We start from the raw sequence: 230,214 nt of genomic DNA, 5'->3' as shown, positions 1-230,214 counted from the left end.
CCCGGCTCGTCCGCAACCGGATAGCGCAGGTGCCACAGATGGCCCTTCACTTCCACCTGCTGCACCTCGATGTCAGAGATCGCCGTCTGGAAGCGCGGATCCCAGTTGACGAGGCGCTTGTCCTTATAGATCAGGCCGTCGCGGTGGAGCTGCACGAAGACCTTGCGCACCGCCCGCGACAGGCCCTCGTCCATGGTGAAGCGCTCGCGCGACCAGTCGCAGGAAGCGCCGAGGCGGCGCAACTGGCGGCCGATGGTGCCGCCCGACTCTGCCTTCCATTCCCATACGCGCGCGACGAAGGCTTCCCGCCCCATCTCGCGCCGGCCGGGCTGCTGGCGCTCGGCGAGCTGACGCTCCACCACCATCTGCGTGGCGATGCCCGCGTGGTCCATGCCCGGCTGCCAGAGCACGTCCTTGCCGCGCATGCGCTCGAACCGGCACAGGATGTCCTGCAACGTATTGTTGAGCGCATGGCCCATGTGCAGGGAGCCGGTGACGTTGGGCGGCGGAATGACGATGGAATAAGGCGCCGCCGCCCTGCGGTCCGGCCGGCCGGCACGGAAAGCGCCCGCCTCTTCCCAGGAACTCGAAATGCGCGCCTCGACGGCCGCGGGCTCGAAAGTCTTTTCCATCGCACTCAACTTGCATACTCGTCTTCTGGCGCGCCGGGGCGCGACACCACGGGAGCGCGCCGCGCGGCACGCTTCTTTCCGCAGGAGATGAAACGGACGGGAACGCGCCTGTCAAGGCGCATCGGCCCGACGCCCGCGGTGCCAGGAGCCCGTTAAAGCGCCTGCGCCGCCTTCAGCACGGCCTCGGCATGGCCGGGAACCTTGACATTGCGCCACACCTGCGCGATGCGCCCCTCGCCGTCGATCAGGAACGTGGCCCGTTCGATGCCGAAATACTTGCGCCCGTACATGCTCTTCTCGACCCACACGCCGTAGGCCTCGATGACCTCTTTCTTCTCGTCCGAGGCGAGCGGAATGGTGAGATCGTATTTCTCGCGAAAGGAATCGTGGCTCTTCACGCTATCGGCCGACACGCCGACGATCTCCGCACCGGCGTCCGCGAAGGCCTGACGCAGGCCGTTGAAGGCTATGGCCTCCTTGGTGCAGCCGCTGGTATCATCCTTCGGATAGAAGTAGAGCACCACCTTGCGCCCCAGCAACCCGGCGAGCGAATATGTCTCGCCGCCGCTGCCGGCCAGCGTGAAATCGGGGGCGATGTCACCCGCTTCAAGACTCATAGCGTCCTCCATCGTCATAAAAGCGCCAAACCAGGCAGCAAAACGCGCAATATATAAATATGAAAAGCTAGCAGGATTCGCGCGTACCGCGCAGCAGTGTAGTCCGACAGGAGAACTTTTTGTGGGAAAAGGACGATTTTGGACGGGATTTCGCGTCTGACGCGATTCGCCGGACAGGCGTTCGCGTTACACTGGTATAGCCTGAAGGCTCGCCCGCCCGCCTGCATCGGCGCCCCGGCGGACAATGCCTATGCGAGCCCGGTGGAGAATCGGGCGTCGACAGTTTCCACGCCGGGCGTTTCGCGCGGACTTCGCAACCGGCAGACCAACGGTAGGGCATGATCAGGCCACGACAGATTCGCAGCAAACGGCGCAGGCGCATCAGGCGCCGGAGCGCGGCCGGCAGAGCGCTGGCCAGCCTGCTGCGCAGCGGCCTGTGGACGGCGGCGATACTGGTCTTGTGCGTCGTCGCCATCGTCACGCGGATGTCCTTCGGCTCGCTGTCGACCCAGTCGCTGGCCGAGCCGATCGCCAGGGCGCTCACCGACCAGCTCTCCCCCGGCTGGAGCGCGCGCATCTCGGAAACCGGTATCGCACTCACCGACCACGGCCCGGCGCTGCTCGCCGAGAACATCGAGATCGTGCAGCCGGACGGCACCGTCTTCCTGCGCGCACGCGCAGGCGAGATCGCCGTCGATCCGTGGCGGTTCGCCTATGGCGAGATCGGCCTGACGTCCGTCGCCTTCTCGGGCCTCGACGCACGCCTCACCATGATGCCCGACGGCAGTCTGCACCCCGGCGACGCAGCGAACGTTCCGCCACCGCCCGCCGGGACGCCGCAGCAACAACAGCCCGCCGTTTCCTTTGACGAGACCGTGGTCGGCATCGCCAACCTGCTGGCCGACCAGACAGGGCTCACACGCTCCCTCGACCGGGTCGCGCTCTCCGACGCGCGGGTGACGGTCATCGACGTCCACGGCGCGGAGCGTCTCACCTTCGCCGACGTCACCGCCGACCTGACGCGCGAGGCCTCCGGCAGCCTCGCCGTTTCCCTCGCCCTGCAGGGCCCTTCCGGACGGTGGACGGCACGCGGCGACGTCACCGGCGGCAGCGGACAGGAACGGACCGTGGCACTGGCGCTCGACGGCGCGCCGATGACGGACCTGCTGATGCTGGCGGGCGCGCATGGCGGGCTCGTCGAGGGCGACCTCACCTTTTCGGCGAGGCTCAAGGTCGCGATCACCGCGGACAACAAGCTCGCGGCGCTCTCCGGCAAGCTCGAATCGTCACCCGGCACGGTGATCTATCACGACCGGGACCAGCCGTCTTTCGAGGTCTCCGCATTCCGGCTGGAGGCGGAGCGGGAAGAGGGAAGCAGCGGCATCCGCATCCCCTCCCTCCTGCTGGAGACGAACGGCTCCCGCTTCACGCTCGGCGGGCGCGTCGCTTTCGACGATCCGGACAGCTCCTGGCGCTTGCAGCTCGACGGCCGCGACGCCGTCCTGCCGCCGCTCTCGCCGCGCGAGGCTCCCCTCGCCATCGACGCCGTGGAAGTCATGGCAGCGGGCATGCGGGGCGGTGGCCTGCGCATCGAACGGGTGGCGGTCTCCGGCGCGGGCTTCGGTGTCGCGCTCAACGGCGAGATCGGCGGTCCCGGCAACGAGGACGGCGTTCGCCTCGGCATCCAGACAGCGCGCTCGAACGCGCGGTCGATCCTGCGTTTCTGGCCGCCGTTCGTCACGCCGGAACCGCGCCGCTACCTGATCGACAACCTGTCCGCCGGCATCGTTGATTCCCTCAATGTCGCGGTCAATCTCACGGCCGAACAGCTCGCGGCCTCCCGCCGCCGCGAACCGTTGCCGGCGGATTCGGTGCGCACGCAGTTCTCCGCCTCGCAGGTCACGCTCACGGCCGCGCCCGGCTTTCCGCCCCTGGAGCAGGCGACCGTCAGCGGCCTCGTGACCGGCGCCACCGCATCCGTCACCGCCTCGTCCGCGAAGGCGGAGGTCGCGCCGGGGGCGATCCTCGACCTGAGCGAGGGGCGCATGGACGTCCCGCGGCTGACGCCCCCCATCGAAGCCAACATCGGCTTCCGCCTGCGCGGCAGCACGGCGGCACTGGCGCATCTGCTGCGGCGCGAGGCGCTGAAGGACATGTTCAATGTCGATGTATCGCCGGAATCGGTCGGCGGCGACGCGGACCTCGCCGTTTCCATCACCCTGCCGATGGTAAACCACCTGCGGCCGGAGCAGGTCGTCACGCAGGCTGCAGGGCGCATCGAGCGTCTGGCAATCGATCTCGACGGCGGCAAGGACCGGCTGACGAACGCCAGCCTGCAGCTCAATCTCGACTCGAAGAATCTGTCGCTGTCCGGAAACGGCCAGCTCGGCGGCATGCCGGCCGAACTCAGCCTGCGCCAGCCGCTGCGCAAGCGCGACGGCAGCGCGCAGGCCGATATCACCCTCACTCTCGACGATGCCGCGAGAGCCGCGCGGGGCATCAACCTCGGCAAGCGCCTGACGGGGCCGGTCGTCGCGCGCGTCAGCACGTCGTTCAGCACGGGCGCCGCCAAGCCGTCGGCGCCCGCCAAGGTCGATGTCGATCTGACGCGCGCGCGCATCGACAACCTTCTGCCCGGCTGGACGAAGGCCGCCGGCAAGCCGGGCCGGCTGACGTTCTCCGCCCTCGACGACAACGGCTATGCCCTGTCGGACATTGTCCTTAACGCAGGCTCCGTCAGCGCCCGGGGCGCCGCACGGCTCAACGCCGACGGCGCGCTGAAGAGCGCCAGCCTCACGCAGGTCAGGCTGTCCCCCAACGACGATTTCGCGGTTGACGCCGATCAGGGCAACGGTGTCCTCCGGCTTGCCGTGCAGGGCAACCTGCTCGACGCGCGCTCCTTCCTGCGCATTTTCCGCGAGGGCGCGAGCAGGCAGGGCGGCGGACAGGCAGGCGGTGGTTCCGGGCTCAACCTCGATGTCAATGTCGCGGTGAACATCATCGCCGGCTTCAACAACGAGACGATCTCGAAAGCGGCCCTCAAGCTCGGGCTGCGTGGCGGCGAGCCGGAGAGACTGCGGCTGACCGGCAGCTTCAGCGGCGCGCCGCTGTCGGCCGAGATGAGCGGGAACACGGGGATTTCGCTCGCCACGAAGAACGCCGGCGCAGCGCTGCGCTTCGCCGACATCTACGCGCACATGGCCGGCGGCGACATGCAGATGCACGTCGATCTGGCGCAGGGCGGCGCCGGAAAGGTGCTGATTCGCGATTTCGCGATTCGCAACGAGCCGACGATGGAGCGCATCCTCACGGAAAGCCCGAAAAAAATCGCCGTCGACCCCGGCAATGTGCCTTTCACCAAGCTCCGGGTGAGTTTCACCCGCGCACCCGGCCGCATCAACATCCAGGAAGGCGTGCTGTGGGGGCCGGGTGTCGGCGTCACCATCGAGGGCAATGTCGACACGCGCAACGAGCGCATCGATGTGTCGGGCACCTACGTGCCGGCCTATGCTCTCAACAACATCTTCAGCCAGGTGCCCCTGCTCGGCCCGCTGCTGGGGGGCGGGCAGTACGAGGGCCTCTTCGCCATCAACTTCCGTGCGACGGGGGCGCTCGATTCGCCGGCGCTCACCGTCAACCCGCTTTCCGCGATCGCACCGGGCATCTTCCGCAAGTTCTTCGATCTCGGCCGCGCCGACAGCGGGCAGCCGCCGCCGGCACAACCGCAGCCCCCCGGCCAGTAGGGCACGCCCCGGGGAGCGGGATGACGCCCCGGAAAGGTCATCCCGCAGCATGTATCATCGACTCACGCCGCAGACGGGCCCGGATCGTCGTCGCCCGCCGCACTTGCGTCCTGCCGGCGCGCGGCACGGGCTCCCGCGAGATCGACGACGCCCTCCTCCGGCGCGGATTCCCCGCCGTTGTCGACGGAAAGGACGGTGAGCCGCTGCTCGCGCCCGTCCCGCGCCGTCCAGTTGATGGACTGGCCTTCGGAGAGCCCGATCAGGGCCGTGCCGATCGGTGTGAGAATCGAAATGCGGCCGGCCGAGATATCGGCCTCGCCCGGATAGACGAGCGTCACGCGCCGGCGCTGGCCGTCGTCCGATTCGAACTCGACCCGCGAATTCATCCGCACGACGCCCGCCGGCATCTTGTCCGGCCTCACGACGCGCGCGCGCTCCATTTCGCCCTGAAGCTCCTCGGCAAGTTCCGGGTTGCGGGCGCTGATGGAGGCAGCCAGCGCGGACAGGCGCTCCTGCTCCTCTTCGCTAACGACAATCCTCGGCAGGCGGGTGCCTGATTTTGTCATGGTAGTCACCTTCGTGAAATTCGGCGCCCCGGCCTTCGTGCCGTGGGGCGCGATCTGTGAAAACGTTGTGCCGCGGGCCTCGCCGGCGCGGCCATCAGGAAAATCCGAGAAGAAGTCTCTATCGACGCCGGGAGCGCGACGCTTTCCGGGTGGCGGCGCGGGAAAGGGGCGGCAGGGGTGAACCGGCCGTCAGAGCCCGGTATCCGGCAAGGCCGGCTGCCACCCCGCATGGCGCGCGGCCGCCATCCTGCGGGACGGCTGCCACCATGTCCGGCGGGAACACAGGTCCGGCTTCGCGGAGAAGACAATCTCCACGTTCGCGGACACACCTTCCGGCATTATTCCGCGCGGCATGACGTGCCATATGCAAGCCTTTGTTCCCATGGGCTCATGCTCGCCGCAATCACGGATTTTGTCAATTGAGCGCCGGCACGGCAGCCGGACGATCCGCCAGGTCCGCATAAACGAACAGCCTGCGGACCGGTCAGTCCGCAGGCTGTTTATAAACTGGCTCCCCGAGCAGGACTCGAACCTGCGACCCAGCGATTAACAGTCGCTTGCTCTACCGGCTGAGCTATCGAGGATCAATGAAGAGGGGATTACATGAAGCTTTTAGCCGATGCAAGTACTTTTCCGTTCGCCCCGCTTCGAGAGGCCAACATGTGGATAACCTGACGGGCGGAGCACCCCGGCACCGTCACATATCATCAACGTGATGGATAAATCCCCGGCAACCGGTGACAAAGCCGCACAGGGCAGTTGCCATTCCGCGTGGCTTTGCTATGAAGCACCGGGTGAGGCCTCGTGGCGGAGTGGTTACGCAGAGGACTGCAAATCCTTGCACCCCGGTTCGATTCCGGGCGAGGCCTCCAGCGGCAAGCCATGCGGGCCGAACCTCGCAGGGATTGCCTTGTCCCGGATGCGTCGTCAGCAAGCAAAAGGTCCACCCGATGTTCGATTTTTCCGTTGCCCGGCGCAGGATGGTTGACTGTCAGGTGCGCACCTTCGACGTGACCGACAGGGCGTTGCTCGCGGTTCTGGAAGATCTGCCGCGCGAGCGATTCGTCCCTGAGGACCGACAGGTCCTGGCCTTCAGCGACCAGCATCTCGTCGTTTCGCCCGATATCGAACACGGCCGCTTTCTGCTGGCACCGCTGATCTTTGCCCGCATGGCGCAGGAACTCGGCGCCGGCGCCGGCAAGCGCGTGCTCGATGTGGGCGCCGCGACGGGGTACGGCTCTGTCGTGTTGGCGCGGCTCGGCGCAAATGTCACCGCCCTCGAATCGGACGGGACGATCGCCGCGCGTGCCCGTGATCTGGCGGCCGAGTTCGGCGAAGGCCGAATCAACGTCGTCACCGGCCCGCTGGAAGCGGGTTGGAAAGCCGGCGCCCCCTATGACGCGATCCTGATCAACGGCGCTTTCGAGGCGGAGCCCGCCGAGCTGCTCTCCCAACTGGCGGAGAATGGCCATCTGGTCGGCATCGACCATGATTCGGGCGCGCCAAAGGCCGTCATCATCCAGCGCGCGGGAACAGCGTTCGGCTCCCGCACGCTGTTCAACGCACCGGCGCCGGTACTGGACGGCTTCAGGGCCCCCTCGGGTTTCGTTTTCTGACATCCTCGCGGACCAGCGTGCCATTCCTCCTGCCGCCGGGCGCGGAACGCCTTGTATTTCAAAGGCTGAGGGATGCCGTCAGGGTGTCGTATTTTTGCTGCACCTTGCCTCAAACGGTGTGGCCGGGCGAAAGCGCTGTTCCAGCTTGTCGGGAAGCAAACTAGAATAGCCCTACGCGGGGGCGTCACTTTGTTAACTGGATTCGGGTAACCGGATCGGGCGGTTCGGCCGTCTTTTATGTGTTGAGCGAGTCGAACAAGTCATGAGCAAGTCGGGAAGGTGAACGTGAAACGCAACGGCAGAACCACCCGCGCGGCGGTATTCAGCGGTTTCTTCCTGATGGCGACGGCCCTGTCCGCGCCGGCTCAGGCGGAAACCATGCTAGGCGCGCTGGCCAAGGCCTACGCGGCCAATCCGACCCTGAACGCACAGCGCGCCACTCTGCGCGCCACCGATGAAAACCTGCCGCAGGCGCTGGCAGGCTATCGCCCCACTGTCAACGCCTCCGGCAGCACCTCGGTGGCCCGCACGGATACCCGCGTTCCCGGCAACAGAACGACCCACACCCTCTACCCGAGTTCGTTGGGCATCCAGATCGACCAGAACATCTTCGACGGCAATCGGACCCGCAACTCCGTGCGCGCAGCCGAATCGCAGGTCCTCGGCGGACGTGAGCAGCTTCGCAACACCGAGCAGTCCATCCTGCTGAACGGTGCCGCCGCATACATGAATGTGCTGCGCGACACCGCTGTCCTCAACCTCCAGCGCAACAACGTCGAGGTGCTCGTGGAGCAGCTCCGGCAGACGGAAGATCGCTTCAGTGTCGGCGAGGTGACGCGCACGGATGTCGCGCAGGCCGAGGCGCAGCTCGCCAGCAGCCGGGCGCAGGCGAGCCTTGCCGAGGCGAACCTGCGCACGAGCATCGCCATCTACCGCCAGTACATCGGCGAGACGCCGCGCCAGCTCGGCCCCGGCGTGGCCGCGGAGCGGCACCTGCCGAAATCCCTCGAACAGGCGATCCGCATCGGCCTTGCCGAGCATCCCGCCATCATCGCCGCGCTGCATGGCGTGGACGTGGCGGAGTTTCAGGTCAAGGTCGTCGAGAGCGCGCTCTATCCTCAGCTCGGCGTGAGTGCCGCCGTCACGCGCAACTTCGACGGCTCGGGCACGCGCGACAGCGTGATCACTTCCGGCACCCTCGTGGCGCAGCTTCGCGTTCCGATCTACGAAGGCGGCCTCGTCTACTCCCAGACGCGGCAGGCCAAGGAACAGGCGGGACAGCAGCGTCTGCAAGTGGACATCACCCGCGATCAGGTGCAGCAGGCCGTCGTTTCCGCCTGGGCCAATCTGGAAGCGGCGAAGCAGCGCATCACCGCCGCGCAGGCGGCCGTGGGGGCCAACGAGATCGCGCTTTCCGGCACGCGCGAGGAAGCCAAGGTCGGCCAGCGTACGACACTCGACGTGCTGAACGCGCAGCAGACGCTGCTGAGTTCGCGCGTGTCGCTGGTGACGGCGCAGCGCGACCGCATCGTGGCCTCCTACGAGGTGCTGAACGCCATCGGCCGGCTTTCGGCGGAGGGGCTTGGCCTCAAGGTCGCGCGTTACGACGCGAAGCGCCACTTCGAGCAGGTCAAGACCAAGTGGATCGGCACGAGCACGCCGGACGGGCGCTGACCGGCCGCCCGCATCGCTCTCCGGCGCCACCGGCATAAACCACGGCATCGCCGTGGTTTTTCATTTCAGGCGTCATGCCGCCGCGCCGGATGAAAAATGCCGTTCCGAAGAGAGGTATCAACGTTAAACTTTCGTTAACCTCTGTGCAGCCGAATCCTCGCAAGGTATTCTGCACGCAGCATGAGTATGATGAGGCCGTCCGGTCGGGCGCGAACGCACCGGACGTGGACAGAACAGGCAGGTCGGTCGATGAGCGCAGCAACGAGCCAGAGGCTTCAGCCGGTCCCGCGGGAGGTGCCCCGGGCCGGGAACGACAGGTTGGGTGTTGAGCCATCCATGGAGGAAATTCTCGCCTCGATCCGCCGCATCATCGCGGACGATCAGGCGCACTCCCTGCCCCCGCTCCAGCCCGACTCCCTCGGCCTCGACAGCAGCAGCATCACGTTCGACGACGATGTTTCGCCGGAGACGGAGGAATTGGAGCAGGTCGTCGCGCCCCAACCTGCCCCCGCGGCCAGAACCGACAAACCTGCCCGCGCCTCCGGCAACGAGGCCAGAGCGGCGGAGACGGTGAGCCCGCCGCCCGCCGCGCCTCCGGCAAGCCCGCCGCAGACCGCTGCGGCGCCCGCGAGCCGGCAGGCGGAAGAGCGCCTCGCCAGCGCGGATGACGCTGCCCGCCCTGCGCAGGACGACGAGCCGCTCCTGTCCACATCGGCCAATGCGACAGCGGCGTCCGCCTTCGAATCCCTGTCATCAGTCGTGCTCAGCCGCAATCCGCGCACACTGGACGATCTCGTACAGGACATGCTGCGGCCGTTGCTGAAAACCTGGCTCGACGAGAATCTGCCGCCGCTGGTCGAAAAACTCGTCCGGGCCGAGATCGAGCGCATCACCCGCGGCACCCGCCGATAACGCCGGCGCCGTTCCGTCAAACGCTGCGCGTGCGCGCTTCGGGCTCCGCTTCGCCCGCGATGGCGGTGGCGACGAGATCGAGCACACCGCAGATGACGAAATAGACGAACGCCACGAACAGGAAAATCTCGGCCGGATACACCATCGCGCGGTTATTCACCTGCGTCGCCACGAACGACAGCTCCGGCACGCCGATCACATAGGCAAGCGACGTATCCTTGATCAGCGAAATCCACTGATTGACGAAGGAAGGCGCCATGCGGCGCAGCGACTGCGGCAGGACGATCAGCCACAGCACGCGCCAGCGGCCGAGGCCGAGCGAAATGCCGGCTTCCCATTGCCCTCCGCCAACGCTGCGCAGCCCCGCCGCGACACTGTGCGCCAGATAGGCACCGCCGATGAGCGCCAGCGCGCAGACCACCGTCGTCAGTTCCGGCACCGAGAAGCCCAGCACGACGGGCAGCAGGAAGTAGGTCCAGAAAATCAGCATCAGCACGGGGATCGCGCGGAAGAACCCCAGAAACAGGATCAGCACGGAATGGACTGCGCCGCGCGACATGTACAGCCAGATGCCGAGCACGAGCCCGATTACCGCCGAAGCGACGCCCGACAGCAGGCTGAGCCACACCGTGAGCGCCGCCCCGCCGATGGGGCCTTGCGGCCACGCACCCCACAGAAGATAGGGCAGGTTGTTAAGGACAACGTCGAAATTCACGACAGCGCTCCCCGCCCATATTTCTTTTCGCGCCGGCGCTGCACCAGCTCCCCCGTACCCTCAATCACGGCCACGGCCAGAATGTAGAGCACGGTCGCGATGCCGAAGGCCTCGAACGTCTGGAAGGTTTCCGTCTCGACCTGCCGCGAGGCGTAGGACAATTCCGCCACGCCGATGGCCATCGTCAGCGACGAGTTCTTCACCGCGTTCATGTACTGGCCGAGCAGCGGCGCGAAGGCGTGGCGCGCGGCCTGCGGCACGACGACGAGGAAGAACACGAGCGCGGGAGAGAGGCCGAGTGAAAGGCCGCCCTCGCGCTGGCCCGCCGGCACTGCGCGCAGGCCGGCGCGAAACTCCTCGGCGATGAAGGCGGTCGTATAGAACGTGAGCGCGGTGAAGCCGGCCCAGAACTCGAACGACGGCAGCCTGAACGACAACCAAGTCTGCCCGCCAAAGCCCAGCACGACCGTATGCGGATTGTTGAACCAGTCGAGCAGCGGGGTCGGGAAGATTGCCGAACCGGCGAAATACCAGAAGAAGATTTGCACCAGCAGCGGCGTGTTACGGAACACGCCGAGATAGATGCGGGCAGGGACGTGAAGCACGGCGAGCGGGCTGATGCGCGCGGCGCAGAGCAGCACGCCGCCGAGCGTCGCAGCCACGCAGGCCGACGCCGACAGCAGAAGCGTGACGGCGAAACCCCACAACAGCCACTCAACGTAGATCGGTGCCAGTCCAAATGCAGCGAGGCTCATCGCAAATGCTTCTGTTCATGCCGCCACGCGCAACGGTGCGGCAGGATGCCGGGACGATATGCGCCATCAGTATCGCAGGAGGATGAAGCCCGGAAGCCGGCATCGCGGCCCGGGGCCGGAGACGCCGCCCAAGCGCGCGGCCGCGCGGAAAAATCTCCACGCGGCCGGATCGACAGGGCGGGACGATGGTCAATTGGTCTGCTTGTCGCCGATCTTGAACAGGCGCGGCAACGGCGTCTTGGTGTCGGGGCCGAACCAGGCGTCATAGATTGCCTGTGCCTTGCCGGCGGTTTCGAGTTCCGTCAGGGTCTCGTTCACGAACTCCACCAGCCGCTTTTCGCCCTTCGGGATGCCCACGCCGATGTAGTCGTTGGAGATGGTGAACTCGGGAATCTCGTAGTTCTCCTTGTCGGGCACGTTGGCGAGCAGGCCGACCAGCTTGGGGCCGTCCTGCGTGATGGCCTGCACGTTGCCGTTGCGCAGCGCCGTGAAGGCGAACGGCGTGTCGTCGTAGGAAATGATCGTGGCGCCCGGGAAGTCGCGGCGCAGCACGATTTCGTTCGTGGTACCCTTGTCCGCGCCGATGCGCAGGCTGTTCAACTGGTCCGGGGACTTCAGAACGCCCTTCTTGGCGAGGAACTGCTGGCCGGAGGAGAAGTAGGGAACGCTGAAATCGACCTGCTTGGCGCGCTCCTCGGTGATGGTGAAGTTCGCCAGCACGAGATCGACGTTGCCGGAAGTCAGCAGCGGGATGCGGTTGGCGGGATTCGTCGGGCGCAGCTCAAGCTTCACGCCAAGCTTGTCGGCAAACGCCTTGGCATAGTCCACATCGAGCCCGACGATCTGGCGGGACTTCTCGTCGACGTAGCCGAAGGGCGGATTGCTGTCGAAGGCCGCCACGCGCAGGACGCCGGCCTTCTTGATGTCGTCCAGGCGGTCAGCATGCGCGGCGCCGCCGACGAACACGGCGGCCAGCAGAACAAGTGCACCAAGCTTCATGATACTTCCCTCGAAATGGCCGGCGCGGCGAGGCAGGGGCCGTAGCGCCTCCGTTCTCGCTACGCGGCAATAAACTTCATAGATAATGTAGGCTACAGATAAAAAGTCAATTATCCGATGGTATTTAAAATATATTACATTTTATTTTTGTTATTTATGTCCGGCAGATTTTACAAGCCCACGTCGTAGAACATCTGGTTCATGGCCTGCGACGGCTCTTCCGCGCCCGCTGAACCGACGACGCGGGCGGGACTGCCGGCCACGGTTGTGCGCGGCGGCACGGACGACAGCACGACGGCCCCCGCGCCGACACGCGCGCGCTCGCCCACCTCGATGTTGCCGAGAATTTTCGCGCCCGCGCCGATCAGCACGCCGCTGCGCACCTTGGGGTGGCGGTCGCCGAGCCCTTTGCCGGTGCCGCCCAGGGTGACCCCTTGCAGGATGGAGACATTATCGGCGATCTCGGCCGTTTCACCGACCACGAAGCCCGTGGCGTGATCGAGGAAGATGCCCCGGCCCATGCGCACGGCGGGGTGGATGTCGGTCTGGAACACCTCGGAGGAAACGCTCTGCAGATGACGGGCGAAGTCGCGCCGGCCGCTCTTCCACAGCCAGTGCGCCAGCCGGTGTGCCTCGATGGCGTGGAAACCCTTGAAGTACAGCATCGCGTCAATGTAACGCCCCACAGCCGGGTCACGCTCGATGACCGCCACCAGATCGGAACGAAAGGCCGTCTTGATATCGGGGTCGGCGCGCAGCGCCTCCGTATAGGCGGCACGAATCAGTTCCGCGGACACGATGCCGCGGTCGAGCCGCTGCGCGATGCGATAGGCCAGCGCATCCTCAAGCGTCTGATGGCCGAGAATGGAGGCGTAGACGATGGTGGCGAGTTCCGGCTCCCGCCGGACGACGTCATGCGCCTCGGCCTGCACCTTGCGCCATAGCCAGTCCGTCACGCGCGGGCCGCTTTCTCTCGCTTCGACGCTCATGCCCGAATGCCCTTGCCCGAAGCGACCGCCGCGACAATAGCCATGTCAATCCGCCCTTTCAGATAATTCCACAAACTGGCTCAAATTTTTGTCTGTAGATTTTATATACTAATAAGGCAACAGACAATGGCGTTCTGACACGCCGGGCGAAATGTTCGCCATATCCGCCCGGCGCGGGAAAGCGCTTCAGATGATAACGGAATGCAGCGCGGCAGGCTGCCGCTCAGTCGTCGTGCTCCTCATGGGCGTTGGCGACGCCGCGCTTCCAGTAGCCGGAGGCCTTCAGCCATGCCTTGGGATGGCCGCGCTCCCTGAGGAAGTGCTCCCGCAGCCGCCGCGCAACGGTGGATTCGCCCGCGATCCATACGTAGCCCTCGCCCGCCGGCAGGGTGAGGGCCGCGGCGGCGGTCTCCAGCACCGCGCCCGCCGCCCGGCCATCGCGGTAAAGCCAGTGCAGGTCAAGCCCGATCCGCTGCGGCACAGCCTGCTCCTCGCCCGCATCCGCCACCTCCGCGAGCACGATGGCGGGGGCAGCCGGACGCAGTTCCTCCAGCCGCCGGGCGATGGCGGGCCATGCGGTCTCGTCGCCGATGAACAGGTACCAGTCGAAATCGTCGGGCACGACAAACGACCCCCGTGGCCCCGCGACGCCGATGCGCTGGCCGGGGGCCGCCGCCCGCGCCCAGTCGCTGGCCGGGCCGGTTTCGTGCAGGGCGAAATCGATGTCGAGTTCGCCAGCCGCGGCATCGAAGCGCCGCGGCGTGTAGTCGCGCGCCGTGGGGCGGGCGTTCTCGTCCACGAGCACGCGCCCCTCCGCCGTTATGGTCGGCAGAATCGGCAGCGCTTCCCCGTCGCGCGGGAAGAACAGCTTGACGTGATCGTCATGCGCCGCGCTGAGGAAGCCGGCAAGCTCGTCGCCCGCCAGCGTGACGCGCACCATGTTGGGCGTCAGATGCCGCGCGGCGCGCACAGTGGCCAGGCGGACGCGCAGCGAATGACGGACGCGCTCGACCTGATGGCGCCCTGGCGCCTGATCGGTGGAATTCATTTCCCGACACTGCCTTTCATGTCTCAAATCCCTGCCGGACACTCTCGCCCGGCGGGCGCCCTCAGCGCTCCAGGCGAGCGATAAGGCTCGACGTGTCCCAGCGGCTCCCGCCGAGCGACTGCACCTCGGAATAGAACTGGTCGACCAGCGCCGTCAGCGGCAGGTGCGCACCGTTGCGGCGCGCCTCGTCGAGGCAGATCGCGAGGTCCTTGCGCATCCAGTCCACCGCGAAACCGAAGTCGAATTCGCCCTTCGCCATGGTGCCGGCGCGGTTTTCCATCTGCCACGACTGGGCGGCGCCCTTCGAGATGGTGGCGATGACGGCGTCGATGTCGAGACCCGCGCGCTTGCCGAAGTGGACGGCTTCCGCCAGCCCCTGCACGACGCCGGCGATGCAGATCTGGTTGACCATCTTGGCGAGCTGCCCGCTGCCGACGGGGCCGAGCAGCCGCACGGCCTGCGCATAGGCGCCGATCACGGGTTCGGCACGGGCGAAATCGTCGGGTGCGCCACCGCACATCACGGTGAGCACGCCCTTCTCCGCACCGGATTGCCCCCCCGACACGGGCGCATCGATGAAGCCGATGCCGCGCTCCTCCGCGATAGCCGCGAGTTCCCGCGCCACGGCGGCGGAGGCCGTCGTATGGTCGACGAACAGGGCGCCCGGCGCGAGGCCGGCAAAGGCACCGCCCTCGCCGATCGTCACGGCGCGCAGGTCGTCGTCGTTGCCCACGCAGGAGAACACGATATCGCGGCCCTGCGCGGCTTCTTCGGGCGTCGGCGCGGCGCGGCCGCCGTTTTCGGCCAGCCATGCATCGGCCCTGGCCGGCGAGCGGTTGTAGACGACGACATCATAGCCCGCCGCCGCCAGGTGGCGCGCCATTGGAAAGCCCATGACGCCAAGGCCGAGGAAGGCCACCTTCACCGAGGAGATCCCGGTGTGCGCATCGCTTGCTACTGTTGCCTGCGTCATTGGTCTGTTCTCCTGTCGTAGACCTCAGGTGCCGATACACCGTAAACCGGCGGGAGGGAAGCGGCGGCTTGCATGCGATCGCCGTCCGTGCTTCGAGAGATGCCAGCCTGGAAAGATGATGAACTTGCCGGCCCGTCGTTCCCTGTTATCGTCGGCTTGCCGCGAAATCGCAACAGCGAGGACAGGCCCGGCCGAAGCAGCACCGCAGAACGGAATGGAAGCAGAAGATGGTGACACAGGACCCGACGACGGACAGGATACTCGCCGCGCTTGCGGCGGTGCCCGGGCCCGACGGCCGCACGCCCCTTCCCCGTTCGGACGCGCTGTCGGAAATCGTCGTCCATAAGGGCACGGTGTACTTCGCCATCCACGTCGACGCAGCGCGCGCCGCCCAGTTCGAGCCGTTGCGTCTGGCGGCGGAGAATGCCGTGCGCGCCATCCCCGGCGTGGCGGGCGTGCTCGTGTCGCTGACCGGCGAGAAGCCCGCCGGCGGCGAGCCCCCCGCCCCCGGGGAGCGGCAACCGGGGCCGCGCGCCCGCGCCGCCACCACGAAGGCCGGAGTGCCCGGCGTCCGGCACATCGTCGCGGTGGCGAGCGGCAAGGGCGGTGTCGGCAAGTCGACGACAGCCGCCAATCTGGCGCTGGCGCTGGCACGCCTCGGCCACAGGGTCGGCATTCTGGATGCCGATATCTACGGCCCGTCGCTGCCCAAGCTGTTCGCCCTCGCGGACAGCAAGCCCGAGGTCGAGGAGGGGCGCATCCTGAAGCCGCTGGAGGCGCACGGCCTGCGGCTGATGTCGATCGGCTTCCTCGTGGATCAGGAAGCGGCCATGATCTGGCGCGGACCGATGGTGATGTCCGCCCTGCAGCAGATGCTGCGCGAGGTCGCCTGGGGCGATCTCGACATTCTCGTCGTCGACATGCCGCCCGGCACGGGCGACGCGCAGCTCACCATGGCGCAGACGGTGCCGCTGTCCGGCGCGGTCATTGTTTCCACCCCGCAGGACCTCGCGCTGATCGATGCGCGCCGGGGCGTCACCATGTTCGAGCAGGTCGCGGTGCCGGTGCTGGGCATCGTCGAGAACATGTCTTACTTCATCTGCCCGCACTGCGGCGAGCGTTCCGACATCTTCGGCCACGGCGGCGCGCGGGCGGAAGCGCAGCGGCGCGGCGTGCCCTTCCTTGGCGAGATAGCCCTCGACATGACGATCCGCGCCACCTCGGACAGTGGCTCCCCGGTGGTCGTGTCCGCGCCGGACGGCCCCCACGCGCAGGCCTATCTCGCCATCGCCCGCCGCATCGTCGACGGCCTGGAAACGGCCGGCCGGCCGGCGCCGCGAATCGTCATCGAGCGCTGAACGACGCCCCGCCGCGCAGGCCGTTCACTCAGGGTTAGAAACTGCCTGCTATGGCTGTCCGCACGGGCATGGTCCGGCGCCGCGCCGGGCGGAACAGACGGGAGACGAAAGCCATGAAGCGACGCCAGTTTCTGCGGGTCGGCGGCCTCGCCGCCGCGGCGGGTGCGGTTGCTCCCGCCTTGGCATCCGCACAGACGCCGGACGCCAAGGCCGACACTCCCGTTATCTGGCAACTGGCGTCGGATTTCCCGGATGCCCTCGACATTCCCCGCTCGGGCGTGGAGACGCTGGCGTCCGCGCTCGCCGACATCACCGACGGCGCTTTCCGCATCGAGCCGGCGCGGGACGACAAGCGCAAAACCCCCGCGCTCGACGCCGCACGCGAGGGCCGGGTGCAGATCGCCTATACGACGACCGCGCTCTACGTGGAGCGCGATCCCGTGTTCGCCATCGGCGCAGGCCTGCCCTTCGGGCCGAACGCGCGCCAGTTCAACGCCTGGCTGCTGCACCAGCATGGGCTCGACCTCCTCAACGACAGCTATCGCCCGCACGGCCTGCGCGTGCTGCCCGGCGGGAACACCGGCGCGCTCACCGGCGGCTGGTTCACGAAGGAGATCGGCAGCGTGGCCGATTTCGCCGGCCTTCGGGTCAGCGTGCCGGGCCTCGGCGGGCCGATGCTCGCGCGCTTCGGCGCGTTGCCGCAGACCCTGTTCCCGACCGATCTCGCCGCCGCGTTTCAGCAGTCGCGCCTCGATGTCGCCCTGTGGAGCGGCCCCCACGACGACGAAAGGCTGAGGCTGCACAAGTCCGCACCCTTCTACTACTATCCGGGCTGGCAGGGTGCCTCTCAACTGAGCTTCCTCGTGAATGCCGATGCCTGGAACGCGCTGGCGAAGCCACATCAGGCGGCGCTGACGGCCGCCGCCGCCCGCACGCACGACATGGTGCAGGCGGCCTACGACGCGCGTAACTCCCCCGCGATCAAGCGGCTGGTCGCAGGTGGCGCGAAGCTGAAGCCGATGCCGCAGACGGTGCTGACGGAACTCCTCAAGGCGACCGATTCTCTCGCCGAAAATCTCGGCGCCAGCAATGCCGCCTTCCGCACGCTTTACGACTCGGTCAGGCTTTTCCGCACCGATACCTATTTGTGGTGGCAGGTGGCGGAGTATACATATGACAATTTCATGATCCGCGCCCGCGCGCAGGGATAGAGCAGCCTGCCCCGGCAACAGGGAGAAACGGTCCATGCCAAGCCACTGGCCCAGCGAATTGCGCCTTTCCCGCGACCGCGCGATGCTGACCGTGACGTTCGACGACGCCGCGTTCCGCCTCCCGGCGGAATATCTCCGGGTATCGAGCCCCTCGGCGGAGGTGCGCGGCCACGGCCCGGGACAGGCGGTCACCGTCTCCGGCAAGCGGGAAGTCGCCATCCTCGGCGTGGAGCCCGTCGGCCGCTATGCCGTCAAGCTGGTGTTCGACGACATGCACGCCAGCGGCATCTACACGTGGGACTACCTCCACGAACTCGGCCGCGACCAGACGGCGCGGTGGGAGGCCTATCTCGCGGAACTCGCCACGAAAAACCTCTCGCGCGATCCGCCCGTGCGCGGGAGCACACCGCGAGCGCCGCGCTGAGCGCCCGCCATGCGCATGCGCGGCAAGCCCTTCTCCGGAGTTCCTGAAGCGGCATCTGAAAATGCGCCCCGTTCGTCAATCAAGACAAAAAGATTACATTAAAGAACGTTGTCGGAAACGCACGGGGTCGTTATATAGACGCAGCCATGGAATGGTCCTGGCGCTGTCGAATGTGAAGAGCATTAGCTGCGCATGTCTGATACGCTGATTGACGAAGGCTATCGCCCGACCGAAGACGAGCCGTTCATGAACGATCGGCAACGTGAGTATTTCAGACGTAAATTGATGGCATGGAAAGAGGATATTCTGCGCGAGAGCCGGGAAACTCTTGCAGCGTTACAGAGCGAGAACGAGAACCACCCCGACATCGCCGACCGCGCTTCCTCCGAAACCGACCGTTCCATTGAGTTGCGTGCCCGCGATCGCCAGCGTAAGCTCATTTCGAAGATCGATGCCGCCCTGGGGCGCATCGACGACGGCACCTATGGCTATTGCGAGGAAACGGGCGAACCTATCTCGCTCAAGCGTCTCGAAGCCCGCCCCATCGCCACCCTGTCCATCGAGGCCCAGGAACGTCACGAGCGCAACGAGCGCGTCTACCGCGACGACTGAGCAACCGCGAGCACCGGAGCAACCATGGCGACAAATCAGCACACCTCCGCGAAGCTCGTGCACGCGATGGTGCGCGTGCTTGACGAGAGCCGCTCGCTGGCCTTCTACGAGAAGGCATTCGACCTCAAGCCCGCCGATCGCATCCAGTTCGACGATTTCACGCTGATCTACCTGCGCAATGCCGCCAGCCCCTTTGAACTCGAACTGACGGTCAACCACGATCGCACGGCGCCCTACACGCCCGGTGACGGCTACGGGCATCTCGCGGTCGTGGTGGAGGACCTCGACGCCGAACGCGCGCGTCTAGACGAAGCCGGGCTTGCGCCGGGCCCGATCCGCGCGCTGAACCACGCCGGCACGCCGCTTGCGCGCTTCTTCTTCATTCAGGACCCCGACGGCTACAAGATCGAGGTCATCGAGCGAGCCGGGCGCTTCGCCTGAACGGCCGGCTCGATCTCCGGAAGCGGACGCCGCTAGAGACAGGGCGGGATGGCGCTTCAGCCGGAAGCCGCCTCGTTCCCGCACCAGTCGCCGAGCACCGCCTGCACAACGGCAAGAGCGGCCACTGCCGCCGTATCCGCGCGCAGGATGCGCGGGCCGAGCGACAGCCGCACCGTATCGGGACGCGCGAGAATCAGATCGCGCTCCGCCTCGTCGAACCCGCCTTCCGGACCGATCAGCACGGCTATTCCGGCGTGCGCCCCCTCCTCCCGGGCCTGCGCAAGTGCCGCGACGGCATTCGCCACCGGCGCGCCCTCATCGCAGAACACGAGCAGCCGCCCCGGTTCGAGCCGCGCCAGCGCATCGTCGAGGCGCGCCGGCTCGCGCACGGCGGGAATGGCGAGGATGCCGCACTGCTCGGCCGCCTCGACGGCATTGGCCTCCATGCGTTCCAGATTGACGCGGGAGACCTGCGTGCGGCGCGTCAGCACCGGCGCCAGCACGCTGGCGCCCATTTCCACCGCCTTCTGCACCATGTAATCGAGCCGCGCGTGCTTCAGCGGGGCGAACAGGCAGAGGAGATCGGACCCAGGCGGCTGCGGGCGCGTCTGCTTTTCCGGCATCAATCCCGCGACCCTGCGCCCGCCCTGCTCGACGCGCGCAAGCCACTCGCCGTCGCGTCCGTTGAAGATCAGCACCCCGTCGCCGGAAGACAGGCGCAAGACGTTGCCCAGATAGTTGGCCTGCGCCTTGTCGAGCGCAATCGCCTCGCCCGCGGCAATCGCTGCCTGGACGAAAAGCCGCGGCGCCGAAAAATCGTAATCGCTCAAGATGTCTCCCTGCCGTATGCGGCGGACATGTGGACTGCGTGTCCGCCTGACTATCGCCGGCCCGGTACGGCGTCAAACCGAAAAGCCCCCGCCCGACCGGCCTTCGTCTCCGGTGAGGGAATAGCGATGCCCGTCCGCCGCATCAAATTTTCCCGCTGGCCGCGAACTCGCGCAACAGTGTATTGTGAGACGGCGTGCATTGCCTATGTTACAGGACGGAAGTGCCGCTGAAGGAACTGGCGACGGATGTTCCGGTGCGGTAAACTTGCATAATCGCATTTGCCCGCCGCGGAAAGCAGGGTATGACGACTGCAGTGGATCGGCGTCGGGGGCGCGGTTTGTCTATTGGTTGTTTTCGTCATGATCGGAGAGGGTGGAATATGAAGCGAGCCGCTATCCTTTGCGTGCGGATCGGGGCGGTCGTTGCAGTGGTGCTGTCCTCAGCCTCTCTCGTCGGGGGAACCGTGCAGGTCGCGCATGCACAGGCATCGAGCTGCCAGAAGATTTCGACCTATCTGGAGGATCGCAAGGCACTCGTCGCGCGGATCAACAAGCTCGGCAAGCGCCCAAACCCCAAAGCGGCCTGTTCGCTGTTCGGCAGTCTGGTGTCGAACGGCAGCGCCACGCTGAAATGGCTTGAGAGCAACAAGGACTGGTGCCAGATTCCCGACCAGTTCATCCAGGGTTTCAAGGCCGACAACGCCAAGGCCGTGCAGATCCGGGGGCAGGCCTGCAAGGCGGCCACCCAGCAGGCCACCATGGAAAAGCGTGCGCGCGAAGTCCAGCGGCAACAACAGCAGCAGAGCCAGTCGCCCATGCTGGGCGGCAGCGCCGGCGACCCTGTGACCGGCCAGATAAGAATTCCGCAAGGCGCGCTGTGACATGACCCGCGCCGACCAGCCGCTGCCGGACGCCCGGCCCGACAACTGGGTTGACAGGCACGCGCCGGTTCAGTGGCGCCCCTACCTGCGTCTCGCGCGGATCGAGCGGCCCATCGGCAGTTGGCTGCTGTTGCTGCCGTGCTGGTGGTCGTCGGCGCTCGCCTCGGGAGCCTTCGGCCTTTATCCGGATGTCTGGCACCTGATGCTGTTCATCGTCGGCACGGTCGCCATGCGCGGCGCGGGCACGACCTACAACGACATCGTCGACCGCGATCTCGACGCGCAGGTGGCGCGCTCGCGCCATCGCCCCCTGCCTGCGGGGCAGGTGAGCGCGAAGCAGGCGCTCCTGTTCCTCATCGGGCTCTGCCTGCTCGGGCTGTGCGTGCTGCTGCAATTCAACCGCCCCACCATCATTCTCGGCTTTTCCTCGCTCATTATTGTCGCCGCCTATCCGTTCATGAAGCGCATCATGCCGATCCCACAGCTCGTGCTCGGCCTCGCCTTCGCCTGGGGCGGCCTCGTGGGATGGTCGGCGATAGCGGGCAGCGTCGACACGCCCGCCATCCTGACCTATGCCGCCGCGATTCTGTGGACCATCGGCTACGACACGATCTACGCGCTGCAGGACATCGAGGACGACGCCATCGTCGGTATCAAGTCCTCCGCCCGGCTGTTCGGCGCGCGCGTGCGTCAGGGGATAGCGGCCTGCTACGCTGCGGCCGCCGTGCTGGTGTTCGGCGCGCTGATCTCCGCCGGAGCGGGCCTCGCCGCCTATGTCGGGCTGGCGCTGTTCGCCGCGCATCTCGCCTGGCAGGTCAAATCCCTTGATCCGGCCAACGGCGATCTGGCACTGACGCTGTTCAAATCGAACCGCGACGCCGGCCTTCTCCTCTTCGCCGGCATTGCCGCCGACGCCATCCTGCGCGCGGGTTGAGCGACAGCACGGATCAACCTCAAGACATCGGCAGCCGTCCACACCGGCCGGCAAGAAGCTGGGCGGGGATGCTGGCTTTTGTGCGTTGCGCAGGATGGTAACGGGCTTCAAACGCCCGCTCCAGCGCGCGCAGCCAACGCCTCAGGAAACTTTATATCTGCAGGCTTTGGATGGTGGGCGGTACAGGGTTTGAACCTGTGACCCCTGCCGTGTGAAAGCAGTGCTCTACCGCTGAGCTAACCGCCCATCCAGATCATGCTGCCGTCCCGCTGCCGATGACGAGCATCGCGTCATCCAGCGAGGTACCGGGTATAAAGCATGAAGCTCCCCGCCTGTTTGCTGCGCGGAGCGTGTGACATGCCTTCTAAGAAGCTCCGTGCCTTCCGTCAAGCGGTCTCGTTCATGAAAGCGTCGTTTTCGGCTGCTTTTGGCCGTAACCGGTGATTTCCACCGCCGCTGTCCACAGATCGTCGAAATGGTTGATCAGCCGGTCGGGCGCCAGTTCGGCCACCGGGATGTCGCTGTAGCCGAAAGGCACGGCCACGACCGGGATGCCGGCAGCGCGCGCGGTCTTGATGTCGGTCTGCGAATCGCCCACCATGATCGCCTGTCGCGGCGATCCCCCGGCGCGTTCGATCGTGAGTGTCAGGTGGCGCGGGTCGGGCTTGAAATAGGGGAAGGTGTCGCGGCCGCAGATGGCCGTGAAGCGGTCGGCAATGCCGAGCAGATCGAGCAACTGCAGCGAGTGATTCTCGTATTTGTTGGTGCAGACGGCCAGTATCCAGCCCGCATCGGCGAACCTGTCGAGCGATTCCGTGACGCCGGGAAACAGCGTCGTGTGGTCGTTGAGGTGCTCGCCGTAGTGGGCGAGGAAGGAACGGAACATCCGCTCCAGCCGGGCATCGTCAATCGTGGTGTGGCCGGCCACCTGCAGGCCGCGCTGGATGAGCGAACGCGCACCCGCGCCGATCAGGTCGCGCGCCTCCGCGACGCCGAGCGGCGGCACGTCCTCTTCAGTCAGCACCGCGTTGAGGGCCGCGATGAGATCGGGCGCCGTATCGGCAAGCGTGCCATCGAGGTCGAATACGGCAATCGGGCGCTCATTGTCGGACATGGTCGGATTTCGTCGCTGTATGAGGGAAGGAACGTCGCGCGGACTATAGGCGCTGCGCGGGCGGCCGGCAACAGCGCTAAACCGGCGCCGATGCTGCCGGCATCCTGTGGAATCCGCGTCCGGTGGCTGACGGCGGAGGCGAGGAATGCTATGAACGGCCGGTCGGGCCGCCGGGCGTTCACGGGCGAACGTGCCATGACGGACATCTTCTTGAGAGGCACCTTCATGACGGACACTTGTCGATCGCCCACTTATCGATCGCTGCCCATAGAGACGGCATCCCCGGCGGATGGCCGCCGCCGCGCCTCAGCCTGTCTGCCGTTGGCATCCAGGGTATTGGGCGGCGTCTTCGCGCTCGTCCTGCTGAGCGGTGCGGCGCCTTTCGCCTTCGCGCCCGCGCCGCAGGCGGACCTGAACCGCATCTACCGCGTCAACACGGCGACGGGAGAGGTCGGCGCCTGCCAGTACGGCCTGAAGGAAGGCACGATCGGCGTCACCTTCTGTTTCCCGGCCGGCGAGGGCGCGGGGCCGCAGGCACTCGGCGAATACGGGCTGGTTCCCTCCAACCACACGCGCGAGAGCGGCGTTTTCCGGGTGAACTACCGCACGGGCGAGATCAGCAGCTGCTATGTGTTCAACATCCACGTGGTCTGCACGCCCCAGTTGAGCGCCGCCGACAAGTCCGGCCCTGCCGCCCCCGGCCAGGCCGGAACGCAGTCGCAGACGGACATCTCCAACGGCAACCACGCGCCGCAGCCCCCCACCACCCCGGCCCAGTAACCGCAGGAGGATGCCGAGTGAGCGAAACCTTGAAGCGCGAGGCCGCCGCGCGCGCCATCGAACTCGTGGAACCAGGCATGCGGCTGGGGCTTGGCACCGGTTCGACCGCGCGCCATTTCGTCGCACTGCTGGGCGATCGCGTCCGCCAGGGCCTTCATGTCGTCGGCGTTCCCACCTCGGAGGAGACCCGCGCCCAGGCGGAGGCGGAGGGCATCCGCCTGACCACGCTCGACGAGACGCCGCGGCTCGACCTCACCGTTGACGGCGCGGACGAGCTCGACGACCGCCTGCGCCTCATCAAGGGCGGCGGCGGCGCGCTGCTGCGCGAAAAGATCGTGGCCGCCGCCAGTGCCCGCATGGTGGTCATCGCCGATGCCTCGAAGCGCGTCGCCGGCCTCGGCCGCTTCCCGCTGCCCGTCGAGGTCGTGCCCTTCGGCCTCGCGGCGACGCAGGCGGCGGTGGAAAAGATCGCGGCGCACTTCGGCAGCCAGGGCGCCGTGACGTTGCGCCGCGCGGGCGCCGTCCCCTTCGTCACCGACGGCGGCCATTACATCCTCGACATCGCGTTCGGCGTCATCCACGAGCCAGAGACGCTCGCGACCGCGCTCAATGCCGTCCCGGGCGTCATGGAGCACGGTCTCTTCATCGGGATGTGCTCGACGGCGTTTCTCGCGACGGAAGGGGGCGTCGTCGTCATCGAGAACAGCGCGGGCTGATCCCGCATCCGCACGCAGATCGGGCCATCATCGGGCCTTACCGATCTGGAAAAATTCTGATAAGCCCGCCTGACGCATCGAACCCCGGAACGGATACCCTTCTTGGCTCCATTCAACGCACAGGCAAAGAGGTAGAGCGGCGGATTTGTTTTCGTCCGGCACGGCCGCTGTTCTGCACTCAGGAGATCCCAATGAAAAGTCCCGTCTTCAACCGTCTTTCCGCACGACATCTTTTTCTGGGCGCGGTCGCGTCCTGCGCCCTTGCCGCCGGCGTCGCGGCCTCGGCGCTCCCGGCGCGTGCGCAGCAGCAGCAGCCGGCGACCAGCCTGCCGTCCTCTCCGGCACTCTCGCAGAGCCACGTCGATGTGGCCCGCGACGTCGTCATCCTGTCCGGTATCGCGCGCACGTTCGACGGCATGCTGCCGACCTTCGCCGACCAGGTCCGCCAGACATACATCACCCGGCCGGAGATTTCCGCCGACCTCAACGCCGTGCTGGAGCAGTTGAAGCCCGAGCTGGAGGCGCGCAAGCAGGATATCCTGACTGCCTCGGCGCGCATCCTGGCCAACCGCATCAACGAGCAGAACCTGACCGAAATCCGCGCGTTCTTCCAGTCGACGGCCGGGCAGCAGTATGTCGCCACCCAGCCGCTGGTGCTGGAGGATCTGTTCGGCGCGATGAACACGTGGGTCGGGGATGTGTCGGCCTTCATCGTCAGCCGCGCGCGCGAGGAAATGCGCAAGAAGGGTCACGATATTTGACACGGTCGCGATATCTGACGACGATGCGATGCTGACAGGGCGGCGCGCTCGCCCGCCGCGCGCTGCCTGGGAGATTGGGTCATGGATACGTTCGACGTCGACCTGTTCGTCATCGGAGGCGGCTCCGGCGGAGTGCGGGCAGCCCGCATCGCGGCGAATCACGGCGCGAGGGTCATGCTTGCGGAAGAGTTCCGCTACGGCGGCACCTGCGTCATCCGCGGCTGCGTGCCGAAGAAGCTTCTTGTCTACGCAAGCCGCTTCGCGGGCGAGTTCGCGGATGCGGCCGGCTTCGGCTGGCACGTGGGCGAAACGTCGTTCGACTGGGCGACGCTGATCCGCAACAAGGACGCCGAGATCACGCGGCTGGAGAACGTCTACGCGGCGAACCTCGAATCGGCGGGCGTATCGATCGTGCGGAGCCGGGCAGTGATCGAGGATGCGCATACGGTGCGCGTGCTCTCCACGGGTGCACGCATCCGCGCCGCGACCATTCTCGTCGCGACCGGCGCCATGCCCGTGCGCGACGCCTCCATTCCGGGGATCGAACTTGCCATCACCTCGAACGAGGCGTTCAATCTCGACACGCTGCCGCAGCGGGTGCTGGTGATCGGCGCGGGCTATATCGCGGTCGAGTTCGCCGGCATCTTCGCCGGGCTCGGCGCGCGGACGTCGCTCGTCTATCGCGGCGAGAAGCTGCTGCGCGGCTTTGACGAGGACGTGCGCGCGGCGCTGGAGACGGCCTATACGGCACGGGGCATCGGCCTGCTCGCGGGGCGCACAGTGAGCGGCCTGGGCCGGGCGCAGGACGGATCGGCGATCGAGGTCAGCCTTTCGGACGGCACGACGATGACGGTCGACGCCGTGCTGTCGGCCATCGGCCGCCGGCCGAACGTCGGGGGCCTCGGGCTCGACGCGGCGGGCGTCGCGTTGAAGCCCAACGGCGCCATCCCGGTCGACGGCTTTTCCCGCACCAATGTCCCTTCCATCTATGCCGTCGGCGACGTCACGGACCGTGTGAACCTGACGCCCGTCGCCATCCGGGAGGGACACGCCTTCGCCGACACCGTGTTCGGCGGCAAGAGCTGGCAGGTCGATCACTCCGTCATCCCCACGGCCGTTTTCTCCACGCCGGAGATCGGCACCGTCGGGCTCACGGAGGCACAGGCGCGAGAGAAGCATGCGGATGTCGCGATTTTCCGCACGTCTTTCCGTGCCATGAAGGCGACGCTTTCGGGCGGGCCCGAACGGGTGCTGATGAAGATCGTCGTGGACCGGGCGAGCGACAGGGTGCTCGGCGTGCATATCGTGGGCGAGGCGGCGGGCGAGATGATCCAGCTCGCGGGCATCGCCGTTACCATGGGCGCGACCAAGGCCGACTTCGACCGCACCATCGCCGTGCACCCGTCGGCGGCGGAGGAACTGGTGACGCTGCGCACGCCCGTCGCCTGAACGCGCGGGCATCCCGGCGCCGAATTGCCGCTCGCAATTTGTTCCCAATCCGTATATACGTGGCAATCCTGTTTCGGGGCGGCGTCTTGCTGCGTATCGCCCCGCAATTCGACTGAATACGTGTGGGAGAGTCTGTCATGACCGAGCGTTGGACACCGTCGAGCTGGAGATCGAAGCCCATCCAGCAGGTGCCGACCTATCCGGACGTCGATACGCTGGCGGCAGTCGAGAAGCAGCTCGCCTCCTTTCCCCCCCTCGTTTTTGCAGGCGAGGCCCGCCAGTTGAAGCGCCAGCTCGCGAAGGTGGCGGAAGGCAAGGCCTTCCTGCTGCAGGGCGGCGATTGCGCCGAGAGCTTCGCTGAACATTCGGCCGATACCATCCGCGATTTCCTGCGGCTCTTCCTGCAGATGGCCGTGGTGCTGACCTATGCCGGCGGCCTGCCGGTGGTGAAGGTCGGCCGCGTCGCCGGCCAGTTCGCCAAGCCGCGGTCCTCGCCCACGGAGACCGTCGACGGCGTGACGCTGCCGAGCTACCGCGGCGACATCGTCAATGGCATCGGCTTCACAGAAGAAGCACGCACGCCTGATCCGCACCGCCAGCTCAAGGCGTTCCGCCAGTCGGCGGCGACGCTGAACCTGTTGCGCGCCTTCACGAACGGTGGCTACGCCAACCTCGACAACGCCCATCGCTGGATGCTCGGCTTCGTCAAGGACAGCCCGCTGTCGAACCGCTACCGTGAGATCGCCGACCGCATCACGGAAGCGCTCGACTTCATGCGCGCGTGCGGCATCGACCCGGAATCAAACCCGGAGATGCGTGCCACCCAGCTCTACACCAGCCACGAGGCGCTGCTGCTCGGCTATGAGGAGGCGCTGACGCGCGTCGACTCCACCTCCGGCGACTGGTACGCGACGTCCGGCCACATGATCTGGATCGGCGACCGCACGCGCCAGCTCGACCACGCGCACGTGGAGTATTTCCGGGGCATCAGGAACCCCGTCGGCCTCAAGTGCGGCCCCTCGCTCAAGGCTGACGACCTGCTGCGCCTCATCGACGCACTCAACCCTGACAACGAGCCCGGCCGCCTGACGCTGATCGCTCGCTTCGGCTCCGACAAGGTGCAGGACCACCTGCCCCCGCTGGTACGCGCGGTGAAGGCGGAGGGGCGCGCGGTCGTGTGGTCGTGCGACCCGATGCACGGCAACACCATCACCGCGAGCGGCTACAAGACGCGGCCGTTCGAGCGGATCGTGAGCGAGATCGACAGCTTCTTCAACATCCACCATGCGGAAGGCACGCATGCGGGCGGCATCCATCTGGAGATGACCGGCCGCAACGTGACCGAATGCACCGGCGGCGGCCGCCCGCTGACGGAAGATCAGCTTTCGGACCGCTACCATACCCATTGCGACCCGCGCCTCAATGCCGAACAGGCGCTCGACGTCACCTTCCTCGTGGCGGAGCGGCTCAAGCAGGAACGCCTGCTGAAGGGGCGGCCCGCCTTCCCGGAGGCGGCGGAGTAAACGCCAACTGCGCTCAGGGCCGGCGAAAGCCGGCCCTTTTCAGTTAATCATGCCTTTCAGGGCGGACAGGTTGCCCCCGCCGGCACCGAAGTACCGGTCGATCAGCGCCTTCCGCGTTTCGGGATCGAGCGCGGCGAGCATCCTTCCCGCCTCGACGGCAAGGGCCTCGACCTCGTCACGCGAGGCGCCGTCCCGCGTGCTCAGGCCGGTGAGCGCGGCCAGCACCTCGGCGGCCCGCTCCCGCTCCTGCCGCATCTCGTAGCCCGCGCGATAGCCCGCGGGCTCCGGCGCGAACCAGTAGACAATGCCGATACAAACCGCAAACCGCGCCAGAAACCCCATCCTCACCCATCCCGATGGCTGTCGCCGGCAGGATGCGCGGGAAAGGTGAAGATGCGGCTAACGCGCGCCTACCGCCGCAAGCAACGGGAGGCGGCCGAATACGACGTCGATGACGGCCGCATCCACGTTAAACCAATACTCCCCGTCCCCGACCGGGAGCATCGGGCTTTGCGGCGTCAAGATGGTTCTTGCGCCGCACGGGTTTGACCGTGCCTCGACGAGGCAAGCTCGTTGAGATGCGTATTACGGCGTCGTGGCGTGCGCGTGGGTGCGCGCGCCCCTTGCCCGCAGGCGGTTCAGGGCCGAGAGATAGGCGCGAGCGGAGGCGACCAGCGTATCGGGATCGGCGCCCCGGCCGGTGGTTTCGCCGCTCGCGGTTCGCAGCCGCACGGAAACTTCCGCCTGCGCGTCGGTGCCGCCGGTCACGGCATGCACCTGATAGAGTTCCAGCGTGGCGTCATGCGGCACGAGCGCCTTGATGACGTTGAACACCGCATCGACCGGGCCGTTGCCCTCGCCTTCCGCCTCGTGCTCCACGCCATCGATGTCGAGGGTGATCGCTGCCGTCTGCGGCCCGCTCGTGCCGGCGACGACCGATAGCGACACCAGCCTGATCCTGTCCTGCGACGTCAGGATTTCGTCGCCGACGAGCGCCTCGATGTCCTCGTCGTAGACGTCCTTCTTGCGGTCGGCCAGATCCTTGAAGCGCTTGAAGGCATCCTCCAGCGCGTTCTCGCCGAGGTTGAAGCCGAGGTCCTTCAGCTTCTCGCGGAAGGCGTGGCGGCCGGAGTGCTTGCCCATGACGAGCGCGTTCTTGCTGACGCCGACCGATTCGGGCGTCATGATCTCGTAGGTCTGGGCGTTCTTCAGCACGCCGTCCTGGTGGATGCCGCTCTCGTGGGCGAAGGCGTTGCGGCCGACGATGGCCTTGTTGTACTGGACGGGAAAGGACGTCACCGTCGAGACCAGTTTCGAGGCACGCATCAGGTGCGTGGTGTCGACGCCGGTCTCGTAGGGCAGGATGTCGCCGCGCGTGCGGATCGCCAGCACCACTTCCTCCAGCGCCGCGTTGCCGGCGCGCTCGCCGAGGCCGTTGATGGTGCATTCGATCTGACGCGCGCCGGCACGCACGCCCGCCAGCGAGTTCGCGACCGCGAGGCCGAGATCGTCATGGCAGTGGGTGGAGAAGATCGCCTTGTCGGCGTTCGGCACCCGCTCGATCAGCATGCGGATGAGTTCGTAATATTCTTCCGGCGTCGCATAGCCGACCGTGTCGGGAATGTTGATCGTGGTCGCGCCCGCGTCGATGGCCGCCTCGACGATGCGGCAGAGGTAGTCATGCTCCGTGCGCGTCGCATCCATGGGCGACCACTCGACGTCGTCGGTGAAGTTGCGGGCGCGCTTCACCGAAGCGACGGCGCGCTCGTAGACCTGCTCCTGGTCGAGCTGCAACTGGTACTGACGGTGCAGGGGCGAGGTGCCGATGAAGGTGTGGATGCGCCCGCGCGCGGCCGGCCTGATGGCCTCGCCCGCCCGGTCGATATCGTTGGGGTTGGCGCGCGCCAGCCCGCAGACGACGGAGCGCTTCAGGGTTCTGGCGATCTCGCGTACCGATTCGAAATCGCCTTCGGAGGCGATGGGAAAGCCCGCCTCGATGACATCGACGCCCATCTCGTCGAGGACGGTCGCGACCTGCAGCTTTTCCTCGAAAGTCATCGAGGCGCCGGGACATTGCTCACCGTCGCGCAGGGTGGTGTCGAAAATAACGATGTGCTCCTTGGCGCTCGTCGTTGCCGTGCTCATTGGCCGGTCTCCTTTGAATGGGGCCGCCTTCAGGCGGAAAATGCATGAATCCGGAAAAGCGTCATTGCCCAGAGCGCACGCAACCGTGCGCCGGGCGGAAGGCGATCATCCCCTGAAGGCCCAGGCGAAGCCCAGCCGGCCCTCAGGGGCAGCTAAGGAGGAGGCCGGAAAGAAGAAGCACGGAGGTGAGGGAGCGGACACGCGCATCGGCGCGGCGGGACATACCGTCCGCGGCCGACCGGCCTTTTGTGTCCTTGGAGCGGGAAATGCCCACGCTCACGCCCTCCCTGATGTCGCGGCTATGTGCCCGACGATGACCCCTTGTAACAACCGTGAAGACGGCTGACAACCCCGCGCAACAAAATGTCGGCGATTTTGGCGGAAGCAGCGATCGGCCGTCAGCGCTTCAGCCAGTCGGCGCAGCGCGGCGCATCAGCCGCGCCCCACGGCATGATGGGCACGCCGGAGGTGGAGTTCTTCGGCGACCCCTCGATCAGCTTGTCGGAATAGACGAGGTAGACGAGAACGTTGCGCTTCTCGTCGCAGCCGCGCACGATCTGCATGCGCTTGAAGATCAGCGAGCGGCGTTCGCTGAACACTTCGTCACCCTGCGCGAACTTTTCGTTGAAGGTGATCGGGCCGACCTGATGGCAGGAGAGCGAGATGTCCGACACCTCCTCCGCGACACCCAGCATGCCCTTGACGCCACCGCGCTCCGGCGTGGTGTAATGGCAGGAAACGCCGGACACGACCGGATCGTCGATGCCGTAGACCGCGAGTTTGTCGTCGGGCGTCAGCATCTTCCACACCGTGGATTTCCTGAAGATGAGGTCCGGCCCGTCGGCACGCGCCTGCGCGATGCCGGGGCCGCCCGCCGCGGCAAGAACACCCACGAGAGCGGCGGCGGCAAGACGGGAAACGAAGGACATCGAAAACTCCGGAGCAGATCGCGACGGACAATATATAGCGTATTGCGCGGAAAACGGGGCGTTTTGTTGGCCGGCCGAACATTTTCGCGGTTGCCAGCGGATTTGTCGCAAGCAGCGATTGCCGCGACGTCGGGATCGCTGTATGCCATTGCTGGCTGTCCCGCCTGAAACAATCGGGCGGGGTTTGTTCCCTTATTACCTGCGAGATCCGGCAGCATGACGGACACCCCCGCAGAACCGCTGGCGCTGAGCCGCTTTCTGCCCTACCGCCTGAATGTCCTCGCGCACGTCGTCGCGGGCGGGCTCGACCGCATCTATACCGAACGTTTCGGCTTCGGCATTCCCGAGTGGCGCCTGATCGCGACACTGGGCGAGTTCGGCCCCATGACCGCGCGCGACATCGGCGCCCACAGCCAGATGCACAAGACGAAAGTGTCGCGCGCCGTCGCGACGCTGGAAGAACGCGGGCTGCTCCTGCGCCGTCCCAACGAGCGCGACCGGCGCGAGGCGTTCCTGTCCCTCACCGAGAAGGGCGCCAGCACTTATGCCATGATCGTGCCCACGGCGCTCGAATACTCGCAGCAACTCACGGAAGGGCTTCCCGAGGCCGATCTGGAGGCTTTCGAGCGAATCATCGCCCATCTCATGGAGCGCGCCGGCATCGACAGCGCCGAGCCCCTCGACGGCGCGGGCGATCCCGACCCGTCGGCGCGGCGAAGCGCCGCGTCATAAACAATTTTTGATCGGCCGCCGCCTCCGGCCCACGGCTGGTTCTTTCCTTCGCCCCAACGGGATCGCGCGGCCGGTTCAACCCCGGCGCGGCCGCCGGCGCCGACGAAAGCGCTGGAAAAGCTGGCCGCGACTATAGTAACGATGCTACCAGATGGTTTCAGCCAACGGTTCGTCGGGCCCCTGCGGCAGACAGGATGCGGTTGGCCCGGCGCCGGCCGGGCAGGTCGAGCAAGTGGTCACGCAACGTATGAAAAAAGCTATGCGGGCATCGCTTGCCCTGGCCGGTTTCGGCATCATGACGGGTTGGGGCATCACGGGCGCCGTGGCGCAGGCCGTCGACTGCGCGGCCTACCGGGCCGAACTCGCCGGCATCTCCCGGTCCGTCGATCCGCGCGCGCAGGAGTACACCGTCGCCGCCCAGCGGCAGCGGGCCGAGCTTGAGCGCACGCGCGCCTACTTCGACCAGATCGGCTGCACGCGCACGGACATCTACCGACCGCCGGCCGAGTGCTCCTCGCTGCGCACCCACATGCGGCAGATGCAGGCCAACCTCAACGAAATGCTCGCCTACGCCGACAGGCTGGGCGGCGGACAGCGGAGCCAGGCGCGGCGGCGCGAACTGCAGGCCGCGCTGGACCGTTATTGCGCCAACGAGCCGGCGCGCCCGCGCGGCTTTCTGGAGCGGCTTTTCGGCGGCGGGCAACCGGCGCCAGCGGACGAACCCCCGCCCACCGCGCCCGCGCCCGAACGCGCGACCGCGCCGGCAACCGAGAAACCGGCAGGCGGCGAGCGCGGGCTCGGCGGCTCGCAGCCCGTGTGCGTGCGCCTGGCCGACGGCTACTTCTTCCCGCTCGGCGCACGGTATCGTGGACGGGAGCAGGCACAGCAGATGTGCCAGGCGCAATGCCCGGCCACCCGCACCGAACTGTTTTTCATGTCGGAAGGCGGCAAGATCGAGCGGGCGCAGAGCGCTTCCGGCGTGCCCTACAGCACCCTGCCGACCGCCCTCGTCTACCAGAAACGCCTCGTGCCCGAAGCCGCCTGCCTGCCGGCGGGCCAGAGCTGGGCCGATGCGCTGCAGGGCGCGGAAACCCTGATCGGGCGCAACGACGACGATATCATCGTCACCGCCGAAAAGGCGGACGAACTCTCCCGCCCCGGCGCCGCCCGCGCCGCACGGCAGGCCGCGGTACAGCCCGCCGCGGCCGGCGACGCGGAGGAGATCCCCGACACGGCGGCGGTCCCGACGGCGAGCGGCGAATCCGCCGGCATCGGCCCCGCCATCGCCGGCGAAGACCGGCCGCTCTCCCGCAAGGACGGGCGCACGATCGTCTCGTCCGGTCCCGACGGTTCGCGGCGCAGCGTCCGGATTGTCGCGCCCTATCTCGTTCCCGTGCAGGAGCCGCTGCACGGGAACTGAGCACGCCGGTCGTTCGCAAACGGCGTGGCTCCGGAGGAACGTGTATAGTTTGGTTTTCTTTTGTAGCGGCATTTCGTATACATGAAATTTTCTTCATCTATACCTGTTAACGATATATTTCCACGTCGACGACTAATTCTTGCCACGGGATTGCAACAATTCATCTGCAACCTGCAAGCGTAAACGGTTCGAGCAGCCGGCCGGAAAACGGGACGGGGAGACGGGCGGCCGGCACAGGCCGACGTCACCCCGCGACCGGCCGGGCAAATTGCAGCGACTCACCTCCCAAGGAGTGGCATGATGGTTTCAAGACGACATTTTCTGAGCGCCCTGCTCGTCGCCGGCGTTGCGGCGCCGCTGGCCGGCATGGCCGCCATTGGCGAAGCGCAGGCCCAGCAGCGCCCCGACCAGTGGCATAACGGCCGCCCCGGCGGGAACAGGCCGCCGCCGCCGCATCAGCCCAACCGCGCGCCGCCGCGTCCGCGCCAGGAGCGCAGGCCCCCGCCGCGCCCCGGTTATGTGTGGGTTCCGGGTTTCTGGGAGTGGAACCCGCGCCGCCGCGACTACGTGTGGAGATCGGGCCAGTGGGTGCGCAACCGTCCCGGCTTCCGGCATCGCGATCCCCGCTGGGTGCGCAGCCACAACGGCTGGACGTTCGATCCCGGCGGCTGGCATCGCTGACGCATCCGCCAGCAGCCTGTCATCAAAAAACAAGGGAGCGCGGTTATCGCGCTCCCTTTTTCGTTCTCCGGCCGGCGACTTCCGGCAGCATGCAACGAACCGCCCCAGAAACACTGTTCGCGTCCTGGTCCGATACAGCGGCGTCCGTCAGCGTTTCTCGACCTCGGCGCCCGTCTCCTGCCCAGCGCCCGGCTGCGTCACCGAAGGCGCATCGCTGGCGGGAAAGGTCTCCACCAGTTCCTCGTCCAGGCGGCGGTCGACGCGCGCCTCCTGCTCTTCCAGTTCCTTCCGCCGGGCCGCGTCGTCCTGTCCGGCTTTTCCGGGAGCGCCGGATTGCGTGTTCGTCATGCCAACCTCCATACGCAGGCCTTCACGTCGTCCTGCAATATATCAGGAACGGCGCCGGTTGTCGCCCGACGGCGCGGTCGCGGCACCTCGCATGCGGCACCTCGCATCATGTACGGGATCTGGATAATGATGGTTTTGACATCATAAATAATAGATGATATAGGATCGTTCATGTTTCAGATCGGGTCTATAGCGTGATTACCGCCGCTCAAATGCGCGCCGCGCGGGCTTTGCTGGGGATTGACCAGCGACAGCTCGCCGAGCTTTCCGGCGTCTCCCTGCCCACCATCCAGCGGATGGAAGCGAGCGAGGGGAACGTGCGCGGCGTCGTGGATACGCTGACCAAGGTCATCGAGGCTTTCGATCGGGCGGGCGTGATGCTGCTTGGCGAGAACGCGCCAAGCCAGGGTGGCGGGCGCGGTGTGCGGCTCAAGGAGCCCTCGCCGCCGGTGACGTCCGGCTCGGCCTGAGCCTGTTTTCCGACCGGCGGGTGCCACAGGCGTCCACCAGTCTGGTTCATGTTTGACGCCGCGTAACGGCGACCGCCGCCTCCCACCCCGGCAGCCCATCGCTTCCGGGGGCGCATTCTGGGTCCGACGATCCCGCCACGCTGCGACAATCCGGCGTGTGGTCGTGGCGTGCGAAGGAAGCTTCAGCCGCGCACATGGCCGGCCCTGCGTCCAGAGTGCGCGGCGCCCCCTTGACGGACGCCGCGCGTTGAGGTGTCACGATGTCCCGTTCGCCGACAGCTACCCGCGCCAGCAACGCGCCGACGTTTGTCGAACTGTTTACGCCCAAGCTCATCACCGTCCTGCGCGAGGGTTATACGTTCGCCCATTTCAAGGCCGACGTGGTCGCCGGCCTCACGGTGGCGATCGTTGCGCTGCCGCTGTCGATGGCCATCGCCATCGCGTCCGGCGTCGGGCCGGACCGGGGCCTCTACACGGCGATCGTCGGCGGTTTCCTTGTCTCGCTGCTCGGCGGCAGCCGGTTCCAGATCGGCGGGCCGGCCGGTGCCTTCATCGTGCTCGTCGCGACCACCGTCAGTACGCAGGGCGTGGACGGACTGATCCTGGCGACGCTGCTGTCGGGCGTGCTGCTGCTGCTGATCGGCTTCCTGCAGCTCGGCACGTTCATCAAATACATTCCCTACCCTGTCACCGTCGGCTTCTCGGCGGGCATCGCGGTCATCATCTTCTCAAGCCAGATCAAGGACCTGTTCGGCCTGACGCTCAGCGGCCCGGAGCCCGGCCCGATCTTCGAGAAACTCGCCGCGCTGGCGGATGCGCTGCCCACCTTCAACCTCGCGGCGTTCATGCTGGCGGCCGCGACCATCGTCGTCATCATTGGCCTGCGCGAATACCGCCCGCGCCTGCCCGGCCTGCTGATCGCAGTGACGCTCGCGGCGCTGGCCACCTTCGCGCTAGACCTGCCGGTCGAGACCATCGGCACGAAGTTCGGCGGCATTCCGCAGTCGCTGCCCGCGCCGCGCCTGCCGGACATGAGCTTCGAAAAAGTCATCGCGGTGCTGCCTGCGGCCGTCAGCTTCGCGCTGCTCGGCAGCATCGAGAGCCTGCTGTCCGCCGTCGTCGCCGACAGCATGACGGGCCGCCGGCACCGGTCGAACTGCGAGCTGGTCGCGCAGGGCGCGGCGAACATCGGCTCGGCCCTGTTCGGCGGCTTCTGCGTGACAGGCACCATTGCCCGCACCGCCACCAACGTGCGCTCCGGCGCGCACGGGCCGGTGGCGGGCATACTGCATTCGCTGTTCCTGCTGCTGTTCATCCTGATCGCGGCGCCGCTCGCGTCCTATATCCCGCTCGCCGCGCTTGCCGGCGTGCTAGCGACGGTGGCGTGGAACATGGTCGAGAAGCACGCCGTCGCCACTCTGCTGCGCGCCTCGCGCGGCGACGCCGTGGTGCTGGCGGCGACGTTCCTGCTCACGGTCTTCCGCGACCTCATCGAAGGCATCGTCGTCGGCTTCACACTGAGCGCGCTGCTGTTCCTGCATCGCATGGCGCAATCTGTGGAGGTGGAGAACGCCGCCCTCACCCCGCACATCCCGTCCGACACGTCGGATACCGACGAGCGCGACCCGCTGCTGCCATATGACGCAGCCGAGGCGAGCGATCCGGACGTGGTGGTCTCGCGGATTTCGGGCGCGTTCTTCTTCGGCGCGGCCGCGACCGTCGCCACGACGCTCGACCAGATCGCGCGCCAGCCCAAGGCTTACGTCATCGACTTCTCGGCCGTGCCGTTCCTCGATTCCACCGCCGCCGCGACCATCGAGGGCTTCGTGCGCAAGGCGCACGCGCGCGGCGCCATCATCTCCATCACCGGCGCGCGGCCCGGCGTGCGCCGCACGCTGCTGTTGCACGGGGTGCGCCACCCGCTGGTGCACTTCAAGGCCAATGTCCGCGACGCGGTGAACGACGCGCACGCCGCCATCAGGTCGCGACCGGCGGCGCCGGCCGCGACCTGATCCCGAACATGTGAACAGCCGGCGCGCGCCGGCCGTCGCTCCGTTTCACCGCATGGCGGCCTGGCCGATGCCCGCGTGGTGCGGCGCCCGCTCCCCGGGGTGGAAATCGCATCCGCCGACGGCTTCTCCGCGACCGGTGACAGAAATTTTACCATCCCGTGTCATGGCTTGGACAAGGTCATGGCCGAAACGAGCCGCAAGTCGGCATCTGCGGTCCGGTCAAACGGCGCGGCGGGTGGCATCCACCGCGGATGACGTGATAGATGTAATGCGACGTCCGGCGACACCGCCGGCTGGAAAGGGTATGATGCGACCATGATTCGATTGACTTCGGCACGCCCCCTCAAGGGTCTTCTCGCAGCCTCGATCCTCGCGTTCGTACTGACGGGCGCGGCAGCACAGGCGCAGCAGCAGGCCGGATCGCGGCTCGCCGGCACCTTCTCCGACTGGAGCGTCTATACCTCCGGACAGGGGGGCGCGAAGGTGTGCTACGCCGTCACCCAGCCGAAGGCGCGCCTGCCCGCCGGTCTCAACCGCGACCCGGCCTATCTGTTCGTTTCCTCGCGCCCGGCCGAGAAGGTGCGCAACGAGATCAGCCTCGTGCTGGGCTTCCCGGCGCGCCCTGGCCAGGATGCGCAGGCCGTCATCGACGGCAAGTCCTTCCCCCTCGTCACCAAGGCCGAGAACGCCTGGGTGAAGGACACGGCGCAGGAGGCCGCAGTGCTGGCCGCATTCCGCTCGGGCTCGAAACTGAGCATCAGGTCCACCTCCGCGCGCGGCTCCAGCCTGACCGACGAATATTCCCTTTCCGGCGTCAGCGCGGCCCTGCAGCAGCTCGCGCGCGAGTGCCCCTGAGGGCCGCGACGCCACGACCGGCGATCTCCCTCTGGTTATTCGGGTGAAGACGTGCTATAGGGCGGCTTTCCTGAACAATTCGGATCGGCAGTTGGGGTCGGTATGACAATGGCGGCGGTTGCGCTGGACATCGCGAATGATCATTCCACGGCGAGGAAACCCGCCGCGGACGGCGCGCGCGCGTTGGCTGCCGGGCGCTCTTCTCTTCTCGGTCTGACCCGCGCCGGACTGCGCGACGCGCTGGTGGCGATCGGCGTGCCCGAGCGCGAGCTGAAGATGCGCGTCACCCAGTTGTGGCACTGGCTCTATTCGCGCGGCGTGACCGAATTCGACGCGATGACGAACATCGCCAAGGGCCTGCGCACGCAGCTTTCGGCGTATTACACGCTTGCGCGTCCCGAGGTCGTCACCGAGCAGGTTTCCTCCGACGGCACCCGCAAATGGCTCATGCGCATGGCCCCCACCGGCCCGCACGACCGCGGGGCGGAAATCGAGTGCGTCTATATTCCCGAAGTAGACCGGGGTACGCTGTGCGTCTCCAGCCAGGTCGGCTGCACGCTTAACTGTACATTCTGCCACACCGGCACGCAGCGTCTCGTGCGCAACCTCACCGTGGCCGAGATCGTCGCGCAGGTCATTGTCGCGCGCGACCGGCTGGGCGACTGGCCGGAGGCCGTCCCGCCGGCAGAAGGCTTCGTGCCGACGGACGGCGGGCGCTATGTCTCCAACATCGTGCTGATGGGCATGGGCGAGCCGCTCTACAATTTCGACAACGTCCGCGATGCCATGGACGTGGTGAGCGACGGCGAGGGGCTTTCCATCGGCCGACGGCGCATCACGCTGTCGACGTCCGGCGTCGTGCCGATGATCGAGCGCGCGGGTGACGAAATCGGCTCCATGCTGGCCATATCGCTCCATGCCGTGCGTGACGATCTGCGCAACCAGCTCGTGCCGCTCAACAAGAAATACCCGATCGCACAGCTTCTCGACGCCTGCCGCGCCTATCCCGGCCTCTCCAATGCCAAGCGCATCACCTTCGAATACGTGATGCTGAAGGGTGTGAACGACACGCCGGCCGACGCGCGCGAACTCGTGCGGCTGCTGAAGGGCATCCCGGCGAAGATCAACCTCATCCCCTTCAATCCGTGGCCCGGCACGAGCTACGAATGCTCGGACTGGGAGAGCATCGAGCGTTTCTCGGACATCGTGTTCCGGGCCGGCTACGCGAGCCCGGTGCGCACCCCGCGCGGGCGCGACATCCTGGCCGCATGCGGGCAGCTGAAGAGCGAGACGGAAAAGATGCGCGCCCGGGCCCGCCTGATGCTGGAAGGCGAAGCCGCCGGGCGGAACCTTGAGGAAAACCCCGCCGCCTGACAGCGCCGGCCTTGTATGTGACGGAGATTCGGCCTTTATTGAAATCGGTTGTTCGATGAAGCGCCACTCCGCGAAGATAACGGACACAGAGATTTGGTAAGCCAGACTCACAGGATCTCAGGTATGGGGGCTCCCTCCCGCAGCCGCGTCTTTGTCGTGGTTGGCGTGATCCTTGTTCTTGCGCTCGCCTTTGTCGGCGCGCGCTTCATGAACGTGCCGCAGGTGCAAAGCCGCGCGACGAGCGCCTGGGGCGAGGTGGAGCGGCAGTTCAAGCTGCGCGCCTATCTGACGCAGGATGTGATTGACGCCGTGCGCGCGGTCAATCCCGCGCAGCTCGACCTGATCGCGGCCCTTGAGAACAAGCGGCAGCAGGTCATCAACTACGCGGCGGATGCGCGCACGCCCTACTCGGCCGATCTGTTCCGCGCCTTCATGACGACGCAGGACGCGCTTTCCGTGGAACTCGGCAAGGTGCTCGACATGATGCAGCTCTATCCGGAGCGGCGGGCGCAGCCACCGGTCAGCACGGTGCTCGGGCGGCTCGCGCAGAGCGAAAGCCGCATCGTCGTCGCGCGCAGCGATTATGCCCGCGCTGCGGAAGCCTACAACCGTCTTGTGACCAAGGTTCCAACCCGCTGGCTCGCCGGGCTGGTGGAGCCCGCAGCCAGGCCGATGATCACGAGCTTCGACCCGGCGGCGCTTCCGAAAACCTAGAGCGCGTTCCGATCAGATGGAAACATCTGATCGATGAGAATTCGCTCAAAATAAGGAATCGAGAATCTGTCCTGTTTCAACGTAAACAGGACAGATTCTGAAGCAGTTTGCATTCAATTCGCTCCAGCGGGTTGGATGCAAGTTGCGCCAACATATAGAATTCTGAGTGCGCGGTCTGATTCCGTCAGAAGGGTTGGCGCTCTGGCGCATCGAACCGGGAAATCGGCTTTTCGGGTAAATTGATGCGGAAGAATGGATAGAGCGACGGCGCGATCCTGACTGTCTGGCCGCCGTCTCAAATGCCCGCCCACGGCCCGCTGCGGCATGCCGGGCAACGATCGGAGACGTAAAAGGTGATGACGGAAGGCATCGAGGCGGCAGCAAAGCCGGCGACGATAACGGCGGCGGTGCTGATCATCGGCGATGAAATCCTCTCCGGCCGGACGAAGGACCGCAACGGCGGCTATATCGCGGAATATCTGACGGCGATCGGCATCGATCTTCGCGAGGTGCGCGTCGTTCCGGATGTTGAGGACGAGATCGTCGATGCCGTCAACGCGCTGCGCGCCCGCTATACCTATGTGTTCACCACGGGTGGCATCGGCCCGACGCACGACGACATCACGGCGGACGCCATCGCGCGCGCTTTCGGCGTGTCGATCGACGAGGATCCGCGGGCGATCGCCATGCTGCTCGAATACATCCGCCCCGAGGACATGAACGCCGCGCGCCGGCGGATGGCGCGCATTCCCGCCGGCGCCCGGCTGGTCGTCAACCCCATCTCGAAGGCGCCCGGCTTCTGGATCGGCAATGTCATCGTGATGGCCGGCATTCCCGCCATCATGCAGGTGATGCTCGACAATGTCGCCCCGCAGCTTGCCACCGGTGTGCCGATGATGTCCCGCACAGTGCGCGCGGCATGCCGGGAGGGCGACGTCGCCGCCGATCTGGCGACGATCGCGGCAAACCACGGGACGGTGTCGATCGGCAGCTACCCGTTCATGGAAAACGGGCAGTATGGCACGCATCTCGTGCTCCGCTCGCGCGACGCGCAGGCGCTGGAAGCCGCGCACAACGAGGTGATCGCGCTCGTCGCGCGGATGACGCTTGCCGCCGGCTAACCTGCCGCCGGGCAGCAGTCATCCAGATAATATGCGTTCAGACAGCCGTCACGTGAGGCCGTGCATCAGGACTATGGACAATTGCCGGAAGGCGCGCTAACGGCATCTCCTCCTCCCGATTCAGCAAAAGGCATTTTTCACATGACTGCGCCTTCCCGGAAAGCATTCCCGGTTTCGTGGGACCAGTTTCACCGCGACGCCCGCGCGCTGGCGTGGCGCCTGCATGAAGCGGGACCGTTCGAAGCGTTGGTATGCATCACGCGCGGCGGCCTCGTGCCGGCGGCGATCATCGCCCGCGAGCTTGAAATCCGGCTGATCGAAACCGTATGCATCGCCAGTTACCATGACTATGCCAACCAGGGCGAACTGAGGCTGATCAAGGATATCGCGCCGTCCATCAGCCAGAACGCCGGGCGGGGCGTGCTCGTCGTCGACGACCTCGTCGACACCGGCAAGACGCTCGCGCTGGTGCACACGCTGCTGCCAGAGGCCCACTACGCGGCGATCTACGCCAAGCCGCAAGGCCGGCCGCTGGTCGACACCTTCATCACGGAAGTATCGCAGGACACCTGGATCTACTTCCCCTGGGACATGGGCCTGACCTTCCAGCCACCGATCCGCGACGGCGCGGCAGGCTGAACGGCAGCATCGGCGGGCGGGGCTAGATATGTGCAAAAACCGCCCTTCTGCCCGGGAAGCCCGCTTTGCATATTGACCCGGCGACCGCGACTCCGTATCTGATTACGCAATCCGATGACAGGCAGGTCACAATTGGCCCGAAACGTTCCTTCATCCACTGAGGCTTGACGGGAAACGAAGAAACGGATACGCGGCAATATATGCCGCCATTGGTGAGTGAGCGCGTAGCTCAGCCGGTAGAGCAACTGACTTTTAATCAGTAGGTCCTGGGTTCGAGCCCCAGCGCGCTCACCAAGAAATTATGTCAATCAATGCGTTGTACATTCCACGGATTGGCTGATCATTCCGCTGCGGCAAATCGCGGGCGGCTCGCTTTGGCCAGCGTCCAGGCATCTTGAATGTCGGAGGCGGCAGGAAGCTTATCCGCCGCCAATAAGCACCCCCGCGGCGAAGACCAACGCGCCGCCCAGCACGACCTGAAACGCGGCGCGGAGGAATGGCGTTTCCATGTAGCGGTTCTGGATCCAGGCGATAGTCCAAAGCTCGATGAAGACCACGAGGACGGCGATCGCAGTCGCGGTCCAGAAATCGGGGATCAGGTAGGGCAGCGCGTGCCCCAGTCCTCCCAGCGCGGTCATCACCCCGGAGGCAAGGCCGCGCTTCCACGGGCTACCGCGGCCTGACAGAACGCCGTCATCGTGCGCCGCCTCGGTGAAGCCCATCGAGATCCCCGCCCCGACGCTGGCGGCAAGGCCGACCAGGAAGGTCGTCCCGCTGTCCTGGGTGGCGAAGGCGGTGGCGAAAATCGGCGCCAGCGTCGAGACCGAACCATCCATCAGCCCTGCCAGTCCCGGTTGCACCCAGGTCAGGATGAACTGCCGCCTCTCGGTGAAGTCCTCGGCGGCTTTGGCATCCGCGCCCAGATGGGCAATCTCCAGAGCCTCGGCCGTTTTCTCGTGGCCGGCTTCGGCCGCGGCCAGATCGCCCAGCAGCTTGCGCGTCGCTGCGTCCATGGTCCGGCCGGCGGCGTGGATGTAGAAGGCTTCGGCTTCCTTCTCCATGGCCGCCGCCTCGCCGCGGATCGTGTCCAGAGAGAGATTGGCCGACAGCCAGACCGGCTTGCGCGTGTAGTAGCCCGCCACATGTTCGCGCCGGATCAGCGGGATGACCGGGCCGAATCTCGCCTCGTGCAGGTCGATCAGGCTGCGGCGGTGGTCGTCCTCCTCGGCGGCCATGCCCTCGAAGATCGCCGCGGTGTCGGGATAGTCGCCCCGCAGCTTTTCGGCATACTGGCGGTAGATGCGGGCATCGTCCTCCTCGGAGGATATGGCGAGCGCAAGAATCTCCTGCTCGTTCAGGTCCGAGAAACGACGACGGGAAGACAGGGCGGTCAGCACGACAGGCTCCATTTTAGAATTATTCTATAATAGGCGAGAGCACCGCAATTGCCAAGCTGCTTGTGCACGGCACAATAGAGCCTTCGCGAAAGCGGTTGAAAGCCGCACGCTTTCGGACAATACCGGTGTGGAGGTCGAGGCAGTCGGTCTACGGCGTCACCCGGAACGACAGACTCGTCGGCTAACTCAGCATATCTCCCGGATACTCTCGGCGAGCTGGACGTCGACCCCGTCGCCGGAACAGGGCGCGCACCACAACCTTCCGCGAAGCGCGGTGTCATACGGGTCGCATAGGAAGCCCGTACACGGTGACGGCTGCCCGCGCCGGATCGGACTGGTGGGGGCGCCGATATCGCGGAGAGTTCGCATGCTGGAGTCGGGCATCAAGCGTTTGCTGTTTGCAAGCCGGTGGCTGCTGGTGCCGTTCTACCTGGCGCTGGTCGTCGCCCTGATCGCGTTGCTGATCACGACGATCAAGGAACTGCTGGACTTCTTGCCTCTCATCTTGTCCTTGCCGCCGTCATACATGGTGCTGCGCGTCCTCACGATCATCGATCTGGCCTTTATCGGCGCGCTGGTCGTCATCGTCATCTTCTCGGGCTACAAGAACTTTGTCTCCACCAGAGCTGCGGACGAGCGGAACAGCTCTCCGGAGTGGATGGGCCAGATCGATTTCACCGGCCTCAAACTGAAGCTGATGTCATCCATCGTGGCTATTTCGTCCATTCAGTTGCTGAAGAACTTCATGGATGTGAGTCTTTACTCGGACAGGGAACTGGCCTGGATGGTGGGGCTGCACTTCGTGTTCGTTTTGACAGGTCCACTGCTGGCCGTGATCGAACGGCTATCGGGCGGCGACCGAAACGGGACCTGAAACAAGGCACGCCGCGGCACAGAACACCCCGCCGCAGTTCTGCGTTTTCGGGAATCGCGGCCGGTTGCCCTCTGCCGCCTGTCCCGGCAGCACTTCCCGATCCAACATGGTGAGCGGCGATTACAGTAGCGCCGGCCTCGACCTCTGGTCTGAGCGAATTACAACCAAATTCCAGAATGCTCGTTATAGTTGTATCGCTCCATTGGGCGCTGTTAGCTTTTTAATAAAGTATTCACCATCGCGGATATGCATACTCTATTCTTTATCAGCCATGCTATGCGCTCCTGAATTCATTTTTTGCTTTGACATACTGAAAGAATCAGGCAGCATTCTCTTGGGGGCCAATCAACGAGATTGCTATGATACCCGAAAATCACAGGAGACCTTGGACCGATGCAGAAAAAAAGCGACTTCAAGACCTCGCCGCCGCCAACACCCCTACCCGCATGATCAGCATCGAACTGGGCCGGTCCGAAGATTCGATACGTGTGAAAGCGGCTGCGGAAGGTATCCCCTTGAAAAGGACAAACCGAAAATCAGGCGAGACAACAACCTGACAACGGTTCCGTTCTAGCTCCGGAATACAGGCGGCCAGCCCTGACCGGCCGTCGTTTTCTCCGGGACAGGCTTCGGACACCGGTAAACCCCGCGCAGTGCGGGGTTGAAGCACACACAGCGGCGCCGGCTTCGCATCGGCCGCCCTGTGGTCATGGCGCGGAGATCTGCGGCCCTGCCATGCTGACTGAATGCTGGACTCTCGTCGCGGTTCGATTACGCTCCCGGCGTCAATCGATCAGGAGTAACCGAATGAGCGATCAGAACAGCAAGATTTCCCATCTCTTCACCGAACTGACTGCACTCCGCATTGTGGTTCAGGGGCTTGTCGGCAGAAGAGCTCTTGAAACCAATGATCCGCGGCTCTTCATCGAGAATCTGAAAGCCGCCTCCATAGACGATCTTTCGCGCGCCAGCTTTTCAGAAGCGGTCGCAGAACACGACAATGCAATCAGGGATGGCGTTCGCGAAGAGATTGAACGCTTCCTCGGCGCACTGAATTTTCCGCAGAGAGCGGGGAACCCGTAAGCCGCGCCCACACACCGGGGCCTTTTCATCAACAGATCCCGGCTTCGAGATCAGGCGCATTCATCAAGCAAAGCAATGACGCTTCTCGACAAGAGCAACTCCAGCAAAAGCAGACGCTGCGCTTGCGCCCGGAAATATGTAAAAACAAAATGACAGGCTATTTTTGCGTTTCGGCGAAACGTAGAAGTGGCCAGGCGTAACCTGTCGAGAAGCGTCCCGGTCTGCTCGCCTCCGCTTGCGGAAACAACAGTCCCTCGCGACAGCTCCATCCTCGCCCGCGCCTTTGCTGCGCGGGGCCGGATGTGAGGGCGGCCATGCCTCGCGGTGTTGGCCGCCCCTATATCGCCATAGAAGGGCTGTTCACTCACCGGATAAGGAGAGGGAGGAGGCTCGCCATGAGATTTCCACGTCTTCTGCGCAGCATGGCTGTCATCGTCGCCGGTGTACTGCTATCCGGATGCGTCTCGTATGGATACGGCCCGGGGCCGGTCTATCATGACGGCTATGGCAGAGTTTATAGCGAGCGGTATGCCTACCCGGCACCCCGCGTCGTCCCGGCGCCGCGATATCGTTACCAGCGCCAAGACTACAGGCCACGGCCGGGCTACTATTATCAGCCGCGCGTCTACCGCGCTCGTCCTGTATATGGGCCGCGGCCAGGCTACTACTATCGAGGCCGTTACGGGTATTGGCGCTGAACGGCGAGAACCATGACGCGGCCGCGCGGACGGCGGCGCGCCCCGCATAAGGGCCGCCGGCTGCGGCAGCGAGGCACGTTCAGCGAACGTCGATATTGATATCGTCGAGCGAGGGCGCCTTCCCGATCAGCCCCTGCTCAACGAGAAACGCGCCGAAGCGTTCGTAGCGTCGCCGGTCGAGCGCGGCGGGACGCCGGGCGAAGCGCGGCAGCGTATCGAACCACGCCCGGCGGTTAAGCTCGTTATCGAGGTCCGGATAGGCGGCAACGAACAGTTTCCGCGCTTCCTCCGGATGATTGGTCAGATAAAGCGTTGCATCCTCGACTGCGGCAAGAAAGCGGGGCAGGCGGTCGTCCCCCTCCAGCGCCCGGCGCGTAACGAGGATGAGTTCGTCATAGGTCGGCACACCGTGCTCTTCGGGATAGAATATCCGGCCTTCACGCCCCTCCAGCCGCATTTGCGTCAGCTCGAAATTGCGGTAGCTGCCAACGGTCGCATCCACCTTGCCGCCGATGAGCGCCGGGGTAAGCGCGAAGTTGACGTTGACCAGTTCGACGTCATCCATGACAACGCCGGCGCTGGAGAGCATCCTGCCGAGAAGCGCTGTCTCGAAGCCCGACACCGAATAGCCGATTTTCCTGCCCTTGAGATCGGCCAGCGTCCTGACCGGGCCATCGGCAAGGACGGTTATACCGTTCAGGGGCGTTTCCACGAGCGTCGCGAAGCGGACGATGGGCAGGCCGGCCGCATGGTCGAGATAGAGCGACGGCTGGTAATGAACGCCGACGTCGGCCTGGCCAGCGGCCACGAGACGCGGCACGGACGACGGATCGGAGGGAGCAACGAGTTCGACATCGAGCCCGGCCTTTTCGAACAGCCCCAGACGGTCAGCGACAACGAGGGGCGCATGGTCCGGGTTGACGAACCATTCGAGCAGGACTGTCAGCTTGTCCGCCGCACGGGTGGGGGTACTCACGGCCAGCGCCAGAGCGCCGAGCGCGATGGCGAGCAGGGGGATTTTTCTCATCGGTTCCTCCTTTGATGCGAAAACGGGTCGACGGGGCGCTCCCGCAGTCGGCGCCCGGGTTTCAGGAAGCAGAGCGTCACGACTCCTGCTCATGCGCCCACGGCGCGACGCGGCGGGCCACCTCGTCGACAAGCGCACGCAGCGCGAGACTGAGCGCCGCGATGATCGCCATCGCAGCGAAGGCTGTCGCCGTCTGCATACGGGCATTCGCCTGCCCCATCACGAAACCGAGGCCGGCCGAGGCTCCCACCCATTCGCCGACGACCGCGCCGAGCGGGGCAAGCGGCGCCGCAACGCGCAAGCCCGTCATCAGCGCCGGCAGGGCGAGCGGCACGCGGATATCGACCAGCGTCCGCCAATGGCTGGCGCCAGTGAGCGCCGTTGCATCGAGAATGTCGCGATCGACACGGCGCAGGCCATCGGCAAAGGCCGAGGCGACGGGGAAGAAGATGATGATCGTCGTCATAACCACTTTCGACAGCATGCCGAAACCGAACCAGACGACCAGCAGGGGGGCGATGACGAAAACCGGCAGGGCCTGCAGCACGAGCAGCATCGGCCATACAAGCCGCCCGAGTCTTGGCACCGCGGCGACAAAGAACGCCGCCAGCACGCCGAAGCTCGTGCCGAAAACGAAGCCGAGCGCGATTTCCGTCACCGTCGTCAGGCTGTGACGGGCAAGATAGCCCGCTTGTGCGCCGAACACGGCAGCGACGTCGGCCACGGACGGCAGGATGTAACGGGGAGGCTGGAACACCCAGACCGCGCCCTGCCAGACGAGAATCAGCGCGATCAGGGTGCGCAACGCCGCGCCGGTCCGCGCCATGCCGTTCAACGCCTCGCGCGCGGGTGGCCGGGGTCGGCGAAGGGGCGAAAAGACAGAAAAACCACGACATCGACTCCGCATCAGCCGCGCGGCGCGAACCGGCCAGAGCCTTGCCGCGCCAGTGACGATCCGGATTGTCCAATGCCAGGAAAAGGATATGGGCCGCCGCTTGTGCAGAGCGGGGCTTTCCGTTCCTACGCCGGTACGAACCGGATCAGGTTCAAGGGTCCGGCTCGCCGCCATCTCAGCACCGTTCGGTGCACCCCTCGGATAAGCAGAGCATTGGGTCAGGGCATGAAGGAAGTCAAGCCCCCGCCCGTACGAAAGCATTGGCACCAACCACCTGAGCGATCATGACAATTTTGGGGAAAGTGGCGCCGCTTGCGTGACCGCTGACCGCGCCGCCAAGGGCTTGATATCGTTAATGCCCGAGACGGGGAGCAGGACAGCACGATGTCCCGCTTGTGCCTGGAGCGCGTTCCGATCAGAATTCGCTCAAAATTCGGCAGCCCATATCACATCTTGAAACGCGGACGCATTGCCGTACACGCGCAACTTGACAATCAAGGAACATAACATGCTGATCCGAAACGAAATCGCCAGTGACACCCCGGCGATCCGTGCGGTTGTGACCGAGGCCATGCGGATGCTGCCGCAATCCACCGGAACCGAGGCGGCCATCGTTGACAGGCTGCGGGCAGAGGATGCCCTTACCCTGTCGCTCGTGGCCGAAGACGGTAGTGAGGTGGTCGGCTATCTCGCCGCCTCGAAGGCGCGGATTGGATCGCAGGACGGCTGGGGCCTGATCGGCCCCCTTGCGGTCTTGCCGTCGAGGCACCGGCAGGGGATCGGCAGCGCCCTGATGGCCGAGGCGATCCTTCGATTGAGGGCGACCTGCCCGGGCGCGACCTTGGTAGGCGACCCCGGATATTATGGTCGTTTCGGCTTCAGGGCGTTTCCGGGGTTGCGGATAGATGGCTGCCCGTCAGAGGTAGTTCAGGCCTTGCCGTTCGATGCCACTGAACCGAGCGGCGAAGTGATCCATCACGCCGCATTCGGTCTGGATCAACAAGGTTGACAGCAGCCAGGGCCGCACATTTGACAGCGTGGCTCCAGCGCCCGCATTTCATCGCACACCCGGCTATTAGGCCTGAACTCTGATGAAGGCCATGCCAATAACCGCGCGGTGACCGCCCGGGATTGGCGCGAAAGACTTGCCGTGCTCACATAGCTTTGGCGTTCAGCTTCGTTCGCCAGTGGAGCGCTCGCTCCTTCAGGTTCTTGTCGCGTATATAAGGAGACTCATCGGTTTCGATTTTTTCAATGACCTCGAAATTGAAATGAGCTTCGCCGTATTGACGCCACGCGGCCAGCAAATCCGGTCTTGGATGAGTACCTTGCCGAAGTGCGAACCATATGCGTGTCTGGATGGTTTCTATATCGGGCCATTGGCCGATCCAGATATCACCAGAGACGGCAGAGCGAATGGCATAAACACCACCCACCACCTTGCGCTCCTTGTAGGCGGCAACTGCCGCCTTCCTCTTTTCGCTGTTCATCTTAATACCCCGATCAATTCCCGATTCCGCAAACGGCCTCGCCGAGAAGCGCACCGGCAGCGATAATATTATCCGGGTTATATTGACGCAAGAATTTTATCCGGGTATTTAATGCCCGTGATCATATGGAGTTGACCAGTGCCTGACTATCTCTCGAAACCCTGCACCGCATTCGACGGTTATCGGCTGCTATTGTCCGGGCCGTTGATCGAGGTCGCCCTCGCTGTAAAAGCGACGATCGAAACCGACGCCACGCGCGCAGTTCTGGTGTTCGACGATTTGACGGGACGTGTAATTGATCTTGATCTGCGCGGCTCCAAGGCCGAGATCATTGAAAGGCTATCGCGTTCCGCGCAGCAATCTGCCGAGCATTCTGCGGCTCGATCGAGCGAACCATCAGAGTTGCCAAGGGCAGACGCTTCGGAACCACGAGGGCGGGGACGGCCAAAATTAGGCGTGGTGGCCCGTGAGGTGACCTTGCTGCCGCGACAATGGGATTGGCTGGCGGCGCAACCGGGCGGCGCCTCCGCCGTTCTCCGGCGGCTCGTTGATGAAGCCAAACGAAATGGCGGTTCCCGGCAACGACGAATTGCGCAGGAGGCTGCCTACCAATTCATGTTAGGGATCGCCGGCGACTTGCCAAATTATGATGAGGCTGCTCGTGCCCTTTTCGCAGATGATCGCAAGATGCTGGAGCATTGTGTCGCTGAGTGGCCGGGAGATATCGCAACCCATCTCATTCGCCTCGCCTTCGAAGCGCGCCCGTAGCTGGCGTCGCTTCGGCGATTCGTCGCCCAACACCATGTGCATCTCGTCTACCTGAAGCGGGGCAACCTTCATCCCCTGAAGGGCCTTACCGGCGTTACACCGAGCGCGATGGCTATCTATCGGAATTTTTTCGGGAGTTTTGGTGCCGCTTAGGTGACTCGAACACCTGACCCCATCATTACGAATGATGTGCTCTACCAACTGAGCTAAAGCGGCCAACCATTCCGATAACGGCACAGTACGCCTATGGCGCATCCGTCATCGCTATGCATGTTGTGCTTTTACCTTTCCTGTGCTGCGGGTCAAGCGGGAAATATCGTTTTCCACACCTGACCGGCTGCATTCCACGCGAGTCACCCTTCTCGTGGCGGCCGGCGCTCCTTGTCGGCGAGATACCGGCGCGCGTAGAGCGTGAAGACGGCCGCAAGCGTCACGGCGAGCCCGAACCACGTGAAGGCATAGTCGAGATGGTTGTTCGGAAAGCTGACCACCGTCAGCCCGCCGCGTGGCCAGGCCGCAGTGCCCTCGCCGGTTGCCTCGACGGCGTCGATCAGGAAAGGCGCCACGCGCGTCATCCCCGTGGCACGGGCGATGGCCTGCGGATCGCGTGTGAACCACTCACCTGCCTCCGGCACATCCGCCGGCACGAACCAGCCGCGCTCCTGTGGCGCGCGCAGCAGACCTGTCACCGTGACCGCGCCGTCACGGCGGTCGCCGTCGGACCACTGGCGGAATGCCGCCGCGTCCTGCTTCAGCTCCACCGGTATGAAACCGCGGTTGACGATGATGATGCTGCCGTCGGCCTGCTTCAGCGGTGTCAGCACGAAATAGCCCATCAGCGCGCTGCCGCCGCCGCGTCTGTCGAGCTGCGCATTGCCGTGGACATAGACCTGCAGGTCGTAAAGATACCCGCCCGTCGCGGTGATTGGGCGGTACTCCGCCTCGTCGCGCTGCCACGCCGCCCATTCGGCCTCCGCCGGCGCGGGAACGGGCGCGGCATGCGTGCGCGCCTCGATGCGGGCGATCAGCGCCTCTTTCCACGCCAGCCTCTGAAGCTGCCAGACACCGAGCACGACGAGGATGATCACGCCGGCGAGCGTGAAGATGCCAGGCGCCAGCAGGGCCCGCCACGCCGGCCCGTCCGAAGCCGCGCTGCCGGCGGCGGATGGTTGCCGTTTCTCCGTCCGCCGCTCGTCCATGGTCGGCCGACGGTCTCAGTGGCCGCCGCTGCCGCCGGAACCCCACACGTAGATCGCCACGAACAGGAACAGCCACACCACGTCGACGAAGTGCCAGTACCACGCCGCAAACTCGAAACCGAGATGCTGCGTCCGCGTGAAATGTCCGAGATAGACCCGCAGCAGGCAGACCGCGAGGAAAATCGTGCCGATGATTACGTGCGCGCCGTGGAAGCCCGTCGCCATGAAGAACGTCGCGCCGTAGATGTTGCCGGAAAAGCCGAACGTCGCGTGGCCGTACTCATAGGCCTGCACGAACGTGAACAGCACCGCGAGCGCGACCGTCAGCCACAGCGCCTGCTTCAGTCCCTCGCGGTCGTCCTCCAGCAGCGCGTGGTGCGCCCACGTCACCGTGGTGCCGGAAGTGAGCAGGATGAGGGTGTTGAACAGCGGCAGGTGCCAGGGATCGAGCGTCTCGATGCCCTGCGGCGGCCAGTGCCCGCCGGTCACCTCCGCGCGCTGGAACTGGATGGCCTCGCCCGGGAACAGGCTGGCATCGAAGAAGGCCCAGAACCACGCCACGAAGAACATCACCTCGGAGAGGATGAACAGGATCATGCCGTAGCGGTGATGGATCTGCACCACGCGGGTATGGTCGCCACGCTGCGCTTCGGTGATCACGTCCGTCCACCACGCGGCCATCGTATACAGCACGCCGATGATGCCCGCGCCGAACACGTAGGGGCCGATGTGCAGCCCGCCGAGCGCCAGGCTCTTCATGGTCATGATGCCGCCCACCGCGAGGATGAACGCGCTGAAAGAACCGATGACCGGCCAGGGGCTCGGGTCGACGAGATGGTAATCGTGATGTTTCGCGTGAGCCTGAGCCATGATTTTCCGGTCTCCGAATTCGTCGCTGGCGCCTCGCGGCATCACAGCCTTTTCCGCCCTGCAGAATCGTTGATGGATGCCGACGATGACAGGGGTTTGCCGTCCTTAACCGGGAACATGGTGTAGGAAAGCGTGATCGAGTCGAGCCCCTTCAGGTCACGCTCGTTGTCGAGATCGGCATCAATAAAGAATACCACCGGGGCGATGATCGTCTCGCCCGGCCCCAGCGTCTGTTCCTCGAAGCAGAAACAGTCGAGCTTCACGAAGTACTGCCCCACCTGATCGGGCTGCACGTTGTAGGTGGCGACGCCGGTCACCGGCTTGTCGCTCCTGTTCGTCAGCTCGTAGAACACGGTGTGCGTTTCCCCGAGCCGCACCGTCACCACGGGCGTCTCCGGCACGATCCGCCACGGAATGGAGGGCGACACATTGGCGTCGAACCGCACCGCGATGCGCCTGTCGGACACGCTGCCGTCGGACTTGACGCCCGCCACAGGCGTGCCGGCGAAGCCCGTCACCTGGCAGAACAGCCGGTAGAGCGGCACCGACGCGAACGCGAGGCCCAACATGCCCGCGACCACGCCCACGCAGACGAGCGCCGTGCGGCGCGCCCTGACGGAAAGTTCGCGATGCGTTTGCGGCTCCTGTTCGCTCATGTCCCCTCGCAGGCCGTCACAGCGGCCGGTTGAAAACGTTTGAACCCAGCCGGGCAATGGTCAGGATATAGAACAGCACGAACAGCCCGCCCAGCGCGAGTCCGATGGCGACGTTGCGCGCGCGCTGGCGGCGGCGCTCCTCCGGAGACAGCCGCACACCCTCCGGCGCGCCTGCCGGCACTGTCTTGTCCGCACCCTGCTTGCCATGCGTCGCTCCGCCACTCACAGCAGATGCCCTCCCGAAATGGCGCCAAGGCCCGGAACCAGCCTGCCCAGCGCATGCTCCGCGAGCAGGGCGGCGAACAACAGGAAAAGATAAAGGATCGAGAAGCCGAACAGGCGCCACGCCGTCCTCACGCCGACGGCGTTCAGACTGGCGGCATCCCCCCCGCGCCGCCAGAGCCGGAACGCCAGCCATAGCATGCCCGCGCCGCCGAAGCCCGCCACCGCGGCGTAGAGCGCATGGCCCGAACCGAGCCACACAGGCAGCGTCGCCACCGGCACCAGCACCAGCGTGTAGAGCAGGATCTGCAGCCGCGTCGACGCCTGCCCGACGACGTTCGGCATCATCGGCACACCGGCGCGCGCGTAGTCTTCCGACTTGACGAGCGCCAGCGCCCAGAAATGCGGCGGCGTCCACAGCAGGATGATCAGGAACAGCACCAGACCGTCCACGCTCACCGAGCCGGTGACGGCCGCCTCGCCGATCATGGGCGGAAACGCCCCCGCCGCACCGCCGATCACGATGTTCTGCGGCGTCGAGCGCTTCAGCCAAACGGAGTAGATCACCGCATAGAAGAAGATGGTGAAGGCGAGAAACGCCGCGGCGAACCAGTTGGTGGCGATGCCGAGCACGAAGACGGCGCCGCACGCCAGGATCATGCCGAAGGTGAAGGCCTCATCCGGCGTGATGCGCCCGGCCGGGATAGGCCGGTTGCGCGTGCGCATCATCACCGCGTCGATATCGGCGTCCCACCACATGTTGAGGCAGCCGGAGGCGCCGGCCCCGACCGCGATGGCGAGCAGCGCGATCGCCCCCACCACCGGATGCACGGTTCCCGGCGCCACCAGCATGCCGACGAGCGCCGTGAACACCACCAGCGACATGACGCGCGGCTTCAGCAGCGAAACGAAGTCGCCGACGCTCCCCGTCGAGACAAGCGGGGGCTGGACGGGCGACGCCATCGCCCGTTCCTGCTGCGGCCATCCATCCGTTACAACCGTCATCATCAACTATCCGCCAAACCGCAACCGTCTGCCCGTTCAGTGACCGCCGCCCGAGATGCGCGGCAGCGTCTCGAACTGGTGGAACGGAGGCGGCGATGACAGCGTCCATTCCAGCGTCGTCGCACCCTCGCCCCACGGATTGTCCGCCGCGCGCTCCTTGCGAGCATACGCGACCCACAGCCCGTAGAAGAAGACGCCGAGGCTGAGGGCGAAGATGTAGGAGCCGAGCGAGGCCACAAAGTGCCATCCCGCGAAGGCGTCCGGGTAGTCGACATAGTGGCGCGGCATGCCGGCGAGCCCGAGGAAGTGCATCGGGAAGAACAACACGTTGGCGCCGATGAAGGCCATCCAGAAGTGCAGCCTGCCAATCCAGTCCGGGATGACGTAGCCGAACATCTTCGGGAACCAGTAGTACCAGGCGGCGAAGATGCCGAACACCGCGCCGAGCGACAGCACGTAGTGGAAGTGCGCGATCACGTAGTAGGTGTTGTGAAGCTCGCGATCGATGCCCGCGTTCGCCAGCACGACGCCGGTCACGCCGCCCACCGTGAACAGGAAGATGAAGCCGATCGCCCACACCATGGGCGCGGTGAAGCGGATGGAGCCGCCCCACATCGTGGCTATCCACGAGAAGACCTTGATGCCCGTCGGCACCGCGATCACCATGGTCGCGAACACGAAGTAGCGCTGCGTGTCGAGCGACAGGCCGACCGTATACATGTGGTGCGCCCAGACGATGAAGCCGACGACGCCGATCGCCACCATCGCGTAGGCCATGCCGAGATAGCCGAAGATCGGCTTGCGCGAGAAGGTCGACACGATGTGCGAGATCACGCCGAAGGCCGGCAGGATCATGATGTACACTTCCGGGTGTCCGAAGAACCAGAACAGATGCTGGTAGAGCACCGGGTCGCCGCCACCCGCGGGGTCGAAGAACGTCGTGCCGAAGTTGCGGTCGGTGAGCAACATGGTGATGGCGCCCGCCAGCACCGGCAGCGAGATGAGCAGCAGGAAGGCCGTCACCAGCATGCCCCAGGCGAAGAGCGGCATCTTGTGCAGCGTCATGCCCGGCGCGCGCATGTTCAGGATCGTGGTGATGAAGTTGATCGCGCCCAGGATCGACGACGCGCCCGCGATATGCAGCGCGAGGATGCCGAAGTCGAACGACGGACCCGGATGGCCGGACACGGAGAGCGGCGGATAGGCCGTCCAGCCGCCACCGAAGCCAAGGCTGCCCGGAGCACCCGGCACGAACATGGAGATGACGAGCAGCGAGAACGCAGCCACCAGCAGCCAGAACGAGATGTTGTTGAGGCGCGGGAAGGCCATGTCGGGCGCGCCGATCATGATCGGGATGAACCAGTTGCCGAAGCCGCCGATCAGCGCCGGCATGACGACGAAGAACACCATGATCAGCCCGTGGCCAGTCACGACCACGTTGAAAAGCTGCCCGTTGGAAAAGAGCTGCAGGCCGGGGGACTGCAATTCGATACGCATCAGGATGGACAGCGCCCCACCGACGAGCCCCGCGCTGAGCGCGAAGATGAGGTACAGCGTGCCGATGTCCTTGTGGTTGGTCGAGAGCACCCAGCGCCGCCAGCCCGTCGGATGCGCGTGCTCATGCGCGTCATGCGCCGTTACTGTAGAAGCCATGGTCAAGCTCCTCCTTGGAATGTTCCGCCCGCGGCGTTCCTGGATGGTTTCAGTCTATCGTGAAGCCAGCCGGCTGGCGACCATCGTCGGCCGGCCGTTATTATCGTTGGCCGCGAATTTCGTCTTCGCCTCCGCCAGCCATTCCGCATAGCGCTCCTCGCTGACGATGCGGATGGCGATCGGCATGAAGGCGTGGTTCTGGCCGCAGATCAGCGAGCACTGTCCGTAGTAGATGCCTTCCTTCTCCGCCTTGAACCAGGTTTCGTTCAGGCGCCCGGGAATGGCGTCGATCTTGAGTCCGAAGGACGGCATCGCGAAGGCGTGGATCACGTCGGCGGCCGTCACCTGCACGCGGACGGTCTTGTTGACCGGCAACACCAGCTCGTTGTCAACGGCGAGCAGGCGCGGCTGTCCGGCCTGAAGCTGGTCCGCGGGAATGTAATTGGAATCGAAGCCGAAGCCGCCGCCCTGGTCCTCGGGATAGTCGTAGGTCCAGTACCACTGATGCGCCGTCACCTTGACGGTGATGTCGCTCGGCGGAAGGATGAGCTGCTGGCGCAGGAGCTTGAAGGACGGCACGGCGATCACGACGAGGATCAGCACCGGCACCACGGTCCACGCCACCTCCAGAAGCGAGTTGTGCGAGAACCGCGACGGGGTGGGGTTGGCCTTCTCGTTGTAACGCAGGATCACGATCAGCAGCAGCGCCGCCACGAAGGCCACAATCAGGCCGATGATCCACAACAGAAGGTTATGGAAATCATGCATGGCGTGCGCGACTTCCGTCACCGGCGTCTGCAGGCTGATCTGCCACGGCGAAGGCTGGCCCTCGGCCGCTTGCGCCTGCCCGGCCATAGCCCCGACACCCGCGATCAGCGCCGTCAGCGACCGCAAACGAAAAAACGTCTTGCCCATCGTTCGTCCGATGCTCCCGTTAGCGGTGAGGCGAGCGATCCTCATCCCTTGTCCCTTGGGCCGGTTAACGCCGGACCGGTTATCCCGGCTGCCCGATTAAACAGCCTTCGACGCACGGGCAAGCGAGAATACCATCTCCCCTCCCCTGCTACTACTTTTGAGCTTTATCAAAGATCACAACAAAGCGCCCGGTGCAACAGGGATAAAGCGCCTTCGCGCGCCCTTAGCCGGCGCTTCCACGGCTTCCCACTCTGGAATGCTTGAAAAACATGAGCCTGGCCGTTCGGCCCGTCCGTCGGGCAGGAAGCGCTCCGGCGGCGGAGACGCCCGGCAAGGCCGGATGGCGGGCGATAACCGTGGTTAACCAGCCCCGAATCATATACCGATGCGAAGCAGTCCGGCGGATATGTGGTGGCGCGACACGATTTCCGCCTGAAATTCGGGCCAGGCGACGATTTCCTGAATTTACGCGGACGGGAAATGGTTCTATCTCTTCGCGTTCTCCCGGTGCGCCGGATGCGGCGACGCTCCGCATGCGGAGCGCCTTCACGCATGATCGTCCGTGCATCGAATCTTTTTCGGAGGGCGGATGCCGCCCTCCGGCAACGTGACCCAGACCCCAGGGAAGTGAGCGCATGTTGGAAGTGAAGCGCATGTTCCGCCCCATCGTCTCCGCCGTCGCGCTCGCCGGGCTCGTCTGCGCCGCCGGCACGCCGGCCGCCGCGCAGGGCGTGGTGCGCGCCACGCACGGCGAGTGGCAGCTACGGTGCGAGACGCCGCCCGGCGCATCGGCCGAACAATGCGCCCTGGTTCAAAATGTCGCAGCCGAGGACCGGCCCAATATCACCCTGCTGGTGATCGTGCTCAAGACCGCCGACAACAAGAGCCGCCTGCTGCGCGTCGTGGCGCCCCTCGGCGTGCTGCTGCCCGCCGGGCTCGGCCTGAAGATCGACCAGACGGATGTCGGCCGCGCGGGCTTCGTGCGCTGCCTCAACACCGGGTGCATCGCCGAAGTGGTGATGGACGACACCCTCCTCGGCCAGCTCAAGGCCGGCAAGACGGCCACCTTCATCGTGTTCCAGACGCCGGAGGAGGGCGTCGGCATCCCGGTCGCGCTCCAGGGCTTCAACGCCGGCTTCGACGCCCTGCCCTGATCCCCCCGCACGGGCGGCGGCGGCATGCGGCCGACCGGGAACACGTTTCGCGCCGGACATCCGTTGCGCGGCAATTTTATCCGCACCAGGGCGTGCGCCTTTCAGGTCCATGCCGCACAGTCGACGAGGCGACCATGATTGACACCGGATCACGCATCACCTCCCGCGGCACGAAAGCCGGCGTGCCGGTCCTGCGCCGGCTGCTGCCGGCCGCGGCGGTCGGCGCGGCGCTGCTGCTCGCCGGCTGCCAGTCCTCGGGAAGCGGCGCGGACGGCGGCGGTTCCAGCCTGAAGAACTTCCTGCTCTATGGCGGCGCCACCGTGCCGCCGGAAATGCCGCCGGATCCGGAGGTCATCGCCTGCCCGCGTTTTGACGTCTTCGAGGGCGGCTCGGCCGTGCGCTCGGGCGAGGGACGGTCGCTGCGCTATCAGCTCGCGATCCGGACGACGGCGCGCGAGTGCATTCCGCAGCCGGATGGCAGGCACACGGTGAACGTGGGCGTGGAGGTGCTGGCGCTGCTCGGCCCTACAGGCGGGCCCGGCACCTATTCCGCGCCGTTGCGCATCTCGATCAAGCGGGACAACACTGTTCTCTCCACCCGCACGCGGCAGGTCTCGATCACCATTCCGGCGGGCGAGGCGCAGGCCATGACGCGCATCGTGGAGGAAGGCTTCCCGCTGCCGGAGGATACGTCCAACGTGCTGATCGAGATCGGCCTAGGCGCGCCCCGGCGATAGGGCCCGTCGGCAGCCGGTATCAAAAAAGGGGGAACCATGGCGACCGACGATTTGCTGACCACTCCGATCTTCGCGCGTCACGAGGCGCTCGGCGCGCGCATCGTACCGTTCGCGGGCTACGCGCTGCCGGTCCAGTATCCGGACGGCATCCTCGCCGAGCATCGCCACACGCGCCAGGCGGCGAGCCTCTTCGACGTCTCGCACATGGGGCAGGCCACGCTCGCCGGCCCGGACCACGAGACGACGGCCCGCGCCCTGGAGGCCTGCGTGCCCGCCGACATCCTCGGCCTCGCGCCCGGCCGGCAGCGCTACACGCAGCTGCTCAACGAGCAGGGCGGCATCATTGATGACCTGATGGTAAGCCGCTCGGCCGATCCGTCCTCGGAAGGGCGCCTTTATCTTGTCGTCAATGCAGCGCGCAAGGAGGTCGACTTCCGCCACCTCGCGCTCAACCTGCCGGCGGCCGTGCGGCTCGTTCCCCACCCCGGCCGGGCACTGCTGGCGCTGCAGGGGCCGCTTGCCGTGGAGGTGATCGCGCGTTTCGCGCCCGCGCTGCGGGAGCAGCCGTTCATGGGCCTGGCGTCGGCGCGTATCGGCGACATAGAGGTGTCGGCGACGCGCTCGGGCTACACGGGCGAGGACGGCTTCGAGCTTTCGGTCGTCGCCGACCGGGCGGCGGCGCTGTGGGACCTGCTGCTCAATGAGCCGGAGGTGAAGCCCGCCGGGCTCGGTGCGCGCGATTCCTTGCGCCTTGAGGCCGGCCTCTGCCTCTACGGACACGACATCAACGAGGAAACCTCGCCCGTCGAGGCCGGCCTCGCCTGGTCGATCCAGAAACGCCGGCGCGAGGAAGGCGGCTTTCCCGGCCACCGCCGCATTCTGTCGGAGCTGCAAAACGGCACGCTGCGCAAGCGCGTCGGCATCCTGCCGCAGGGCCGCACGCCGGCGCGGGAAGGCACCGCCATCCACGACAGCAAGGGGGAACTCGTCGGCGAGGTCACCTCGGGCGGCTTCGGCCCCACCGTCAACGGGCCGATCGCCATGGGCTACGTCGTCAGCGATTGCGCGCGCGTCGGCACCCCGCTGGGGCTGGACGTGCGGGGCAAGACCATCGCCGGCACCGTCGTCCCGCTGCCGTTCGTCGCGCACAGCTACCGCCGATAAACAACGAAGAGCCGCACAGGCATCCGCCAACATGAGCTTCCGGAGAAAAGCATGACCGACATCCGTTACACCAAGGATCACGAATACATCCGCATCGACGACGGAGCCGTGGCGACGGTGGGCATCAGCGACCACGCCCAGTCCGCGCTCGGCGACGTGGTGTTCGTCGAGCTGCCCGAGATCGGGCGGGTGCTCAAGGCAGGCGAGGAAGCGGCCGTCGTCGAGAGCGTGAAGGCGGCAAGCGAGATCTTCGCGCCGGCTTCCGGCAAGGTCGTCGCCATCAACACGGCACTGGAGGAAAATCCCGCCATCGTCAACGAGGATCCGTTCGGCAACGGCTGGTTCTTCAAGATCGAGCTGGCCGACGCGGGCGAACTGGCGCAACTGCTCGACGAGGCCGCCTACACGGACTACATCCGCGATCTGGCCTGAACCCGCGATCGCGAAACCGCGTCCGGCGCGCGGTCTCCCGCCGACAGGTTCCCGCCAGAAAGGCTGTTTCCCATGCGTTACCTTCCGCTGTCAGACGCCGACCGCGCCGAGATGCTGGCGCGTATCGGCATCGATTCCATCGACGCCCTGTTCGCGGACATCCCGCAGGAGAACCGCCTGAGCGGCGACCTGCCGCTGCCGCGCCATCAGGGAGAGCTCGCCGTCGAGCGTCACCTGCGGGCGCTTGCCGGCCGCAACGTGCCGGCCGCCTCGGTGCCGTTCTTCGTGGGTGCGGGCGCCTATCGCCATCACGTGCCGGCCACGGTCGACCATCTCATCCAGCGGTCGGAATTCCTGACGAGCTACACGCCCTATCAGCCCGAGATCGCGCAGGGTACCCTGCAGATGCTGTTCGAGTTCCAGACGCAGGTGGCCGCGCTCACCGGCATGGAGGTCGCCAACGCCTCGATGTACGACGGCTCGACCGCGGCGGCCGAGGCCGTGCTGATGGCCCACCGCCTCACCCGCCGCGGCAAGGCGGTGCTGTCGGGCGGGCTGCATCCCCATTATGCGCAGGTCGTGCGCACCGTCTCGTCGCTGGGCGGCCATGCGACCGTCACGCTGCCGCCCGATGTCGCCGCGGGCGAGGATCTCGCGGCGCATATCGATGACGACACCTCCTGCGTCGTTGTGCAGACGCCCGATGTGTTCGGCAACCTGCGCGACCTGCGGGCGGTGGCGGAAGCCGCGCATGCACGCGGCGCGCTGCTCGTCGCCGTGTTCACGGAGGCGGTGTCCCTCGGGCTTGTCACGCCGCCCGGCGCGACGGGCGCGGATATCGTCGTCGGCGAGGGACAGTCGATCGGCAACGCGCTCAACTTCGGCGGCCCCTATGTCGGCCTGTTCGCCACGCGGACGAAGTACCTGCGCCAGATGCCGGGCCGCCTCGCCGGGCAGACGCTCGACGCCGACGGCCGGCGCGGCTTCGTGCTGACGTTGTCGGCGCGCGAACAGCATATCCGGCGCGAGAAGGCGACATCGAACATCTGCACCAACTCGGGCCTGTGCGCGCTCGCCTTCTCCATCCACGCCACACTGCTGGGGTCGGAGGGGCTGCGGCGGCTTGCGCTCGTCAACCACGCCAACGCGGTCGCGCTCGCCGAGGCGCTCGCCACCGTCGGCGGCGTCGCGGTGCTGAACGGCACCTTCTTCAACGAATTCACCGTGCGCCTGCCGCGCGCGGCCGCCGACGTCGTGGAGGAACTCGCCGGGCGCGGCATCCTCGCGGGCGTGCCGGTGTCGCGCCTGCTGCCGGACGCGGGGCTCGACGACCTGCTGCTCGTCGCCTCGACCGAACTCAACACGGCGGACGACCGCGCCGCGCTCGCGGACGGCCTCAGGGAGGTATTGTGATGCTGAACGATCAGGGCCGCCCCACTGCTCCCGTGCGGAACGGCGACGACAGCGACACGCGCGGCACCTTCACCGGCAACCGCGCGCTGGCGCAGGAGGAAGCGCTGATCTTCGAGATCGGCCGCGTCGGGACGACCGGTGTCGATATCGAGGAGCCCACCGCCTTCGCGCCGCGGCTGGGCGGGCTGGCGCGGCAGGACGGCATCGGCCTGCCGGGCCTCTCGGAGCCGGAGGCCGTGCGCCACTACGTGCGCCTCAGCCAGCAGAACTACGGCATCGATACGGGCCTCTTCCCGCTCGGCTCCTGCACGATGAAGCACAATCCACGCCTCAACGAGGCGCTGGCACGGCTGCCCGGCTTCGCCGACATTCACCCCCTGCAGCCGCTTTCCACCGTGCAGGGAGCACTGGCGCTGTTCGACGAGCTGTCCCGCTGGCTGCGGGAGCTGACGGGCGCCGAGGCCATCGCGCTGCCGCCCAAGGCGGGCGCGCACGGAGAGTTCTGCGGCATGGCCGCGATCAAGGCGGCAATCGCGGCGCGTGGCGAGGCGGCGACCCGCACTGTCGTGCTGGTGCCCGATTCCGCCCACGGCACCAATCCGGCGACGGCCGCGCTGCTCGGCTTCTCCGTGCGCCCCGTGCCGGCACGCGCGGACGGCACGGTGGATGCGGCAGCTGTCGCCGCGGCACTGGGGCCGGACGTGGCCGCCATCATGCTGACGAACCCCAACACCTGCGGCCTGTTCGAGCGCGACGTCCGGGCCATCGCCCATGCCGTGCACGAGGCCGGCGCCTTCTTCTATTGCGACGGAGCGAATTTCAACGCCATCATGGGCAAGGTGCGGCCGATGGACCTCGGCGTCGACGCCATGCACCTGAACCTGCACAAGACGTTTTCGACACCCCACGGCGGCGGCGGTCCCGGCGCGGGGCCGGTCGCGCTTTCCGGCCGGCTTGCGGCCTTCGCGCCCCTGCCCTACCTGAAACAGGACGGAGAGACGTTCACGCTGGTGGAGGATGAGGCGTCGGCGCGCGAGGCGGGTGCGGCGCCGCTCGGCCGCCTCACCGCCTTCCACGGGCAGGCGGGCGTGTTCGTGCGCGCGCTCGCCTTCATGCTGTCCCATGGTGCCGACGGCCTCCGGCAGGCGTCGGAAGACGCGGTGCTGAACGCCAACTACATCCGCGCCAGCCTCGGCAACCTGATGTCCGTCGCCTTCGACCGGCCAACGATGCACGAAGTGCTGTTCGACGACGCCTGGCTGAAGGGGACCGGCGTCACCACGCTCGATTTCGCCAAGGCGCTGATCGACGAGGGTTACCACCCGATGACGGTCTACTTCCCGCTCGTGGTTCACGGCGCGATGCTGGTGGAGCCGACGGAGAGCGAGTCGAAGGCCTCTCTCGACCTGTTCATCGCCACGCTGCGCGATCTCGCCCACAGCGCGCTGGCGGGCGAGACAGAGCGTTTCACCGGCGCCCCCCACTACGCGCCGCGCAGCCGGCTCGACGAAACCCGGGCGGCGCGCCAGCCCGTGCTGCGCTGGGCGCCCCCGCCCTGACGCCCCTGACGGAACCGCCGCAGCGCCGGCCCCGCCCGGCGCTGCCCGCAGATGTCCACATTCGTCAACGAATGATTCGTCTGTGTGCGGCGCGTCAACCTTTCATTTACCGCTGTCGTTAAGAATATCCCCCGACGCGGCTGACGCGGCCCATGCGACGTCCTGTCGGACGACCCATGGAGCGCGACGGCGGTGAAGTAATGAATCAATAGAATCGGTTAGCCCGATTCAGAACCTTGAAACGTCATGAAGCTCATTCGTGCCCATTTTTCCCGCATAGAGATTTACACCGAAAGAGTGAACCTCCCGCGTAAATAACTTGCCAGCACGAATCAGGGTTTGTTAACCATTACAGCATAGCGTTTCGGGTTGAAGTGGGATGAGACTGCGCGACGCCGCCGGGGACACCCGTCATTGGCGCCGATTGTCTCAGGGCCAACAGCACAGGGAGCCTCGGCAACGAGGTTAAGGACGAGGCCATGCGCGTATTGCTCATTGAGGACGACAGCGCTACCGCGCAAAGCATTGAATTGATGCTGAAGTCCGAAAATTTCAACGCCTATACGACTGATCTTGGCGAGGAAGGCGTCGACCTTGGCAAGCTCTACGACTACGACATCATCCTGCTCGATCTAAACCTTCCGGACATGTCGGGATACGAAGTCCTGCGCAGCCTGCGTGTCGCGAAGGTCAAGACGCCGATCCTGATCCTCTCCGGCCTCGCCGGCATCGAGGACAAGGTGAAGGGCCTGGGCTTCGGCGCCGACGACTATCTCACCAAGCCGTTCCACAAGGACGAACTCGTCGCGCGCATCCACGCCATCGTGCGCCGGTCGAAGGGTCACGCGCAATCCGTCATCACCACCGGCGATCTCGTCATCAACCTCGATGCCAAGACCGTCGAGGTCAGCGGCGCGCGGGTGCACCTGACGGGCAAGGAATACCAGATGCTGGAGCTGCTTTCCCTGCGCAAGGGAACGACGCTCACCAAGGAGATGTTCCTCAACCATCTTTACGGCGGCATGGACGAGCCCGAGCTGAAGATCATCGACGTGTTCATTTGCAAGCTGCGCAAGAAGCTCGCCAATGCTTCGGAGGGCACGAACTACATCGAGACGGTGTGGGGGCGCGGCTACGTGCTGCGGGACATCAGCCCGACGGAAGCGCGGATGGCCGGCTGAGTGGCGCGCCGGACAGGGGGCGCGATCGGTTCCGGCAACCGGAACATGCTGTTTTTAAGTATGAGTCTATCGGGAATATGAAGCAGTCCGGCGCAAATGCCGGCATCTCCGGAATCTTACTTGTCGCCTGAAAGTCCCAGCGCGCCGAGAACACGCAGGAACAGGCTCTTCCCGGCGTTGCGGTCGGGCGCCTCCGGCCGGACATCCCCGCTATCAGCCGATGGCTCCGCCGTCTCCGGACGTTGCGGCGCTTCATCCTTTTGCCCCCCGGCGCTTGCCTGCGCCGTGGGCAAGGGCACCGCGAGAGCCACGGGGAGAGCCACAGCCGCCGCCGGCGGCTCGGGTGGGGGCAGCGCTGTCGGCGCAGCCTCCTCCGGCGGCGCGGCGACGGCGGGTTCGCCCGCCGCCTGTTCCGCCTCGTGACGGCGCCCGGCTGCTCCGCCTTCCCGCAAGCGCAGCACGCGCGCGCCCTTGCCCCGCCTGCTACGCGAGGCAGGCAAAGCCGCCGAAGCGGCTGCGGGATGGCCGGCGACCTGCCGCTTGCCGCCGTCTGCGACCACGTGCGCGGGTTCCTCCAGCAGGCCGAAGAAGCGGGCAATTTCTTCCGTTGCAGAGAGGCCGATATCGGCGAAATGCGGCCCTGGCTGCTCATGGATGTCGGTGCGTCCGGCATCGATCGGCACGGCATGGCCGAGGTGCTCGATGGCCACCGCCTCGATCAGGATCTGCCCCTCGGCGCCACGCCAGCGCAACCGCCTGTTGCCCTTGATCTCGTCCTCATCGCTCGCCAGCTCGTCGAGGCCGTGCACGTTGGCCCATTGCTTGACGATCTCCATGGCGTTCGAGGGCCTCACCACATCGTCGGCGAGCCCTTGCCAGACGGCGATGCGCGGCCACTCCACGGCAATGCGGCTCTCCGTCAGGTCGCCAATCGGCGATGCCCGGCGAACGTCGTCGCCCCGCTCCTCCGGCGTGCGGCTGCTGCCCTCCATCATCACCTGCAGCGCCTCGTGCACCGTGGTGGCCGAGCGGTAGGGAAGCCCCGCAACGACGGCGCCGGCGGCGAACACTTCCGGATAGGCTGCCAGCATGACATTCGTCATGCCGCCGCCCGCGGAGAGGCCGGTGACGAATATCCGCTTGAGATCGATCTGATGCGCCTTCGTCATGAAGGTCACCATCTGCCTGACGGACGCGGCTTCCCCCGCGTCGCGCTCGATATCACTCACGCGGAACCAGTTGAAGCAGCGGCGGGGGTTGTTCTCGTTGCGCTGCTGCGCGAAAAGCACGGCGAAGCCCTCCCGCTCCGCCAGATACGACCAGCCGGAACCGCGGTCGTAACCCGCCGCGGTCTGGGTGCAGCCGTGCAGCACCACGACCAGCGGCGCGCCGGGCGGGAGATCGTGCGGGACATACTGAAACATACGCAGGTTGCCGGGATTGTCGCCGAAATGTTCGACTTCGGAGATGCGACAGCCTTCGTCGCTGCCGACCTCGCCATCATCCAGAAGATGCGGCAGCGAGAACAGCGTATCCCACTGCATCCGCCACAGGGCGAGATTGGCGGTCGTCGATGCAATTCCCGTCATGTTGCTCCATCTTTCTTGTTGCCGAACTGTGGGGATGTCAGGGAAGCGACGAAAGAAAACGCGACGTCACCCCGGGACCCTGGCACCGCTGTTCCACCGTTCTCGAAGCGGGCCCTCTTGCACCAATGCTACCGCATTGCAGCAAAACCGTGTCAACAAACTCAAAATATGCTCTTCAAAACATCGTTCAAGATAAGCCGAAACATGTGAAGTGAAAATAACAACCCTGCCACTACCCTTGAAAATACATCGCGATTCCGCCCGGGGCGAGCCGGCGGGCGGTGCGGAATCCACAGCGCAGAGCAGAGGACGCGGGCGCGCCCGTCAGCCAAATACCATGAGCCCGGCAAGGCCCGCCGTGCCCACGATGATGCGCCACCACGCGAACACGCCCAGACCGTGGCGGGCCACGAAGACGAGCAGCGAGCGCACTACCAAGAGGCCTGACAGGAACGCCGCGATGAAACCGACCGTGATCAGCAGGCCGTCGTTGGCGTCCAGGTTCTTGTAGTTCTTCAGCAGGTCATAGGCGAAAGCCGCCGCCATGGTCGGCATGGCGAGGAAGAAGGAGAACTCCGTCGCCGCCCGCTTGTCGGCCCCGTTGAGCATGGCGCCGACGATGGTCGCGCCCGAACGCGACACGCCGGGGATCATCGCCACGCACTGGCACAGCCCGATGATGAGGCACGTGCGCAGCGGAAACTGCGTCGCATCGTGCAGGCGCGGCGAGAGCTTGACGTTATCCACCATGATCAGCACGAGCCCGCCCGTGATCAGCGACAGGCACACGATCCACGGATCGAACAGCACGTTCTTGATGAAGCCATGGGCAAGCGCGCCGACCACCACCGCCGGCAGAAACGCGACCAGCACGCCGAGCGCGAAGCGCTGCACGGCCGGATCGGTGCGGATGTCGCGCGCCATCGCGAACAGCCGGTGGAAATACACCAGCATGATGGCGAGGATGGAGCCGAGCTGCACCAGCACCTCGAATGTCTTGCCGTTCGATTCGAAGCCGATGAAATGGCCGAGCAGCAGCAGATGGCCCGTGGAGGAGACGGGAATGAACTCCGTCAGCCCCTCGACCACGCCCAGCGCCACCGCTTCCAGCAGATCGCCGATCACCATGATATTTCCCTTTTCGCGGATGTCTCGCCCGCCCGACGGTCCGTGCCGCCGCCCTCAGTTGTCCCGCGCCCCACCGGTTTTCGGGCGCACGATCCCTGCCGGAAAGCGGCGTCCATCTTCCGGGATCATGCGCTAACGTTCTGCCGGTGTAGCGTTAGCGAACCTTTAATGACATACTCGCTTAGGCCGGCAGCAGCGCATAAAATCGGTTGTTCACACCGCGAGCCGGCTCTATGAGTGGGCTGACAACCCGGATGGCTGACATCGTCTTGCAGGATTCCCCCGCGCATGTGTTGATCTGTCGACACCGCACGCGCGGTGCGGCACCGCAGCTTCCACCCCAGGGCTCGTTTGGCTGAATCGATGGCGACATTATTCCACTACCCCTTCTGCCCCCATTCGCGCTTCATTCGCCTCGTCATGGCCGAGATGGGCCTCGAATCCGCCCTGATCGAGGAAAAACCGTGGGAACGCCGCCATGAATTCCTGATCATGAACCCGGCCGGGAATCTGCCGGTGTTTCTGGAGGAACAGGGCTTTGCGGTGCCCGGCCCGGCCGTCATCGCGGAATATCTGGACGAGACGCGCGGCCTCGGCCTCGAAAACCGGCGCCTGCTGCCCGAGCAGTCCGCCGCGCGGGTGGAAGTGCGCCGGCTGATGGACTGGTTCCTGACCAAGTTTCATGCGGAAGTGTCGGACTATCTCGTGACGGAGAAGATCTACAAGCGCTTCATCAGCGTGGCCAACGGCGGCGGCCCGCCCGACATGAGCGCCATCCGCGCCGCGCGCGCCAACGTGCGCTATCACCTGAAGTACATCGGCTTCCTCATCGCCAAGCGCAACTGGCTGGCCGGGCCGGAACTCACCTACGCCGACCTCGCCGCCGCCGCCCACCTGTCGAGCGTCGACTATCTGGGCGACGTGCCGTGGGAGGAGGACGAAACCGCCCGCGCCTGGTATGCGCGGGTCAAGTCGCGCCCCTCATTCCGCCCCCTGCTGGCAGACCGCGTGCCGGGCATGCCGCCGGCCGCCCACTATGCCGATCTCGATTTCTGACGGGGTGTGATATAGATGGGGCGCCCCTTCGGCCGCCTGTCGCGAAAGCCCGTCGATTGCACATCCGCCCCTCGCCCGTTCCGGCCACGTCCCGATCTGCCGATGCCCGTCCGGCCGGCGGCGGGGCGGCGTTGAAGCAGGCGCTTGTAGCGCGGGCGCGGGCGGAGGGTTTCGACGTCGTCCGCGTCACGCGCGCGGATGCAATCCCGGAGGCGGGCGCGCGTCTCGAAAGCTGGCTTGCAGCCGGGCACCACGCCTCGATGGACTGGATGGCCCAGACCGCGGACAGGCGCGCCTCGCCGCACGCCTTGTGGCCGGAGGTACGCTCCGTCATTGTGCTCGCGATGAACTACGGCCCGGCCGACGACCCAATGGCGCTGCTCGCCCGCAGAAGCCACGGCGTCATCGCCGCCTACGCGCGCAACCGCGACTATCACGACATCATCAAGGGCAAACTCAAGCAGGTCGCCGGCTTTCTCGCCTCGCGCGCGGGGGAGGATGTGAAGGTGTTCGTCGACACCGCCCCCGTCATGGAAAAGCCGCTCGCGCAGGCCGCCGGGCTCGGCTGGCAGGGCAAGCATTCGGTCATCGTCTCGCGCGACCATGGCGGCTGGCTGCTGCTTGGCATCATCTTCACGACCGCCGACCTGCCGCCCGACACGCCGGAGCGGGACCATTGCGGCTCGTGCACGCGATGCCTCGACATCTGCCCCACCGGCGCCTTTCCCGCCCCTTACCAGCTCGACGCGCGCCGCTGCATCTCCTACCTCACCATCGAGCACAAGGGCGCGATCCCGCGCGCGTTCCGCGCCGCCATCGGCAACCGGGTGTTCGGCTGCGACGATTGCCTCGCCGTCTGCCCGTGGAACAAGTTCGCCGCAGTCGCGCGCGAGGCGAAGCTCATCGCGTGCGAAGAAAACGTGGCGCCACCGCTGGCGGAACTCGCTCGCCTCACGGATGCCGCCTTCCGCCTGCGCTTCGCCGGATCGCCCGTGAAGCGCACAGGTCGCGAGCGCTTCGTGCGTAACGTTCTGATCGCCATCGGCAACTCCGGCGATACCGCCCTCGTGGACGAGGCACGCGCGCTCATCGGCGATCCCTCGCCCGTGGTGCGCGCCGCCGCCGTGTGGGCGCTCGCACAGCTCCTGCCGGCGCAGGATTTCACCGCTCTCGCCCACACGCACCACCCGCGCGAGAGCGACGCGGAGGTAGCCGCCGAGTGGCAGGCGGCGCTCGACGAAAGGGGTGCGGCATGAGGCTGTTCATTTTCGGCGTCGGCTACACGGCGCAAGCCCTGATCGAGGCGCACCGGCCGCTCTTTTCCCGTATCGGCGGCACGGTCAGAACGGACGACAAGGCGCGCGCGCTGAGGGGGCGGGGCGTCGCCGCGCACGTCCTCAACGGCACCGCCGTCAGCGATTCGCTGCTGCGCGACATCTCGGACGCAGACGCGATTCTCGCCGGCATCCCGCCGGGTGAAGCGGGCGACCCGGCGCTCTCGCTGCTGCTCTCCGGCGGCGTCGAGATGCATGCGCGGTGGGTCGGCTACCTGTCCACGGTCGGCGTTTACGGCGATCACGGCGGCGCGTGGGTCGACGAAATGTCGCCTGCCGTCACCCGCGTTCCGCGCTCGCTGCGCCGGCTGGCCGCCGAGGAAAGCTGGCGGGCCCTTGCCGCCGCCGCCGGCGCGCGCGGCCTCGTCTTCCGGCTTCCCGGCATATACGGACCGGGCCGCAACACCTTACGCGACCTCGCCACCGGCACGGCGCGCAACATCGTGAAGGATGGACAGGTGTTCAACCGTGCCCATGTCGCCGACATCGCCGCCGCCATCGCCGCCGCGATACGGGACGAGACGGCCGACGGCATTTACAATGTGGCAGACGACGAGCCGGCCGCGCAGGGCGAGGTCGTGGCCTTCGCCGCCGGGCTACTCGGCGTTACGCCGCCCGCGCCGGTCGATTTCGCCACGGCGGAGCTGTCGGACATGGTGCGCAGCTTCCATCTGGAAAACAAGCGGGTCGCGAACGCGCGACTCAAGACGCTGCCGGGCTTCCGGCTCACCTACCCCACATACCGCGAGGGGCTCGCCGCCCTCCACGCACAGGGTGAAGGCCGTACAGCTACCGCGGCCCTTTCCCGGATCACGCCCTGACGGCGACGCGCGCCTCGCCACGATTGACGGCCTGCACCTGCGCCGTGAACGCCCCCTGCGCCGTGTGCAGCGTGAGTTGCGGCAGGATGCATAGCGGCGCACGCGATCCCTTGACGCCCGCGATCAGCAGGCGTGTGGCGGGCGCATCGGCGCGCGGATGGACGGGACGCACGGTGATGCCGCCGAACCGGCCCTCCAGGGCCGCAAGCAGGCCCTGCAGCGCATCCGCCCGGTGGATGGCGACGATCCATCCGCCCGGCCGCGTCACGTCGGTGCAGGCCCGCAGCCAATCGTCCAGCGTGCCACCTTCCAGCACATGGGCGGAACGTCTGGCGGCGTCCGGCGAGCGACGCACGGCGTTTTCATCGTGAAAGGGCGGATTCGTCAGCACCAGATCGGCCGTTTCCCGCAATCCGGCCGCCTGCCGGGCGGCGGCGGCGAACAGATCGACGGCGGCGAGGCGCACACGCTCCTCCAGCGCGTTCAGCACGATGTTCCGCTGCGCCAGCGCCGCCGCGCCGGCATCGCGCTCGACGAGCGTCACGGTCGCAAGCGGGTTGAGCGCCGCGGCCGCGAGCCCCACGGTGCCTACTCCCGCCCCGAGATCGGCGATATGCCCGTCGAAATCCGCCGGCACCGCCGCAGCGAGCAGCACGGCGTCCGTTCCTGCCCGGTGGCCGCGGCGCGGCTGGAGAAGCCGCAGCCGCTCAGCGAACAGGCGATCCTCGACGACATCGGCGCGATCGTCTGCCATCGTCACGTCGCCGTCGGTCATTCGCCCTCGAACGAGACCAGCGTGCGCACGGTGACCCCTTTCGCGCGCAGCTTTTCCGCTCCCCCGAGATCGGGCAGGTCAACGACGAAGACAGCGGCCACCACCTCGGCGCCGATCCGCCGCAGCAGATCGACTGCCGCAGTCGCCGTGCCGCCGGTCGCGATCAGGTCATCGACGAGGATGACCCGCTCGCCGGTGTCGATGGCGTCACGGTGCATCTCGATGGCGTCGAGGCCGTATTCAAGCGAGTAGGGGAGCGAGACGGTGTCGCGCGGCAGCTTGCCCTTTTTCCGGATCGGCACGAAGCCGGCGGAAAGCTGGTGCGCGACCGCGCCACCGAGAATGAAGCCGCGCGCCTCGATGCCGGCTACCTTGTCGATCTTGGCACCGGGCCAGGGCTGCACGAGTTCGTCCACGGCCCGCCGGAACGCCCGCGCGTTGCCGAGCAGCGTGGTGATGTCGCGAAACATCACCCCGGGACGCGGATAGTCGGGAATGGAGCGGATCGCCGCCCTGAGATCAGCCGTCGGATTGCTGCTCATGTCAAATCACCTTCGGCATTGTCGCGGGCCAGGTTCGCGGGCCGGAACATGATTCGAGAATAATGCCTTCCCGGCACGTGCCAAGCAGGAAAACCCCCTTGCGGGGGTTTTTCGTCAGCGTTCGCGCTTATGCGTGGTGTTCTTCCGCGTGGGTGCTGGCCCAGATCTTCTTCTTGGTGAAGTAGAGCAGCGCCGCGAACACGGCCAGGAAGATGATGACCCTGAAGCCCATCGCCTTGCGCGCTTCGAGATGCGGCTCGGCGGCCCACATCATGAAGGCGGTCACGTCGCGGGCGTATTGATCCACGGTCTCCGGCACCAGGGCGCGGCCGTCCTCGCCTCGCGGAAACTCCACCTGTTCGTTGGAAAGCGGCGGCGGCATCGCGATGAGATGGCCGGGAAAGAACTTGTTGTAGTACTGCCCGGGCTGCACCGTCACGCCTTCCGGCGCGTCCTCGTAGCCGGTGAGGATGGCGTGGATCAGGTCTGGCCCCTGCTCCTGATAGAGGGTGACGATGTCGAACAGGAAGGTGGGGAAGCCGCGCGTGTAGGTGCGGGCCTTGGCCAGCAGCGAGAAATCGGGCGGATAGGCGCCGCCGTTGGCCGAACGCGCCGCCTGCTCGTTGGGGAACGGCGAAGGGAAGCGGTCGGAAGCAACGCCGGGGCGCTCGAAATAGTCACCCGCGTCATTCGGCCCGTCCTGCACCTGGTAGGTGGCGGCGAGCGCCTTCACCTGATCTTCGGTGAAGCCCGGCCCGCCCGGCTCGGAGAGGTTGCGGAACGCCACCCGGCTCAGCGCGTGGCAGCTCGAACAGACCTCGCGATAGATCTTGAAGCCGCGCTGGAGCTGCGCGCGGTCGTAGCTGCCGAAGGGGCCGGCGAACGACCACGACACCGCCGGCGGATGAATGGCCTCGGCCGCCCGCGCCGGGGCGGCGCCGGGCAGGGACAGCCCCGCCAGAAGGCCCGCGGCGGCGCCGAGCGTCAGGAGGAAGCCCCGCAGCCCGCGCCCGATGGAGGACGCCGCCGAGGCGATGGCGCCGACACGCTTGTTCTGGCTCATGTCCTGCTTTCCCTGCGCAACCAGGCAGCTTTCGTCGCTTGCGACAGTCGTCAACATATCTGCCCTCATGTCAAACGTTACTGCCTGCGGCTGCAACCGCCGCGCCTTGCGGCTTCGCCAGCACCGACTCCGCGATCGAGTTCGGGAGCGGCTTCGTCTTTTCGAAGAGCCCCAGCAGCGGCAGGATGACCAGGAAGTGGGCGAAGTAGTAGACCGTCAGAATACGGGAGGCGATGACGTATCCGCCTTCGGCCGGCATGGCGCCCAGATAGCCGAGGCCGATCGCCACCAGCACGAACACCCAGAACAGCTGCCGGTAGAGCGGGCGATAGACGGCGGAGCGCACCTTCGACGTATCGAGCCACGGCAGGAAGGCCAGCACGGCGATGGAGCCGAACATTGCGATGACGCCGCCGAGCTTGGAGGGAATGGCGCGCAGGATGGCGTAGAACGGCAGGAAGTACCATTCCGGCACGATGTGCGCGGGCGTCACCAGCGGGTTGGCCTGGGTATAGTTGTCGGCGTGGCCAAGGTAGTTCGGCGTGTAGAACACGAACCACGAGAAGAAGATGAAGAAGACGATGACGCCGAACATGTCCTTGATCGTCGCATGCGGCGTGAAGGGCACCGAGTCCTTGCGGATATCCTTGATCTCGACGCCGGTCGGGTTGTTCTGCCCGACATGGTGCAGCGCCCAGATGTGGAGCACGACCACGCCCGCGATCATGAACGGCAGCAGATAGTGCAGGGAGAAGAAGCGGTTCAGCGTCGGGTTGTCGACCGAGAAGCCGCCCCACAGCCACGTCACGATCGGATCGCCCACGAACGGCAGCGCCGAGAAGAGGTTGGTGATCACGGTCGCGCCCCAGAAGCTCATCTGGCCCCACGGCAGCACGTAGCCCATGAACGCGGTGGCCATCATCAGCAGGAAGATCACGACGCCCAGTATCCAGAGCACCTCGCGCGGCGCCTTGTAGGAGCCGTAGTAGAGGCCGCGGAAGATGTGGATGTAGACCGCGATGAAGAACATCGACGCGCCGTTGGCGTGCAGATAGCGCAGCAGCCAGCCGAAGTTCACGTCGCGCATGATGTGCTCGACCGACGAGAAGGCCAGCGTGACGTGCGGCGTGTAGTGCATCACCAGCACGACGCCGGTGAGGATCTGCGCGATCAGCATGAAGGAGAGGATCGCGCCGAACGTCCACAGGTAGTTGAGGTTCCGCGGCGTGGGAAAGGCGACGAACGACGAATGGACGAGGCTGATGATCGGCAGCCGGCTTTCCAGCCACTTCGTCAGGCCGGTCTGGGGAACGTAGGTCGAATGTCCGTGCATGGCTCTTCTCGGCTTCAGCGCATCAGGGGTCGCTGTTCTGGCTGCGGTCTACCCGAGTAACGGTCTACCCAAGTCAACCGGTACGCATGTCAACCGATACGGATCGCCGTATCGGAGACGAACTGATAGGCCGGAATGTGCATGTTCTCCGGCGCGGGCCCGCGCCGGATGCGCCCGGCCGAATCGTAGTGCGAACCATGGCAGGGGCAGAACCAGCCATCGTAGTCGCCCTGGCTGCCGAGGGGGACGCACCCAAGATGCGTGCAGATGCCGATCATGACGAGCCAGGCTTCCTTGCCCTCGGCGGCGCGGTTGGTGTCGCTCGCCGGCGCGTCGGCGGGCAGGTTGCCGTTACGGGCCAGGGGGTCGACGAGGTCGCTGATCTGGACGGCCTTCGCTTCCTCGATCTCCTTGGGCGTGCGGTGGCGGATGAACACGGGCTTGCCGCGCCATTTCACTGTGATGCTCTGCCCTTCGGCGACCTGCCCGACGTCGACTTCCACCGAACTCAGCGCCAGCGTTGAGGCGTCCGGGTTCATCTGGTTGATAAACGGCCAGGCAAGCGCGGCAGCGCCCACTGCGCCCATGGCGCCCGTCGCGATGTAGAGAAAGTCTCGCCGTGTCGGCTCGACGCTCGCAGTCTCTGCCACGTTGCCCCCCAAATCGTTCTCCGCCGCACAGCCGCCGTGCCCGGCAACCACCGCCGGACCGGAAAACCGCGCGAACCACCTGCGTTACCACGACATACGCCGCTTGCCGGCGCATCGAGCGCACGACGGATACCCCCCGGCCGGGCGGCCGGGATTTCCATCCTTCGGCTCTTTGGCATGGTTCCAGAACCATGTCCAGAGTTACACTACAACAGTCTTAAAATGCAACGGCGATTCGCCACGGCCAAGCAAGGCCCGGCCTTGCGGCGCGAGGCTGGCGGCAAAACCGCGCAGGGCGCTTGCGCTGTTAGCCGTAAACCTGTCACATGGGCCTGCTAAAGCGTTTTTCGGGCGTGCTAAAGCGTTTTCCGGTTCGGAAGGTTGCCCGGCTCGCGGTTCGGCGCGCTTGTGGTGGGGTGCTTCTCGCTCCACCAGAAAGCGCACAGTTCATCGGTCTTTTGTGCCATCTCGTTGGGAGGAGACAGACATGAGTTTCACCGTTGGCGACGTTGTCATGCTCAAATCGGGCGGTCCGGCACTCACGGTCACGGCAGTCGACGACAAGGGCGTTTCCGTTGTCTGGTACGCCGACAGCGAGGACAACTTCCGCAACACCGTGCTTCCGCCCGAAACCCTCATCCTGTTCGACGACGAGGACGACATCGACGTCGAGGAAGAGGATGACGAGGAAGAGGAAGACGACGAAGACGACATAGCGTAACAGCCCGTTACGCGAATCAGGCGTCACCGTTTTCCGGGACCGCGAGGGCGGCCCCGGAATTGTGGCGTTTGTATTGGTGCTGGCGCCGGGCAGGCCCGCGCGCGATGCGTTACAGGGTCGCTTGCGTCACATCATCGCAGGCCGTGCGCACACGCCTCGTCCCGCCTCGACGGGCCGCCGTCAGTCGGCGGGAACGCGGCGGACGATGAATTCGATTCGCCCGTCTCCCAGTTCGCGCCAGCTCTCGACCTCGGTCACATAGGCGGACCGCCGCAAGCGGTCCATCCATTCGCGCACCTTCATGCGCGCCTTCTCACGCGGCAGAATGTAGGTTTCCCGCCAGCAGCACAGGGTGGTGCCGGCAGCATCGCGCTGCCGCGCGACCACGTCGCGGCGCCAGGCGAGACGCCGGGCAATCTGGTCGGGCAGATAGACGTTGCGGGCCATCGTTGATTCCCTGCGGGTCAGGTCAACCCTGACGACCCGGCAACTGTAGCCGCCCGCCAGAGACCTGACGATACCCGCGCAGAACTTGCGATATTATTTTATTCTTCTGCCGACGGCGTGCCGTTCTCCGGGCGTGCGCGCGGACGCTTGCCATCCGGCTTCCGGCTGGCGCATAAGATGGAGAAACGGCGGTCGGTTCCCCGCCGGCCTATCGGGGAGAGTGAGGGCGATGCAGACCTTTTTTGTCGAGATCAAGTGCCTGCTCGGACAGACCTACGCCGTCGCCAGCGCGCTGGCGGATCGGGAAATCGCGTCCGAGATCTATTCCATCGCCGGCGACTATGACATTCTCGCCAAGTTCCATGTCGATGCCGGTGTCGATGTCGGCCATTTCGTGGGTGAGAAGGTGCAGACCATCGACGGCATCTCCGACACGCGCACGATCATCACCTTCAAGGCCTTCTGAGCAGCCGTGCGTCCTTCCGCGAATGTCCGTCCCTCCATGAAAAAGCGTATCCTATGCACGGGCTGAAGAGCGCACTCCTCACCATCTGGCGGCTCATCCTGCCCTATGCCACGACGCGCGACGCGGGCGAGATGACCATTCCGCTTATCGGTCGCGTGCGCCTGCAGGAGAGATGGATCGGGATCGGGCTTTTCATCTCGCTCATCCTGATCAACCTGTTCCAGGTCGCGCTGAACGTGCGCCTCAGCTACTTCTCGCGCGATCTCTACAACGCCCTGCAGGAGATGGATGCGGCAGCCTTCTGGCACCAGCTTCTGGCCGTCTTCTCGCCGCTCGCCGCCGTCTGGATCGCGATCGCGATCCTTGAGATCGTCGTGCAGTACATCTTCCACATCCGCTGGCGGGCGTGGATGACGCGCCGCTATATCGACAACTGGCTCTCCGGCAGCGCGCACTACAAGATGCAGCTTTCGGGCGCGGAGGCCGACAATCCGGACCAGCGCATCGCGGAAGACATCAACCTGTTCATCGCCAACACGCGCACGCTCAGCCTCGGGCTGCTGTCGCAGGTCGCGACACTCGCCTCCTTCGCGGCTATCCTGTGGTCGCTGTCCGAGAACTTCACCCTGCCGGGCACCGATATCGCCGTGCCGGGGCTCCTGCTGTGGGTGGCGCTGATCTATGCGGTGCTCGGCACGTGGCTCACGCATATCATCGGCCGGAAGCTGATCGGCCTGAACTTCGCCCAGCAGCGCTACGAGGCCGATTTCCGCTTCTCCCTGGCGCGCCTGCGCGAATACGGCGAGCAGGTGGCGCTGCTGTCGGGCGAGAACGCGGAGAAGGAGCAGCTCGGCCAGAAGTTCGGCCGCGTGATCGACAACTTCATGGCGATCCTCAACCGGCAGAAGAAGCTGACGCTGTTCACCGCCTCCTTCTTCCAGGCCAGCGTCGTCATCCCCTATCTCTTCGTGGCGCCCTACCTGTTCCTGAAGAAGGTGACGCTCGGGCAGATGATGCAGACGGTGGATGCCTTCTCTCGCGTGCAGGGCGCGCTGACCTTCTTCATCTCCGCCTATACCACGGTCGCCGACTACAAGGCGGTGGTCGACCGCCTGTCGAGCTTCGAACATGCCATCGACGCCACGCGCCGGCAGGAACAGCGGCCGGGCGTACAGCCCCTGCTAGACCATCCGGTCCGGCCCACGTCCGATAACGGCGCCATCGTCATCTCGTCGGTCGACCTGCGCCTGCCCTCGGGCCGCACGGTGCTGTCGATCCCGGATCTCGTGCTGAACAAGGGCGAGCGTGCGCTCGTCACCGGTCGTTCCGGCGTCGGCAAGTCGACGCTGTTTCGCGCAATCGCCGGCATCTGGCCCTTCGGCGCGGGCCGCATCGCCCTGCCGAAAGGCGCCAGCGTGATGCTGCTGCCGCAGCGGCCCTACATTCCGATCGGCACCCTGCTCGACGCCGTCTCCTATCCGTCGACGAGCGACATCTACCCGAAGGAGGAGGTCGCGCACGCGCTCCAGGCGGTACATCTCGGCCATCTCGCCCCTCACCTCGACGACGAGGGGCTCTGGGGGCTCACGCTGTCGCTCGGCGAGCAGCAACGCCTCTCGGTGGCGCGCGCCCTGCTCGCGAAGCCCGACTGGCTGCTGCTCGACGAGGCAACCGCCGCGCTCGACGAACCGATGGAAAAGGAAATGTACGCGCTGCTCGCCGAAAGGCTGCCGCACACGACAATCGTCTCCATCGGGCACCGTTCCACGCTCGACGCCTTCCACGACCGGCGCATCGAACTCACGGCCGCGGGCGTCGGGAAGGATACCGCGCTCACGCCCGCATAAAGCGGCTCAACGAAAAACACCCCGGCGCGAGCCGGGGTGTCGAAAAAGCCGTCCGGAAGAACAGCGGTCGCGAATCAGACCCAGTCGTCGCCGCCGCCGCCGCCGAAGTCGTCGAAACCACCGTCGGCGCTTTCGTCATAGCTGGCGTCCTGATAGGTGGCGTCGTTGCCAGCGTCGGCCGTATCCTGAGCCGAAGTGTCCTGAGCCGAGGCATCCTGCGCCGAAGCGTCGTTGGCGGACGAGGCCGCCCCGGCATCAGCGGCCTGCGCCCCGCCGTTGAGGCCGAAGGCGTTGGCGAGCACGTTGCCGATCAGCAGGCCGCCGGCGACGCCGGCCGCCGTCGTCATGGCAGAAGCGAGGAAGCCGCCGCCGCCGGCCCCGCCGCGATTGCCCCACGGGCCGGGCTGGGCACCCTGCGCGCCCCACGGCCCCTGCTGACCATCCTGCCCGTTCCTCGGCCCGTTACCCTGTTGCGGGTTGTTGGGCCGCGCGGCGGCGGGACGCGCCTGCTGCGCGGGCGGCGTCGAGGCGCCGAAAAGGCTCGACAGGAAGCCGCCGCTGGCGGCGGGCGCCGCCTTGACCTGCGCGACCTCATCTTCCAGCGCGTTGACGCGGTCGTTGAGCGTGGTGAGCGCCTGCTCCTGCACGTGCACGATCTGCGCCAGCAGATAGGCGGCGCCGGGCTGACCGGCGAGACGGTTGGCGATCAACGCCTCGGCTTCAGGGTCACGCGGCTGGCCTTCGGCCTGCTTCAGCCGGTCGAAAATTCCATTGATAACGTCACGTTCCTGCGGATTCATTGCATGGCCCTCTTGAAGCAAGATTCCAGATTCCGGACGCTCCTCGCGAAGCGTCGGATGCCGCAGAAGTAGGAAGCCGCGGCGCGTTCGCCAATGGGGGGACGGCAATAACAAATCCGTGACCGGCGATCGCGCCTCGCGCGGCCTTGACAGACAGGGCCGATGACCTGTAGCGCCAGAACATCGCACCGAGATATCGCATCAGGATGGCGCCGCGCGGCCATCCGCACCCCGGACGGCATTGCCCATGACCTCACCGAACGACAACGCCACGGAAGTAATCGCCGGCCTCGGCACCATCGCCGACCGTTACGACGTGCTGCTGTGCGACGTCTGGGGCGTACTGCACAACGGCGTCGCGGCCTTTCCGGAAGCGGGCGAGGCGCTGGCGCGGTTTCGCGCGCGCGGCGGCACCGTCGTCCTCATCACCAACGCGCCGCGCCCGCACGGCGTCGTGCGCGTGATGCTCGACGGCCTGAACGCCCGCAGCGACGCCTATGACGCCATCGTCACCTCGGGCGACGTCACGCGGGGCGAGATCGCGGCCCGGCATGGCCTGCCGGTCTGGCATCTGGGCCCGGCGCGCGACCTGCCGGTCTTCGAGGGGCTCGACGTTTCGCTCGCCGCGCTGGAGGATGCCGCCTATGTCGTGTGCACCGGCCTCTTCGACGACGACACCGAAACGCCCGACGACTACGCCGACAGGCTGCGGGCCATGGCTGAGCGGCGGCTGACGATGGTCTGCGCGAACCCGGATCTCGTGGTGGAGCGGGGCCATGAGCTGATCTACTGCGCCGGCGCCATCGCGGCCGCCTATGAAGCCATCGGCGGGCGATCGATCTATGCCGGCAAGCCGCACCTGCCGATCTACGCCCGGGCGATCGAACGCGCCGTCGCCGTTCGCGGAGCGGCGCCGGACGCGCGGCGCGTGCTCGCCATCGGCGACGCCCTGCGCACCGATATCGCCGGCGCGCGGGCGGCCGGCTTCGACTCGCTGTTTGTCGCGCGCGGCATTCACGCCGCCGAGACGCTTGACGACCGGGGGCATATCGACGAAACCCGCCTCTCCAGCCTCATCGCCGGCCGGCAACCGTCGCCGACAGTGGCGATCGAGCGGCTGGTCTGGTAGAGAAGTCCGCCGGGAACGGACGCACGATTCCCGAAAACGGATGCCCCTTTCCGGAAAAGATCGTGCATAAACAACCGGAGCGGGCGGGTGGCGATTCGCGGAAAAGTCGTCCCGCTCAAGTCACGCGAAACCGCATCGAACCGAGCATGACCGCACCCCTGCCGCATCTTCCCCTCTCCCCGCCCCGCATCGTGCGCGGTTTCGATCCGCTGCCGGAGGGGTTTGAGCGGCCGGTGATCGCCATCGGCAATTTCGACGGCGTGCATCGTGGGCATCAGGCCGTGATCGGTGCGGCGCACGCACTTGCCCGCGACCTCGGCAGACCGGCAATTGTGCTGACGTTCGAGCCGCATCCGCGCCGCTTCTTCGCGCCGGCGAAGCCGATGTTCCGCATCACGCCCGTGCCGCTGAAGGCGGCCGTCACCGTCGCGTTCGGCGTGGACGCCGTCATCGAATTCGTCTTCGACGCCGCCTTCGCCGGCCTGACGGCGGCGGAGTTCGTGGACGACGTGCTCATCACGCGCTACGCCGCCTCGGGCGTCGTTGTCGGCCACGATTTCCATTTCGGCAAAGGCCGCGAGGGTTCGCCTGCTTTCCTCCAGCATCACGCCCGCCGCCACGACCTGCCGGTCGTCGTCGTGGAACCTGTGCTGGAGGCGGATACGCCCGTCTCGTCGAGCGCCATCCGTGACGCGCTCGTGGCAGGCGACATCGCCACGGCGAACCATCTGCTCGGCTATCGCTGGCTCATGCAGGCGGAGGTGGTGCACGGCGATGCGCGCGGGCGCACGCTCGGCTATCCCACCGCGAACATGCGCCTCGACGCTGCCTGCGGCCTGCGCCACGGCATATACGCCGTGCGGGTGCGGGTGGACGGCATCATGCACGCGGGCGTCGCCAGCTTCGGCCGCCGCCCCACCTTCGACGACGGCGCGCCGCTGCTCGAAACCCATCTGTTCGACTTCTCGGGCGATCTCTACGGCAAGCAGCCGGAGGTCGAGTTTCTGGCCTGGCTGCGCCCGGAGCTGAAGTTCGACAACGTCGACGCGCTTGTCGTCCAGATGGACCGCGACAGCGCCGAGGCAAGGGCGATCGCGACCCGGCCGCCCGATCCGCGCGCTCCCTCGCTGCTTGGCTGATCCGCGGCGGGGCTTTTGCGGCGCATTCCCCTTTACGTGCCGATCTTCCGGCTGCTAGAAGTCTGCCATGAAACATAGCGTCATGACATATCGCTGCATTTGCGACCCCATGGGCATGCCCACGTGCATGCCCATGCCCGCATGGGGCCAAAGGGGCAGCAGGCGAATTAACGGCCCGGCCCCGGTGACCGCCTCGCCTCTTCCGATGGCGATACGGGCCGGGTCCGGGAGGAGATGACCGCTAACTGCGGTCCTGGATTATATCGCCTTACTCCGGCGTTCTCTCGCCGTGTTTACCGAGACGTTGCCCTTCCATGACAAATACAGACAAGACGACTTCCGACAACGCCGCCCGCGACTACACGGACACCCTGTTCCTGCCGAAGACCGATTTTCCCATGCGCGCGGGCCTGCCGCAGCGCGAGCCGGAAATTCTCGCCCGCTGGCAGAAGAACGGCCTCTACGGCCAGTTGCGCGAGGCCGGCAAGGGGCGCAAGCGCTTCGTGCTGCACGACGGCCCCCCCTACGCTAACGGCAATATCCATATTGGCCATGCCCTCAACAAGGTGCTGAAGGACATGATCGTGCGGGCCCAGTCCATGCTGGGCCACGATGCGAACTATGTGCCGGGCTGGGACTGCCACGGCCTGCCGATCGAATGGAAGATCGAGGAGCAGTATCGCGCCAAGGGCCGCGACAAGGACGAGGTGCCGGTCGTCGAGTTCCGCCGCGAATGCCGCGCTTTCGCCGGGCACTGGGTCGACGTGCAGCGGGAGGAATTCAAGCGTCTCGGCGTCGTGGGCGACTGGGAGCATCCCTACCTCACCATGGCGCTGCCCGCAGAGGCGCAGATCGCGCGCGAGATCATGAAGTTCTCCGCTTCCGGCCAGCTTTATCGCGGCTCGAAGCCGGTGATGTGGTCCGTCGTCGAGCGCACCGCGCTGGCCGAGGCGGAGGTCGAGTATCACGAGCACACCTCGCCGAGCATCTTCGTCGCCTTTCCCATCGTCGACACGGACGACGCGGGCCTGAAGGACGCGCGCGTCGTCATCTGGACCACGACGCCGTGGACCATCCCGGCCAACCGCGCCATCGCCTATTCCCGCGACATCGCCTACGGCCTCTACGAGGTGACCGAGGCGCCCGCCGACAACTGGGTGCGCCCGGGCGCGAAGCTGCTGATCGCAGACAAGCTGGCGGAGGGCCTGTTCAAGGCCGCGCGCGTCGAGGCGTTCCGCAAGGTGCGCGCCGTCGATCCGGCGGCGATCCGCGCGGCGGCGCATCCCCTGCGCGGCAAGGGCTATGAGTTCGACGTGGTGCTCGTCGCCACCGACTATGTCACCGACGACGCCGGCACGGGCTTCGTCCACACCGCGCCAGGCCACGGCGCGGACGACTACAACGCCTATCTCGCCAACCGCGCCCTCTTCGCCGCCGCCGGCACCGTGGAGCTGCCGCACACTGTCGGGCCTGACGGCACATACTATCCGCATGTGCCCCTGTTCGCGGGCGCGCGGGTGCTCGACGACAAGGGCAAGGAAGGCGACGCCAACGAGCGCGTCATCGCGGCGCTGCGGGAGGCGGACGCACTCGTGGCGCGCGGGCGCATCAAGCATCAGTATCCGCATTCCTGGCGCTCCAAGGCGCCGGTCATCTACCGCAACACACCGCAATGGTTCATCGCCATGGACAAGCCCATCGATGGACCGAACGGCGCCACGCTGCGCGAGCGCGCGCTCAAAGCCATCACGCAGACGCAGTGGGTGCCAGCCTCCGGCGAGAATCGCATCACCGGCATGATCGCCAACCGTCCGGACTGGGTGGTGTCGCGCCAGCGCGCCTGGGGTGTGCCGATCACGGTTTTCGTGCGCGAGGACGATTCGGGCAACGTCACCGATATCGCCCCCGGCCACGGTTTCGCGCATAACGCGGAACTGGCGAAGCGCATCGCCGACGCCTTCGAGGCGGAGGGCGCCGACGCCTGGTTCAATGCCGATCCGCGCCGCTTCCTCGAAGGGCTCGTGGACGATCCGGCCGCCTGGGCGCCGGTCAACGACATTCTCGACGTGTGGTTCGACTCGGGCTCCACCCATGCCTTCACGCTGGAGGTGCGCGACGACCTCAGGACCAACCGCGTCATCGACGGCGGGCCGGACAGGGTGATGTATCTCGAAGGCTCCGACCAGCATCGCGGCTGGTTCCACTCGTCGCTGCTGGAAAGCTGCGGCACGCGCGGGCGCGCGCCCTACGACGTGGTGCTGACCCACGGCTTCGTGCTCGACGAGCGCGGCGAGAAGATGTCGAAGTCGAAGGGCAATGTCACCGCGCCGCAGGACGTGATCAAGACCTCCGGCGCGGACATCCTGCGCCTGTGGATCGCGGCCTCGGACTATTCGGACGACCTGCGCATCGGCCCGGAGATCGTGAAAACCTTCGCGGAGACATACCGCAAGCTGCGCAACACGATGCGCTGGATGCTGGGCTCGCTGCACCACTTCGACGGCAGCCGCCTCGTGGTCTACGAGGCACTGCCGGAACTCGAACAGCTCATCCTGCACCGCGTCGCGGAACTCGACGAGGAAGTGCGCGCCGCCTATGCGGCCTTCGACTACAAGCGGATCGTCGCCGTGCTGTCGGCGTTCATGAACACCGATCTGTCGGCATTCTACTTCGACATCCGCAAGGACACGCTCTATTGCGATCCGCGCTCCAGCAAGACGCGGCTCGCTGCGCTCACCGTCATCGATCAGGTGTTCCGCACCGTCACCACGTGGCTCGCGCCCATACTCGCCTTCACGGCGGAGGAGGCGTGGCTGTCGCGTTTCCCCTCGGAGACGGGCTCCGTTCACCTTGAGCCTTTCCCGCAGATTCCGCCCACCTGGCGCAACGATGCGCTGAAGGCGAAATGGGAGAAGGTGCGCGACGTCCGCCGCGTCGTCACCGGCGCGCTTGAGATCGAACGCGCTGCCAAGCGCATCGGATCGAGCCTTGAAGCGGCGCCGCGCGTGTTCGTCGATGACGAGGCGCTGCGCGCCGTCCTGAACGGGCTGCCCTTCGCCGACATCTGCATCACCTCCGGCATCCACGTCGAGGCGGGCGACGGGCCGGCGGACGCCTTCCGCCTGCCGGAAGTGCCCGGCGTCGCGGTCGTGTTCGAGCGCGCCGCAGGTCGCAAGTGTGCCCGCTCGTGGAAGATCCTGCCCGAAGTCGGCACCGACCCCGACTATCCCGACGTCACCCTGCGCGATGCCGAAGCGCTACGGGAATGGGACGCCGTCCACCAGGCGCGCTCCGCATGAACGACGTGACGCGCGGCGCCATCACCCCGCAGCAGGCCGGCATCATCGCGGCGCTGGCCACGCTCGTCCTCGACCAGGCGACGAAGCTTTGGGTCTATCACGTCCTCGACATCGCCACGCGCGGGGCCGTGGAGGTGACGCCGTTCTTCAACATCGTGCTGGTCTGGAACCGCGGCGTCTCCTACGGCCTGTTCCAGCAGGACAGCGACCTGGGCCGCTGGCTGCTTGTCGGCGTATCGGTGGGCGCGGCCATCGTGATGGCCGTCTGGGCGCGCCGGGCGCGGACGACGCTCGTCGGCGTCTCGCTCGGGCTGATTCTGGGCGGGGCCGTCGGCAACGCCATCGACCGCAGCGTCTATGGCGCGGTGCTCGACTTCCTGCACCTCCACGCCTTCGGCTTCAGCTGGTACGTGTTCAACGTGGCCGACGCCGCCATTGTTGCCGGGGTGGCCGGACTTCTGTATGATTCGCTCGTCATCGAGCGGCGAAAAGGGGCTTCGGACGGAAAATGAGCCGTTGCCCCATTATCGCCGCAGACAGCCGGGACGATAGGCGGCAGGATGCGGCGGCGCGGTTACGGCTCGCGGGCCGACGGATTGGGCGGGGCGGGCAAGCTCTGCGGCGGAACGGGATGGGACATGACGCGCGTTGATCTTAAAAAGGCCGGACTTGTCATTGGCACGGTTTGCGCCGGTCTGGCTTTCGGCATGGCGGCGGGATCGTCGGAAGCTCTGGCGCAGGAACGCGACACCACCGGCGTCTTCATGAAAGACGTGCTGGGCAAGCTCGGCATCATCGAGGGCGACGCCCCCACTATCGACTATCAGGAGCGCGCGCCGCTCGTGCTGCCGCCCAGTGCCGGCAACAACCTGCCGCCACCTCGCGCGGCGGGCGGCGGCCATCCGAACTGGCCGACGGACCCGGATGTCGCCGCGCGCCGGCGGGCGATCGAAGCCGCCAACAAACCTGTGCCAGTCAACCGCGACAACGAGGAAGCCCGCCCTCTGAGGCCGGACGAACTGCGCGCCGGGCGGCGTGTCGGCGGCGGCGGTGTGCCGGCGCCCACAGCCGACGATTGCCATGGCGACGCCTGCAGCGCACGGCCGCTCGACCCGCGCCAGCTGCGCGGCACTGCGTCGCAGAAGGAGAAAGAGCCGGCCGTCGCCTACGGGAAGGAGCCGGCACGCGCGACTTTGACCGAGCCGCCGAAAGGCTACCGCATGCCCTCCGACAAGGCGCGGATTCCGGAGCCGGAGGTCACGCCGGTGGATCGCCTCGATCCCGCGAGCCCCTACTTCTTCCTCAACAGCCAGAATCGCAATTGATGCGGGAGCGGGGCCGTCCGGATTCGGCGCGCCCCCTGTCACGGATCGCGCACCGGGCCGCATCGGCGGGCGGTTCCGTGCCGTCCGATCCTTCCCTCCGACGCGCCCTGAACAAGTGAGTTGTGCATGACCAGTCCATTTTCCGGCCCGGATTCCAGCGGCGCGAGTTCCACGGGTGAAGGCTCCATCTCCGCCGCCGGACAGGCCGCCGGCACCGGAACCAGCACGAAGGCAGGGCCGGAAGTGGTGACCCGCACGCTCGCCAACGGCCTCGACGTCGTCGTGATTCCTGACAGGCGGGTGCCGGTCGTCACCCATATGGTGTGGTACCGCAACGGCTCGGGCGATGATCCGCTACGCAAGTCCGGCATCGCGCATTTTCTCGAACATCTGATGTTCAAGGGCACGGCGACACACCCGGCCGGCGAGTTCTCGCACCTCGTGGCAAGTCTCGGCGGGCAGGAAAACGCCTTCACCTCCTATGACTACACCGCCTATTACCAGCGCATCGCGAAGGAGCATCTCGGCACGATGATGGCCTTCGAGTCCGACCGCATGACCGGCCTCACGCTGGACGACGCGGCCGTGGACCCGGAACGGCTCGTCGTGCTGGAGGAGCGGCGCATGCGCACGGACACCGATCCATCGGCGCAACTGTCGGAGGCGCTCGCCGCCACGCTTTACACGCACAATCCCTACGGCACCCCGATCATCGGCTGGCAGCACGAGATCGAGACCCTCGACCGGCACGACGCGCTCGCCTACTATCGGCGCTTCTACACGCCGGAGAACGCGATACTGGTCGTTGCCGGCGACGTGGAGGCCGATGAGGTGATCGCGCTGGCCGAAAGCACCTATGGCCGGATCGCCGCCCGCGGCGAACGGCCGCAGCGCCAGCGCCCGCGCGAGCCCCTTCCCGTTGCCATGAAGCGCGTTTCAGTCGCGGATGCGCGTGTTGAGCAGCCCTACCTGCAGCGCGCGTGGCTCGTCCCCTCCGTGCGCACCCAGACCGGGCAGGAGGCCTATGCGCTTGAGCTGCTGGCCGAAATTCTGGGCGGGGGGCCGACGTCCCTGCTCTACCGCCATCTGGTGCTCGACCAGGGCGTGGCGGTGAACGCCGGCGCGAGCTACCATGCCACGATGCTCGACGATTCCCGCTTCGACATCTATGCCGTGCCGGCATCAGGCGTCACGCTCGACGCGCTGGACGAGGCGGTGGGCAAGGTCGTGACGCGCCTCGTCGAGGACGGCGTGAACGAGGCGGAGCTGACGCGCGCGCGCACCCGTTTCGTCTCCGAGATGATTTATGCGCAGGACAGCCAGGTGCACATGGCCCATATCTACGGGTCGGCGCTCGCCATCGGCGAAACCGTGGCGGACGTTCAGCAGTGGACGGACCGCATCGAGGCGGTCGATGCGGGTGCCATTCAGGAGGCGGCGCGGCGTTTCCTGAGCCGGCCGCACACATCCGGCTTCCTGCTGCCCGCATGACGACGCCGGCCGCCTTCCGCGCCTGATCCGGCGCTTTCCGTTTCTGTCGAGGTTTTCGCATGTCGCTTGTCGAGCCGGGTTCCGCAAACGCTTCCAGTCAGACGTCCGCTTCGCGCGCCATCCAGCGCGTCGTTTCGCCCGGCGGCATCGAGGCCTGGCTCGTTGAGGAATACGCTGTTCCCCTCATCGCGGTGGAGTTCGCATTCAGGGGCGGCGCGTCCCTCGACCCGGCGGACAGGGCCGGCGCCGCGAAGCTGTTCGCGAGCCTGCTCGACGAGGGCGCGGGCCCCTACGATTCCGAAGCCTTCCAGGAAAAGCTCGCGGAACACGCCATCGAGCTGCACTTCTCCGCCGACCGCGACACCTGGCGGGGTTCGCTGAAGACTCTGGCGCGCCACGCCGGGCAGGCGTTCGAGCTGCTGCGCCTCGCGCTGACGGAGCCGCGTTTCGACGACAGCGCCGTGGCGCGCGTGCGCGAGCAGCTGCTCGCCGGCCTGCGGCACGAGGCGAACGACCCGGACACACTCGCGAGCCGCGCCCTGTTCGCACGGGCGTTCTCCGGCCACCCCTACGCGCAGCCCGTCAAGGGCAGCATCGATACCGTGCCGGCGCTCGACCGCGACATCTTCCTCGCCATCAAGCCCGCAGCGCTCACCCGGGTGAATCTCACCGTCAGCGTGGTCGGCGCCATTGACGCCGCGACGCTCTCGGCGCAGCTCGACGCCGTCTTCGGCGATCTGCCGGCAGGCGGGCAGGTGCCCGCCGTCGCGCCGGCGGCGCCGCTGGCGTCAGGCGCGCTTGAGGTCATCGATGTCGACGTGCCGCAGACGTCCCTGCGCTTCGCGGTGCCGGGCTTCCTGCGCAACGATCCGGATTTCATGGCTGGGATCGTGTTCAACCACATTCTGGGCGGCGGCGCGTTCACCTCGCGGCTGTTCCAGGAGGTGCGCGAGAAGCGCGGACTGGCCTACGGCGTCTCCACCTCGCTCGTGCCGCTGCGCGCGGCCGGCCTTCTGGTGGGCGGCACCGCCACCAAGAATGAGCGCGCGGCCGAATCGCTCGCCGTCATTCGCGCGGAAATCGCCCGCCTGACGGCCGACGGCCCGGACACGGACGAACTCGCCAAGGCCAAGCAATACCTCATCGGCTCCTATCCGCTGCAGTTCGACAACTCGGCCAAGATCGCCCGTCAGTTGCTGCAGATCGCGCTCGACGACCTTGGCATCGACTACATCGACCGGCGGCGCGGCCTTGTCGAGGCGGTGACGCTCGCCGATGTCAGGCGTGTCGGCGAGCGGCTTTTCGGAACGAGCAAACTGCTTGTCATCGCGGCGGGGCGGCCGGAGGGGCTGGCCTGACATCCGCACAAACGGGGCGAGGAATTATGTCGGGAACCATCGCATTTCAGCAATCCATCGATCTGGCGCGCGCCTCCCGCATCGGCGGCAACGGCCTGCCGGACACGGCGATCGATGCGGCCTTCGCTGCCGTAGGGACCGCGCTCGCGCGCCTCAACGCCGCTGTGGAGAAGGGCGATCTGCCGCTCGTCGACGTCGCCGGCGGGAGCGACGACCTGCCCGCCATCCACGGCGCGGCGACGCGGTTTCTGGGCGCCTCGCCCGTCACCGACATCGTCGTGCTCGGCACCGGCGGGTCGAGCCTCGGCGCGCAGGCGCTGGCACAGCTTGCGTTCTATCAGGTGCCGGGCCTCGGCCGGCGCGACGAGCCGCGCCTGCATTTCTTCGACAACCTCGATCCCGTTACCTTCGGCATCACGCTGGAGCGCCTGCCGCTCGATACCACACGGGTGCTGGCGGTTTCCAAGTCCGGCGGCACGGGCGAGACGCTGATCCAGGCGATCACCCTGCTCGCGAAGCTGGACGAGGCGGGGCTGCGCGACCGCGCCGCAAGCCTCATCCTCGGCCTGTCCGAACCGCGTAAGGACGGCAAGGCGCATCCGCTGCGCGATCTGCTGGAGCCGGAGGGCGTCCAGTTCCTCGACCACCACACCGGCATTGGTGGCCGCTATTCCGTGCTGAGCAACGTCGGCCTGCTGCCCGCCGCCATTCTCGGTCTCGATATCGACGCCATTCGCGCCGGCGCGCGCGCGGTCGTCGCCTCGCTGAAGGATGGCGACGTGCATGCCATCCAGCCGGCGGTCGGCGCGGCGCTCAATGTCGCGGCCCATCTCGAAGGCAAGGGCATCGCCGTGCTGATGGCCTATACTGACCGGCTGGAGCGCTTCGCCAAGTGGTGGATCCAGCTCTGGGCCGAGAGCCTGGGCAAGAAGGGCCTCGGCTCGCAGCCCGTGGGCGCGCTCGGCCCCGTCGATCAGCACAGCCAGCAGCAGCTCTATCTCGACGGGCCGCGCGACAAGCTGTTCACGGTCATCACCCTCGACGTGAAGGGCACGGGCCCGCTCATCGACGCGGAACTGGCCGCGCGCGCCGGCCAGGCCGGTTTCGCCGGCAAGCACGTGGGTGATTTCGTGGCTGCACAAGGGCTTGCCATGACGGACACTTTCGCGGCCAACGGCCGGCCTGTGCGCCAGATCCGCCTGCAGCGCCTCGACGAGTACACTCTTGGCGCGCTGCTCGCGCAGTTCATGCTGGAGACGATCCTCACCGGCTTCGCGCTCGGCATCGATCCGTTCGACCAGCCGGCCGTCGAGGAAGCGAAGGTGCTCGCCAAGCAGTATCTGGCCGAAGGCCGGGGCTGACGGCGGAGCTGAATGGCATGGCAGCAGGCATCGCAGCTGGCTTGGCAGTCCGCCGTCTCGAACCTGTCCTGATCGATCGCATCGCCGCTGGCGAGGTGATCGAGCGGCCAGCCGCCGCCATCAAGGAGCTGGTCGAGAATGCGGTTGATGCCGGCGCCCGCGCCATCGAGGTGGTGGTGGAGGCGGGCGGCAAACGGCTGATCCGCGTCACGGACGATGGCTGCGGCATGTCGGCCATCGACCTCGATCTCGCGGTGGAGCGCCACGCGACCTCCAAACTGCCCGAGGGCGATCTGTTCGACATCCGCTCGCTCGGCTTCCGGGGCGAGGCGCTGCCGTCCATCGGCGCTGTGGCGCACCTGTCCATCCTCACCCGCAACGGGACGGATCCCAACGGCTGGGCCATCGTGGTGGACGGCGGGCGCAAGGAGTCCGTCCGCCCGGCGCCGGCAGGCCGTGGCACGCGCATCGAGGTGACGGACCTGTTCTCCGCCACTCCGGCACGGCTGAAATTCCTGAAGAGCGACCGCGCCGAGGCCCAGGCCGCGGTCGAAGCCGTGAAAAGGCTGGCGCTGGCGCATCCGCAGGTGCGCTTCACGGTCGCGGGCGATCACCTTTCCACCGTCGACCTGCCGGCGGAAGGCGACGACGAGGCCGCGCTGCTGCGCCGTCTCGCACGCATTCTGGGCGCCGAGTTCGCGCCCAACGCCGTCCCCATCGACGCGGAGCGCGAGGGCGTGGCGGTGACGGGCTTTGCCGGCCTGCCGACCTATCACCGCGGCACCTCCACGCACATCCACGCCACCGTCAACGGCCGCCCGGTGCGCGACAAGCAGATACTGGGTGCGGTGCGTGCCGCCTACATGGATTTCCTGCCCAGCGACCGCCATCCGGCGCTGATGCTGCGCATCGCCTGCGATCCGCGCCTTGTCGATGTCAACGTGCATCCGGCCAAGTCCGAAGTGCGCTTCCGCGACCCCGGTCTGGTGCGCGGGCTGATCGTGGGCGCGCTCAAACAGGCCCTTGCGGGCGCGGGCCACCGCGCAACGACCACCGGCGGCTTGCGAACGCTGGCGGCGTTACGGCCGCAGTCCATACCGGAAGCGATGAGCCCGCCGATGCAGGGCGCGCCGCAGCCGGATCTGCACATCCACACCGGCCAGCCCTTCCCCTCCTCCGTTTTCGGCGGGCGGGCCCGCCCCGCGCCCACCACCTTCGACAACTGGCAGGCGCCGACTGGCTTCGCGGATAGCCCGCAAACGGCGTTTCACGCCTTTGCCCCTCCAGCGGCGGATGCGCGCGCCGGCGAGACCGCCGCCATGGCGGAAGCCGTGGAGCAGCCGCTCGGCGCGGCCCGCGCGCAGGTGCACGAGAACTACATCATCAGCCAGACGCGCGACGGCATCGTCATTGTCGACCAGCACGCAGCTCACGAGCGGCTGGTGTACGAGCGGCTGAAGCGCGAGCGCGCCGCCAGCGGCATCGCGCGGCAACTCGTGCTTATTCCGGAAATCGTGGAATTCGACCCGTCCGAGGCCGACCGGCTGCTCGCTCATGGCGACACGCTCGCGGCGCTCGGCCTTGTCGTCGAGGGCTTCGGTGCGGGGGCGGTCGCCGTGCAGGAGGTGCCGGCAGCGCTCGTGGGCGGCGACATCCGGGCACTGGTGCGGGATGTCGCGGACACGCTGACCGAATGGGGCGATGCCCGCGCACTCGACGAACGGCTCGACCACGTCCTCGCGACCATGGCCTGCCACGGCTCCGTGCGTTCTGGCCGGCGGCTGCGCCCCGATGAAATGAACGCCCTGCTGCGCGAGATGGAGGCGACCCCCTTCTCTGGCCAATGCAACCACGGCCGCCCGACCTACGTCGAACTCAAACTATCCGACATCGAGCGCCTGTTCGGGCGCAGTTGAAAGCACCCTGCGCCCGACGGACAAGCGCGTGTCGCCGTAGTCGCGGGTTTCCAGCTTCTCGAAACCTTCGGGAAAGACGAAGGCGGCATCGCTCGCCTCTTCCACCACCACGAGCGCGTCGTCGGTGAGCCAGCCGCCTTCGCGGGCAGCGGTGAGCGCTTTCTCCGCCAGTCCGCGGCCGTAGGGCGGATCGCAGAACACCAGGGAGAATGGTTCCAGCGGCTTTGCCTCGCCGAGCTTTGTCGCATCGCGCCGGTAGATGCGCGTCAGGCCGCCGACGCCCAGCGCATCCGTATTGGTGCGGATGACGGCACGCGCTTCCGCGCCGTCATCGACCAGCAGCGCGAAGGCCGCACCGCGCGAGATGGCCTCCAGCGCCATCGCGCCCGTGCCGGCGAACAGGTCCAGCACCCGCGCGCCGGTCACGGGATCGCCATAGGCGTGCGCCAGCACATTGAAGATGGTCTCGCGCACGCGATCCGACGTCGGACGGATTGCGTCCGACTTCGGCGTGGTCAGGGCGCGGCCCTTGAAACGGCCTGCGACGATACGCAACCGCTGCCTCCGTCACTCAAGCATTTACGACTTGCGCGGCGGACGCGAGCCGCCTGGACGCGAACCGGAAGGTTTGCCGCCGAACGACTTTCCCGACGGCGGTTTGCCGGCGAAGCGATCACGCCCACCGAAATCCCGCCTGCCGCGTGACTGGCTATCATCCGCCGCTTGGCCACGAAACGGCTTTTTCTCAAACGATTTGCCGGCGAATTTCCGCTCCGGCCGCTTCTCGCCGGACGGGCGCTCGCTGCGGAAACCTTCATCACGAAAACTCTTGCCACGCGGACGATCGCCAGACGGCCGGTCGCCCTGGGGCCTGTCACCGTGCGGCCGGAAGCCCGGCCGGTCGCCGCGCGGGCGATCGCCGCCGAAACCTCCGTCACGAAAACTCTTGCCTCGCGGACGATCACCAGACGGCCGGTCGCCCTGGGGCCTGTCACCATGCGGCCGGAAACCCGGCCGGTCGCCGCGCGGGCGATCGCCGCCGAAACCTTCGTCACGGAAACTCTTGCCACGCGGACGATCGCCAGACGGCCGGTCGCCCTGGGGCCTGTCACCATGCGGTCGGAAGCCCGGCCTGTCGCCGCGCGGGCGGTCGTCGCGATCCCGTCGGAAGCCTTCGTCGGGGCGACCGGCCGGACGATTGGCGCGGTCGGCGAAAGTGCGCCGCTCATCGCCCTGCTCGTCCCGTCCGAACCGCCGGGCGGGACGCTGGGAGTCAGCGCTCGCAGGACCGCGCCTGTCGAAGCCGTCCCGCTTTCTGAAGCCGCCCTCGCGCGCCTCATCCGGCAGGTCGGGCCGGACCTTGCGGGCCGACCGCTCGGCGAGCTTCGGCATCGGTACCAGCCGTTCGACCTTGACCGTACGGCCGCCCGGATCGGTGATCGCGCCAGCGCGAACGTGCTCGCGCTCTCCGCTGAGGGCGCGCGACTCGCGTGCGTCTGCGCCGCGGCGGGGCACCCGTGTGCCCTTGGGGCGCACGGCCTCGGTCTCCTCATCGCGCCAGACGGCACGTTCCTTGGAACGCTGCTCGTAGGCCTCGCGCTTGTAGGCGGGCGCGGGCGCAGCGGCAGCACGCGGTCCCCGGGCGAGAAAATCCTCGCGCGAGCGGAAGCGGCCTTCGCGCGCGGGCACCGCGTCCGTTCGTGCGGACAGCGGACGTGCGGAGGGCTGGCGCGCGGGCAACTCGTCAGCCTGGGCAAGGCCGGTCTCGAAATCGACCCCCGCCTCGCGTGCCAGCGCTTCGCCGAGCTGGTCCTTGAGGATGCGGGTGCGCACTTCCTCCAGCGCGCCCTCGCCCAGATCGCCGAGCTGGAAGGGGCCGAAGGAAACGCGGATCAGGCGGTTCACGCGCAAGCCGAGATGTTCGAGGATGCGCTTGACCTCACGGTTCTTGCCCTCGCGCAGGCCGAGCGTCAGCCAGACGTTGTCACCCTGAGCGCGCTGGATCGCGGCTTCGACCGGGCCGTAGTGCATACCGTCGATGGTGATGCCATCGCGCAGCGCGTCGAGTTGCGCCTGATCCACGGCGCCGTAGGCGCGCACACGGTAGCGGCGCAGCCATGCGGTATCGGGATGCGCCAGCACGCGCGCGAGGCCGCCGTCGTTGGTAAGCAGCAGCAGGCCCTCGGTGTTGATGTCCAGCCGGCCCACGGCCACAACGCGCGGCAGGTCCGCCGGCAGGCTGTCGAACACCGTCGGGCGACCTTCCGGATCGCGGGCCGTGGTGACGAGACCGCGCGGTTTGTGGAACAGCCACAGGCGCGTGCGCTCACGCGCCGGCATCGGCGCGCCATCGATCAACACCCGGTCGGCCGGGCCGACCAATGTCGCGGGCGTGTCGATGACCTTGCCGTTCACGGACACCCGGCCTTCCGCGATCATCACCTCGGCATCGCGGCGCGAGGCGACGCCCGCCCGCGCCATCACCTTGGCGATGCGCTCCGGGCCGGACGTCACGGCGACGGGTTCGCGGCGCTGCTCAACGGCACGCGGCTTGCGGGCATCGGGGCCGCCGACATCGGCGAAGCGGCGTGCGGGCCGCTCCGGCCGCTCGCCGCCCCCGCGCATCCCGTCCTTACGCTTTTCTTCCTTACCCGCGCCGCCGGGGCGCGGCTTGCCATAGCCCGCGCGGGGGCGCTCGCCCTCGCCCTGGGGGCCGGCGAACTTGCGCGGGGCACTGAATTTTCTGACACCTTTTGACGACCGCGCGGTATCGCCGCCCGGCCGCCGAGCGGGGCGACGCTCGTCTTTCCATTTATCGGTCATTGCCTGCTCATATCAGAACGGATGCATTGACGCGAGAGGATCGACGCATAATATCCGCGCTCTCGCGCGAAATATTTCAATGCCGGAGACTGCTGCCGTCACAATGCCACCGCATTCCGCCCTCCCGCCGGACGACCCGATGTCCATCGCCTTCGACGAGGCGCGCCGCGCCGCGGTTGCCGGCGAGGTGCCCGTCGGCGCGGCCGTGGTCTGCGACGGCATCGTCATCGCGCGCGCCGGCAACCGCACCCGCACCGACAACGACCCCACCGCCCATGCCGAGATGCTGGCCATCCGCGCGGCGTGCCTGCGGCTCGGCAGCGACCGCCTGCCGGGCTGCGACCTCTATGTGACGCTGGAGCCTTGCCCGATGTGCGCGGCGGCGATCTCGTTCGCCCGCATCCGCCGGCTCTATTATGGGGCGGAGGACCCGAAGGGCGGCGCGGTCGACAACGGCGTGCGCTTCTTTCACGCGGACACCTGCCACCACGCGCCTGACGTCTACGGCGGCATCCGCGCGCAGGAGGCGGCGGACATGCTGCGCACCTTCTTCCGGGAGAGGCGGTGAGAGGGCATGCTCCTTATAAATAGAGCGGACGCCATCTTCATTATCGAGGATATCGCGAAGCGCGGCGGGAACCGCTGTTGCCGTATCGCCTCCAATAAGCCGGCACTGTTGCCATAAGGGCAACAATCGGCCATAGTCGGCGGTCATGGACAGGATGGGCGATCTCGATGTCTTCGCGCAGGTGGTGACGGCCCGCGGCATGTCGGCTGCGGGGCGGGAGATGGGGCTGTCGACGGCCGTCATTTCCAAGCGCATCCGCCGGCTGGAGGAGCGGCTGGGCGTGCGCCTGCTGCAGCGCACCACGCGCCAGATCACACTGACCGAGGCGGGGCAGGGCCTTTACGAACGCGCCGTCGCCATTCTGGCCAGCGTGGAGGAGGCCGAGGCCTGGGTGGCGCGCGGCAGCGCCGAGGTGCGCGGCGTGCTGAAGGTTTCCGCGCCCACCTCCTTCGGCCGCCTGCACATCGCGCCGCGCCTGCTGCCGTTTTTGCGGCGCCACCCGAATCTGACCGTCGATCTGAACCTGTCGGACGAGTTCATCGATCTCGTCGGGGAAGGCTATGACGTCGCGGTGCGCATTGCCGATCTCGCCGATTCCAGCCTCGTTGCCCGCAGGCTTGCCCCCAACCATCGCCTGCTCGTCGCCGCCCCCGCCTATCTGGAGCGCGCTGGCGTTCCCCAATCCGTCGACGACCTGCCCCAGCACACGCTCATCGCGCACAACAGCGATCACTGGCGGCTCGAAGGGCCGCACGGGCAGCATGTCGTGCGCATCAACGCGCCGCTGCGCACGAATTCGAGCGAGGTGGTGCGCGAGGCGGTGATCGCGGGCATGGGCATTGCCCTGCGCTCGACGTGGGACATCGGGCCGGAGCTGCGCAGCGGCCAGTTGCGCGCCGTGCTGCCCGGCTACGGCGCTTCCAACCGCGTCGCGGTGTACGCGGTCTATCCCAGCCGCCGCCATCTGGAGCAGAAGGTGCGGGTGTTCGTGGACCATCTCGCCGCGCTGTTCGGCCCGACGCCCTACTGGGATGACGGCCTGACGCTCTCCTGACCAGCGGCGGAAGGCGAGGCGGCGGAAAAGGCGATCTCGACCATCGTGCCTTCGTGCAGGGCGCTCGAAATGTGGAAGCGCCCGCCGCTTGCCTCCACCAACGCGCGCGTCAGCGGCAGGCCGAGGCCGGTGCCCGTGCCGTGGCCGAGCCGCGTCGTGGTGAGCTGCGCGAAGGGTTCCAGCGCTGCCGATACCTGCGCGCGTGTCATGCCGATGCCGGTGTCGCGGATGCGCAGCGTCGCGCCGCCGTCATCCGCGCGCGCAGTGGAAACGATGACCTGCCCGCCCGCGTCCGTGAACTTCACCGCGTTCGACAGCAGGTTGAGAATGATCTGCTGCAGCGCACGCTCATCGATACTGACCGGCGGCAGCGCGCGCGCGAGGCTGGTGCGCAGCACCACCTGCTGTCGCCCTGCCTGTGGCATCAGCAACCCGACGCAGCCCGACACCACGTCGTTGAGGGAAACGAGGGAGGGTGCAAGCTCCAGCCGCCCGGCCTCGATCCGCGCCAGGTCGAGAAGATCATTGACGAGGCTGATCACCTGCCCGCCGGAGGCGTGGATGTCACGCAGGTATTCGCGGTAGCGCTCCGAGCCGACGGGGCCGAACCGCTCCTCCAGCATGATCTCCGCAAAGCCGATGATGGCGTTGAGCGGGGTGCGGATTTCGTGGCTGACGCGCGCCAGAAACGCGGCATGGCCGCCCTGCGCCTCTCCGCCGGCCGCCTCCGGCAGCGCGCCTTCGCGCCGGGGAGCGCCGCTGACATCGCGCAGGATGGCGAAGAAACGCTCGCCGTCGCGGGTCGCCGGCGCGTCCGCGACGTCCGGCGCGAGCCGACCCATGACCATCATCAGCTCGATGGTGCCGCCGCCGCGCGCACGCGCCGTCACCAGTTGCCCGTCGTTGAGAACGCTGGCGAGTCCGCCCTCGCGCAGCCCCTCGAAATAGGCCTTCGCCCCGGCGACGCTCTCCGTCGTCAGCAGTCGCCACAGAGGCGTGCCTACCACGTCGGTTTCCTCGCGTCCGAACAGCGCCTCCGCCGAGCGGTTGAGCGACAGCAGGCGGCCCGCGCCGTCGAGCGTGACCACGCCGTCTGTTGCCGTGTCGAGGATGGTGTCGAGCGCCCGCACGCGCGATTCCTGATAGCGCAGTTCGCGTTCGAGATCGCGCAGGTGCGCTTCCATGCGGGGTTCAAGCGCGCGGCGGAACGACATCAGCGTCGCCGGCCCGCCCTCCCATGGCACGCTGACCATGCGCGCGTCGGCGGAAAGAGGCGTGCCCTGTGCAGTGCGCAACGCCAACGGCGCATCTCCGCCGCCCGGCGTGTTCGTGAACAGCGCCTGCAACCCCCCCGCTGCGGCGAAGGCGGCGGCATCCGTATAGCCAAGCAGATCAAGCAGGCCACGGCTCGCGAACAGCACCGAGCTGCCGCGTGTCACCAGCAGGCCGAGCGGCAGGCGGTCGGCGATTCGCCTGAAGACGGCGACGGAATCCTGCTCCGCGTCTTCCGGCCGGATGACGCCGGCTGCAGCTTCCCGATGCGCGTCGCCTGCCTCTTCCAGCGCGCGCGGCACAGCCGGGCGGGCTTCCGCCGGCAATGCCGCCGCCGGCGTGACGATATCCGCCACGGGGCGCGGTCCCGGTTTAGCATGCGGCGCTGTTTCGGGACGTCCGGCGGCGGGAATGTCCGACGCGGGCTCACTGGCCGCGCCGCCGTCAGGCTCCCGGTCGTCGTGCGGCATAATGTCGCCGATGCGGGAGATGCCCAGCGCGCGGGCGATATCGCGGAACGCCTGTTTCTCGCTGTCCGTCAGCCGCGAGCGCTGCGGCGCCTCGGCCGGCTCAATCATCGGTTCGGCGACCGGAGCGGCCGGCGCGGCGGGAGCGGAGACGGCCGGCGCGGCAGGCGCAGCCGGGGCGGCAGCGCCGCCTCCCGCATCGCGCAGGCGGGCGATGCGGCAGAGGCCGAAGCCGCGGAATCCCTGAAAGCGGCGCTTCGCATCGTGCATCGGAATGCCGGCGAGTTCCACCGGCAGCAGCGGTATGGCCACGTTGTCGCCGACGCGCCACAGCACCTCCCGGCCGCTCCATGTATCATGGTGCGACAGGGCGGCCGCGACGCCGTCCGGATCGTGGACGATGCCTTCCGCCACGAGATCGCGCCAGCTTCGCCCCTCGATGCCGCCGGATTGCCGCCCCACAAGCCCCGCAAGCTCCTGCGAGACGCGCGCGAACCTGCCCTGCGCGTCCGTCTCCCAGATGAAGCGCACGGTCGACCGGTTGCCGGCATAGACGAGCAGGCGGTCGAGCGCACTTTGGCGAGCGGCCCCCGCGTTCCCCTCCACAGCAATGTCGCCGCCGCGCGGCGCGGATGGTGCGGCGACGGCTTGCATCGCTGCGCCGTCGTCCGGGCCGCGATGAACGAAGCCGTCCTCCACCACGCGCGGCAGGCGCGGCAACGGCCCGCGCAGGATGGTGAGCAGGAACTCGCCCTCCCCCGTGGCGACGCGGTGGCATTCGAGCAGCAGGCGGGCGATGCCGTAGCCCTGCGGAAGCGTGATGCGTTCGAGCCGGACCCCGCTGCCAGCGGAAAGCGCCGCCGCGATGCGGCGCAGGCGCCCGCGCAGATTCTCGCCGCCGGCCGCCCGCAACGCGGGCGCGAGCCCGGCGGTGCCAACCGAGGCGCCAATGACGCGGTTGCCGTCAAGCGACCACAGCACCGCAGCCGCCTCCTGCTCCACGAGCGCGGCAAGCGCGGGATCTCCCCAGATACCTGTCTTCGATGCGTCCGGTCGCCTCGACATCCGAATCACCCGCCTCACTGTCACATTAGGACCGCGACATATGACTAATAAAATGTTAATATATCTTTGTCCTCAGAGCGTCACGGAATCTGCGTAGATTGCCGGCGCAATCCGGCATCAACGTTAACGTTGCGTCAGGAACGCCAAAATGTAGGTTTGACGGAATAAGCCCCCTTGCATTGCTGCGATGCAGCATATATGCATTGCAGTGCACAATCCGTCAGTGTATGTCCCTTTCGTCCAGCGTTTCCAAGGAGATTACGATGAGCAACAACCTCCCGACCTACGAGATCCCCGCCGAGCTGCGTGAGTTCGCTGAGAAGAGCGTCGACCAGGCCCGCAAGGCGTTTGATGGCTTCCTCGGCGCTGCCCACAAGGCGATCGCCACCTTTGAGAACCAGACGACGGCTGTCCCCTTCAACTCGCACGAAGTCGCCCGCCGCACGCTTTCCTACGCCGAGAGCAACATCGCTGCTGCCTTCGACCTCGCCGAGAAGCTCGTCCGCGCCAAGGACCTGCGTGAAGTGACGCAGTTCCAGAGCGAGTACCTGAAGAACCAGTTCGCTGCGCTTCAGGAGCAGGCCCGCGACTTCGGCGCCACCGTGCAGAAGACCGCCACGGAAGCCACGCAGCAGGTCCAGAACGCTGTGAAGGAAGCCACCCAGAACGCGACCGAAGCCGCCAAGGAAGCCGCGCAGGCCGCCAAGGACGCGACCAAGACCGGCGCGTGACATACGCGAGACCGGCCGCAACCATGCGGCCGGTTGCCCGACGTCATGCCGGATTGCACTGCGGCGCGGGGCGACTGTCCCGGCCGCGACCTTACTGCGCCGCAACAGCCCCTTGTCCGATGCTACCGCTGACTGGCATGATACGTGGCGCGGTTTCCGGCAGTACAGGCGTCCGTTCAGGCGAGAACAGTTCGGGTATCAGGTCCAGTGATATAGAGACGGAGCAGAATTTCCATGACGACACGTAAGGTAACCGGCACTCCGGCAGGCGGAAGAAGAAGGACAACTTCCGCGAAAAGCACGACGACGGCCGAGGACGTGAGCGTTACGGATACGACTGCGCAGCCCGCCGCGACCGCCGCAGACAAGACGCAGGCAGCGTCGGCTCCCCAAGCAGCATCGGCTCCCGCTGCGGCCCCGGCCCCCAGACAGGCCACCGCTCCCGTGGCCACGCCTTCTCCGTCCGTCAAGGCCGCCCCGGCTGCAGCCGTAAAGCCCGCTGAAGCTCCTGCCAAGGAAGCCCCCGCCAAGGCAGACAGCCCGGCGACCGAAACCAAGCCGGAGCCCGCCAAATCCGCGCCGGCCCAGCCTGAGGCGGTGAAGCCCGCTGAAGCCGCCAAGCCTGTCGAGACCATCAAGCCTGTCGAGGCTGCGAAGCCTGTTGAGACCGCCAAGCCCGCCGAGGTCGCAAAGCCTGTCGAGGCTGCAAAGCCCGTAGAGACGGCAACGCCGGTCGAGCCCGCCAAGCCAGCTGAAACTGCCAAACCCGTCGAAACTGCTGAGGCCGCCAAGCCGTCCCAGCCAGCCGAACCCGCCGAGCAGCCTGCCCCCCGCAAGGTCGCCGCACCGGCTGCGAGCGCGGCGCCTGCTGCTCCAGGACTGTTCGACAAGCCGCTCGCGCCTCCGCGCACCCCTGCGGCGCCGGTTGCCCCCAAGGAGGAGGCTCCGGTCGTGACGGCAACGGTCGCTCCGGCGGCACCGGACGTGCAGCCCGCCGCAGCGCCGGCGGCTGCGGAAACGACGCCGGCGTCTGTCGTGGAAAGCGCGGTCGCACAGGCTGCCCCCGCCACCATCACCGCTGTTTCGACCACGACGCAGGTCGGCCTGCGCTACGCGCGCCAGGGCTACAGCAGTCTGCATGAGCAGAGCGAGCTGTGGACGAAGAATTTCTCGACCGGCGTCTCGCTCGCCTCGCGCGGCGTCACGGAACTGAACAGCAAGATGTTCGATCTCGTGCGCAGCCAGACGGACGGCACGCTCGACCTCTGGCGCCAGCTCCTGACTGTCAGTTCGCTCGCCGAGGCTGTGGAGCTGCAGACGCGGGAACTGCGTCGCCAGTTTGAGTCCACGTCGAGCCAGTTGAAGGATATCGCGCAGACGTCTAACCGGCTGCTGAGCGAGGCCTTCAGCCAGGTCCAGGCGCGGCAGTCCAAGTCCAACGACCGGTCCTGATCGCGGCGCCCGGCTTCCCGGGCCGCCATGCGGCATTTGAGACGCGACGGGCGTTCACGGACGCCCGTCTGCCGTTCCCTCACGAGACCCCTGTGGACTCGATGCGCCGACAATGTGTCGCGGTTCTTGCATCAATCGCGCGAAGCCGCTATGTAGTGGCGTCTGATTCTCCAAACGGGCCGCTGCGGTTTCCGTTTGCGGGATGCAATACCGTTCTGACGGTAGAAGACCTGCCTCCGGCAGCACCGTGCAGCTGTAGCTCAGTTGGTTAGAGCGCTTGATTGTGGATCAAGAGGTCGCCCGTTCGAACCGGGCCAGCTGTACCATTCAATCACGTCAATCGAATCGTCACGCCGAGCAGCCCTTGATCACGGGGTTGCGATGCGCTTTGCCCGGAAGCCGCTTCGCCGGGAGCCGCGCCGGTGCGGCGTGAGCGGCGTCAGGCCCGGCCGCGCAGCCGGCCCACGATCCCGGCGGGGAAGAAATAGACGCTGAGGATGAAGACGAGGCCGAGCCACAGCAACCACCTGTCGGGGTTCAGGATGTCAGGCAGCAGCGGCAGGCCGGCAGTTGCCGCTGCAGCGCGTTCCATCAGCGCCTGCAGATAGTTCTGCGCCAGCACGAAGATCGTCGCGCCGAGCACGGCGCCATACATCGTGCCCATGCCGCCGATCACCACCATCAACAGAATGTCGATCATGATCTCCATGCCGAGTGTCGTGCCGGGGCCGACGTAGCGCAGCCACACCGCGAACACCGCGCCCGCCAGCGCCGCGATCACCGCCGCAAGGCAGGTCGCGGCCGCGCGGTAAACGACTACGCGATAGCCGATCGCCTCTGCCCTGAAGGCGTTCTCGCGAATCGCCTGCAGCACCGAGCCGAAGGGCGAGTTCACCACCCGCAGCATGACGAGGAACAGCGCGAGGCACGTGCCGAACACGAGATAATAGGCAATCACCCTGCCGGTGATGCGCGTGCCGAACACGGGCTCCTCCAGCAGCCGGAAACCCGGCGTCAGCTCGCGCGGGATGCGGAAGTTCAGCCCGTCCTCGCCGCCCGTGATGCCCGAGAGCTGGCTGACCAGCACCGCCATGGCGGAAGCGACGGCGAGCGTGATCATGGCGAAGAAGATCGCCCGCACCCGGAGCGAGAACAGTGCGATCGCAAGCGCCGTCAACGCCGCGAGCGCCACGCCAGCGGCGGCGCCTGCACCGATGGGCAGCCAGCCCGGCCCGAGGTGAGCCGCGGCAATGGCGACACCATAGGCCCCCATGCCGAAGAACATGGTATGGGCGAAGCTCACGATCCCGGCATAGCCGAGCAGCAGGTCGTAGCTCGCCACCAGCACGATGAACATGCAGATCCGCGCCGCCGTCTCCAGCGCCCGCGTGCCGGGCAGCAGGAAGGGAGCGGCGGCGAGTACGACGAGGATGACGGCGAGCAACACCGCCAGCAGGCGGCTGCGCGGCAGGTCGTCGGAAAGGATCGCTCTCAGCATGGTCATTTCGCCTTCACGACCGGGATCATGCCCTGCGGGCGCCACATAAGGACCGCCACCATCAGCGCGATGTTCGACACCAGCGCGGCCTTGGGCTCCAGAAAGGCAACGTAGTTCTGCAGCAGCCCGACCAGCAGCGCCCCGATGAAGCAACCCTCGACCGAGCCCAGCCCCCCGATGATGACGACGATGAACACGAGCACCATGATCTGGTTGCCCATGCCGGCGGTGATCACCTCCTGATACAGGGCCCACATCACGCCGCCGAGGCCGGCGAGAGCCGAGCCGGCGACGAAGACGAGCACGAAGACGCGCCGGATGCGATAGCCGAGCGCCTGCACCATTTCCGGATTTTCGACGCCGGCGCGCACGATGAGGCCGAGCCGCGTGGCGCGCAGCAGCCAGCGCATGCCGAGAAACAGCACGAGCCCGATGGCCACCGCGAGCAGCCGGTATTTCTCCAGCGCCGCGCCCGCGAAGGTGACGGCGCCCTTCAACGTTTCGGGCCGCGGCACGGCGATCTGTTCGCCGCCCCAGATGACGTGGATGAGCTGCTCCGCCACGATCAGGCCGCCCATGGTGACGAGGATCTGCTTCAGGTGCGAGCCGTAGACCGGGCGGACGATCCAGCGCTCGAAGCCGAGGCCGAGGCCGCCTGCCGCCGCCATGGCGGCGGCGATGGCGAGCGCCACGGCGGCGACGTTGGCGGGCATGTCCGCCGCCCCCGCCATGCCCGGCAGTGCGAGCAGAACCGTGGCGCCGACGAAGGCGCCGAAGGAGATGAAGGCGCCGTGGCCGAAATTGATAACGTCCATCAGCCCGAAAACGAGCGTCATGCCGGAGGCGATGGTGAAGATCATCATCCCCATCGCAAGGCCGGAAACGGTCAGCGTCAGCCACGACGACCCTTGCGGGATGAGCACGAGGCCGGCGAGCATCAGCGCCGGGATCAGCAGCACCGGCAGCCAGGGCTCCAGGCGCCGGGCGAGCGGCGGGCGGGTGAAGGTGGGGGCGTGCTCCGGCGCGCGGCTCATGCGGCGCCCTCCATGCCGAGAAGCCGGCCCTGAAGCGCCGCATCGGCGGCGAGGTCCGCCATCCGCCCGGACCAGACGGTGCGCCCGTCCTCCATCACCACCGCGCCGTCGCCGAGCGCGCGGGAGAGGGCGAAGTTCTGCTCGACGAGCAGGATCGTCGCGCCGGCGCGCTTCAGGTCCTTCAGCGCCCGCGCCAGCGTGGTGACGATGGCGGGCGCAAGCCCCTTGGAGGGCTCGTCGATGAGGTAGAGCCGGCGCTCCTCGATCATGGCGCGCGCGACGGACAGCATCTGCTTCTGCCCGCCCGACAGCGTCCCGGCCGCGCTGTCCCAGAAAGTCTTCAGCGGCGGGAAGGCAGCGGTGATCCACGCCAGCCGGGCCTTGTCCATCGGGCCGGAAATCGCCGCAAGGCGCAGATTCTCGCCGACGGTCAGGTCCGAAAAGATGCCCATGTCCTCGGGCACGTAAGCGATGCCGCGCCGGGAGATCTCCGCCGTCGGAAGCGCGGCGATATCCTCGTCCGCGAACAGCACTTGCCCGGTGCGCGCACGCCACAGGCCCATGATGGTACGCAGCGTTGTCGTCTTGCCGGCGCCGTTGCGGCCCAGCAACATCGTCACCTCGCCGCGCGGCACCGAAAAGCTCACGTCATGCAGGATGTGGTAACGCCCGATGTCGGTGGCGACCGACCGCAGCGTCAGGATCGGCTCAGACATCCTCCAGCGCCCCTCCCAGATAGGCTTCCCGCACGATGGCCGAGGCCATCACACCGGCGGGCGGGCCGTCGGCGACCAACGCGCCGTTGTGCAGCACGATCAGCCGGTCGGCGAGGCTGCGGATGACGTCCATCTTGTGCTCGACGAGCAGCACAGTCGCCGCGGGATCGGCCCGGATTTCCGCGATCAGGCCGAGGATCACGGGCGCCTCGTCCAGCGACATGCCCGCGGTCGGCTCGTCGAACATGTAGATCTTCGGTTCGAGCGCGATCATCATCGCCACCTCAAGCTTGCGCTGGTCGCCGTGCGACAGGGCGGCGACGGGACTTTTCGCGAGCCGCGTCAGCTTCACCCGCTCCACCACCGCCTCGGCCGCCGCGATGAGGTCGCGTTGCGCGGAGACGCGCGGAAACGCGCGCAGGCCCCGCCCCTGCCGCGCCTGGATGACGAGGCGGACGTTCTCCAGCACCGAAAGCGCGGGAAACAGGCTCGTCAACTGAAAGGCGCGGCCGATGCCGGCCCGCGTGCGCGCCGCGACGGGAGCGCGGGTGATGTCGCGCCCCTCCAGCAGCACCTGCCCCGCCGTCGCCGGGAGCTGCCCCGAGATCAGGTTGAAATAGGTGGTCTTGCCCGCCCCGTTCGGCCCGACGATGGCCGTCAGCTCGCCGGGCCGAAAGGCACAGCTCACGGCATCCACCGCGACATGCCCGCCGAAGCGGACTGTCAGTCCGCGCGTTTCAAGCGAAGGCCCGTTCATGCATCACCCCGTCAGGCAAGCTTCCGCCGCGCTCGCGGCCAGGGCCGGGTTCAGTCGCGCACGGGCACTTTCATCTCGTCGATGCCGATGACCCGCACCAGTTCCGGGATGCCCCAGGCCACGGCAGGATCGACCTTGATGCGGAAATGATACATTTCCTGCAGCGCCTGATGGTCCTCCGGACGGAAGATCATCTTGCCCTTCGGCGTTTCCCACTCCATACCCTCCATCGCCGCGATCAGCGCTTCCGTATCGGTGGAACCCGCCTTCCTGATCGCTTCGACGATGGCGATGCCGGCTGCCATGCCGCCGGCGGTGAAGAAGTCCGGCGGCGCGCCGAAGCGCTCCTGATGCGTCTTCACCAGCCATTTGTTCGCGGGATTCTGCGGGATCTCGTAATAATAGTAGGTCGCGCCCTCCATGCCCGGCAGTTCCTTGTAGGCGGCGAGCGCCGAGAGGATGTTGCCGCCGGAGGCGATCCGGATGCCGAAGCGGCCGGGGTTCATGGCGTTGATCCGGCCCATCGGGTTGTTGGCGCCCGCCCAGATGATGTAGAGCAGCTTCCTGTCGCCCCCGGCATCCTTCATCGCGTTGAAGATGCGCTCGGCCGCGGCCGTGAAGTCGGTCGTGTCCTGCGGCACGTATTCCTCGTGCACGATCTTCGCACCGGTGTCCGCCAGCGCCTCGCGAAAGGCGGCCACGCCGTCACGACCGAAGGCGTAGTCCTGCGCCAGCGTGGCGATGCGCACGCCCTCGCCGCCCAGCGCCACGGCGTTGGCGATGGCGTCCTGGCTGGAGTTGCGGCCGGTGCGGAAGATGAAGCGGTTGCGGTCCGCCCCTGTGATCGAGTCCGCCACCGCCGGTTCCACGATGAGAATCCTGCCATGTTCCTCGGCCACCGGCAGCATCGCCAGCGCTACGCCCGAACTGACGTCGCCCACCGCGAGCAGCGCATCGTCGTCGCCATAGGCCTCGGCCAGAACGGCGCGGCCGACGTCGGGCTTCAGCTGGGTATCCTTCTCGATCACGACGATTTTCTCGCCGCCGATCTCCATCGTGCCCCCGGTCGCGTATTCGAGGCCGAGCAGCAGTCCTTCGTGAGACTGCCTGGCATAGGCTTCGAGGGCGCCGGTCTTGCCGTAGACGTGTGCAATCCGGATCTCGGCCTGCGCGGGGGACGCAAGAAGGCCGATGGCGACCGCAGCGGCCGCCAGAACACGGTTCATGATTTCCTCCCGTTATTCATGACATATGAGTCATGTTTCGCATGACGCTACTGGCGGCTGTCTTTCCTGTCAATCGCGACCGCTCCGGTATCGGGCGGCACGTTCAGGCGCGTGTCAGCAAATTTTTCCATGCATTTGCCCGGCTATCCACGTCTTTGCCGTACAGCCGGGACAACGCATGCTCCACCTTTCTTCCGACCGTTCGATGACGGTGCTCACCGGCGCCACCGTGGCGGGCATGGGTCTTGCCGCCTGCGATGCGCTCGCCGTCCCGGGGCCGTGGGGCCCCGCCGGCCTCGCGCTGGCCTATCTCGCGGGCGGGCTGCCGGCGGCGGCGCGGGCGCTGGCGGCGCTGTGGCACGAGGGCATCCTCGACATCGACCTGCTGATGGTGGCCGCCGCCCTCGCCGCCGCCGCCGTGGGCGCGCCGCTGGAAGGCGCGGTGCTGCTCACGCTCTTCAGCATCTCCACCACGCTCGAACACCGCGCCATGGGCCGGGCGCGCCGCGCGGTGGAGGCGCTGATGGCGCTGCGCCCGGACACCGCGCTGAAGCGCCTGCCGGACGGGACGATGGCCGAAGTGCCGGCAGCCTGCCTCGCACCCGGCGATGTCGTGGTGCTGCGGCCCGGTGCGCGGGTGCCCGTGGACGGCACGATCCTCGACGGCGACGGCTCGCTCGACGAGGCCACCATCACCGGCGAGTCGATGCCGGTGCACAAACGCGCCGACGCGAAGGTCTTCGAGGCGACGGTGAACCTCGACGGCGTGCTGGCCGTCACCGTCGCCCGCTCGGTCGCCGACAGCACGGTGGCGCGGATGATCGCGCTGGTGACGGAAGCGCAAGCCGCCCGCGCGCCGTCGGAACGCTTCAGCGCCTGGTTCGGCCAGCGCTATACGGTGGCGGTGCTGGCGGGCTCCGCCCTCGCCTTCGGCCTCCTCCTGTGGCTCGGCTGGCCGGCGCGGGAAGCGCTCTACCGCGCGGCAACGCTGCTGGTGGCTGCAAGCCCGTGCGCCATCGTGATCTCGGTTCCCGCCGCCGTCCTCTCTGCCCTCGCCGCTGCGGCGCGGGGCGGCGTGCTGTTCAAGGGTGGCGCGGCGCTGGAGACGCTGGCGGAGGTCGACACTTTCGCCTTCGACAAGACGGGCACGCTCACCACCGGCAAGGCGGAGGTGACGGAGGTTGCGGCCGGCGGCGGCGAGACGGCGTTCCTGGCGCTGCTCGCGGGATTGGAGGCGCATTCCGAACACCCCGTCGCGGACGCGATCCGCCGCCACGCCGAGGCGCGCGGCATCGCGCCCGCGACGGTACGCGACGTGCGAGCCATCCCGAGCGAAGGCATCCGGGGGATCGACGCCGGGGGCGTGGTCTGGGCGGGCAACCGCCGCATGGCGGCGCGTATGGCGGCCCGGATATACGCGATGGCGGACACGCCGGCATCGGAACCCGATGCGCGGCCCGATCTGGCGGCGCTTGCCGACAGCGCGCAGACGGTCGTCTATCTGGGGCGCGGGAACCGGATTCTGGGCGCCGTCAGCGTGGCCGACCGCCCGCGCGCGACATCGGCGGCGGCACTCGCGGCGCTGCGTGCCGAGGGCGTGACGACCATCGTCATGATGACCGGAGACCGCCGCCCGGTGGGAATCAGGATCGGCGCGGAACTTGGCTTCGCGCCGCAGGATATCCACGCCGATCTGCTGCCGCAGGACAAGGTGCGGCTGGTGGGCGAACTCGCGGGCCGGGGCAAGGTCGCCTTCGTCGGCGACGGCGTGAACGACGCGGCCGCGCTGGCGCGGGCCGACATCGGCATCGCCATGGGCGCGGCGGGCAGCGAGGTCGCCCTGCGGGCAGCGGATGTGGCGCTGCTGTCCGAGGACATGCAGCGCCTCGCCGCCGCCCGCAGGCTCGCGCGGCGCACACGGAACATCATCCGGCAGAACCTGATCTTCGCCATGGGCGCGATGGTGGTGCTGGTGGCATCCAGCCTGTTCCTCGCCCTGCCGCTGCCGCTCGCCGTGCTGGGGCACGAGGGCGGCACGGTGCTCGTGGTGCTGAACGGCCTCCGGCTGCTCGCCGACCCCATCCGCTGCGACCGTAAGCGTGCCTGACCCGGCACGGCGCCAGCATGATCCACCGCTCATCCCATGGCTCCTCTCCCCGACATTATTTGAACCGTTCCAAAGAACGCGCGGATGCTCTACCTTGTCTGTGGAACGAGGATGCGCGGATTCTTCCGACGGACGGCTGGATGCGGCGGCGCCTGTTCAGCCGCCTGCCGGCGCGCAGGCCGGCGATCATCGGGCGAGGCGGGGAAAGGACGGAGGATGCGCATCCTTCTGGTTGAGGACGACCGCGGCATCGGCGATGCCGTGCGCGCCCAGATCGCGGCGGAGGGCCATACGCCCGACCTGGTGACGACTCTCGCCGACGCGCGCGCCTGCCTCGACACCGTCGCCTACGACCTGATCCTGCTCGACCTCATGCTGCCGGACGGCGGTGGCCTCGGCTTCCTGCGCGCGTTGCGCCGGAGCGGCTCGGCGACGCCTGTCATCATCCTGACCGCGCGCGACCGGATCACGGAGCGGATCGAGTGCCTGAACACCGGCGCGGACGACTATCTGGTCAAGCCCTTCGATCTCGACGAGCTGTCCGCCCGCATGGGCGCCGTGGCGCGGCGCTACGCGGGGAACCCCAACCCGCTGATCGAACTCGGCGGGCTTGCGATCGACATCGCCGCCCGCCGCGTCACCGGCCCCCAGGGCGAGATCACCCTCAGCCAGCGCGAATGGGCGGTGTTCGAGGCCCTGCTGCAGCGCCCGGGCAGCATCGTGCCGAAATCCGCGCTTGAGGAGCGGCTCTATTCCTTCGACGCGGAGGTGGAGAGCAACACCATCGAGGTCTACGTCAGCCGCCTGCGCCGGAAGCTCGGGCGGGGCAGCATCGAGACGCTGCGCGGCCTCGGCTACCGGCTGGGGCGTGGATGAACGCGGCGGATGCCCCGCGCAGCCTGCGGCGCGACCTCGCGCTCGGCCTTTCCCTCGGGCTCTGCGCCTTCTGGCTCATGGCGATGGCCGCGGCCGCGCAGATTGTGGGGCACGAGCTGGAGCAAATCTTCGACGCCGCCCTGCGCCAGACCGCCGAGCGCATCCTGCCGCTCGCGGTGATCGAGCGGGCCAACAGCGGGGAAGCACCCGCCACGCGACATATCTCCACCGTCGGGCCGCACCGGGAGGGGCAGATCACCTATGTCCTGCGCGATCGGGACGGGCGGATCGTGCTGGCCTCCGAGGACGCGGACCTTGCGGTTTTCGCGCAGCCGCTGGCCGAAGGCTTCCATAACGTGAACGATCATCGCGTCCATGCGCGGTTCGCCGTATCGGGAACCTATCGGATCGAGGTAGCCGAGCCGCTCTCCTACCGGCGCGAGGCGCGCCGGGAAACGATCGGCTTCATGTTTCTGCCGCTGCTCCTGCTGCTGCCGGCGAGCCTTGCCGGCATTGCCGTCTTCACCCGCGCGCGCCTCGCGCCGGTGGCGGCACTGTCGGCGGAGGTGGCGGGGCGAGACGCCTCGGACCTCTCGGCCCTGAGCACGCCCGGCCTGCAGGAGGAGCTGGTGCCGATCCGCGACGCGGTGAACCGGCTGATGACGCGGCTCGCACGCACGCTGGAGGCCGAGCGCGGCTTCACCGCTAATGCCGCGCACGAATTGCGCACGCCCATGGCGGCGGTGCTGGCGCAAACCCAGAGGCTGCTGGCGGAGGCGCCCGAAGGGCCGCTACGCCAGCGGGCGCTGACCATCGAGGCGGAACTGAAGCGCCTCGCCCGCCTCGCCGAAAAGCTCCTGCACCTCTCGCGCGCCGAAGGCGGTGGCGTTCTGGCCGGAGCGGACAGCGACGTGGCACCCATTCTCGCCTTGGTGGGGGAGGATTTTGCCCGCGCCGGCCACGGCGGGCGCCTGCGGCTCGCCCTGCCGGAGGGAGGCGCGCGGCTGCGCATCGATCCGGACGCCTTCGCCATCCTCGCCCGCAACCTGATCGAGAACGCACTGACCCACGGCGACCCGGCCACGCCTGTCGAGGTGAGGCTCTCGACCGGCGGCACGCTCACCGTCACCAACGCCGGCCCTGTCATTCCCGCCGAAACGCTCACGCGGCTCACCACCCGCTTCGAACGCGCCGGCAGCAGGGGGAGCGGCTCCGGCCTCGGCCTTGCCATCGCCGCCGCCATCGCACGGGGCACCGGCGCTGCGCTGACGCTGGCCTCGCCCGCGCCGGGACGTCACGACGGCTTCGAGGCCCGCTTCACGCCGTGCGCCCCGTGACATCGGGACGCGATGGTGGTATCGAAAAGTGGCATATGAGGGCGGCCTGCAGCCGGGAAACGGAACGTCCGGCCGGAGCGCTCCGCCGCGACGGGGGTGAGCGGGCATGATCGCGAATTCCAGCGCACCGGCCGGCGATCCCCGCGCCGCTCCACCGTCCTTCCGCCGTACCCTGACCGTCTGGGACCTCGTCGCCGTGCTGCTCGTGCTCGGCGCCGTCGTCCTGCTCGCGCAGGCGAGCCTCGGGCTGATGCAGCCCCTGCCCGGCCCGGGCACCCGCGCGATAGACCTTTCTCCAGCGGCCCTGCCGGAATATGCGCTGCGCACGTCCATGCGCATGCTGGCGGCGATGGCGCTGTCGCTCGTCTTCACCTTCACCTACGCGACCTGTGCCGCGCGCAGCCGGCACGCGGAACAGATCCTGATTCCGCTGCTCGACATTCTCCAGTCCGTGCCGATCCTCGGTTTCATCTCGGTGACGGTCGTCTTCTTCATGTCGCTGGCGCCGGGGAAGGCACTGGGCGCGGAACTGGCCGCCATTTTCGCCATCTTCACCAGCCAGGCGTGGAACATGGCGTTCAGCTTCTACCATTCGCTGCGCACGGTGCCGAAGGAACTCGTCGAGGCGTCGCGTTCCTTCCGCCTCAGCGCATGGATGCGCTTCTGGCGGCTCGACGTGCCGTTCGCCATGCCCGCGCTGGTGTGGAACATGATGATGTCCATCTCGGGCGGCTGGTTCTTCGTCGTCGCGGCGGAGGCGATCAGCGTCGGCGAGACCACCGTCACACTGCCCGGCGTCGGCTCCTACATCGCGCTAGCCATCGAGCGGCGCGACATCGGCGCCATCGGCTGGGCCATTGCCGCCATGCTGGCCGTGATCCTGCTCTGGGACCAGTTGCTCTTCCGGCCGCTGGTGGCCTGGGCCGACCGGTTCCGCGTCGGGCAGGACGACACCGGCGGCCCGCCGCCACGCGCGTGGGTGCTGACCGCACTGCGCCGCTCGCGGTTGATAGCGACGGCCATCGCGCCGCTCGCGGCCGCCTGGCGGTGGACTTACCGGATAGCACCGCCCCCGGCGGCTGCCCGCGTGCCGGCCACGGCGGCCGGGGAAACGGCTGCGCGCTGGCGCGAGCGGCTCTGGTATGCCGCGGTCGCGGCCGTGTGCCTGTTCGCCCTGTGGAAGACCGCCACATTCGTGTTCACGGGCGTCACGCTGGCGGAAGCGGGGCGCACCGTCCTCCTCGGCCTCGCCACCATGGTGCGCGTCTTCGTGCTGATCGCGCTCGCGAGCCTTGTGTGGGTGCCCGTCGGCGTCTGGCTGGGGCTGCGGCCGGCGGCGGCGCGCATCGCCCAGCCGGTGGCCCAGTTTCTGGCGGCGTTTCCCGCCAACCTGCTGTTCCCGCTCGCCGTCTCCGCTATCGCGGCGCTGCGGCTCGATCCGGACATCTGGCTGAGCCCGCTGATGATCCTCGGCACGCAGTGGTACATCCTGTTCAACGTCATCGCCGGCGCGTCGACGATCCCCGGCGAGTTCCGCGACATCGGCACCAACCTGCGCGTGCGCGGCTGGCTGTGGTGGCGACGGATCGCGCTGCCCGCCGTCTTTCCGTTCTACATGACGGGCGCGATCACCGCCTCCGGCGGTTCGTGGAACGCCAGCATCGTCGCCGAACTCGCGAGCTGGGGCGACACGACGCTGAAGGCCCACGGCCTCGGCGCCTATATCGCCGAGGCGACGGCGGCCGGCGATTTCCACCGCGTCGTGCTCGGCATCGCCGTGATGAGCGGGTTCGTCGTCGTCATCAACCGCACGTTCTGGCGGCCCCTCTACGCCTTCGCCGAACGCAAGTTCAGCCTCGACTGACGGGAGGACAGGATGAACACCTCGCACCACGATACTACCGGCCGCCCGGACCCGGCATCCCGCGGCCCCGCCCTTCCGGACGCCGCCCCCCTGCTGGAGCTGCGCGGCGTGCGCAAGTCCTTCCCCAGGCCGGACGGAGGCGAGCTGCTCGTTCTCGACGGAATCGACCTGACCTTGCGGGAAGGCGAGGTCATCGGCCTGCTCGGGCGATCGGGCTCCGGCAAGTCGACGCTTCTGCGGCTCATCGCCGGGCTCGCCGCGCCGGTCGCCGGCTCCGTCACCTGCCTGGGGCAGGAGGTGGCCGGGCCGCCGCCCGGCGTGGCCATGGTGTTCCAGAGCGCGGCGCTGTTTCCCTGGCTCACCGTGCTGGAAAACGTGCAGCTGGGGCTTGAGGCACTGGGCCTGCCGCCCGATGAAATCCGCCGCCGCTCGCTCGACGCGATCGACCTGATCGGGCTCGACGGCTTCGAATCCGCCTATCCGCGCGAGTTGTCGGGCGGCATGCGCCAGCGTGTCGGCTTTGCGCGCGCACTCGTCGTCCACCCCGCCATCCTGCTGATGGACGAGCCGTTCTCGGCGCTCGACGTGCTGACGGCGGAGACCCTGCGCACCGACTTTCTCGACCTTTGGGCGGAGGGCCAGTTGCCGATCCGCGGCGTGATCCTCGTCACCCACAATATCGAGGAGGCCGTGCTGATGTGCGATCGCATCCTCGTTTTCGGCTGCAATCCGGGCCGCATCCTCAAGGAGATCGCGGTCGACCTGCCGCAGCCCCGCGTCCGCCTCGACCCCGGTTTCCGCGATATCGTCGAGCGCCTTTACGTGGAAATGACGACCGCCGCCGCCGTCCGGGCCACGGGCACGCGAACCGAGCTTTTTCCCGGCGCGGGGATCGGCACCGTTCTGCCGCCCGTGTCGTCGAACATGCTGGCGGGCCTGATCGAGGCCGTCGCGGGACCGCCCTATGACGGCAAGGCCGATCTGCCCGTCATCGCCGCGTCGCTGAATCTGGAGATCGACAGGCTCTTCCCTGTCGCCGAGACGCTGCAGATGCTGCGCTTCGCGGAAATGGCGGGCGGCGACATCACGCTGACACCGGAGGGCAAGCGCTTCGCCGACGCGGACACCGACGCGCGCAAGCACCTCTTCGCCCAGCATCTGCTCACCTATGTCGCGCTCGCGGCCCACATCCGGCGCGTGCTCGACGAGCGGCCCGGCCATCGCGCGCCCTGGCACCGGTTCCTGGACGAGCTGGAGGACCACATGTCGCCACGCGCCGGCGCGCGGACCCTGCGCACCGTCATCGACCTCGGCCGCTACGCCGAGATCTTCGCCTACGACGACCGGCGGCGCGTCTTCAGCCTCGACAATCCCTGAGGCGGCGCGAAACGGCCGTTCCCGGCAGGCGCTGGACCGGGCGTGGGGTCAGGCACCGGGCAATTGCGACAGAATGACGCCCGGCGCGCGCGCCGCATCCGTTTTCAGAGTGGTGTCAGCTTCGCAGCGTCAGATCGGTGCCGTCGCGCCCATCGCAGACGTCAGGAGAACGGAACCATGTCCCACCCCGCACCAACCGGATATTCGCTCGCGCAAATCACGCTCCACTGGATCATTGCCGCCATCGTCTTCTTCCAGCTCGCCTTCGGGGAGAGCATGGCTCACGCCATCAAGGCGCGCGAGGAAGGCGGTACGCCCGCCGGCGCAGATGGCGCGCTGGCCAGCGCGCACTACTGGCTGGGCATCGCCGTCCTCGCGCTGGTGGCGTTGCGGCTTGCGCTGCGCGTCGCGCGCGGCGTGCCGGCGCCGGTCGACGAGGGCCTCACCGGCAAACTCGCGGCTGGCATGCACCACCTGTTCTACCTGCTGCTCGTCGCCGCACCCGTCACCGGCCTGCTCGGCTTCTATGCGGGCGAGCCGTGGGGAGGCGTGCATACGGTCGCCAAGCCCCTCTTCATCGTGCTCATCCTCGGGCATGCCGGCGCGGCACTTTTCCACGCTTTCTGGCTCCACGACGGAACCCTGCGGCGGATGCTCGTTCCCCAGCGCGGCTGAGCCATGGAATCATTTGACGGGTAAAGGCGCTCGCTCCAGAAAAGAAGCGTGGGGGCCATCGGGCCACCCGCGATGCGTGAGGTTCGGAATGCTGATAAGGCCCGCCGCTGCGGCGGACGTGAAGGGAATCACGGCGATCTACAACGACGCCGTCGCCAACACGACCGCCATCTGGAACGAGACCATCGTGGACGAGGCCGACCGCGCCGCCTGGCTCGCGGCCCGGCAGGGTGGCGGCTTCCCGGTTCTGGTCGCGGCCACGGAGGATACGCCTGCCGGCGAGGTGCTCGGCTATGCCACCTTCGGCGCGTGGCGGCCCCACGACGGCTACCGGCACACCGTCGAGCATTCCATCTATGTGCATCCGCGCCACCATCGCGCGGGCATCGGTGGGCTGCTGCTGGCACGGCTGATCGAGGAAGCGCGCGCGCAGGGGCGGCACGCGATGATTGCCGCCATCGAAGCGGGAAACGGCGCCTCGATCGCGCTGCACCGCCGGTTCGGTTTCGTGGAGACAGGCCGCCACAACGAGGTGGGGACGAAATTCGGCCGCTGGCTCGATCTCGCCATCCTGCAGCTCATGCTCGACGACGGGCCGCCGCAGGCACCCTGCCGCCGGGATGTGCCCTGACTGGGCGCCTGCCGGTTTCTTTCCGGCCCCTGTCGAATTAGCGGTATCCGCCCCGCGGCCCGATGCTGTAGAATCGGCGCCGGCGAGAACAACGGGCGCACACGCGCCGGGAGGACGCATCATGAGCTGGAACCCCGCCCTCGAACCCGGTTGCCCGGACGACACCGGCGCCGACGCCATCGAAACGCTGATCATTCCCCGCACGCGCGACCTCGGCGGCTTCGAGGTGCGCCGCGCCCTGCCGGCGCCAAGGCGCCAGATGGTGGGGCCGTTCATATTCTTCGATCAGGCCGGACCGGCCGAGTTCCTCACCGGCGCGGGGATCGACGTGCGCCCGCATCCCCACATCGGGCTCGGCACCGTCACCTATCTCTATCGCGGCGACTTTCACCACCGCGACAGCATCGGCAGCGACCAGATCATCCGCCCGGGCGAGCTGAACTGGATGGTCGCGGGACGCGGCGTGACCCATTCCGAACGCACCAGCGCGCAGGGGCGCGCGGGCCCGCACAGCCTGTTCGGCATCCAGACATGGGTCGCGCTTCCCGAGGGGGCGGAGGACAACGCGCCCGTCTTCGAGCACCACGGCGCGCGCGACCTGCCGGTGATCGAGAACGAGGGCGTCTCGCTGAAGCTGATCCTGGGGCACGCCTATGGCGAGAAAGCGCCGGCCACCGTCTATTCGGAAACGTTCTACGCCGACGTGCAGTTGCAACCGGGCGCGCGCTTCCCGCTGCCGGACGACCACGAGGACCGGGGCATCTACGTCTCGGAAGGCAGCATCGCCGTCGCCGGGCAGACTTTCGAAGCCGGGCGCATGATGGTGTTCCGCCCGGGCGACACGATCACCGTCGCGGCCGGCGAGCGCGGCGCGCGGCTGATGATCCTCGGCGGCGCGACGCTCAACGGCCCGCGCTACGTGTGGTGGAACTTCGTCGCCTCGTCGCACGAGCGCATCACAGCGGCGAAGGAGGCCTGGAAGGCACAGCAGTGGGGCAAGGGCGCGTTCGACCTGCCCGTCGGCGACCGGGACGAATTCATCCCGCTTCCGGACGCGGTGCGCGTGCAGGCGGCGACGGGCGGCACGGCGGCAGATGCATGATGCGCGAACTTGAGATCGCGGTCGAGCACTGGCCCATCGCCGGCAGCTTCACCATCGCGCGCGGCAGCCGCACCGAGGCCGTCGTCGTGGTCGCAACCGTGCGCGAGGGCGAACACGCCGGATGGGGCGAATGCGTGCCCTACAAGCGCTATGGCGAGAGCGTCGACAGCGTCGTGGCGCAGCTGCGCGGACTCGCGGAGGCCGTGCGCGACGGCCTGACGCGCGCCGACCTCCTCCGGCGGCTTACGCCCGGCGCGGCGCGCAACGCGCTCGACTGCGCCCTGTGGGACCTCGAAGTCCACGCCAGTGGCCGCCCGCTCCATGCACTCGCCGGCGCGCCGAAGCCCGCGCCGATGACCACCGCCTACACGCTGAGCCTCGGGACACCGGAATCGATGTACGAGGCCGCAAGGCGCGCGGCGGAGCGGCCGCTGCTGAAGGTCAAGCTGGGCGGGGACGGCGATATCGAGCGGCTCGCCGCCGTGCGCGAGGGCGCGCCGCGCGCGCGCCTCATCGTGGACGCGAACGAGGGCTGGCGGCCGGACAACCTCGGCGCCAACATCGCGGCCTGTGAGCGGGAGAAAGTCGAACTCATCGAGCAGCCGCTGCCGGCGGGCGACGACGGGGCCCTCGCCCGCATCGATACGCCGGTCGCCATCTGCGCGGACGAAAGCATCCACGACGCGGCATCGCTTGCGGCACTGCCCGCGTGGTACACGGCCGTCAACATCAAGCTCGACAAGACCGGCGGCCTGACAGACGCGCTCGTGCTGCGGCGGGAGGCGGCCGCGCGCGGTCTCGGCATCATGGTCGGCTGCATGGTGGGCACGTCGCTCGGCATGACGCCGGCGCTCGTCATCGCCGAGGGGGCGGACTACGTCGATCTCGACGGCCCGCTGCTGCTCGCCCGCGATCGCGAGGGCGGCCTGCGGTATGAGGGCAGCACCCTCATACCGCCGTGATCGCAAGGGATCAGCGCTGGTCGTTGCTGGAAAGCAGGTGACGATAGATCAGGCCGCCCGCCGCGCCGCCGAGCAGCGGCACCACCCAGAACAGCCAGAGCTGCGCGATCGCCCAGCCGCCCTGGAACAGCGCGACGCCCGTGCTGCGCGCCGGGTTGACCGAGGTGTTGGTGACCGGAATGCTGATCAGGTGGATGAGGGTGAGTGCGAGACCGATGGCGAGCGGGGCGAACCCGGCGGGCGCACGCCCGTCCGTGGCGCCGAAGATGACGATGAGGAAGAAGGCCGTGAGCACGAACTCCACCACGATCGCGGCGAAAATCGAGTAGCCGCCCGGCGAATGTTCGCCGTAGCCGTTGGAGGCGAAGCCGCTCGCGGAGGCGTCGAAACCCGCCTTGCCGGAAGCGATCAGGTAAAGCACGAACGCGGCCGCGATGGCGCCCAGCACCTGCGCCACGATGTAGGGCCCGATGTTCCGGGCCGGAAAGCGGCCGCCCACGAAAAGGCCGACCGTGACAGCCGGGTTGAAATGCCCGCCGGAGATATGCCCGAGGGCATAGGCGCCGGTGAGGACGGTGAGGCCGAAGGCAAGGGCAACACCGGCATAGCCGATGCCCACGTCAGGGACGCCCGCGGCCAGCACGGCGCTGCCCGCGCCGCCGAGCACCAGCCAGAAAGTGCCCAGAAACTCGGCCGCAAGGGCCTTGCCCGCTCCGGGGAAACTGTCGCTCATCTTAGAACTCCTGGTTCGATCGATTCCGATAACCACCTGGAGAGGCGTCGCGGCGTGCATCTGCCCCCACATATGGCAGAATACAGAATACATCCGAACTGTGTATCTTGTATGCTATTCAATATACTGTATTAACCGAATTCGTATCGCCGCCGCACCGTGCCGCGCGGCGGGCACCGTCGGAGACGCGGGAGCCGGTGGAATTTTGCCGCCAATTCACTTCGTCTTAACCGAAAACGTACAATGGTGACCACGCGGTCTGGGACGCAGGCGTTCATTCCGGCGGATTCGCGCCGGCCGGCTTCGTCACGATCCGTGTCTGATAGTTCCTGAAGCGGATCGTCTTGCGATGTTTGCGTCTATTTCCAGCCGGTTCACGAAGCCGCTGACGGCAGCCCTGCTTGCCGTGGCGGTCGCCTCCTGCGCCACGCAGCGGCGCGAGCCCGTGCCTTCCGACTACCCGATCCACGGCATAGACGTTTCCCGCTGGCAGGGCGACATCGACTGGGTCACAGTCCGACGCAGCGGCGTCGCGTTCGCCTGGATCAAGGCGACGGAAGGGGGCGACCACATCGATCCGAGGTTCCTCGAAAACTGGTATGCCGCGGGGATCGCCAACGTGCCGCGCGGCGCGTATCACTTCACCTACTGGTGCCGGCCGGCGGTCGAGCAGGTGGCGTGGTTCATCCGGAACGTGCCCGTCGACCCCGATGCGCTGCCGCCGGTGCTCGACGTGGAGTGGAACGGCCATTCGAAGACCTGCCCGCGCAAGATCCCGCGCGCCGCGGCCATCGCCGAGATGAAGATCATGCTCAACGCGATGGAGCAGCACTACGGCAAGCGGCCGGTGATCTACACCGACATCACGTTCTTCAAGGATGTGATGCAGGGCGAATTCGAGCGCTATCCGATCTGGGTTCGCAGCATCCCGCGCTATCCGACACCCCGCTTCGACGGGCGGCGGTGGTATTTCTGGCAGTATACCGCCAAGGGCACCATCCCCGGCATCGGGGAGCCCGTGGACCGCAACGCCTTTTTCGGCACTGCCCATATGTGGGAGCGCTTCCTTGCCGGAGATCTATAGGAACAGCGGGCTCGACAAGTAACGATTTATCGAAGCCCGCACGTTACTTATAATGATTCAAATATGACTGGAGTATAATAGCGTATCGCAGATGCGACTGCGGTCATACTTGCCGACTCAGCCGAAACGATCTAGCAAGAGACGGGGACCGGAGCGGAGTCGGCCGCATTCTCCTGGCGCTGCTCCGCGATAACGCCGATCCGGCGTCACCCGTGCAGGAGGTTGGGCAGGAGGTCATCTTGGCTACCGACACCGCAAACAAGCCGCCGGCGCCGGATTCCGGCTCGCAGCAGTTCGGAACCGAAGGCATCGCGCCGATGACGCGCCCGAGCCGCATCACCCGTGTCCTGATGGGAATCGTGGCGTGGGCGGAGCAGCTTAACCTGCGATATTCCAGGGTCGGCAACCCGCCGGTCTACGACAACGCCACCTTTCCCTGGGTCGCGGACATCGAGCGCGAATGGCATCTGATTCGCCACGAACTCGACGCGGTGCTCGAACGCCAGAGCGAGTTGCCGAGCTTTCAGGACATCTCGGCCGACGTGAAGACCATCAGCACCGATTCGCGCTGGAAGACGTTCTTCCTCACAGGCTACGGCCTCAAATCGGAGCAGAACATCGCCGCCTGCCCGCAGACGTGGCGGATCGTCCAGAAGATCCCCGGCCTCAAGACGGCGATGTTCTCCATCTTCGAGCCGGGCAAGCACCTGCCGCCGCATCGTGGCCCTTACAACGGCGTCCTGCGGCTGCATCTGGGCCTGATCGTGCCCGAGCCGCGCGACAAGCTCGCCATCCGCGTGGACGACCAGGTGCTGCACTGGGAGGAAGGCAAGGCGCTTGTCTTCGACGACGCCTACAAGCACGAGGCGTGGAATCACACCGACAGGACGCGCGTGGTCCTGTTCGTCGACTTCGTGAAGCCGCTGCATTTCCCCGCGAGCCTGATCAACTGGCTGCTGCTGAACGTCGCCGTCTTCACCCCCTTCATCCGCGAGGGGCTCGACAACCACAAGGCGTGGGAAAAGCGCTTCTACACGGAAGCCGAGGCGTTGCGCAACAAGGGCCATTGACGGCCCCAGGCGCCGTTCCGCCTTATGTATGTGCCGCATGTATGTGCCGCCTCCTGCCCGCGCGGCGGCCGCGTTGAGGAAACGCCACACCTCAAGAATACGGAAATAGATCGCGGAGCCGCGATCTCGCGGGAAAGTGAACCGTTCAGGAAAACGTGATGTCCGCGCCTGCCCGCAACGCATGGCTGGCGGCCATGCAGGATATTGACTTATAGCTCGCGCCGGCACATAGCCATCCAACGAGAAACGCGAGAACTCAGCTAAATGCAATCACAATATAATAATTCTAAACTGTATATCATAGTTCGCCGTGTTCCTTTTCTCGTGCGTATGCTTTCTCTCGTGCTTTCGATTTCTTTTATAATTATTCTTGATTCTGTTGTCCAAGCCCGTGCCCAGGACGTTCGGCCCGTCACGGTAACGGATATCGCGGGCAGGACGATCTCCCTTCCCCGGCCGGCACAGCGGCTTCTGATCGACGACGGACGTTATCTGATCGCCCTGTCGCTGATGGCGGACGATCCGGTTTCGCTCGTGGCCGCATGGCCGCACGACGTCCACCGTCTCGGCGACGCCGCCTACGGCGCCTATCGCGAGCGTTTTCCCGCCATCGCCGACAAGCCGCGCATTGCCGGTTCGGCGGACTCTCTCTCCGTCGAACAGGTCATCGACGTCGCGCCCGACGTGGCGATCTTCCGCGACGGGCTGGGACCGAACCCGGAGCAGATCCGCCAGATCGAGGCGGCCGGCATTCCCGTCGTCTTCATCGACTTCTTCTCGCAGCCGCTCGAAAACCTGGAGAAGAGCTTGCTCATCCTCGGCCGCCTGATCGGGGCGGAAGAACGGGCGCAGGCCTTCATCGACTTCCGGGACGCGCATCTGAAGCGCATCACCGGGCGGATCGCGCAGACGCCGGCCCTCCGGCGCCCGCGTGTTTTCCTGGAAGTGCACGCCGGGCTGACGGAATGCTGCAACTCGCCGGGGCGGGGCAATGTCGGCAATTACGTCGAACTCGCCGGTGGCCATAATATCGGCGCGGACGTGCTGCCCGGCGCCAGCGGCAAGCTTGGCATCGAGTACATCATCAGCGCGGAGCCGGAAATCTACATCGCCACCGGCGGCCCGCACACCGCGAAGGCCGGCGGTTTCGTCATCGGGCCGGAATTCTCGCCCGCTGAAGCGCGGGCTTCGCTGGCGCGCATGGCGGCGCGGCCGGGCATCGCCTCCCTCGCCCCCGTCGAGCGCGGCGAGGTGCACGGGCTAGCGCATCAGCTTCTCAACTCGCCGCTCGACATCCTCGTCGCCGAACGGCTCGCCAACTGGATCCATCCCGAACTTTTCGCCGACGTCGATCCGGACAAGACGATCGAAGAGCTGAACACACGTTTCCTCGCCGTCCCGCTCGCGGGGCCAAACTGGATCGACCTGCGCCAGCAGGCCGGCGGCGCATCATCCGAGTGAACAGAATGGCAAGTGTCGCAATGCGTCAACCCGCCGAAGGCAGCGATATCGAGAACGCGGGCTTCGCCGCGCCTTTCGTTTTCAGTGGAGCCGGCGGAACGCTCGTCGGCCATGGCGCGGGCTGCAGCCTCGCGCCGACAGCCGCCGGCAGCCTCGCCGCCGCCGTCGAGGTGTTCTGGAAGGAGCAGCGCCACGCGACGCTGCTCGTCGGCGCCCTGCCCTTCGACCGGACGGCCGCGGCGCACCTCTACGCGCCGGAAAGCGTGTCCGCGGCCGCGCCCATCGGCAAGGTGCGGTCGCTGCCGCGCGCGGCGGGAGGCTGGACCAGCATCGCCGAGCCGCCGGCCGCGACCTACGCCGACAGCGTCGCGCGCGCGCTCGCGCTGCTGAACGACGAAGCTGCGGCCCTGCGCAAGGTCGTGCTGGCGCGCAGCCTGCTCGTGACAGCCCCCCACGCCATCGATCTCGATGCGGTGCTGACGCGCCTCGCGCAGGACTCCACCATCACGACCTATGCGGTGCCGCTGCCGGCGGCTGCGTCGGGCGCACCGCGCACGCTCGTCGGCGCCAGCCCCGAGCTGCTCGTGGACAAGCGCGGCGGCACGGTCCGCTCCGCGCCGCTCGCCGGCTCCGCGCGCCGCCACGCCGACGCCGCCGCCGACAGGGCCTCCGCGGACGGCCTGCTGCACTCGGAAAAGGACCTGCGCGAGCATGCCTTCGTGGTCGAGGCCATCCTCGACACGCTCACCCCCTATTGCCGCGCGCTGTCCGCGCCGGAAGGCCCGTCGCTGGTCTCGACCGCCTCCATGTGGCATCTGGGCACGGCCATTGACGGCGAGCTGAAGGATCCGGCAGTGTCCGTCGTTGAACTCGCTGCCGCCCTGCATCCCACGCCCGCCGTCTGCGGCCTGCCACGGGCAACGGCGCGCGAGGCGATTGCCACGCTGGAGGACTTCGACCGCGGCTTCTACGCAGGGGCGGTGGGCTGGGCGGATCGCGCGGGAGACGGACGCTGGATGGTGGCGATCCGTTGCGCGGAATTTTCCGGTGCGACGGCACGCCTCTATGCGGGGGCGGGCATCGTGCCGGGTTCCGATCCCGAGTCGGAAGTCGCCGAGACCTCGGCGAAGTTCGCGGCCCTGCTCGCCGCGCTCGGCATCGACGAAGCCGGCAGGACGCAGGAGCCGCGCTGACGCGGCAGACTGGCGATACGCCCCGTCCCGCGCCGCAAGCGCGGTCCGCACTGAGCGGCATGAGGAGGATGCAACGTGATTCCGGCAATCCAGAAATGGCCCGAGGAACTGGCCGCACGCTACCGGGAGGCCGGCTACTGGCGCGGCGAGACGTTCGGCGCCATGCTGCGCGACCGCGCCGGCCGCTTCGCCGATCGCACCGCCATCGTGGCGGGCGACACGCGCTGGACCTATGCCGAGCTGGACGCGCGCGCGGACGCGGTGGCGCGCGGCTTCGCGGCGCTGGGCTTTCGCGCCGGAGAGCGCGTGGTGGTGCAACTGCCGAACGTCGCGCCATTCTTCAGCGTCGTCTTCGGCCTGTTCCGCGCCGGCATCCTGCCCGTCTTCGCGCTGCCCGCGCATCGCTCCACCGAGATCGAGCATTTCCTCACCCGCACGGAAGCGCGCGGTTACGTGATAACGGATACGTTCGAGGGCTTCGACTATCGCGCTCTCGCGGCGGAGGTAAGGGCGAAGGTGCCGGCTCTCGGCCATGTGATCGTCGCGGCCGACGACGCCGGCCCCTTCACGCCGCTCGCCGCGGTGGAGAAGCATGACGGGCCGCTGCCGGAAGGCCCCTTGCCCTCCGATGTCGCCTTCCTCCAGATTTCCGGCGGCAGCACCGGCCTTTCCAAGCTCATTCCGCGCACGCATGACGACTATATCTACAGCCTGCGTGGCAGCAACGAGATTTGCCGGATGGACGAAACCAGCGTGTATCTCGGCGCGCTGCCCATCGCGCATAACTATCCCATGAGCTCGCCCGGCACTTTCGGCACGCTCCATGGCGGCGGCACGGTGGTGCTCAGCCCCTCCCCCGCGCCGGATGCGGCGTTTCCGCTGATCGCGCGCGAGAAGGTGACCATCACCGGCCTCGTGCCGCCGCTCGCACTGGTGTGGGCGGACGCGGCGCGAACCACGACGCACGACCTCTCCAGCCTTAAAGTGCTGCAGGCGGGCGGCGCGAAGCTGACGCCGGAAGTGGCGCGGCGCATCCAGGCGGTGTTCGGGCCGGTGCTGCAGCAAGTGTTCGGCATGGCGGAAGGGCTCGTCAACTACACCCGCCTCGACGACAGCGAGGAGGTCGTCACGGAAACGCAGGGCCGCCCGATCAGCCCGGACGACGAACTGCTGATCGTGGACGACGACGACAGGCCCGTGGCGCCCGGCACGCCGGGCAACCTGCTGACACGCGGCCCCTATACCATCCGCCAGTATTTCAATGAGCCGGAGGCCAACGCCCGTTCGTTCACGCCGGAAGGCTATTACCGCACCGGCGACATCGTATTGCTGCGGCCGGACGGCAATCTCGTGGTGCAGGGCCGCGCCAAGGACCAGATCAACCGCGGCGGCGAGAAGGTCTCCGCGGAAGAGATCGAGGACCATCTCCTTGCGCATCCCGGGGTGTTCGACGCGGCGGTGGTATCCATTCCCGATCCCTATCTCGGCGAGCGCTCCTGCGCCTTCGTCATTCCACGCAAGTCCGTCCCCGAGGGCGCGGGGCTCAGGCCGCTGGCGCTCAAGTCGTGGGTGCGCGAACGGGGCCTCGCCGCCTTCAAGGTGCCGGACCGGGTGGTGTTCGTGGACAGCTTCCATACGACAGCCGTCGGCAAGGTCAGCCGCAAGGACCTGCGCGCCACGCTACGCCAGCGTCTGCTGGAAGCGGACGCGGCGGAAGCCCGCGCGCAGACGCAAGAGAAGGATTGAACGATGGGATTGCCGAGCATCAGCGCCTATGCCCTGCCGGACGCGCGCAACCTGCCCGCGGCGCGCGTGCCATGGCGGGCGAGTCGCGACCGCGCTGCCCTGCTGATCCACGACATGCAGAACTATTTCCTGGCGCCCTTCCCCGCCGATGCCTTGCCGATCCGGCAGGTCATAGCCAACATCGACCGGCTGCGCCGCCATGCGCATCTGCTCGGCATCCCGATCTTCTACACCGCGCAGGAGGGCGATCAGGATCCGCGCGACCGGGGCCTGCAACGCGATTTCTGGGGGCCGGGCATGAGCACGCGGCCGGAGCATCAGGACATCCACGCCGTGCTCGCGCCCTTCGATGGCGACTTCGTCCTGCACAAGTGGCGCTACAGCGCTTTCCAGCGTTCCAATCTGGAACACCTGATGCGCGTGCGTAACCGCGACCAATTGATTGTCACCGGCATCTATGCTCACATCGGCTGCCTCATGACCACGGCGGAAGCATTCCAGCGCGATATCGAGCCTTTCTTTGTCGCCGACGCGGTGGCGGACTTCTCGCGCGAGAAGCACGATCTGGCCGTGAACTACGCGGCGGAACGCTGCGCCGTCGCCACCCTGACGAACCACCTGCTGGAGAGCCTGTGAACCGATGAGCGCCTTCACGAAAGACACTATGCGCGCCGACATCGCCCGCATCATCGGCGAGGATGCTTCCGAAATCGGCGACGACGACAGCCTGATCGATCTCGGCCTCGATTCCATCCGCGCCATGGCGCTGGTGCAGCGCTGGAGCGATCTGGGCGTGAAGCTCGACTTCGCGCAGCTTGCCGAAAAGCCGACGCTGGCGCGCTGGTGGGCTATCGCCAGCCGTCATCTGGCCGGCCGCCATCCGGCAGAGTAACCATGACCGCCACTCCCGCGCCGGCCGCCGGCCGGCCCAGTCCATCGCCGCCGGAGCGTCATCCGCTCCTGCAGGCGCAGGAGGGCATCTGGTTCGCGCAACGGCTCGACCCGGAAAATCCCGTCTTCAACACCGGGCAGATCGTCACGCTGTCGGGCCCGCTCGACCGCGACGCCTTCAAGGCGGCGGTGGAGCAGGCCCTGCGGGAAGCGCCCGCGCTCGCCGCGCGCTTCATCGACGGACGCGACGGGCCGGAGCAGACGATCGGCGCAGCGCCCCCGGCCGCGCTTTCGATCTTCGATTTCAGCCGTGAGAGCGATCCCCTCGCCGCCGCGCGCGCCCACATCGACCGCGACATGGCCCGCCCGCGTGATCCTACCCGCGATCCGCTGGTCACGGAGCATCTGCTGGTTGTCGGACCGGGCCTTTACCTGTGGCATCAGAACATCCACCATCTGGTGATCGATGGTTTCGGCACCGCGCTGCTCAACCGCCGTATTGCCGCGCTCTATAACGAGGCCGTGGCTGCCGTTCCCGCGCAAGAGACTGAATTCGGGGCGTTTTCCGGCTATCTCGCCGAGGACGCGGCCTATGCTGGCAGCACCCGCGAGGACCGGGAGCGGGCGTTCTGGCACGACCTGTTCGCGGACAGGCCGCATGTCGCCGGCATCGCGCCGGGCGAGGCGGCGAGCGCGCACAGTTTCCACCGCTTCACGCTTTCCCTACCGGAAGAAACCGCCAGGGCGCTGACGGCGCGGGCAGCGGACATGGGTCTGAGCTGGCCCGATCTGCTGACAACGCTGGCCGGCGCCTTCATCGTCCGCCATGCGGGCGGCGATGAGGCCATCATCGGCGTGCCACACATGGGCCGCTTCGGCTCCGCGTCGGCGCGCGTGCCGTCCATGGTGATGAATGTGCTGCCGGTGCGCGTGCGCGTGGACGAGGATGCGCCGCTCGGCGACCTTGCCGCCGACACCGCCCGCAAGCTCACGCGGACGCGCCGCCACGGACGTTACCGCAGCGAGCAGTTGCGACGCGACCTGGGCCTGATCGGGCAGGATCGCCGCCTCTACGGCCCGCTCATCAACATCCTGCCCTTCGACGAGCCGCTCGGCCTGCATGGCGTGGCCTCCGACATCGCGGTGCCCGGCGCCGGCGCCGTCGACGACCTTACCTTCACGCTGCGCGCAGACCGGGAAGGCCGGCAAATCCGCCTGGAACTCGACGCGAATCCCGCGCTCTATTCCGCGGACCGGACGCGGCAGCTCGGGCGGCGCTTCATCGCTTTCGTGCATGCCGCAGCCCAGGCGGAGCGCCTCGCCGATGCGCCGACGCTCTCCCCCGACGAATACGGTCAGTGGTTTGCCGCGCAGCGGGCGACCGCGCATCCCGTCGCCGAGACGACGCTTGCCGCGCTGCTGGCGTGCACCGCCCGCAGCACGCCCGACGCGCCTGCGCTCGCCGAGGGTGCGCAGCGCTGGACCTATGCGGAACTGGAGCGTGAAACGGCGGCCTTCGCGCACCGGCTGCGCGCGGCCGGCGTGAAGCCGGGCGACGCGGTGGCCGTGGCCTTGCCGCGCTCGCGCCATCTCGTGCTCGCACTGCTCGCGATCGTGCGGCTCGGCGCCGCCTATCTGCCGCTCGATGCCGACCATCCGCGCGAGCGCCTGACGCGCATCCTGCGATCAGCCGCCCCGCGTGTCGTCGTCACCACGCGCGAGTTGCGGCACAGGCTGCCGGAAGGCGCGCCGCCGTTTGTCATCGACGAGGAGGACGCGGCACCCCCCGACGGCGAGCCCTTCCACGACCCCGCACCGGGGGATGCGGCCTATATCATCTATACCTCCGGGTCGACCGGCGTGCCCAAGGGCGTGGTGGTGGAGCACCGGGCCATCGTCAACCGCCTGCTGTGGATGGCGGCGCACTACGGCATCGGTCCCGGCGACCGCATCCTTCAGAAGACGCCGGCCACGTTCGACGTTTCGGTGTGGGAGTTCTTCCTGCCCTTCATCACCGGCGCCACGCTCGTCGTCGCGCCGCCCGACACCCACAAGGACCCCGGCGCGCTCGCGGCGCTGGTGCGCGAACACGCCGTCACCACGATGCATTTCGTGCCCTCCATGCTGGCGCTGTTTCTCGACGAGCCGAAGGTGCGGGGCCTCGCCATCCGCCGCGTCTTCGTCTCGGGCGAGGAGCTGCCGGCGAAGCTGCGCGACCGCTTCCACGAGCTGATTGCGGGCGAGTTGCACAACCTCTACGGCCCCACGGAAGCGGCGGTGGATGTGAGCTACTGGGAGGCTTCCGCCGCCGACCGCAGCCAGCCTGTGCCGATCGGCTTCCCGGTGTGGAACACGCGGCTTTACGTGCTCGACGCGCGCCGCCGCCCCCTGCCGGCGGGAATCGTCGGCGAACTCTACCTTTCCGGCCGGCAACTCGCACGCGGCTATCTCGGCCAGCCGGAACTCACGGACGAGCGGTTCGTCGCGGACCCGTTCTTTCCCGGCGAGCGGATGTACCGCACCGGCGATCTGGCGCTGGCGCGCGAGGACGGCGCCATCGTGTTCCTCGGCCGCACGGACCATCAGGTGAAGCTGCGCGGCCTGCGCATCGAACTCGGCGAGATCGAGGCGGCGGCGCTCGCGGACGAAGCGGTGGCGCAGGCGGTGGTCGATGCGCGCGACGACGGCGCAGGCGGCAAGCGGCTCGTCGCCTATGTCACGCAGAAGCCCGGCCGAGACATCGACACGGAGCGGCTGCGCGCCGCCATCGCCGCGCGCGTGCCGGACTACATGGTGCCCGCCGCCTTCGTGACGCTGGCGCGCCTGCCGCTTTCCGCCAACGGCAAACTCGACCGCAAGGCCCTGCCGGAACCGGCCTTCGCCGGCCACGCCGGGCGCAAGCCGGAGAGCGCGACCGAAAAGCGCGTCGCGGCCCTGTTCGCGCGCTGCCTCCGGCTCGACGAGGCCACGATCGCGGCGGACGACGACTTCTTCAGCCTCGGCGGGCATTCCCTGCTCGCGGCGAAGCTCATGCAGCAGGTGCGCGACGACTGGGCGCAGGCACTCGGCGGCAACCCGTTCGGTCTCGGCGTGGTGTTCACCGATCCCACCGTGGCGCGGCTCGCGGCCCGGATCGACGCGGCTTGCGCGCCGGGTAACGGTTTTTCCGCCACCGAGAACGAGGGGCTTGCACCGCTCATCCGCCTCAACGACGGGCGGGGGGCGAGCCCGCTGTTCTGCATCCACCCCGCCGGCGGCATCTCGTGGTGCTACGGGGGCCTCGCGCGCGCCCTCCCGGCGCACGCTGTCTACGGCCTGCAGGCGCGCGGGCTCGATCCGCAGGCGCCCGCGCCCGCCAGCATCGAGACGATGGCGGCCGATTACATCGCCCTCGCCCGCACCATCGTGCCGGACGGGCCCATCCACCTCGCGGGCTGGTCGGTAGGCGGCATCATCGCCCATGCCATGGCCGTGCAACTGGTGGAAAGCGGTGCGCCGCACGGGCTTCTCGCTCTGCTCGACGCCTATCCGAGCGATAGCTGGCGCGACCAGTCCGATCCCTCGGAAGATGTCTCGCTGAAGGCGCTGGTGCAGATCGCCGGCCATGACGTGTCGGAACTCGGCGACGGGCCGCTGACGCGGGAGAAGGTGGTCGCGTATCTGCGCGGCATCGACAACCCGCTCGGACTGCTCTCCGACCGCGCGCTGACCGGCGTCGTGCAGGTGGTGGCGGCGAACAACCGCCTGGTGCGCGGGCACTGGCATCGCTTCTACCCCGGCGGGGTTCTCTACTTTCGCGCCGCCCTCGACCATGCGGGCACCGATCTGACGCCGCAATTGTGGACGCCTTATGCGGCGTCGCTCGACGTGCACGACGTGCCGTCGCTCCATGCCCACCTGACGGGCGCGGCGGCGGCCGCGCATATTGCGCCCGTGATCGCCGACAGGCTGCGGCGGCTTTCGTTGAGTTGACAGGAGTTTGCCATGCGTGAAAGCGGCATCGCCGGAAAAATCGCCTTCGTCACCGGCGCTTCGGGCGGCATCGGCGCCGCCGTTGTGCGTGCGCTGCTCGACGAGGGCGCGACCGTGGTCGCGACGGACCGGGACACGGAGGCACTGGCGCGCCTCGCGAACGCGAACGCACCGGACAGGCTCGTCACCGCGCCGCTCGACGTGACGCAGGCCGATGCGGTGGAACGCGCGGTGGCCGCCGTCGAGGAACGGACCGGCCCGATCGATATCCTAGCCAATGTCGCCGGCGTGCTGTCGGCCTCGCCGGTGGCCGAAACGGATCTGGCGGAATGGCAGCGCGTGTTCGCCGTCAACGCCACCGGCGTGTTCCTGGTCTCGAAGGCCGTCGCCGCCCGCATGCAACCGCGCGGGCGGGGCGTGATCGTCACAGTCAGCTCGAACGCGGCCGGCATTCCCCGCCACGGCATGGCAGCCTATGCCGCCTCAAAGGCGGCGTCGACCATGTTCACCCGCTCGCTGGGGCTGGAACTGGCGCCGCATGGCATCCGCTGCAACATCGTCGCGCCCGGCTCCACACTGACGCCGATGCAGGAAGGGATGTGGACGGACGGGAACGGCCCGGCGCGGGTGATCGCGGGCGCGCCGGAAATTTTCCGCACCGGCATTCCGCTCGGCCGCATCGCCGCGCCGGAGGATATCGCGGATGCGGTGGTCTTCCTCGCTTCCGACCGCGCCCGCCACATCACGATGGCCGATCTCTATGTGGACGGTGGCGCCACCCAACGCGGGTGAATCTTACGCTTCCCCTGTTCGGGCTGGAACAAATCGAACGCTCGGCTGTTCTTCCCATGTCATCACCTGACAAGGAGAATACCATGCGTAACATTGTTTTCGGCGCTGTGTTGCTGTCTTCGGCCGCGCTCGCCGTCCCCGCACTGGCACAGACCGCGCCGACCCCGGCATCGCCGGCGGCGGTGGCACCCGTCTCCGCCGCCAGCGTGCTGAGTTCCAACCTGATCGGCCTCAATGTCGCCAACGCCGGCAATGAAACCATCGGCGAAATCAAAGATCTGGTGCTCGGGACGGGCAACGAACTGACAGGCATCGTCGTCTCCGTCGGCGGCTTTCTGGGCCTTGGCGAACATTACGTCGTTCTCGATCCCTCCACCGTCGCCGTAACCTACAACGAGACCGACAAGAAGTGGGAGGCTCGCGCGAACGCTACCGCCGAGCAGTTGAAAGCGGCTCCCGCGTTCAAGTATGAAGGCAAGTGGAAGTCCTGACGGACCAGCCGCTTTAGCTGAGAAGCAAATCGGCGGACTTGTGCTTTGCAATACGTGTTTCGCGCTAGCGAAATCACGCGGAACAGCGGTCACGGAAACGGACGCGCCACTCGTTCCCATCGGACTCCATTCGCTGTCAGGAACGGCGCGGTGACAGGCCGCGCCGTTCCTGCTAATTTCAGCGGTAAGAACCCGGCGTTGCACAGCCGCCCCTTTGTTTGTTCATGTCTTCCAGCGGTCCAGAAAAGCGGATCATTATACGGCAATTCCGACGAGGCAACCGTGCCGCTTCTCCCCGATACCGTCGACATCTGGATCGCGCACATCGATGACACGGCGGTGTTGGGAGTTCCCAACACCTCGCTCGACGGCATCCTCGCCCCCGAGGAGCGGGAACGGCGGTCACGATTGCGATTCGGTAGCGACCGCAAGCTGTTCACGATGGCACATGCGCTGCTGCGAATGGCTCTCGCCCGCTACGCGCCGGTGCTTCCGTCCGCTTGGACGTTCACGCGCGGCGCCTACGGAAAACCCGCGTTGCGCGCCGACCAGATGCAGATGCACAGGCTTTATTTCTCGCTGTCCCACGCGGGAACGGCGGTCACGTGTGCCGTCTGCCATGCCGCCGATGTCGGGGTGGATATCGAACCTCTCGACAACGCTGTCGACCCCTGCGAACTCGCCGCATCCGTGCTCTCGCCTGCCGAGCAGGCATCGCTGTCGGCGCTGGAGAACGGTGCGCGACGACAGCGGTTTCTGGCGTTGTGGACACTCAAGGAAGCCTATGTGAAGGCGCGCGGGCTTGGGCTGTCGTTTCCGCTGCAGGATTGCAGCTTCAGCCTCGATCCGCCGCAAATCGCCTTTGCCGGGCATGTCGTGGACGATCCGGACGACTGGCAATTCGACAGTCAGCTCGTTGACAACGGCCACATTATCGCGGCTGCCGCGCACCTCGGCAGCGCCCGGCCGCTGCGTTTCCGTTACCGCTATTCCCGCGATTGTCAGTCATGAAAAAAGGCGGAAGGCGCAATACCTTACTCTACGAGCCCGGCTCGTCGAGCGGCGGTCAAGCCCGTGCGGCGCTTGGGCAAACACAGCACACGAGCAGTTGAAGACCGGGAGCCGTGGTATTACCGCCTTCCGCCATCGGCCCCCTCTCCCGGGTCTCGGGTCCCGGCCGGGGGGCGCACCGCGATCCGGGCGCCTACAACACCGGCAGCGCCGCTTCCTCCTCCTCCGTGAACAGCCGCGAGCGCGTCAGGAAGCGCACATCGCGGCCGTTTTCCAGCGAAAACATGCCGCCGCGACCGGGCACGACATCGATGATGAGCTGCGTGTGTTTCCAGTATTCGAACTGAGGGCGGCTCATGTAGAACGGCGCGCCGCCGATCTCGCCCATCCGCACGTCGCTGTCGCCGATAAGGAACTCGCCCTGCGGATAGCACATCGGCGAGGAACCGTCACAGCAACCGCCCGACTGGTGGAACAGGATCGGACCATGATCGGCACGCAAAGTATCGATCAGCGTAAGCGCCGCGTCAGTCGCCAGAACACGCTTGACGGTTGCATCGTTCATCGTCGGCCTCCCCGTGGACCCGCCAATGCCGTTCCCCGCGGCAGTGCGGTATGGACCTGCCCCGCCACACTTCGGCGGCGGGGCAGGATCGTGATCAGAAGAAGCCGAGCTTCTGCGCGCTGTAGCTCACCAGCAGGTTCTTGGTCTGCTGGTAGTGGTTCAGCATCTGCAGGTGGTTCTCGCGGCCGATGCCGGACTGCTTGTAGCCGCCGAAGGCCGCATGCGCCGGATAGGCATGGTAGACGTTCGTCCACACGCGCCCGGCGTGGATGCCGCGCCCCAATCGGTAGGCGCGCGTGCCGTTGCGGGTCCACACGCCCGCACCCAGCCCGTAAAGCGTGTCATTGGCCAGCGCCAGCGCCTCGTCGTCGTCCTTGAAGGTCGTCACCGCGACCACGGGGCCGAAGATCTCCTCCTGGAAGATGCGCTGCCTGTTCTGGCCCTTGAACACGGTCGGCTTGACGTAGTAACCGCCGGCGAGTTCGCCTTCCAGCACGTTGCGCTCGCCGCCGACGAGCAGTTCCGCCCCCTCCTGCTTGCCGATGTCGATGTAGCTCAGGATCTTCTCGAGCTGCTCGCTCGACGCCTGCGCGCCGATGGCGGTGGTGGGATCGAGCGGGTTGCCCTGCTTGATCGCCTTCACCCGCTCCAGCGCCCGCTCGATGAAGCGATCGTAGATCGATTCCTGGATAAGCGCGCGGCTCGGGCAGGTGCAGACCTCGCCCTGGTTGAAGGCGAACAGCACGAAGCCCTCGATGGCCTTGTCGAAGTAGTCGTCATCCGCGTCCAGCACGTCGGCGAAGAAGATGTTCGGCGACTTGCCGCCAAGCTCCAGCGTCACCGGGATGAGGTTCTGGCTGGCATATTGCGAGATCAGGCGGCCCGTGGTCGTCTCGCCGGTGAAGGCGATCTTGGCGATGCGCGGGCTCGACGCGAGCGGCTTGCCGGCCTCCAGGCCGAAACCGTTGACGATGTTCAGAACACCGGGCGGCAGGATGTCCTGAATGAGCTCAGCCAGCACCAGGATCGAGGCGGGCGTCTGCTCGGCCGGCTTCAGCACGATGGCGTTGCCTGCGGCGAGCGCCGGGGCGATCTTCCACACCGCCATGAGAATGGGGAAGTTCCACGGGATGATCTGGCCGACGACGCCGAGCGGCTCATGGAAGTGGTAGGCGACGGTGTCGTGGTCGATCTCGCTGATGCCGCCCTCCTGCGCCCGGATGACACCGGCGAAGTAACGGAAATGGTCCACCGCGAGCGGGATATCGGCGTTGGTGGTCTCGCGGATCGGCTTGCCGTTGTCCCACGATTCGGCGAGCGCCAGCAGATCGAGGTTTTCCTCGATGCGGTCGGCGACACGGTTGAGGATCAGCGAGCGCTCGGCCGCACTGGTGCGTCCCCACGCTTCCCGCGCGGCATGGGCGGCGTCGAGCGCCAGTTCGATGTCCTCCTTCTGCGAGCGAGCGACCTCGGTAATCTTCTTGCCGGTGATCGGCGACGTGTTGTCGAAATAGCGGCCGTCGACCGGCGCCACCCATTTGCCGCCGATGAAGTTGTCATAACGCTCCTTAAAAGGGGTCTTGAGAAGCGAGGTGGCTGGTTCGTACTTGTTCACGGCGATCCTCCCTGAAGTGTGCCTGACGGTCTCCTAGCACCGTGCATGCCACGTTCCGGGTGCGGCGCCGCAATTCCGTGCTGCAACGCGGCAAGTATTGACAGGCGTCAAGAAATCGCCAGTTTGCGGAATAACTCGAAAAAGAACGTCACGTTTGACGCAACGATCGTGCTGGAAAGGTGTTGCAGAATGCCGCATGATTGTTGCAACAGCCGCGGCAAATAACAACACCTGGAGGAACGGCCATGGCAACAGGTTCAACGACGCCGCAATCCACGGATACGGTTGCGGTCGCGCGACAGCAGTTTTTTTCCAAACAGAAAGTCCCCGCATCGCTCGTCTCGCGGACCATCCTCCAGTCGTGGCTGCGGTGTTCGCAACTCGGGCACGACGCCAGCCGCGACCCCACTGTCGAGCCCGTCGGCCCGCAATACCTGCGCGAGGCCCACGAGCAGCACGAGATGCTGCGCCGCCTGTGCCAGGCGGAAATCGAGTCTCTGCGACGCGAGGCGCGCACCACGGGCGGCATCGTGGTCTTGTCCGACGCGAACGGCATGGTGCTCGACGCCGTCGGTGACACAGCCTTCGCCGGGAAGGCGGCGGGCGTCGCGCTGCGCCCGGGCGTGGCGTGGAGCGAGGCCAGCATCGGCACCAATGCCATCGGCACGGCGCTCGTCGAGCGGCGGCCGGTCATGGTGCGCGGCGGGGAGCATTTCTACGAGCCGCATCGCGTGCTGAGCTGCGCTGCGGCGCCCATCTTCGATCCCCGTGGAGCGATCGCCGGTGTGCTCGACCTGTCGGGCAGCGCCGCCACGATTTCCCGCCAGAGCCTGTCGATGGTGCGGCTCGTCATCGACCAGATCGAGCACCGGCTGTTCGATCAGGCCTTCGGGAACCGGGCGGACCGTGGCGACATCGAGATGTTGCGCTTCCATACGGAACGATCCCTGCTCGGCACCGCGCGCGAGTGCATTCTCGTCTTCGAGGGAGACCGCCTGATCGCCGCCAACCGGCACGCCCTTCAGGCCATATCGCGCGGCTGGGATGCGCTCGGCCGCACGTCCTTCGACGCCCTGTTCGACGGCGGCGGATCGCTTGGCGAGGAAGGGACGCTAAGGTTCCACTCGGGCGAGACCGTGCACTACAGGCTGCCGCGTCGCGGCGGCCCGACGCTGCCAGCCGCGGCCGCGAGAGCGCCGGTCCCCGCGCGTGAGCGTCCCTCACCCGCCGCTTTCATGACCGCCATTCCCTGGCCGCAGCCGATATTCGACGCGCAGACGCTCGCCGATGTCGAGAATGCGGCACGGCTCGTCGACGCCGATATCCCGTTGCTGATTCATGGTGAGACGGGGTCCGGCAAGGAGGCGTTCGCGCGCGCCGTCCATGGGAAAAGCCGCTGCGCCGACAAGCCCTTCGTCGCCGTCAACTGCGCGGCCATTCCCGAAAGCCTGATCGAATCGGAGCTGTTCGGCTATGAGGAAGGCGCGTTCACCGGCGCGCGTCGGCAGGGCTCGCGGGGGCTGCTGCGGGAGGCTCACGGCGGCATCCTGTTTCTCGACGAAATCGGCGACATGCCGTTCGCGCTGCAATCCCGCCTGCTGCGCGTGCTGCAGGACAGGCAGGTGATGCCGCTCGGCGGCGGGCGCCCCTCGCCCGTCGACATCCGTGTGATCAGCGCGACCCACCGCGATATCGAGGCGCTTTCACGGCAGGGGCATTTCCGGCCGGACCTCTACTACCGCCTCGCCCAGTTCACGATGACGCTGAACCCGCTGCGCACGCGCACCGATCTCGTGCCGCTGATCGACGGCCTGTGGCGGCAGGTGACGGGCGGTTCGGCTCCCCTGCCGGAAGAAACCCGCAGCCGCATGGCTGCCTATGACTGGCCCGGCAACTATCGTGAACTGGTGGGCGCGCTGCGAGCGCTGGCGGCACTTGCGACATCCGGAACGCATCCCGGCCCGCACCTCCTGCCGACGGCCCTGCGCCGGATACAGCCGATGCCGGCCGTCGCGCAGCCCATCGAGACCGGCCTGCTGGAGCATCACACGCGCGACGTGATGCGTGCGACGCTCGAAGCCTGCGGCGGCAACATATCGCTCGCGGCGCGCCGTCTCGGCATCAACCGCAGCACGCTCTACCGCCACCTGCAGCGGCTGCAGTAGCGCCCCGTCATTGCGGCGCGGCGCCTTGCGCGGGCGGGGCATCCGTCAGCGAGAAACGGATCGGCAGGGATACGGTCGCATCGACGGGCTTGCCATCGCGGGTCGCGGGTTCGAACTTCCAGCGGCTCACGGCCAGCGCTGCCGCGACGTCGAGCGACACCACGGAACTGCTGCGCTCGACGGTGATGTTTTCCGGATTGCCCGCGGCGGTGATGCGCAGCCTTACGACGACCGTGCCTTCCTGTCCCGCGGCGCGCGCCTCATCGGGATAGGCCGGCCAGTGCTTCATCACATCACCGGGATAGGGGCGCGGCGGCACCGTCCGCCCCTTCGCGTTCTCACCGGCGCCGGGGCGTGGGGCGGCTGTCTGTGCCAGCACCATCGTTCCGGCGCACGCCACGAACATGGCGGCGAGGCCGCAACGCAGCAGCACAGGAACGCGCGGGAAAAACCGGTGCATCAAGCTTCGACCAGTCCGCGCGTGGACGAGGCAGCGGTTTTCGCGGCCTTGCGCTTCACCCGCACGATCACCTCGACGCAGACGATCTCCATGCCCTCGGGCGCTTCCGGAAGGCCGGCGACGGAAATCAGTCCGTCCGGAATATCGACCAGCGTCTGGTCGTCTTCCACGAAGAAATGATGGTGTTCGGCAATGTTGGTGTCGAAATAGCTCTTGGTGCCGTCGACAGCGAGCTGGCGCAGCAGACCCGCTTCCCTGAACTGGTGTAGCGTATTGTAGACGGTGGCCAGTGACACGCTGATCTTGGCCTCGCAGGCTTCGTCATAGAGCATCTCGGCCGTCAGATGGCGGTGACCGCGCCCGAACAGCAGCCACCCCAACATGATGCGCTGGCGTGTCGGCCGCAGACCGGCTGAACGCAGTATCTCACGGACGTCGTGGAAGCCGCAGCCGGTCTTCACAGGGCTGCCGACATTCTGGACGAGGGTGCGGGGATCGGTCTGAACCGGGACGCCGCGAAGCATCATCGCGCGAAAGGGGCTGGACATGGCACATCCTCAACGGTCTGGTGTCTCACGACACATGAGCAAGTTTATGAATATCTATTGGACCTTTATCGGCTAAATGTAAATAATAATAACATTTTGTTTTATTATAATAATTCCATTCAAAGGCCCTTTTCATGCACGGTGAACTATAGCTTCCCGGACACCATCATTCCGTGCCGCAGGGGCCGTGTGGTTGTTTCGTATCCGCTATTCCCGCACTGAATGCGATAATGTGCCCGTGTCATGCCACGCCACGGCGATCGGTTCCGTGACCGCTGTTCCGGCCTCCGGCTATGTCTTGTCTGCCTGCGTTTCCAGACGGTTATATGCCTCCGTTGACAGTGGAAGCACGTGCCTTGGATGGCTGTTCCGTGACTGCCATTCCCGCGTTGCGAGATGTTGGCGTACGCCGTCGATGAGAAACGCCGGGAAATGAAGCGCTGTGTGGACTGAACATGGTGGAAACAGTGAATATCTGCTGAAGAGGCGATAAGGGCCGGTTTGTCGAGGCGTATCAGGAGGCTGATTCTGGCGCTGGGGCAAGTTGGCCGGGTAGTCGAAGCCGCAGCCGGAGGCCGGAATCGCGATGGTTCGTGACCGGCGTTCCCGAAAACTACACGATATTTCAAAATCTTACTAAATCATGGGGAATTCCGTTAACCTTTTTGGCCCGCCTGTCCAATAGGTCCCGTAATGCGCCGGGGAGCAAGGCATGAAGCAGGCACTATAGCCTTCCGGGGCTTTTGTTCCCGATTACCGCATTGATAAAATTTGATAATTTTAACTGATGCATGTTGACGGATTCCGGGAGCGTACCGAATCGGAAACGCTTCAGAAGGGTGATTCCGTGATCGCTATTCCGGATAGAGATGTATGGAATCAGGTGCTTGGCGTGGGGCCCGCTTTTGTTCGGGGAAGAGAGCGGATTCTGATGCGGTTGGCTGGAGAGCCTAAGGAGACATGACGGACTGATTTTACGGGAGACGGGCGATGCTGGTTTTTAGGAGGCGTTTTCGAAGGAGCGCTGTCGTTAGAAATTATCCTTAAAAGAATCCTTTATAAAGAGTCTGACTCCCCATCCTGAGCATTTACAAAGTGTTAACGGCCGCTTTCGTGACCGCTGTTCCCGATTTCCGTGACCACGACTCCGGTTGCCGAGACCACTGTTCCCGTTTCCGGGGCCGGTGCTTCCGTTGTCGTGACCGCCGTTCCCATGCGCTCGGCCTGTTGAAAACCTGTGTTTCCGTGACCGCTATTCCCGTTTGCTTGACGGTCGGTGCATATGCCGCCAAAGCTGACGGCGTTGGCAAGGTCGTGGGTTGGTTGGTCGGGACCGGATGTGGCGATCCGGATAGCGGGCGGAGGAAGGCATGGCTGAGGAACTCAGTGAAGTTGAGCGCAAGCGGCTTGAGCGTGACCGTCGGACGCGCCAGAACAGGCGCGGGCGCCGCAATCCCGCGCCCGTGCCGGCCAAGCTCACGCGCACGTCGGCGTTTGCCCCCAAGCGCCGCGGTATCATTGATTCGAATATCGAGCGCATTTTCTATGTTCCTGGTCAGTCCGTGGTGCAGGTGCGTGGCGGCGAACTCGGCAGCCTGCACCGTGATGTCATCTATGCGCTGTTCCGCCTGAAGGAGCGCATGACGACGCTGCGCATTCCCAATCCCGATGCGCCGCAAAATGGCACGCTGCAAGGTGTTCCGTCCCATTACGAGGTGATCGAGGTTGTCACCACCTGGCGCGAGCTGCTCAAGGCCCAGGGCCTCACGCAGCACGTCAACAACCTGCTCACCCAGAAACAGGTGTTTCAGGATCTGCGCCAGGTGGTGATCACCATCTATGAAGGCAATCCCGACCAGATCATGGAGAAGCTGCATCGCGGCAGGCTCGGCGGACGCGGCATGATCACCGGTATTATCGATACCGTGGAATGGGACGGCGTCAATCTCGACAGCCGCGTGAAGGTCCGTTTCGGGCGCGGCGTGCTGGCGGCGTTCCGTACCAAGAACCTCGTTTCCCTCAACGCCGAGGTGCAGTTCGCGCTGAAGTCGGACTATGCCAAGTCGTTCTGGCCGTATATCGACTCGAAGCCCACCCACCTTTTTGTCGACGAGACCATGCTGGCTAGCCTTGTCGACCGTGAGGTCTATGGCGAGCGTGAGACGGATTCGACCCGCTCCCAGTTCCGCAAGGATTGTCGGCAGGCGTTTGACGACATGATCCGCGCCGGCGGTCTCAAGGAATGGTCGATCGAACTGCTGGGGGCCGGCAAGCGCAAGATCCGCCGCTATCATTACAAGCACGCGCTGCCGCGCAGGATCGAGCAGGAGCAGATCGAGCTGCCGTTCCCGCTCGCTGTGTGATTGCGGGTGCGCGACACCGACTCATCGACGGGTTCGCGTACATGCCGGCGCATGAAGGATCGCCGGCGGTCGGGGTTCGAAATGGATGGCAGCGGCCGGTGTATGCGCTTGCGGCGCATCAGTGGGGGCAGTGCCGCCGGGCCGATCGAGATAGACGGCAATGGCGAGCAACGATGCGAACTCGCCAGGAACGAAGACGAGGGAATAGACGGCGGACTGGACAAGCATGAACAGGATGTAGTCGCCGACGGCCATCACGAACGGCGACGCCGCCTCGCCCCGGGCCAGTCCGCGCGCGAGATGGAAGCCTGCGAAGTGGATGGCGAGGATCATCGCGGCGCCTGCAAGGCCGTATTCAAAAACAATGCCGGCCCAGCCGATGTCCGCGAGAAAGAAAAAGTCGTTGCCGAGAATGTCCCCCATCGTCACCTCCCCAAAACGCGACATCGCACCCATGCCGACGAGCCAGCCGAAGGGATCGTCGCCGAGATAGGCGAAAGCGGACCGCAGCGACTGCAGGCGCACCGACAGCGAACCGCCGAGCGCCTCCTGAACCGATGTGGCGAAAGGGCTGAACCCAGCGCCAACCGCCGCCGCGGTACCGCCGCAAAGCACCAGCGCCGTGGCAAGCCGGAACCACCGCGGCGGTATCAGCGCGAGCCCCGCCACGACGGCGGCGGCAGCGATGGTCATGCGCTGTTTGTAGATAAATACCAGCATGGCAAAACAGCAGAGGATCGCGAGCGCCACCCATAACTCGCGTTGTTGCTGTAGGCGTCTGACAAGATAGAACAGCAGCAATACACCGAAGAATATTGGCATGTAGATGCGATAGCCGCGTTCGACGTCATAAAGCAGGAACTTCGCGCCAACGGCATCGGTCGAATACCCGCTTTCAGGAATGGTGAGCCATAACAACGGCATCAGCACGAAGGTGGCAACACCCGGCGCCAGCATGGAGCACGCCAGTTGCCGCGGCGTCGGAGCCAGCAGCCTGAGCAGGGCGAGCAGCGCGAAGTAATAGGTGAAGGGCCAGACCTTCACCGTAGTAAGCATCGCATCGGCAAGGCCGCCGCCCCAGTTCGCCATGGCCACGACGGGAGCGATGCCTAACAGATACGCGAGGAGAATGAGGAAGAACGGACGCAGCGGCGCATCCGCCGACGTCAGCCCGCGCAGTGTGAGCAGGACGACGATGACCGGCCACGCCTTCGACAGATAGTAGACCGCCGGCCACTGGCTCATGTAGTAGAAGCTCTGGCCGAAAAACGGCAACACGACCAGCAGGATGACGGTGATCGCCACGTTATGGGCCCCGCCCGTCGGCTCCGCCGCACCGCCACCGGCGATGTCCGCTCCCGGCGAAATGGCTTCCAACGCTGGCGGAGTGGCGCCTGCGGGTGCGGGAGGGGTTATGGGATGGTTCGGCTCATCCGGTCCGGGCACGCGCTTCAAGGCATGATGCCCCCGGTCGTCGTGCTGTAGCTGCCGATCGTGTAACCGAAGCTGCGCTGGAATGGCACCACCTTGTTGATGAACTGGTCGACCCACAGGTTGACCTCCGCGATCGAGCTGCGCGGGACATAGATGACGTCGCCCGGCTGCAGAGCAATGTCCTCGACGCCGCCAGTCTCGATCACGGCGCGGATGTCCAGTGTGCGCAGCATAGCCTTGCCCTCCGGACTGCGGCGGATGACGGCGATCTGGCCGAGGCGTGCGTCGTCCGTGAAGCCGCCGGCCAGCAGAACGGCGTGCAGCGCGTTGATACGCATGTCCGTGAGTTGCATCGAGCCCGGGTTGCGGACCGCGCCGCCGATGTAGATGCGGGACGATACCGCCTCCTCGATCGACACCACCACCTGCTGATCGGCGACCGTCCTGCGTGAGACCGCGCGGATGAGCGTCTCAAGCTCCGGCAGCGTGCGTCCGGTGGCCCGTACCTGCCCGGTGGCGCGAAGGCCGATATGGCCGTCCGGCGAAACGATGACGTCCTCGTCCATTTCCTGCGTCAGCAGGAACTTGATCTTCAGGCGATCACCCGGGCCGACGCGGTATACGGGCGGTGCCGTGTCGCTCCAGGCCACGAAGCCCTCGGTGTTGGCCTCGACGAAGGTCAGGTTCTGGCCGGTGGACAGGGCAGTCTCGTTCCGGTCCACAGCGGCGCATCCGGCCAGCAGCGTGGCGGCCATTGCGGCGCGCGCGTGCTTAAGCATCACAGCCATCGGTAAATCCATTCCGGCAGGTAGAACTTGCGTCCCGTGAACACGAAGCCGGCAATGCCGCCGCCGGCGTCGAAGATGTTGTCGCGGCTCCACGTCGCGACGGGGCCGCGCGACTGTTCCGCGCGCACCACCAGCAGGCTCGCCTCGACGGCAACTGCGAGGCGGCGCGTGAGATGAATCGATGGGGCTGGAAAGCCGATCAGGATCACGTCGTAGCGATGGCGCAGCCCCGCCAGCACGTCGCGTGCGCTGCGGGGCGGCGCGCTGAGGCTTACGAGCGGCGAGTCGGCGTCGACCGAGGCGACGTCGAGGCCGGGAATGGCAGTCTCCGCGATCCGGACGCCGTCGTAACTCTCGATTTCCTGCGTTACGGGCACGGATACGCCGATGGCGAGCGTGCGCAGCCCCCTGCCCGCGCCCAGTTCGACCGCGAGCGCTTCGGTGAGGCGCACGTTGTCGCCGGCAGCGCCAATATCCACGAGTTGCAGGGTCGATAACGGCTCGCCGCCGACATCGATGTCGCGCAGGCGCGCGACGAGCGATAGCAGCGCCTGCCGGTTCTGCGGCGCGTCGAAACCCCCGGGCGCATCCGCCAACACAGCGAGCGCGGGAAGGCGCAGCGCCCGCTCCGCATCCTGCTGGCGAATGAAGCCGGGGCGCAGTTCCGCCGCGCAGACGCCGGCTGCGGCGCCCGAAAGGAGGCCCGCGAGAAGCCCTGCCGCAATGAACGGTAGCGCCAGGTGCCGCGCAACGACATCGTCCCGGCCGGACTGGATCACCCGGACATTGGAGGCCCGCACTGCAGCGGCGGTCTCCTCGATCCGGGCCGCTTCCGCGCGTTTGACGTATTCGCCGTGCGTATCCGTGAGGACGGTGCGCTCCCGCTGCAGTACGCGCAGCCGCGTCTCGGCGTTCCGCAGCGAGTCCACGCGCCGCTGTGCCTGTTCCTGCTGGGCATCGAGTTCGTGCATCTGCCGGTCGAGAGCGTCGCGCTCCACGTTCAGGCTGACCACCATGTTATCGATGAAGTCGGCGGAAGGGTTGCGAACGTCGCGTTCCGACCACGTGGAGCGCTCCGGCGGGTGTTTCGCGCTGTCGATCGCCACGGCGATCTTGGCGTCTACCTCGCGGATGAGCGGGTGGCCGGGCGCATAGCGTCTGATGAGCGATTCACGCTCGGTGCGCAGTTGCACCAGCAGGTCGCCGGCGTTGCTGCCGGGTACGGCTTCGTTGCTACGCTGGCGAGAGTCGAAAACGGTGTCGTGCAGCGCCGCCCGCTGCTTTTCCGCCTGCGCGAGTTGCCCGTCGATCGCACGCCGGCGCTCGCTCGCCTGCCGCCTGCGGTCCAGTATGCTGTCGGCCTGGTTGGCGGCGAGCGTCAGATCCTGGGCGAGGTCAATGATGCCGGCTTGCGTCATCTCTTCGCTAATGGCGCCGTCCGTCTCCCGGAGGCGGGTTTCGAGGTGCTCGACCTGCGATGTCAGGATGGCCGATGTCGGATTATCGAACAGCGTCTTGCGGCGGGCGAGATAGTGGTGGATGAGCCTGTCCATCGCCATCACGGCGAGATCGCGGTCCGGATGGGTGAAACCCACCAGAATGACGTTGGAGCCCGACTGGACGCTGGCGCGCAGCCGCTCGCGAAACGCCTGGAGTGCCGCGTCCTCGTTGGAACCCGCATCCCGTCCCAGCGCCACGGACCAGCGGGAGGCAAGCGAAGGCGGGAATAAAGCCTGCGAGCCGATGTCGGCGAGCGTCGCGCGGATAACCTCGGCACTTTCGAGGATGAGGACCTCCGCCTCGACGGATTTGAGGCCCTCGACCGACAGAACGGCCGGACCGTTGTCCGTCACGCCCTGCGTGCCGGAATACTCCCGGGAGACGAGAACCATCAGCAGGCCGTTCGACGTGTACTGAATCCGCGAGAAGACTGCGAGGGCGATGGCGGCGACGACCGGCACAAGCGCCGCCAGAACGATGACGCGCCTGTGATAGGCGGCTGCCGCCAGCAGGTCGCGGACGGTGAAATGTCGCGCCGGCACGGACACGCGGATACCGCCTGCGGCGTTATCGGGACCATGCGCATCGCGATGTGTGGCGATCACCAATTCGAGTTGCCTTCTGATATCCGTGGAACAGCTGGACGTAAAAATGCAAAAAATAAGAAAATAAAAAATAACTAATGATAATTATCATAATAAATATTGTATAATGTCTCCCCAAAAAGCATCTTATTCTCCGTATATTAATTATAAAAAGCAAATATCATTTGTGATAATAGCAAAATATACGACCTTTATAATTGCGGTGAATCGATCTATATATTGTTTACCACGGCGGCCCGGGTTGGCGACAGTGCGCAATGGTGGTCGGCGGCTCTTGCGGCCAGTTTCCACAGGAAAGGCGGTCACGAAATGGAATTTCATAACAAAAATACGAATATTGAATAAAATTTTCATTTATAAGAATGTATATTTAAATATAGAAGTTTCATTAAATTAAATAATAATTTCAATAAATTGATCTATATTTATATGTAAAAATCAATATAAAATTTAAGTGTTATATTGATGTTTAAGGAAGCGGAAATTTAGCGTCATTATTGCCTTTTTAGCGAATTCTCGCGAGGTTGCCTCGATGCTGCGGTGCCGGGGGCTCGGCGAGGTGATTGAATGACACGGTGGACGCATGGCCTGATCAACAGGCTGGCCATGCTCGTTGACATTGCGATGCTCACGGCCGGCGCGGTGGCGGCGCATGTCCTGTGGGCGGACGGCGCCGCCGCGCGCAGTGCGGCGCTGTGCCTGCTTCAGGCTGCGATCTATCGCGCCGTCATGAAAGCTGGCGGCGCCTACCGGGCCGAATATTACCGGTCGGCCGGGCGCCAGATTCGCCAGGTCGCCGTCGGCGCGGGCGTGACCGTGGTGGCGGTGACTGTCTTCGAGACCGCCCTCGTGCCGGGCGCGCCCTCCTATGGCGCCGCCGTTCCGCTCTCCATGCTGCCGCCGTTCGCGGCGCTGCTGTTCGGCCGTCTGGCCATCGTGCTGCCTGGCATGCATCATCTCGCCCGCCGGGCTGTCCTGCGCCGGCGCGTCGTCATTGTGGGCGCCGTCGCCGAGGCGGAAAGGGCCATCTCCCGGCTGAACCGGAACGATGCGGGCCTGATGCAGTGCATCGGCGTCTTCACCGACGACACGGCGGGAATGGGCGCCGTCGCCGACGTGCCTGTGCTCGGCCGCACGGATGATCTGCTGACATGGGACGGGCGCGATGCGCTCGACCTTGTGATCGTCGCCCTGCCCTGGGACGACATCGTGCGTCTTGGGATGCTGATCGACCGCCTGGGCCGCCTGTCGGTCGATGTCACGGTGTCGTTGACGCATGACGCATTCCGTCCGCGTTTCGCGCAGGTCCTGCGCGTCGGCGAGTTGCCGACGTTACAGGTCGTCCGTCAGCCGCTCAAGGGCACGCTGCTGTTCGCGAAATGGATCGAGGACAAGGTCGTGGCGGTTGCCGGGCTTGCGGTTACGTTGCCGCTGCTCCTGCTCGCGGCACTGCTCATACGTCTTGAATCGCCCGGCCCCGTGCTCTTCCGTCAGCAGCGTGTGGGACGCAACGACAGACCGTTCACGCTCTATAAACTCCGTACCATGCGCGTCGACCCCGTCGACGACGGCACCCGGGGGACGTTGCGCGGCGACGCGCGGATCACGCGCGTGGGTGCGATCCTGCGCAGGACGTCGCTCGACGAACTGCCGCAACTGTTCAACGTGCTGGAGGGCCACATGTCCATCGTCGGACCGCGTCCCCACGTGGCGAGGATGGATGTCGGCGGCCGGCAGTACGACACGGTGGGTGCCTACATGCACCGCTACCGCATGAAACCCGGTATTACCGGCTGGGCGCAGATCAACGGCATGCGTGGCGGTATTCATTCGCTTGAGAAAGCCGAGCGCGGCGTGGAACTCGATCTGTATTACGTCGAGAACTGGTCGCTATGGCTCGATATCAAGATCATCCTGCTGACCCTGACCAAGGGCATGGCGGGGAGCGACGTGTTCTGACAGTCATCCTTCCGGTATGATCGCACGGCGGCGCGCGGCCCGCCGAAATGCGCAAGTCGGCGCGAGGTGTCTTGCGTTATGTGGTTGATCTGATACCATCACGCTGAAATTGCGGATACGGATATTAATCCGTGACGACGGAATCAAAATGACAGCCAGCGAACTTCTCCCGCGTCCCGCCAAAACGGCGGTCGACGTCACCATCGGCGAGCATGCGGAATTGCTCAGCAGCCAGTTGCAGGCGCTGAGTGACGCCCTGTTTCCGCCGTCGTCGCGCAAGACGCTGCGGCGCTTCACCTCCGGCGAGGTTGCTCGCCTGATAGGAGTGTCCGATTCCACGCTGCGCAAGCTGTCGCTGGCCAATGAGGGGCCGGCGCCGGAGATGTCGGGCAACGGGCGCCGGCTCTATTCCCTGTCGCAGATCAACGAACTGCGGCATCTGCTGGCGGGGAACATGCGTGGCAGGGACACGCAGGCGCTGCTGCCGCGCCGTGGAGAGGGTGACCACCTGCAGGTCGTGGCGGTGACGAACTTCAAGGGTGGATCGGGCAAGACGACGACGGCCGCGCATCTTGCGCAGTATCTGGCGCTGCACGGATACCGGGTGCTTGCCATCGACCTCGACGCGCAGGCGAGCCTGTCGGCGCTTCTCGGCGTCATGCCGGAGATCGACGTCAAGGCGAACGACACGCTTTACGCGGCCATCCGGTACGACGACAAGATTCGCCCGCTGAGTGAAGTCGTGCGCCAGACGCACTTCGACGGGCTGGATCTCGTGCCGGGCAACCTCGAACTGATGGAGTTCGAGCACGACACGCCGCGCGCGCTTGCCGCCGGCGCGCAGGGAGGGGACGGAATCTTCTATACCCGCATCGCCCGTGCGCTGGACGACGTGGCCGACCGTTACGACATCGTGGTGCTCGACTGCCCGCCGCATCTCGGCTTCCTCACGTTGAGCGGGCTGTGCGCGGCCACCGCGATGATCATCACGGTGCATCCGCAGATGCTCGACATCGCGTCCATGAGCCAGTTCCTGCTGATGACGCACGATCTGCTGACGGTGGTGCGCGGCGTCGGCGCGTCGCTGGACTACGATTTCGTCCGCTACCTCATCACCCGGTACGAACCGCAGGACGGGCCGCAGACCAAGGTCGTCGCGTTGCTGCGCAACCTGTTCGGCGATCACGTACTCACCAACCCCATGGTCAAGTCGGCGGCTGTTTCCGACGCGGGGCTGACGAAGCAGACGCTCTATGAGATCGGCCGCGAGAACCTGACGCGCTCCACCTACGACCGGGCGATGGAAGCGCTCGATGCGGTGAATGGCGAAATCGAACGGCTGATCGCGGGCGCCTGGGGGCGCGGGGCATAGTCCGGCGGCGTTCTGTTGGGAGCTCCCAACAGGCTACGGACCGGATCGGGAAATTGAAGAAGGAAGCACCGATGAGCCGCAAGGACACTCTCGCCGCCCTGTTCACGCAGAAAAAGGCCGTCACGCCGCCTGCGGCACCCGTCGGCGAAGCGGAACGGGAGCGCATCAGGAGCGGGGCGATCTCCGCCATGGGGGCGTCGCTGCAGCAGCTCACCGAGGGGGCGCGTAACGCGGCACGGTTGCAGGAGCAGATCGAGGAGGGGACGGTCGTCGTCAATCTCGATCCCGCGCTGGTCGACAGCGGCATGGTGGCGGACCGCTTGCAGCCGGAGGTGGATCCGTCGTTCGACGAACTCGTGGCCAGCATCCGCGACTCCGGCCAGCAGGTACCGATTCTGGTGCGCCCGCGCGATCAGGATCAGACACCGCGCCGCTATCAGGTGGCCTACGGACATCGGCGTCTACGCGCCGCGCAGCAGCTCGGGATCTCCGTCAAGGCGATCGTGCGGCCGTTGACCGACGCCGAGATGGTGGTCGCGCAGGGCAAGGAAAACCTCGAACGCCGCGATCTCTCTTATATCGAAAAGGCACTCTTTGCCCGCCGGCTGGAGGACGCCGGCTTCGAACGCGCCACCATCGTCGCCGCATTGTCGACGGACAAGGCAGACCTCAGCCGCTATATTTCCGTGGCGCGCCTCATTCCGGAGGACGTCGCGCAGGCCATTGGCCCGGCTGGTCGCGTCGGCCGCGCACGCTGGCTGCTGCTCGCCGAAAACCTCAAGCGTCCAGGCGCCAGCCGGCGGCTCAAGTCCGTGCTGGAAAGCGAAGAGTTCCGGCAGGCGGACAGCAATGCCCGTTTTGCGCAGGTGTTCGCGGCGCTGGCGGACAAGGCTGTGGCCGAGAAAACGTCCGAGCGCATCTGGCGCGATCAGGAGGGGCGGGCGGTGGTGCGGATCGAGTCCCGCAAGGATCGCACGGTCTTCGTCGTCGACGAAGCGGCGGCGCCGGAATTCAGCGTGTTTCTGGAGCAGGAGTTCGATACCCTGTACGCGCGCTACCGGCAGAAACAGGCGGAAAAGAGTGGTTGAGCCCACAGGCGAGCGGCTGTAAATCCATCTGAAAAACAATATAAAAAATCTGCAAACGGAACTGAACGCGCCGTTAGATTCCGTAGCCCGTGCAGCCTGCCAGCGGGGATTCTCATACGTTATGGAGCGTCCCGGCGCCGTCCCATAGCGCAAGCCGCAGGCCGTGGCTGATGCCGGTCAGCGCGGAAGACGAATGATCTTCCCCGGCCAGCTCCTCGAAACGCATGATGAGGCGCGCCGGCGCATGCGCTGCGAGCAGGCGGGCAAGATCGCGGGAGCGGTCCACCATGGCCCGTTCCTGCCGCAGGGCAACGATCCGCTCCGTGTCGGGCAGCGCCTGCTGCCAGGGTGCAAGCGCCTGCTCGTACTCGCCCACGGCGATCAGCGCGCGGCGCGGCGCCTGCTCCTCGCCGATCCGCGCCGGCAGCAGCGGCACGTTGGCGTGCAGCCACGGTTCATCCCACCACACCGAGGGGCTGATCGCCACGTAGCTCTCGAATGCGCCCGGATCGAGCAGCAATTGCGAAAGCACAAAGTACGCGCCGAGCGAATGGCCGAACAGGGCCTGGCGCGCGCGGTCGAGCGGCGCCTCCCGCTCCACGAGCGGGCGCACCACCTCGGCGATGAACCGCGCCAGCGTCTGCGCTCCGCCGGTCGGGCGCGGCCCGGCGTTGCCGCGCGGCCGGTCGCGCGTATGCGGCAGGGTGAAGTCGTGGACACGCCTGTGCTGGTCGTAGGGATTATCGGTGTCGTAGCCGATGCCGATGACGATAGCGGGCGCGACGCCCGTCGAATCCTGCCGCGCGGCGCGCATGCGCACGGCCTCGACGGTGGTCAGAAAGGTGGCGTTGGCGTCGAGCAGGAATATGGCGGGATAGCCGGCTGCCGGCGGCGCCTGCTCAGGCAGCGCCAGAAAGATGCGGTAGGCGAAGCCGTCGAAGGGCGAGCGGACGACGCGGACGCTGGTGCGGGGCAGGAACAGCGGTTGCGGCGCGTTGTCCAATTCTATCGCTCGGTCAGCTTGAGTTCGATGCGCCGGTTGCGCTTGAAGGCTTCCTCGTCGTCGCCGGGATCGAGCGGCTGGTACTCGGCAAAGCCTGCGGCGAGCAGCTGCTGCGGCGGCAGCCCGCGCGACTGCAGGTAGCGCACCACCGCGATCGCGCGGGCGGACGAAAGCTCCCAGTTGGAACGGAAGGCGCCGGCGCCGGAGAGCGGCCTGCGGTCGGTATGGCCGTCGACGCGCAGCACCCACGGGATATCCGGCGGAATTTCCTCGACGAGTTCCAGCAGCGCGTCCGCCACCTTGTCGAGTTCGCGCTGACCCTCCGGCAACAGTTCGGCCGCGCCGGTGTCGAAAAACACCTCGGACTGGAACACGAAGCGGTCGCCGACGATGCGAATGTCCTGCCGCTCGCCCAGAATCTGCCGTAGCCTGCCGAAGAAGTCCGAGCGGTAGCGCGCGAGTTCCTGCACGCGCTGCGCGAGGGCGACGTTGAGGCGGCTGCCGAGATCGGCAATCCGTGCCTGCGATTCCCGGTCGCGCGCCTCGGACGCGGAAAGCGCGTCCTCCAGCGCGGCGAGCTGCCGGCGCAGGGCCGCGAGCTGCTGGTTGAGCAATTCCACCTGCGCCAGTGCACGTCCCGAGATTTCCTTCTCGCTGGCGAGCGCGGAAGACAGGCGCCCGATTTCGCTGGAGGCGGACGAGCGCGCGTCCGTGCCGGCGGTCAGCAGCCCCTGCAGACGGTTCTGCTCCGCCTCGCTCGTCTGCAACGTCGATTGCAGGGTGGAGAGATTGTCCTGCAGGTTCCGGTTCTCGGAGCGGGCAAGGGCGAGCAGGTCGGTGAGTTCGGCGATCTGCTGGTTGAGGCGGCGCAGCGCCTCGTCCTTGCCAGAGAGTTCCTGCGAGAGATAGAACTGGCCCAGCACGAAAACCGATAGCAGGAATACGATCGACAGGACGAGCGTCGACAGCGCATCCACGAACCCTGGCCAGTAGTCGATCCGCCGGGCTTCCCGGCGCCCGCGCGACAGGGCCATGGCTCAGTCCACCCGTCTGGAGGGGGGGGCGGTGAGGCGTTCGAGCAGCCGCTTGATCTCGCTCTGCTGGTCGGCCTGCGCCTCGACCCAGTCGCGGATGAGCTGCTGCTCCCCGCGCATGTGCTGCACGAGCGACTGGATGCCCTCGGCGAGATTGGCGAGCGCCTGTGTGGCGGCGCGGTTGCCCTGGTTTTCGCTCACCAGCGCGGAGAGCCTGTCGAGCGCGACGCTCAGTTCCGCCGTCGGGGGAGCTGCCGTCTGCACTGGCCGGCCGGCCTCGGGAACGGCGGGCACGATGACTTCCGGCGCCGGATGGTCCACCACTGAGCGGGCAAGGATATCCTCAAGCTCGGTATAGAAACGGTTCTGCGCCTGGCCGGTCTGCAGGTCGAGAAAGCCGAGCACCAGCGAGCCGGCAAGCCCGAACAGGGATGACGAGAACGAGATGCCCATGCCGGCGAGAGGCGCCGAGAGCCCCGTTTTCAGGTCATCGAACAGCACGGCCGAGTCGCCGTCCGTGCGTAGCGAGCCAATGACGCCGCCAATGGAACTCACCGTCTCCAGCAGGCCCCAGAAGGTGCCGAGCAGGCCGAGAAACACGAGAAGCCCGGCGAGGTAGCGCACGATGTCCCGGCTTTCGTCGAGGCGCGCGGCAAGTGAATCGAGCAGCGCGCGCACGGTCAGCGTCGGGGCGGAGGCGCGCTCCAGCCGTTCGCCGAACACGGCGGCCATGGGCGCGAGCAACACCGGGGGCGCGGCGATCGCCACGCCCTCGCCCGTCAGCTGCGAAGCATTGACCCAGTTTACCTCGCGAAACAGTTGCCACATCTCCCGCAGCGACATCACGATGCCGACCAGCAGTACGCCGATGATCAGCCCGTTCAGGCCCGGATTGGCCATGAAGGCCTCGACGATCCGCCGTTGCAGCACCAGCGCGACAAAACCGATAAGGATAAGGAAGACGGCAGCGCGCACGAGATAAATCCGTGGCGCGGACAACTTCGGAGCGGCAAACGTCATCGTCTCGGCCCCCGGGGCTCCAGTTTGTGCAATGCGGTATCGCGACGGAAGTTAAGGATAAACATGCCAAACGACAATGACAATCGCGGGCAGGGGCAGCAACCCGTGAAGTCGGGTTGCCCGGCGGCCTGCCGGGCATCGGCTGAAAGACGCCGGAGGTCGCAATCCCCACGGTCTGGGGCGACACATTTGACTTTTGCAAGGATATATGAGAAATCTTGATGTAAAAATGGATAATATTAAAAATAACGCGCTGTTTATGTTTATGATTTTCGTCTTCTTTGAAACATCAGGATAGCAGTATATGTCTTATATTTCGTCTGTAAGTTTTGGATATATTTATGCAAAGCGTGGGGATTTTGAAGATACAGTCGACTATGAATCCATTTGGCGGGGTATTCCGGGTACCGGTCTCGCCGTTGCGGACAGGCCGCTTGCGGGTCGATGCGTCGAATGGGAAACCAATCCTGTTCCGGACGGCATGGGCTCCTCGCGGCGGCCGGCCTTGTCGGGCGTCTCACGGCCGCTGCCCGAGCAGCAGTTCAATACGGCGCGTGGACCGATCAGAATCACGTCTGTGCAGAAGCCGCAGTCCAGATGCTATCTCGAATTCGATCTCGGACGAAGCCTGAGCGCGTCCGAGAAGAAAGCCGTCCGTGCCGGGTTTCAGGCAGTGGTCTTCAGCCTCGTCAAGCGGGAGATCATATTCAGCCGCGATTACACTTCGCTGCCCGAACTGGCCGTGAAGCAGAGCGAGGACGGGAACACCATCACATTCGATGTCACGGCCAGGGCCGGCGAGTACATCGAGATGCTGGAGAACCTCACCGGGCAGGTCAGGTTCCAGTTTTCCGATACGAGATCGCCCGTCTCGACCGCGCAGGTGCACGTGGACCTGAAGGGGAGCAGCATGTGGGCAACGTTGAAGCTGCGCAGCGCGCTCGCTCTCGGCCGCAGTGAATTTCGGGAGCAAGCCGAGAGGCTGCTCGGCAAGGTGCTCCTGCCCGGCGGCGGCCGATTCCCGTGAGTCAGGCCTTGGCACTGCGCAGTAGCCCGAGCAACTCCCGCTGGATCACTTCGTTACCGCAGACGACGGTGCCGGTTTCCAGCGGGTTGTCGCCGCCGTCGGCATCCGCGATGAAGCCGCCCGCCTCGCGCAGCAGCACGATGCCGGCGGCGATATCCCAGCTGTTGACGCCCCGTTCCCAATAGCCGTCGTAGCGGCCGCTTGCGACATAGGCGAGGTCGAGCGCCGCCGCCCCCATGCGGCGCACGCCGGCCGTGCGAACGGTCACCGCCGCGAGTTCACGGATGAAAGCGGGGTGTCCGCCCTTGCCGAGATGGGGAATGCCGGTCGCGATAACGGCGCTCGCCATGTCGCGGCGCGCGGAAACGCGGATGCGGCGGTTGTTGAGATAGGCGCCGGCGCCCTTTTCCGCGACGAACAGCTCGTCCTTGATCGGGTCGTAGATAATGCCGGCGACAATCTGCCCCTGCCGCTCCAGTCCCACGGAGATGGCGAAATGGGGAATGCCGTGCAGGAAGTTCGTGGTGCCGTCGAGCGGATCGATGTGCCAGCGATGGGTCGTATCGGTGCCCGGCACGATGCCGCCTTCCTCCAGCACGAAGCCGTAGCCGGGGCGGACCTTTTCCAGCGCCTCGCGCAGGACGGTCTCGGCCTTTTTGTCGGCGGCGGAAACGAAGTCGCCCGGCCCCTTCAGGGAAACCTGCAACGCCTCCAGTTCGCCGAAGTCGCGTTTCAGTGAGCGGGCGGCCTTCATGACGGCATCGGTCATGACGGTGATGAGGGGGGAGCGAATCATGTTGAATTGCCTGTGGGACAAGCCGAATGAACGCCAGCTCCGGAACGGATGGCGAATGACGGATAACGGATGCGTGTGCCGTTATCTGCCCGCAAGCAGCCGCGGCGTCAAGGTATGTTTCACCGGGCCGCCGTGCCCGCTCCTATGGCGCCAGCCCGAAGTTGATGTCGTCCGTGCGCTCGCGCGCCAGCAGTTCGGCCCGTTTTCTCTCTTCGGGCGTGAGGTTCTTCAGCGCCGTATCGAGCCATGTATCCGTGCGCCCCTGCGCGGAGGCCATCAGGTGCCACGCCGCTGCCTGCACGAGGTCCTTCGGCAGGCCCCGGCCGGCGACGAGAATGCGCGCCAGCCTGTTCTGGGCAATGGCGTTGCCGCGCGCGGCGGCGACGGCGAACAGGCGCGCGGCGCGCTCCTCGTTCACCTCCACGCCGTTGCCGTTGAACAGCATGATCGCGAGTTCCACCTGCGCCGCGATGTTGCCGTTGGCAGCCGCCCGCGCCATCCATTGCGCCGCGCGCGCGGCGTCGCGGCCGACGCCCTGGCCCTCGCGCAGCATGACGGCGAGGGCGTATTGCGCATCCGGCACCTCGGCGGCGGCGGCCTTCTCCAGCAGGGAAACGGCGCGCGAAACGTCGTCGGCGCGGCGCGCGGCGAGCAGTGACAGCGCCAGATTGTAGGCCGCCAGCGGATGGCCGGCGGCGGCAGCCTTCTCCAGCAGCGCGACGGCGGCCTTGCGTTTCTCCTCGGCGCCCGCTGCGGCGCCGTCTGCGCTTTCAGCGACGGCCAGCATGGCGAGCGCGAAGGTGCCGTTGCGGTCTCCCGCCGCGTCGGCGCGCCGATACCACGCGGTGGCCTGCGTGAGATCCTTCGCCACGCCGAGCCCCTGGGCGTAGATTTCGCCGAGCAGCGTCATCGCCGCGCCGTCACGCGGGTTGCGCGCAGCGCGCAGGGAGGCGCCCTCGAAGGCCGATTTGTAGAAGCCGCGCTGATAGTCCGCGAAGGCGTAGTCCGCCGTGAAATCCGGCAGCGTCGGGATGTCGTCCGCACCCGAATCACTCGGCATCACGGGGGAGGGGAGAAAACGGGCTCCCGGCGGTGCGCCGGTCGGTGCCGGCTGCGTCCGCGGCAGCGCGTTGCGGGGGCCGCTCGCGCCCGGCAGGCCGAAATCGCCGGTGAAAGGAATGGCCGGCGCCTTGTCCTTGCCATCCTGCGCCGCCGCCGGCAGGCCGAGGAGCAGGCTGGCGGCCACCGCAACGGCGGCTTGCCGGACACCGGCGCGCGGCAGAACGGAAGACGGGCCGTCTGGCAGTTCCCGCGTCATCGGCCCGGCGCTTCCCTGCCCGGCACGTCGGTCGTGGCGATGATGGCGCGCACCCTGGCGATGGCGGCCGCCGGGCCTTCCGCATGCGACCAGACGGCCTCGCCGACGCCGATGAACTCCGCGCCGGTTTCGGCCATGGCGGCGACATTATCGAGATCGTGGACGAAGCCGACGCAGGGCACGGCGAAGATCTCCGCCCACCAGGCCGCGCGCTCGATCGTGGTGTCGAGGTCGGGCAGACTGCCGTCCGCCCGGGGCTCGCCGAACATGAGATAGTCGATGTCGCGCTCGCCTGCCTCCATGGCCTCATGGCGGGTGCGCAAGCCGCCGACGCCGACGATGCGGTCCGGCTTCAGGGTGTCGATCGCCTCCTGCACGGCGCCGTGGGTATCGATATGCACGCCGTCCGCGCCACCGCGCACGGCGACGAGAGGGGAGGTGCGCGCGATCACCGCCGCGCCTGCCTTCTGCAACACGGGTACGATGGTCTTCAGCGCTTTTGTCTGCTCGCGCTCGTCGGTGAAGGCGAACGACAGCAGCACCGCCGCAACCCCGCCGCCGTCGCACGCCTCGGCCAGCGGCGCCATGGCGCCACTCGGGTCGTCGATGGTGCGGGAAACGAGATAGATCTGTGCTTTGTCGGTCATGGCAACCCTGTCGAACCTCTCTTGTGTCATGGCGCGCCGTGCGCGCGGATGCAAGGCCCAAATGCGCGGCGGGGGCCCCGGCATGAATCTGCGGGCGCGGATCTCATATCCGCGGGCCGACGAGCCCGACTAATCGGCCCGCGGTAAAGCCCGGTTGCCGACAAGTATCAGGAGGCGCCCTGCGGCAGCGCGGCCTGGCGGGCGCCTTCGTCAGCCTCGCCGGCCGGCTCACGGCTGACGAGCGCGACAGCCGCGCGCAGCACCTCAAGGCCCGCGCCGTGTCTGACGGCTTCCGTCGCGAGGTGGCGGCGGAAGAGGCGCGCCCCGCGCCGGCCGGGAAACAGCCCCAGCAGGTGGCGCGTCATCTGGTTGAGGCGTACACCCGCCTGCAGCTGCGCCGCCACATAGGGCATGAAGGCGTCGATGGCCTCGAACCCGTCCGCCACGGGCGCCGGTGCGGGCGCCTCTCCCGGCGGTGGCAGGGCGTCGACACCGAGCAGGATCTCCGGGTTCTGGTAGGCGGCCCGTCCGATCATGGCGCCGTCGAGCGGCCGCTCGATGCAGTCGCGAATCGCATCTTCCGCCGCCGCTAGCGTGGCGAGACCGCCGTTCAGCATGACGGGCAGCCCGGGCCGGTCCTGCTTGAGGCGGTGGACGCGGGCGTAGTCGAGCGGCGGGATGTCCCGGTTCTCCTTCGGGCTGAGGCCGGAGAGCCACGCCTTGCGCGCATGCACCACGAGCCCGTCGACGCCCGCCTGCACCACGGCCTCCGCGAGGGCGTCGAGAGCCTCCTGCGTGTCCTGATCGTCGACCCCGATGCGGCATTTGACGGTGACGGGAATGGAGACGGCACCCCTCATCGCCGCCACGCAATCGCCGACGAGCGCAGGCTCGCGCATCAGGCAAGCGCCGAACCGCCCGTTCTGGACGCGGTCGGACGGACAGCCGACGTTGAGGTTGATCTCGCCATATCCCCAGTCCGCGCAGATGCGCGCCGCCTTCGCCAGCTCGCCGGGGTCGGAGCCGCCAAGCTGTACCGCGATCGGGTGTTCCGCGGGTGAGAAATCCAGAAATCGCGCCTTGTTGCCGAACAGGATGGCGCCGGTCGTCACCATCTCCGTATAGAGCTGGACGCGGCGCGACAGCAGGCGATGAAAGAACCTGCAATGTTTATCAGTCCAGTCGAGCATCGGGGCAACCGCGTAGCGCGCACCGCCGAACGGGCTGATATTCCTTGTTTTATAGGCAATTGGCTCAAACATATGCAACTTCATTATAGCGAAAGACTGTTGGTGATCATGGACGGGGCGATCAAGAACGGGCCATTGACATGGACGGCATGGCGCATGGGGTCGAAACCATGCAGCAATCGAAGCCCGGAAGGCGCATGTAAACCAATTGCTTACATTGCGTCAAAGAATATGTAAGCAAAGAACTGACAGTCGCCTTCGAGGGGCGGGTATCGGGAGGGAGGCGGCCTTCGTCACCCCGTTTCGTCATTTTGGAAGCCGCATGTCCGTCGCTCCCCCCATCGAAAGCCTTGACAAGGCGACGCCTGGCACGAATCTGCGGGAGATCGGCCGGAGCGAGGGCCACGTCGCCCCGGTCCGAGGTGAGTTTCGGCATGAGGTGAATCATGGACGTCGTCATCTATCACAATCCCGCCTGCGGCACGTCGCGCAATACGCTCGCCATGATCCGCAACGCCGGTATCGAGCCGCACGTCATCGAATATCTGAAGACGCCGCCGACACGGACGATGCTCCAGCAACTTATAAAGCGCATGGGCATGCCCGTCCGCGCCCTCCTGCGTCAGAAGGGCACGCCCTATGCGGAGCTTGGCCTCGACGATCCGGGCCTGACCAACGACCAGCTTCTCGACGCCATGCTGGCGCATCCGATCCTGATCAACCGGCCCGTCGTCGTCAGCCCGAAGGGGGTGCGGCTCTGCCGTCCGTCCGAAGAGGTGCTGGATCTGCTGCCGCCCCAGCGGGGCGCGTTCACGAAGGAGGACGGCGAGCGCGTGGTGGACGAGCACGGCCGCCGCGTGGCGACGGCATAAGGACGGGCCGAGCCTGTCCCAGCCGGGTCCGTGACCGTTCCGGCAAGGCATAGGCTATCGCAGAAGCGGGACGATGATGCTCAAAGTCCGGTCCCGGGCTTACGCAGATTGCCGGCCGCAACGCAAGGTGCCGCAGAAACATCAATTATGTCAAATAATTGATGCAATCCGTCGGCATATGAAGCGATCTTCCCGTCGCGCCCGACCGCGCCCGGCGTGTATGCCGTTCGATGCAATCAAAACGACGGAAACACTATCCCGGCACGCACACGAACAATTGCCTGGTGGCGGCGTCGACGGCGTCGCGGCTGTAGACGAGCGGGTAGTAATCGCCGTCGCGCCAGGCGGTGGCGAGATCGCCGTAGTGGGGTGAGCCCGGCAGGCCGGACTGGCCCGGCGTGTTGACGAACAGGCTGTTGTCCCAGCCGCCGACGTCGATGATCATGCGCACCGAGGGTCCCGTCGTGACGTCGAGGTTCGAGGCGCGGTAACCCGCGTAGTTGGGGGTGGAGGAGCTGCCGCCGAGCCGCACCGGCGGCATCGACCACGCGGCGGCGCCCTCGGCGATGCCGTCAAGCGGATGCTTCAGCGACAGCCGGTGGATGTCGCCCCAGGCCCAGGCTGCCGGGTCCTCCCCCATGAGCGACCGGCACTCGGCCCAGGCGGCCGACAGGGTTGCGTCCAGCGTGGTCTGCAGCACGTCCTCGTCCGCCGCCCGCACCCAGTCGGCGATCGCCGGCAGGTTGACGGGCTGGAGCAGCGGCAGGTCCTCGTCGGCGAGCCCCGCGGCGCGGCCGAGCGCATTGCCGATATGGCGCGAGAGCCATATCTCGAAAAGCGCCGCCGCGCCGGACGAGGCCCGCAGGTCGCCATCCCACGCCCGCAGAAGGGCGTGCGCCGATGCCGCGTCTCCGCCTGCCCGGTAGCGTTCCCCCAACAGGGAGACGAGGCGCGCGGCGGAGACTGAAAAAGTGTCGTTCTGGAGCCGCGCGCAATCGTCGAGCGTGACCTTGTCCCGTCGCGACAACACGTCGTGGATGCGGTCCGAGCGGCTCGCGTCGAGCCATTCGTAACCGATGGGCGGATGGGTCGCGGCCCAATCCGCGGGCACGTTCATGGCGTTCGCCGTGGCGATGAAGCCGCGTGCCGGGTTCCTTTCCACGGGGCCGTCCTCGGGCGCGAGGTAGCCCGCCCATGCATAGCGGCCGTCGCCCGGCACGGGCAGCAGGCCGTTCCAGCCCTCGCGCAGCGGCGTCGCGCCGGACGGCTTCCAGCCGATGGTGCCGGCCAAGTCCGCATAGACGTGGTTCACCGACGGCGTGCCCCAGCCGCGCAGTGCCTGCGTATAAGCATCGAAACTACGTGCCCGCATCACCGCGAGGCTCGCCATGTAGGGCGCCATGCCGGCGTCGGTCCACACGGTGCGCAGCGCGTAGGCGCGGCGGGCGGCGGGATCGCGGTGGATCACCGGGCCGTGGCGGGTGAAGTAAAGGCTGCGCCGCTCGAACCCGCTTCCCCTGACGGGGATGTCCTCGACGCATTCCGTCATCCTCTCCCAGCCATCGCCGAAGCGGTAGCTGAGCGGATCGTCGGGGCGCGTGTCGTAGACGAAGACGTCTTCCTGATCGGCGCCGAAGATCGTCAGCGCGAACGCGGCGGTGCCGTTGTGCCCCATCGAGATCCCCGGCACGGCCGGCTCTCCCGCGCCGATGGCGTCGAAGCCGGGCATCGAGAGGTGGACGACGTAACGGATCGAGGGGAGGGTGTGGATGCGGTGCGGGTCGAGCGCCAGGATGGGCCGCCCGGTGGCGGATTTTTCCGCCGACACGGCCCAGTTGTTCGACCCTTCCGACTGGACCGCCTGGACGATTTCCCCGGTGGGCGCGACCCTCCGCCACCGGGAGGCTTCCGCCGGCGTGGCCGCGAGGCGCTGTGCCGAAAAGCTCACCGGGGCGACCGCGAGATTGAAGTCGTCGAGGATCGCAAGCGGCAGGGAGGCGAGATCGAGGTCGGGAGCGGTCTGCGGTACGACGGGCGGCTCGCGTCGCAGGCGCAGTTCGTCCGCCGCGGCGCCTGCGCGCGCGGTCAGCCGGGCACGCAGGATCTCCGACGTCGCGTTGCGGGTGAGGGAATGGCTGCGGATGCGCACGACATCCTCCGCCGCCCAGCGGGAAGGCGCGTTGCCAAGTTGCGCGAACTCCGGTGGCAGGGGGTGCGCGCCCGCCTCGATGCCGGCGATATAGGCATTGATGCCTGCGGCGAAGGACGCGCAGATGGCCTGCGCGTCGCTGCCGTAGGCCGCCCATTCCGCCGCCATGTCGCCCCTGTATAGGAAGAGGCGCGCGGCCCGGTCCTGCTCCAGATAGCCCGGCCCGAAATCGGCGGCGAGCAGGCCGAGTCCGCGCTTTCGCCACAGGTCGATCTGCCATAGCCGGTCGCGGGCCACGTTCCAGCCCTGGGCGAAGAACAGGTCGTCCCGGTTCCGCGCCCGGATGTGCGCCACCCCCCATGTGTCGACGGCGATCTCGACGGGTTCCTGCAACCCCTCGACGACGATCGGGGCGGGGGCGTTTCCGGGCATGGCTGGTTCATCCTTCTTGAGGGGCGCGCCGTGTCGTGGTCCGGCCGCGTTACCGCAGGCGTGTGAACAGGCCCGCGAAGAGCTGCGCGCGCTCGCGCAGGCTCGCGACCTCGATATGCTCGTTGAGCGTATGCAGGCCCGCGCCGCGAACGCCGATCGAGTCGAGAGTGGGAATGCCGAGCGCGCCGGTGAAATTGCCGTCCGAGCCGCCGCCGGCGCTCGCATGGGTAAGCTCGAAGCCGATTTCCCGGGCGATGTCGCGTGCGACGGCGTGGAGCGCCATCGTGCCCGGCTGGTCCGGCTCCCACACCGGCCGCGTGACGCCGCGCGTCACCTCGAAGACGACATCGCCGGCTTCGCCCGCCAGCGCGAGCATGCGCTCGACGCCCCGGTCCAGATCCTCCTGCTTCTTCGCCATGCTCAGCGCTTCGGCCTCGCACGAGGAAGAGACGCAGTTCACCCATTGCCCGGCATGAACGACGCCAACGCTGAAGGTGCAGTCGTCGGTCGTCATCGCCTCGATTTCAAGTATCTTCTGCGCCATGCGGGCGATGGCCGAGCGCCCCTCCGCCAAAGCGGCGCCCGCGTGGCTCGGGCGGCCGGTGGTCCGCAGGTTGTAGCGGGCGATGGCATAGCGGCCGGTGACTGCGCCGCCGTCGGCCAGCGCGGGCTCGGGAACGAGGACGTAGCGGTTCTTCAAGGCTTCCTGTTCAATCAACTCGCGCGTCGAGGGCGTGCCCACCTCTTCGTCGGGAGTGAGCAGGAAGGTGACGGGAAGCGGCGTTACCAGGGCGGCGCGCACGAGCTGGCGGATTGCCTCGAAGGCGACGAAATTGCCCGCCTTCATGTCCTGGATGCCGGGGCCGTAGCAAAGGTCCCCCTCCCGGCGGAAGGGCAGCTTCTCCAAGGTGCCGACGGGGTGCACGGTGTCGAGGTGGCCCGAGACGAGGATGCCCGGCGCGCCGAAGTCCCGGTGGGGGAAGCGCGCGCGCAGCGACCCGCCGTAGCCCAGGCGCCCCGGGATGCGCTCGACATGCGCACCGGCCGTCGCGAAGTCGAAGGCGGCGACGTCCATCATGCGGTCGACGGCGGCGGCGTCGAACGTGGGGCTTTCACACGTGATCCAGGGCCGCAGCCGGTTCACCATGTCGTCGATGTCGAAGGGAAGATTGAGGGCGCTCATGCCGTCGGTTCCTTGTCGATGGGCAATCGGGTTTCGATGATGCGCGCGTAGATGGAGGCGCCGACGGGAAGGATGTCGGGATCCAGCACGAACGCGGGGTTATGCAGGGGAACGGTCCCGGCGTGGCCGAGATTGAGGTAGCTGCCCGGCACGCGCCGCAGCATGTCCGCGAAGTCCTCGCTGCCCATGAAGGGCGCATCTTCCTCGGCGACGTTCCCGGCGCCCACCACGTCGGCGGCGGCCGCCAGATAGGCATCGGAGAGTTCGGCGTCGTTGAGCAGCACGTCGAAGATCTCATGGAAGGCGACGTCGATGGCGATGCCGTGGCCAAGGGCGAGGCCCTCGCAGATGGCGCGCATGCGCGACTGGACGAGGTCCCGCACGTCGGTGCTGAAGAAGCGGATCGTGCCTGTGATCGTGGCCGTTTCCGGGATGACGTTGTACGCAGAACCGGTGTGGAACTGCGTGCAGGAGACCACGCACGCATCCGTGGCGCGCACGTTCCGGCTGACGATGCTCTGCAACTGCTGGATGAGGTAGGCGCCGATCACCAGCACGTCGCGCGCCTGATGAGGCATGGCGGCATGGCTGCCCCGGCCCCGGAGATGGATGTCGAAGAACGAGGCGCCGGCCAGTGCCGCGCCCTTGCGCAGCGTGGCATGGCCGGGCTTGCCGGTCGGCTGGTTGTGCATGCCGTATATCTCGTCGCAGGGAAAGCGTTCGAACAATCCCTCCTGCAGCATGCGCCGCGCGCCGCCTAGCCCTTCTTCGGCGGGCTGGAAGACGAAGACGGCGGTGCCGGCGAAGCCCCGGCTGGCGGCGAGATATTGCGCGGCGCCGAGCAGCATCGTGGTGTGGCCGTCGTGTCCGCAGGCGTGCATCCTGCCGGGGTTACCGGAAGTGTAGGCGACGCCGGACGCCTCCTCGATCGGCAGCGCGTCCATGTCGGCCCGCACGCCCACGCGGCGATTGCCGGCGCCACCGCGCGTCCCCCGGCCGTGCAGGATGCCGACGACGCCGGTCGTGCCGATGCCGGTGTGGACCTCGTCGAACCCCCACGAGCGCAGTTTGTCCGCGACGACGGCGGCGGTGCGGCTTTCCTCGAAGCCGAGTTCCGGGTGCCGGTGCAGGTCCTCGAAGATCGAAAGGAGATCGGCCGACCGTTCATGTATCGCGGGAATGACAGGCATATGCTGGCCCTCTGTTTCTCATGTTAGCTGGCTTCCAGATAGCGACGGCCGGCGAAATCCCAGAAGCGCCCCGGCGCCGCGTCGATGAGCGTCCGGGTGTACTCGTGGCGGGGATGCGCGAGCACCTCGGCGGCCGGTCCCTGTTCCACGACGACACCGCGCTGCATGACGATGACGTCGTCGCAGATCTGGGCGGCGACGCGCAGGTCGTGGGTGATGAAGATGATGGCGATGCCGACCGCTTGCTGCAGTTCCGCGAGCAGGTCGAGAACCTGCGCCTGCACGGACACGTCGAGGGCGGAGACGGCCTCGTCCGCGACCAGCACGTCCGGACGCAGCGCGACCGCGCGGGCGATGGCGATGCGCTGGCGCTGTCCGCCCGAGAACTGGTGCGGGTAGCGGTTCAGGGCGTCCTCGGGCAGCGAGACGATCTTGAGCAGGCGTCGCGCCTCCGCGACAGCTTCGTCCCGGCTGATGCCGTAGTTGAGCGGGCCTTCGGTGAGGCTCTTCTCGATGGTCCAGCGCGGATTGAGCGAGCGGAAGGGGTCCTGGAACACCACCTGCAGGTGCTTGCGATGGCGCCTGAGCTGCGGGTGGGGCAGATAGGCGATGTCGTGGCCCTCAAGGAAAACATGCCCCTCGGTGGGGTCGATGAGGCGCATGATCGAGCGCGCGACCGTCGACTTGCCGGAGCCGGATTCGCCCACGATGCCGAGCGTGCGGCCGCGCTTCAGCGTGAAAGTGACGCCTTGCGCGGCCTTCACCGGCGGCCGCCGGTTGAACAGCGAGCCGGCATGATAGGTCTTGCCGAGGTCGCTCACCTCCATGACCGGCGGCTCCTTCGGCTCCGGGCGGGGCACGCGGGGCGTCAGGCCGGGGATGGCGTCGAGCAGGTCGCGCGTGTAGGGTTCCCGCGGGGTGCGCAGGATATCTCCGATCGGGCCGCTTTCCACCACCCGCCCATGCCGCATGACGCAGACGGAATCGGCGATCTCGGCCACCACGCCCATGTCGTGGGTGATGAACAGCACGGCCGTGCCGTGCTTCTCCTGCAATTCGGTGATCAGCGAGAGGATCTGCTTCTGGGTCGTGACGTCGAGCGCGGTTGTCGGCTCGTCGGCGATGAGCAGGACGGGTTCGAGGATCAGCGCCATGGCGATCATGATGCGCTGGCGCTGCCCGCCGGAAAGCTGATGCGGGAACGAGCGGTAAATGCGTTCGACGTCGGGCAGGTGCACCTGCCGCATGATGTCGAGCACGCGGGCGCGTTTTTCGTCCTTGCCGAGCCGGGTGTGGAGGTCGAGGACTTCGGTGATCTGCCGGCCGACCGGCATGACCGGGTTGAGGGCGGTCATCGGCTCCTGGAAGATCATGGACAGTCGCGTGGCGCGCATCTCCCGCATCTGCGCCTCGCCGAGCGAGAGCAGGTTCTCGCCCGAAAGCGAGATGCGTCCGGAACGCACGGCGAGCGAGCCCTTCGGCAGCAGCCCCATGGTGGCGAGGGAGGTGACGGACTTGCCCGAGCCGGATTCGCCGACGAGGCAGAGTGTCTCCCCCTTGCGGATGCGCAGCGAGATGCCGTGCAGGAATGGTTCGTTTTTCGACGTGTGGGCCAGGCCGACCACGAGGTTCTCGATGTCGAGCACGACGGGGGCGCCGGAAAAGTCGCGGTTGCGCAGTTTCATGCCTCAGCCCTCGCGCATTTTGAGACGGGGATCGAGCGTATCGCGTACGGCGTCGCCGAGCAGGTTGATCGAGAGGATGCACAGCGTCAGCATCAGCCCCGGCCACAGCACCAGCGAGGGCTTGATGCGGAAGAAGGTGCGCCCTTCCGCCATGATGTTGCCCCAGGTCGGGATCTCGGTGCTGACGCCCGCGCCGAGGAACGAGAGGATCGCCTCGGTCAGGATGGCGGATGCGACGATATACGTGCCCTGCACGATCATCGGCGCCATCGTGTTCGGCAGCAGGTGCTGGAACAGGATCTTGAACGTGCTCGATCCCAGCGCCGCCGCGGCCTCGACATAGGGCTCCTCGCGTGCCGTCAGGATCACGGCGCGCACCAGGCGCACGACGCGGGGTATTTCCGGAACGGTGATCGCCGCGACGACGGAGCCGATGCTCGGGCCATTCAGCGCCACGAGGGCAATGGCGATGAGGATCGAGGGCATGGCCATCAGCGCGTCCATCATGCGCATGATGACGGCGTCGGCCCCGCGGAAGAAGCCGGCCACCAGGCCGATCAGCACGCCGAGCGCCACGCTGACCGCCGCCGCCGCGATGCCGATGAACAGCGATATGCGGCCGCCGATGATGACGCGGGAGAGGAGGTCGCGGCCGTAGGCGTCGGTGCCGAGGATATAGTCGGCACTCGCGGGCTTCAGCCGTTGGAGCGGCGACATGGCCATGGGGTCGTGCGGCGCCAGCCACGGCGACAGGATCGTCACGACGATGATGAGGAGCAGCACGACGGCGGCGATGGTCGGACCGATCCCGAGGGCCGCCACACGCGGCAGCGGCAGGAAGCGCAGGATGGATCGCATCCCGGAGGGGCGGGTTGTCTGGGCCATCAGTAACGGATCCTCGGATCGAAAATGGTGTAGGAAATGTCGATGAGCAGATTGATCAGGACGTAGATCGCGCTCGTCAGCAGGATCATGGCCTGGATGACGGGGTAGTCCCGCGCCAGCACCGCATCCACCGTCAGGCGGCCGATTCCCGGGATGTTGAAGATGCTCTCGGTGACGACGACGCCGGAAATCAGCAGCGCGAAGCCGGTGCCGACAATCGTGACGATGGGAATGGCGGCGTTGCGCAGCGCGTGGATGAACAGCACGCGCCGTTCTCCCGCGCCCTTGGCGCGCGCCGTGCGCACATAGTCCTCGCCCAGCACCTCCAGCATGCTGGCGCGCGTCATGCGGGCGATGAGCGCGATGTAGATCGAGGCCAGCGTCAGCGCCGGCAGGATGGCCCGTTCGAGAAACGGCACGATCCCCTTGCTGATGGGCGTGAAGCCCTGCACCGGCAGCCAGCCGAGGTTCACCGCGAACAGCAGCAGCAGGAGATAGCCGACCAGGAACACGGGCATCGAGAAGCCCAGCACGGAGAAGCTCATGACGCAGTAGTCGATCCAGGAGCGCCGCCGCCACGCCGCCGCCACGCCCATGGGGATGGCGAGGACGACGGAAATGGTGATGGTGAGCAGCGCGATGGAAATGGTCGGCCCAAGGCGCTGGCTCATCATATCGATGACCGGCACGCCCGAGATGAGAGAGACGCCGAGGTCCCCCTGCAACAGCGCGCCCATCCAGGTGATGAACTGGATATGGATCGGCTGGTTGAGCCCCATGGCCTCGCGGATGCGCTCCAGTTGGGCGGGGGTCGCGGCATCGCCCGCGATGATCGCAGCCGGGTCACCGGGGGTGAGACGCAGCAGCAGGAACACGAACACCGCGACCAGCAACATGACGGGAATGACGGCAGCGATCCGTTTGAGAATGTAGGCCAGCATGTCGATCCTCGCTCGCCGAATGGTTGTTGAAGGGGGAGACCCGCCCGGGACACGTCCGGCGTTCCCGCCGGCCTTTTCCTCCTTCCGGCCATAACCGTCCCGTTCCCGGACGTGGCGGCTTGCCGCTGTCCGGGTTGTCAGGGAGGGGGCCGGTTGTTATTGGCGCCGCGCCGAGCGCGACGCCGCCCGTGCTGGACGGGGGCGGTTCATTCCGCCTTGTTGAGGTTCCAGAACACCGGGATCGGCGCGCGGATCATGTCCGTCACGCTGGCGCGCCGCGCCTGGGGCGGGTTGTACTCGCCGAGGGGGATGTAGAGGACATTCTCCATGGCGTGGGCCTGGATCCGCGCAGCAACCTTCGCCTGGTCCTCCGGCGTCGCCGCCGCGATGAACTCCTGCTTCAGCTTCTCGATCTCGGCATCCTGCGGCCAGCCGAACCAGGCCGTGTCGCCGCGCCCGTTCAGCATCACGTTGTTCAACGGGCCGGCGATTTCCGGGATCTGCCAATTGGTGAAGAAGACGTTCCAGCCGCCGTCCTTTGGCGCCGCCTGGGAAGCGCGCCGGCCGACCAGCGTCTGCCAGTCCATCGGCTGCATGTCGACATTGAAGCCGGCGGCGCGCAGCAGCTGGGCCGCGACCACGGGCTGGGCCGTGAGGCTGGAGACGTCGGTCGGCTGCATCAGCACGACGGGCGTATTGTCGTAGCCCGCCTCCTTGAGCAGCGCCTTCGCGCGCTCGGGGTCGCCCTTGGCGATGAGCGTCTCGGCCCCGGCCTCGGACGCGAGCGGCGTGCCGCAGCCGAAGATCGCGCCGCAGGGCTTGTAGAACTTCGGATCGCCCATCATCGTCGCCAGCACCGGCTCCTGAGAGAGCGCGAGCAGGGCGGCCTGGCGGATCTTCTGGTTGTCGAACGGCGGGTGCTTGAAGTTGAGCCGGCCCATCGTCTGGTATCCGAGCGGGTCGCGCAGTTCGAGCACCACCTTGTCATCGCCGTCGAGGAGCGGTGCGAGATCGACCGGAACCTGCTCTATGTAGTCGATCTCGCCGCTGGCGAGCGCGTTGACGGCGGTCTGGCCGTCGGTCATGGTGAGCCACCGCACCTTGTCGACATTCACGACCTTGCCGCCCGCGAGCCAACTCGCCGGTTCGCTGCGCGGCACGTAGTCCGTGTTCTTGACGTAGGAGACGCCGACGCCCGGCTGGAACTCCTCCGGCACGAACTTGAAGGGGCCGGAGCCGATATGCTCCTTGATGGCGGTGTCCGCCGGGGTCTCCGCGATGCGCGCCGGCATGATGAAGGGCGGCAGCGCCGACTGTTTGGCGATGGTGTCGAGCAGCGGCGGGAAAGGCTTGTCGAGCGTCCACACCAGCGTCTTGTCGTCCTTGGCTTCGAGCGACGCCGTAATGTCCATGATGAGCTGGCCGCCCGCATCGCGCTTGGCCCAGCGCTGGAGGGAGGCGACCGCGTCCGCCGCCGTCACGGGGGCGCCGTCATGGAATTTCAGGCCGTCGCGCAGCGTGAAGGTGTAGACCTTGCCGTCGCCGGATACCTGCCAGTCCGCCATCTGCGGCTGCGGCTTGAAATTCTCGTCGACCGCGATCAGCACGTCGTAGATCATGTAGGCGTGGTCACGGGTGATATGCGCGGTGGTGATGACCGGATCGAGGACGCGCAGGTCTGAGTGCATCACGGCGGTCACTGTCCGGGCGGAGGCGGGCGCCGCCGAAAACCCTGCGACCAGCATCAGCACCGGGAGCGCGAGGCTGCTCAGCAGCGCGCGCGGCCGGAGACCGCGCCTCGCCGGACGCCTGGCATGTACTTCGTCGTCAATACAATGCGTTGCTGATACAATTCTTTCCTGACCGATAATAGACATGGTTTTTTATCCCTCTGGAGAACATGATTTTCGTTTGTCATGTTTTATATTGACGTTGCTGCGGAGGCTGAAGACAGTTTCAGGAGGCCGTTACCTCCCGGAAACGCCGACGCCTGCCGAGGTTATGCCGCCGGCGAAAACGGCCGGCCGAGAGGTTCCAGCCGGATGCCGGGCCGGAGCCGCTTCCAGGCGAGCACGGCGGGGCTGAGCGGCATGGGGCCGGGCGCGGTGCATACCAGGATGGTTTCCGCGATGGGATCGAAGTCCGCGCGGAAATGCACCGAACTCTTGTTGACGAGGATCGCCTGCCGCTCGGGCTCGATGCCGACCATGCGGTAGAGCGCCCGGTCGGCCATCTGCGCCTTGTGCGAGACGACGACGACGCGGATGTCGTCGATGCGCAGCGCGGCTGAGGGGCCCATTCGCATATGCGCCCCACCGTAGTAGGGGCCCGGCGCGACGACGTTCCCGTCCGAAAGGCGCTCGACCGTGAAGGTGCCGACGAACGGCGCGTCGCCCGGCACGCCGGAGCGGCCGCCGAGCGCAAGCGTGACCTGTGCTCCTTCTCCGGCGGCATGCGCTGCCTTCGCCGCCTCCGGATCGAAGAGGCACCCGAGCGCCGCCGCCCGCGCGCCACACGCCACCAGTGCCCGCAACATGCCGGTGGTGTCGGAGTCGCCGCCGGCGCCGGGATTGTCCTGTGTATCGGCGATGATGACGGGCCGCGTGGCCGTGCGGGCGATCTCCATCGCCGCGCGTACCCCCGCGTCTGGTTCGTAGGACGTGCCGGCGAATGCCGGCTCCGCGGCGAGGACTGCGTCGTGCAGCGCGTCGGCGGCTGCCTCGACCGCTGTCTCGGAGCGGCCGTAGGTCACGACCACCGGGCCGCATTCGGGAAAATCGGCTGCCGGGAACCCGGTGAAGAGCGAACTGGACGTCACCTGCCCGTCCCTTTCCTGCGCCACGGTGCGGGCGTAGAGCCCTTTTGCGGGCTCCTCGCTCGTGCATTGCCACGCGATCGGGATGAGGTAATCGAGGCGGCGAATGGCCTTGAACCACGGCTGCGGCCGTTCCATCAGCTCGCCGAGGACTGCCGCCGCGCGCCGGCCGGTGTCGGCCATGTCGATATGCGGATAGGTGCGAAAGCCGACCATGGCGTCCGCCGCCTCGAACATGCGCGCGGTGATGTTGCCGTGCAGGTCGAGCGCAACCGCGACGGGCACCCGCGGGCCTATCGCTTCCCGCACGCGCGAAAGGAGCACGCCTTCCCCGTCGTCCTCGTGCTCCGCGACCATGGCGCCGTGCAGGTCGAGGAAAACGCCGTCCAGCGGGCCGGCGTCACGGATGCCGGCGACGATCTCGCCGGCGATCGCCTCGTAGGCAGCGGCCTCGACGGGGGCGGAGGGGATCGCCCCCGCCCACAGCACCGGCACGACCTCCCATCCCTGCTCCTGCGCGTAGGCGATGGCGCCCGCGATGCCGAGGTTGATGCCGCGCGAACGCACGATCACGTCCGCGCCGCGGGCGAACGGCATGTAGCCTCCGCCCTGAATGAAATCGCCCATACGCGCCGGAGACGGGGCGAACGTGTTCGTCTCATGAAGAAAACCGGCGACACCTATGCGTCTTGTCATGACCCGCATCCCGCTCTGGATGGATTCCACTTTTTCTTGCGTCCTGATCGGACTGTGGATATCCTGTATCGCTCAACGATATAGTCATATTGGTAATACTAGGAGGGTCTTGAATGTCTTGTCAATCGCTTTTGGTGCGCAGATGACATTTCGGAGCGTGCACCGTGCGAACGCACAAAGGGCCATCAATTTGGAGAGCGACGCCGAGGGTGATCCGCTGTTCCTGCGCTCGGTTGCGCGGGTGATGCAGGTTCTGAATGCGTTCAACGACGCCCACCGCCCGCTGACGTTGAGCGAGATCGCCACTGCCGCGCGCATCGACCGCAGCGCCGCCCAGCGCATCGTCCATACTCTGCGGAAACTCGGTTACATCGCCCGCGACGACGACGACAGGGGCTACATGCTCGGGCTGCGCGTGCTCGACCTGACGCTCGATTTCATGCGCCTCAACCCGCTGGTGAAGCGCGCGAGCCCCATCCTGCTGGAGTTGCGCCGCCGGGTGAGCGAGCGCGTGGACTTGTCGCTGTTCGACGACACAAGGGTGCTCTACGCCATGCGCATGCCGAGCAAGCGGGAGGCGTTCCACGCCACGCTTCCGGGGCACAGCGTGCCCGTCTACTGCTCCTCGGGGGGCGTGGCGATCCTGGCGCGGCTCGACGACGAGCAGGCGCGCGACATCGTTGCACGCAGCGACCGCACCCCCTTCACAGCCTTCACGATGCGCGAGGTGGAGGAGGTTATGCAGGCCGTCGAGGAAACGCGGAGGAAGGGCTTCGCCTGCCTCACGAACCAGATCATGAACGAAGAGGTCGCCATAGGCGTGGCGATCACGGCGCACGACGGCCGCCCGCTGGCCGCCATTCACATCGCCGGGTCGCTGCTCGAATGGTCGAAGGAGGAGTTTGTGGCGAATTTTTCCGGGCTGGTGATGGAAGCCGCGGACGCCATCGGCAGCTGAGGCGGGCCGCCGTTCAGGTTCGGAAGAGCGATGGAAGGCCCGCCGGTCCGGCTCCCTCCCCGGACGTGGCATGCGTATTGCTAAAGGTATTGCTAAAGGTGAGGTAAGCGACGAATGGCGGTCATCCGCGCGGACGGGCGCATGGTGCACGACATGTATCTGGTCCGGGCGAAGACGCCGGAAGAGTCGACCGGAGAATGGGATCTCATGAAGGTTCTGCGGACCATCCCGGGCGGTAGGGCCTTCCGGCCGCTGTCCCTTTCCACCTGCCGGCTCGTCCGGAAGAGCTGAGTCCGCCCGGTCTCCCGGCGCCGGATCGTGTCATCGTTTCTGTGGAGCGATGACACGATATGACTTTTTGATTTTGAATGAACTTTTCAGATCGGAAAGCGCTCTATGGACGTTGGGAAATCTCTGCCAGCTTCTTGTAGAGATAGGAGCGCGATATGCCCAGCTCCTCGGCGGCGCGTTTCTTGTTTCCGCTGTGGCGTTCCAGCGCCTCCCGAATCAGCGCGTGCTCCACGTTGCCCACCGTTTCGCGGATGGTGGCGGAACTGTTGACGGGGGGCGGGGCTTGATGATGCTCCGCCTCGTCTTCCAGGCTGCGGAAGTTCGCCAGGGTCAGCTCGCTCCCGTCCGCGAAGATCATGGCGCGCTGCACCTCGTGATGCAGCTGGCGGACGTTGCCGGGCCAGGAAAGGCCTTGCAGCATCTGCAGGGCGAGCGGATGGATGCGCCGTACGGGCGAGCCGATGCGCTGGCTCACTCTCTGCACGAAGTGGCGCACCAGCAGCGGAATGTCGCCCGACCGCTCGCGCAACGGCGGAACGTAAAGCGTTACGCCGTTGATGCGGAAATAGAGATCCGCCCTGAAAGCCTCTTCCGAGATCATGCGGCGCAGGTCGCGGTTGGTGGCGCTGATGAGGCGGAAATTCGTGGTGCGGGCGCGGTTGGAGCCGACCCGCTCGAATACCCCGTTCTCGACCACGCGCAGCAGCTTGATCTGCGTTTCCATCGGCATGTCCCCAATCTCGTCGAGGAACAGGCTGGAGCGATCCGCCATCTCGAACTTGCCGCTGCGGCCCTCGCGGCGTGCGCCCGTGAAGGCGCCGGCTTCGTAGCCGAACAGCTCGCTCTCGACAAGCGTCGACGGCAGGGCGCCGCAATTCAGCACCACCATGGGCCGCTCGACCCGCCGGCTGAGATTGTGAATGGCATGCGCCACGAGTTCCTTGCCGGAGCCGCTCTCGCCGGAAATGAATACGGGCACGTCGAGGGGCGCGACCTTGCGGATCTCCTCCTTGAGCTGGCGGATGGCATCGCTCTCGCCGACGATTTCCTCAAGGCCGAAGGCGCGATGGCGCAGTCCCGCGAGCTCTTTCTTGTAGTAATCCACCTCGGCACGCAGCGATGAAATCTGGCGCGAGAGTTCGTGCACCTCCTCAGGGGCCTTGAACATGACGCGCCCGATCGCGCCCACGAGCTGGCCATCGCGCAGGATCGGCACGCGATTGACGACACGGGCCACGTTTCGCATCTCCTGCACCTGCCCGATTTCCGGCGTCCCGGTCTTTGCGACGATGTGCAGGCGGGTGTTCTCGATCACGTCCTGCACGGGACGGCCGACGGCGTCGCCGCGCGCATGGCCGAAGAAGCGTTCGTGGACCGGACTGAGGTAGCGGAGCACGGAATCTTGGTCGACCACCGTGATCCCCTCGAAGGGGTTGGTGAGGAAGTGGTTCAGGATGTCGAACGCGATGTCCACGCTGAGGATGAAGTCCACGAGCGTGGACGATTTGTCCTCACGATGGACAACCACCGCCGTCATGTCGTCGGCCGTAGGCGTGGCCAGCACGACGTGCGGCTCGTCCTTGTACGTCGTGGCGGAAATGCGTTTGCCCGCTCCCGCTCCCTTCATGTGATCCACGATCGCATCCGCCAGCCCGGACGTGCGCGCGGGCTCGGAAGCAAAGGATATGGCGCCGGTGTCGTCCAGGACGACAATATTCAGGAGGGTGGGCATGGGGCGTTTCCGTGTGTTCTTTGAGGACATATGATTCTTGCAAGTGTCCATGCTGAAAACAGCAAACAACAACGGAAACGCGGTGGCAAGGAGAAAATAGCCTGCAACCGTATGAAATATATGCGGTTCGTGTGGGTGGCACGGGGCTTGCTAGTCATCGTTGGCACAAGGATGACTAGCAATGACCGCAACAAATCCGCCTCACTTCAAACTCCCAGTCTCGAAGCTGCCGCCGGGCCGCAGATCGGAGAAGTTCCGAATGCTTGACGGCGTGCGCGTGCTGGATCTGACCACCTCCATTGCCGGGCCATATGCCACCATGCTCCTGTCGGATTTCGGCGCGGAGGTGGTGAAGGTCGAGCGTCCGGGGGGCGACGATGCCCGGCATTGGGGGCCTCCGTTCCTGGACGGTGAATCCCTCTGGTTTCTCTCGGTCAACCGCAACAAGAAGAGTGTCCGGCTCGACTTCTCAGTCCCGGAGGGGCGCGAGGTGCTCGCCGGCCTGATCGACAGCGCCGACGTGCTGGTGACCAATCTGCTACCCACGGCCCAGCGCAAGTTCGGCATCGATGCCGGCAGGCTGAGGTCGGCCCGGCCCGACCTGCTGCATGTGTCCATCACCGGCTTCGGCCTGAACGGGCCCTATGCCGCGCGCCCGTGCTACGACCTTATCGCCGAGGGATTTTCCAGCGTGATGGACCTGACCGGGCCGAGCGGGGCCGCGCCGCAGAAGGTGGGCGCGCCTGCCGCCGACATGCTGGCCGGCACCGATGCCGCGCTCGCGACGCTGGCCGCTCTGAACCGCCGCGCCGTTACGGGTGAGGGCTGCACTATCGACATCGCGCTGGCGGAAAGCATGGTCCGCTTCATGGCGCCGCGCATCGTGCCCTTTCTCGGCTCGGGCGAGGTACCGCGCAGGAGCGGCGGCACCGACAGCGTCATCGCCATTTACCAGACCTTCGACACCGCCGACCTGCCTCTGACGCTCGGCCTGGGGAACGACGGGATCTGGAAGCGTTTCTGGGACGCGGTGGAGGATCCCGCCGGGGCGGAGGGAGAGGAAGTGGCGACCAATGCGGCCCGCCGCGCCAACCGTGGACAGATCGTCGACCGGATCCAGACGATCCTGCGCCGGCGCCCGCGTGCGGAATGGCTGGAACGATTCTCGAAGGCGAGGGTGCCTGCCGGGCCGATCTACCGCGTCGACGAGGTGGTGGAAGACCGACACCTGCTTGAGCGTGATACCTTCTTCCGAATCGATCAGAATGACCGCCAGATACCGCAGGTTTCACTGGGTATTCATGTCGATGGCGAGGCGGCGGGCTACGTCGCCGCGCCACCCCGCCTCGGCGAGCACAGCGAGGAACTGCTGCGCGGTCTGCTCGGCTACGACTGTGAAAAAATACAGAGGCTGCGCACGCTCGGCGTGATCTGAGCGGCTGACAGCCCCGATTATTCAGGAGGAAACCCCATGGCATACGAAACCATTCTCTACAGCGAAGACGGCCCCGTCGGCACGCTCACGCTGAACAGGCCCGACGACGGCAACATGTTCAACGCCGTCATGTGCCGCGAGCTGCGCGACTGCATCGAGGCCGTGCGCACCGAAACGCGCACCCGGGTTCTGGTCATCACCGGTGCGGGCGACCGCTTCTTTTGTACCGGGGGCCGCAAGGACGGCCTGGAGCCGACCAACCTCTATGCCGGCGTGCTTCCCACGCTCGAAATGTACGACGCGATCGAGCGTCTCCAGAAGCCCGTCATCGCCAGCGTCAACGGTTTCGCGGTGGGCGGCGGCAACGTGCTGCAGATGGTCTGCGACCTCTCCATCGCCAAGGAAAGCGCCGTTTTCCGCCAGGTGGGGCCGATGGTGGGCTCGTTCGACGCCGGTTACGGCACCTGGTTCCTGGAGGACATCGTCGGCAAGCGGCGCGCCAAGGAGATCTGGTACCTCAACGAGAAGCTGACCGCACGGCAGGCCCTCGAATACGGACTCGTCAACAAGGTCGTGCCGGACGACCAGCTCGCTGCCGCGACGCGGGAAATGGCCCTGACCATCGCCGAGCGCGGCCCCTTCGCCCTTGCATCGCTCAAGGCGGCGTTTTCCGCGCGGCACTCCGGCGTCGGCGGGCTGGCCCGCCTGGCGCACGATCTGCTGCTGCGCGGCTATCTCGACTCCGATGAGTCGCACGAGCTTTCGGAAGCTTTCGCGCAGCGCCGCAAGCCGGACCCGGCCAAGTTCGGCAAGTGAGCGTGGCACGAAGCGAGAGCCGATGTCCGATGCAGTCAACTCTGCTAACCCTTCACGATCCGGCTACGGCGCGTACCTATTACGAGGCGCGGCAGTGGCGCGATGACACTCTCTACGGCCTCGCGGCCGCTCATGCCGCCTCGCGTCCCGATCGCTACGCCTTGCGCGACGCCACGCGCCGCCTGACCTGGGCGGAGCTGTTGCGCTGGGCCGACGCGACGGCGGCCGACCTGCTGGCCACCGGGCTGCGCGCCGGGGATCGGGTCGGCGTGTGGCTGCCCAATCGCGTGGAGGCCACGGTGGCCTTCCTGGCCTGTTCGCGTGCCGGGTTCGTCTGCGTGCCTTCGCTGCACCAGAACCACACGGTGGGCGAAATCGTCACGCTGATGGAGCGCTGCGCGGCTGCTGCCCTCGTCGCCCAGCCGGGTTACGGGGCGGATGCCGACCGGCATGACATCTTCATCGCGGCGCTCCACCTGCCGGCCATGCGCCGCGTCTATACGGTGGAGGCGCGGCCGGGGCTGTCCGGCAGGGTGGCGGCGTTCCCGCCCGCCGATGCGCCGGCGGCATTGCCGCCGCCCGTCGCCAATCCGGACAAGATCACATACCTCGCCTTCACCTCGGGCACCACGGGCGCCCCGAAGGGGGTTATGCACTCCGACAACACGCTGCTGGCCAATGGACGCGCCATGGTGGCGGACTGGCATCTGGGGCCGGATACGGTGATCTATTCACTCAGTCCGCTCAGCCATCACATCGGCACCGTGGCCCTTGAGCAGACGCTCGTCGCCGGTTGCGAACTGGTGCTGAACGACGCCGCAAAGGGCGTGAGCCCGGTCGACCGCATCGTCGAGACCGGCGCGACCTACGTGATGGGCGTCCCCACGCATGCGATCGACATACTGGGCGAGATGGAACGGCGCGGACTCGCCTCCCTGGGCGCCGTCAAGACCTTCTACATGGCCGGGGCCGCCATTCCGATGCAAGTGGCGCGCCGTTTCCTCGCCTATCGCATCACGCCGCAGAACATTTACGGCATGACCGAGAACGGCTCCCACCAGTACACGATGCCCGACGACGACGTCGAGACCATGGTCCGCACCTGCGGCAAGGCCTGCGCGGCCTACGAAGTGAGGATCTGGCGGCCCGACGCGCCGGACATCGAGGCGGAGCCGGGCGAGGTGGGCGAGATCGGCGGGCGGGGCGCCTGCCTGATGCTCGGCTATTTCGGCAATCAGGCCATCACCGAGCGCTCCTTCAACGCGCACGGGTGGTTCATGTCCGGCGATCTGGGAAGGCTCGATCCGAACGGCAACCTGGAAATCGTCGGCCGCTCCAAGGATCTCATCATCCGCGGCGGCCATAACATCCACCCCTCCCGGATCGAGGATCTCGCCATCCGCCATCCGTCTGTCTTCAAGGTGGCGGCCTTTCCGGTGCGCGACGACCGGCTGGGGGAAAAAGTGTGCCTGGCCGTCATCCCCTGCGAGGGAGCGGACGTCACCGCCGAGGAGATGCTGGCCCATCTCTTCGAGACCGGCCTGTCGAAATACGACATGCCCGAATACTTCCTCGTGCTCGATGCCTTCCCCCTGACCGCCAGCGGCAAGGTCCTGAAGCGCGAGATGGTGGAACAGGTGCGCGCCCGTCAGATCGAGCCGACGCCTGTCCGCTTCAAACCCGCCACCAAGCCCGTCGCGGCCACCGATCCCCTCACGACAAAGGGAAGCTGACATGGTGAAACTCTTGCGCGAGGGCGCTCTCGCCCTCCTTACACTCGACAGGCCCGAGGCGCTGAACGCGCTTTCCTTCGCCGTCATCCGCGACATCGGCGCGGCCATCGACGAGGCGGCGGGGTGGGACATCCGCGCCCTCATCCTGACCGGCACCGGGGAAAAAGCCTTCTGTGCCGGCGCGGACATCAAGGAACTCGTCGGCCGCTCCCTCATGGACGAGCGCGCGGGGTCGGAACTCGGCCAGCGCGTGTTCGCGAAACTCGACAGTTTCAAGGTCCCCTCCATCGCCGCCATCAATGGCTATGCCTTCGGCGGCGGGCTGGAACTGGCGATGGCCTGCACCTTCCGCGTCGCATCGTCCAAGGCGCGGGTTGGCCTGCCGGAGATCAAGCTCGGCCTCATTCCCGGCTATGGCGGCACGCAGCGCCTGCCGCGCCTCGTCGGTGAGGCGCGAGCCGCAGAGATCGTCCTCACCGGCCGCACCATCGACGCCGAGGAGGCGCTCGCGATAGGGCTCGTCACCCGGCTGGCCGACGGCGACGTGGTCGAAGCCGCCAAGGCGTTCGCCGCCGAGTTCACGGGTTACGGCCTGCCCGCGCTCGCCCTTGCGCGGGCCGCGGTGCGGCGCGCGCTCGACGTGCCGCTCGACGAGGGGCTGCGCATCGAGGCGGATCTTTCCACGCTTGCCTACCGCACCGAAGACGCCGCCGAGGGTCTCACCGCCTTCATCGAGAAGCGCAAGCCGCAATTCCGGGACAAGTGAAATGACGAGCCGAAACATCTTCCTCACCGGCGCGAGCCGCGGCATCGGGGCCGTGGTGGCGATCGAGCTGGCGCGGCGCGGCCATACCGTCGGCTGCTTCTCGCGCCGGGGCAGCGGCCTGGAGCACGCGGACGTGCCCGAAGCGCTGAAGGCGCGGCTGGTGCCCCTGAAGGGCGACGTGCTGGACGCGGAATCGGTGGCAGCGGCGTTGGCGGCCTTCGCTGCGGCCGCCGGATCCGTCGACGGCGTCGTCAATAACGCCGGCGTGCACATCGCCCGTCCGTCCGACAGCCAGCCCCTGGCGGAGTTCGGGGAGGTTATGACCACCAACACCACGGCCACGTTCAGCGTGTGCCAGCAGGCTTACCCCCACCTCGTCGCGGCGGGCGGCGGGCTCGTCGTCAACATGGGTTCCTTGTTCGACAAGCTGGGCGTGCGTCACAACGCAGCCTATTGCGCCTCCAAGGCGGCGGTCGCCGCGCTCGGGCGCTGCCTGGCCGTGGAGTGGGCGGCCATGGGCATCCGCGTGCTCACGGTGGCGCCGGGCTATATCGAGACCGATCTCAACAAGGACTATCTGGCTTCGGAGAAGGTACGCACCTTGCTCGCGTCCCGCATTCCCACGGGCGGTCCGGCCGGCCCCGGGCAGGTGGCGCGGCTGATCGCCAGCCTCTTCGAGGAGGACATTCCCTTCCTGACCGGCGAGACCATCTATCTCGATGGCGGTCAGGGTATGGCGCACTGAGGACATCCCATGACTGTCATGACACGCCTCGACGGCCAGCTCGGCCTGTCCGAAGACGAGGCCATCCTTCTGGAAAGCGTGCGTCAGCTCGCCCGCGAGGAGATCGCCCCGCGCGCCGCGCATCACGATGAGACCGGGGAGTTCCCCTGGGAAAACGTCAGGAGCATCAACGCGCTTGGCCTGAACGCCATGTTCGTTCCGCAGGCCTATGGCGGCGCGGGCCTGAGCTATCTCGCCTATCTGGCCTGCGTGAAGGAAATCACGGCCGCCTGCGCGTCCACGGGCATCATCTGGGCGACGAATTTCCACGCCATGAAGCCTGTCATCGACTTCGGCTCCGAGGAACAGAAGCAGCGCTTTCTGCCAGCCGTCGCCGAGGGCGCGCTCGCGTCGCTGGTGATCACCGAGCCGGATGCCGGCTCGGATGCGACCGGCATGCGCACCAAGTTCACGCCCGACGGCGACGACATCGTCGTGGACGGCTTCAAGACCTTCATCACCAATGGCGACGTGGCCGATTTCTATGTCGTCTTCGGCAAGTGGTCGCAGACCGAGGACCCGAAAGCGGCCATCTCCTGCCTCGTGCTGGAGAAGGGTACGCCGGGCCTGAGCGTGGAGCGGCTGGAAGACAAGATGGGGCACCGCGCCTCGTCGACGGCGTCTCTCGCCTTCGACGGCTGCCGCGTGCCCGGCGCCAATCTGCTGCGGGGGCCGGGTGAGGGGCTGAAGCTGCTGCTCGCCTCGCTCAACAAGTCGCGCCCGTCCATTGGCGCGCACGCCCTCGGCATCGCCCGCGCCGCCTTCGACGAGGCGACCGCCTACATCAACGGCCGCAAGCAATCCGGCCGCAAGATCATCGAGTTTCAGGGCATCCAGTTCCTGCTCGCCGACCTCGCCAGTGAGCTTGTGCTCTGCGAGGCCTGGCTGACGCATGTCGGCCGGCTGGTGGATGCCGGTGTCAACGATATCGGCATCGAGGCTTCCATCCTGAAAATGCGCGCGAGCGATCTCGCGATGCGGATGGCCACTGAGGCGGTCCAGCTCCACGGCGGCTATGGCTACGTCAAGGAGTACCGGGTCGAGCGGCTGATGCGCGACGCCAAGATCACGCAGATCTGGGAAGGCACGAACCAGATCCATCGCCAGCTCATTGGCCGCAGCTTCATTGAACGGTGAGAAAGACAGATGAGCGAACAGATCACAATCGGAGTCGCCGGCTCCGGCACCATGGGGACGGGAATAGCGATCGTCGCGGCGCGCGGCGGCTTCCCCATCATTATCTACGACGTCGATTCCGCGCGCGTCGAGGCGTCAATCGGGCAGATGAGTGCCTTCTTCGCCAAGTCGGTGCAGCGCGGCAAGCTCACGCGGGAACAGGTGGACGAAATCATGGGCCGGGTGTCCGGCACGAGCGATATCGCCGCCATGGCCCCTTGCGGCCTGGTCATTGAGGCCATCTTCGAGGAACTGGAGGTGAAGGGCAGGCTCTTCTCCGATCTCGACAAGGTATGCGGACCGCAGGCGCTGTTCGCCTCCAACACCTCCACCCTCTCGATCACCGAGATAGCCGCGCGGTCCGGGCGCGACGACCGCTTCGTCGGCATGCATTTCTGCCTGCCGGCCCAGCTGATGAAGCTGGTGGAGATGTCGCCCGGGATCAATACGTCGGATGAAAGCTTCGCGCGGGCGTGGCAGATCTGCGAGCAGATGGGCCAGCGGCCCGTGAAGACGCAGGACGCGCCCGGCTTCATCCTCAATTACTTCCTCGTCCCTTTCAACAACGACGCCATCCGGCTCGTCGAGGAGGGCGTGGCGGAGCCGGCGGAGATCGACAAGGCCATCAAGGGCGCGCTGGGCTACGCCATGGGGCCGATGGAGCTGCTTGATCTCATCGGACTCGATACGCAGGTACTGCTGTGCGAGGCGCTGCACGGGGTGACCCATGAGCCGCGCGCGGCCTGCCCGCCGCTGCTGCGCCGCATGGTCGCCGCCCGCCGCCTCGGCCGCAAGACGAGGCGCGGCTTCCTCTCCTACGAGACCGCCGCCATCTTCGGAGCCTGATCGCATGTCCAATCCCCATTCGCATTGCGTGATACTGAACGGCGAGAGCCGATCCTTTCCCGAGTCCCATCCGCTGCTCGACGCCACGGTGGCCGATGGCGACATTCTCGTCCTCGCCGGTGCAGACGCCGGCGAGAGTTTCGCCGGCCTTGCCGACACGGCACGCTACAGCGTGGTCCTGATCGAGCTTGGTAGCGAGTGCCTTGGCGTGCATACCGGCGAGAGCCGGGGCGAGGAAGGCAGCAACGTGCTCGGCTTCGCCCGCTTCCGCCTCGGGGATGCGAAGCCGTCCGATCTGGTGGAGATCGTGCGCCAGCCGCAGACCGCGCAGACGGCCGTGGAGGCCGCGCGGGCGCTGTTCGAGGCGCATGGGCTGAAAACGGCTGTCTGCGGCGATTTTCCGGGCCGCATCGTCGACCGGCTGGTGCGGCCCTACTACAACGCCGCCCTCAACCGGCTCGACGCGAAGCTGGCCACGGCCGCCGATATGGACCTGACGCTGAAGCTGGGCCTCGGCTATCCGGAGGGCCCCGTCGAGCTTCTGGAACGTACAGGGCTTGCCGCCCATCACGACACGACGAAGGTGCTTCACGATGCGCTCGGCGACCCGGCATATGCCCCGGCCCGCCGCGCGCAGGTGGCCAAAGCCCGCCAGCTCAAAGGGAGGTGATCATGCGTCCACTGGAAGGTCTTCTCGTTCTCGATTTCTCTACCCTGCTGCCCGGCCCGCTGGCCAGCCTCGTCCTGGCCGAGGCGGGTGCGCGCGTTGTGAAGATCGAGCGCCCTGGACGGGGCGACGAAATGCGCAGCTACGAGCCCAAGCTGGGCGAGGACAGCGTGAATTTCGCGATGCTCAACCGGGGCAAGCAGTCCATCGCCATCGATCTGAAGGCTGCGGGTGCGGTGGACGAACTGGTCCCGCTCATCCGCCGCGCGGACGTGCTGATCGAGCAGTTCCGCCCCGGTGTCATGGAGCGGCTCGGCCTCGGCTACGACACCGTGCGCCATCTGAACTCGAAGCTGGTTTACTGCTCCATCACCGGCTGGGGCCAGAACGGGCCGAAGGCGCAAACCGCGGCCCATGATCTGAACTACGTCGCCGAGACCGGCATGCTCGGGCTCACGGCCGGCGCGGACGGCGCGCCGGTTTTGCCGCCGGTGCTGGCGGCGGACATCGCCGGCGGCGCGCTGCCGGGCGTCGTGAACATCTTGCTGGCCCTGCGCCAGCGCGACATCACCGGGTTCGGCAGCTACCTCGACATCGCCATGGGCGACAACCTGTTCACGTTCCTCTACTGGGGGCTGGGGGCGGGCTTCGCCGGCGCGGGCTGGCCGCGTCCTAGCGCCGACCTGGTGACGGGCGGGTCGCCCCGCTACCAGATCTATCGCACGGCCGATGGCCGCTATCTGGCCGCCGCGCCCATCGAGGACAAGTTCTGGGAGAACTTTACCCGCATCATCGGGCTGCCGGACGTCCTGCGCGGCGCTGGCGCGCCGGCCGCCCAGGTGCGGGCGGCGGTGGCCGAGCGCATCGCGGGCAAGACGGCGGCCGAATGGCAGGCCCTTATGGCCGGGCGGGACGTATGCTGCTCCATCGTGGCGACGCTGGAAGAGGCGGTCGCCGATCCGCACGTGGCCGCCCGCCGCCTGTTCGACCACACGCTGATGGCAGGAGGCAGGGAGCTGCCGGCGGTGCCGGTGCCGATCGCCCCCGTTTTCCGTGCCGCACCCACGCGCGGCGCTGCCCCGGGGCTGGGCGAGACCACCGATCCCCTCCTGTCCATCTGAAAGGATTCGATATGCGCAGTTACCGCGTCTGGGAGCACGGCGCTCCCTCTTCAATGCAGGTCGATCTCCTCCCCGACCTCGTCCCCGCGCCTCGGGAAATGATCGTGGACGTGAAGGCGGTCGGGATCAACTTTCCCGATACGCTGGTGGTCTCCGGCAAGTACCAGGTCCTGCCGCCGCGCCCGTTCACGCCCGGCAAGGACCTCGCCGGGGTCGTGCGCGCCGTGGGAGCGGGGGTCGAGGGCTTCTCGTCGGGCGACCGCATCATGGCGCAGGTGGAACACGGCGCTTTCGCCGAGCAGGCGAGCGTCCCTCCCTCCCAGGCATTCCTGTTGCCGGACGGCCTGTCCTTCGAGGCCGCGGCCGCCATGGGCCTCGTGTACCAGACCGCCTATTTCGCGCTGGTTGAGCGCGGCCAGTACAAGCGCGGCGAGACCGTGCTGGTGGGCGGCGCCGCGGGCGGCGTGGGCCTTGCGGCGGTGCAGATCGCCAAGGGACTGGGCGCGCGGGTGCTGGCCGGCGTGCGCTCGGCCGCGGAAGAGGCGGTCGTGCGCGAGGCCGGCGCGGATGCGGTCATCGATCTGTCCGTCGCGGATCTGCGCGACAACCTGCGGGCGCAGGTTCACGCGGCCACCGACGGCCATGGCGCCGACGTGGTGCTCGACCCGCTCGGCGCGGATTTCTTCGCGGCCGCCTTGCGGGCTGCGGCCTGGTGCGGGCGCCTCGTGGTGATCGGTTTCGCTGCGGGAGATATCCCGACAGTTAAGGTCAACTATCTGCTTGTCAAGAACATCTCGGTGAGCGGCCTCCAGTGGAGCGACTATCGGGACCGCACGCCCGAACTGGTGCTGAAGGTGCAGCAGGAGCTGTTCGATCTCTGGCGCGCCGGGGCAGTGAGGCCGCGCATCATGCGCGTGTTCCCGTTCGAGGAACTGCCCGAGGCGCTGGAACTCGTCGCGCAGGGCAAGGTCCAGGGCAAGGCCGTGGTCTCCATCGGCGGGGGCGCGGCATGACGGCGCTGCCACGTTCCGCGCCTGTCGCCGTCGTCGGGGCGGGGGCCATGGGCGCCGGCATCGCGCAGGTGGCGGCGCAGGCGGGCCACCCCGTGACGCTGTTCGACGCCGCCCCCGGTGCGGCCGGGAAAGCACGGGAAGGCATCCTCGCCAATGTCGCGCGGCAGGTGGAGAAGGGCCGCTTGCCCGAGGGCGCGCGTGAGGATGTCGCCGCCCGCCTGGAGGTCGCGCCGGCGCTCGAAGCGCTGGGCGGCGCGGCGCTCGTGGTGGAGGCCATCGTCGAGAGGCTGGAGGTGAAGCGCCAGCTTTTCGCCGGGCTGGAGGAGATCGTCGCGCCGGATGCCATTCTCGCATCCAACACCTCCTCTCTCTCCATCACCGCCATTGCAGCCGGGCTGAAGCATCCGGAGCGTGTGGCAGGGCTGCACTTCTTCAATCCCGCGCCCGTGATGGCGCTGGTCGAGGTGGTCGCCGGCCTCGCCTCCGACCGCCGGGTGCTCGACACGCTCAGCGAAACGGCGCGGGAATGGGGCAAGCAGCCCGTGCTGGCGAAGTCCACTCCGGGTTTCATCGTCAACCGCGTCGCGCGTCCATTCTACGCGGAAGGCCTGCGGCTGCTGGAGGAGGGCGCCGCCGACGCGGCCACGATCGACGCCGTCGTCCGGGAGGCGGGGGGCTTCCGCATGGGGCCGTTCGAGCTGATGGATCTCATCGGCCATGACGTGAATTTCGCCGTCACCCGGTCCGTGTTCGAGGCCTATTTCCATGATCCGCGCTACCGCCCGTCCCTGACGCAGCAGGAGCTGGTGGCCGCAGGATGGTATGGACGCAAGTCCGGCCGAGGCTTCTACGATCATGCGCCCGGCGCCGTCCGCCCCGTGCCGGCGACGCTGCCGGCGTATCCGGCGCCGCGGGCCGCGGCGGTGGAGGGCGACCTCGGCCCGGCCAAGCCACTGGTGGCGCTCATGGAGCGGGCGGGCATCGCCGTCTCTCGCCGCGCGGGGGCGGGCGTTATCCGGCTGGATGGCGCCAGCCTCGCGCTGAGCGACGGGCGCACGGCCACCGCGCGGGCCGCTGGCGGGGAGCTTGAAGACCTCGTGCTGTTCGACCTCGCGCTGGACTACGGCACCGCCTCGCGGATCGCCGTCGCGGCTGCCTGCCAGGCGCGGCCGGAGGCGCTGACACAGGCGGCGGGGTTGTTCCAGGCGCTGGGGAAGGCGGTCTCGGCGGTGCGCGACGTGCCCGGCCTCATCGTGGCGCGCACCGTGGCCATGCTGGCCAACGAGGCCGGCGAGGCCGTGCTGACGGGGGTGGCGACGCCGGCCGATATCGATCGCGCGATGACCTTCGGCGTGAACTATCCGCGTGGCCCCTTGGCTTGGGGGCAGGACGTGGGGCCGGCCCGCATCCTCCGCATTCTGGAGAACCTGCAGGCGACCTATGGCGAGGATCGCTACCGTCCGTCGGCGCTGCTGCGCCACCGCGTGGCGGCCGGGCAGAGCCTGCACACCGGGATGGAGGCGGAGGCCCTCAGCCTCTGAGGCGGGCTTGTACGCGAGGCGGAGGGCCGGGCGATCGTCGCCGCGCATATGGCGGGCGCGGATCGGCTTGAAGAGACGTGGGCGTCACACTCCCGGCACCATAGCGCCTCGGCGCGGGGGATAGCGACAACCAAAAGGCGGAAATGACCCGCAAACAATAAATCCAGGGAGGATCACATGCAACAGCATGCGCCGCGCCCATCCGGGCCCACCGGGGACGGCGACAACATCATCGAGACCCGGGGCCTCACCAAGGAATTTCTCGGATTCGTCGCCGTCCGGGATGTCAATCTGAAGGTAAAGCGCCATACGATCCATGCCCTGATCGGTCCGAACGGAGCGGGGAAGACGACCGTTTTCAACCTGCTCACCAAGTTCCTGAGACCCACGTCCGGCTCGATCCATTTCAATGGCGTCGACGTCACGCGGACCGCGCCCGCCGACATGGCGGGCCAGGGCATGGTGCGATCGTTCCAGATCTCGTCCGTTTTCTCGCACCTCACGGTGCTGGAAAACGTGCGTGTCGCGCTGCAGCGGCCGCTGGGTATATCGTTCCATTTCTGGAAGCCGCGCAGGACGCTGCATCCCCTGCACGAGCGGGCGGACGAGCTGATCGAGTGGGTCGGGCTGACGCCCTACCGCGACGTCAACGCCGGCGAGCTTTCCTACGGGCGCAAGCGCGCGCTGGAGTTTGCGACGACCCTGGCGCTAGAACCGGAAATGCTCCTGCTGGACGAGCCGATGGCCGGGCTCGGGCACGAGGACATCCACCGCATTTCCTCGCTCATCAAGCGCGTGGCGGCCAACCGCACGGTGCTGATGGTGGAGCACAATCTCTCCGTCGTGGCGGACCTGTCGGACACCATCACCGTGCTCACCCGCGGCAGCGTGCTGGCGGAGGGAGACTACGCCGCCGTGTCGACGAACCCCTCCGTGCGCGAGGCCTATATCGGAGGCGTCCATGCTTGATGTCTCGAAACCCGTCCGGCTCAAGGTCGAGGGCCTCAACGCCTATTACGGCGAAAGCCACGTGCTGCACGGCATGAACATCGAGGTGGGGCGCGGAGAACTCGTCACGCTTCTCGGCCATAACGGCGCGGGCAAGACATCGACGCTGCGCGCCATCATGGGCCTCATCCGGCGCAACGGCTCCATCCGCTTCGACGGTGACGAACTGGCGCGCATGCCCGCCAACCGCATCGCGCGGCGCGGGATCGGCTACGTGCCCGAGGAGCGCGGCATCTTTGCCAGTCTCGACACGACCGAGAACCTGCTGCTGCCGCCCGTCGTCAAGGACGGCGGCATGAGCATCGCGGAAATCCACACGCTGTTTCCCAATCTGAAAGAGCGGGCCCGCAGCCCCGGAACCAAGCTCTCGGGCGGTGAACAGCAGATGCTGGCCATGGCGCGCATCCTGCGCACGGGGGCCGATTTCCTGCTGCTGGACGAAGTCACGGAAGGTCTCGCACCGGTCATCATCGAGCAGATCGGTGTGGTGATACGCCTGCTGAAGGAGCGGGGCTTCACCATTCTGCTGGTCGAACAGAATTTTCCCTTCGCCGCGACAGTCGCCGACCGCCACTACGTTGTGGAAAGCGGCCGGGTGGTGGACATGGTGCCCAATACGGCCCTGTCCAACCCGGACGAGGTGTCGCGCCTCCACTCGTACCTCGGCATCTAGGAGGCGGTTCTCATGGAAATACTCGGTATCTCCTCCCAGGCCCTGTTCGGCCAGGTACTCATCGGGTTCATCAACGGCGCGTTCTATGCCATGCTGAGCCTTGGCCTCGCCGTCATCTTCGGGCTGCTCAACATCGTCAACTTCGCCCATGGCGCGCAATACATGCTGGGTGCCTTCGTCACCTGGATGCTGCTGAACTATCTGGGCATCAACTACTGGCTGGCGCTCGTTCTCGCGCCGGTCTGCGTCGGGCTGTTCGGCGCGATGCTCGAACGGACCATGCTCCAGCGGATCTACAAGCTGGATCACATATACGGCCTGCTGCTCACCTTCGGCGTCGCCCTGTTGCTGGAGGGCGGCTTCCGGCAGCAGTTCGGCGTCTCCGGCATGCCCTATGCGATCCCCCGGGAGCTGCAGGGCGGGCAGAATCTGGGCTTCATGTTCCTGCCCAACTACCGCGCGTGGGTGATCGTGGCCTCCGTCGTTGTGTGCGCCTCGACTTGGTTCCTCATAGAGAAGACGCGCCTTGGCTCCTATCTGCGCGCCGCCACCGAGAATCCCAAGCTCGTGCAGGCGTTTGGTGTGAACGTTCCGATGATGATCACGCTCACCTACGCCTTCGGCGCGGGCCTCTCGGCGCTTGCGGGCGTGATGGCGGCGCCGATCTATCAGGTCAGCCCGGTCATGGGCTCGAACATCATCATCGTCGTCTTCGCGGTGGTGGTCATCGGCGGCATGGGCTCGATCTCCGGCGCCATCGTTTCCGGCTTCGCACTGGGGCTCATCGAGGGCCTTACCAAGGTGTTCTATCCAGAGGCCTCCAGTACCGTCATCTTCGTCGTCATGGCCATCGTCCTGCTCGTCAAGCCAGCAGGCCTGTTCGGGAGGACAGCATGAGCTTCGTTGTTTCAGAACGGAAAGCCGCCCCGAACCTCGGTTCCACGTCCTTGCGCGTCCTGGCGGTGGTGGCGGCCGGCGTGTTGCTTGCGGCCGCGCCTTTCTTCGTCTATCCGATCTTTCTGATGAAGGCGCTATGCTTCGCGTTGTTCGCCTGCGCTTTCAACCTGCTGCTCGGATACGGCGGGTTGCTGTCCTTCGGGCATGCAGCCTACTTTGGGGCCGCCGCCTACGTCTGCGGCTATGCCGCCAAGACGCTCGGCCTCACGCCCGAACTGAGCATTCTCGCTGGCACGGCGGCTTCCGCCCTGCTCGGCGTCGGCTTCGGCTGGCTGGCGATCCGCCGTCAGGGCATCTATTTCTCGATGATCACCCTGGCGCTGGCCCAGATGGTCTTCTTCTTCTGCGTGCAGGCGCCCTTCACCGGCGGCGAGGACGGCATGCAGGCCATTCCGCGCGGTTATCTGTTCGGCATCATCGACCTGAACAACACGCTGGCCATGTACGTTTTCGTCGTCGCCGTGTTCCTCATCGGCTTCGGCATCATCTGGCGGACCGTGGATTCGCCCTTCGGGGAAGTGCTACGGGCGATCCGGGATAATGAGCCGCGCGCGATCTCGCTGGGATACAAGGCCAACCGCTACAAGCTGCTGGCCTTCGTCCTCTCGGCAGCTCTCGCGGGCCTCGCGGGTTCCACGAAGGCGCTCGTGTTCCAGCTGGCCTCGCTTACGGATGTGCATTGGGCCATGTCGGGTGAGGTGGTGCTCATGACGCTGATCGGCGGCATGGGGACCATCTTCGGCCCCGTCGTCGGCGCGGTGATCGTGGTGGCGATGCAGAACTATCTCGCCCATCTGGGATCGTGGGTCATGATGATCCAGGGCGCGACCTTCATTGCCTGCGTGCTGCTGTTTCGGGCCGGGATCGTGGGCACGATCATCCATTATCTCCGCGCGCGACGGGGTGGATCATCCGGCCAGGCCTGAAAAGATCCGGCCTGAAAAGAAAGGAAGAGGCGCGGTGCGCCTCTTCCAGGTTACTGCCTTCGGGAGATGCGTGGCAGATTCGGTGACGGACGTCAGCCGCGCCTGCCCCAACCGGAGCAGGCATCGACCGCCCGGGCCGGATTGCCCGGGCTTACGTTTCAGGTCGCGCGGTTGCGAGCTCGTCCACGGTCTCGGGATTGATGAGGGCGGTGACGTCGCCCGGCGGTTGCCCCGTCAGCACGGCGCGGATGACGCGGCGCATCACCTTGAGGTTGCGGGTGCGGGGCAGGTCGGTGACGAAGATCATGCGCTGCGGCTTGAACGGCCCTCCGAGCCCCGAGGTCACGGCCCGGGAGAGCAGGGCGGCGAGTTCCTCGTCCGCCACCACGCCTTCCGCCGGCACCACGGCGCACACCACGGCCGAACCCTTCACCGGATCCGGCACGCCCACGGCGGCGGCGTCCGTCACCTTGCCGGTGGAGAGCAGCAGCGCCTCGATCTCGGCCGGCCCGGTGCGCTTTCCCGCCAGCTTGATGGTGTCGTCCGAACGCCCGTGGATGAACCAGTAGCCGTCTCCGTCGCGCGACGCCCAGTCGCCGTGGGTCCACACGCCCTCGTGGCGGCTCCAGTAATTCTCGATATAACGTTCCTGATCCCGCCAAAGGCCGCGTGTGGTGCCGATGCAGGGCGCGCGCATGACGAGCTCGCCCACCTCGCCCGCCGGTGCGCTGGCGCCATCCTCCAGCGCGATGTCGGCGCCGGTACCCGGAATGGGGCCGAAAAAGCTTGTCGGCTTGATCGGGTAGAGGATGTTGGTGGCGAGAATGCCGCCCATCTCCGTGCCGCCCACGTTGTTCATCAGCGGCCCACGCCCCTTGAGAACGTGCTCCATCATCCACGCCCACGAGGCAAGGTCCCAGGGCTCCCCGGTCGACGCGATGGCGCGCAGGGTGGACAGGTCGTAGGCCTGCGCCTCCGCCGCTCCGTGCGATTTCATCAGCCGGGCGATAGTGGGGCTGATGCCGAGGAGTGTCAGCTTGTGGTCCTGCACCATTCGCCACAGCCGTCCGGGCTGCGGATAGTCAGGCCCGCCTTCGGCCAGCAGCAGCGTCGCGCCCGCCATGAGCGTGGCGACGATCTGGATGGGCCCCACGAGCCAGCCCATGTCGCTCATCCAGAGCCAGCGGTCCGCGGGTTTCAGGTCGAAGGCGAGCAGATAGTCCTCGCCGGTCTTTACCGCGAAGCCGCAATGCGTGTGCACCGTGCCTTTCGGCTTGCCGGTCGTGCCCGAGGTGTAGATGACCATCATCGGGTGCTCGGCATCGACGATAACCGGCGCTGCCGCCCCGCCCGGAACGGCCACTTCGTCCCACCACCTGTCGCGCCCGGCCAGCATCGGGGCGGTGCCGCCCGCCGGGAGGACCACGACGCGCCGGACCGTGGGCACGTCCGCGAGGGCGGCGTCGAGCGCGCTCTTCATGGCGACGGCCCTGCCCCTGCGCACGGTGGCCTCGGCGGCGATGACCGCCACCGCATCCGCATCCGACATGCGCGAGGCCAGCGCCGCGGCGCCGAAACCGGAGAACAGCGGCAGCACGACGCCGCCGGCACGCACGATGGCCAGGAAGGCGACCACCGCCTCGGGAACCATGGGCATGAACAGGCCGACCACGTCGCCCGGCCGGATGCCGTCACGCACCAGACCCAGCGCCAGCGCGTCCCCCTGCCGCGCCAGCTCGGCATAGGTGAGGCTGCGGGTAGCGCCGTCCTCCGCTTCGTAAAGCAGAGCCGGGTGCCCGCCGCGCCCGGCGGCGAGATGGCGGTCGAGCAATGTCTCCGTCACGTTCATGCGCCCGCCGACGCACCAGCGCGCATGTGCTATGCCGCCAGAGAGATCGCGCACGGCCGTGAACGGCGTCTCGAAACGCACGTCGAGAAAGGCGATCAGCTTTTCCCAGAACCAGTCCGGCTCCGTGGCTACCCTGGCTTCGAGCGCCGGATAGTCCGGCAGACCGGCATAGGCAAGGAAGCGGGTCCAGTTGGCCTCGCGCCTGTGGGCCTCGGTTGGATGCCATGTCGCCCGGGCCACGATATCCGCATCCTCGTTCGCGTCTGTATGGTGCATGGGTCTTCCCGCATGTTGTCGGGCGGATGACCGGCGGTGCCGCCCCCGCCCGATCTGAGTTATTAATTTTGAGCGAATTCTTATCGATCAGGTTCTTCCATCCGACAGGTTCTTCCATCCGATCGGAATGCGCTCGGGCTCGGGTGAAATTCCACGTCGCCGTCGTCGAGGACGAGCCGGTCTTCGCGGGCGACGAAGGCCCGGAAGCGGCCCTGTCCCGGCGCCGAGTGCCACATGTCGACGCGCAACGTGTCGCCGGGCAGGACAGGGGCGGTGAAGCGCACCCGCATGGCTTTCAATCGCGCCGGCTCATCCCCGCAGAAGAAGCGCAGCGCTGCGCGCCCGGCCATGCCGAAGGTGGACAAACCGTGCAGGATGGGCCGTTCGAACCCGGCCGCCCGTGCGGTTGCGGGGTCCACGTGCAGCGCGTTGTCGTCGCCGGACAAGCGATAGATGAGCGGGGCCTGCGGCGAGACGGGCAGAAGAAGGCTCCCGTCCGGCTCGTCTTCAGGAAAAGGCCGGGTAACGATCCGGGGAGGTGGCGGACCGCCAAACCCGCCTTCCCCCCGGCACAGCTCGGTGAGGCGCACGGTGGCAACCGGGGCGCCGGTCATCCCGTCCACGATGTCGCGCCGCGTATGCAGCAGCGCACCACGGCCGACGCCGTCCTTCACGCCGCGGTCATGAATTTCCTCGATCCGGGTACGTCCGATCACCGTGCCGGACGTGGCGAGCGGACGATGCAGGACGATTTCCTGATCGATGTGCAGCACCGTCTTCCAGTCCAGCCCGGTATCGGGCTCCTGCAGCCAGAAACCCGGATAGCCGAGCACCGCCGCCATGGTGGGCAGCGCCTTCAGCTCCCGCTCCCACGTGAAGGCCAGCGCGCCTCCGTCCTGCGGATCCATCCCCGCGCCGACGCCGAGCGCGTAGAGGATGCAATCCGTGGGTCCGTAGGTGTGGGCGATGTCCGGGAAGGGGCGCTGCTTCAGGGCAGCGTAGTTGATCGCCATGTGTCGCGCTCGCTGCTGTTCGAGAGGGCCGCCACGCGGCCGCAAGGCTGACGTCCTTCGTCCTTTTGGCTATCAGGCGCCGGTCGGGGGCGCCCGGTAGCGCACGGGGAGGGGGGCAAGCTCGCCGTTGCGGGCCTGTTCGGCCAGCACGCGCTTGAGGATCTTGCCGCTTGCGGTCAGGGGGAAGGATTCCACGGCGAGGAAGTATTCCGGCATGTCGTATTTTGACAGCCCCTCGCTGGCCAGGTGCGCCAGCATCGCCTCCACCTCGACCTCGCGCCCTTCCACCGGCAGCACGGCCAGGCACACCTTCTCGCCCAGGCGCTCGTCCGGCATCGGAAACGCGGCGGCCGTGGCGACGTCCGGATGGCGCAGGGCGAGGCTCTCGATCTCGACGGGATAGATGTTGTGCCCGCCGCGGATGACGATATCGCGCGAGCGGCCGACGATCTCGATGTTGCCGGCCGCATCCATCCGCGCCAGATCGCCGGACATGAACCAGCCATGGCGGTTGAAGGATTTCTCGGTCGCCTCCTGGTTGGCGAAATAGCCGAGCATGAGGGAGGCTCCGCGCCCGCCAAGCTCGCCGATCTCGCCGGGCCCGGCCGGCGTGTCGCGGTCGTCCGCCCTCCAGAGTTTCAGCTCGTAACAGGGATTGGCCCGCCCGCAGCACTGACCGACCGTGCCTACCATCGTCTCGAAGCTGTCGTCCCGCAGCGTGGTGGTATGCGAGCCGTTCTCCGTCATGCCGTAGGTGTTCTGCGGTGTGATGCCGAAATCGAGGAAGCGGCGCGCGATCTCCGGGGCAATCGAGGCACCGGACATGTAGAACACCGCGACATCGCCGATCTTCCCCAGTCCGCGCGCCGCCGCATCCTGCTGGATGTCGATGGCGTGTGTCGGCACGCCCATCACGTAGGTCGCGCGCGTCTCGATAATACGGTCGAGGGCCTTCATGCCCCTGGCAAGATCGTTGGTGATATACTCCGAGCCGCTCACGATCGCCTGTTCGAACGCCACCATGGACAGATGATGGCTCAGCGGGCCGAGGCAGTAGAGAACGGTGTCGCCGCCGTGCCCCCAGTCCGCCACCATGGCGCGGCCGTTGGCGAGAAGCGTGTTGTCGGAATGCATGAGCGCCTTGGGCTGGCCCGTGGTGCCGGAAGTGAAGGCGATATAGACCACCTTGTCCGGATCGGTGTCCACCGGCGGCGGCTCCGCCCGCGTGTCGATGCCGGGGAAGGGCAGCGTTCCGTCGGGGCGGGCAGGCGCCGGCCCGTCCGCCGGGTCCAGCACGTAGGTGCGGCGGAGCGTGTCAAGCTCGCCCAGACGCCCGAAGATGTCGTTGAGCGCAGCATCCGCGCCATAACCGACCTGACCGAGAAACGCCCGCACGGAGCAGCGCTTCAGCAGCGTCAGCACCTCGCTCGCCGTGTGGTTCTGATGCAGCGACAGGATGCAGACATAGCCGTTGTGCGAGCACGCAAGAAAGACGACCAGGTTTTCCACCCGGTTGGGCAGCCACACCGCCACGCGGTCTCCGGCGCCCAGGCCCGCGGCTGCAAGATCCGCAGCGACGCTGTCCACCCATTGCTTGAGCCGCGCCCAGGTGAGGCGGTGGCGGCGGTCCTGCAGGGCGAAGGCATCCGGCCGCTCTTCCGCGTGCTGCGCGAGGAGCATGTACAGGGTCTCGTCGCGCCACAGGCCTCGCTCGTAATGGTGCCGGGCTTTGGCGGGGGAATGCAGTGTCAGAAGGGGAGCGGTCATGCGCTATCTCCGAGCGTCTACCCATCTGCCGCCGGACGCGCCGGCGGCATTATCCGTTTCGCGCAGGCGGGAAGGTTCAGCCGCCCTTTTTCATCAGTTCGCAGGCGTCGTCGGAGCCGGCGGGCTTGGCGACGTCGGCGGGCACCTTCGCAACCAGCGTGTAGTAGTCCCAGGGACCCTTCGACTCCTCGGGCGACTTGACCTTGAACAGGTAGAAGTCGCGGTTCACCCAGCCCGAGGGCCAGATCTGCGCATCCTTGGTCATGAAGTCGTTGACCGGGATTTCACGCATCTTGGCCGCGACGGTCGGGCCGTCCTTGCTGTCGGCCGCCGCGACGGCCTTCAGATAGTGCCGGGTGGCGCTGTAGATGCCGGCCTGGATCATGGTCGGCTTCGCGCCGTTGTGGCGTTGGGCGAAGCGCGCCGACCATTCGCGCGTCTCGTCGTCGAGATCCCAGTAGAAGCTCTCCGTCAGGAAGGTGCCCTGTGCTACCGGCAGACCGAGGCTGTGCACGTCCGTGATGAAGGCGAGCAGCGCCGCGACCCTTTGTCCGCCTTGCGCGATGCCGAATTCGCTGGCCTGCCGCAGAGAGCCGGTGAGGTCGTTGGCCGAATTCGCGAGGCCGATCACGCTGGCCTTGGAGGACTGCGCCTGCAGCAGGAACGAGGAGAAGTCGCCATTGGACACCGGGTGGCGGACGCGGCCGGTGACCTTGCCGCCGTTCGCCTCGATCACGGCCGTGGCGTCGCGCTCGATTGCGTGGCCGAAGGCGTAGTCGGAGGTGACGAAAAACCAGTCCTTGCCGCCGTCCCGCGTCACGGCGGCGGCGGTGCCGTTGGCCACGGCCTTGGTGTCGTAGACCCAGTGGAAACCGGTCGGCGAACAGGCCTTGCCGGTAAGGTCCGACGTGGCGGAAGTGGCGAAGATCACCACCTTGCCGCGCTGCCGGGCGATCTCCTGCACCGCGAGCCCGGCGGAGGAAAGCGGCACGTCGAGGATCAGGTCCACGCCCTCATTGTCGTACCAGCGTGTCGCGAGCGAGGAGGCCACGTCGGGCTTGCGTTGATGGTCCGCCGAAATCAGGACCACCTTGCGGCTGCCCGCCACGCCGCCCGCGTCCTCGACCGCCATCTGCGCGGCGAGAACGGAGCCGGCGCCGGCCATGTCGCTGTCCGGTCCGGACAGGTCGGTCATGACGCCGATCTTAACTTCTTCCGCAGCCTGCGAAGCGCCCATGCCCAGCGCCATCTGCATGGCGAGGCCGGCGAGAGCCCATTTTCTCATGACGTTCCTCTCGATGTTTGTTGTCGATAGGGAGTGCCGTCTCCCCTTGTATTTTGTGAAGCATGTTCCGTGCCAGCCGGACATCTATTTGTAATTAAACGATTATCGTTCAGACGCTCTCCTGTGTGAATACGGGGAGGACATAGTTGCGCGCAGCCATGTCGTTACTGAGGACAGTCGCGTCACCCCGGCGATCCCGAAGCCAACGAATACACCTGCCCGGGCGGCAAGATGCTGAAGAAACGCCGGTGCACGATGCGCCGGCCGCCAACCGGGGTCTGCAAAGATGGTGCAGCCAGATACCATACGAATAAGTACGATGGCTCCGCCGGCTGGCGTTCGCTGATGCCCGTGGCGTCGTAACAGGATGGTCATCCGCTGCCGCTTGGCCAAGGCGGATGGCTTCTGAATCGTATATAGAATTGTCGCGGTGCTGAGGCGCAGTCGATCCCGTCGTCCTGGGGGCGCAGGGCGGGCACTGAAACTGCCTGATGTAACTCCTCGGCAGTCGCAACTGCTTCGGAAGATGTATGGTGCCGAGTGTCAGACTTGAACTGACGACCTACCGCTTACCGTCCCACTTCGGCTTTCGCCGCCGCAATCGCTTTTGCCGCGCGAGCCCGTGCTCCCGCTTGCGTTCGTGGTCTGGACTATCCCTTCGCCATAGCCCCGCGAGGCCTTAGGCGCTGCCCGTCTAGTCTCTACACCTTCCCCGTCGTGAGGCTCAGGGGCTTGGCTCGGGATTGGCGTGGCCGGATCGGCGTTAGCGTTCCCCGAGTTTGGGCAGTTCTACTCCCGGAATTTCTCCCGGGGCACTCGTGATTCAAGGCGGTTGCTCTACCAACTGAGCTAACCCGGCATCCGGCCCATTCCAGACCGGCCCGCTTTCTGCCATGAATGGCGAAGGCGCGTCAAGTGTGGCCGCACGGGCCGGCGGGCGGGCGGTGCTGTCTTGTGGTTTGAACCCGTTTGCCGTTATGCACGTTATCCAGAGGAAATTCAGGCGGCGGAGCTGCGCCTGTCGGGGAGAGCACCATGCGTTGGGATGATTTTCGCCGTTCCGGCAACATCGAGGACAGGCGTGGCGGCGACGGGGGCTTCCGGCTGCCGACGGGCGGAGGCGGCGGCCTCGGCATCGGGGCGCTTGTGGTGCTCGGCCTCGTGGGCTGGGCGCTCGGCATAGATCCGCGCGTCCTGATCAGCGGCGCGGAAATGCTGACGGGTGGCAGCTCGGGATACGTCACCGAACAGCAGACCAAGCCCGGCACCCCTTCGGATAAGGACGGCCAGTTCGTGGCGGCCGTTCTCGGCAACACGGAGGATGTCTGGGGGAAAGTGCTGCCGCAGCAGACGCAAACGCCTTATCGCCAACCTGGCCTGGTGATGTACACGGGCGGCACGCGCTCCGGCTGTGGCTCGGCGCAGTCGGCCATGGGGCCGTTCTATTGCCCGCTGGACCAGAAGGTGTATCTCGACGTCGCTTTCTTCGAGGAGATGCGCAGCCGCTTCCGCGCCGGGGGAGACTTCGCCTATGCCTATGTGATCGCGCACGAGGTCGGCCATCACGTCCAGAATCTGCTCGGCATCCTGCCCAAGGTGCAGCGGGCGCAGCAGCAGGCGGGCTCGCAGGCCGAGGCGAACCGGCTGTCTGTGCGGGTGGAGCTGATGGCCGACTGCCTCGCCGGCGTGTGGGCCTATCACAGCAACACGGGTTGGAACGCGCTCGAACCCGGCGACATCGAGGCGGCGCTTAACGCCGCCTCCGCCATCGGCGACGACCGGCTGCAGCAGGCTTCCCAAGGCCGGGTGGTGCCCGATTCGTTCACCCACGGTTCCTCGGCGCAGCGGATGCGCTGGTTCACGCGCGGCTTCCAGAACGGCAAGATCGCCGCGTGCGACACGTTTGCCGCGCAGCAGCTTTGATATAGACCATTTCTACGCTTCGTTGTCAGTCCGGCTGCCAGCCGTACAGCCAGTCGTAGCGCCTGTTCAGCCCCTCGGCGCCGAAGTGGCGCAGAAGCAGGTCGCGGACCACCGCGATCGCGCCGGAGAAGTGGAAAGAGCGCCCGTTGCTGCGCGATTCCTCCATGACGCGGCGCACGCGCGGATAGCGCGCCTCCTCATAGGCCGCGAGCGCGGCGCGGGTATTGCCGGCGTGCACGGCGAGCGCCTCGCCGAGCACGGCCGCATCCTCGATCGCCATGGCGCCGCCTTGCGCCAGAAAGGGCAGCACGGGATGGGCGGCGTCACCCAACAGGGTGGCGTGCGGCGTGCTCCAGCGCACTGCGGGCAGCGCATCGTGAAGCGACCACAGCCGCCAGTTCTCGCCGCCCAGCAGCAGGGCGCGCAGGTCCCCGAGCGCGGGGGCGGGGATGGAAGCGAGGAAGGCCCCCAGCTTGCCGTGCTCCATGGGCAGTCCCCAGCCCTCGGCGGCAGATTGGCTGCGCACGATGACGACGAGGTTCCAGGCACCGCCGCCGGCGACGGGATAGTGCACCACATGCGCGTTCCGGCCGAGCCAGGCGACGACGTCGTGGGCGCGCAGACGCTCGGGAACGCTGTCACGCGGGATCACGCAGCGCCATGCCTCGAAGTTGCGGAAGCGCGGCGCGTCGCCGTCGCCGATGACGCTGCGCAGCTTCGACCGCACGCCGTCCGCGCCGATCAGCAACGGCGTGCGCAACGTTTGCGGCGTGCCGTTCCCCGTCTCGAATTGGACTTCCGCGTGGTCGTCGCGCTCCGCCATACCGGTGACGTGCTTGCCGACCAGCAGCCTGATGCCGGGTTCGGCACGCGCGGCATCGAGCAGCACGCCGTGCAGGTCTGCCCGCAGGATCACCCAGTAGGGCGCCCCGTGGCGGGTGCGAATCGCGGCGCCGAGCGGCATCGTGGCGAGCCGGCGGCCATCCCCGAGCCGTCTGATCGACAGTTGTTCGGGCGCGACCGCCCGTCGGCCGATGGCGGCGCCGAAGCCGAGGCTGACGAGCACGCGGCTGGCGTTCGGCGAAAGCTGGATGCCAGCGCCGGCTTCCACCAGCGCCGTCCGCTTCTCCAGCACGGTGACGGACATGCCCTGGCGTGCCAGTTGCAGCGCGGCGGTCAGCCCGCCGATGCCGGCGCCGGCGACGACGATTGGCTCCGATGATATGGACATGAGGCGTTCAGCGCCGATGCGTCACGCGGCTGCCGCCTCGTCGCCTTCCCACAGACAATCGGCCGGCATGCAGGTGCCTTCGGCGAGCGAGGGATCGAAGCGGTAGAGCGTGGAGCAATAGCTGCAGACGGTTTCCGAATCACCGCCCATGTCGATGTAGATGTGGGGGTGGTCGAAGGGCGGACGCGCGCCGATGCACATGAATTCCTTCGAGCCGACATGGATGACGCGCACGCCCGGCGTGTTGTGGAAGTGGGGAATGGTGCTCGCGGCCATCGACAGAGATCCTTCACCAGAGTACGACAAGCTTCATCGTCCGCAACTGCCGCTCCCGCCCGGGCGATCGCGCCGGCAGCCCGTGTGATGTTCGCGCGCACCATAATCGCTTGCGGTTGAAACGCCAACTCCGCAGTGCAGATTTGTCGGGGCCTCCGGCGGATTTTGTCGGCGCCGCACGCACCATTCCGCGATCAAGTTTTTCCGTCCCCTTCGACGGTATACGGTGCACATAATTCCCCGCCGGTGCTTGTAAATCGCGGCGGTCATCCAACTGTCAACGGGAATCGCTATTCGTCGGATATCGTTATCTGAACAGTGTGCGTTTTCAACTTGGACGGTTTCCGGGTTGGATCGGGGGGAATGTCGTTATCGGCCGTTGTTCCGGCCGGGTTCCGCCGGTTGTCCGCATCGTTCCGGTGGCACACACGCCGTCATCTCGCCGATTACCCTCCAGGGAGCTGTTTCATGTCGGATACCACAGTCGTCACCACCGCCGAGGAAGTCACCGCCGGTAACTTCAAGCTGCAGCTCCTGCATGCGTCGGATTGGGAAGCGGGCGTCAAGGCCCTCGACCGCGCCGCGAACTTCGCCGCGATCATCGACGTTCTCGAAGAGCAGTACGATAACACGCTGATCCTCTCGTCGGGCGACGGCTGGATCCCCGGCCCGTTCTACGCTTCCGGCGCCGACAGCGACTTCGCGGCGACGCTGCGCGCGGTCTACAGCCAGTTCTTCTCCACCGACGAGGTCGAGGTCATCTTCACGGCGCTGAGCGCCGCGGCCGGCCGGGCGGACATCGCCATCCAGAACATCATCGGCGTGGAAGCCGCCACTTTCGGCAACCACGAGTTCGATTCCCAGACGGCCGCGATCAAGGATATCATCGCCACCGCGGCGGGCACCGACGGCATCGTCGGCACGGCTGACGACGTCAGCATCGGCGCGCTGTTCCCCTACCTGTCGTCCAACCTCGACTTCTCGAAGGACGGCAACCTCGGCAGCCTCTACACCAACGACATCCGCGAGGCGTCTTCCTTCGCCCGCGACGCGGCCAAGAAGATCGCCCCCTCCACGGTGATCACCGAGGGCGGCGAGAAGATCGCCATCGTCGGCGCGACGACTCAGGCGCTCGCCACCATTTCTTCTCCCGGCGACACGAAGGTGATCGGCGCGACCGGCGACGACATCGCGCTGCTCGCGCAGCAGATCAACGCCGAGGTGGCGCGCATCCTCGCCGCCGACCCGACCATCAACAAGGTCATCGTGCAGAGCCATCTGCAGCAGCTCAGCAACGAGCAGGCGCTCGCGCCGCTGCTGGAGAACGTCGACATCATCGTCGCCGGCGGCTCCCATACGCGCCTCGCCGACAGCAACGACACGCTGCGCGACGGTGACGAGGCCCAGGGCGAATACCCGATCGTCACCGCCAACAAGAACGGCGATCCGCTGCTGATCGTGAACACCGACAACGAGTATTCCTACGTCGGCCGTCTCGTGGTCGAGTTCGACGCCGAGGGCAAGATCATCCTCGACAGCCTCGACAACACCATCAACGGCGCCTACGTCACGACGGACGAGAAGGTCAAGGAACTGTGGGGCGATGCCGATCCGTTCGCGGAAGGCAGCAAGGGCTATCTCGTCGACGAGATCGTCTGGGGCGCCAAGAACGAGAGCGGCGACCGCACCACCAAGGGCATCGGCACCATCATCCAGGAGCAGGACGGCAACATCTTCGGCCGTACCGACGTGTTCCTGGAAGGCCGCCGCAGCGAGGTGCGCACGCAGGAGACCAACCTCGGCAACCTGACCGCCGACGCCAATCTCGCCGAGGCGCGCAAGGTTGACACGGACGTCGTCGTCTCGATCAAGAACGGCGGCGGCATCCGCGATGCCATCGGCTTCGTCAACGCCGTCGGCGACGAGGCCATCCTGGCGCCGCCGGCCGCCAACCCGGGCGCCGGCAAGCTGGAAGGCGACATCTCCCAGCTCGACATCGTCAACTCGCTGCGCTTCAACAACGACCTCGCCATCGTCACGCTGACGGCCGAGGGCCTGCGCAACGTGTTCGAGCAGGGCTTCTCGGGCGTTCGCCCGGGCGCGACCCCCGGCTCCTTCCCGCAGATCTCGGGCGTCAAGGTGGTCTACGATCCGTCCCACGCCGCGGGCGGCCGCGTCGTCAGCCTCGACATCGTCGATGATGCCGGCAACCTGGTCCAGAACGTTGTCGCCAACGGCGAGGTCGTGGGCGATGCCGACCGCGCCATCAAGGTGGTGACGCTGACGTACCTCGCCACCGGCGGCGACGGCTACACCGCGTTCGTCAACAACCGCGTCGCGGGCACCGAACTCGTGCTGCTGACCGATGCCCTCGCCGACCAGGATGGCGCGGCCACCTTCGCCAAGGCCGGCACCGAGCAGGACGCCTTCGCCGAGTATCTCAAGGCGAACTACTCCGAGACGCCGTATGACGTCGCCGACACGCCGTCCACCGAGGACACGCGCGTGGTGAACTTCAGCGAGCGCTCCATCGTTGTAGGCAACAACGGCGTCGGCGGTCACGACATCTACGTCCGCGACGTGGCGGCGCTCTCGGCCGACCACGGCACGGACGGCGTGGATCGCGTGTTCTACAGCGGCGACGCTCTGGTCGTGCTGCCCGGCAACATCGAGGACGTCGTTCTCTCCGGCACGGGCAATGCCTCCGTCACCGGCAACGCGCTTAACAACGCGATCACGGGCAACGCCGGCGACAACAGCTTCCTGCTCGGCCAGGGCGGCAACGACGTCGTCGACGGCGACACCGGCCACGACATCCTGCGTCTGGAAGGCGCGGCCAGCCGCTACACGATCACGATCGAAGGCGGCCGTGCCGTGGTGACCGACAAGGACACCGGCGCCGCGATCAGCGTCGTCAACGTGCAGCAGATCGTGTTCGGCGACAGCGAGCAGGACCTGTTCACCACCGACCAGACGGAACTCGCGGGCGTCTACCGGGCGCTGCTCGGCCGCTCCGTCGCGGGCGACGCGGATGGCTTCTCCTTCTGGGCCGGCAAGAGCGCGACGGGCGCGGACCTTTCCGCCCTCATCGCCCAGATCGGCGGCTCCGACGAGGCGGCTGCGTTCCGCAACGGCAAGTCGTCCGGCGACCTGGTCGACGCGCTGTATGAGAACGTCCTCGCCCGCACGGCGGATGAGGGCGGCCGGACCTTCTGGATCGCGCAGCTCGACGGTGGCACCGACTTCCGGCTCGTCGGCCAGGCCTTCGTCGAAAGCAACGAGTTCCAGGTGGGCGGCCGCACTCTCGCCGGCAGCGACTGGGATCTGGTGGCGTAAGCAGCCAGACGGCGAATGGTGCGACCATTCGCCGCCCGGCGCGGCGGCAACGCCGCGCCGGGGCTGGCGGCCGGTAACCATTCTACAAATCGGGGAACGGGAAAGCGCCCGTCCCCACTTGTAACAAGCGGAACGATCCTGTTAACGTTCCGTCAACGAAGTTCGTTCCTTATCGCAGGATGAGCGGTGGCATGCGCAAGATGCCGCCCTACTGTCGACGCTGGCAGGCGATGAGGGCGATTATGCGGGACGAGCCTATGCGGTTGACGAAACGAGCCAACATCACGATTCGTTCGGGAAATCCGGATGGGACTGATGTCCCTCTCGTTGACGGTCCGCCACCTTCCTCCTGTGGTATCATTCTGAAATTGCTGGGTGTCTCTCTGCTGGCGCTCGGCGTGGCCAACTGCAGCACCGCGCCGCGGTCGACCGGCGGCGCCAAGGTCAGTTCCCCGGCCAAGGTCGATCCCAAATACGGCGTCAAGCCCAGCCCGCGCGTCGTCACCAACGGCAAGGTGCCCAAAGGCGGCGGGCGCGCCATGGTCGGCAAGCCCTACACGGTCGCCGGCAGAAAATTCACGCCGCGCGAGTCGGATAATTACGTCGCCGTCGGCACCGCCTCGTGGTACGGGTCCGCCTTCCACGGCCGCAAGACGGCCAACGGCGAGATTTTCGACAAGCACTCCATCGCCGCCGCCCATCCGACGCTGCCGCTGCCGAGCTACGTGCGCGTCACCAACCTCAGCAACAACCGCTCGATGGTGGTGCGCGTCAACGACCGTGGCCCGTTCCACGGCAACCGGCTGATCGACCTTTCGCGCACCGCCGCCGAGGCGCTCGACTTCCACCGTCAGGGTACCGCGCGCGTCAAGGTCGAATACGTCGGCCGCGCCTCGCTCGGCGGCAGCGACGACCGCAAGCTGCTCGCGACGCTGAACGCGGGCGCCCCTGCTGCCATTCCGGCCGCTGCACCTTCCGCGCCCGCCGTGGCCCCGGTTGTCCCTGCGGCACCTGTGATGGTGGCGAGCGCCGAGCCGCGTCCTGAGACACTGCCCGAGCCGCGCGCCGAAGCGCCGGCCCCTGCACCCGCCGTCGCGCCGTCGCGGACCGTCGTCGCCAGCGTCGCGCACGAGACGACCGAGAGCGACAGGCCGCTCGTTTCCAGAACGCTCGTCGCCGCCCCGGCCCCGCGCCCGATGCCGTCCGCACCCGCCCCTGCGCCGGTCGAGGTGGCCGCCGTCGGCGCGCCGGTCGCGGCTTCGGAGATCGCGCCGGCGCCGGCCCCCGCGCCCGTTTCTCCTGCCGTTCCCGTTCAGCCCGCCACGGCTTTCGTGCCTGCTGCCGAAGGCGGCCTGACCGAACTCGTACGCGAGGTTGCCGCCCCGGAGACAGCGCCGATCCCGCCCTCGCGTCCGCTCGATCTCGCGCCCCGGCGCGCTGTCTTCGTGAATGCCGCCTCGTCGGCCACGCACGCCGAACAGCCGCCGGCGCGGCGCTCGCTCGTCGCGAGCCTGCCCTACGCCGGGCAGACGGACAAGGCCGGCGTCTTCTTTGAACCGATGCCCCTGTCGGACCTGACGCCGCAGCGCTTCGTCACTTTCGGCGCAAACGGCCGCCAGAAGACGGAACGGTAAAGGCAGTTCCGGCTCCTTCGGCGCTGAATGGCGGAAGGGATGAGCATGGTCTGGAGTTTTCCGTCGTTGCCGTGGCGCGTCGTGGCAGTGCTTCAGGCGCTCGTCCTGGTGTGCCTGCTCGTGGGCGGAACGGCCGGGCGCGCCGCCGCGCAAGGTTTCCAGACCGATCTGCCGCGCGCACTGCTCATCGATGTCGGCACCGGCACCGTCCTGTTCGAGAAGGGCGCCGACGAGCCGTTCGAGCCGGCGAGCATGGCCAAGATCATGACGGCGGAGGTGCTGTTCCACGAGATCAGGGAAGGCCGTCTGTCGCTCGACAAGGAGTTCTTCGTTTCCGAATATGCATGGCGGACGGGCGGCGCCCCCTCGCGCAGCACGGCGATGTTCGCGGCCGTCAACAGCAACATCCCGGTGCGCGATCTCCTGCGCGGCCTCGCCATTCCCTCCGGCAACGATGCCGCCATCATCATTGCGGAAGGCATTTCGGGAACCGAGACGGCGTTCACGCGGGCAATGAACCGGCGCGCGGCGGAGATCGGCCTGACCCGCTCCAGTTTCGTCAATGCCTCGGGACTGCCGGCGGAGGGGCAGGTGACGACGTCGCGCGATCTGGCGCGGCTGGCGGCGCACGTCATCGCGACCTACCCCGAGCTTTACCGTGTCTTTTCCGAGCCGGATTTCACGTGGAGCAAGATCCAGCAGCGCAACCGCAATCCGCTGCTGGCGCTCAACATCGGCGCCGACGGCTTCCTGACCGGCTTCACCGAGCAGGCGGGCTACGGCATCGTCGGCTCGGCGGTGCTGGACGGCCAGCGGCTGATTGTGGTCGTGTCCGGCGCGAAGACGGCGCGCGAGCGCGACACGGAGGCGCGCAAGCTGCTCGACTGGGGCCTGCGGTCGTTCGAGGTGCGGGAACTGTTCGCCGCCAGCGACGTGATCGGCGAGGCCAGCGTGTTCGGCGGCGAGAAGGGCGGCGTGGCGCTGGTGTCGCCCACGCCCGTGCGCGTGCTGGTGCAGCGCGGGTCGGACGAGCGGATCTCGGCGCGCATCGTCTATCGCGGCCCGGTCATCGCGCCGGTCGACAAGGGCGTGCCGGTTGGCCATCTGCAGGTGGAACGCGGCCGGCTGAAGGCGCTCGACGTGCCGCTCGTCACCGGCGAGGCGGTGGCGCGGGGCACCCTGTCCCAACGGGCGCTCGACGCGGCGCTGGAATGGGGCACCGGCGTCGTGCGCCGCGCGTTCGAGCGTTTGATGTGAGCGCGCCGTTCGCGTCCGGCAGGGGCCTGTTCATCACGCTGGAAGGCGGCGAGGGTGTCGGCAAATCCACGCAGATGCGCCTGCTCGCGGCCCGGCTGGAGGCGCGCGGCCTGGAGGTCGTCGCCACGCGGGAGCCCGGCGGGTCGCCGAAGGCGGAGGCCATCCGCGAGGCGATCCTGTCCGGCCGCACGAAGTTCCTCGGGCCGATGGCGGAGGCGCTGCTATTCTCGGCCGCCCGCATCGATCATCTCGATTCCCTCATCCGCCCGGCGCTCGCGCGCGGCGCTTGGGTGATCTGCGACCGCTTCTCCGATTCGACCACCGCCTATCAGGGCGCGACGGGCGAGCCGGAACCTGCCGTGCTGCGTGCGCTCGAACGTGTGGTGGTCGGCGGCGACCGGCCCGACCTCACCCTCATCCTCGACCTGCCGCCTGAGGTGGGGCTTGCCCGTGCCGACGTGCGCCGCCGGCAGCGCGGTGAGGTAACGGATCGTTTCGAGGGCGAGGCGCCTGCCTTTCACCGCGATCTGCGGGCGCGATTCCTCGCCATCGCGGCGGCGGAGCCCGACCGCTGCGTCGTCATCGACGCCGACGCGCCGGTCGAGACCGTCGGGGACCGCATCTGGAAGGCGGTTGACGAACGCCTGCTTTCGCCGGCAAAAGACGGGACGTCTGCATCCACCGACGAGGATGCGGCGGCCGAAAGTGACGAATGATGACCGGAGCCGATACCGAGCCCGACCAGTTTCCCGGTGCGCCGCACCCGCGCGCGCAGACGGCGCTGTTCGGCCTTGAGGCGGCGGAGCACGAGTTTCTCGACGCCTACCGGTCCGGCAGGCTGCATCATGCGTGGCTGATCGGCGGGCCGCAGGGCATCGGCAAGGCGACGTTCGCCTACCGCGCGGCGCGGTTCCTGCTGTCGCATCCCGATCCGGCGAGCGAGGCGGTGCGGCGGGCGACCTCTCTCGCGGTCGACCCCGCCGCCGGCGTCGCGGCGAAGGTCGCCGCTCTGTCGCATCCCGATCTCGCCGTGCTGCGGCGCGCGCCGGCGGGCGAGAAGAAGGCCGCGTCCACCATCATCCCCGTGGATGCCGTGCGCCGCGCGCTGGCGTTGTTCTCGTCGACAGCGGGCAACGACGGCTATCGCATCTGCATCGTCGACAGTGTGGAGGACCTGAACGTCTCCAGCGCCAACGCGCTGCTCAAGGTCATCGAGGAGCCGCCGCCGCGCGCGCTGTTCCTGCTCGTCGCCCATGCGCCGGGCCGCACCCTGCCCACCATCCGCTCCCGCTGCCGGCGCCTGCTGCTGCGCCGGTTGCCGGTGGCGGAGGTCGAGAACGCGGTGCGCTCGCTGCCGGCGCCGTTCGGCGATGCGGAGGCGGCCGTGCTGGCGCGGGCGGCGGAACTCGCCAACGGCTCGGTCCGCGCCGCGCTCGGCCTGATGGACGCGCATACGATCGCACTGGTGGAACGGGTACGCGCGCTGCTGCAGGGGCTGCCGGCCGCCGACCCCGCGCAGGTTCACGCGCTCGCGGAGGAGATGACGGGGCGGGAGGCGGAAACCGACTTCAACGTGCTGCTGTCCACGACGCATGACTGGATTGCAGAGCTGATCCATAATCGTGCCGGCGAGGGACCGGCAAAGCTTGCGCGTTTTGTCGAGGTGTGGGACAACATCGCTCGTGCGGCGCGCGAGACGCAGATCTTGAATCTCGATCGCCGCCCGCTGGTCCTCACCCTATTCGGCGAACTCGCGGATGCCGCCCGGCGTGCCCGTGCTGCATGAATCCGCGTTTTCGCATCTTTGGCGGATTCAATGGCCGACGCTGAGACTTTCTACATCACGACTGCGATTTCGTACCCTAACGGCGCTCCCCACATCGGTCATGCCTACGAGGCGATAGCGACCGACGCCATCGCGCGCTTCAAGCGGCTTGACGGGTATGACGTGTTCTTCATGACCGGTGTCGACGAGCACGGCCTGAAGATGGCGCAGACGGCGGCGAAGGAAGGCATCAGCCCCCGGGAACTGTCGGACCGCCACACCGCCCGCTTCATCGCCATGGCCGACGCGCTCGATATCTCGCGCGACCGCTTCATCCGCACCACGGAGCCCGCGCACTACGCCGCCTCTCAGGAGCTGTGGCGGCGGATAAAGGAGGCGGGCGACATCTACCTCGGCACCTATGAGGGCTGGTACTCGGTGCGCGACGAGGCCTTCTACGACGAGAGCGAGACAACCGTGCGCGACGGCGTGCGCTACGGCCCGCAGGGCACGCCGGTGGAATGGACGGAGGAGCAGACATGGTTCTTCCGCCTGTCCGCCTATCAGGACCGCCTGCTCGCCTATTACGATGAGCACCCGGACTTCATCGGCCCGGACAGCCGCCGCAACGAGGTGGTGAGCTTCGTCAGGAGCGGCCTGCAGGACCTGTCCATCTCGCGCACGACGCTTTCGTGGGGCGTGCCGGTGCCGGACGCGCCGGGCCATGTCATGTATGTCTGGGTCGACGCGCTGACGAACTATCTCACCGGCGTCGGCTTCCCCGACGAGAACGATGCGGACTGGCGCTTCTGGCCGGCCGATGCGCACATCATCGGCAAGGACATCACGCGCTTCCATGCCGTCTACTGGCCGGCGTTCCTGATGTCGGCGGGACTGGCGCTCCCGAAGCGGGTCTTCGGCCACGGCTTCCTGTTCAACAGGGGCGAGAAGATGTCGAAGTCGGTGGGCAACGTCATCGACCCGATCGCGCTGTCGCAGGCCTACGGCGTGGACCAGTTGCGCTACTTCCTGCTGCGCGAGGTGCCGTTCGGTCAGGACGGCAGCTACAGCCACGAGGCCATCGTCAACCGCATCAACGCCGACCTCGCCAACGATCTCGGCAATCTGGCGCAGCGTTCGCTGTCGATGATCGCCAAGAATCTCGACGGCGTGCTGCCCGCACCCGGTGCGCTGGAGGAAGCGGACCGTACCCTGCTTGCAGCCGCCGATGCGCTGCTCGGCAAGGCGCGCGCGGCGATCGAGGACTTCGCCCTCCATTCCATCCTGGGCGATGTCTGGGCCGTGGTGGCGGACGCCAACCGCTACTTCGCGGCGCAGGCGCCGTGGGCTTTGCGCAAGACCGATCCCGAGCGCATGGGAACGGTGCTCTACGTCACGGCCGAGGTGTTGCGCCAGGTGACTATCTTCGCCCAGATCGCGACGCCGCAAGCCGCCGGGCGCCTGCTCGACCTGCTCTCCGTGCCGGCGGGCGCGCGCGATTTCGCCGCGCTCGGCGAGGCGGGCCGGATCGCGCCCGGCACGGCGCTGCCGGAGCCGGCGGGCGTGTTTCCGCGCTACGTCGAACCGGAGGACGGGGGCAGCGTCTGATGCTCGTCGATTCGCATTGCCACCTCGACTACTTTTCGAACGAGTTGGACGGCGTGCTAGCGCGCGCCGCCGCCGCCGGGGTGGGGCAGGTAGTGACCATTTCCACGCGGGTGCGGCAGGTCGCGACCTGCCGCGCCATCGCCGAGGCGCATTCCGGCGTATTCTTCTCCGTCGGCACGCATCCCATGCAGGCCAAGGACGAGCCGGACGTGACGCTGGCGGAGATCGTGGCGCTCGCCGGGCATCCGCGTTGCGTCGCCATCGGCGAGGCCGGGCTCGACTATTTCTATGAGCGCGAGTCGATGGCCGTGCAGAGAGAGGTTTTCGTGCGCCATATCGCGGCGGCGCGCGCCACCGGCCTGCCGCTGGTGATCCACGCCCGCAGCGCTGACGACGACATGATCGCCATCCTGTCCGAGGAAATGGCCAAGGGCCGTTTCACCGCCGTGCTGCACTGCTTCTCCTCAGGCCCGAAACTGGCGGAAGTGGGGGTGGAACTCGGGCTTTACGTGTCGTTTTCCGGGATTCTGACCTTCAAGAAATCCGAGGAAATCCGCGATATCGCCCTGCGGGTGCCGCTCGACCGGCTGCTGGTGGAGACGGACGCGCCCTATCTCGCGCCGCTGCCCTTCCGCGGCAAGCGCAACGAGCCCGCCTATGTCGCCCACACGGCGCGGGTGCTGGCGGAGGTGCGCGGCATGAGCGAGCAGGCGCTGGCGCAACTCACGACCGGGAACTTCCGGCGGCTGTTCAGCAAGGCCGGGACGGATCGGCTCGCTGGAAGCCTCGCGGCATGACGCTGACCGTCACCATCCTGGGCTGTGGCTCGTCAGCCGGTGTGCCGCGCGTCGGCGCCGGCTGGGGCGCATGCAACCCGCATAACCCGAAGAACCGCCGCCGCCGCTGCTCCATCCTCGTGTCGCGCCGCGAGAACGGAGGCGATACGCAGCTTCTCGTCGATACCGGGCCCGATCTGCGCGAGCAACTGCTCGATGCGGAGGTGACGAAGCTCGATGCCGTTCTTTATACGCACGAACACGCGGACCACACCCACGGCATCGACGACCTGCGCACGCTGGTGCTGACCATGCACCACAGGCTCGACGTCTATGCGGACGCGCATACCGAGGCGCTGCTGGCCGAGCGTTTCTCGTATTGCTTCAGCACGCCGGAGGGAAGCAATTATCCGCCGATCCTGTCGCTGCGCCGGCTCGTGCCCGGCCGACCCCTGATCTTCGACGGGGCGGGCGGCGCGATCGAGGTGCTGCCGGTGCGCGTGCGGCACGGCGAGATCGATGCGCTCGGCTTCCGTTTCAACGGCGGCACGGGCGCCATCGCCTACATTCCCGATGTTGGAAGCGTGCCGGAGGAGAGCCTCGTGCCCCTGCGCAGGCTTGAGGTGCTGGTTCTCGACGCGCTGCGCTACAGTCCGCATCCGTCGCATTTTTCCGTCGATGATGCGCTCGACCTGATCGGTCGCGTCGCACCTCGCCGCGCCGTCCTCACCGATCTGCACGCCGACCTCGACTACGATGCGCTCGCCGCACGCCTGCCCGCCGGCATCGAGCCCGCCTACGACGGCATGCGGATCACGCTGTAATCACTCAACGGCGATCACTCATCCTCGCGCGGCGTGTGCGCTGCCGCGCCTGTGCGGCCGATGCGGTTGATGAAGCTCACGATGGGCTGGCTGACGTCGGGATGGCTCATGACGGGCGTATGCCCCTGGTCGGCGACGAGCACCGTTTCCAGCTTGTCGTGACGAGCCTGCATCTCGGCCAGCGTCTCGGGGCGCAGAATGTCCGACTTCTCGCCGCGCATCACCAGCACCGGCAAATCCTTCAGGCTTTCGAACATCGGCCACAGGGGTGGCACGGCGGCCGTGAGGTCTAGCCCCTCCAGCGTGTTCTTGAGCGCCGGATCGTAAGCGAGCTTCAGTTCGCCGTCGATCTCGTGCCAGGTGCCGTGGGCGAGGCATTCCCAGTCCTCCTGGCCGAGCGTGGGGAACTGCGCGTCCTGATAGCTTTTCAGAATGGCGACGGCGTCGGCGAAATTGGCCGGCTTCGGCAGCTTGCCGAGGTAGCCGCGGATGCGTACAAGCCCCTGCGGCTCGACCACAGGGCCGATGTCGTTGAAGACAACGGCGTGGATGAGTTCTGGCGCGACGGTGACGAGGCCGAGAACGATCAGCCCGCCGCGCGAGGTGCCGACGAAAATGGCCTTGGGAATGCCGAGCGCCGCAAGCACCTGCTGCAGATCGTCGATCTCGATGAGCGGGTTGTAGTGCGTCCAGTCCGGGTCCCAGTCCGAGAGGCCACGTCCGCGATAGTCTACGCAGATGACGCGGTGCGGCTGCTGCGGATCGTTGGCGAGCAGTTCCGCGAGCGGATGGAAATCATGTGCGGTCCGCGCCATGCCGGGCAGGCAGACGACAGCGGGCGTATCCGTGACGCGCGGGCCGTATTCGCGCACATGCAGCTTCAGCCCATCCTTCGCCGAAACGTAGACATCGCGGAACGTATTGTTCGTGGCCATTCTTTCCTCTCTCGGCGATCGCCCGGCTTCTCGCGTCCGGCGCCCGTTGGCGTTGTGATCAGGTCGGATGTCTGACATGTCGTTCTGGACAGCACTATGCATGCTGCATCCGTCCACGTAGCACCCGTATATGACCACTATATTATTCGCGGGGGATAAATCCTTGCTTTCGCTCATGTTCGGGCGCGCGAAAACCGGCACAGGCGGGGGGACTTCAGGACAAACGGGCGCGCGGCGCCTGCTGCTTCAGTTGCGCCCGCGCACCATGTCCTGCGAGAGCAGCAGCGCCGTCTCGCTGTTGAGGCGCAGGCGATAGACCTGCAGGTTTTCGAGCACCCGCTGCACGTAGTTGCGCGTTTCGGTGAAGGGGATGCGCTCCACCCAGTCGACAGGGTCGATGCCGGCCGAGCGCGGGTCGCCATAGGCCGCGATCCACTTGCGCACGTTGCCCGGGCCGGCATTGTAGGAGGCGATGGCGAGGATGTAGGAGCCCTTCCAGCGTTCGACGAGTTCCGCCAGATGGTTCGCGCCGAGTTGCGCGTTGTAGGCAGGATCGCTGGTGAGCCGCGCGAGATCGAACGGCAGGCCTGCGGCGCGCGCTGTTGCCTGCGCGGTGGCGGGCATGAGCTGCATGAGGCCGCGCGCGCCGGCGTGGGACACCGCCTTGCCGTCGAAGGCGCTTTCCTGCCGGGTGATCGCGTAGATCATCGGCTCCTCGATTGCCGCGCTGTTCACGTCGGGAATGCCAAAAGTGGGGAAGGCCGGCACGTCGAACGGCTTGCCCCTGTAGGCCGCGGCCTTGCCCATGATGAGAGCCGCGCGCGCATCGCGCGATTCCTGCACCAGTTCCGCCAGTGCCGCGAGATGGGCATCGTCGAGCGTGCGGGAGAGGCCGGGAAGAAACTGTAGCGCGAGGTCGGCTTCATCCGCCTCGAACAGCAGCCGCGCGGCCTGCACCGCCTTGGTCTGCGACAGATCGAAGCGGGCCTGCGCGGTGGGTTCCGGCAGGGCGCGCACGGCGACGGCGTTGAGGCCGAGCTTCTCGCGTGCGAGCTGCCCATAGTAGGTCGTGGCGTGGTCGGCGGCCTGCGTGAAATACGTCTTCGCCTCTTCCTCACTGCCTTGCGCCTGTGCCGCGCGGCCGCGCCAGTAGGCGACGCGGGCTATCGAGATCGGCAGGGTGGCGTGCGGCGCAGCCTCGGCGAAGTGCGTGGCGGCTTTTTCCGGCTGGTTGAGGAAGCGCAGTGCGATCCAGCCGGCGAAAAAGGAGGCGTCGATGCTGTCCGATTCGCGGATGGCGAACGGCAGGGCCGCCACGTCGTACGCGGCCTTCGCGTTGCCGCCGTCCAGCAGCGCGCGCGCGACGAGGCGCTGTTCCAGCGCCCAGTGCGAGCCGGTCGTGCCGCTGTCGGCCATTGCGTCTTCAGCGATGGCGTCTTCGGGAATGGGCGCTGTGATGACCTTGATCGCCGGCGTGTCTTCCGCCTCGCCGGCGGGCGCCGGCGGCTCCTCGCGCACGGACTTCGCCGCCGCGCGGGCGAGCGCGGCCGCCGCCTCCTTCAGGTTGCCGCCGCGCCGCTCGAAGCGCGCCTTCGCGAGCAGCCATTCCGGAGTGTCGCGCATGGCGGGGGGAACGGCGTCGAGCAGCTTGCCCGCATCCCGTGTGCGCTTGCTCGCGGCGATGAAGGCCTCCGCGAGCGCCACTTCCCCGCGCCCCGCCCGCAGCGCGGCATCGGTGGCCGCATCCCACTGTTCGGCGTAGAGCATGTTGCGCAGGCGGATGCGGTGATTGTCGGCGGAAAGGCCCGAGCCGTGGGTGTCGAGCAGGGAACGGCGCGCGGCGGGCGACAGTGCTTCCTGGTGCCAGAGCGCGCGTGCGATGGCGAGCGCCTGCCCGTCCCGCCCGCTGCTGGCGAGCGCGCGGCTGTAGGCCAGTCTCCCCACCGTCGTCGCCGGCGCCTGCCTGTCGAAGAACGCCAGCACCGCGTCGTCGGCCGGCGCGCCCTGCAGAAAGGTCGCCTCGGCGCGGCGCCGGAGCGCTTCGGCGCCCGGCCAGTCGGGATTGCGCGCGAGAAAGGTTTCGATACGTACCCGGTCGATGCCCGCGCTGCTCGCGCGCAGGGCGATCCATTCCAGCGCGTCGCGCGTCGCCTGGTCGCTCACCCGCGCGGCGACGGCGTCACCCTGATCGAGCTGGCCGGCGCGATAAAAACCGACGGCCTCGCGGAAGACGGACAGGTCGAACGTGGGCCAGCGTGGAACGATCGGGATGATAACCTCAGGCGGCTTCGGCGAATCGTCGGGCAGGGCGGCCATCTGCCGCGGGGCGGCCTCTTCCGGCGTCGTGGCGGGAGGGGCGCCGATGGAACTCGTGACCAGCGCCTCGTCCGCCGGCTCGCGCTCGTTCATCACGAGGCCCGGCCCCAGGATGACGGCAACGACGGCAAGCGTGAGGACAAGCCCGGTTCTAAAGCGCATCAATGGGTCTCCCTCGCAGGATGCGGGAACGGGCTTCTGTCTGCTTCCGGCTCCGCCACCGCGTTTCCGTCGCCCGCATCGTCGCCTCCAATCGTTCAAGAACTGTTAACCAGAACCGCAGATAGAGTGCGACTGCGCGGGCAACGCGGTGATAAATGTGTCCGATCGTCCCGCGTGATGCAATATGAGCCTTTGCGCAACCGCCTCCAAGTGATTAAGTATCAGCTTGCGCGGGTCGAGGCCCGACGATGATCAGACCATATCGGGAGAGCCCCCGTCATCTCGGGGGATATATCATGACAGCACATCGCCGCTTCAAGGGTTTGTACACCGCCCTCGTGACGCCGTTTCGCGACGGCAGGGTCGACGAGGATGCATTTCGCGCGCTCATCGCCTGGCAGATCGAGAATGGCGTCGACGGCCTTGTGCCGGTCGGCACCACCGGTGAGAGCCCCACGCTGAGCCACGAGGAGCACAAGCAGGTTGTCGCGTGGGCGGTGGAAGAGGCGAAAGGCCGCGTCCCGGTCGTGGCCGGGGCGGGATCGAACAGCACCGCGGAGGCGATCGATTTCGCCCGCCACGCAGAAGAGGTCGGTGCCGATGCCGTGCTCGTCGTCACGCCTTATTACAACAAGCCGAATCAGGAAGGGCTGTATCAGCACTTCAAGGCGGTCAACGACGCCATCGGCATTCCGATCATCATCTATAACATTCCGCCCCGCTCGGTGATCGATATGTCCGTGGAGACGATGGCGCGGCTCTATGAGCTGCCGAACATCGTCGGTGTGAAGGACGCCACCGCCAACATCGCCCGCGTCAGCCTGCAGCGCCAGGTGCTGGGGCCGGAGTTCGTCCAGTTCTCGGGCGAGGACGTGACGGCGCTCGGCTTCGTGGCGCACGGCGGCCACGGCTGCATTTCCGTTACCTCCAACACCGCCCCCCGGCAATGCGCGGACCTGCTGCACGCGGCGCTTTCGGGCGATTTCACCTCCGCGCTCGCCTTGCAGGACCGGCTTTTCCCGCTGCACACGGCGCTCTTCGCCGAGACCAACCCGTCGCCAGTCAAGTACGCGCTGTCGCGTATCGGACGGATTCACGACGAGGTGCGCCTGCCGATGGTTCCGGTGTCGGCCGCGACGAAAGCAAAGGTGGATGAGGCCCTCGCAATTGCCGGCGTGATCGACGGCTGACCTGATGGCTCCCAATGACAAGGGCGGGCAGCGGATTGTCGCCGACAACCGCAAGGCCCGCTTCAATTACGAAATCGTCGATACCATCGAGGCAGGCATCGCGCTGACCGGGACGGAGGTGAAGTCGCTGCGCACCGGCAAGGCGACCATCGGCGAGGCCTACGCAGGCCCGTCGGGCGAGGAATTTTTCCTCTTCAACGCCTATATCCCGGAATATCTGCAAGCCAACCGTTTCAACCACGAGACGCGCCGCCCCCGACGGCTGCTGCTGCACAAGCGACAGATCAACCGCCTGCTCGGCGCCACCCAGCGCGAGGGTTTCACCGTCGTGCCGCTGAAGATCTATTTCAACGATCGCGGGCGGGCCAAGGTGGAGATCGGGCTGGCGCGCGGCAAGCAGCTTCACGACAAGCGTGAGAGCGAGAAGAAGCGCACGTGGGATCGCGACCGCGCGCGCATCATGCGCGAAAAGGGATAACGCCGTTCCGCGACGGGCCATGCTCATCGCGAACGGTCGAACCTGCGCGGCTTCAGGCCGCGCGAGGGACGGCGTCCAGAAAATCCCGCACGTCGCCAAAGACCGCCCGGAACATCTCCGGCGTCAGCACCCGCGTATTCGTGTTGTAGCGCGAGCAATGGTAGCTGTCGAAAAGCCGCACGTTGCCAAGGTCGTAGTGGCCGCCGTGGCGGAACGGGACGCGCGTTGGCGCGCGTCCCAGCGCGCGCACAACCGTGTCGTGCGCCACGCGCCCGAGGGCGACGATGGCCTGCAGATTCGCCATTTCCGCGAGAGTGCCGGAGAGGAAGCGCCGGCAGGTGACGATCTCCGCGCCGGTCGGTTTGTTCTCGGGCGGTACGCAGCGCACGGCGTTCGTGATCCGGCTGTCGGCGAGTTCGAGGCCGTCGTCGGGCGAAGCGGCGTAACGGCCGCGCGCGAGGCCGAAGGTCAGCAGGGTTTCGTAGAGAAGGTCGCCGGCATAGTCGCCGGTGAACGGCCGCCCCGTGCGATTGGCGCCGCGCAGGCCGGGCGCGAGGCCGACGACCAGCAGGCGCGCGCCCACAGGGCCGAAAGATGGCACCGGTGCGTTGAACCACGCAGGCTCACGCGCCTGCCATTCCCGGCGGAACGCCGCGAGACGCGGGCAAAGATTGCAGTCGGGAGACGGCGTGCTGCCCGGATCAGGACAGGTCGCCGTCGTCATTGTTGTCCACCGGCTGGTTCCTGATTCCGTAGCGCCGCTCGACGAGCGAACGGCCCTTGACGTTTTCGGCGCGGTCATCGGCATCGGTGGCGAGCCGCACCGAACGCTCCGGCCGCTCGCTGTGTTCGCGGCCGATCAGGGGAGCGAGCTGGGTGATGTCGACGAACTCGTCGGCCTGGCGGCGCAGCTCGTCGGCGATCATGGGCGGCTGGGTCTGGATGGTGGAAACCACGATGACGCGCACGCCGCGACGCTGCATCGCCTCCACCAGCGAGCGGAAATCGCCATCGCCGGAAAACAGGATCATCTCGTCGATGTGGGGCGCGAGTTCGAGCGCATCGATGGCAAGCTCGATATCCATGTTGCCCTTGACCTTGCGCCGGCCGGAGGAGTCGATGAATTCCTTGGTCGGTTTGGTGACGACGCGGTAACCGTTATAGTCGAGCCAGTCGACCAGCGGACGGATGGATGAGTATTCCTGGTCCTCGATCATCGCGGTGTAATAGAACGCCCGGATCAGGCGGCCATTATGATTGTAGGACCGCAGCAGCCGCTTGAAATCGACGTCGAAGCCGAGGGTCTTGGTCGTTGCGTAAAGGTTGGCCCCATCAATGAACACGGCGCGCCGGCAGATCGTAGACATGATGCAATCTCTATAGGTTAAGTATAATTCATGGGTGCTGCTCCCGCCGACCTATGGAATCCGAGGCAATGGTTGGCGGACAACGGGTGTTTACTTTCTGGCTCCGGCAATATGCATAGTGCTGTTCAATCGCTCTGTTTTCACCTGCTCCTCTGTGACCATAGCCGCGAGCGTATCCCGCCGTATCCGCCGGGGGCGTGCCGTGCACGGTAACCCGAAGGACGTCGAATGCAACCTCGAAGAAACTATACTACATAACTTTCGCATCAATTCAAACAACCGCTACTCAAAATTTATCCATGTACCGATATCCTTACAAGTAACGAAAGTCGAATATAGAAAAATAATAGTCCTGCTTTCAAATGTATTGCAGCATATTGCGTTCTTATCGGTGATGCATGCAGGCGGAAGCGCGAAGCAAAGGCCGCGCATCTATCTCGTATTATCCATGGACTACGTCAATATGTCTACTCGCCATGGGGCTATACATGCCGCTTTCAGTTCGCGCATGTTGTCGCGTATGGAAAATTCTGGACATTTTCTGTCGCATGATTTCCACGAGACGGGCCGGACGGCGGGCGCCGGGCCGAAGAACCGGTGGACGGCCGTGGCGGCCGCCCTAATCCGTAATGCGTTCCGCCGAACTCACCGACCGTGTGGTCCGCAGTTCGGCGATCAGGCTGGTGAGGTGCTTGAGGTCCCACACCGACAGCCGGATGGTGAGATGCGTGAAATCGGGCGTGGGCCGCTTCATCGCGATATCCTCGATGTTCGCATCGTGGTCGGCGATGATCTGGGTGATCTCGGCGAGCGCTCCCGGTTCGTTGACGGCGCTGAGCGAGATGATGGCCGGGAAGCGCTGGATGTTCTCCTCGTCGACATCCCAGCGCACGTCGAGCCACCGTTCGGGCTCGTGCTCGAACGCCGCCAGCGCCTTCGACTGGATCGGGTAGATGGTGATGCCCTCGCCGGCGGTAAGGATGCCGACGATGCGGTCGCCCGGCACGGCGCCGCCCTCCGGCGCGAAGGTGACCGGCAGGTCGCTGTTGAAGCCGCGAATCGGGATCGCGTGCCGCCCGTCAGCTTCCTTGCCGCTGTCGGGCACCTTGAACTTCAGCGTCTCGCTGCCCTTGAGGCCGAACCAGCCGTGGCCGGACAGCCCGTCGACGGTCGGCCGCCGTTCGTCCTTGAAGTCGGGATAGACGGCCTTGACGACATCGCCCGAGAACATCTCGCCGCGCCCCACGGCCGCCAGCGCGTCGTCGAGGGAGGCGCGCGCCAGCCGCGGCAGGGCCGCCTTCAGCTTCTCGTCGGAGTAGGCGCGGCCTGCGCGTGCGAAGGCGCGCGCCAGAATCTGCGCGCCGAGCCCCGCATATTGCCGGCGCACGGCGTCGCGCGTCGCCCGGCGGATCGCGGCCCGCGCCTTGCCGGTGACGACGAGCGATTCCCATGCCGCCGGCGGTGTCTGGCCGTCGGCGCGCACGATTTCCACCTCGTCGCCGTTCTGCAGTTCCGAGAGCAGCGGCGCGATCTGGCCGTTGATCTTGGCGCCGACGGCCGTGTTGCCGACGTTGGTATGCACGGCATAGGCGAAGTCGATCGGCGTCGCGCCGCGCGGCAGCGCGATGAGCCGGCCCTTCGGCGTGAAGCAGAACACCTGGTCGTGGAACAGTTCGAGCTTGGTATGCTCCAGAAATTCCTCGGGGCTGTCACCTTCCGCCAGCAGGTCGACGGTGCGGCGCAGCCATTGATAGGCGCGGCTTTCATTCAGCAAGCGCCCGGTGCGTCCGTCCTTGTAGAGCGCATGCGCCGCGATACCGTACTCGGCGACCTCGTCCATGTCCTGCGTGCGGATCTGCAGCTCCACGCGCTGGTGGCCGGGGCCGATCACCGTGGTGTGGATGGAGCGGTAGTCGTTTTGCTTCGGGGTCGACACATAATCCTTGTAGCGCCCTGGCACCATCGGCCACGCGGTGTGCACGACGCCAAGCGCCCGGTAGCAGTCGTCGATGGAAGCGACGATGATGCGGAAGGCGAAGATGTCCGACAGCTGCTCGAACGCCAGCGACTTGCGCTCCATCTTCTTCCAGATGGAATAGGGGCGCTTGCGCCGGCCCTTGACGCAGGCGACGATGCCCTTTTCCGCGAGGCGCTCCGTCAGGTCGTGCTCGATCGTCTCGACCAGCTTGCCGTTGCGCGCGCTAACATTCTCCAGCCGGCGGGCGATGGTCTCGTAAGCTTCCGGCTTCAGGTGGCGGAAGGCGAGGTCCTCCAGCTCGTCGCGGAGTTCCTGAATGCCCATGCGCCCGGCGAGCGGCGCGTAGATCTCCAGCGTTTCCTCGGCGATGCGCGCCCGCTTCTCCTGCGCCATGAAGCCGAGCGTGCGCATGTTGTGCAGCCGGTCGGCGAGCTTGACCAGCAGCACGCGCACATCGGCGGCGATGGCGAGCAGCAGCTTGCGGAAGTTTTCGCCTTGCGTGGCCTTGCGAGAGACGAAGTCGAGCTTCTTGATCTTGGTCAGCCCGTCCACCAGCGCGCCGATCTCGGGGCCGAAGAGCTGGTCGATCTCCTCGCGCGTGGCCTCGGTGTCCTCGATCGTGTCGTGCAGCACGGCGGCGACGATGGTGGCGTCGTCGAGCTTGAGGTCCGTCAGGATGGCAGCGACTTCGAGCGGATGCGAGAAGAACAGGTCGCCCGACGCGCGCTTCTGGGTGCCGTGGGCCCGCATCGCATAGACATAGGCGCGGTTGAGCAGCCCTTCGTCGGCGTTGGGATCGTAGCGCTTCACGCGCTCTACAAGCTCGTACTGCCGCATGATCGGCAGCGCGCCTCTCACGCCGCGGGACTGCTCCGCGCCCGCCCGTTCCGTCTCGATACGCTCCGCCTCGCCCCGCTCCGTCACGGGCCGGCCTTCCGTCACCTGACTGTCTGCCACGGTAATCCCGATACTTTTCACCCGGCCCACGCGGACCCATGAAGAATTATGACAAAGGTTCCGATGAAAAACAAACGGGTGCGAGGCCGGAACGGAAAAGGCCCGGAACGATCCGGGCCTGCCAAACGCGCCTGAGCTGAAAGCGACAATCAGTCTTCGTCGTCGCTCGCGGCCGGCGGCACGAGCCCTTCAAGCCCGCGCAGCAGATCTTCCTCGCTCATGCGGTCGAACTGCACTTCGGTGTCGTCCACCGCGCCGCCCGTCGAGGTGCCGATCAGGGGAACCGCGTCCTCTTCCGGCTCGTCGACCTCGACATACTTCTGCAAGGAATGGATCAGGTCTTCCTTCAGATCCTCCGCCGCGAACTTCTCCTCGGCGATCTCGCGCAGCGCCACGACGGGATTTTTGTCACGGTCGCGGTCGACCAGCAGGGACGAGCCGGAGGAAATCATGCGGGCGCGGTGGCTCGCGAGGAGCACGAGCTCGAAACGGTTCTCAACCTTGTCGATGCAATCTTCGACGGTGACGCGAGCCATGACGGGCTCCTTTTCCTGCACGCAACGATAACAGACGAAGAAATCCGCCTATACCATTTCCATCGGAAATACAACATTTATATCACAATGGCAGAGCGGCGCCCGTCACAGCTCGTCGCGCGGGTTGGGTGTGTCGTTGCGGAACAGCGGCACCGGCGCTTCCTGCCGGAAACCTTCCGCGAGCCTCAGCGCCAGTTCCGCCATCACCATACGTGTGATTGTCGGCGTGTTCAGCGAGGCCGCGTCGTCGAGCCGCACCCAGACGAGTTCCACGAGTTCGTGGTCGGGGCCGTGCGCGCCTTCCACCGTGCGGGCGATGCTCGATGCCTCCGTCACGAAGAAGCGTGCGTCGAAGCGGCGCGGATAGCGCGGGGGCGTGATGGCGCGGGCGACGAAATGCAGCCCGTCGAGTTCCGGAAAAACCCCGTGCTCGGCGAAGGCGTGCCATTCGGCCGGCGTCTCCTCCGGTGCACCGTAATCGGTGGAGCCGATGAGGTGACCCGTTTCCTCGAAGGTTTCGCGGATCGCGGCGAGTGCCAGCGCGCGGGCGGTGAGGGGTGAGGGGTCCTCGACCTGCAGCATCAGCTTGTGCTCCGCCGCCGGATGCAGCGCGCCGGCGACCACCATCTCGCTGTCGCACGCCTCCAGCCGCCCGCCCGGGAAAACATAGGCGCCGGGCATGAACACATGGCGCTCGTGCCGCTTGCCCATCAGGACGTAGGGGCCTGTGAGCGTGTGGTCCAGGATGATGAGCGAGGCCGCGTCGCGCGGTACGATTTTCGTGTAGTCCGGCCTGTCTTCCGGCGCCTTCGGGGTGGTGGCTGCCTCGCTCATGGTCTCTCCCGTTCCTTCTTGTCAGTGTTGCCTGCGCGCGGGCGCAGGGCCGCCTCGTCCTCCTGCGGACCGCCGAAGCCGTGCATGTGCAGCGCCCACTGGTAGCCCACCACCGCGCCCTTGACGGGCCGCATCATCACCAGCGCGACGGCGAGGGTCAGCAGCGGCCACAGGATCATCTGCGTGGTGGTGGAGTAATCCGCGAACATCTCCACCGCCAGCACGAGCGTGATGATGATGTGCCCGACGATGGTGATCACGATATAGGGCGGCAGGTCGTCGGCACGGTGGTGGTGCAGTTCCTCTCCGCAGGCGGGGCAGCGGTCCGCGATCCTGAGATAGCCGTCGAAGATCGCACCCTCTCCGCAAGCCGGGCAGCGGCATTGCAGCCCGCGCCGCACGGAAAGCCAGATGTCGCGTTGCGGCTGCGCGTCCGCCGCCGGATGCAGGTCCGGCCTGCCTGTCAACCGTTCGATGGTCATGGGCGGCGTTTCCTTCCCCCTGTCGTTGTCGCGCCGCGTGCTGGTGCCTCGTCGATTCCGGCGCGCCGTATGCGGCTGCCGCGCCGCGGCGTGCGCCCGGCGTCGCCGCCGAGCAGCTCGAACCTCAGGGCGCCGGCGATCGGCACGGCCTCGACGAGCCGCACCTCCACCCGGTCGCCCAGCCGATAGGTCTTGCGTGAGCGGCTGCCGACGAGGGCATGCAGCGTCTCGTCGAAACGGAAATAGTCCTGCCCCAGCGTGGAAGCGGGAATGAAGCCGTCGGCGCCAGTGTCGTCAAGCTTCACGAAAAGGCCGGCGCCCGTCACGCCCGCGATGCGGCCTGCGAAGGTGGCGCCGATCTGGTCGGCCATGAAATGGGCGATCAGCCGGTCCGTCGTCTCCCGCTCCGCCGCCATGGCGCGCCGCTCGGCCGCCGATATCTGGGCCGCGACCTCCGCCAGCTCCTCGCGCGAGGCGTGGGCCGGCAGGCCATCCTTGCCGAGCTTGAGCGCCCGGATGAGGCCGCGATGCACCACGAGGTCGGCATAGCGGCGGATGGGCGACGTGAAATGCGCATAGCGGCGCAGGTTGAGGCCGAAATGGCCGTAGTTGTCGGCGGAGTACTCGGCTTGCGCCTGCGTGCGCAACACCACCTCGTTGACGAAGTCACGGTTTGGCGAGCCCTCGACATGCGCGAGGATGCGGTTAAAGAGTGTGGGCGACAGCGCGCCCGTCTTCGGAGCCTTGATGCCGATGGAGGCGAGCACCTCCGCGAGCGCGCGCAGTTTCTCCGGCGAGGGCTCGTCGTGGGTGCGGTAGATCAGCGGCGAGCCCGCCTGCTCCAGCGTTTCCGCCGCGCAGACGTTGGCGAGGATCATGCATTCCTCGATGAGGCGATGCGCGTCCAGCCGCTCGGGCATCACGACGCGGTCGAGCGTGCCGTCGGGCTTCAGGATCAGCTTGCGCTCCGGCAGGTCGAGCGCCAGCGGGTCGCGCTCGTCACGCGCGTCGGTCATCGCCGCGTAGGCGTCCCACAGCGGCCTCAGCACGCTGTCGAGGATGGGGCCGGTCGTGTCGTCCGGCGCGCCGTCTATGGCGGCCTGCGCCTGGGGATAGGCGAGCTTCGCGGCCGAGCGCATCATGATGCGGTGGAAGGTGTGATGACGCTTGCGGCCGCGGACGTCGATCACCATGCGCACGGCGAGCGCCGCGCGGTCCTCCCGCGGGCGCAGCGAGCCGAGGTCGTTGGAGATGCGCTCGGGCAGCATCGGCACCACGCGGTCGGGGAAATAGACCGAATTGCCGCGTTCCAGCGCGTCCCTGTCTAGCGCCGTGCCGGGGCGTACATAGGCCGCGACGTCGGCGATCGCCACCGTCACGATGAAACCGCCGGCGTTCGCGGGATCGGAGTCCGGCGTGGCATGGACCGCGTCGTCGTGGTCCTTCGCGTCGGCGGGGTCGATGGTGACGAGCGGCAGCGTGCGCCAGTCCTCCCGGCCCGCCAGCGGCGCGGGCTGCGCCTCTTCCGCCTCGCGCAGGGCGGCAGGGGAGAAGACGTCCGGAATGTCGTGCGCGCGGATGGCGATCAGGCTCACCGCGCGTTCCGATTTCAGCGACCCCAGCCGCTCGCTCACCTTGGCGAAGGACGAACCGAATCGGCCCGCGCGGGCGACGGAGACGGAAACGAGATCGCCGTCCTGTGCATCGCCGGCATCCCCCGGCCGGATCGGCATCTCGCGCCCGAGCAGTTTCTTGTCGACGGGCACGAGCCGCCCGCCGGGGCCGTCCGGGTTGGCGCGGAAAATGCCGAGCACCTGCGCGCGCACCTTCGCCAGCACCTTGATGACGCGGCCAACGTAAGCTACTGTCGCAGAAGGAGTTTCTTCGGAATCACGGTCACGGTTGGCCTCGATCCGCAGCAGCACGCGGTCGCCCACGCCGGGCACCGGCTGGCCGGGCCGCTGGCGGCGCGGCAGGTGGACGAGGATACGCGGCGCGCGTGCGTCGCCATCGGCGTCGTCCCATTCCGCGGGCCTGGCGATGAGTTCGCCGTCGCGGTCGCGGGCGGTGATGTCGGCGAGCACCACGGGCGGCAGGCTGCCCGTGCGGTTCAGCGTCTTGTGGCGGCGGTCGATCGCGCCCTCGTCTTCCAGTTCACGCAGGATGCGCTTCAGCCAGATGCGCTGGCCGCCGCCGATGCCGAAGGCGCGGGCGATCTCACGCTTGCCGACCTTGCCGGGCGACTCCGTGATGAAGCTGACGATCTGCTCCTTGGTCGGCAGAAATTCCTCCGGCGATCCGGCGCTTCCTTCCCCGGCGGCTTCGGGGCGCGCGCGCGTCTTGCGTGCCCGTGCCGGTGCGGCGGTTGCCGTGGTGGAGCGGTTCCTGATCTGTCTGGCCACTGTCTGTTCCAAGCCGACCTGTCGCGGCGAAGTGAGACTTCCTTCTCGCACGTTGCGGACGTTTGCGCCAGTCGGTCGCGAACGCGCCGCGCTCTTGCGTTTCGCGTCCGATCGGTTCACACAGCGGCCATGAGCGATCACCCCACGCGCGACGTCGGCTTTGGCGTCTATGTCCATTGGCCGTTCTGCGCCTCGAAGTGCCCGTACTGCGACTTCAACAGCCACGTTCGCCACGAGCCGGTGGACGAACGCCGTTTCGCGGCCGCCTTCGCGCGGGAGATCGCCCACAATGCCGCGCTCGCGCCCGGGCGCACGGTGACGTCCATCTTCTTCGGCGGCGGCACGCCCTCGCTGATGCAGCCGGCGACGATCGGCGTCATCCTCGACGCCATCGCCACGCACTGGAGCGTCGCTCCCGGCGCGGAAGTCACGCTGGAGGCCAACCCTACCAGCGTGGAGGCGGAGCGCTTCCGCGGCTACCGGCTGGCCGGCGTCAACCGCGTGTCGCTGGGGGTGCAGGCGCTCGACGACGCTGACTTGCGCGCCTTGGGACGCAGGCACACGGCGGCGGAGGCGCTTGCCGCCGTCCGGCTCGCCGCGCAAAGTTTCGAGCGCTATTCCTTCGACCTCATCTACGCCCGCCCGCGACAGACGCCGCAGGCGTGGGCGGCGGAGTTGGAGCAGGCCATCGCGCATGCCGTGGAGCATCTGTCGCTCTATCAGCTCACCATCGAGCCCGGCACCTGGTATGCCCGGCTTCACGCTGCCGGCAAGCTCGTCATTCCGGACGACGACGCGGCGCGCGACCTTTATGACGTCACGCAGGAGGTCTGCGCCCGCCATGGCCTGCCCGCCTACGAAATCTCGAATCATGCCAGACCCGGCGCGGAAAGCCGCCACAACCTGCTCTACTGGCGCTATGGCGAATACGCCGGCGTCGGTCCCGGCGCGCACGGGCGGCTTGTCACCAACGAAGGGCGCATGGCGCTTTCCACGGAGCGCAATCCCGAGCAATGGCTGGCGCTGGTCGAGCGCGACGGCAACGCCATTATCGAGCGCGAATGCCTGGACATGGGGACGCAGGCGGACGAATTCCTGCTCATGGGCCTGCGGCTGGTGGAAGGCATCGACCCGCAACGCTACGCGCAGTTCGCCGGCCGTCCGCTGCCGGCGGAAAACCTGCGCTTCCTCGCCGAGCAGGGCCTCGTCGACACGGCGGGCGGCCGCCTGCGCGCCACCGCCGCCGGCCTGCCCGTGCTGAACGCACTCATCGCCGATCTTGCGGCGTGACGCATCGTCAACACGACGGCGCCCGTCGATTGCATTTCCGACGACAATCCCGACGCCGCCCAGCGGTTGCAGGGAGAGATTCAGGTAAAGGCCGGCCTTACTCCGGATTATCGCAGGCTTTATCGTGCGCGGCGGGTGGCGGGCACACGTGAGATGATTGTCAGGTCCAACTACAGCTCTAACTACGCGGAAACACTGCAGGCGATCTCGATCTGGCGCATCCTGCATGCGGCGCGCGATTGGCCGCCTATCGCTTCGCCTCCAGCAGCGCTTCATGCAACGCCTCGCCGAGGCTGGCGCGTTCGTCGGGCGAGAGGGCGTCGCCCACCGTCACCCGCTGGCCGCGCGAGACGAGCGCGAGTCTCTCAACGCCCGACTCGACATGCGCCGTCTGCTCCAGGCGTGTCCAGAGAGGATTGAAGCGCCATTCCCGCCATATGCCCCGATGGCTGACCTTGCGCAGCAGCAGTTCGATGCGCGACAGCCAGACCTCCTCGAAGGATGCGGCCCGGCGGAAGTTGACGCGGAAGGCGATGTAGAGTGCGAGCAGATCGAGCCCGAAGAAGCCCGCTACCGGCCACGCGCCCATCAGCACGAAAGGCAGGCTGGAAATCACGCTCGCCAGACAGATGAGCGTCATGGTAATGCGGAACGCCTGCCGCCCCATGGAGCGGTGCGGCGTGATGCGTGCGGCGAACAGCGTCGCATCGGGCGCATGCGCGTTCACGGAGGCGGGAACGTCGGCTGGGGTCATTCGGCCGGGGCCTTGGGGGCGTCACATTTTCTACGAGTAACTTTTTCTGCAAGTAACTTTATACCCGAAAATCATCCGGAGCGAATCATAAAAGCCGTGACCAGCAGCGCCGTACCGTCATCCGCCGCCAGCCCCGTCGATCCCGCCACTGTGGAGGAGATTTTCCGCCGCTTCGAGGCGGCCAACCCGGAGCCGAAGGGCGAACTCGAATACACGAATCCCTTCACGCTGCTGGTGGCGGTGGCGCTGTCAGCGCAGGCGACGGACGTGGGCGTCAACAAGGCGACGCGCGCGCTGTTCGCGGTTGCGGACACACCCGAGAAGATGGCGGCGCTCGGCGAGGAAAGGCTGCGCGACTATATCAAAACGATCGGCCTGTACCGCAACAAGGCGAAGAACGTCATCGCGCTCTCGCGGATGCTGGTCGAACAGTACCATTCCACCGTGCCGCGCACGCGCGAGGAGCTGGAAAAACTGCCGGGCGTGGGCCGCAAGACGGCAAACGTCGTGCTCAACATCGCCTTTGGCCAGCCGACGATAGCCGTGGACACGCACCTGTTCCGCGTCTCGAACCGCATTCCGCTCGCTATCGGCGCTACGCCGCTTGCGGTTGAACTCGGGCTGGAGCGGATCGTGCCCGCCCGCTACGCCCGCCACGCGCATCATTGGCTCATCCTGCACGGCCGCTATGTCTGCAAGGCGCGCAAGCCGGAATGCCCGCGCTGCCTTATCAACGACTTATGTCGCTATGAGCCGAAAACCGCTTGACTCTTCGCCGGGAACAGCGGTCCCGGAAACGGGAATCACGGTCACGGAACCCGGATTCAACTGGCGGCCGTTTCCTTCTGGCGGCGCTCGATGGCGTCCCAGATGATGGCGGCGACGTCGGGCCCGCCGTTGCGCTTGATGGCGCGGATGCCGGTGGGGGAGGTGACGTTGATCTCGGTGAGATAGCCGTCGATCACGTCGATGCCGACGAACAGCAGGCCGCGTTCGCGCAGATGCGGGCCGATGGTCTCGCAGATCTGGCGCTCGCGCTCCGTCAGCTCAGTGGCGAGGGCCGCGCCGCCCCTTACCATGTTGGAGCGTATATCGTTTTCGGCCGGCACGCGGTTGACGGCGCCCGCATACTCGCCATCGGCAAGAATGATGCGCTTGTCGCCGAGCTTCACCTGCGGCAGAAACTTCTGCACCACCCAGGGCTCGCGGAAGGTGACGGAGAACAGGTCGAAGAGCGAGCCGAAATTGCCGTCCTGCTCGTTCACCTGGAACACCGAGGCGCCGCCGTGGCCGTAGAGCGGCTTCATGACGACAGGCCCGTGTTCGGCGCGGAAGGCGTTGATTTCGTCCTTGTCGCGGGTGATCAGGGTGGGGGGCATCAACTCGGGAAAAGCGGTCACGAAAACCTTCTCCGGCGCGTTGCGCACGGAGGCCGGATCGTTGACCACGAAGGTTTTCGGGTGGATGCGTTCGAGCAGGTGCGTTGACGTGATATAGGCGAGATCGAAGGGCGGATCCTGCCGCAGCAGCACGACGTCGGTCTCTTCCTCCAGATCGATGCGGCGCACCTCGCCGAGTGTCGCGTAGTCGGGCGCGGCGACGTCGCGCACGGCGAGCGGGCGCACCTTCGCCGTGACGCGGCTGTCGCGCAGCGTCAGGGAATCGGGCGTGTAGTACAGCAGTTCATGTCCGCGCTTCTGCGCCTCCAGCAGCAGGGCGAAGGTGGAATCGCCAGCCACGTTGATACGCTCGATCGGGTCCATCTGGACGGCCACGACAAGACTCATCGCCACGATACTCCGGTTGTCAGCAACGGTCCGTTTTTATGCGCCGGCGCGGCTGGTCCCGCAATCGCAAAACTTCAGTCCAGACAAAGCGTCATGACGTCAGCCACATGGCGGGGCAGGCTGCGGCGGCCGATGAACACCGCGTCGCAGCGCAGCGTCAGCGGCATCGCCCAGCCGTTGCGCGTCAGCCAGTGGCGGGCGGCGCCGGCGATGCGCCGCTCCTTCCCGCCCGTGATCGCGACACGGGCGTCGTCGAGCGCCGCCCGTGCCTTCACCTCGACGAAGGCGACGGTGCCGCCGCGCCGGGCGATGATGTCGATCTCGCCGCCGGCCGCCCTGTAGCGGCGCGCCAGGATGCGATAGCCCTTCAGCATGAGCAGCAGGGCGGCGAGGCTTTCGGCCCGCTGGCCGGCGTCATGTGTCGCGGCCCGCCGCAGGCCCGGCGGTGGCTTGTTCATGGCGCGCCTTCACCGCCCTCGTCGCGGGCGGCGGCGAGCTGCAGCGCGCGGGCGTAGACCTCTCGTTTCGGCTGCCCGGTCGCGGCCGAGACGATGGCTGCGGCGTCCTTGACGCTGTGCCGGGCGAGCGCGGTTTCGATGCGCGCGTCGAGGTCGGCCTGCGACAGTGCCTTCGCGCCCTCGGGCGGCGGGCCGATCAGCACCACGATCTCGCCCTTCGGTGTCTCGTCCGCATAGCTGCGGGCGAGGGCCGGCAATGTGTCGCGCCGCACTTCCTCGTAAAGCTTCGTCAGTTCGCGGGCCACGGCGGCGGGCCGCTCGCCGAGAATGTCCGCCGCGTCGGCCAGCATTTCGCTCAGCCGGCGGGGCGATTCGAACAGCACCAGCGTCGCCGGAATGTCGCCTAGCGCGGCGAGTCGCGCGCGGCGGGGGCCGCTTTTCGTCGGCAGGAAGCCCTCGAAGAAGAAGCGGTCCGTCGGCAGGCCCGAGACGACGAGCGCCGTGAGCACCGCCGACGGGCCGGGGTTGGACGTGACCTTGATGCCGTGGGCGAGCGCATCCTCGACCAGCCGGTAGCCGGGATCGGAAACGAGCGGCGTGCCCGCATCCGACACCAGCGCCAGCGCCTCGCCGGCCTCCAGGCGGGCGAGCACCCTGGGCCGCATCTGCTCCGCGTTGTGCTCGTGATAGGCGATGAGCGGGGTGGTGATGCCGTAGTGGGCGAGCAGCACCTTGGTCACGCGCGTATCCTCGGCAAGGATGGCGTCGGCGGCGGCGAGCGTCCCGAGCGCGCGGAAGGTGATATCCTTGAGGTTGCCGATCGGGGTCGCGACGATGTGCAGGCCCGGCGCGATCGGCTCCGCCTCTGCCGCGAGGCCGAAGGCGGTGAAGCGGGAGGCGGCGGCCGGCGCCGCGCCGGGCGGAGGCGGGAGGGGCGTGGCGCTGCCGGGGTCGCGCACCGGCGCGCGCTTGTCTTCACTCATTTCATCCATATCCTCTTCACACCGACCATGCCTCCCTGCCGCGTCGGCTTTCCGGGTGTCGTCAACGTGATTCTGTTCCCGCGCCGGCAGCATGACACAGGGGCGGGCCGTCGATAAATGGGGATAACAGCCCGCGGCCCCCCGGACAACGCCCGGAAGGACGCGGCGACGTTTTGGAAGCGACGTAAAGAGGTGTTAACCTTTGATTGCGAAATAGCTTCAAGCCGGTAGTATCGGCAGCGGTCTGTCCGGTCGCTACGATCGGCCGCGCCGCCGGCGTGTTCGTCGCCAAGCGTCCGAACGTGCCGGGTGCCTGCAAACCCCGCTGTCTTGCAGACCTGCCGTCCTGTATGAGCCTGCCATGCCACGAGCCAGGGAGAGTGCCGTGTTCCGTGCCGTCAACCGCAACCTGCCATCCAGCGTCTCAAGACCGGGTGCTTCAGGGCCGCAGAGTTCCGCCCCCGCGTCGGGGATGCGCGCCGCAGGTTTCAGGGGCCTCGCGGCTGCCGTGCTCGCCAGCCTGTTCCTTGCCGGCTGTTCCGGCTCGGGCGGGTTCTTCGGTCTTGGCGGATCGGAAGGCGGCGGCGGCACCGAGGCTGCGCCGGCGAGCACCATCGGCACGGGTTCGGTGAAGGTGGCCCTCGTGTTGCCGCTCTCGGCGCAGGGTGGCGCCGGCGCCACGGCGCAGTCGCTTCGCAACGCGGCGGAGCTGGCGATCAGCGAGTTCAACGAGCCCGACATCCAGCTTCTCGTGCGGGACGATCGGGGCACCGAGGCCGGCGCGCGCGATGCGACGCGGGCAGCGATCGATCAGGGCGCGGAACTCGTGCTCGGGCCGCTGTTCTCGGCCTCTACCCGCGCGGCGGGGGCGGTGGCGCGTCCGCACAACCGTCCGGTCATCTCGTTTTCCACCGACAGCTCCGTCGCCCAGCCCGGCGTCTACCTGCTGAGCTTCCTGCCGGAGACGGAGGTCGACCGCATCATCCGCTTCGCTTCCCAGCGCGGCCGCAAGTCCTTTGCCGCGCTTGTTCCCGACAACGCCTACGGCAAGGTGGTGCAGGCGGCGTTCCAGACGACCGTCGCATCCACGGGCGGGCGCGTCGTCGCCATCGAAACCTACGCCGCCGACCGCTCCAACCTGCAGCAGGCCGTGCAGCGCATCGCGGCGCACGCCGGCCAGATCGATGCGCTGTTCCTGCCCGACAACGCCGATACTCTGCCGAGCGCGGCGCAGTACCTGCGCACGGCGGGCGTCGATACGGGGCGGGTGAAGCTGCTCGGCACCTCGCTGTGGAACGATCCGCGCGCACTGGCGGCGCCCGGCCTGCAGGGCGGCTGGTTCGCCGCGCCCGATTCGGCCGGTTTCAACGCCTTCTCCCAGCGCTATCGCGCGAAGTTCGGCGCGGAGCCGGCGCGCATCGCGAGCCTGGCTTACGACGCGGTCTCGCTGGCGGCCGCGCTGGTGCGCACGCAGGGATCGCAGCGCTTCTCCACCACCGTGCTGACGAACCGCGCGGGCTTTGCCGGCGCGGACGGCGTGTTCCGCTTCAACGCGAACGGCACCAACGACCGCGCGCTCGCGGTGCTGGAAGTGCGCCAGAACGCGGCCGTCACCGTCAGCGCCGCACCGCGCGAGCTGCGCTGACGAACCGCATGCGGGGAGGGCGATGTCCTTCCCCGCTTCCCGGCGGCCGGGCCGGCGGGCATTTTTCGATCAGGCGGGAACGCTGAGCGAGAGTGTGGGAGGAGTTCTGTCGGCGGTGGGGTCCGTCTCCACCCGACCCGACGGGGCGCCGGGCACGAAGCGCACCGCGCCGCCTGCGACGAGGGCGAGGGCGTGCGGATAGAGCAGGTGCTCCTGCGCCAGCACGCGCGCCGACAGGATGTCCGGCGTATCGCCGGGCAGGACGGGCACGGCGGTCTGCGCAATGATCGGGCCGGCGTCGACTTCGGGCTCGACGAAATGCACCGTGCAGCCGTGCAGCCTGACGCCCGCCGCCAGTGCGCGCTCGTGGGTCTGCGTGCCCGGGAAGGAAGGCAGCAGCGAGGGGTGGATGTTGATGAGCCGCCCGAGCCACCGCTGCACGAACCACGGCGTGAGAATGCGCATGAAGCCGGCGAGGCAGATGAGTTCGATGCCGTGTGCATTGAGCCGCGCGTCGAGCGCGCGCTCGAATGCCTCACGGTCGCGGCCGAAAGGCTTGTGATCGATGCTTTCCGTGGCGATTCCGGCATCGCGGGCAGTGGCGAGGCCCGCCGCCTCCGGCCGGTTGGCGGCGACGAGGACGATCTCGGCGGGAAAATCGGTGGCAGCGGCCGCCGCCAGCAACGCGGCCATGTTGGAACCGCGCCCGGAGATCAGCGCCGCCGTGCGCCGCCGTTTTCCGCCCGCCGTCATTCCGGTCACAGCCGCAACTCGCCGGTGGTGACGACGCGCGGACCGTCGCCCGCCGCGATGACGTCGCCGATCAGCACCGGTGTTTCGCCTTCCGCGATCAGCGCGTCCGTCACGGTCTCGACCTGTCCGGCCTCCACGACGACGACCATGCCTATGCCGCAGTTGAAGGTGCGCAGCATCTCCCCTGCGTCCACGCCGCCGACGCGCGCGAGCCAGCCGAACACCGGCAGCGGCAGGATGGCAGCGAGGTCGAGACGCGCCGCGGTGCCCTCGGGGAGTATGCGCGGAATATTGTCGATGAAGCCGCCGCCGGTGATGTGGGCGAGGCCCTTGATGGCGTCCGTGCGCCGAAGGGCGCCGAGCAGCTGGCGCACGTAGATGCGCGTCGGCTCCAGCAGCGCGATCCCGAGACGCTTTTCGGGGGCGAAGGGGGCGGTGGCGTTCCAGTCCAGCCCTGCGGCGGCAACGATCTTGCGCACGAGCGAGAAGCCGTTGGAATGAACGCCGGACGACGGCAGGCCGAGAAGGGCGTCGCCCGGCCGGATGTCCGCGCGCGGCAGCAGCCG

At 66.9% G+C, this 230,214-nt stretch carries 201 protein-coding genes, 6 tRNA genes, 1 pseudogene and 1 riboswitch (2 of these 209 only partly in view); of the genes and pseudogenes, 117 read left to right on the top strand and 91 right to left on the bottom strand.

What is annotated here, in order from left to right:
• Positions 1-632 carry the 5' portion of a valine--tRNA ligase gene (locus FHS82_RS01750; RefSeq protein ID WP_166948889.1) on the bottom strand. Its footprint begins 2,083 nt before the window's first position, so the window shows 632 of its 2,715 coding nt (coding positions 1-632); it begins with the start codon at positions 630-632; its stop codon lies off the left edge, out of view.
• 152 nt (positions 633-784) lie between these two features.
• Entirely contained in the window at positions 785-1,249 is a 465-nt protein-coding gene (locus tag FHS82_RS01745) for a peroxiredoxin (protein ID WP_166948082.1), read from the bottom strand.
• Positions 1,250-1,587: 338 nt separating this feature from the next.
• Between FHS82_RS01745 and FHS82_RS01740 the strand changes: the two genes are divergently transcribed.
• The gene (locus tag FHS82_RS01740; RefSeq protein WP_166948080.1) at positions 1,588-4,992 is read left to right on the top strand and encodes a YhdP family protein; all 3,405 of its coding nucleotides are present in this window, start codon (positions 1,588-1,590) and stop codon (positions 4,990-4,992) included.
• A 62-nt stretch (positions 4,993-5,054) separates the two neighbouring features.
• Here FHS82_RS01740 and rnk read toward each other — a convergent pair whose 3' ends face one another.
• Positions 5,055-5,558 (bottom strand): nucleoside diphosphate kinase regulator, encoded by a 504-nt coding sequence (gene rnk / locus FHS82_RS01735; RefSeq protein ID WP_166948079.1) that lies wholly within the window; start codon positions 5,556-5,558, stop codon positions 5,055-5,057.
• 508 nt (positions 5,559-6,066) lie between these two features.
• Positions 6,067-6,142 (bottom strand) — tRNA-Asn (locus FHS82_RS01730).
• Between the two features lie 214 nt (positions 6,143-6,356).
• Here FHS82_RS01730 and FHS82_RS01725 point away from each other — a divergent pair.
• The 4 genes from FHS82_RS01725 (at position 6,357) to FHS82_RS01710 (ending at position 9,760) form a co-directional block, all read left to right on the top strand.
• A tRNA-Cys gene (locus FHS82_RS01725) sits at positions 6,357-6,430 on the top strand.
• A gap of 108 nt (positions 6,431-6,538) precedes the next feature.
• Entirely contained in the window at positions 6,539-7,174 is a 636-nt protein-coding gene (locus tag FHS82_RS01720; RefSeq protein ID WP_246224963.1) for a protein-L-isoaspartate O-methyltransferase family protein, read from the top strand.
• A gap of 285 nt (positions 7,175-7,459) precedes the next feature.
• Positions 7,460-8,848 (top strand): TolC family outer membrane protein, encoded by a 1,389-nt coding sequence (locus tag FHS82_RS01715; protein WP_343042478.1) that lies wholly within the window; start codon positions 7,460-7,462, stop codon positions 8,846-8,848.
• A gap of 336 nt (positions 8,849-9,184) precedes the next feature.
• Positions 9,185-9,760: a PopZ family protein gene (locus FHS82_RS01710; protein WP_208394031.1), complete on the top strand. Its 576-nt coding sequence runs from the start codon at positions 9,185-9,187 to the stop codon at positions 9,758-9,760.
• 16 nt (positions 9,761-9,776) lie between these two features.
• Here FHS82_RS01710 and FHS82_RS01705 read toward each other — a convergent pair whose 3' ends face one another.
• From FHS82_RS01705 to FHS82_RS01680, 6 genes are all read right to left on the bottom strand, one after another.
• Positions 9,777-10,475, bottom strand: a complete 699-nt coding sequence (locus FHS82_RS01705) for an ABC transporter permease subunit (RefSeq protein WP_166948074.1) — start codon at positions 10,473-10,475, stop codon at positions 9,777-9,779.
• Positions 10,472-11,230, bottom strand: coding sequence for an amino acid ABC transporter permease (locus FHS82_RS01700; protein WP_166948072.1), 759 nt, complete (start codon positions 11,228-11,230; stop codon positions 10,472-10,474). Before FHS82_RS01700 ends, FHS82_RS01705 begins: the two co-directional genes overlap by 4 nt.
• 189 nt (positions 11,231-11,419) lie before the next feature.
• A complete protein-coding gene (locus FHS82_RS01695; protein ID WP_166948070.1) occupies positions 11,420-12,229 on the bottom strand; it encodes an ABC transporter substrate-binding protein in 810 nt (269 codons plus the stop codon).
• 170 nt (positions 12,230-12,399) lie between these two features.
• Positions 12,400-13,218 (bottom strand): serine O-acetyltransferase, encoded by an 819-nt coding sequence (gene cysE / locus FHS82_RS01690; protein ID WP_166948068.1) that lies wholly within the window; start codon positions 13,216-13,218, stop codon positions 12,400-12,402.
• A 223-nt stretch (positions 13,219-13,441) separates the two neighbouring features.
• The gene (locus FHS82_RS01685) at positions 13,442-14,266 is read right to left on the bottom strand and encodes a siderophore-interacting protein (RefSeq protein ID WP_166948066.1); all 825 of its coding nucleotides are present in this window, start codon (positions 14,264-14,266) and stop codon (positions 13,442-13,444) included.
• Positions 14,267-14,327: 61 nt separating this feature from the next.
• A complete protein-coding gene (locus tag FHS82_RS01680; protein WP_166948064.1) occupies positions 14,328-15,239 on the bottom strand; it encodes an NAD(P)-dependent oxidoreductase in 912 nt (303 codons plus the stop codon).
• A 227-nt stretch (positions 15,240-15,466) separates the two neighbouring features.
• Here FHS82_RS01680 and apbC point away from each other — a divergent pair, with 227 nt between their 5' ends.
• The 5 genes from apbC to FHS82_RS01655 all read left to right on the top strand — a co-directional run bounded on the left by apbC (position 15,467) and on the right by FHS82_RS01655 (position 19,285).
• A complete protein-coding gene (gene apbC, locus FHS82_RS01675) occupies positions 15,467-16,597 on the top strand; it encodes an iron-sulfur cluster carrier protein ApbC (RefSeq protein ID WP_166948062.1) in 1,131 nt (376 codons plus the stop codon).
• A 113-nt stretch (positions 16,598-16,710) separates the two neighbouring features.
• Positions 16,711-17,808, top strand: a complete 1,098-nt coding sequence (locus FHS82_RS01670) for a TRAP transporter substrate-binding protein (RefSeq protein ID WP_166948060.1) — start codon at positions 16,711-16,713, stop codon at positions 17,806-17,808.
• A gap of 34 nt (positions 17,809-17,842) precedes the next feature.
• A complete protein-coding gene (locus tag FHS82_RS01665) occupies positions 17,843-18,232 on the top strand; it encodes a gamma-butyrobetaine hydroxylase family protein (protein ID WP_166948058.1) in 390 nt (129 codons plus the stop codon).
• Positions 18,233-18,424: 192 nt separating this feature from the next.
• Positions 18,425-18,844 (top strand): RNA polymerase-binding protein DksA, encoded by a 420-nt coding sequence (dksA, locus tag FHS82_RS01660; protein ID WP_166948056.1) that lies wholly within the window; start codon positions 18,425-18,427, stop codon positions 18,842-18,844.
• A 24-nt stretch (positions 18,845-18,868) separates the two neighbouring features.
• Positions 18,869-19,285, top strand: a complete 417-nt coding sequence (locus FHS82_RS01655; protein ID WP_246224961.1) for a VOC family protein — start codon at positions 18,869-18,871, stop codon at positions 19,283-19,285.
• Positions 19,286-19,341: 56 nt separating this feature from the next.
• On the opposite strand, the gene FHS82_RS01650 is transcribed toward FHS82_RS01655, so the two are convergent.
• Positions 19,342-20,115, bottom strand: coding sequence for a 16S rRNA (uracil(1498)-N(3))-methyltransferase (locus FHS82_RS01650; protein ID WP_166948054.1), 774 nt, complete (start codon positions 20,113-20,115; stop codon positions 19,342-19,344).
• A gap of 380 nt (positions 20,116-20,495) precedes the next feature.
• Here FHS82_RS01650 and FHS82_RS01645 point away from each other — a divergent pair, with 380 nt between their 5' ends.
• Both FHS82_RS01645 and ubiA read left to right on the top strand, forming a co-directional pair.
• Entirely contained in the window at positions 20,496-20,996 is a 501-nt protein-coding gene (locus tag FHS82_RS01645) for a hypothetical protein (RefSeq protein WP_166948052.1), read from the top strand.
• A gap of 1 nt (position 20,997) precedes the next feature.
• Positions 20,998-21,930, top strand: coding sequence for a 4-hydroxybenzoate octaprenyltransferase (gene ubiA / locus FHS82_RS01640; RefSeq protein ID WP_166948050.1), 933 nt, complete (start codon positions 20,998-21,000; stop codon positions 21,928-21,930).
• Between the two features lie 171 nt (positions 21,931-22,101).
• Here the strand turns inward: ubiA and FHS82_RS01635 are convergent.
• Both FHS82_RS01635 and gph read right to left on the bottom strand, forming a co-directional pair.
• Positions 22,102-22,176 (bottom strand) — tRNA-Val (locus tag FHS82_RS01635).
• Positions 22,177-22,330: 154 nt separating this feature from the next.
• The gene (gene gph, locus FHS82_RS01630) at positions 22,331-23,044 is read right to left on the bottom strand and encodes a phosphoglycolate phosphatase (RefSeq protein WP_166948048.1); all 714 of its coding nucleotides are present in this window, start codon (positions 23,042-23,044) and stop codon (positions 22,331-22,333) included.
• A 195-nt stretch (positions 23,045-23,239) separates the two neighbouring features.
• On the opposite strand from gph, the gene FHS82_RS20880 reads away from it, so the two are divergent.
• From FHS82_RS20880 to FHS82_RS01605, 5 genes are all read left to right on the top strand, one after another.
• Entirely contained in the window at positions 23,240-23,824 is a 585-nt protein-coding gene (locus tag FHS82_RS20880; protein WP_208394030.1) for a hypothetical protein, read from the top strand.
• Positions 23,825-23,901: 77 nt separating this feature from the next.
• Positions 23,902-24,540, top strand: a complete 639-nt coding sequence (gene rpiA, locus FHS82_RS01620) for a ribose-5-phosphate isomerase RpiA (RefSeq protein ID WP_246225025.1) — start codon at positions 23,902-23,904, stop codon at positions 24,538-24,540.
• A gap of 191 nt (positions 24,541-24,731) precedes the next feature.
• Complete coding sequence (locus tag FHS82_RS01615) at positions 24,732-25,301, top strand: DUF2059 domain-containing protein (RefSeq protein WP_166948044.1); 570 nt, start codon at positions 24,732-24,734, stop codon at positions 25,299-25,301.
• Between the two features lie 81 nt (positions 25,302-25,382).
• The gene (gene gor / locus FHS82_RS01610; protein WP_166948042.1) at positions 25,383-26,750 is read left to right on the top strand and encodes a glutathione-disulfide reductase; all 1,368 of its coding nucleotides are present in this window, start codon (positions 25,383-25,385) and stop codon (positions 26,748-26,750) included.
• Between the two features lie 137 nt (positions 26,751-26,887).
• The gene (locus FHS82_RS01605) at positions 26,888-28,273 is read left to right on the top strand and encodes a class II 3-deoxy-7-phosphoheptulonate synthase (RefSeq protein ID WP_166948040.1); all 1,386 of its coding nucleotides are present in this window, start codon (positions 26,888-26,890) and stop codon (positions 28,271-28,273) included.
• A 39-nt stretch (positions 28,274-28,312) separates the two neighbouring features.
• Here the strand turns inward: FHS82_RS01605 and FHS82_RS01600 are convergent, their stop codons facing one another.
• The 3 genes from FHS82_RS01600 to FHS82_RS01590 form a co-directional block, all read right to left on the bottom strand.
• A complete protein-coding gene (locus tag FHS82_RS01600) occupies positions 28,313-28,615 on the bottom strand; it encodes a hypothetical protein (protein WP_166948038.1) in 303 nt (100 codons plus the stop codon).
• 243 nt (positions 28,616-28,858) lie between these two features.
• Positions 28,859-30,418 carry a 2-isopropylmalate synthase gene (locus tag FHS82_RS01595; RefSeq protein WP_166948036.1) on the bottom strand — a complete coding sequence of 520 codons (1,560 nt, stop codon included), beginning with the start codon at positions 30,416-30,418 and terminating at the stop codon, positions 28,859-28,861.
• A 398-nt stretch (positions 30,419-30,816) separates the two neighbouring features.
• The gene (locus FHS82_RS01590) at positions 30,817-31,347 is read right to left on the bottom strand and encodes a CreA family protein (RefSeq protein ID WP_166948034.1); all 531 of its coding nucleotides are present in this window, start codon (positions 31,345-31,347) and stop codon (positions 30,817-30,819) included.
• Positions 31,348-31,563: 216 nt separating this feature from the next.
• On the opposite strand from FHS82_RS01590, the gene FHS82_RS01585 reads away from it, so the two are divergent.
• The 3 genes from FHS82_RS01585 to FHS82_RS01575 all read left to right on the top strand — a co-directional run bounded on the left by FHS82_RS01585 (position 31,564) and on the right by FHS82_RS01575 (position 34,180).
• Positions 31,564-32,079: a MarR family winged helix-turn-helix transcriptional regulator gene (locus FHS82_RS01585; protein ID WP_166948032.1), complete on the top strand. Its 516-nt coding sequence runs from the start codon at positions 31,564-31,566 to the stop codon at positions 32,077-32,079.
• 259 nt (positions 32,080-32,338) lie between these two features.
• Positions 32,339-33,499: a DUF2865 domain-containing protein gene (locus FHS82_RS01580; protein WP_166948030.1), complete on the top strand. Its 1,161-nt coding sequence runs from the start codon at positions 32,339-32,341 to the stop codon at positions 33,497-33,499.
• Between the two features lie 300 nt (positions 33,500-33,799).
• Positions 33,800-34,180 carry a twin-arginine translocation signal domain-containing protein gene (locus FHS82_RS01575; RefSeq protein ID WP_166948028.1) on the top strand — a complete coding sequence of 127 codons (381 nt, stop codon included), beginning with the start codon at positions 33,800-33,802 and terminating at the stop codon, positions 34,178-34,180.
• A 147-nt stretch (positions 34,181-34,327) separates the two neighbouring features.
• Here the strand turns inward: FHS82_RS01575 and FHS82_RS01570 are convergent, their stop codons facing one another.
• Complete coding sequence (locus FHS82_RS01570) at positions 34,328-34,528, bottom strand: hypothetical protein (RefSeq protein WP_166948026.1); 201 nt, start codon at positions 34,526-34,528, stop codon at positions 34,328-34,330.
• Between the two features lie 194 nt (positions 34,529-34,722).
• Between FHS82_RS01570 and FHS82_RS01565 the strand changes: the two genes are divergently transcribed.
• The 8 genes from FHS82_RS01565 (at position 34,723) to FHS82_RS01530 (ending at position 42,007) form a co-directional block, all read left to right on the top strand.
• Positions 34,723-34,998, top strand: coding sequence for a helix-turn-helix domain-containing protein (locus FHS82_RS01565; RefSeq protein WP_166948024.1), 276 nt, complete (start codon positions 34,723-34,725; stop codon positions 34,996-34,998).
• Positions 34,999-35,258: 260 nt separating this feature from the next.
• Positions 35,259-37,010: a SulP family inorganic anion transporter gene (locus FHS82_RS01560; RefSeq protein ID WP_166948022.1), complete on the top strand. Its 1,752-nt coding sequence runs from the start codon at positions 35,259-35,261 to the stop codon at positions 37,008-37,010.
• A gap of 315 nt (positions 37,011-37,325) precedes the next feature.
• Complete coding sequence (locus tag FHS82_RS01555; RefSeq protein WP_166948020.1) at positions 37,326-37,865, top strand: invasion associated locus B family protein; 540 nt, start codon at positions 37,326-37,328, stop codon at positions 37,863-37,865.
• Between the two features lie 108 nt (positions 37,866-37,973).
• On the top strand, positions 37,974-39,239 hold the full coding sequence (rlmN, locus tag FHS82_RS01550; RefSeq protein ID WP_166948883.1) for a dual-specificity RNA methyltransferase RlmN: 1,266 nt from the start codon (positions 37,974-37,976) through the stop codon (positions 39,237-39,239).
• A 123-nt stretch (positions 39,240-39,362) separates the two neighbouring features.
• Positions 39,363-39,953 (top strand): LemA family protein, encoded by a 591-nt coding sequence (locus FHS82_RS01545; protein WP_166948018.1) that lies wholly within the window; start codon positions 39,363-39,365, stop codon positions 39,951-39,953.
• 356 nt (positions 39,954-40,309) lie between these two features.
• A complete protein-coding gene (locus FHS82_RS01540; protein ID WP_166948016.1) occupies positions 40,310-41,074 on the top strand; it encodes a competence/damage-inducible protein A in 765 nt (254 codons plus the stop codon).
• 141 nt (positions 41,075-41,215) lie between these two features.
• A complete protein-coding gene (gene gpt / locus FHS82_RS01535; RefSeq protein ID WP_166948000.1) occupies positions 41,216-41,713 on the top strand; it encodes a xanthine phosphoribosyltransferase in 498 nt (165 codons plus the stop codon).
• A gap of 218 nt (positions 41,714-41,931) precedes the next feature.
• Positions 41,932-42,007 (top strand) — tRNA-Lys (locus tag FHS82_RS01530).
• A gap of 125 nt (positions 42,008-42,132) precedes the next feature.
• On the opposite strand, the gene mbfA is transcribed toward FHS82_RS01530, so the two are convergent.
• Complete coding sequence (gene mbfA / locus FHS82_RS01525; protein WP_166947997.1) at positions 42,133-43,110, bottom strand: iron exporter MbfA; 978 nt, start codon at positions 43,108-43,110, stop codon at positions 42,133-42,135.
• Positions 43,111-43,477: 367 nt separating this feature from the next.
• Between mbfA and FHS82_RS01520 the strand changes: the two genes are divergently transcribed.
• Both FHS82_RS01520 and FHS82_RS01515 read left to right on the top strand, forming a co-directional pair.
• Positions 43,478-43,984, top strand: a complete 507-nt coding sequence (locus tag FHS82_RS01520) for a TIGR00645 family protein (RefSeq protein ID WP_166947994.1) — start codon at positions 43,478-43,480, stop codon at positions 43,982-43,984.
• 807 nt (positions 43,985-44,791) lie between these two features.
• On the top strand, positions 44,792-45,067 hold the full coding sequence (locus FHS82_RS01515; RefSeq protein WP_166947992.1) for a hypothetical protein: 276 nt from the start codon (positions 44,792-44,794) through the stop codon (positions 45,065-45,067).
• Between the two features lie 777 nt (positions 45,068-45,844).
• Here FHS82_RS01515 and FHS82_RS01510 read toward each other — a convergent pair.
• Entirely contained in the window at positions 45,845-46,792 is a 948-nt protein-coding gene (locus tag FHS82_RS01510) for an ABC transporter substrate-binding protein (RefSeq protein ID WP_166947989.1), read from the bottom strand.
• A 76-nt stretch (positions 46,793-46,868) separates the two neighbouring features.
• Entirely contained in the window at positions 46,869-47,618 is a 750-nt protein-coding gene (locus tag FHS82_RS01505; protein WP_166947987.1) for an ABC transporter permease, read from the bottom strand.
• A 174-nt stretch (positions 47,619-47,792) separates the two neighbouring features.
• A riboswitch (TPP riboswitch) is annotated at positions 47,793-47,895 on the bottom strand.
• Between the two features lie 300 nt (positions 47,896-48,195).
• Here FHS82_RS01505 and FHS82_RS01495 point away from each other — a divergent pair.
• On the top strand, positions 48,196-48,696 hold the full coding sequence (locus FHS82_RS01495; protein ID WP_166947983.1) for a GNAT family N-acetyltransferase: 501 nt from the start codon (positions 48,196-48,198) through the stop codon (positions 48,694-48,696).
• A gap of 145 nt (positions 48,697-48,841) precedes the next feature.
• Here the strand turns inward: FHS82_RS01495 and FHS82_RS01490 are convergent, their stop codons facing one another.
• On the bottom strand, positions 48,842-49,177 hold the full coding sequence (locus FHS82_RS01490) for a GIY-YIG nuclease family protein (RefSeq protein ID WP_166947981.1): 336 nt from the start codon (positions 49,175-49,177) through the stop codon (positions 48,842-48,844).
• 138 nt (positions 49,178-49,315) lie between these two features.
• Here FHS82_RS01490 and FHS82_RS01485 point away from each other — a divergent pair, with 138 nt between their 5' ends.
• A complete protein-coding gene (locus FHS82_RS01485) occupies positions 49,316-49,945 on the top strand; it encodes a DUF2239 family protein (protein WP_166947979.1) in 630 nt (209 codons plus the stop codon).
• A 140-nt stretch (positions 49,946-50,085) separates the two neighbouring features.
• Here FHS82_RS01485 and FHS82_RS01480 read toward each other — a convergent pair.
• From FHS82_RS01480 to coxB, 8 genes are all read right to left on the bottom strand, one after another.
• Positions 50,086-50,161 (bottom strand) — tRNA-Thr (locus FHS82_RS01480).
• 137 nt (positions 50,162-50,298) lie between these two features.
• On the bottom strand, positions 50,299-51,144 hold the full coding sequence (locus tag FHS82_RS01475; protein ID WP_166947977.1) for an SURF1 family protein: 846 nt from the start codon (positions 51,142-51,144) through the stop codon (positions 50,299-50,301).
• A gap of 15 nt (positions 51,145-51,159) precedes the next feature.
• A complete protein-coding gene (locus FHS82_RS01470; protein WP_166947975.1) occupies positions 51,160-52,014 on the bottom strand; it encodes a cytochrome c oxidase subunit 3 in 855 nt (284 codons plus the stop codon).
• 41 nt (positions 52,015-52,055) lie between these two features.
• Positions 52,056-52,670 carry a cytochrome c oxidase assembly protein gene (locus tag FHS82_RS01465; RefSeq protein ID WP_166947973.1) on the bottom strand — a complete coding sequence of 205 codons (615 nt, stop codon included), beginning with the start codon at positions 52,668-52,670 and terminating at the stop codon, positions 52,056-52,058.
• A gap of 16 nt (positions 52,671-52,686) precedes the next feature.
• Positions 52,687-52,896, bottom strand: a complete 210-nt coding sequence (locus tag FHS82_RS01460; protein WP_166947498.1) for a hypothetical protein — start codon at positions 52,894-52,896, stop codon at positions 52,687-52,689.
• Positions 52,893-53,855: a heme o synthase gene (locus FHS82_RS01455; protein ID WP_166948881.1), complete on the bottom strand. Its 963-nt coding sequence runs from the start codon at positions 53,853-53,855 to the stop codon at positions 52,893-52,895. The genes FHS82_RS01460 and FHS82_RS01455 overlap by 4 nt, the downstream gene beginning before the upstream one ends.
• A 78-nt stretch (positions 53,856-53,933) precedes the next feature.
• Positions 53,934-55,550, bottom strand: coding sequence for a cytochrome c oxidase subunit I (ctaD, locus tag FHS82_RS01450; RefSeq protein ID WP_166947971.1), 1,617 nt, complete (start codon positions 55,548-55,550; stop codon positions 53,934-53,936).
• 54 nt (positions 55,551-55,604) lie between these two features.
• The gene (coxB, locus tag FHS82_RS01445) at positions 55,605-56,465 is read right to left on the bottom strand and encodes a cytochrome c oxidase subunit II (protein ID WP_166947969.1); all 861 of its coding nucleotides are present in this window, start codon (positions 56,463-56,465) and stop codon (positions 55,605-55,607) included.
• 653 nt (positions 56,466-57,118) lie between these two features.
• Here coxB and FHS82_RS01440 point away from each other — a divergent pair.
• The 7 genes from FHS82_RS01440 to ctrA all read left to right on the top strand — a co-directional run bounded on the left by FHS82_RS01440 (position 57,119) and on the right by ctrA (position 64,105).
• Positions 57,119-57,619 (top strand): invasion associated locus B family protein, encoded by a 501-nt coding sequence (locus tag FHS82_RS01440; protein WP_246225023.1) that lies wholly within the window; start codon positions 57,119-57,121, stop codon positions 57,617-57,619.
• A 134-nt stretch (positions 57,620-57,753) separates the two neighbouring features.
• Positions 57,754-58,356 (top strand): hypothetical protein, encoded by a 603-nt coding sequence (locus FHS82_RS01435; protein WP_166947965.1) that lies wholly within the window; start codon positions 57,754-57,756, stop codon positions 58,354-58,356.
• A gap of 36 nt (positions 58,357-58,392) precedes the next feature.
• Positions 58,393-59,520 carry a glycine cleavage system aminomethyltransferase GcvT gene (gene gcvT / locus FHS82_RS01430; protein ID WP_166947963.1) on the top strand — a complete coding sequence of 376 codons (1,128 nt, stop codon included), beginning with the start codon at positions 58,393-58,395 and terminating at the stop codon, positions 59,518-59,520.
• A gap of 51 nt (positions 59,521-59,571) precedes the next feature.
• On the top strand, positions 59,572-59,952 hold the full coding sequence (gcvH, locus tag FHS82_RS01425; protein WP_166947961.1) for a glycine cleavage system protein GcvH: 381 nt from the start codon (positions 59,572-59,574) through the stop codon (positions 59,950-59,952).
• Between the two features lie 72 nt (positions 59,953-60,024).
• Entirely contained in the window at positions 60,025-61,365 is a 1,341-nt protein-coding gene (gcvPA, locus tag FHS82_RS01420; RefSeq protein ID WP_166947959.1) for an aminomethyl-transferring glycine dehydrogenase subunit GcvPA, read from the top strand.
• A complete protein-coding gene (gene gcvPB, locus FHS82_RS01415; protein WP_166947957.1) occupies positions 61,365-62,924 on the top strand; it encodes an aminomethyl-transferring glycine dehydrogenase subunit GcvPB in 1,560 nt (519 codons plus the stop codon). The genes gcvPA and gcvPB overlap by 1 nt, the downstream gene beginning before the upstream one ends.
• A gap of 479 nt (positions 62,925-63,403) precedes the next feature.
• On the top strand, positions 63,404-64,105 hold the full coding sequence (gene ctrA / locus FHS82_RS01410; RefSeq protein WP_166947956.1) for a response regulator transcription factor CtrA: 702 nt from the start codon (positions 63,404-63,406) through the stop codon (positions 64,103-64,105).
• A gap of 116 nt (positions 64,106-64,221) precedes the next feature.
• Here the strand turns inward: ctrA and FHS82_RS01405 are convergent, their stop codons facing one another.
• Both FHS82_RS01405 and FHS82_RS01400 read right to left on the bottom strand, forming a co-directional pair.
• Complete coding sequence (locus FHS82_RS01405; protein ID WP_166947954.1) at positions 64,222-65,694, bottom strand: extracellular catalytic domain type 1 short-chain-length polyhydroxyalkanoate depolymerase; 1,473 nt, start codon at positions 65,692-65,694, stop codon at positions 64,222-64,224.
• 324 nt (positions 65,695-66,018) lie between these two features.
• Positions 66,019-66,822, bottom strand: a complete 804-nt coding sequence (locus tag FHS82_RS01400; protein WP_166947952.1) for an undecaprenyl-diphosphate phosphatase — start codon at positions 66,820-66,822, stop codon at positions 66,019-66,021.
• Positions 66,823-67,185: 363 nt separating this feature from the next.
• On the opposite strand from FHS82_RS01400, the gene FHS82_RS01395 reads away from it, so the two are divergent.
• The 3 genes from FHS82_RS01395 to FHS82_RS01385 all read left to right on the top strand — a co-directional run bounded on the left by FHS82_RS01395 (position 67,186) and on the right by FHS82_RS01385 (position 70,033).
• Positions 67,186-67,878 carry a glutathione S-transferase family protein gene (locus FHS82_RS01395; RefSeq protein ID WP_166947950.1) on the top strand — a complete coding sequence of 231 codons (693 nt, stop codon included), beginning with the start codon at positions 67,186-67,188 and terminating at the stop codon, positions 67,876-67,878.
• A 131-nt stretch (positions 67,879-68,009) separates the two neighbouring features.
• A complete protein-coding gene (gene queG / locus FHS82_RS01390; protein WP_166947948.1) occupies positions 68,010-69,134 on the top strand; it encodes a tRNA epoxyqueuosine(34) reductase QueG in 1,125 nt (374 codons plus the stop codon).
• Positions 69,131-70,033 carry an NAD-dependent epimerase/dehydratase family protein gene (locus FHS82_RS01385; RefSeq protein ID WP_166947946.1) on the top strand — a complete coding sequence of 301 codons (903 nt, stop codon included), beginning with the start codon at positions 69,131-69,133 and terminating at the stop codon, positions 70,031-70,033. Before queG ends, FHS82_RS01385 begins: the two co-directional genes overlap by 4 nt.
• Here the strand turns inward: FHS82_RS01385 and FHS82_RS01380 are convergent.
• The 5 genes from FHS82_RS01380 to petA form a co-directional block, all read right to left on the bottom strand.
• On the bottom strand, positions 70,023-70,808 hold the full coding sequence (locus FHS82_RS01380; protein ID WP_343042477.1) for a tRNA1(Val) (adenine(37)-N6)-methyltransferase: 786 nt from the start codon (positions 70,806-70,808) through the stop codon (positions 70,023-70,025). The genes FHS82_RS01385 and FHS82_RS01380 overlap by 11 nt on opposite strands.
• Positions 70,805-71,350 carry an adenine phosphoribosyltransferase gene (locus tag FHS82_RS01375; protein WP_166947944.1) on the bottom strand — a complete coding sequence of 182 codons (546 nt, stop codon included), beginning with the start codon at positions 71,348-71,350 and terminating at the stop codon, positions 70,805-70,807. The genes FHS82_RS01380 and FHS82_RS01375 overlap by 4 nt, the downstream gene beginning before the upstream one ends.
• 127 nt (positions 71,351-71,477) lie before the next feature.
• Entirely contained in the window at positions 71,478-72,413 is a 936-nt protein-coding gene (locus FHS82_RS01370; protein ID WP_166947942.1) for a cytochrome c1, read from the bottom strand.
• 70 nt (positions 72,414-72,483) lie between these two features.
• Positions 72,484-73,746, bottom strand: a complete 1,263-nt coding sequence (locus FHS82_RS01365; RefSeq protein ID WP_166947940.1) for a cytochrome b — start codon at positions 73,744-73,746, stop codon at positions 72,484-72,486.
• 89 nt (positions 73,747-73,835) lie between these two features.
• Positions 73,836-74,396 (bottom strand): ubiquinol-cytochrome c reductase iron-sulfur subunit, encoded by a 561-nt coding sequence (gene petA / locus FHS82_RS01360; protein ID WP_166947938.1) that lies wholly within the window; start codon positions 74,394-74,396, stop codon positions 73,836-73,838.
• A 487-nt stretch (positions 74,397-74,883) separates the two neighbouring features.
• Here petA and FHS82_RS01355 point away from each other — a divergent pair, with 487 nt between their 5' ends.
• On the top strand, positions 74,884-75,117 hold the full coding sequence (locus FHS82_RS01355) for a YodC family protein (protein ID WP_166947936.1): 234 nt from the start codon (positions 74,884-74,886) through the stop codon (positions 75,115-75,117).
• 180 nt (positions 75,118-75,297) lie between these two features.
• Here FHS82_RS01355 and FHS82_RS01350 read toward each other — a convergent pair whose 3' ends face one another.
• A complete protein-coding gene (locus FHS82_RS01350) occupies positions 75,298-75,564 on the bottom strand; it encodes a hypothetical protein (RefSeq protein WP_166947934.1) in 267 nt (88 codons plus the stop codon).
• Positions 75,565-75,793: 229 nt separating this feature from the next.
• Between FHS82_RS01350 and FHS82_RS01345 the strand changes: the two genes are divergently transcribed.
• Together FHS82_RS01345 and FHS82_RS01340 are read left to right on the top strand one after the other, a co-directional pair.
• Complete coding sequence (locus FHS82_RS01345; protein ID WP_166947932.1) at positions 75,794-76,030, top strand: Lrp/AsnC ligand binding domain-containing protein; 237 nt, start codon at positions 75,794-75,796, stop codon at positions 76,028-76,030.
• Between the two features lie 53 nt (positions 76,031-76,083).
• Complete coding sequence (locus tag FHS82_RS01340; protein ID WP_166947930.1) at positions 76,084-77,877, top strand: ABC transporter ATP-binding protein/permease; 1,794 nt, start codon at positions 76,084-76,086, stop codon at positions 77,875-77,877.
• A gap of 74 nt (positions 77,878-77,951) precedes the next feature.
• On the opposite strand, the gene FHS82_RS01335 is transcribed toward FHS82_RS01340, so the two are convergent.
• Positions 77,952-78,677 carry a DUF2076 domain-containing protein gene (locus tag FHS82_RS01335; protein ID WP_166947928.1) on the bottom strand — a complete coding sequence of 242 codons (726 nt, stop codon included), beginning with the start codon at positions 78,675-78,677 and terminating at the stop codon, positions 77,952-77,954.
• Between the two features lie 247 nt (positions 78,678-78,924).
• Between FHS82_RS01335 and FHS82_RS01330 the strand changes: the two genes are divergently transcribed.
• From FHS82_RS01330 to mutL, 9 genes are all read left to right on the top strand, one after another.
• Positions 78,925-79,806, top strand: a complete 882-nt coding sequence (locus FHS82_RS01330; protein WP_166947926.1) for a TIGR01459 family HAD-type hydrolase — start codon at positions 78,925-78,927, stop codon at positions 79,804-79,806.
• A 146-nt stretch (positions 79,807-79,952) separates the two neighbouring features.
• Positions 79,953-80,945: a bifunctional riboflavin kinase/FAD synthetase gene (locus FHS82_RS01325; RefSeq protein WP_166947924.1), complete on the top strand. Its 993-nt coding sequence runs from the start codon at positions 79,953-79,955 to the stop codon at positions 80,943-80,945.
• Positions 80,946-81,259: 314 nt separating this feature from the next.
• Complete coding sequence (gene ileS / locus FHS82_RS01320) at positions 81,260-84,244, top strand: isoleucine--tRNA ligase (RefSeq protein WP_166947922.1); 2,985 nt, start codon at positions 81,260-81,262, stop codon at positions 84,242-84,244.
• A gap of 20 nt (positions 84,245-84,264) precedes the next feature.
• Positions 84,265-84,756, top strand: coding sequence for a signal peptidase II (gene lspA, locus FHS82_RS01315; protein ID WP_166948877.1), 492 nt, complete (start codon positions 84,265-84,267; stop codon positions 84,754-84,756).
• A gap of 126 nt (positions 84,757-84,882) precedes the next feature.
• On the top strand, positions 84,883-85,569 hold the full coding sequence (locus tag FHS82_RS01310; RefSeq protein WP_166947920.1) for a hypothetical protein: 687 nt from the start codon (positions 84,883-84,885) through the stop codon (positions 85,567-85,569).
• Between the two features lie 126 nt (positions 85,570-85,695).
• A complete protein-coding gene (locus tag FHS82_RS01305) occupies positions 85,696-87,060 on the top strand; it encodes a M16 family metallopeptidase (protein WP_166947918.1) in 1,365 nt (454 codons plus the stop codon).
• Between the two features lie 59 nt (positions 87,061-87,119).
• Complete coding sequence (locus tag FHS82_RS01300) at positions 87,120-88,418, top strand: M16 family metallopeptidase (RefSeq protein WP_166947916.1); 1,299 nt, start codon at positions 87,120-87,122, stop codon at positions 88,416-88,418.
• 26 nt (positions 88,419-88,444) lie between these two features.
• Positions 88,445-89,779, top strand: coding sequence for a glucose-6-phosphate isomerase (locus FHS82_RS01295; RefSeq protein ID WP_208394025.1), 1,335 nt, complete (start codon positions 88,445-88,447; stop codon positions 89,777-89,779).
• Positions 89,780-89,796: 17 nt separating this feature from the next.
• On the top strand, positions 89,797-91,695 hold the full coding sequence (gene mutL, locus FHS82_RS01290; RefSeq protein ID WP_166947914.1) for a DNA mismatch repair endonuclease MutL: 1,899 nt from the start codon (positions 89,797-89,799) through the stop codon (positions 91,693-91,695).
• Here the strand turns inward: mutL and rsmD are convergent.
• Positions 91,660-92,250: a 16S rRNA (guanine(966)-N(2))-methyltransferase RsmD gene (gene rsmD / locus FHS82_RS01285; protein ID WP_166947911.1), complete on the bottom strand. Its 591-nt coding sequence runs from the start codon at positions 92,248-92,250 to the stop codon at positions 91,660-91,662. The two genes, mutL and rsmD, sit on opposite strands and share 36 nt — an antisense overlap.
• A 24-nt stretch (positions 92,251-92,274) precedes the next feature.
• Positions 92,275-94,518, bottom strand: coding sequence for a pseudouridine synthase (locus FHS82_RS01280; protein WP_166947909.1), 2,244 nt, complete (start codon positions 94,516-94,518; stop codon positions 92,275-92,277).
• Positions 94,519-94,621: 103 nt separating this feature from the next.
• Between FHS82_RS01280 and FHS82_RS01275 the strand changes: the two genes are divergently transcribed.
• Both FHS82_RS01275 and FHS82_RS01270 read left to right on the top strand, forming a co-directional pair.
• Positions 94,622-95,086: a nucleoside deaminase gene (locus FHS82_RS01275; protein ID WP_246224959.1), complete on the top strand. Its 465-nt coding sequence runs from the start codon at positions 94,622-94,624 to the stop codon at positions 95,084-95,086.
• 145 nt (positions 95,087-95,231) lie between these two features.
• Complete coding sequence (locus tag FHS82_RS01270; protein ID WP_166947905.1) at positions 95,232-96,140, top strand: LysR family transcriptional regulator; 909 nt, start codon at positions 95,232-95,234, stop codon at positions 96,138-96,140.
• Here FHS82_RS01270 and FHS82_RS01265 read toward each other — a convergent pair.
• On the bottom strand, positions 96,110-98,944 hold the full coding sequence (locus tag FHS82_RS01265; RefSeq protein ID WP_166947903.1) for a PAS domain-containing sensor histidine kinase: 2,835 nt from the start codon (positions 98,942-98,944) through the stop codon (positions 96,110-96,112). The genes FHS82_RS01270 and FHS82_RS01265 overlap by 31 nt on opposite strands.
• A gap of 263 nt (positions 98,945-99,207) precedes the next feature.
• Between FHS82_RS01265 and FHS82_RS01260 the strand changes: the two genes are divergently transcribed.
• The 3 genes from FHS82_RS01260 (at position 99,208) to FHS82_RS01250 (ending at position 101,453) form a co-directional block, all read left to right on the top strand.
• Positions 99,208-99,675: a phasin gene (locus FHS82_RS01260; protein ID WP_166947901.1), complete on the top strand. Its 468-nt coding sequence runs from the start codon at positions 99,208-99,210 to the stop codon at positions 99,673-99,675.
• A 444-nt stretch (positions 99,676-100,119) separates the two neighbouring features.
• The gene (locus FHS82_RS21305) at positions 100,120-101,127 is read left to right on the top strand and encodes a phasin family protein (RefSeq protein ID WP_166947899.1); all 1,008 of its coding nucleotides are present in this window, start codon (positions 100,120-100,122) and stop codon (positions 101,125-101,127) included.
• Positions 101,128-101,376: 249 nt separating this feature from the next.
• Positions 101,377-101,453, top strand: a tRNA-His gene (locus FHS82_RS01250).
• A gap of 113 nt (positions 101,454-101,566) precedes the next feature.
• Here the strand turns inward: FHS82_RS01250 and FHS82_RS01245 are convergent.
• From FHS82_RS01245 to FHS82_RS01225, 5 genes are read right to left on the bottom strand one after another with little or no spacing between them, the layout of a single operon-like run.
• On the bottom strand, positions 101,567-102,625 hold the full coding sequence (locus FHS82_RS01245; protein ID WP_166947897.1) for a branched-chain amino acid ABC transporter permease: 1,059 nt from the start codon (positions 102,623-102,625) through the stop codon (positions 101,567-101,569).
• A gap of 2 nt (positions 102,626-102,627) precedes the next feature.
• A complete protein-coding gene (locus FHS82_RS01240; protein ID WP_166947895.1) occupies positions 102,628-103,659 on the bottom strand; it encodes a branched-chain amino acid ABC transporter permease in 1,032 nt (343 codons plus the stop codon).
• Complete coding sequence (locus FHS82_RS01235) at positions 103,656-104,375, bottom strand: ABC transporter ATP-binding protein (RefSeq protein ID WP_166947893.1); 720 nt, start codon at positions 104,373-104,375, stop codon at positions 103,656-103,658. The genes FHS82_RS01240 and FHS82_RS01235 overlap by 4 nt, the downstream gene beginning before the upstream one ends.
• On the bottom strand, positions 104,368-105,132 hold the full coding sequence (locus tag FHS82_RS01230; protein ID WP_166947891.1) for an ABC transporter ATP-binding protein: 765 nt from the start codon (positions 105,130-105,132) through the stop codon (positions 104,368-104,370). The genes FHS82_RS01235 and FHS82_RS01230 overlap by 8 nt, the downstream gene beginning before the upstream one ends.
• A gap of 50 nt (positions 105,133-105,182) precedes the next feature.
• Entirely contained in the window at positions 105,183-106,358 is a 1,176-nt protein-coding gene (locus FHS82_RS01225; protein WP_166947889.1) for a substrate-binding domain-containing protein, read from the bottom strand.
• Between the two features lie 178 nt (positions 106,359-106,536).
• On the opposite strand from FHS82_RS01225, the gene FHS82_RS01220 reads away from it, so the two are divergent.
• From FHS82_RS01220 to dgcA, 9 genes are all read left to right on the top strand, one after another.
• Entirely contained in the window at positions 106,537-108,465 is a 1,929-nt protein-coding gene (locus FHS82_RS01220) for a heavy metal translocating P-type ATPase (protein WP_166947887.1), read from the top strand.
• Positions 108,466-108,681: 216 nt separating this feature from the next.
• A complete protein-coding gene (locus FHS82_RS01215; protein ID WP_166947885.1) occupies positions 108,682-109,341 on the top strand; it encodes a response regulator in 660 nt (219 codons plus the stop codon).
• Complete coding sequence (locus tag FHS82_RS01210; RefSeq protein WP_166947883.1) at positions 109,338-110,678, top strand: ATP-binding protein; 1,341 nt, start codon at positions 109,338-109,340, stop codon at positions 110,676-110,678. Before FHS82_RS01215 ends, FHS82_RS01210 begins: the two co-directional genes overlap by 4 nt.
• Positions 110,679-110,784: 106 nt before the next feature.
• Positions 110,785-112,542: an ABC transporter permease gene (locus FHS82_RS01205; protein ID WP_166947881.1), complete on the top strand. Its 1,758-nt coding sequence runs from the start codon at positions 110,785-110,787 to the stop codon at positions 112,540-112,542.
• Positions 112,543-112,554: 12 nt separating this feature from the next.
• Positions 112,555-113,919, top strand: a complete 1,365-nt coding sequence (locus FHS82_RS01200) for an ABC transporter ATP-binding protein (RefSeq protein ID WP_166947879.1) — start codon at positions 112,555-112,557, stop codon at positions 113,917-113,919.
• Between the two features lie 177 nt (positions 113,920-114,096).
• The gene (locus FHS82_RS01195) at positions 114,097-114,594 is read left to right on the top strand and encodes a cytochrome b (protein WP_166947877.1); all 498 of its coding nucleotides are present in this window, start codon (positions 114,097-114,099) and stop codon (positions 114,592-114,594) included.
• Positions 114,595-114,682: 88 nt separating this feature from the next.
• A complete protein-coding gene (locus tag FHS82_RS01190) occupies positions 114,683-115,225 on the top strand; it encodes a GNAT family N-acetyltransferase (protein WP_166947875.1) in 543 nt (180 codons plus the stop codon).
• Positions 115,226-115,346: 121 nt separating this feature from the next.
• Positions 115,347-116,327, top strand: coding sequence for a pirin family protein (locus FHS82_RS01185; protein WP_166947873.1), 981 nt, complete (start codon positions 115,347-115,349; stop codon positions 116,325-116,327).
• A complete protein-coding gene (gene dgcA / locus FHS82_RS01180; RefSeq protein WP_166948873.1) occupies positions 116,327-117,289 on the top strand; it encodes an N-acetyl-D-Glu racemase DgcA in 963 nt (320 codons plus the stop codon). The genes FHS82_RS01185 and dgcA overlap by 1 nt, the downstream gene beginning before the upstream one ends.
• A gap of 10 nt (positions 117,290-117,299) precedes the next feature.
• Here the strand turns inward: dgcA and aqpZ are convergent, their stop codons facing one another.
• Positions 117,300-118,022 (bottom strand): aquaporin Z, encoded by a 723-nt coding sequence (gene aqpZ, locus FHS82_RS01175; RefSeq protein WP_166947871.1) that lies wholly within the window; start codon positions 118,020-118,022, stop codon positions 117,300-117,302.
• Positions 118,023-118,371: 349 nt separating this feature from the next.
• Here aqpZ and FHS82_RS01170 point away from each other — a divergent pair, with 349 nt between their 5' ends.
• The 11 genes from FHS82_RS01170 (at position 118,372) to FHS82_RS21390 (ending at position 131,733) form a co-directional block, all read left to right on the top strand.
• On the top strand, positions 118,372-119,106 hold the full coding sequence (locus FHS82_RS01170) for a glycoside hydrolase family 25 protein (RefSeq protein WP_166947869.1): 735 nt from the start codon (positions 118,372-118,374) through the stop codon (positions 119,104-119,106).
• Between the two features lie 239 nt (positions 119,107-119,345).
• Positions 119,346-120,176: an ornithine lipid ester-linked acyl 2-hydroxylase OlsC gene (gene olsC / locus FHS82_RS01165; protein ID WP_246224958.1), complete on the top strand. Its 831-nt coding sequence runs from the start codon at positions 119,346-119,348 to the stop codon at positions 120,174-120,176.
• Positions 120,177-120,686: 510 nt separating this feature from the next.
• Positions 120,687-121,637 carry an ABC transporter substrate-binding protein gene (locus FHS82_RS01160; protein WP_246224956.1) on the top strand — a complete coding sequence of 317 codons (951 nt, stop codon included), beginning with the start codon at positions 120,687-120,689 and terminating at the stop codon, positions 121,635-121,637.
• Positions 121,638-121,642: 5 nt separating this feature from the next.
• The gene (locus tag FHS82_RS01155) at positions 121,643-122,830 is read left to right on the top strand and encodes an isochorismate synthase (RefSeq protein ID WP_166947867.1); all 1,188 of its coding nucleotides are present in this window, start codon (positions 121,643-121,645) and stop codon (positions 122,828-122,830) included.
• A gap of 75 nt (positions 122,831-122,905) precedes the next feature.
• The gene (locus FHS82_RS01150; protein ID WP_166947865.1) at positions 122,906-124,576 is read left to right on the top strand and encodes an AMP-binding protein; all 1,671 of its coding nucleotides are present in this window, start codon (positions 122,906-122,908) and stop codon (positions 124,574-124,576) included.
• A 3-nt stretch (positions 124,577-124,579) separates the two neighbouring features.
• A complete protein-coding gene (locus FHS82_RS01145; protein ID WP_166947863.1) occupies positions 124,580-125,212 on the top strand; it encodes an isochorismatase family protein in 633 nt (210 codons plus the stop codon).
• Positions 125,213-125,216: 4 nt separating this feature from the next.
• Positions 125,217-125,468 (top strand): phosphopantetheine-binding protein, encoded by a 252-nt coding sequence (locus FHS82_RS01140; RefSeq protein ID WP_166947861.1) that lies wholly within the window; start codon positions 125,217-125,219, stop codon positions 125,466-125,468.
• 2 nt (positions 125,469-125,470) lie between these two features.
• Positions 125,471-129,439: a non-ribosomal peptide synthetase gene (locus tag FHS82_RS01135; protein WP_166947859.1), complete on the top strand. Its 3,969-nt coding sequence runs from the start codon at positions 125,471-125,473 to the stop codon at positions 129,437-129,439.
• Positions 129,440-129,451: 12 nt separating this feature from the next.
• Complete coding sequence (locus FHS82_RS01130; RefSeq protein WP_166947857.1) at positions 129,452-130,231, top strand: 2,3-dihydro-2,3-dihydroxybenzoate dehydrogenase; 780 nt, start codon at positions 129,452-129,454, stop codon at positions 130,229-130,231.
• Positions 130,232-130,314: 83 nt separating this feature from the next.
• Entirely contained in the window at positions 130,315-130,722 is a 408-nt protein-coding gene (locus tag FHS82_RS01125; RefSeq protein WP_166947855.1) for a PRC-barrel domain-containing protein, read from the top strand.
• Between the two features lie 282 nt (positions 130,723-131,004).
• Positions 131,005-131,733: a 4'-phosphopantetheinyl transferase superfamily protein gene (locus FHS82_RS21390; protein WP_166947853.1), complete on the top strand. Its 729-nt coding sequence runs from the start codon at positions 131,005-131,007 to the stop codon at positions 131,731-131,733.
• A gap of 193 nt (positions 131,734-131,926) precedes the next feature.
• Here FHS82_RS21390 and FHS82_RS01115 read toward each other — a convergent pair whose 3' ends face one another.
• Positions 131,927-132,298, bottom strand: coding sequence for a DUF779 domain-containing protein (locus FHS82_RS01115; RefSeq protein WP_166947851.1), 372 nt, complete (start codon positions 132,296-132,298; stop codon positions 131,927-131,929).
• A gap of 94 nt (positions 132,299-132,392) precedes the next feature.
• Positions 132,393-133,913, bottom strand: coding sequence for an aldehyde dehydrogenase (gene adh, locus FHS82_RS01110; protein WP_166947849.1), 1,521 nt, complete (start codon positions 133,911-133,913; stop codon positions 132,393-132,395).
• 245 nt (positions 133,914-134,158) lie between these two features.
• Here adh and FHS82_RS01105 point away from each other — a divergent pair, with 245 nt between their 5' ends.
• Complete coding sequence (locus tag FHS82_RS01105; protein WP_166947847.1) at positions 134,159-136,078, top strand: sigma-54-dependent Fis family transcriptional regulator; 1,920 nt, start codon at positions 134,159-134,161, stop codon at positions 136,076-136,078.
• Between the two features lie 7 nt (positions 136,079-136,085).
• Here the strand turns inward: FHS82_RS01105 and FHS82_RS01100 are convergent, their stop codons facing one another.
• Positions 136,086-136,538, bottom strand: a complete 453-nt coding sequence (locus FHS82_RS01100) for an energy transducer TonB (RefSeq protein WP_166947845.1) — start codon at positions 136,536-136,538, stop codon at positions 136,086-136,088.
• Entirely contained in the window at positions 136,538-137,086 is a 549-nt protein-coding gene (irrA, locus tag FHS82_RS01095) for an iron response transcriptional regulator IrrA (RefSeq protein ID WP_166947843.1), read from the bottom strand. The genes FHS82_RS01100 and irrA overlap by 1 nt, the downstream gene beginning before the upstream one ends.
• Before the next feature lie 1,370 nt (positions 137,087-138,456).
• Between irrA and FHS82_RS01090 the strand changes: the two genes are divergently transcribed.
• Entirely contained in the window at positions 138,457-139,449 is a 993-nt protein-coding gene (locus FHS82_RS01090; protein WP_166947841.1) for a hypothetical protein, read from the top strand.
• Positions 139,450-139,470: 21 nt separating this feature from the next.
• Here the strand turns inward: FHS82_RS01090 and FHS82_RS01085 are convergent, their stop codons facing one another.
• The 3 genes from FHS82_RS01085 to FHS82_RS01075 form a co-directional block, all read right to left on the bottom strand.
• Positions 139,471-140,826 (bottom strand): hypothetical protein, encoded by a 1,356-nt coding sequence (locus FHS82_RS01085; protein WP_166947838.1) that lies wholly within the window; start codon positions 140,824-140,826, stop codon positions 139,471-139,473.
• A gap of 74 nt (positions 140,827-140,900) precedes the next feature.
• Positions 140,901-141,671 (bottom strand): polysaccharide biosynthesis/export family protein, encoded by a 771-nt coding sequence (locus tag FHS82_RS01080; RefSeq protein WP_208394024.1) that lies wholly within the window; start codon positions 141,669-141,671, stop codon positions 140,901-140,903.
• Positions 141,662-143,776, bottom strand: a complete 2,115-nt coding sequence (locus FHS82_RS01075; RefSeq protein WP_208394023.1) for a GumC family protein — start codon at positions 143,774-143,776, stop codon at positions 141,662-141,664. Before FHS82_RS01075 ends, FHS82_RS01080 begins: the two co-directional genes overlap by 10 nt.
• A 567-nt stretch (positions 143,777-144,343) precedes the next feature.
• Here FHS82_RS01075 and FHS82_RS01070 point away from each other — a divergent pair.
• The 3 genes from FHS82_RS01070 to repB all read left to right on the top strand — a co-directional run bounded on the left by FHS82_RS01070 (position 144,344) and on the right by repB (position 148,195).
• On the top strand, positions 144,344-145,735 hold the full coding sequence (locus FHS82_RS01070; protein ID WP_166947834.1) for an exopolysaccharide biosynthesis polyprenyl glycosylphosphotransferase: 1,392 nt from the start codon (positions 144,344-144,346) through the stop codon (positions 145,733-145,735).
• A 148-nt stretch (positions 145,736-145,883) separates the two neighbouring features.
• Positions 145,884-147,107 carry a plasmid partitioning protein RepA gene (gene repA / locus FHS82_RS01065; protein ID WP_166947832.1) on the top strand — a complete coding sequence of 408 codons (1,224 nt, stop codon included), beginning with the start codon at positions 145,884-145,886 and terminating at the stop codon, positions 147,105-147,107.
• Positions 147,108-147,178: 71 nt separating this feature from the next.
• Positions 147,179-148,195, top strand: a complete 1,017-nt coding sequence (repB, locus tag FHS82_RS01060; protein WP_166947830.1) for a plasmid partitioning protein RepB — start codon at positions 147,179-147,181, stop codon at positions 148,193-148,195.
• Between the two features lie 112 nt (positions 148,196-148,307).
• On the opposite strand, the gene FHS82_RS01055 is transcribed toward repB, so the two are convergent.
• The 3 genes from FHS82_RS01055 to FHS82_RS01045 are packed head-to-tail and all read right to left on the bottom strand — an operon-like array spanning position 148,308 to position 151,252.
• Positions 148,308-149,198: an alpha/beta hydrolase gene (locus tag FHS82_RS01055; RefSeq protein WP_166947828.1), complete on the bottom strand. Its 891-nt coding sequence runs from the start codon at positions 149,196-149,198 to the stop codon at positions 148,308-148,310.
• Between the two features lie 2 nt (positions 149,199-149,200).
• Complete coding sequence (locus FHS82_RS01050) at positions 149,201-150,232, bottom strand: peptidoglycan -binding protein (protein ID WP_166947826.1); 1,032 nt, start codon at positions 150,230-150,232, stop codon at positions 149,201-149,203.
• Between the two features lie 3 nt (positions 150,233-150,235).
• Entirely contained in the window at positions 150,236-151,252 is a 1,017-nt protein-coding gene (locus FHS82_RS01045) for a flagellar motor protein MotA (protein ID WP_166947823.1), read from the bottom strand.
• 505 nt (positions 151,253-151,757) lie between these two features.
• On the opposite strand from FHS82_RS01045, the gene FHS82_RS01040 reads away from it, so the two are divergent.
• The gene (locus tag FHS82_RS01040) at positions 151,758-152,279 is read left to right on the top strand and encodes a hypothetical protein (protein WP_166947821.1); all 522 of its coding nucleotides are present in this window, start codon (positions 151,758-151,760) and stop codon (positions 152,277-152,279) included.
• A 1-nt stretch (position 152,280) separates the two neighbouring features.
• On the opposite strand, the gene FHS82_RS01035 is transcribed toward FHS82_RS01040, so the two are convergent.
• From FHS82_RS01035 to dusA, 4 genes are all read right to left on the bottom strand, one after another.
• Positions 152,281-153,075, bottom strand: coding sequence for an inositol monophosphatase family protein (locus FHS82_RS01035; RefSeq protein WP_166947819.1), 795 nt, complete (start codon positions 153,073-153,075; stop codon positions 152,281-152,283).
• Positions 153,076-153,217: 142 nt separating this feature from the next.
• Entirely contained in the window at positions 153,218-154,393 is a 1,176-nt protein-coding gene (locus tag FHS82_RS01030; protein WP_166947817.1) for a tetratricopeptide repeat protein, read from the bottom strand.
• A complete protein-coding gene (locus tag FHS82_RS01025) occupies positions 154,390-155,040 on the bottom strand; it encodes a thiamine phosphate synthase (protein ID WP_166947815.1) in 651 nt (216 codons plus the stop codon). Before FHS82_RS01025 ends, FHS82_RS01030 begins: the two co-directional genes overlap by 4 nt.
• 167 nt (positions 155,041-155,207) lie before the next feature.
• A complete protein-coding gene (gene dusA, locus FHS82_RS01020) occupies positions 155,208-156,302 on the bottom strand; it encodes a tRNA dihydrouridine(20/20a) synthase DusA (protein ID WP_166947813.1) in 1,095 nt (364 codons plus the stop codon).
• A 374-nt stretch (positions 156,303-156,676) separates the two neighbouring features.
• On the opposite strand from dusA, the gene arsC reads away from it, so the two are divergent.
• Entirely contained in the window at positions 156,677-157,102 is a 426-nt protein-coding gene (gene arsC, locus FHS82_RS01015; protein WP_166947811.1) for an arsenate reductase (glutaredoxin), read from the top strand.
• Between the two features lie 253 nt (positions 157,103-157,355).
• Here the strand turns inward: arsC and FHS82_RS01010 are convergent, their stop codons facing one another.
• The 8 genes from FHS82_RS01010 to FHS82_RS00975 form a co-directional block, all read right to left on the bottom strand.
• On the bottom strand, positions 157,356-159,683 hold the full coding sequence (locus FHS82_RS01010; protein ID WP_166947809.1) for a penicillin acylase family protein: 2,328 nt from the start codon (positions 159,681-159,683) through the stop codon (positions 157,356-157,358).
• Positions 159,684-159,732: 49 nt separating this feature from the next.
• A complete protein-coding gene (locus FHS82_RS01005; RefSeq protein WP_166947807.1) occupies positions 159,733-160,866 on the bottom strand; it encodes a M20/M25/M40 family metallo-hydrolase in 1,134 nt (377 codons plus the stop codon).
• Entirely contained in the window at positions 160,863-162,056 is a 1,194-nt protein-coding gene (locus FHS82_RS01000; RefSeq protein WP_166947805.1) for a M20 aminoacylase family protein, read from the bottom strand. The genes FHS82_RS01005 and FHS82_RS01000 overlap by 4 nt, the downstream gene beginning before the upstream one ends.
• A gap of 23 nt (positions 162,057-162,079) precedes the next feature.
• On the bottom strand, positions 162,080-163,741 hold the full coding sequence (locus tag FHS82_RS00995; RefSeq protein ID WP_166947803.1) for an ABC transporter ATP-binding protein: 1,662 nt from the start codon (positions 163,739-163,741) through the stop codon (positions 162,080-162,082).
• Between the two features lie 3 nt (positions 163,742-163,744).
• Positions 163,745-164,626, bottom strand: coding sequence for an ABC transporter permease (locus tag FHS82_RS00990; protein WP_166947801.1), 882 nt, complete (start codon positions 164,624-164,626; stop codon positions 163,745-163,747).
• Positions 164,626-165,567, bottom strand: coding sequence for an ABC transporter permease (locus tag FHS82_RS00985; RefSeq protein ID WP_166947799.1), 942 nt, complete (start codon positions 165,565-165,567; stop codon positions 164,626-164,628). The genes FHS82_RS00990 and FHS82_RS00985 overlap by 1 nt, the downstream gene beginning before the upstream one ends.
• A 206-nt stretch (positions 165,568-165,773) precedes the next feature.
• The gene (locus FHS82_RS00980) at positions 165,774-167,312 is read right to left on the bottom strand and encodes an ABC transporter substrate-binding protein (RefSeq protein ID WP_166948865.1); all 1,539 of its coding nucleotides are present in this window, start codon (positions 167,310-167,312) and stop codon (positions 165,774-165,776) included.
• 254 nt (positions 167,313-167,566) lie between these two features.
• A complete protein-coding gene (locus FHS82_RS00975) occupies positions 167,567-169,078 on the bottom strand; it encodes a M81 family metallopeptidase (protein WP_166947797.1) in 1,512 nt (503 codons plus the stop codon).
• Between the two features lie 190 nt (positions 169,079-169,268).
• Between FHS82_RS00975 and FHS82_RS00970 the strand changes: the two genes are divergently transcribed.
• Together FHS82_RS00970 and FHS82_RS00965 are read left to right on the top strand one after the other, a co-directional pair.
• On the top strand, positions 169,269-170,036 hold the full coding sequence (locus FHS82_RS00970) for an IclR family transcriptional regulator (RefSeq protein ID WP_246224955.1): 768 nt from the start codon (positions 169,269-169,271) through the stop codon (positions 170,034-170,036).
• A 123-nt stretch (positions 170,037-170,159) separates the two neighbouring features.
• Positions 170,160-170,327, top strand: a pseudogene (locus FHS82_RS00965) (ABC transporter substrate-binding protein); the annotation flags it as partial.
• 103 nt (positions 170,328-170,430) lie between these two features.
• On the opposite strand, the gene FHS82_RS00960 reads toward FHS82_RS00965, so the two are convergent.
• Entirely contained in the window at positions 170,431-172,059 is a 1,629-nt protein-coding gene (locus FHS82_RS00960) for a sigma-54 interaction domain-containing protein (protein WP_166947795.1), read from the bottom strand.
• A gap of 259 nt (positions 172,060-172,318) precedes the next feature.
• On the opposite strand from FHS82_RS00960, the gene FHS82_RS00955 reads away from it, so the two are divergent.
• The 15 genes from FHS82_RS00955 (at position 172,319) to FHS82_RS00885 (ending at position 187,521) form a co-directional block, all read left to right on the top strand.
• Complete coding sequence (locus FHS82_RS00955; protein WP_166947793.1) at positions 172,319-173,494, top strand: CaiB/BaiF CoA transferase family protein; 1,176 nt, start codon at positions 172,319-172,321, stop codon at positions 173,492-173,494.
• Positions 173,495-173,530: 36 nt separating this feature from the next.
• Positions 173,531-174,310, top strand: a complete 780-nt coding sequence (locus FHS82_RS00950) for an enoyl-CoA hydratase-related protein (RefSeq protein ID WP_166947791.1) — start codon at positions 173,531-173,533, stop codon at positions 174,308-174,310.
• 29 nt (positions 174,311-174,339) lie between these two features.
• Positions 174,340-176,043 (top strand): class I adenylate-forming enzyme family protein, encoded by a 1,704-nt coding sequence (locus FHS82_RS00945; RefSeq protein ID WP_166947789.1) that lies wholly within the window; start codon positions 174,340-174,342, stop codon positions 176,041-176,043.
• A gap of 1 nt (position 176,044) precedes the next feature.
• Positions 176,045-176,809, top strand: coding sequence for an enoyl-CoA hydratase/isomerase family protein (locus FHS82_RS00940; protein ID WP_166947787.1), 765 nt, complete (start codon positions 176,045-176,047; stop codon positions 176,807-176,809).
• Between the two features lies 1 nt (position 176,810).
• Entirely contained in the window at positions 176,811-177,554 is a 744-nt protein-coding gene (locus FHS82_RS00935; protein ID WP_166947784.1) for an SDR family NAD(P)-dependent oxidoreductase, read from the top strand.
• A gap of 9 nt (positions 177,555-177,563) precedes the next feature.
• Positions 177,564-178,730, top strand: coding sequence for an acyl-CoA dehydrogenase family protein (locus FHS82_RS00930; protein WP_166947782.1), 1,167 nt, complete (start codon positions 177,564-177,566; stop codon positions 178,728-178,730).
• A gap of 9 nt (positions 178,731-178,739) precedes the next feature.
• The gene (locus FHS82_RS00925; RefSeq protein ID WP_166947780.1) at positions 178,740-179,615 is read left to right on the top strand and encodes a 3-hydroxyacyl-CoA dehydrogenase family protein; all 876 of its coding nucleotides are present in this window, start codon (positions 178,740-178,742) and stop codon (positions 179,613-179,615) included.
• A gap of 4 nt (positions 179,616-179,619) precedes the next feature.
• Positions 179,620-180,285 (top strand): 3-hydroxyacyl-CoA dehydrogenase family protein, encoded by a 666-nt coding sequence (locus FHS82_RS00920; protein WP_166947778.1) that lies wholly within the window; start codon positions 179,620-179,622, stop codon positions 180,283-180,285.
• Between the two features lie 2 nt (positions 180,286-180,287).
• Positions 180,288-181,403, top strand: a complete 1,116-nt coding sequence (locus FHS82_RS00915) for a CaiB/BaiF CoA transferase family protein (protein ID WP_208394021.1) — start codon at positions 180,288-180,290, stop codon at positions 181,401-181,403.
• Positions 181,404-181,414: 11 nt separating this feature from the next.
• Complete coding sequence (locus FHS82_RS00910; RefSeq protein WP_166947776.1) at positions 181,415-182,416, top strand: NADPH:quinone oxidoreductase family protein; 1,002 nt, start codon at positions 181,415-181,417, stop codon at positions 182,414-182,416.
• Positions 182,413-183,957 carry a 3-hydroxyacyl-CoA dehydrogenase PaaH gene (gene paaH / locus FHS82_RS00905; RefSeq protein ID WP_166947774.1) on the top strand — a complete coding sequence of 515 codons (1,545 nt, stop codon included), beginning with the start codon at positions 182,413-182,415 and terminating at the stop codon, positions 183,955-183,957. Before FHS82_RS00910 ends, paaH begins: the two co-directional genes overlap by 4 nt.
• A gap of 177 nt (positions 183,958-184,134) precedes the next feature.
• Positions 184,135-184,926: an ABC transporter ATP-binding protein gene (locus FHS82_RS00900; RefSeq protein WP_166947772.1), complete on the top strand. Its 792-nt coding sequence runs from the start codon at positions 184,135-184,137 to the stop codon at positions 184,924-184,926.
• Positions 184,919-185,638, top strand: coding sequence for an ABC transporter ATP-binding protein (locus FHS82_RS00895; RefSeq protein WP_166947770.1), 720 nt, complete (start codon positions 184,919-184,921; stop codon positions 185,636-185,638). Before FHS82_RS00900 ends, FHS82_RS00895 begins: the two co-directional genes overlap by 8 nt.
• 12 nt (positions 185,639-185,650) lie before the next feature.
• On the top strand, positions 185,651-186,535 hold the full coding sequence (locus tag FHS82_RS00890; RefSeq protein ID WP_166947768.1) for a branched-chain amino acid ABC transporter permease: 885 nt from the start codon (positions 185,651-185,653) through the stop codon (positions 186,533-186,535).
• Positions 186,532-187,521 carry a branched-chain amino acid ABC transporter permease gene (locus FHS82_RS00885; RefSeq protein WP_166947766.1) on the top strand — a complete coding sequence of 330 codons (990 nt, stop codon included), beginning with the start codon at positions 186,532-186,534 and terminating at the stop codon, positions 187,519-187,521. Before FHS82_RS00890 ends, FHS82_RS00885 begins: the two co-directional genes overlap by 4 nt.
• Before the next feature lie 151 nt (positions 187,522-187,672).
• Here the strand turns inward: FHS82_RS00885 and FHS82_RS00880 are convergent, their stop codons facing one another.
• The 4 genes from FHS82_RS00880 to FHS82_RS00865 form a co-directional block, all read right to left on the bottom strand.
• Positions 187,673-189,646 carry an AMP-binding protein gene (locus FHS82_RS00880; RefSeq protein ID WP_166947764.1) on the bottom strand — a complete coding sequence of 658 codons (1,974 nt, stop codon included), beginning with the start codon at positions 189,644-189,646 and terminating at the stop codon, positions 187,673-187,675.
• Positions 189,647-189,726: 80 nt separating this feature from the next.
• Complete coding sequence (locus FHS82_RS00875) at positions 189,727-190,659, bottom strand: MaoC family dehydratase (protein ID WP_166947762.1); 933 nt, start codon at positions 190,657-190,659, stop codon at positions 189,727-189,729.
• Between the two features lie 72 nt (positions 190,660-190,731).
• Positions 190,732-192,426, bottom strand: a complete 1,695-nt coding sequence (locus FHS82_RS00870; RefSeq protein ID WP_166947760.1) for a class I adenylate-forming enzyme family protein — start codon at positions 192,424-192,426, stop codon at positions 190,732-190,734.
• 76 nt (positions 192,427-192,502) lie between these two features.
• On the bottom strand, positions 192,503-193,711 hold the full coding sequence (locus tag FHS82_RS00865) for an ABC transporter substrate-binding protein (RefSeq protein WP_166947758.1): 1,209 nt from the start codon (positions 193,709-193,711) through the stop codon (positions 192,503-192,505).
• Positions 193,712-194,746: 1,035 nt separating this feature from the next.
• Here FHS82_RS00865 and ypfJ point away from each other — a divergent pair.
• On the top strand, positions 194,747-195,634 hold the full coding sequence (gene ypfJ, locus FHS82_RS00860) for a KPN_02809 family neutral zinc metallopeptidase (RefSeq protein WP_166947756.1): 888 nt from the start codon (positions 194,747-194,749) through the stop codon (positions 195,632-195,634).
• A gap of 25 nt (positions 195,635-195,659) precedes the next feature.
• On the opposite strand, the gene FHS82_RS00855 is transcribed toward ypfJ, so the two are convergent.
• Positions 195,660-196,865 (bottom strand): FAD-dependent monooxygenase, encoded by a 1,206-nt coding sequence (locus FHS82_RS00855; protein WP_166947754.1) that lies wholly within the window; start codon positions 196,863-196,865, stop codon positions 195,660-195,662.
• Between the two features lie 21 nt (positions 196,866-196,886).
• Complete coding sequence (locus FHS82_RS00850) at positions 196,887-197,141, bottom strand: zinc-finger domain-containing protein (RefSeq protein WP_166947752.1); 255 nt, start codon at positions 197,139-197,141, stop codon at positions 196,887-196,889.
• A 468-nt stretch (positions 197,142-197,609) separates the two neighbouring features.
• On the opposite strand from FHS82_RS00850, the gene FHS82_RS00845 reads away from it, so the two are divergent.
• The 8 genes from FHS82_RS00845 to FHS82_RS00810 all read left to right on the top strand — a co-directional run bounded on the left by FHS82_RS00845 (position 197,610) and on the right by FHS82_RS00810 (position 208,341).
• The gene (locus tag FHS82_RS00845; RefSeq protein WP_166947750.1) at positions 197,610-200,477 is read left to right on the top strand and encodes a 5'-nucleotidase C-terminal domain-containing protein; all 2,868 of its coding nucleotides are present in this window, start codon (positions 197,610-197,612) and stop codon (positions 200,475-200,477) included.
• 368 nt (positions 200,478-200,845) lie between these two features.
• Positions 200,846-202,111, top strand: a complete 1,266-nt coding sequence (locus FHS82_RS21300) for a septal ring lytic transglycosylase RlpA family protein (protein WP_281351047.1) — start codon at positions 200,846-200,848, stop codon at positions 202,109-202,111.
• A 45-nt stretch (positions 202,112-202,156) separates the two neighbouring features.
• Positions 202,157-203,368 (top strand): D-alanyl-D-alanine carboxypeptidase family protein, encoded by a 1,212-nt coding sequence (locus FHS82_RS00835; protein ID WP_166948859.1) that lies wholly within the window; start codon positions 202,157-202,159, stop codon positions 203,366-203,368.
• The gene (gene tmk, locus FHS82_RS00830) at positions 203,365-204,084 is read left to right on the top strand and encodes a dTMP kinase (RefSeq protein WP_343042475.1); all 720 of its coding nucleotides are present in this window, start codon (positions 203,365-203,367) and stop codon (positions 204,082-204,084) included. Before FHS82_RS00835 ends, tmk begins: the two co-directional genes overlap by 4 nt.
• Positions 204,084-205,154: a DNA polymerase III subunit delta' gene (locus FHS82_RS00825; RefSeq protein ID WP_246224954.1), complete on the top strand. Its 1,071-nt coding sequence runs from the start codon at positions 204,084-204,086 to the stop codon at positions 205,152-205,154. Before tmk ends, FHS82_RS00825 begins: the two co-directional genes overlap by 1 nt.
• A gap of 18 nt (positions 205,155-205,172) precedes the next feature.
• Positions 205,173-206,741 (top strand): methionine--tRNA ligase, encoded by a 1,569-nt coding sequence (gene metG / locus FHS82_RS00820; protein ID WP_343042474.1) that lies wholly within the window; start codon positions 205,173-205,175, stop codon positions 206,739-206,741.
• Positions 206,741-207,538 carry a TatD family hydrolase gene (locus tag FHS82_RS00815; protein WP_166947742.1) on the top strand — a complete coding sequence of 266 codons (798 nt, stop codon included), beginning with the start codon at positions 206,741-206,743 and terminating at the stop codon, positions 207,536-207,538. The genes metG and FHS82_RS00815 overlap by 1 nt, the downstream gene beginning before the upstream one ends.
• The gene (locus tag FHS82_RS00810) at positions 207,535-208,341 is read left to right on the top strand and encodes an MBL fold metallo-hydrolase (protein WP_166947740.1); all 807 of its coding nucleotides are present in this window, start codon (positions 207,535-207,537) and stop codon (positions 208,339-208,341) included. Before FHS82_RS00815 ends, FHS82_RS00810 begins: the two co-directional genes overlap by 4 nt.
• Before the next feature lie 14 nt (positions 208,342-208,355).
• On the opposite strand, the gene FHS82_RS00805 is transcribed toward FHS82_RS00810, so the two are convergent.
• Together FHS82_RS00805 and FHS82_RS00800 are read right to left on the bottom strand one after the other, a co-directional pair.
• Entirely contained in the window at positions 208,356-209,276 is a 921-nt protein-coding gene (locus FHS82_RS00805; RefSeq protein ID WP_166947738.1) for an alpha/beta fold hydrolase, read from the bottom strand.
• A 246-nt stretch (positions 209,277-209,522) separates the two neighbouring features.
• A complete protein-coding gene (locus FHS82_RS00800) occupies positions 209,523-211,754 on the bottom strand; it encodes a lytic transglycosylase domain-containing protein (protein WP_166947736.1) in 2,232 nt (743 codons plus the stop codon).
• 296 nt (positions 211,755-212,050) lie between these two features.
• Between FHS82_RS00800 and dapA the strand changes: the two genes are divergently transcribed.
• Positions 212,051-212,944, top strand: coding sequence for a 4-hydroxy-tetrahydrodipicolinate synthase (gene dapA, locus FHS82_RS00795; protein WP_166947734.1), 894 nt, complete (start codon positions 212,051-212,053; stop codon positions 212,942-212,944).
• Positions 212,945-212,948: 4 nt separating this feature from the next.
• On the top strand, positions 212,949-213,422 hold the full coding sequence (gene smpB / locus FHS82_RS00790; protein WP_166947732.1) for an SsrA-binding protein SmpB: 474 nt from the start codon (positions 212,949-212,951) through the stop codon (positions 213,420-213,422).
• Positions 213,423-213,474: 52 nt separating this feature from the next.
• Here smpB and FHS82_RS00785 read toward each other — a convergent pair whose 3' ends face one another.
• The 7 genes from FHS82_RS00785 to rnr form a co-directional block, all read right to left on the bottom strand.
• Positions 213,475-214,146, bottom strand: coding sequence for a uracil-DNA glycosylase (locus tag FHS82_RS00785; protein WP_166947730.1), 672 nt, complete (start codon positions 214,144-214,146; stop codon positions 213,475-213,477).
• Positions 214,124-214,789, bottom strand: coding sequence for a LabA-like NYN domain-containing protein (locus tag FHS82_RS00780; protein ID WP_166947728.1), 666 nt, complete (start codon positions 214,787-214,789; stop codon positions 214,124-214,126). The genes FHS82_RS00785 and FHS82_RS00780 overlap by 23 nt, the downstream gene beginning before the upstream one ends.
• A gap of 619 nt (positions 214,790-215,408) precedes the next feature.
• Positions 215,409-217,607, bottom strand: a complete 2,199-nt coding sequence (locus tag FHS82_RS00775; RefSeq protein WP_166948857.1) for a RelA/SpoT family protein — start codon at positions 217,605-217,607, stop codon at positions 215,409-215,411.
• A gap of 266 nt (positions 217,608-217,873) precedes the next feature.
• On the bottom strand, positions 217,874-218,260 hold the full coding sequence (gene rpoZ, locus FHS82_RS00770; RefSeq protein WP_166947726.1) for a DNA-directed RNA polymerase subunit omega: 387 nt from the start codon (positions 218,258-218,260) through the stop codon (positions 217,874-217,876).
• 105 nt (positions 218,261-218,365) lie between these two features.
• Positions 218,366-219,094, bottom strand: coding sequence for an NUDIX hydrolase (locus FHS82_RS00765; RefSeq protein WP_166947725.1), 729 nt, complete (start codon positions 219,092-219,094; stop codon positions 218,366-218,368).
• The gene (locus tag FHS82_RS00760; RefSeq protein ID WP_166947723.1) at positions 219,091-219,576 is read right to left on the bottom strand and encodes a DUF983 domain-containing protein; all 486 of its coding nucleotides are present in this window, start codon (positions 219,574-219,576) and stop codon (positions 219,091-219,093) included. The genes FHS82_RS00765 and FHS82_RS00760 overlap by 4 nt, the downstream gene beginning before the upstream one ends.
• Positions 219,573-221,858: a ribonuclease R gene (gene rnr, locus FHS82_RS00755; RefSeq protein ID WP_246225016.1), complete on the bottom strand. Its 2,286-nt coding sequence runs from the start codon at positions 221,856-221,858 to the stop codon at positions 219,573-219,575. The genes FHS82_RS00760 and rnr overlap by 4 nt, the downstream gene beginning before the upstream one ends.
• A gap of 249 nt (positions 221,859-222,107) precedes the next feature.
• On the opposite strand from rnr, the gene hemW reads away from it, so the two are divergent.
• Complete coding sequence (gene hemW, locus FHS82_RS00750) at positions 222,108-223,268, top strand: radical SAM family heme chaperone HemW (RefSeq protein WP_166947719.1); 1,161 nt, start codon at positions 222,108-222,110, stop codon at positions 223,266-223,268.
• A gap of 247 nt (positions 223,269-223,515) precedes the next feature.
• Here the strand turns inward: hemW and FHS82_RS00740 are convergent, their stop codons facing one another.
• Positions 223,516-224,022: a DUF2244 domain-containing protein gene (locus FHS82_RS00740; RefSeq protein ID WP_166947717.1), complete on the bottom strand. Its 507-nt coding sequence runs from the start codon at positions 224,020-224,022 to the stop codon at positions 223,516-223,518.
• A 96-nt stretch (positions 224,023-224,118) separates the two neighbouring features.
• Between FHS82_RS00740 and nth the strand changes: the two genes are divergently transcribed.
• Positions 224,119-224,790 (top strand): endonuclease III, encoded by a 672-nt coding sequence (gene nth / locus FHS82_RS00735; RefSeq protein WP_343042473.1) that lies wholly within the window; start codon positions 224,119-224,121, stop codon positions 224,788-224,790.
• Positions 224,791-224,846: 56 nt separating this feature from the next.
• Here nth and gshB read toward each other — a convergent pair whose 3' ends face one another.
• The 3 genes from gshB to rsmI all read right to left on the bottom strand — a co-directional run bounded on the left by gshB (position 224,847) and on the right by rsmI (position 227,250).
• Positions 224,847-225,809: a glutathione synthase gene (gene gshB / locus FHS82_RS00730; protein WP_166947713.1), complete on the bottom strand. Its 963-nt coding sequence runs from the start codon at positions 225,807-225,809 to the stop codon at positions 224,847-224,849.
• 74 nt (positions 225,810-225,883) lie between these two features.
• Positions 225,884-226,267: a YraN family protein gene (locus FHS82_RS00725; RefSeq protein WP_166947711.1), complete on the bottom strand. Its 384-nt coding sequence runs from the start codon at positions 226,265-226,267 to the stop codon at positions 225,884-225,886.
• Positions 226,264-227,250, bottom strand: coding sequence for a 16S rRNA (cytidine(1402)-2'-O)-methyltransferase (rsmI, locus tag FHS82_RS00720; protein WP_166947709.1), 987 nt, complete (start codon positions 227,248-227,250; stop codon positions 226,264-226,266). Before rsmI ends, FHS82_RS00725 begins: the two co-directional genes overlap by 4 nt.
• A 361-nt stretch (positions 227,251-227,611) precedes the next feature.
• Here rsmI and FHS82_RS00715 point away from each other — a divergent pair, with 361 nt between their 5' ends.
• Positions 227,612-228,895 carry a penicillin-binding protein activator gene (locus FHS82_RS00715; protein WP_246224953.1) on the top strand — a complete coding sequence of 428 codons (1,284 nt, stop codon included), beginning with the start codon at positions 227,612-227,614 and terminating at the stop codon, positions 228,893-228,895.
• A 69-nt stretch (positions 228,896-228,964) separates the two neighbouring features.
• On the opposite strand, the gene purN is transcribed toward FHS82_RS00715, so the two are convergent.
• Positions 228,965-229,648: a phosphoribosylglycinamide formyltransferase gene (gene purN, locus FHS82_RS00710; RefSeq protein WP_166948853.1), complete on the bottom strand. Its 684-nt coding sequence runs from the start codon at positions 229,646-229,648 to the stop codon at positions 228,965-228,967.
• Positions 229,649-229,653: 5 nt separating this feature from the next.
• Positions 229,654-230,214, bottom strand: partial view of a phosphoribosylformylglycinamidine cyclo-ligase gene (purM, locus tag FHS82_RS00705; RefSeq protein WP_166947707.1) — the 3' portion only. 525 nt of this gene lie beyond the right edge of the window; only the last 561 of its 1,086 coding nucleotides appear in the window; its start codon lies beyond the right edge, outside the window; its stop codon occupies positions 229,654-229,656.

Source organism: Pseudochelatococcus lubricantis, assembly GCF_011762225.1.
Lineage (GTDB): Bacteria > Pseudomonadota > Alphaproteobacteria > Rhizobiales > Beijerinckiaceae > Pseudochelatococcus > Pseudochelatococcus lubricantis.
This window is presented reverse-complemented; position numbering and strand designations above follow the sequence as displayed.

Bases quoted from the DNA above. Each gene is read 5' to 3' on its own strand.
- FHS82_RS01745 (WP_166948082.1), bottom strand. From the start codon at position 1,249: ATGAGTCTTGAAGCGGGTGACATCGCCCCCGATTTCACGCTGGCCGGC.
- FHS82_RS01740 (WP_166948080.1), top strand. From the start codon at position 1,588: ATGATCAGGCCACGACAGATTCGCAGCAAACGGCGCAGGCGCATCAGG.
- rnk (WP_166948079.1), bottom strand. From the start codon at position 5,558: ATGACAAAATCAGGCACCCGCCTGCCGAGGATTGTCGTTAGCGAAGAG.
- FHS82_RS01720 (WP_246224963.1), top strand. From the start codon at position 6,539: ATGGTTGACTGTCAGGTGCGCACCTTCGACGTGACCGACAGGGCGTTG.
- FHS82_RS01710 (WP_208394031.1), top strand. From the start codon at position 9,185: ATGGAGGAAATTCTCGCCTCGATCCGCCGCATCATCGCGGACGATCAG.
- FHS82_RS01700 (WP_166948072.1), bottom strand. From the start codon at position 11,230: ATGAGCCTCGCTGCATTTGGACTGGCACCGATCTACGTTGAGTGGCTG.
- FHS82_RS01695 (WP_166948070.1), bottom strand. From the start codon at position 12,229: ATGAAGCTTGGTGCACTTGTTCTGCTGGCCGCCGTGTTCGTCGGCGGC.
- cysE (WP_166948068.1), bottom strand. From the start codon at position 13,218: ATGAGCGTCGAAGCGAGAGAAAGCGGCCCGCGCGTGACGGACTGGCTA.
- FHS82_RS01685 (WP_166948066.1), bottom strand. From the start codon at position 14,266: ATGAATTCCACCGATCAGGCGCCAGGGCGCCATCAGGTCGAGCGCGTC.
- FHS82_RS01680 (WP_166948064.1), bottom strand. From the start codon at position 15,239: ATGACGCAGGCAACAGTAGCAAGCGATGCGCACACCGGGATCTCCTCG.
- apbC (WP_166948062.1), top strand. From the start codon at position 15,467: ATGGTGACACAGGACCCGACGACGGACAGGATACTCGCCGCGCTTGCG.
- FHS82_RS01670 (WP_166948060.1), top strand. From the start codon at position 16,711: ATGAAGCGACGCCAGTTTCTGCGGGTCGGCGGCCTCGCCGCCGCGGCG.
- FHS82_RS01665 (WP_166948058.1), top strand. From the start codon at position 17,843: ATGCCAAGCCACTGGCCCAGCGAATTGCGCCTTTCCCGCGACCGCGCG.
- dksA (WP_166948056.1), top strand. From the start codon at position 18,425: ATGTCTGATACGCTGATTGACGAAGGCTATCGCCCGACCGAAGACGAG.
- FHS82_RS01655 (WP_246224961.1), top strand. From the start codon at position 18,869: ATGGCGACAAATCAGCACACCTCCGCGAAGCTCGTGCACGCGATGGTG.
- FHS82_RS01645 (WP_166948052.1), top strand. From the start codon at position 20,496: ATGAAGCGAGCCGCTATCCTTTGCGTGCGGATCGGGGCGGTCGTTGCA.
- ubiA (WP_166948050.1), top strand. From the start codon at position 20,998: ATGACCCGCGCCGACCAGCCGCTGCCGGACGCCCGGCCCGACAACTGG.
- gph (WP_166948048.1), bottom strand. From the start codon at position 23,044: ATGTCCGACAATGAGCGCCCGATTGCCGTATTCGACCTCGATGGCACG.
- FHS82_RS20880 (WP_208394030.1), top strand. From the start codon at position 23,240: ATGACGGACATCTTCTTGAGAGGCACCTTCATGACGGACACTTGTCGA.
- rpiA (WP_246225025.1), top strand. From the start codon at position 23,902: ATGCGGCTGGGGCTTGGCACCGGTTCGACCGCGCGCCATTTCGTCGCA.
- FHS82_RS01615 (WP_166948044.1), top strand. From the start codon at position 24,732: ATGAAAAGTCCCGTCTTCAACCGTCTTTCCGCACGACATCTTTTTCTG.
- gor (WP_166948042.1), top strand. From the start codon at position 25,383: ATGGATACGTTCGACGTCGACCTGTTCGTCATCGGAGGCGGCTCCGGC.
- FHS82_RS01605 (WP_166948040.1), top strand. From the start codon at position 26,888: ATGACCGAGCGTTGGACACCGTCGAGCTGGAGATCGAAGCCCATCCAG.
- FHS82_RS01600 (WP_166948038.1), bottom strand. From the start codon at position 28,615: ATGGGGTTTCTGGCGCGGTTTGCGGTTTGTATCGGCATTGTCTACTGG.
- FHS82_RS01595 (WP_166948036.1), bottom strand. From the start codon at position 30,418: ATGAGCACGGCAACGACGAGCGCCAAGGAGCACATCGTTATTTTCGAC.
- FHS82_RS01590 (WP_166948034.1), bottom strand. From the start codon at position 31,347: ATGTCCTTCGTTTCCCGTCTTGCCGCCGCCGCTCTCGTGGGTGTTCTT.
- FHS82_RS01585 (WP_166948032.1), top strand. From the start codon at position 31,564: ATGACGGACACCCCCGCAGAACCGCTGGCGCTGAGCCGCTTTCTGCCC.
- FHS82_RS01580 (WP_166948030.1), top strand. From the start codon at position 32,339: ATGCGGGCATCGCTTGCCCTGGCCGGTTTCGGCATCATGACGGGTTGG.
- FHS82_RS01575 (WP_166948028.1), top strand. From the start codon at position 33,800: ATGGTTTCAAGACGACATTTTCTGAGCGCCCTGCTCGTCGCCGGCGTT.
- FHS82_RS01570 (WP_166948026.1), bottom strand. From the start codon at position 34,528: ATGACGAACACGCAATCCGGCGCTCCCGGAAAAGCCGGACAGGACGAC.
- FHS82_RS01560 (WP_166948022.1), top strand. From the start codon at position 35,259: ATGTCCCGTTCGCCGACAGCTACCCGCGCCAGCAACGCGCCGACGTTT.
- FHS82_RS01555 (WP_166948020.1), top strand. From the start codon at position 37,326: ATGATTCGATTGACTTCGGCACGCCCCCTCAAGGGTCTTCTCGCAGCC.
- rlmN (WP_166948883.1), top strand. From the start codon at position 37,974: ATGGCGGCGGTTGCGCTGGACATCGCGAATGATCATTCCACGGCGAGG.
- FHS82_RS01545 (WP_166948018.1), top strand. From the start codon at position 39,363: ATGGGGGCTCCCTCCCGCAGCCGCGTCTTTGTCGTGGTTGGCGTGATC.
- FHS82_RS01540 (WP_166948016.1), top strand. From the start codon at position 40,310: ATGACGGAAGGCATCGAGGCGGCAGCAAAGCCGGCGACGATAACGGCG.
- gpt (WP_166948000.1), top strand. From the start codon at position 41,216: ATGACTGCGCCTTCCCGGAAAGCATTCCCGGTTTCGTGGGACCAGTTT.
- FHS82_RS01520 (WP_166947994.1), top strand. From the start codon at position 43,478: ATGCTGGAGTCGGGCATCAAGCGTTTGCTGTTTGCAAGCCGGTGGCTG.
- FHS82_RS01515 (WP_166947992.1), top strand. From the start codon at position 44,792: ATGAGCGATCAGAACAGCAAGATTTCCCATCTCTTCACCGAACTGACT.
- FHS82_RS01510 (WP_166947989.1), bottom strand. From the start codon at position 46,792: ATGAGAAAAATCCCCCTGCTCGCCATCGCGCTCGGCGCTCTGGCGCTG.
- FHS82_RS01505 (WP_166947987.1), bottom strand. From the start codon at position 47,618: ATGGCGCGGACCGGCGCGGCGTTGCGCACCCTGATCGCGCTGATTCTC.
- FHS82_RS01495 (WP_166947983.1), top strand. From the start codon at position 48,196: ATGCTGATCCGAAACGAAATCGCCAGTGACACCCCGGCGATCCGTGCG.
- FHS82_RS01490 (WP_166947981.1), bottom strand. From the start codon at position 49,177: ATGAACAGCGAAAAGAGGAAGGCGGCAGTTGCCGCCTACAAGGAGCGC.
- FHS82_RS01475 (WP_166947977.1), bottom strand. From the start codon at position 51,144: ATGGACGAGCGGCGGACGGAGAAACGGCAACCATCCGCCGCCGGCAGC.
- FHS82_RS01470 (WP_166947975.1), bottom strand. From the start codon at position 52,014: ATGGCTCAGGCTCACGCGAAACATCACGATTACCATCTCGTCGACCCG.
- FHS82_RS01465 (WP_166947973.1), bottom strand. From the start codon at position 52,670: ATGAGCGAACAGGAGCCGCAAACGCATCGCGAACTTTCCGTCAGGGCG.
- FHS82_RS01455 (WP_166948881.1), bottom strand. From the start codon at position 53,855: ATGGCGTCGCCCGTCCAGCCCCCGCTTGTCTCGACGGGGAGCGTCGGC.
- ctaD (WP_166947971.1), bottom strand. From the start codon at position 55,550: ATGGCTTCTACAGTAACGGCGCATGACGCGCATGAGCACGCGCATCCG.
- coxB (WP_166947969.1), bottom strand. From the start codon at position 56,465: ATGGGCAAGACGTTTTTTCGTTTGCGGTCGCTGACGGCGCTGATCGCG.
- FHS82_RS01440 (WP_246225023.1), top strand. From the start codon at position 57,119: ATGTTCCGCCCCATCGTCTCCGCCGTCGCGCTCGCCGGGCTCGTCTGC.
- FHS82_RS01435 (WP_166947965.1), top strand. From the start codon at position 57,754: ATGATTGACACCGGATCACGCATCACCTCCCGCGGCACGAAAGCCGGC.
- gcvT (WP_166947963.1), top strand. From the start codon at position 58,393: ATGGCGACCGACGATTTGCTGACCACTCCGATCTTCGCGCGTCACGAG.
- gcvH (WP_166947961.1), top strand. From the start codon at position 59,572: ATGACCGACATCCGTTACACCAAGGATCACGAATACATCCGCATCGAC.
- gcvPA (WP_166947959.1), top strand. From the start codon at position 60,025: ATGCGTTACCTTCCGCTGTCAGACGCCGACCGCGCCGAGATGCTGGCG.
- gcvPB (WP_166947957.1), top strand. From the start codon at position 61,365: ATGCTGAACGATCAGGGCCGCCCCACTGCTCCCGTGCGGAACGGCGAC.
- ctrA (WP_166947956.1), top strand. From the start codon at position 63,404: ATGCGCGTATTGCTCATTGAGGACGACAGCGCTACCGCGCAAAGCATT.
- FHS82_RS01405 (WP_166947954.1), bottom strand. From the start codon at position 65,694: ATGACGGGAATTGCATCGACGACCGCCAATCTCGCCCTGTGGCGGATG.
- FHS82_RS01400 (WP_166947952.1), bottom strand. From the start codon at position 66,822: ATGGTGATCGGCGATCTGCTGGAAGCGGTGGCGCTGGGCGTGGTCGAG.
- FHS82_RS01395 (WP_166947950.1), top strand. From the start codon at position 67,186: ATGGCGACATTATTCCACTACCCCTTCTGCCCCCATTCGCGCTTCATT.
- FHS82_RS01385 (WP_166947946.1), top strand. From the start codon at position 69,131: ATGAGGCTGTTCATTTTCGGCGTCGGCTACACGGCGCAAGCCCTGATC.
- FHS82_RS01380 (WP_343042477.1), bottom strand. From the start codon at position 70,808: ATGACCGACGGCGACGTGACGATGGCAGACGATCGCGCCGATGTCGTC.
- FHS82_RS01375 (WP_166947944.1), bottom strand. From the start codon at position 71,350: ATGAGCAGCAATCCGACGGCTGATCTCAGGGCGGCGATCCGCTCCATT.
- FHS82_RS01370 (WP_166947942.1), bottom strand. From the start codon at position 72,413: ATGAGCCAGAACAAGCGTGTCGGCGCCATCGCCTCGGCGGCGTCCTCC.
- FHS82_RS01365 (WP_166947940.1), bottom strand. From the start codon at position 73,746: ATGCACGGACATTCGACCTACGTTCCCCAGACCGGCCTGACGAAGTGG.
- FHS82_RS01355 (WP_166947936.1), top strand. From the start codon at position 74,884: ATGAGTTTCACCGTTGGCGACGTTGTCATGCTCAAATCGGGCGGTCCG.
- FHS82_RS01350 (WP_166947934.1), bottom strand. From the start codon at position 75,564: ATGGCCCGCAACGTCTATCTGCCCGACCAGATTGCCCGGCGTCTCGCC.
- FHS82_RS01345 (WP_166947932.1), top strand. From the start codon at position 75,794: ATGCAGACCTTTTTTGTCGAGATCAAGTGCCTGCTCGGACAGACCTAC.
- FHS82_RS01340 (WP_166947930.1), top strand. From the start codon at position 76,084: ATGCACGGGCTGAAGAGCGCACTCCTCACCATCTGGCGGCTCATCCTG.
- FHS82_RS01335 (WP_166947928.1), bottom strand. From the start codon at position 78,677: ATGAATCCGCAGGAACGTGACGTTATCAATGGAATTTTCGACCGGCTG.
- FHS82_RS01330 (WP_166947926.1), top strand. From the start codon at position 78,925: ATGACCTCACCGAACGACAACGCCACGGAAGTAATCGCCGGCCTCGGC.
- FHS82_RS01325 (WP_166947924.1), top strand. From the start codon at position 79,953: ATGACCGCACCCCTGCCGCATCTTCCCCTCTCCCCGCCCCGCATCGTG.
- ileS (WP_166947922.1), top strand. From the start codon at position 81,260: ATGACAAATACAGACAAGACGACTTCCGACAACGCCGCCCGCGACTAC.
- FHS82_RS01310 (WP_166947920.1), top strand. From the start codon at position 84,883: ATGACGCGCGTTGATCTTAAAAAGGCCGGACTTGTCATTGGCACGGTT.
- FHS82_RS01305 (WP_166947918.1), top strand. From the start codon at position 85,696: ATGACCAGTCCATTTTCCGGCCCGGATTCCAGCGGCGCGAGTTCCACG.
- FHS82_RS01300 (WP_166947916.1), top strand. From the start codon at position 87,120: ATGTCGCTTGTCGAGCCGGGTTCCGCAAACGCTTCCAGTCAGACGTCC.
- FHS82_RS01295 (WP_208394025.1), top strand. From the start codon at position 88,445: ATGTCGGGAACCATCGCATTTCAGCAATCCATCGATCTGGCGCGCGCC.
- mutL (WP_166947914.1), top strand. From the start codon at position 89,797: ATGGCAGCAGGCATCGCAGCTGGCTTGGCAGTCCGCCGTCTCGAACCT.
- FHS82_RS01280 (WP_166947909.1), bottom strand. From the start codon at position 94,518: ATGACCGATAAATGGAAAGACGAGCGTCGCCCCGCTCGGCGGCCGGGC.
- FHS82_RS01275 (WP_246224959.1), top strand. From the start codon at position 94,622: ATGCCACCGCATTCCGCCCTCCCGCCGGACGACCCGATGTCCATCGCC.
- FHS82_RS01270 (WP_166947905.1), top strand. From the start codon at position 95,232: ATGGACAGGATGGGCGATCTCGATGTCTTCGCGCAGGTGGTGACGGCC.
- FHS82_RS01265 (WP_166947903.1), bottom strand. From the start codon at position 98,944: ATGTCGAGGCGACCGGACGCATCGAAGACAGGTATCTGGGGAGATCCC.
- FHS82_RS01260 (WP_166947901.1), top strand. From the start codon at position 99,208: ATGAGCAACAACCTCCCGACCTACGAGATCCCCGCCGAGCTGCGTGAG.
- FHS82_RS01245 (WP_166947897.1), bottom strand. From the start codon at position 102,625: ATGCTGAGAGCGATCCTTTCCGACGACCTGCCGCGCAGCCGCCTGCTG.
- FHS82_RS01240 (WP_166947895.1), bottom strand. From the start codon at position 103,659: ATGAGCCGCGCGCCGGAGCACGCCCCCACCTTCACCCGCCCGCCGCTC.
- FHS82_RS01235 (WP_166947893.1), bottom strand. From the start codon at position 104,375: ATGTCTGAGCCGATCCTGACGCTGCGGTCGGTCGCCACCGACATCGGG.
- FHS82_RS01230 (WP_166947891.1), bottom strand. From the start codon at position 105,132: ATGAACGGGCCTTCGCTTGAAACGCGCGGACTGACAGTCCGCTTCGGC.
- FHS82_RS01225 (WP_166947889.1), bottom strand. From the start codon at position 106,358: ATGAACCGTGTTCTGGCGGCCGCTGCGGTCGCCATCGGCCTTCTTGCG.
- FHS82_RS01220 (WP_166947887.1), top strand. From the start codon at position 106,537: ATGCTCCACCTTTCTTCCGACCGTTCGATGACGGTGCTCACCGGCGCC.
- FHS82_RS01215 (WP_166947885.1), top strand. From the start codon at position 108,682: ATGCGCATCCTTCTGGTTGAGGACGACCGCGGCATCGGCGATGCCGTG.
- FHS82_RS01210 (WP_166947883.1), top strand. From the start codon at position 109,338: ATGAACGCGGCGGATGCCCCGCGCAGCCTGCGGCGCGACCTCGCGCTC.
- FHS82_RS01205 (WP_166947881.1), top strand. From the start codon at position 110,785: ATGATCGCGAATTCCAGCGCACCGGCCGGCGATCCCCGCGCCGCTCCA.
- FHS82_RS01200 (WP_166947879.1), top strand. From the start codon at position 112,555: ATGAACACCTCGCACCACGATACTACCGGCCGCCCGGACCCGGCATCC.
- FHS82_RS01195 (WP_166947877.1), top strand. From the start codon at position 114,097: ATGTCCCACCCCGCACCAACCGGATATTCGCTCGCGCAAATCACGCTC.
- FHS82_RS01190 (WP_166947875.1), top strand. From the start codon at position 114,683: ATGCTGATAAGGCCCGCCGCTGCGGCGGACGTGAAGGGAATCACGGCG.
- FHS82_RS01185 (WP_166947873.1), top strand. From the start codon at position 115,347: ATGAGCTGGAACCCCGCCCTCGAACCCGGTTGCCCGGACGACACCGGC.
- dgcA (WP_166948873.1), top strand. From the start codon at position 116,327: ATGCGCGAACTTGAGATCGCGGTCGAGCACTGGCCCATCGCCGGCAGC.
- aqpZ (WP_166947871.1), bottom strand. From the start codon at position 118,022: ATGAGCGACAGTTTCCCCGGAGCGGGCAAGGCCCTTGCGGCCGAGTTT.
- FHS82_RS01170 (WP_166947869.1), top strand. From the start codon at position 118,372: ATGTTTGCGTCTATTTCCAGCCGGTTCACGAAGCCGCTGACGGCAGCC.
- FHS82_RS01160 (WP_246224956.1), top strand. From the start codon at position 120,687: ATGGCGGACGATCCGGTTTCGCTCGTGGCCGCATGGCCGCACGACGTC.
- FHS82_RS01155 (WP_166947867.1), top strand. From the start codon at position 121,643: ATGGCAAGTGTCGCAATGCGTCAACCCGCCGAAGGCAGCGATATCGAG.
- FHS82_RS01145 (WP_166947863.1), top strand. From the start codon at position 124,580: ATGGGATTGCCGAGCATCAGCGCCTATGCCCTGCCGGACGCGCGCAAC.
- FHS82_RS01140 (WP_166947861.1), top strand. From the start codon at position 125,217: ATGAGCGCCTTCACGAAAGACACTATGCGCGCCGACATCGCCCGCATC.
- FHS82_RS01135 (WP_166947859.1), top strand. From the start codon at position 125,471: ATGACCGCCACTCCCGCGCCGGCCGCCGGCCGGCCCAGTCCATCGCCG.
- FHS82_RS01130 (WP_166947857.1), top strand. From the start codon at position 129,452: ATGCGTGAAAGCGGCATCGCCGGAAAAATCGCCTTCGTCACCGGCGCT.
- FHS82_RS01125 (WP_166947855.1), top strand. From the start codon at position 130,315: ATGCGTAACATTGTTTTCGGCGCTGTGTTGCTGTCTTCGGCCGCGCTC.
- FHS82_RS01115 (WP_166947851.1), bottom strand. From the start codon at position 132,298: ATGAACGATGCAACCGTCAAGCGTGTTCTGGCGACTGACGCGGCGCTT.
- FHS82_RS01105 (WP_166947847.1), top strand. From the start codon at position 134,159: ATGGCAACAGGTTCAACGACGCCGCAATCCACGGATACGGTTGCGGTC.
- FHS82_RS01100 (WP_166947845.1), bottom strand. From the start codon at position 136,538: ATGCACCGGTTTTTCCCGCGCGTTCCTGTGCTGCTGCGTTGCGGCCTC.
- irrA (WP_166947843.1), bottom strand. From the start codon at position 137,086: ATGTCCAGCCCCTTTCGCGCGATGATGCTTCGCGGCGTCCCGGTTCAG.
- FHS82_RS01090 (WP_166947841.1), top strand. From the start codon at position 138,457: ATGGCTGAGGAACTCAGTGAAGTTGAGCGCAAGCGGCTTGAGCGTGAC.
- FHS82_RS01080 (WP_208394024.1), bottom strand. From the start codon at position 141,671: ATGGCTGTGATGCTTAAGCACGCGCGCGCCGCAATGGCCGCCACGCTG.
- FHS82_RS01070 (WP_166947834.1), top strand. From the start codon at position 144,344: ATGACACGGTGGACGCATGGCCTGATCAACAGGCTGGCCATGCTCGTT.
- repA (WP_166947832.1), top strand. From the start codon at position 145,884: ATGACAGCCAGCGAACTTCTCCCGCGTCCCGCCAAAACGGCGGTCGAC.
- repB (WP_166947830.1), top strand. From the start codon at position 147,179: ATGAGCCGCAAGGACACTCTCGCCGCCCTGTTCACGCAGAAAAAGGCC.
- FHS82_RS01050 (WP_166947826.1), bottom strand. From the start codon at position 150,232: ATGGCCCTGTCGCGCGGGCGCCGGGAAGCCCGGCGGATCGACTACTGG.
- FHS82_RS01045 (WP_166947823.1), bottom strand. From the start codon at position 151,252: ATGACGTTTGCCGCTCCGAAGTTGTCCGCGCCACGGATTTATCTCGTG.
- FHS82_RS01035 (WP_166947819.1), bottom strand. From the start codon at position 153,075: ATGATTCGCTCCCCCCTCATCACCGTCATGACCGATGCCGTCATGAAG.
- FHS82_RS01030 (WP_166947817.1), bottom strand. From the start codon at position 154,393: ATGACGCGGGAACTGCCAGACGGCCCGTCTTCCGTTCTGCCGCGCGCC.
- FHS82_RS01025 (WP_166947815.1), bottom strand. From the start codon at position 155,040: ATGACCGACAAAGCACAGATCTATCTCGTTTCCCGCACCATCGACGAC.
- dusA (WP_166947813.1), bottom strand. From the start codon at position 156,302: ATGTTTGAGCCAATTGCCTATAAAACAAGGAATATCAGCCCGTTCGGC.
- arsC (WP_166947811.1), top strand. From the start codon at position 156,677: ATGGACGTCGTCATCTATCACAATCCCGCCTGCGGCACGTCGCGCAAT.
- FHS82_RS01010 (WP_166947809.1), bottom strand. From the start codon at position 159,683: ATGCCCGGAAACGCCCCCGCCCCGATCGTCGTCGAGGGGTTGCAGGAA.
- FHS82_RS01005 (WP_166947807.1), bottom strand. From the start codon at position 160,866: ATGAGCGCCCTCAATCTTCCCTTCGACATCGACGACATGGTGAACCGG.
- FHS82_RS01000 (WP_166947805.1), bottom strand. From the start codon at position 162,056: ATGCCTGTCATTCCCGCGATACATGAACGGTCGGCCGATCTCCTTTCG.
- FHS82_RS00995 (WP_166947803.1), bottom strand. From the start codon at position 163,741: ATGAAACTGCGCAACCGCGACTTTTCCGGCGCCCCCGTCGTGCTCGAC.
- FHS82_RS00990 (WP_166947801.1), bottom strand. From the start codon at position 164,626: ATGGCCCAGACAACCCGCCCCTCCGGGATGCGATCCATCCTGCGCTTC.
- FHS82_RS00985 (WP_166947799.1), bottom strand. From the start codon at position 165,567: ATGCTGGCCTACATTCTCAAACGGATCGCTGCCGTCATTCCCGTCATG.
- FHS82_RS00980 (WP_166948865.1), bottom strand. From the start codon at position 167,312: ATGCTGGTCGCAGGGTTTTCGGCGGCGCCCGCCTCCGCCCGGACAGTG.
- FHS82_RS00975 (WP_166947797.1), bottom strand. From the start codon at position 169,078: ATGACAAGACGCATAGGTGTCGCCGGTTTTCTTCATGAGACGAACACG.
- FHS82_RS00960 (WP_166947795.1), bottom strand. From the start codon at position 172,059: ATGCCCACCCTCCTGAATATTGTCGTCCTGGACGACACCGGCGCCATA.
- FHS82_RS00955 (WP_166947793.1), top strand. From the start codon at position 172,319: ATGCTTGACGGCGTGCGCGTGCTGGATCTGACCACCTCCATTGCCGGG.
- FHS82_RS00950 (WP_166947791.1), top strand. From the start codon at position 173,531: ATGGCATACGAAACCATTCTCTACAGCGAAGACGGCCCCGTCGGCACG.
- FHS82_RS00945 (WP_166947789.1), top strand. From the start codon at position 174,340: ATGCAGTCAACTCTGCTAACCCTTCACGATCCGGCTACGGCGCGTACC.
- FHS82_RS00940 (WP_166947787.1), top strand. From the start codon at position 176,045: ATGGTGAAACTCTTGCGCGAGGGCGCTCTCGCCCTCCTTACACTCGAC.
- FHS82_RS00935 (WP_166947784.1), top strand. From the start codon at position 176,811: ATGACGAGCCGAAACATCTTCCTCACCGGCGCGAGCCGCGGCATCGGG.
- FHS82_RS00930 (WP_166947782.1), top strand. From the start codon at position 177,564: ATGACTGTCATGACACGCCTCGACGGCCAGCTCGGCCTGTCCGAAGAC.
- FHS82_RS00925 (WP_166947780.1), top strand. From the start codon at position 178,740: ATGAGCGAACAGATCACAATCGGAGTCGCCGGCTCCGGCACCATGGGG.
- FHS82_RS00920 (WP_166947778.1), top strand. From the start codon at position 179,620: ATGTCCAATCCCCATTCGCATTGCGTGATACTGAACGGCGAGAGCCGA.
- FHS82_RS00915 (WP_208394021.1), top strand. From the start codon at position 180,288: ATGCGTCCACTGGAAGGTCTTCTCGTTCTCGATTTCTCTACCCTGCTG.
- FHS82_RS00910 (WP_166947776.1), top strand. From the start codon at position 181,415: ATGCGCAGTTACCGCGTCTGGGAGCACGGCGCTCCCTCTTCAATGCAG.
- paaH (WP_166947774.1), top strand. From the start codon at position 182,413: ATGACGGCGCTGCCACGTTCCGCGCCTGTCGCCGTCGTCGGGGCGGGG.
- FHS82_RS00900 (WP_166947772.1), top strand. From the start codon at position 184,135: ATGCAACAGCATGCGCCGCGCCCATCCGGGCCCACCGGGGACGGCGAC.
- FHS82_RS00895 (WP_166947770.1), top strand. From the start codon at position 184,919: ATGCTTGATGTCTCGAAACCCGTCCGGCTCAAGGTCGAGGGCCTCAAC.
- FHS82_RS00890 (WP_166947768.1), top strand. From the start codon at position 185,651: ATGGAAATACTCGGTATCTCCTCCCAGGCCCTGTTCGGCCAGGTACTC.
- FHS82_RS00885 (WP_166947766.1), top strand. From the start codon at position 186,532: ATGAGCTTCGTTGTTTCAGAACGGAAAGCCGCCCCGAACCTCGGTTCC.
- FHS82_RS00880 (WP_166947764.1), bottom strand. From the start codon at position 189,646: ATGCACCATACAGACGCGAACGAGGATGCGGATATCGTGGCCCGGGCG.
- FHS82_RS00875 (WP_166947762.1), bottom strand. From the start codon at position 190,659: ATGGCGATCAACTACGCTGCCCTGAAGCAGCGCCCCTTCCCGGACATC.
- FHS82_RS00870 (WP_166947760.1), bottom strand. From the start codon at position 192,426: ATGACCGCTCCCCTTCTGACACTGCATTCCCCCGCCAAAGCCCGGCAC.
- FHS82_RS00865 (WP_166947758.1), bottom strand. From the start codon at position 193,711: ATGAGAAAATGGGCTCTCGCCGGCCTCGCCATGCAGATGGCGCTGGGC.
- ypfJ (WP_166947756.1), top strand. From the start codon at position 194,747: ATGCGTTGGGATGATTTTCGCCGTTCCGGCAACATCGAGGACAGGCGT.
- FHS82_RS00855 (WP_166947754.1), bottom strand. From the start codon at position 196,865: ATGTCCATATCATCGGAGCCAATCGTCGTCGCCGGCGCCGGCATCGGC.
- FHS82_RS00850 (WP_166947752.1), bottom strand. From the start codon at position 197,141: ATGGCCGCGAGCACCATTCCCCACTTCCACAACACGCCGGGCGTGCGC.
- FHS82_RS00845 (WP_166947750.1), top strand. From the start codon at position 197,610: ATGTCGGATACCACAGTCGTCACCACCGCCGAGGAAGTCACCGCCGGT.
- FHS82_RS00835 (WP_166948859.1), top strand. From the start codon at position 202,157: ATGGTCTGGAGTTTTCCGTCGTTGCCGTGGCGCGTCGTGGCAGTGCTT.
- FHS82_RS00825 (WP_246224954.1), top strand. From the start codon at position 204,084: ATGACCGGAGCCGATACCGAGCCCGACCAGTTTCCCGGTGCGCCGCAC.
- FHS82_RS00815 (WP_166947742.1), top strand. From the start codon at position 206,741: ATGCTCGTCGATTCGCATTGCCACCTCGACTACTTTTCGAACGAGTTG.
- FHS82_RS00810 (WP_166947740.1), top strand. From the start codon at position 207,535: ATGACGCTGACCGTCACCATCCTGGGCTGTGGCTCGTCAGCCGGTGTG.
- FHS82_RS00805 (WP_166947738.1), bottom strand. From the start codon at position 209,276: ATGGCCACGAACAATACGTTCCGCGATGTCTACGTTTCGGCGAAGGAT.
- FHS82_RS00800 (WP_166947736.1), bottom strand. From the start codon at position 211,754: ATGCGCTTTAGAACCGGGCTTGTCCTCACGCTTGCCGTCGTTGCCGTC.
- dapA (WP_166947734.1), top strand. From the start codon at position 212,051: ATGACAGCACATCGCCGCTTCAAGGGTTTGTACACCGCCCTCGTGACG.
- smpB (WP_166947732.1), top strand. From the start codon at position 212,949: ATGGCTCCCAATGACAAGGGCGGGCAGCGGATTGTCGCCGACAACCGC.
- FHS82_RS00785 (WP_166947730.1), bottom strand. From the start codon at position 214,146: ATGACGACGGCGACCTGTCCTGATCCGGGCAGCACGCCGTCTCCCGAC.
- FHS82_RS00780 (WP_166947728.1), bottom strand. From the start codon at position 214,789: ATGTCTACGATCTGCCGGCGCGCCGTGTTCATTGATGGGGCCAACCTT.
- rpoZ (WP_166947726.1), bottom strand. From the start codon at position 218,260: ATGGCTCGCGTCACCGTCGAAGATTGCATCGACAAGGTTGAGAACCGT.
- FHS82_RS00765 (WP_166947725.1), bottom strand. From the start codon at position 219,094: ATGAGCGAGGCAGCCACCACCCCGAAGGCGCCGGAAGACAGGCCGGAC.
- FHS82_RS00760 (WP_166947723.1), bottom strand. From the start codon at position 219,576: ATGACCATCGAACGGTTGACAGGCAGGCCGGACCTGCATCCGGCGGCG.
- hemW (WP_166947719.1), top strand. From the start codon at position 222,108: ATGAGCGATCACCCCACGCGCGACGTCGGCTTTGGCGTCTATGTCCAT.
- FHS82_RS00740 (WP_166947717.1), bottom strand. From the start codon at position 224,022: ATGACCCCAGCCGACGTTCCCGCCTCCGTGAACGCGCATGCGCCCGAT.
- gshB (WP_166947713.1), bottom strand. From the start codon at position 225,809: ATGAGTCTTGTCGTGGCCGTCCAGATGGACCCGATCGAGCGTATCAAC.
- FHS82_RS00725 (WP_166947711.1), bottom strand. From the start codon at position 226,267: ATGAACAAGCCACCGCCGGGCCTGCGGCGGGCCGCGACACATGACGCC.
- rsmI (WP_166947709.1), bottom strand. From the start codon at position 227,250: ATGAGTGAAGACAAGCGCGCGCCGGTGCGCGACCCCGGCAGCGCCACG.
- FHS82_RS00715 (WP_246224953.1), top strand. From the start codon at position 227,612: ATGCCACGAGCCAGGGAGAGTGCCGTGTTCCGTGCCGTCAACCGCAAC.
- purN (WP_166948853.1), bottom strand. From the start codon at position 229,648: ATGACGGCGGGCGGAAAACGGCGGCGCACGGCGGCGCTGATCTCCGGG.